We start from the raw sequence: 230,686 nt of genomic DNA, 5'->3' as shown, positions 1-230,686 counted from the left end.
CGGAACAGCATTGACTAAATACTACCAAATCTTTTTTGTTACTTTGCGCCCATAATCACAAAATGTATTAATGGAAATTCTTGGTATTGATATAGGCGGTTCTGGAATAAAGGGTGCAATGGTAAACATGGAAACCGGTGAAATGGTGACAGAACGTTTTCGAATACCCACACCAAAATCAAGGAAACCAAACGAAATGGCCGAAGTGGTCGCTAAGATCGTAAAACATTTTGACTATAAAGGACCTGTAGGCTGCGGATTTCCTACGGTTATCAAAAAAGGAATCTGCAAATCACAGGGAAACCTTCATAAAAAATGGAAGGGAACAGATGTTGAAGCCCTTTTCAAAAAGGCGACAGGCCTTGATGTCACGGTAACCAATGACGCCGATGCCGCCGGTTATGCAACAATGAACTACGGTATTGGCCAACAAGAAAAAGGTCTCGTTGTCATGATTACTATTGGTACGGGACTGGGTAGCGGTGCTTTTTTAGATGGCCGATTGATTCCAAACTTTGAATTGGGCCAAATTCCGTACAAAAAACATATTAAAATAGAGGCATGGGCGGCAGCTTCCATTAAAGAAAAAGAAGGTCTCAGTTATAAAAAATGGGGCAAACGTTTTAATAAGTTCTTAGAGCTTGTTGAATTGATAGTCGCACCAGACCTTATTATTCTTGGTGGGGGCACTTCTAAAGACTGGAAAGAGTTTAAAGATTATATTACTATCGATACACGTGTAGTTCCTGCAGGATTGCAGAATCATGCGGGAATCATCGGAGCGGCAGCAGCATGTCAGGCAAGAAAGAATATTTTCAGCTAAAAACCCGCCGTAATTTCAATCATCAAAATTCGTATAAAAAGGGGCTAAAAAAGGCTTGTTTTATGCCATTTCGAGGTATGAAGCCATCTGTAAATTTACGAACAGTCGATCAACAGATTACTTCACTGCGTTCGTAATAACGCTTTGTTCTAACTTTTTAGCCCCTCTTATTACGATGTCTCTTATCAAGACTATTCTAAAATCTTAGCGCCTTCGGGTACATCATAAAAATCATTTTCCAATGTTTTTATGAAATGTAAGTCGCTCACGTCGATTTTCGTAATATAATCTCCTGGTTGGCCGTTCTCGACCGTCCAATGGGTCTTTAAACCAGTGGGCAATAAAATTCCCTCAATATTTACCAGTTCCCCTACTTCCATAAATTTTTCGGGATTATGCCCCCCATCCTTAAAATACTCTGGATAGGAAACAATATATCGAATGGCCGTTATCAAGTGGGTATCGACATCAAAATGCAATATGTAATAATCATCGGGAGCATCGCCAGTACCGGCATCAAAAGTTACTTTGACAACATCATTGGTTTTCTCTTTATACTTAGCTTGCGGCAATAGTTCTAAATTCACCCCTTCCCCATCCAACACAAAAGGGTGTGCAAAAAGATATATGGGGGTCAATGCCCAAAACTTTGTATCGTAGGCAAAAGCGGTGGAGTCTTTGGCCTTTACCCAGGCTGTTTTTCCATTCCAGCCAAATTTGGCGGTGCTATCGGAGACACTGGTATGTACAGCTCTGTTACGCCAAACATCCACAATTTGGTAACTATCCCTTGCCGTTTTACCATCAAGGGGTTGATAATTAAAACGGAAAGCCAAAGCTCCATTACTGAACCATTTTGAAAGTCCGCCGTGAGCCTCCATTGCATTCCATATTACCGAACCAGCTTCTGAACCTTGTAACCTATTCTTTGCTTTGGCTACACGACTACTTATCCATTTTTCAGGGACCAAAGCCGAATTCGCGACAACCTCATTTTTTTCGGAAACTGCCTCAGTTGTTTGCTTGGGTTGGTCTTTGCAAGATGAAATTCCTGCAACAATCAGTAGTGTAAATAAAAACAATCCTTTTTTCATATCATCGATTTTTAATTTTCAGTCGTTAAACCCACGACTTCATTTCAAAAAAAAACCCTGAAAATTTCAGGGTTTTTGGCTTTATGTAATTTTATTCCTTTTTCGGTCAACTTCGGTCAAGTAAATCTTTCGAAGCCGCAAGTACTTCGGGGTCACCTCAACATACTCATCTTTTTGAATATACTCCAAAGCTTCCTCCAAAGAAAACTTGATGGCCGGTACAATCTTGGCTTTATCGTCAGCTCCTGAAGAACGTACGTTCGATAATTTTTTCGTCTTAGTAATATTAATAGTCATATCGTCACCACGGGAGTTCTCACCAATGACCTGACCTTCGTAAATATCTTCGCCTGGATCTACGAAAAACTTCCCTCGATCTTGTAATTTATCTATAGAATACGGAATAGCCTTTCCTTTCTCCATAGAAACTAACGAACCGTTTTGACGTTGTGGAATATCGCCCTTTAAAGGTTGGTACTCCAAAAATCGGTGGGCCATTATAGCTTCACCTGCCGTAGCAGTCAACAATTGATTTCGTAAACCAATGATCCCACGTGATGGTATCAAAAACTCACATACCATACGATTTCCCTTGGCTTCCATACTGGTCATCTCTCCCTTACGAATAGAAACCATTTCTACCGCTCTTCCAGAAACTTCTTCTGGCAAATCGATGGTCAATTGCTCGATTGGTTCACATTTAACACCGTCAACCTCCTTAATAATAACCTGAGGCTGCCCAATTTGTAATTCATAACCTTCTCGACGCATGGTTTCAATCAAAACAGAAAGGTGCAATACGCCTCGGCCAAAAACCAAGAATTTATCTGCACTATCGGTTTCATTAACACGCAGCGCCAAATTCTTTTCCAATTCACGCTCCAACCGCTCTTTGATATGGCGCGAGGTCACAAACTTGCCATCTTGCCCGAAAAACGGACTATCATTAATGGTAAACAACATACTCATTGTGGGCTCATCAATCGCGATGGTCTTCAACCCTTCAGGGTTTTCAAGATCAGCAATAGTGTCACCAATTTCAAAACCTTCAAGACCGACTATGGCACAAATATCACCGGTAGCCACTTCTTTTACTTTCAAACGGCCCAGGCCTTCGAAGGTAAAAAGTTCTTTAATTTTTGATTTCACAATACTTCCATCACGCTTTACCAAAGAAACCTGTTGCCCTTCTTTCAAGCTTCCCCTTTGCAACCTTCCAATAGCGATACGTCCAGTAAAAGAAGAAAAATCTAAAGAGGTAATCAACATTTGTGTATTTCCTTCCTTAGGTTCAAAAGTAGGAATATGCTCAACGACCATATCCAACAACGGTTCGATATTATCGGTCTCATTTTTCCAATCGTCACTCATCCAATTGTTTTTGGCCGAACCGTAAACGGTCGGAAAATCCAATTGCCATTCCTCAGCACCCAATTCGAACATCAAATCGAAGACTTTTTCATGAACCTCCTCAGGGGTACAGTTTTCTTTATCGACCTTATTGATTACCACACAGGGCTTTAAACCTAAATCGATAGCTTTCTGCAACACAAACCGAGTTTGTGGCATAGGGCCTTCAAAGGCATCGACCAATAGAAGTACGCCATCAGCCATATTAAGAACGCGTTCCACTTCACCACCGAAATCGGCGTGACCGGGAGTATCTATGATGTTAATCTTGGTGTCTTTATACACAACGGAAACATTCTTAGAGGTAATGGTAATCCCTCTTTCCCGTTCCAAATCATTATTATCCAGAATCAGGTCTCCTGTATTCTCATTTTCACGGAACAGCTGACAGTGATACATAATCTTGTCTACCAAGGTGGTCTTGCCGTGGTCAACGTGGGCGATAATCGCAATATTTTTTGTTATGGACATAATTATAATATTAATAGCAATACAAGCGGCTATTTTAAGCGTGCAAAGATACTGCTAATTTCTTCGTGATTACACAAAGAAGTGTTATTTTTATATCATTGATTTTGAGCGGGTTATTATAAGGTGATTTCCAAGGTACTTACCCGAGTTTATTATCAATGTGATAATACTGGGTAGGTAGTTAATAGTTCTAGAATAATCACTGCTTATTTTGCCATAAATTTTGTCTTTCTTCTTTTTGATGATATCTTATCAAACCGATAGATTAACCTATTCGCAAGCCGCCATACCGAAACCTAGTGTAGTTGAAATACTCTTGTTTTTAAAGCATTCTGTTTCTATAAGATATATTCGGAGAATTATCTGCCGACACACCAACGTTTTTCACTGATAATCCAACCAATACTTACATTGGCTACCGGATAAAAACCTTCATTCACAGACCCCATATAATAAGCGGCACCTACATCAATGGAAAAATTGAATCCAGAGTCATAACTTCGTTGCAAACCGGTAACTAATCCTGCATAACTTATAATATTGTCTATTACGACATTGTCAATTGTTCGTGAACCAGGGAAGAAGACAGCTGCCGCCGGAGCCACATAGTTGGCCGAATTTCCATACACTTGCCTTCTATTGCGTTGTCGTTTTTCGAAATTATAATAATACCGATATTGACCAGCAATCGCCGGGAAGAACCCTAAATCTCTATAAAGTTCCGGTTCCGAAGGATCTAAAGCCACTTGAAAACCCGCTTTTACATCAAAGGTTGTATTGACACCTAGGGCCATTTCGTATTCAATTCCCGGATTGGCAATATTGATCTTAAACTGCCGAAGTTCACAGTTTTTGCCAAATTGGGCCGTTGCCACCGCACCACACAGCAGCAGTGTTATTAATATAATTTTTTGCATAGTAGATTGATTTGGGATCAATTTCAGTATACGTTCGTCACCATTTAGTCTTTATGGCATAGGCCACCTTACAAATCGCATTGAATATAGACCGAGATAAATTTATATAACCACTCAAAACCCAAAATAGTATCTTTGTACAAAACAAAAGGGAATGCGATTAGACCTTATACCACAAATCAAGTATACCAACAGCGACAACTTTTTTCTACTCTCAGGTCCTTGTGCCATTGAAGGAGAGGAAATGGCCTTACGTATTGCAGAAAAAATAGTCGGCATAACGAATAAACTTCAAATTCCATATGTTTTTAAAGGAAGTTTTAAAAAAGCCAACCGAAGTCGTGTAGATTCATTTACAGGTATAGGCGACAAAAAAGCTTTAAAAATATTACGAAAAGTATCGGAGACTTTCGAGGTACCAACGGTTACCGACATCCATGAGGTTTCAGATGCCGCCATGGCTGCCGAATATGTCGATGTACTTCAAATTCCTGCTTTTTTGGTCCGTCAAACCGATTTGGTCGTTGCCGCGGCGAATACGGGAAAGGTCGTTAATCTGAAAAAGGGACAATTTATGAGTCCTGAAAGTATGAAACACGCCGTTACCAAAGTCACCGATTCTGGTAACGACCAAGTTATTATTACCGATCGTGGCACTATGTTCGGATATCAAGATATGGTAGTCGATTTTAGAGGAATCCCCACGATGAAACAATATGCACCCGTCGTTTTAGACGTTACCCATTCATTACAGCAACCCAATCAAGCTAGTGGTGTGACCGGAGGGCGACCAGAACTTATAAACACTATGGCCCGAGCAGGAATCGCGGCCGGAGTGGACGGTATTTTTATGGAAACCCATTTTGACCCCGCAAATGCCAAAAGTGATGGTGCCAATATGTTGCATTTAGACCATTTGGAAAAATTATTGACAAACTTGGTAGCCATTCGACAGACCGTATTAAATCTCCAGTAGTTATATCGGATTGTTAAAAAACAGATTCCAAGAAATTTACAATCCACAATTTACGAAAGACACATTTACTAAAACCATCGCATTTTGACGCTTTTAAAAACACACTTCATAAGATCTAGATTCACAAGCGTTTTACTTTTTATAGTCTGTATGTATTCTTCCTATGGAAGTGCACAGTCTAAAAACGAAGGACAGCCAAACATTATTTTGATCATGGCCGACGATCTAGGACAAGAAGCCTTGAGCGTTTACGGAAGCAATAGCTATACCACGCCTAATTTGGATCGATTGGCCAACGAAGGTATGCGTTTTGACCAATGCTACTCCACTCCCTTATGCACCCCATCAAGGGTACAGTTGATGACAGGTAAATACAATCACAGAAATTACATTGGCTTCGGATTGCTCGACTCCAGCGAAAAAACGTTCGGGCACTATATGAAAGCAGCGGGGTACAAAACATTTATTGCCGGAAAATGGCAATTGTTAGGCAATGCACATCAGCAAAAATTAGCTGGCGGCAAAGTAGGGTCGACACCTGAACAGGCAGGTTTCGATGCGTATTGCCTATGGCAAATCGATGAAAGAGGCACACGGTACAAAGACCCATTATTGAGTATCGGAGGCAAAGGCACCATTCAATTCCCAGGGCGGTATGGCCCTGATATTTTTGTGGAACATATCGAAACTTTCATGGAGAAAAACAAAGACGACCCCATGTTTATCTATTACCCCATGGTATTGACGCACGACCCCTTTGTGCCCACCCCTGACAACCCAGAATTCAGAAGTTTTGATGCTACCTCAAAAGTCAACGACACGGCCTATTTTGGTGAAATGGTGCATTATATGGATAAGTTGATCGGAAACATTGTACAAAAAACGGAAGAACTCGGCATTCGGGAGAATACGTTGATCCTTTTTATCGGCGATAATGGAACGGATAGAGATGTAACCTCCATAGTCAATGGCAGTCCTTTGCAGGGTGATAAGGGACATACTACCAATGCCGGTACCCATGTGCCCTTTATTGCAAATTGGCAAGGAAAAATAAAACCGGGCAGTAGCAATTCCAATCTCATCGATTTTACCGATTTTCTACCCACGCTTTTACAGGTTTCCAGACAGCAACCGCTGCCAAAATCAAAGGCCGACGGGCATAGTTTTTACGACCAGCTGTTTGGCAAAAATGAAAATACACGGGAATGGATTTTTTGCCATTACCAACCCTTTTGGGGGAAATTCGAACCGCGAAGGTATGTACAGAATAAAGGTTGGAAATTGTATGGAAACGGGGAATTTTATAATCTTGCAAAAGATTCCTTGGAAAAAAAGCCTTTACACGTAAAAGAACAATCCATCGAAATACAAGCTATCGTCACCCAATTTCAATCGGTCTTGAACCAATATGCCAAATAAATCTAACAGAATGAAGAAGTTAACATGCTATTTTTTACTTATCGGAAGCCTTATCATTTGGTCGTGCGGGGAAAAATCTAAAAAGGAAACTAAGGCCAAAAAGCCCAATATTGTTTTTATCATGTCAGATGATCACGCTTATCAAGCTATTAGTGCTTACGATGACCGATTGATCAACACGCCGAATATTGACCGTATCGCCAAAGAGGGAATGCTCTTTACGAATGCCACGGTGACCAACTCGATATGTGCCCCTTCACGGGCCGTAATCTTGACAGGAAAACATTCGCACCTCAACGGAAAAATTGATAATATTTCTCCTTTTGACACGACCAATGTTACCTTTCCGCAATTGCTACAAAAGGCCGGATATCAAACCGCCATGTTTGGAAAATTACACTTTGGCAACAATCCCAAAGGCTTTGATGAATTTAAAATCTTACCTGGGCAGGGCGATTATTACAACCCTAAGTTTATTACCGCTACCGGCGATACGACGGTTACTGGCTATGTCACCGATATTATTACCGATTTGGCCATCGACTGGTTTGACAACCGAAGGGATACCGAGAAACCTTTTATGTTGATGTATCTGCACAAGGCACCTCACAGAACTTGGATGCCCGCAGAACGTCATTATAAAGAATTTACGCAAAAGACCTTCCCGCTTCCCGAAACACTTTTTGATGATTATGTCACCCGTGAAACTACTGCTGGTCCAGCTGAAATGAACCTTTTAAAACACATGCAATTAAGTTATGACCTTAAATTGACCGACAGTGTGGCCAAACAACTTGATATTAAGAATTGGAATACTATAGGAAATCGCATAGGTCGACTCAACCCAGAACAAAGAACGGCATGGGACGCTGTTTACGACCCTATCAACGAAGACTTTGCAAAACGTTTTCCTGATATGAACGATAGCACCTTAATGGTTTGGAAGTATCAAAGGTACATGCAAGATTATCTGGGGACTATAGCAGCAGTAGATGAAAATGTGGGTCGCTTGTTGGATTATATGGACGAGAACGACCTCAGCGAGAACACCCTTGTGGTTTACACTTCCGATCAAGGATTTTATTTGGGCGAACACGGATGGTTCGATAAACGTTTTATGTACAACGAATCTTTTAAAACACCCTTGTTGATAAAATGGCCGCATGTCATTACACCAGGTACCACTGAGGAAGAAATGGTTCAAAACCTTGATTTCGCACAAACCTTTTTAGAGGTGGCCGGTGTTACCGCACCTGACGACATGCAAGGAGAGAGTCTGACCCCACTATTGAAAGGGGAAAAAGAAAAATGGAACAGAGACGGCGTGTACTATCACTACTATGAATACCCTGCCGAACATGCCGTAAAACGGCATTATGGAATCGCAAATAAGGAATATAAGTTGATTCATTTCTATTATGACGTGGATGTATGGGAACTCTATGACCGTGCAAAGGACCCAAATGAGATCAACAACGTATATAATAATCCCGAATATGCAGATGTCGTTGCCGAAATGAAAGTTAAACTCGAGGAAATGCGCAAAAAATATAAGGATACTGATGCGCTCAACGATCAATTTATTCAGCGTTATAAGGACAAAGGGATTATTAAGGAGTAAGTAAGCAAAGAGCAGTAAACAGTTAGGTGTTAGGAAAAATTGTTTTTTTGGATTTGAGCCCAGGTTCTATTTCCAAAACTTTTTCTTACGTACTGAATAGGCATCCTGTAATACTTCGATTAAAATGGTATCGTCGATTTCATCAAGGGACCTATACCGCAGCGACTTCATCATTTTTCGGCCAGCAGTGGTCATATGTTCAAGATTAATAGTAAGGTGAGCGGCGTTCCAAAAACCAAGATCTACATAATCTTTGCTTTGGTTTAAATAACAATACGGCCTTCCATCGACATAATAAAAGGGAATCTTGTATTTATATTTTAAAACCACATCGGGAGCGGTGCGCTCAATAACTGATTGTAGATGCAATAATATACTTCGAAAAGGTTCAGGCTTGTCAAGAATATAGGTTTCAGCAGGGTTCATCGGCAATAATTATTTTTAAAACAACAAATACAGGCTTGGTCCGTTTGTATTTCATAGACTAATTTACTTTTTTTCATGGGCTTCGGCATTTTAAAAACCAACCTATTTCACAGAAAACTTTTGCTGCTCACGGCATTGGGTATCCTGATATTGGCCTATCGTGTATATTTGACCCAATCAACAGATTTCACCTTTTTATTGTGGAACCTTTTTTTGGCGACCATTCCGCTTTTCCTTTCCAAACAATTAGTGTTGCACAAAAACATTGGAAAATCAAAGATTTCACAAATAAGTGTGCTCATTTTATGGGTTTTGTTTTTGCCGAATAGTCCGTATATAATTACCGATCTAATTCATTTAGATACTAGTAGACCTACCATTTGGATCGACCTCTTAATGTTTTTTATTTTCGCCCTTAATGGTCTTATACTGGGAGTGCTGTCAATGATGGATGTTTTTAGTTTTCTACGTAAAGGAAACCATCCCGTATTGGCCAATGGTATTCTATTGATTGTATGCCTTCTTAGTGGCTACGGAATTTTTCTTGGTCGATTTCTTCGGTTCAATTCTTGGGATATTATCGCAAGACCACTTTTATTATTTCAAAGCCTTTTCAATTCACTTTTTATCGTGCAGGCCTGGTTATGGATCTTTGGCTTCGGCAGTTTTATCTGGGTCTCTTTTTGGGCATTAAAACCCTTTTTAAGAGGCACCAACGGCATGAATGTACGGGATGCCAATCTTTAATTTTGCTTAACATACGGGTTAAATAAGGTTTACATCAGGTTGTGTATTTTTATATAAAATATACCACCATGAAAAAAATACTACTACTTCTCGTCTTTTTAAGTTTATACCAAGGTTATTCCCAATCGCATTCCCATGGCGGGGCAACCCCCATGACCTTTCCCGATATTGAGGGCTATACAACCCTAAAGACCGATTTACATATGCATACCGTTTTTTCCGATGGAAATGTCTGGCCCACAATTCGGGTACAGGAAGCGCTACGCGAAAATCTGGATGCCATTTCGTTGACCGAACATTTAGAATACCAGCCCCATAAAGAAGATATTCCGCACCCTGATCGCAATCGCTCATTCGATTTGGCATTGGCCGAAGCCAGGGAACACGATTTATTGATCATTCGCGGTTCTGAAATTACCCGCTCCGCACCTGTCGGTCATAATAATGCCGTTTTTATTACGGATGCCAATAAACTTTTAATCGAAAAACCAGAAAAAGCCTTTGCCGAAACAAAAAAACAAGGAGCTTTTGTGTTTTGGAATCACCCGGCATGGCACCGACAGCGCCCGAAAGGAAACCCCATTTGGAGTGATTTTCAAATTGAACGGGCAAAAAAGGGGGAATTGCATGGTATCGAAGTCATCAACACCACCGACTATTCCGAAGAATCTTTAGCCTTGGCGTTAGAACAAAACTTAACCATCATGGGCACCAGTGATATTCACGGACTTGTCGATTGGAGCTACACCGAAAAAGGAAACCACCGCCCCATCACTTTGGTCTTTGCCAAGGATAAAAGCTTAGAAAGTTTAAAAGAAGCTCTTTTTGCCGGCCGAACCGTGGCTGTTTACAACTCACTTTTAGTTGGTCGTGCAGAATATCTGAAACCATTACTAGCAGCCAGCATCAAGGTAAACAGTGCCTCTTATATCGAAAAAACCCAAGTATTGAAAGTTGAACTTGAAAACACTACGAGCAGTGATCTTTTGTTCGAAAATGAAATGCCCTATACCTTTTACAGCAGTTCCCCTGTTTTTGAAATAGAAGCCGGAAAAACAAAAACTTTACAAATCAAAACTTTGGAGCCCTTGCAAAATATTGAATTACGATTAAAGGCGCTAGGTGCCTATATAGCGCCTAAGGAGCACCCTATTATCGAATGGAAGGTTTCAGTAGATTAATCATTGAAGCGTTTGCACCGAATAAAAAACCTCGACTGATGGTTTGTTTTTTTAATTGAAATCTGGTTTCAATTTAGCTCAAAAATTAAGCTAACGGCCCTATGAAAATCTATTCCTTACCATCAACATAATCTTGTAGATAGGTATAGCGTTCGGTAAGTTTTCCGTTTTTGGTCATTCGGGCACGTTCTAAAATACCATCGGCATCGTTATTAAAAAACGAGGGGATGACATATTTCACAAAGGCATCGCCAAAACCTTCACTTGCATCCCGTGGAAGCTCGGCGGGCAAGTTATCGACCGCCATTACGGCAATGGCCGATTCATCTTTATAATCCACCTCCTGCTCTGATTTTGGGTCATAACCATAAATTGGATCGGCAATGGTAGAAGCACGAGTCGTCGATGCGACCGGGCCATCAATATCACAGCTCACATCGGCCACCACTTTAATCTTAAAATCGGGATGCTTTGCATCGTCGCGCGTAAAGAGATACGGAGCCCCATCACCATAAAAATGACCTGCGATATAAAAATCGGTCACCTTTGCAAATCTGAAAAAGTTGGATTTGTAGTGGTCTGGGTTTTCAAAGAAATCGGCCATAGAGCCTTTTACGCCGTCTTTTCTTAGGTTGTATTCAGAAACATCGATCTGGCAATACACAGGTACATTAAAAGTGTCTTTTAAGTAAGATTCAACACCTACCTCCTTTAGGCCCATTCCATCTAACATTTCTTTCGCGCCATTACCCACACGACCTTTTCCTGTCAGTAAAATCTTGATATTTGGGAGCTTTATTTTTCGAAGTTCTTGTAGCAATGCTTTTTGGTCTGCCAGCATCTCGGCTTTTGGAAGGTCAAATTCTCCGAATTTCCTACCATAGGCACGAATACCGTTATAGGCCCCAACGATACCGGCATACCTACCAAAGGCCACCAAGCGCACCCCATCAGCATTGGTAATGACCTCATGGTCGTAAAACTCGATATTCTTTTCTAAAATAGCCCGCAACAAGACTCTGTTATAGGGTTGCTTTTTGATGGTATGGGAAAAGAAAAAGTATTTTTTATTTGGAATTAGGGCATCTATCGGCACTTCTTTTACCCCGAGCAGCACATCACAGTCTGAAAGGTCATGGGTAACCTTGATTCCCATCTCTTTATATTCAGCGTCGGTAAAGGTACGAATGGGTGAAGCCTCAACACTGATCTTGGCAATATTGTGATTGTCCAAGACTTTTTGACAGGCCGCCGGTGATAGCACTACCCTTTGGTCGGGCGGTGTTTTACGTTCTCTTATGATTCCGAATTTCACGTTTTATACTTTTTAATACTATGATAATCAGTAAATTAAATTACAAAAAAAAATATTCCTAACTGCTTACTTTGAACACAAGTGCTAGTTCTATTTATTTAAAAAGTGCAACTTCAGTATTGAAAATGAGTTTCTTATTATGTACTTGGTACAAAGTTTGCTTTAAATGTAGTAGGATTATCATGGGTAAGCAAACTTTTCTTAGCTTTGCTGCCCGCATATTTTATACGGATAATAAGTTTGTTCTGAAAAGGTGTTATGCGTTAGGGATAGAGGCAGGTACCCCGCCTTTGAGCAGCTTCGGCTGGACAGGGGGTGTACGGCCGATAGCCCGACCCCTTAAGGTTTTTTGCCGCAAGGGGTAACGCCATAAGAAACCCTTTTATACATTTTTGGGATGTATGGCAAAGGAACAAAGTTGAAAAAGATTGCCGCTTTTGCGGAGATAATATGTTCTTTGAAAAAACAATGAGATGTTTTAGGCCCTTCGACTACGATCAGGGCATAATTCGATAGCGCAAATCTAAGATTTGCTACCTCATTACGGGGCCGACTGGTTTTGACAGCGAGACCAATGGCAATGTAAGCATGTCGAGCGCTGGAATACAGCTCGTTAATCTCATATTTCACACTTTTAATTGGCGATAATAATTACGCTCTTGCCGCATAATCTGAATTATAGTAGGATATGCCTCGTCTCTACTAGGTAGAGAAGCGAGATGTTCCTGAACAGCCCTTGTTGACGGCGGTTCATTTAGGAGCACCAAAAAAGTCAACATAAGGGTGTTATGGCTTCGGTAACGCCACCAAAATCTTAAGAAGCTAAGTGTACGATAGGCCGTTTTCAGTCGGTCGTGCATCGAAAACCAAGTGAAGACTAAACATGTAGAAGGCATTGTAATTGCTTGTTTGGACGAGGGTTCGAATCCCTCCGGCTCCACGATTAAGCTCAAAAGCCACACCGACAGGTGTGGTTTTGTTGTTTTATGAAGAAATTGAGTATGCTCAAGATTTCGGAATAATATAACAAAACCAGCGCACAGCACGTGGCTTTGCATTTAGAGGACTGTAGCCCCCTGGGAAAAACGAAGGTAATCCCTCCGGCTCCACTTTTGAAGTACCAATTTATACTAAAATATTGTAAATAGTTGATTTACAATATTCTTAAACTTATTTAATATCAAATATACCCAAATCTTGGCTAGAGAATGTTTTCCTTATAGCCCTATTTTCCATTTTAATTATTTTCTAAGACGTTTTTGGCCCAGCCGGATGGTAAGGCATTGACCAAGATTATTTTCATTAAAACTCGAAGCTTAAACTACGTATTTATTTGATAACCTTTATTTCAATAAATTTTGTATTTATTTGGTGTGTTTTGGTATTTGGTTAAAACTTAGAGCAGAGTTTTCTAACACAATAAAGAATCATTAAATTTTAGCTATTCATAAAAAATCTCATATAACTGAAAGATAAATCTCAAAATTTTTATTGACGCACCATTAAGATTTGTAAGATTTTTGGTATATTTAAATGCCTCATTATCATGCTTTTCCTTGTAATTCGAACCAATCCAAACGAACCATGACGGAAAAGGAACTCCTTCAGGCTCCCCCCAAGCAACTTTTCAAACTCAGCAAGCTCATTAATCAGGGCGTTATATCTTACGATGATTTAGCTGATATTATACCTGGTATTCTTCACATAAATAATCGTGAAGACCTAGCGCTTGAATATATCTCTAAAGAAGGGTGTAATATATTACGCTATTCGCTAGAAGAATTGAGAACATTAGGAGCTGAAGTCTTCGAAAAACACCAAAGTCATTTCACCAGAACCATTACTTACCCAAAGTTAATGGCCGAAATCGGTAAAGATGACCCGAATCATGTCATTCCTTTTTTTCAGGATTGGCAGTATGAAGAAGATGAAAAACCCGTTTTTCATTTTACTTCAACCAAGATATTGAACAACACCCAGCTTATTTCAATATCACTTTTCCCTGATAGAATTGAGTACCTGACCAATGCGGTCAATCGTTTGTTTGGTATGAACAAGACCTATGACAAATACTTCTGCTGCTATAAAAAAATGACAAAACGAGAAAAGGAAATTCTGGGTTTTTTAGGTCAAGAACTTTCTAGAAAGGAAATCTCAAACCTACTTTTTATAGATGAAAAAACGGTAAAAAAACATTGTGAAAATATTTACAAAAAATTGAATACTTCAAAGCGTACTGAGCTTGAGAAAATAGCTCGGGCCTTTGCAACTATTTGAAAAATAGGCCGGATGGCGTATTCTACAAAAATTATTTTTTAAATACTTTTAGAAGATAGCGAAGTTTCCTATGTTTTCATTATGTCCGGCCGATAAATAAAAACGAGTTCCCTCCACTAAGGAATAAAACAAACTAATCAATCAGATAAAAAAAATGGTCAATTTAATTTTTTGTCTTGTTCTCGCTGGCATTACTGCCGGATTGGTAAATTACTTCTACACCTATTTATCCCTGCCCACCGAGCCAACAAAGAAGGATGATTCAGTGAAAATGACAGAAACCGGAAAGTCTTGGGGTTTTCCTGCACTCACTTGGCAATTAGCTTTGACAGGTTATATCATAATTGGAATTGCGGGTTCCATGCTCACTCCGCTTCTTGATGCCATAGTAGGTCTCAAAGGTATAGATGCCAAATTTGGTGAAAATCTACTAGTAGTATTTGGTTATGGTTTAGTATTCGGTTTCACTACTAATCAAATAATTACTAGCATATCAACTAGTATATTAAAAAAGGTCGAAAAGTTATTTGCGGACAAACAACGCGTCGAGACTTTTAGTAATTCCTTGAACAACGTAGAGACCCAAATTGATTCGAAAGAGCTTTCTGTTTGCCCCAATTCGCTTGATTGGGAGAAGGCTCCAAATTATGAAGCAAAACCATTAACCAATTTAAAATGGGCGAATAACTTGTCAAAAGATAAATTTGGTTGTAGCCGAAACGGTGGCACTAAATTCCATGCAGGGATAGATTTGCATGCCCCAGTTGCCAGCGAATGTTTCGCTTTATTCAGTGGCACTATAACCGACGTTGGCTATGGAAATAGCCTTGGAAAATATATCGCTTTACAGTTTATTAAACATGGAAAACCTTATGGGGCCGGTTATTGTCATTTAAGCGAAGTAAAAGTAAAAAAAGGAGATATAGTAAATTCAGGACAAGTCATAGGACTAACCGGAACTAGCGGTAATGTTGGTGATGACAAACCTCATTTACATTTGGAAATTCATAGAAACAAATGGCGAACCTATTCTTCAACAGAAAAGCGCTCGAAAGCCGCATTAGACCCTAACCATTACGTATAGAAATCTCAAAATATATTCACCAAAATAGCCAACTTGTAGAAAAATATTTGAAAGATGTCAATCAAGCTTATCTAAGATTATTGGTAGTTTTTGATAATCTGGAAACGAATTATACCGTGTATACTTGCTTTGTTAAAATTAATTTAACAACTAATAACCAACACCAAACAAAGTTGAATAGATCTAGAAAGAGCTTCTTACCAACTTCCACTCTAGGTACAGTGGGTGCGCTTAACTTACTTAGCTGTGTAGGCATTAAAACGGTATTACAAATAAACTTAGGGAGCCCAGGATGAAAAATGAGCATGTTAAAAAGAATAAGTTTTTATAGGTTTATTTGATTTGTCCCTTAATAACTCACTCAATATAGTTCGAAATCTCTGTAAAAATTAACTTTTATACTGGCTTTAGTTCAAGTAAATCTTAATTTTTTTAAGATCAACCAACATTAATAGTTATGTCAGATAATAAATATTCTCGAAGAGAATTCATCAAGAATTCATCTTTGGTTGCTCTTGGTAATTTTAATCTACCCCCTATTGCTCTCAGTGAATTCTTTTTTGAAGAGAATTTTAATCTAAAAGCACCGTTAAGTCCAGACTTAATTTTAAACCTTGTTCGTTCAAGTGACTTGTTGAACGTACAAATTGAATTTTTTAATGTCTATGTAAAGGGCAATTTTGTGCATAGGCTAATACAAGATCAAGAGTCTTTTATACGGGTCATTCTTCCGTCCCAGCATATTGCAGAAGAGCTAGTGTTGAATTCTTCAAAACTAAATAAAAAATTCTCCTTTCTATCTGGTAAATCGGTCTTGGCATTTCGTTGGGTGAGTCCTAAAGACAAACTGAAGCTAAACCCAAAAAATATTCTGAATTGGAATGACAATTTTCAATTGGTGAGTTTGGGAGATTTTCTGACTGATGTTATAGACTCGGACCCAAATTCTAATCAAGACCGGTTCAAAAAGACACGTGTAGAAGACCTTTCAATATTTCAAATAGAAGATTCGAAAAACCAAAAATTGATTTTTAATCAACATGGCAAAGCTTCTAAATTTTGGCCCATAACCAATTTAGAAGTTCCCTATAAAATGTATTTGTCTCCTATTCCTCCGTCTTTTGAAAATGATTCAGGTGACAAAACCAAAACATTAAGGTCATTGGGTTCCTTTGTATTTGATTCAAACAGTTCGACGATTTTAAAAAAGGGAAAAAGAAATAGTCTTAAATTCAGAATCGTCAAAATCTGGGAAAATGACTTGCAATTTCAAGATTTACTAGGTCAAAAAACAAGTGCACGTTTTAAAGTTATTGGCATTAATAAAGATGAAGAGAACGCTGAGCCCAATGAACCCGAAAATTGTGAATGTGAGAACCGTACTATTGAACTTTTACCTTCTCCGATTCATCGAAAAGAGTTGAATGAACTTACCATGTTGCCAGAATGGGATCGCGATGTTGCCTCAGAACCATTCAAGATTTCTGCCATTGGTACCTCAGCCAATTTAAAGTACTACAACGAATACCCCACCAAAAACACTTCCATTGTTGGATGGGAGCAAGAAATCAAGTATGCTCGGGATAATAAAGTCAGCATTACTTTTAGGGCAATAGACATTTTTACGGGCCTTAAGATTTTGGTTTCAATTAAGGCCGAGCGCAAATTCACTGGAGGCAAGTCCTATCTTTTAAAACGCTATTATTTGGATTTTATGGAGAGGGAAAAGTCTTATGAACATGGCCATGCAATAGGAATTATGACTTGGTCCAAGATAACAGCCCTATCCAATGGAACCTATTTCAATCCTCTCAAACCCAGTTCAGAAAATTGGTATCATGTGCAAAGTGAAAACAATAGTGAAAACCCCGACAATCCAAGAGATTATAGAGAGTTGAACGACTTGACCTTCGAGTATATCGGTATTGACAAGTCGGGCAATGAACATCGTTTCTCATCTAAAATGATATTCATCCCAGCCGAGAGTTACATGATTAAATCCGGAAAATATTGTTATCAGCCTGATTGTAGTTTGCCTGCGGTACCTTATGGGCCTAAAAAAGAAGTTCATATTAAGCACTTAGGTGGTCTTGAACTGAAAAATCTACATGTAGATGCCGAAGATGGTGCTTTTTCTATTTCAGAACGTTCTTATTCCTTTACACTTAAAAAAGTGTTCAATGATCAAGAAGATCTTAAAAAGAAATTCAACGATATAGCCAATATTCTTGGAAAAACCGAAAACCGAGTTGTTCACTATTCATTTAGACCCAACTCGGAGATTACTTATGCTAAATTGGAGCGTTTAAAACAGAATAAAGATGAAGTACTAGGATCCATTACTCAAACCTCTGAAAACTCCAACTTTTACACAGCTTCACAATTTTTCCTTCCTTTAAGCAACAAATCACTTTATGAACGTGGTAGGTATTCAGGTGATGATTGTTTTAATGAAAAATATCCGTTAATACCTTTCCTACATCACGCAAAAATTATAGTATCCCAAATAGATCAGATTGAAGGTATAAGTAGCCTTAGGACAGTCGGATTGGCCAAATCATACTTTAAGTTTAAGGAAGACAATTCAAAACGCGGAGAAAAAACTGAAGAATTCAGAGATGAGAATCCCGCAAGGTTGATTTTTAAGTTTATTGAAAACAATCCGAAACTTGTTGACAAGATAAATACTTCAATTCTTACACCGATTGAACAAAAAGAAGAACCCCTAGAAAATTTCTTTGCCAAGAATTATCGGGAGGCCGGTGGAATGGTCAATCCTGGAATCAAAATATCACATTTATCGGTTTTGGATGAAGGTGTTATTTATGACGAATCACACAATACACAGTTTCAAAAGGGAAGTAATTACTTTGAGAATAATAAAGCGGAAAGAACCCGAGAATCAGGTTCAATAATAATATCTCCACCAGTTCAAACCATCTCAATTTTTGATGGTCTTGATGCCTCTATTTGTGGAATTTCTCTAATAGATATTCTTGAAACGTCCTTGCCCATTGAACAAATACCCAAATTCAATTTTGTAAAGGATATTGAGGGGACATTTGAAAAGATTGAATCGTTGGTCAATAATTTGGAGGATGTTTATTCAACTTCAAAACAACAATATGAAAATGCTAAACTATTACTTGAAGAAACTCGTGAGAATATTAGTGATTATGAAAGTAGGATTAAGGATTTAGAACTTTCAGAAACCTTAAGCTGGTTGAAATCTTTAAAAAACTATTTTAATGAAATTAACAGTTTAAATCAACTTGAAATTTTTCTGGAGAATGAATATGAAAGTGTTCAAAACGGAATCAGTTCCTATGTTAAACAGATTCTTCCGTATGAAGAAAAAATATATCAGGACACATGTTGCCCTGAAAATGAAATCAAATTCATTTTTAATGAGCTTAGCTCACAAATAAATACTGAGCTGGATGAATCTTCTGTGCTCAATTTGGTCTCCATACTTTTTGGTTTCTCGGAATTAAATCATAAACAAATTCTCGAAATTGCAAGAATACGTTTTCTAGAGAGCATAGTTCAAAACCCAGATTCATGGGAACAATTAGCTCAGTTTATCAAAATCATTGAAAATGCATCACAAATTTTTTCGGAAAAGCAGAAAAAATATGACACATTTTTGAAAGCTCTGTATGTGGTTGCACAATTTTGCCCCAAGTTTGTTAAAGCTAAAAAGAACCAAGCATTGCAGACTTGGGAGAGCATTTTTCGAAAAGTTGAAAATGCAAATTTTGATGGTATAAACAATATAAAGCCAGAAGAATACAGAAAACGGCTAGAAGGGTGGATTAAACAATCCGAAAACATACTAAATAGCTATCAACAATTTAGAACAATCTTTAAGTTATTCAATTTTGGTCATTATAAGTTTGAGGCCAGAAGACTGAACCTTAAAAACTTCGATCTAGGTATTCAAGAAGAACTGGAAAAAAGATTAGTTGAGCAATACTTCAATTCAATTGAGAAAATTGAGATTCAACAGGCTGATTTCCCTAATAAACATGCTGCATTAGATTACATTCAGAAAGAAATAAAGAAACTAAATGGTATAAATAATCTACTCTCTAACTACGAAATTCATATCAAGACTTTTGACAAAATCATTGAAAGCAATGAAGCTTTAGATCTATTTGACATTAGTGATATAGTTGAAGAAAATCTCCAGAATCTAAAAAATTTACTTGTTACAGAAAAAGCCAAGTTTAGAAAACTTGAAAATGAAATTAGGAATTTTGGCAAGAACCTACTTAATGATTTTGATGCGCTTCGTGATGAATATTCTAAAAAGCTTGCCGATTTGGAGTTTGGGGGTCCGGAGTACCAAAGAATCAAAACACGGCTTAAAGAAATTGATGAGTTAAAGTCAAAACTTAGCGAAGCTTCAAAACAATCCCTAAACTACCAATTTACTACAAGGAATTTTGTTAGGAATGAAGTAGGGCCTGTAGAGTTTATTCCTTCAAGAATCACTGAATTAGAAGTTGATGTTCAATACAATATAGAATTCGATGTTTCAGAATATAACCAATCACCAAAGATTGCCAATCAAACGTTTCATACAAAGACCAAACTCAATGATTTTGATATTAACTTCCTCAAATTAATTACCATAAGATTTGAAAAAGTCTCCTTTATCAGCGGTACAGATTTGAAAGATGATTTTGATGTCAAAATCAGACATGTTGAGTTTGAAGGAGTATTGGCATTTGTTCAGGCCTTTCAGAAGTATCTAAAAACTGTCAACAAAAATTTAATATTTCATGTTGATAGCTCAGGGGCCAGTATTGGATTTGCAATTCCATTGCCTGATATACCTGCCGGCCCCTTTCTTTTCTTTAATATGAATTTTGCAGCTCTGCTAACATTGCCATTTGATTCCAATAAAGCCATGCGATTTAGATTTGGCCTGGGATCACCTTATTCCAAATTTGGTCTTACGTACTTAGCTTTTGGTGGTCAAGGATACTTCAACATTATCGTGGAGCCTAAAGATGGAATAGTGGCAATGGAGGTTGTACTTGAATTTGGTGCAATTTTCAATCTAAACATCGCTGGCATAGTCAAAGGAACAGCTTATCTAGTTGGGGGAATCTACATATATAAATCAAAAAAGCCAGAAGAAGAACAATCTGTAATCAAAGGCTATATTTTATGCGTAGGTCGTTTTAATATTATTGGATTGTTTTCGGCAGCAATCACTTTTTATTTAGGCTTAGAGAGTAAAGGAAATGGACTACATGGAATATGTACGGTAAGGGTCACCAAAAGATTTTCAAGATTTTTTAAGGTTTCTGTGCAATGTACCATGGAAAAGCAGATTGATGGAACTAAAAAACAACAACATTCTGCTGAAGAAGCAAATCCTGACCCGGAGATAAGCTTTATTGAAGGAAATCTTTTCAGAAATATGAATTCAATTTTACCTACAACTAATGAACTGTATATCACTTTTAAATCTAATAAGGGGAACTCAGAACATGAATTTGATATTGGTCTAAAAAACCTAGAAACAGCAGAACAATTTATGTTTAACAAAACAATTGAAGAAGACCCAGACAGGCAGCACAAAATTATCTGCTTTTCGAGGGAGAATGGATTTAACGGAATTGATAACTGGGATGGTTATAGCTTGGTGCTATTCAAAAAATCCAAAGTAACAGGTATTTACGAGTCTGAAAAAATCATCTATAACGCCCAAAATGGAAAGAGTGGAGGGTCGGGTAATATCGATATAAACGAAGAAATTCTCGCTGCAGATATTGATTATTATGCTAGTTATTGCTAAACATTGACATATGTTAACTTACACAAGTACTTCAGGAAATCTTACCAACAATAGCAATATTGAAATTTACCCCAATGGAGTTAAATTATTAGACAACAAAGTTCATTTGCATTTTAAGGCTATAATTACCATACATCCTTCAACTAATCTTGAAGACAAAATCAACTGCAAAAACTTTGAAGAAATACGGGATAGAATCAATACGCAGGTTTTGTGGTATGAGCTCAGAAGTAATGAAATCAAATTTGATTTAAACAAGAATGCTTTCGGTGAAAATGTGAACCCATATATTGTTGATAAATTCGAATTGACCGACATTATAAGCCGAACTTCAACTTTTTATAACAATTTCCAATTTGGTCGTCATCTAAAGAACCAGCAACTCTTTTGTTCTTTTAAAGATTTTTTAGGCAAAGAAGAATACACCCTCATTGGAGATAGGTTAGGTTCTGAAGATGGCCCTATATCTCAATATGAAGAAATTGAAGATAAAAATGCGAAATCTGACTATGACAATAAATTGTTTGAGGAGAAAACCGGAGATGATATTCTCAAGAAAAACAACTCTGATAGTAATGAGAAAATGAATTTCACCATACTCTATAATCACATTTTAGACCATCCAATAGTTGCAGAAGCTTACTATGGGGTCATTCGTAGTTTTTACATTCCAATCAATACGATTGAAAATGTATTTGAATCTAAACAGAAATATAAAATTTCTTTACCGCTACCAGAAAATAATGTAGGCAATACCAATTCGGATTGCGAAATTGATGGTAGAGAAGAGTTTCCATTCTTGTATTTTAAAATCGGAGAAAAATTTTATAACGGACTATTTACTCCCTTTCTAGCTAATGACCACCTTAAAAAAACATATATCGATCAATTTGATTCCTACAAAAGTGAGTTGGATTCAAATTCCAAAAACATAAAATCCAACCCAGAAGGGTTCTTTCTCAAGGGAATATATCATACAACTGAAGGGGGTACGCAAGAGAATACAATAGATAAAAAACGAGATCCATTTGAATGCAAGGAATATCGATGCGGATTTAATGTAATTAGTTCGTCTCTAAGACCTGAAGAAGGCGAACCTAATCAACCTTTATTCAATTCACTTAGTATTCATCGCGATATTGTTACGTTGGTTAAAGAGGGTGGGATAGACTTTTCAGTATTGACATCGGGCATTATGTACCCTAAAAGCGATATTGTTATCGGTAATAAGGCCACAAGAACCAATCTTTTTGCGCGATGGAATGGAAATAATTTATTGGTTAATCGAAATGTAGAAAAAAGAGAGACTCCAAAAAAACTGGACAAGTCAAACTTGGAATACTATGATGAAACCATTTTTATAGAAGAAAAATGTTTCAAAACCAAACAAACGTATGTTCCCGGTGGCAATGTTCAATTGCTAAATTCTTTAAAGTATGCTTTTTATCTGAGGTACGTGATGCCTACGGGTTACTATATTCCTATCAAAAAAGAATTGAAATTGGTTGATGAGACTCAAGTCAATTATATGATTACTGTTGAGGATATCTTTGGGGCAAAGGAAATCTTCGATAATGAAAATCATATTGATTGGAACAATTCTTTTGGAGGAAAAAAATATCAATTAAATAAACCATCCATTTTAGCCCCAACAATTATTGGAAGAAAGTGCTATGAAAATGCAGGTAGTCGATTTGTAGACGGGCACACACATTTTGTAATTGATGCTACCAGAAACGAAAAAAAAGAGACCAGAATAATATATCCCCCTGTAATAAAGTTCCAGGATTTCAAATTTGAAGGGAACCTTTCAAAAGAAATGCTTAATTATAAAGACGCGAAGGAATTTGCCAAGGACTGTATGCAATTGGAAAAACGTTCCGGCGAAAAACCTAAAACTTGTCAAAACTTAAATTATAAAGTACAATATCTGGCTGATTTAAGGGCAAGTGACCTAGTCATTTACCCGGGTGATTTAAAAACCACAAATTCATTGAATTATTGGGAAAAAGAGAATACTTTCAAATTTTCATCCAATTATCCATACTACACTAAAACCAGAGGTAAAAAGCTTAAAGTAAAAAAGCAAGCCGATACATATCATTTGTTATTTGAAGGGGACGAGGTTTTTAAGAAAGGTTTGGGTAAAGGACAGCATGTGTTCTATTTAAAATCTAATCGCCTAAATTCAAAAGTTTTATCAGGTCCAACAAAGATAGAAGTATCCATTGTTGATTATCCAGATACACCAAAGGCAAAAAGGGAGTTCATTGAGGAGGTAATTGACAATACTAAAATTAAGAGACGCTATGAGAACCTAAATGAATGGTCTTTTGAATTTAAACTAGAAACTAATGTCAACGAAAATAGCTACGAAGACATATCAATGTTTTCAATAAAATACTTGCAAGAGGCCTATTCTTTAAAACTTAGGGAAGACAATCTTAAGCAACTGAAAAGAGAATATATAAACTCTGAAATCTTAGGGTGTAAGCAAGTGAATAGATACGATGACGATTTGCTAAATGATGAATATCCTTATGAGATGTTTTTACAAAAGGAGGGTAGCGTTACTTCCGATTCAGGTTTAGTACCAACGGTTTATCCAAAAGAGTATAAATTAAGTTTTAAACTCCCCTCCAAACATATTGAAAATAACGAGTTAGTATTTCAGATGGAAATTGCCAATGAAACACGTGTAAAAGTGGGGTATGCCAACAATGGCGAAACCGGGCCGATTTTGAGAATTCATTTGAATAAGGAAACTTTGATTGATTTAGATAAAGATTTGGAAGTTGAAATCCACATTTTTTTCGACATCATAATCAACCTCTTTAAGCTCAAAATTATCCAAGGCAGTGAAGAGAAAATACTCGAATTGCCTGAATTGGTCTATCCCTATCTCAATTTAGAAAGTGTAAAAATCAGTGACGAACTGGAGTTCTCTGAGCTTGAGTTTATGGAAAATAGTTTTATAACCGATGGTTTCGTTCCAGGTTCTGAATCGACAGGTTTTCTCTCGATGATTTTATCAGAAAACGATGAACACTTTATAGACTTTTCGCGCTCTGCTGAGCATATTGTTATCGGTCAAGAACAAAATCCATTTGCCGTAGAAAGAAGAATCCGCTTGTTTGCATCATCAGCAATGCAAGCATTCTTTAGAGACCCCGAAGAAGATTTAAAAGAGTTTGACATTGGCACAAAAGGCAGTATTCTTTGTTTAAGCATTCCCAATAATGTGAAACCAACTACTCCCAAAGTAGAGACCGACATACTTTTATTATCTGAATTGGATGATAGGTGGCGTGATAAAGATTCTAAGTTTATAAAAGAACATTATACCCAGCAATTATTGCGAATCACCATGGAAAGGGATTTTATGCGTGAGGGTAAAAACAAGTTGGGTATTATTCTAAGTAAAATAGATGAAAATTGTAATCACATGATTGATGATGATGTATCCGCCATTGGAGAAGACATCACAAAATTGAATGAAAAAGATTCATGGTCTACCAATAATTTGAAGGAATATCTCAATGTCAATTCTAATTATGAAGAACTAAAAAAATATTTTGGTAATACAGAGATACACTTAATTAATGGGGAAGAATACGAAATATTACATTGTAATCCGTTTTATAATACCTCAATAAAAAAATGGCAGGTTATACTTCCTTTTAAAAAATTGGAGCAAAAAGAAACCGCGTTCATCAGATTGTCTGTTTTGAAAATTGCAAATGGACTATATGAAGATGAAAAGACGACCTATTCGAATATAACAGAGCCAATTATCACTCCAATTTACAATTCAAAACGATTTGGCCTGCAAAAATTGAGGGGTGCAGAAAGAAAAACATTTAAGGTTTACAACAGTAGCACCTCCACTTACGAAGGCAAGCTAATGGCCATATTGGTAAGTAATCGACGCTCTAAGAAAGAACTTTACAATATTAGTACTGACAGCAGCGACCTATTAACAGATTATCATGAATTTAAATCGCTTGATATCGAAAATACAGGCAAGGCACTTTTAACAAAAAAAAGAGAAGTAAAAATACAAGCAATCAATGGAAAATTTGTTGAGGTATATGAGTTTGAAACACACCAAAATGAAAATCTAGGCGAATTTATTGATATTTCATTAGGGCAAGTTTTCATTGATCTAAACCCATTATTCGATGAACGAATTAAAGGGCTTCGACTTATTCATATGGATAGGTTTAAAATTTAATTGAATTAAAAATTGAAATTCATGCGGGTAATTAAATTTCTATTTGTTTTTGTTGTTATCATATTCTCCCAAACAACTTTTGCCCAAAAGAAATCTGTTGAAATATGGATACGAGCCTTTATTCCGAATGCCGAAAATTCTGGGGCTGCTGGTGATTATATAAAAGAAGTCGGAGGTAAAGGGTCAGTAGTAAAGTTAACTGCTTGCCCATTTAATCGCCCAACTTTTGCCTGTTTTTCTACAGACGATAGAAGTTTTTCTACAGATTGTTCACTTACCTCACGAGTCGAAACAAAATTTACAATTCAAATGGAAGGAGAAAAAGTAGAGATAACGCCAAAAAAAAACAGATCAAGTATAAAGGGAATAACCAAGTTCATGGATTGTGAAACAGGAAAAATGAACAATTATTCAACTGGAATTATTGAAAGAGACCATTTAGGCAAACCATATTTTGCGGACGGACAGGTGCAAATAATTGGCCAAGTTCAGACCGTAATAAATATTATTCCTGTTGTTGGTGAATATGTTACACCCTCGATTGATTATAGTTTTGATATTATTTGGTCGCCTAACGAATCAAAAATAAAAATGAGTTTAACCGCAGGTAATTTTCCAGCTATCGAAGCCTATGTAAGGACACCAGGAAATGAATGGCAAAATATGTTCCAAAATTTACCCTTAGGCACACCTTGTGCACTTTTTGGTGATATATGGGGAGGAGGAACCAATAGGAATTCTAAAGAGATTAGTCTAAATCCAGAAATACCTCAACAAACAAAAATTACATTTTCTGAACTTAAAGAAGCATTTCCCATAAAAAAAGAGGTCGATAGAGAAAAACTGTTTACAAAAATATTAAAAGGAGGATGGCCTGAGTTACTCCCTGACACAATAAATTATAGAAATACATGTGCCATTCGCTTGTCTGTAGCTCTGAATAAAACCAAATTAAAAATTGAACAAGAGTTTTCAAATGGAAATCATAAGGATAGTAATGGCAATTTTATAACTGTCAATGTTCCCACAATGAGGGATTTTTTGAATGGAGTCTTAGGTGATAGTAATTGGGGAATGAGTATGTCATCTGTAGAAGAATTTAACCAAATAAATAATATCCCAATAAAACAAGGCATTATACTTTATACTTTTCCAAGGAGCTGTAATGGAAATCCCATTACAGCATTTGGGCACGTGGATTTATGGGATGGAAAAAAATGCTTATCAGATTGTCCACCTGGGGACACTAACTGTGCAGTAACCATAGAGCTTTGGGAGCTTGATTAAAACCTTAAGTTTTTGAAAGTTCAAGACTTCAATAAGCTTTAGGTATTTTTTCTATGACAGATAGAAACTATGAATCTATATTCCATAATTGCAAAGTTTTCTTCAATTAGGAATCGGAAGTTTTAGAAAGTCACCTATTCGGTGAGCACAAAAATCCATCCCTCCGAAAACTCCAATATACAAGCGATTTCCGAGTAAAGTTCTAGTGCCTCCGGCTCCACTTACACCCTCCTAAGCTCGCGCAAAGCGACGAGCGAAGGAGGGCTTTTTTTTTAATGTTTGTATATAATGGTTCGGGTATTTTATCTCTCGTAGGGCTCTGGTAGATGCAAATCTACCGACCAACATTCATCTTTTATTTTACAAAGGGGCCCATGCCTTCCGAAGCTTTCTTGGCCTAGGAAGATAATTTTGTTCCTAATATCTATATGAGCCTAACATCATCGAAAATAGAGCACAGCCATCAGTCTGAAATAAAAATTATCATATAAAGTCCATATCGGGAAGATTTTGTAGGGTTACTTCCGCCTTGCCCTTAAAATTCGCATACACGACGATATGCTCCGGACCCGGTTCAATTCCGGTTATCATTATATTTTCCATATTTCCGTTAAAAACTATCCCTTGTGAAGAGGGAATGCCCGATTGCAACTTTTCGTTCAATAGTGCCATTTTCGAGGCTATCATTTCGTTTAAATTAACGGATGCCTTGTCGAGCACTTTCCTGTAGTACATGCGATTGGCCAAAAATGCAAGGACCTTGTCCAACACAACATTCTTAGTTCCAAAATCGATTTTAAAAGCGCCTACCGACAGTCGACCCGATTCGGCATCAAAGGCCAGGGCAGCGTGAAGATAGAGGGGCACTTCTTTGGTCCACAACACTTTACGCATAAGACCGACGCGTAGCCCTAAGATTATATCATATTCCGGTAATGGGCTAACCTGTAGGCCCAAGCGTAAAATTTGACCCCTTTTTCGTTCACCCGTCCCGATTTCCATTCCAATGAGCTTGGTTTCCAACAACTGTCGCAAGACGGGATAAGGAATTTTTATGGGAAGTGTTAACCGTATATTTTTCATATCTATGTTTATTCCCTTTGAAGGTATGATGTTTTGAACAGTATTTGTACTTGAAAACAATTTGTCTTGAACGCTTTAAATCCGTAATCTTAAAAAGCGCCAAATGGGTCACTATTTGTATGTAATGGGCTCGCTGAATTGCCTTTGAATATTTATTTTTCCCAAAGACCCAAATTTCGGGTTAGAAAAATATGAACTTGAATCAAATGATATGACCAAGAAAGAATTATTAGGAAAAGAACTGAGCAACCTATATGCTATCGCCAAACAGGTAAATACCTATTTCGATGGTAGTGATATCAGTTTTCTCAATGAAAAAGTGAAAACTATTCTAAGCAGTTATGCGAAATTTAGTTGCACGAGCGAAGAACAGACTTCCCAGATGCTACGGAAAATGGAGGTCAATCCTGGCAACACCTCGGACTCCATAGTCAATGAAATCACTGAAAACCTTCATGATATTGTTAAAAGCGACCACAGCCCCACCATCAAAAACCTTGGCTATTCCCTCTCGTTAAATCGGCTTGTTGCATATCATAGGGCCAATATAGAAAATGTGGAACATTTGATGGCGAATTCTTGAGTTGTAGAAAAGCTAGGCGGAAATTCAGTTCGCTTTTAGGTTCCCTGTTCGTGGTATTTTAGCCGATAAAAACCAAGTAGTTGCATTTTCTGCGAATGTCTTTGCGGAGCGAATCCTCCAAAAAAAAAGAAGCGGGCCCTAGATAGGGACCCGCCATTTAAATTTGATTCTGTATTAATCAATTATTGCTACTTATGTTCTTCTAGAATTTCTGAAGTCTCGAGATCGTTTTGAATAAAGTCACGCTGTTCTCTTAAAATTTCCTTAATTCGGGCGGGAACCTGCGTTTCGGCCAGCACCTCATTGTATTCTTCGATGGCCGCTTTATCACCGCGTACCGCCTCTTCGAGCATAGCTTCATCATTATCACCCGAAAAAAAGGCTTTTACATCCATCCATGTACGGTGTATGCTCCCTTTGGTACTTCCATCGATGTCACCGTCGCCCAGATCTAGTCCGGAAGCTGCGTTTTTGAGCTGTACCAGAAAAAGCTTCCTGTTTTCGATCCTTCCCCTAAAATAACTTTTGATGGCCTCATCCTTGGAATTTTCGGACGCCTTGTCGAAACCCTTAATGGCATCTTCATTTTTTTCAACGACTTCCTGCAATCTTTTTTCGATTTTTTTTACATCTGTATTCATAGTATCCGAATTTGTGTTTTAATGATATTATTGGCCAACTGTTTGCGGCCTTTGCTCAATGTATTCAAAACCCCAGATACGGAATGACCCAATACACTGAATTTTTGATTGTAAAAGCCACAAATAGAATCCGAATTATTAAAAACAGTACCTTGAAGGGCGTTGTTCTCTCTTATGCCTCAAAAATGGTTCAAAAACCTGATTTTTAATTTTTTTATGTATTGCACCACCTCTTTTTCTTCAATCGAAAAACAAGGAATAATGGTATCTTCGAAACAACAATGATCATATATGTCAAACGTCAAATCTTGGTTACGAACACTTATAGACCTCTTGGAAGTCTTTTTCAACAGCGCGCAAAAAAACAAACGAGGCCGGACATGGCACCAACATGTGGTACCCTACGAAAAGGGTTGGGCCGTACGTCGTGAAGGCAACCAACGTGTAACGAGCAAACATCGCAAACAGAGCACGGCCATCAACAAGGCCAAAAGATTAGCTCGGAAATACAAGGCCGATGTCATTATTCACCGGGTGAGTGGCGGTATTCGAGATCGAATAAGTTATGATGATTAAGAATTAAATAGACCAAAAAAAATTGAGATCCAAAGACTTTTCCACTCCCAAATCCACCATAATTTACCTGTGCGCCCCGAATTGACGGGATGGTTTCAATCTTATAGCATCCGATAGATAAGTGTCAAGTAAAATCGAAATAGGGCGCACTTGCAATACCTCGAATCATACCATCATTAATTTTTTAAAATCGTTAGTCTCTGATAGTGGTTTTTATAAGAGGGTTATTGTTGACCTCTAGTTGGCAGTAAAAATCCTTTGAAGTCTACCATAAATTGATATTTGCCACAAATTTTTACCGCTTTACAGGGGTTAGCAGGCTAATTGACACAAATTTACTGTCAACATTTACCACTAGTATTTCATAAAATACCGAATACCAATTAGGTTCTTAACATAAAGCCACCTTAGTGTATAACTCCTCTTGTACTACATTTCTACCGAGGTCTCCAGCATACTTCATTCATTTTATCATTTTCAAAAGGTTCTATGCGACCTACACAGAATTCACTGCAAGCCATAAGAAATGTACTACGTAATATTCAATACTTTCCTAGCTTGCCATCAATATAACAGTACTGTTTTAAAAAGCGGTAGCCGAAAAGCTAATAGAGTAGGCAGTATTTTTAAATTTAATATTATGAGTAAATTATCTTTAGACGCTCTTAAACAAAGAGCAGAAGCTGTGGCCTCCGATGAATTGTTGAATACCATTTCTGGTGGGTTAGAGAATGCCTGTCACGGTCGTAAAGGTGGCGCATCAGATATCAAGTGGGACGACCGATACTCAACAGGTCTTGGTTCATTCCAGGTACAATCGGGTCTTGGTGCCATAAATTTTGGCTTTTAATTAACCAAAAAAGAAATTCCCTAGATAAGTTCTAGGGGATTTCCTTTTATCCTCAAAAATATTCCGGACAAAGAGAACAAACACCTATTTAGCGTTCATTTTTCTTTCACTTAAACTAAAAATTATGAACAGGACTATTGAAGCATTTCCCGTAGAAGTAAAAAATGAGTTTATCAATACCATCAAGCTACTGCTGTACAAAAATTTTTCTGAACTATTAGAGAAATTAGACTTTGACAATGATGACATCTACCTAAACTCGATAGTGTTCTCTTACTTCAATAGTGAAAAAGACAACCTATTTCCAAAAGAAATTTTGGAAGAAATACTTCAAGGTTATTTTATAAAAAAGGAGAAAGTTAAAGTCACCTACTCCTTCAATAAAAACAACATCTCCTATATACCCAACATGGGTTATTTTAAAAGGGGTGAAGACAAGCCTTATGAACCTATCTTAATTCAAGGTGATTTTGAAATTGTCAAAGAAGTACATCCTACTTTAGAGAAATACTTTGTGGAGTTCTACAAAGGGCATATTATGAATCAACACCCAGTGCATAATTCTGTTTGGAAACAGCATTACAAAGTGTTGTTCGATGCCATAGCGGTCATCAAAAAGCACCTTCCTGATTTTTATAAAGAATTGGTGTTCGCAAACAAAGGAATATACCTTCACGACAATTCTAAAATACTGAATTTCACCTCGGTCGAAACTTTGGGAATGTTATATCTCTATGTCATCGAAGGCAATAATCTTATCTATTTTATCGAAGAACTTATTCATCAGGGATCGCATAATTATTTATACTATGTTTTACATCACAGAAATGAATATTTCAAAATTGATGTAGACCATGGCGTAATGCGAGATTACACAAAAGAGCAATGGGATTACAGAACTATCTATGGTGCTTTTCATGGGCTATTCACCGTCACGAAGCGTGTGGTATGTTTTGATAAACTACTGTGCGAAAATGTGTTTGACGGTAGCGAAAAACATGAGTTGTTAGGCCGATTGGCCGACCAGTTTTCTCGTTTCAGAACTGGCTTAGAACTACTAGATTTCAACGAGGTATATACAGAAAAAGGAATTGCATTTTATAAGGAGATGGATACGAAGTGTGAAACAATTTTAAATAAATATGCAAAACTTGAAAGTGAATTCGATTTAAGCAATCAAGATGTAGATTTTAGGTACGACGACTTTTGCAAACTGAACCCTTTAGAAGATTTTTTAAAAATGGACGAATCGGGCCTATTTAATTTTTAGCTGCTATGAGAAAGTTGATACTACTACTGTGGTTCATAAACCAATCTTTTCATGCCCAAGAACCGTATGAGGTAGACTACTTATTTAAGAATGCATCTGTACTAACAATGGCGGATGATACCCTATTGGCACATAAAAACATTTTGGTCAAAGATGGAATTATCAAGGAAATATCCGGCACGAAGACTCATCTAATTAAAGCGAGACATAGCATAGATTTAAAAGGAAAATTTATCATACCCTCGTTGTCCGATGCTCACGTACATCTTCCGGAAAACAAGGATGACCTGGAAAAATTCTTGATTTTAAATCTAATCAATGGGGTCACTAAACTTCGATCTATGCGCGGGGATTGGAATCATCTTGAATGGCGAAATGAATATAATTCCGAAACCTCGGTTTTCCCCAAATTATATCTCTCGGCACCTCCCATATCCCAAAAAGATGATTTTACTAGCGAGCAATTGGAAAAGTATATGGATAAAACCAAAGATTTTGATTTTATAAAAATTTTAAGCATTAAGGATGATATCCTTTTTAACCAATTAGATAGTGTATGCAAGATTAATAATATCAGCATAGGCGGGCATTTTCCAAACAATGTTTCAGATGACCTAGTATTCAAATCAAACTATACTTCTTTTGAACATTTAGGGGGATTAACAGAATTGCCAGAGCTAACAGCGAACAGACTTGAAGAAATCAAGGAGCATAACATCTTTATTTGCCCGACATTAAGCTGGTATAGTATCGGGTCCGGCAGGTATTCTTATGATGAATTGCGCAACCAGCCCGGAATGCAATACATACAAAAAGAAATAGTAGATGATTGGATCGATAAAACAAAACAATATAGAGAAAAGATAGGAAAAACAGCGTATGAAATAGAAGTTGAAGGTGAACTTAAAAAGCTGGATTTAAAGTATCAGGTTATCAAAAAAATACATGGTCTTGGTATAAAGATGTTGTTAAGTCCTGATAGTTCTTCTAAATACATGGTTTCGGGTTTCGGCGTTTTTGGCGAAATTGAATTACTCAAAAATTCAGGCTTAAGTAATTTTGAAATTCTTGAAATGGCCACCAGGAATTTCGCCACTTTTTTTAATGGAAATTATGGAACAATAGCGATAGGAAAAGATGCCGATTTTATCGTAGTAAATGATAATCCATTAAAAAATAGTAACACTTTAAAAACCATAGAAGGTGTATTCATCAATAAACAATTTTTAGATAAAGATGATTTGAACAAACTGTCTGAATCGATAATTCAAAATTAAGATTCAGATGGCGAAGAAAAAGTTTCCTTTTTATAGACAATTAGATTATCGTGATTGTGGGCCTACATGTCTGAGGATGATTGCCAAGTTTCATGGAAAGAGCTTCTCTCGGGAGTTTTTAAGGGATACGGCGAGCATCACAAGACAAGGGGTTACGATGGCCGGTATTGCAGATGCCGCCGAAATTATTGAAATGCGAACACTAGGCATGCGTGTTGCATTAGATAGTTTAGTTAATGAAGCTCCCGTACCTTTTATAGTGCCATGGAGGCAAAAACATTTTGTAGTTGTTTATAAAACTTCTAAAACAAAGATATATGTTGCAGACCCAGCTCAGGGGCTTTTAGAATATGCCCATAAAGAGTTTTTGGAAGCCTGGACAAATACTGCCGATGGTACAGGTTTTGTTTTAATACTGGAGCCCAATACTAATTTCTATACGCTTGAAGAGGATAAATCCAAGAAGAAAGGATTTTCGTTTTTATTTCCTTACGTAAAACCGTATAAGAAGTTGATTTATCAACTTTTAATTGGTTTGTTTCTTGGCACTACGATACAGTTTATTACTCCCTTTTTAATGCAATCAATAGTTGATACGGGGGTAAATACGCAAAATATTCCTTTCATCTATTTAATATTAATTGCCCAGCTAGTACTTTTTGTATCGCAAACATTAGTGCGCATATTTAGAGAATGGTTGTTAATACACATCACAAATCGATTTCATATAAAAATGATCTCAGATTTTTTATATAAAATGTTGAAGCTTCCGATTAACTTTTTCGAGACCAGAAATACCGGAGAGCATTTACAACGAATACAAGACCATACCAGAATTCAGAATTTTGTTTCTTCCTCTACGTTCGGAATGGTATATTCTATTGCATTATTTATCGTATTCGGCTTTGTGCTAGCTTTTTATAGTATGAAGATATTCTTTGCATTTCTTATTGGAGCTATACTCTACGTTTCATGGACCTTCTTTTTTTTAAAGAAAAGAGCAGAGTTAGATTTTAAACGCTTTGATGAAAGTTCGCAAAGTCAGACATCATTGGTGCAAATAATCAATGGGGTAAAAGAAATAAAAATAAATAATTCGCAAAGAAAAAATAGATGGAAATGGGAACAGATACAGATAAGTTTATTTAAAACATCTATAAGCTCTCTTGCCCTTGCACAATACCAATCTATCGGCTCTGGTTTTATAAATGAACTAAAAAATATTTTTATCACATTTTTATCGGCCACTGCCGTTGTAAACGGGGAGATAACTTTAGGTATGATGTTATCCATACAGTACATCGTAGGGCAACTCAATTCGCCCCTAAGTAGTTTTATAGGCTTCATTCAAGTTTGGCAAGATGCCAAAATAAGTTTAGAGCGTTTAATGCAAGTGCATACCAAAAATGACGAAGATGAACTTAAGGATAAGAAGGTCAAAGAACTTCCGAAAAAGAAGGATATTGTTATCAAAGACTTATCCTTTCGCTATGGCGGAAAGTCAACTCCGTTCGTATTGAAAAAAATAAATTGCATCCTTCCAGAGGGGAAGACCACTGCCATTGTAGGAGCCAGCGGAAGTGGTAAAACAACACTTATAAAATTGCTCTTGAAATTTCATGAACCTACCAAAGGTTCGATTTTAATCAATTCAGATAATTTGAACAATATCCATAATGATTACTGGCGAATGAATTGTGGCGCCGTTATGCAAGACACATTTGTTTTTAACGATACTATTGCGGGTAATATTTCCGAGTCCGAACAAAACGAGATTATTGATCGGGAGAAATTAAAAATAGCCTCACACATTTCAAATATAACAGGGTTTATCGAACAGCTACCCAACAGATACAATACCGAATTAGGCACTTCCGGAATACGACTTAGCGGCGGTCAAGAACAACGTTTAATGATCGCCAGAGCCGTGTATAAAAACCCCTTTTTCATGTTTTTTGACGAAGCTACCAGTGCACTCGATGCCAATAATGAAAAAGTAATTATGGAAAATCTTAATGAATTTATAAAGAACAGAACATCTGTAATAGTAGCACATCGTTTAAGTACCGTTAAAAATGCAGATAATATCATTGTTTTGGAAAATGGGGAAATCGTGGAAGAAGGTAATCATGAAGCGTTAACTAAAATACGTGGAAAGTATTATGATCTGGTAAAAAACCAACTAGAATTAGGGAAATAATCATGGAAGGGCTAAACGAAGAATTAAACATATATAGCGAAGAGGTCAAAGATGTACTCTCAAAACCGCCTAGATCCTTATTTAGATGGGGAAATACCATATTGTGTGCTTTTATTTTGGTCGTTCTGTTTCTGTCGTGGTTAATAAAGTATCCAGACGTGGTTATGGCCCAAGCCATACTCACTACTGAAATTCCACCTCAGAAAGAATTTGCCCGGGTTTCTGGCAAAATCGATTCTGTATTTGTAGAAAACTACCAAGAAGTTAAGAAGAACGCCCCTCTGGCCCTCATCGAAAATACGGCCAACTATAAAGATGTTGTTTATCTAAAATCTATTTTGGACACCTTAAATGTTACTCAAACCACCTTTTATTTTCCATTGGATGATCTACCCATGCTATTTTTAGGGGATATTGAAAACGAATTTTCATTATTTGAGAACAATTATGTGCGGTATATTTTAAATAAAGAATCCCAGTCTTTTTTAAATAATGACCTGACCAATGCATACGTATTGTCCCAATTAAAATATCGATTGCAAACCCTTAAAAACCAAAAAGAACTAAACGAAGAAGAAATAGTATTTAAACAGAAAGATTTAGATAGAACAAAAACATTATTTAACAAGGGTGTACTCTCTGCTCAAGAATTTGAGAATAAGAGGCTAGAATATCTTCAATCTGAAAGAAACTATAAAAACATAAGTGTTTCTATCTCTCAAATCAAAGAGAATATTAGGAGTACAAGTAATTTAAAAAAACAAACATCTATTGATAACACTCGAGATGAAATTAACCTACTTAAGGGAGTAATACAGTCATTAGACCAATTAAAAACAGCTGTTAAGGAATGGGAACTACGATATTTATTCAAGTCTAATATAGACGGAAAAGTTTCATTTATGAAAATTTGGAATAAAAACCAAGCCATAAATATCGGCGATTTTGTTTTTACCATTATTCCTAAAAGCCACGCTTCATATATCTGTAAAGTCCAGGCACCCATCTTGAATTCGGGGAAAGTAAAAGTTGGACAAGATGTAAATATTAAGCTAAGCAGTTATCCTGATAATGAATTCGGGGTTCTTAAAGGAAAAGTAAAAAATATTTCACTTGTTCCTAATACTGAAGGGTTTTACCTCGTAGATGTAGAATTGCCTAAAAAGTTAATTACTACTCATGGTAAAGAGGTTGATTTTAAACAAGAAATGCAAGGAATTGCAGAAATCATTACAGAAGATTTAAGGCTTATTGAACGGGTATTTTATCAATTTAAAGATATTTTCAAGCAATGACTCTAGGCTCAAATATTAACTATAAAGCCATGCAGTGTATAAGCTATTCCATACTAAATTTTAGTTCGTTCTCAACTATATTACCTCTTCGGATCAAAATTATTTCCATTTTCTTGAACGATTAGCATTGAGTTATAATTCTGGTGGTAATAGTCCATATGGTTTTGGTTGCCCCGTCGGATATTCAATGGTTCATCACAACGGAAAAAAGGTCACCAAGATGTTGAGCGAAAAACAGATTAATATTTTCTGGAACAAAAGATTTGGTGCCCCATTTAGAAAAGTTTGGTGCGACCTGGGTTGAAAAGGAATATCCCATTAATCCCGATGGAATTATTGTAAAACGTAACCGGCCACAAATTGAAGGTAGTTTGGTTCGCACAGCAACAATCGAGCATAAAGATCCAAATATTGGTATGTTCTGGAAAGTTACCAAGGAAATCATACGGTAACCACTTTTGGCCGGAGCGAAACGGCTAGAATTGCTGATCCAAATGATGCTAGTCATTTTTTAAAATGGATGCCTGAGTTTAGATATGAATACAAAGGCATTTGTATTGCACAAATCGATTATATCGTTAGGAAAATGGACAAAACCTAATCCATTTGCCTTTTGGGCTTGGTATCATAATCAGTTCCAATAAGCCCTGTCTTTAACGGCATTTATCAGTCTTCGAAAGTTCTATATCTGAAAAGAAAGATAAAAAACAAACCGTACGAAATAAAACCCACCGAAGTGAAAACCATCAAAACTGTGCCGAAGTACGATTGGTCCAAGAATGAAAAAGCATCTTGGATACCCTTTATTTCGTGGCTTCCTGTATACAATCCAGCCCGTAAAAAGAAATAAGCAATGATGCCCACAATAAAAGCCCGGGAAATAAAACCGAATTTCCCCACAAGTCGCATAATGTGCGACCCTTTTCGGCCTTCAAGGTTAAATTGGTCCAACAAACCGCCTTTAATGACACCCACTATTAAGATGATGGCTTGAATCACCAAAATCACGCCAATACCAATAAAAAGAATCGATATCAGGGATGGCCCCAATAGATTGATATAACGAGATCCCGAACTTCCTTCCGGAGCATACGTAAACAAGTGGTAAAAGCAGAGGAATGCTAAAAAGGTATAGACCAGCCCAGTAATAAAAATCCCGAAACGCATCATTTTGCCGTTTTTATCATTACCCACGTTTTCGGGGTCTTTAAAACATCGTACAAACATCCAATACGAATAACACAGTAAACCTGTGCCCAAAACCAATAGCAGCACTTGACCAAAAGGTTGACTCTTTAGAAACTTCAGGGCTTGATTGGTGCCCGAGCTCTCACCTCCCATGTTCAGCGCTGCCAAAAGAGTAAGCAGTCCGATCACCAGATAAATAAAGCCCTTTGAAATGAAACCTATAATAGCTGTGGTTTTTACCGATTTTTTCAAGGGTTCTGATTTTTTTTAAAGATATAATTAACAAAGCGAACTTCATTCGTTTTTACTTTCGAAAATGAATGGCGTTCAAAACCGTTTAAATGATGTGCTTTGACCGATCCCGAATGGTCAGGAGTAATCGAGGACGATAGGCACAGTTTCTGAAAAATAGTGTAAAGACCATACACACATAGGACTAAAATACGGAAGTAAAATAGCTAATGCTTACAGGTCTAGATTTAACTTTTTATCTGAATGTGTCTATAAATGGAAGACCAAATTCCTATTTCACAAAATTGCTCAGGCACATTTTCTCATTTTATGTGTCATTAAAATGAAAAAAGATGAAATATTAGAGAAAGAACTCAGCAACCTATATGCAATAGCAAAGCAAGTGAACAACTTTGATGAAACATAAACTAATGGCCAAAGAAAATTATTAGTGCGTCCACAAAAAGTCACTTATTCGGGGAGCATGCAAAATAAAACTTAATTGCTTCCCTATTCACAGACTATTCAAGAAATAGGTGCTGAACCGATGCCTACAGAGGGTCATTATTTTGGTCACAGGGTATTCAAAATGAAGTAAAGACAGTAAACGTTTGGATGCTCAATGAAAAATATAATGGGAAATTTCGGTGTCCAAGTGGTTGAAACACAATTATGAACTGTCCGAAATTAAGCATATTGATTTTTATATTACCCCTTTAACGTAAGCTTATACCCCGAAATGGTCGGTACGATCGGGTCGTTCGGCAAGGTGTCTGGTAAATTCATTTCACGGGGTCCTGGGCCAACAAACTCACTTGTTTTAGGTTCTATAATAATTTTATTATGTTTTATTTGTACAAAAGTGTATAGTGGATCCCGATAAGGAATGGTATATTTTATCCATTCAAACTTCTCATCAATTTCTTTGCTATACCTGACCACTTTATGGTCCCCACCGACCCATCTATAAGACGCGCTATTGATTTGAACGTAGTATATATCATTAATTTGGGTAGCATAATCGGTATGCGTGTGCCCATTTATACAGCACAACACTTTTTTAAATCCGGCTTTTTCGTTGGCCTTTTCAAGAATCCTCCTTATCTCTTCCATATTGGCAATTCCATCATACTCCAGTTCCAATGACTGGTGACTGAAAATAATGGTGGGTAAGTTATTCCGGTCCAGATCCTGTATAAGCCACTGTTTTTGCGTATTACCAATATACCTATTGTAGCCTGACCATGGGCTCGGGTTAGGATCATTCCCATCCAATACAATAAAATGTATCCCTTTTTTATCAAAGGAATAATAATTTTCGGGCATGTTCCAATATGCCCTAGTTTGTTCACGGGAAAATCCTCCATCCATATCATGGTTACCCAAAACATGGAATTTGTCACCCTTATAGCTATCAAAAATATTTAAGAAATCTTTATTGTAATTATATGGTCTACAAAAATCACCCAGCTGTAAAATGAAATCAAGATTCTTTTGACTCGCCCTATCAATAAATTCCTGTAGGCGTCTATCTGCATCGTGCATTACATCTTTATGAACATCGGCTATCAGTCCAAATGCAATGGTCTCTTTTTTAGGTGTAATAGAAAAAACATCCAAGGGCAACACTATTGTCGTTCCAACCAATACGGAGGATTTTATAAAACTCCTACGGTTAATACATTTGCTGCTATAATTCATGAGCCTGTTATTATAAGTTTTAGCATTTAAAATTTAATTCTATAATCGGAAATACGAGATGAGTTCCCTGAACCGTTAAGCTCCTCCGACATACCCATTTCATAGGGCGAAGGCGACATCCATTTGCTTTTTACCCCCTCGATTTTCATAAGACCTTTAGATTTTAAGGACACAAAAGCGTACAAAGGGTCTTCATAACCGGCAATATGGTGTAGGTTGCCATATTGTTCATATAACTCCTTGGAAAAGCGATCTCTGCTTTCATATTTTCCAGAAACCCATTGATAAGACATACTGTTTATGCCAAAATAGTCAATGTCATTTTTTTTAAAATGGTAGTCCGTATGGTTATGGCCATTTAACGAGCAAATCACCTTTTCCTTATGCTGCTCCATAATCCTTTGCAATGTCAATCTGTTTTTAACGCCATGCCACAAACTTTGATGTGAAAATATAATGGTGGGCAATTTAGTTCTCTCTAAATCACCCTTAAACCATTCAATCTGTTCGTTATTGATGAAGGTTCGAATCTTACTATCCACATAAAAATTAGCTTTATCATAATCGATGAACTTTTCATCTTGGTAAAGGAAATTGGCATCCAACACTATGAAATGATAACCACCTAAATCATAGGAATAATACGGTTTTGGCATTCCCCAGAAATCCAACACTTCTTTTTTGGAATGTTTGTCCATATCATGATTTCCTAAAATATGATATTTAGATCCTTTATAGGTTTCCCAGATACTTAAAAAGCCTTTATTCTTTTTTTCCGAAAAGCAGAAATCGCCCATTTGAATAATAAAATCGACCTTTCTTTCCTGTGCTTCCGTTATAAAGGTTTCCAAACGTCGATCCGCATCGGGCATTAAATCTTTATGAACATCGGTAACTATACCAAAGGTCAACTCTTTGGATTTTTTTTCCAGGGCCATAGTGGGAGTAAACGACAGCAGCGTTTGTGGAATCATTCCCAAAGCTGCTCCAATTCCCATTTGATGAATAAACTTTCTTCGCTTCATATTTCATATAAATTAACTAATGTTTCATTTTTTAAGATCTAAGAAACTCTGAATCCGTGGTCTTTACTTGTATATGTATAAGTGCATCTTTGATATTTATATTTTTAGCAATACAGTTTCAGCTATAAATTTGAACCCTGATTGTTTCGTAAACTCTCTTCTTAATACATTACTTCCTCTACCTGTATCCCCCTCATTTTAATGTGGAAATTATTCTTTCAAATTTTAATAGTTTGGGATAAAATATGACAGCTAGTTTTTTAGCTTAAAACTTAAATTATCACTATACCCATGCTTTCCTTTGGTTTCAACTATAAATTTAACTTTGACGGAACCTGTGGGTACTTTTTTGGTTACTTTTTTAAAGATAAGTAAGGTTTCGTTATTCCGTTCAGAAGCATTAGGGCCATCAATAACAGTTCTATTAATTTCTTTGCCATATTTATCCATAAAAATAGCTGTGAAGCTCGCTGTATCCTCAAGATCCTCAAAACCACCTAGGTATGCACTTAATTCAAAACTTAAAGAATTTTCACTTTTGTTTAAAACACCGCTTAAGTCAATTGATTGAGTCATGATGCTTTCCCCATCAATGCCACCTGCAAAAAAGTTTTGACCTCTATTCCAATTCGATTGATTCGAATGTTTCGGATACATAATTTTTTCTCCTGCTCCATAAAAAACCGTTGTCATACTATTTTTAGAGGGTGATAAAGTCCAATCGTCCCATCCAGAAATGGATTGATCCCAATAAAGCCCTTCGGTATCCCAATCTCTTTCAGCATCTTTAGGGCCTCCGATATAAATGGTTTCGTCATGACCATTAAAACCTACATCATATTCGGCATCGCCGTTAAAGATGAGATTCTTATTAAATGCTAGTTTCTTCGCTATTGCATTTTTATTCGTAGGGTAATATAAATTATGTCCGGCTAAGCCTGACCAAGCATCCGAATTTCCAGGGATTCCCAAATAGGTAAAAATGGTAGGAATTATATCTATGTTTTTAGGATTAATTACAATATCATTGATTTGTGGATATGGTTCATAAATTTCAAGGTTTACACCACTAATTATAAACGGCACATAACGTTCCGCTACTCTATTTTGGGAATGCCCCCCTTCGGTTGCCCCATGGTCTGAAGTGAATATGATCAACCAAGATTCCCGACCAGATTTCACCTGCTCTCTTTCCATAATTGCTTGCAGAACTTTACCGGTATTTTTATCTGCCTTAATAATGGATTCTCTGTACTTTTTTGAAAAATCGGCAAGTTCAGAAGCTATTGAGTTTGGACCAAATCCATTGTTATGACCCGCTATATCTGTGTCTCCCTGATAAAAATAGGTCATATCAGGATTATACTCCCTAAGGTATTTTCCGGCCGCTAGGGTCATTATACTATCACCATGTGTTTCGTAATTTACAAATGCCCTGTAATCTGGTTTATCAAGTATCTTATCTAAGCCGGACCAAGTGTTAAAGACGGCTGTTCTAATGGAATGGTCATGTGATTCCAATCTCGTGAAAAGATCCGGGGTATTAACAAAATCGGGGTGGTCGGCCGATGGCGCAACATTTTGCATCCCCTCTTTTCCCCAATACCCTGCTTCGTGTTTGTCGCGATGTACGCCTCTCAGAACATCTGACCAACCTCCCCAACTTCCTGTGAGGTCTGAAGTGGTTGCCATGGTATATTTTCCATGTTTTACAAGTTTAGCCATATTTGGGAGCTTTCCATTTTTAAGTAAAACATCAAATGCATCACCACGTATGCCATCAAACCCAATAAGTAAAACTTTTTTATGAACCGATGGTTCTGCTATCGTATTTTTAGTGGTACTTGATTTTTGAATTTGACAAGAACTCACTACACAAAATATTAAAACTATGTAAACTAATAGCTGAATAAATGCCAGAAAAGAAATTCTAAATAGTGATGATTTCATTCGTCTATACTTTTTTATTTTTTCACGGTACATACAAGGTTTCAAATTCTTTGTTTCATAGGGTGCAGAATGATACTTTCACTTTTTTGTTTACACAACTATAAAGGGATAGGTACCGTAAAAGTATATAACACCGTGAATCTATTCAGTATTTGCAACCGGCTAGATTATTTAGTGACTTTAATTGCATAGGCATAGTTATCCAATAATTTCATTCTACTAGGTTGATATGGAGGTAGAATAAATTAATCTTCATGTTTTAAATGGGCCCCGCATCGGGCATTAAATCTTTATGAACATCGGTAACTATACCAAAGGTTAACTCCTTGGATTTTTTTTCCAAGGCCATAGTGGGAGTAAACGACAGCAGCGTTTGTGGAATCGTTCCTAAAACTGCTCCAATTCCCATTTGATAAATCAACTTTCTTCGCTTCATATACCTCTATTTCAATATGGGGTGTTCTCATAAGACACCCCATATAAGTTACGGGTAGATATACCTGCTACTAGTTCTCCATAAAATGCTTTGCATAATCAATATCTAGAACGTCATATCTTTTGGCAAGATGTTCCAATCTCTCTTTAAAATCTTCCCAAGACCTCGATTCCTGTGGAGACCATACCACTTCTGACAAGGCTGTCATCCGTGGAAAGGTCATATATTCTACCTGATCTTCCGTTTTCATATATTCGGTCCATACATTGCCTTGCGCCCCAAGAACGAAGCTTTCCTCCTCTTTATCCAGTTCATCTGGAATAGGGTTATAGGAATACACTTTTTCCAAGGGTAGAAACCCTCCGATGGCCAAGGGTTCATTGTCCGTATCCTCTGATTGGTAATAATCGAAATAGTTATAGGTGGTAGGGGTCATGATAACATCATGGTGTTGTTGGGCCGCTTCAATTCCTCCTTTTTCGCCACGCCAAGACATCACCGTGGCGTTAGGGGCCAATCCGCCTTCCAAAATCTCATCCCATCCTATAATTTGTTTGCCCTTTCCATTTATATATTTCTCCATGCGCTGTACGAAATAACTCTGTAGTTCATGTTCGTCACTCAACTTCTCCTTCTTGATTCTGGCCTGACAGTTCGGGCAACGTTCCCAATTGGCCTTTGGACTTTCATCCCCTCCTATATGAACATACTTCGATGGAAAAAGGGGTATCACCTCATCTAGTACATCTTGTAGAAAAGCAAAGGTGCTTTCCTTTCCTCCACAGAAGACGTCATCCATAACACCCCATGTTTCCTGCACAATTTTATGGGTGCCAGATTTCTGTAACTCCCTGCCCTTGTCAGACATCATGTCATTGAACACGGTTGTCGGTTCTTCCGGGAAACAGCTCAAATAGGGGTAAGCTGCAATAGCTGCCGCTCCGTGTCCGGGCATCTCTATCTCTGGAATAATGGTGACATGTTGCTTGGAGGCATAGGCTACGATATCCTTGACTTCTTCTTGGGTATAAAAACCACCGTATACCTCTTGATCGTTAGCGGTGCCCGGATGGTGACCAATAATGGTCCCGTTCCGAAAGGCTCCTACCTCGGTCAACCTCGGATACTTTTTTATTTCTATGCGCCAAGCCTGATCCTCTGTTAAATGCCAATGAAGTGTATTCATTTTATGGAGGGCGATAAGATCTATATACTTCTTGACAAAGGATACGGGAAAGAAATGACGGCTTACATCCAGCATCATGCCCCTATAGGCAAACCTTGGCTCATCTTTAATGACCACTGCCGGAATGGATAATTCGGTCTCCAAAGTAGTTCCCGATTCTATGGTGGGGGGCATAAGCTGTCGCAATGTCTGAATAGCGTAGAAGACGCCTTTTGCCGATTTTCCCGAAATTATAATTTTGTTGTACGCTACAACCAACTCATATCCTTCTTCATTTTCAATATTTTCGTCTAGTTTAAGTAATATACCTCCCTCTCCTGTTTTACCAGGTTCAAAGGGTAGCTCAGCCCCTACAGCACTACCCAACATTTCTGAAAGGTATTCTGCCTCGGCCTTCAAAGCGGTAGGGTTTGATATATATGTTTTTGTATTGACCAAAAATGAACCCTTAGCGCTCACAAGAGATACAGGCTTGGGAACGATTCGATATATTTGTTCGGGGTTCTCCGTGTTTTTGTTTTGTTCGTTACAGGACATGATCAATAATCCCATCAGGAAAAAAGTAAATATTCTCATTGTTATCAATTATTATTTAAGTTTTAAAAATTTGTTTGTAGTTCCTCTTGATTTATAATAGTAGGAAATACTCAATCGAAGGATGTAAATTCAAATTCGGCCATGACAGGATAGTGGTCGGACAAGTAAAAGGTTTCCTTTTTGTTGAGCACTAAGGCCTTAACGCACTTTGTCGCTAAAAAAGGGGAACTCAAAATATAATCTATTCGTGTGGAGTTCATAGGGCGCCCCTCCCCTTTTTCAGATTCAAAAACTTGGGTGGGACAGCTAACCCTATCGTCCCATGAAGACGTAAACCTTTGAACAACATCAATTAGAGGATAGCCTAGAAAAGATCCAAGCACACCATATTCCAATTCACCATCCAATAAGTTCCTAACATGCTCGTGTTCTATTTCCGAAGCCCTTTTGTTCTCCAAGAGCATAGGGTTGTTCTTATATAAGTGGGCGTCAAAAGGAGACAGGGCATTAAAATCCCCTAAAACCAAATATTTGTTTTGCCTTGTAGAAAGTTCGGATAGTTTATCTTGTATAATTTTTGCTTCCTCCCTTCTCTTTTGATGACTAAAAGGTGAAAAATGAATTATAAAAAGGTCTATGTCGTAAACCTTGCAATGCAAGGCCCCATGGTGCATGTCATCCAGGATCTTTTCTTTTACGGCTATAGGTTCCTTGGAAGTAATCCCTACGGAATATCCAGAAGTTTTTAGAATTTCGGCATAATTATGCCCCCACCTCTTTGCGTCCGCCAGCAATTTTTCTTGGGTATAGCCACAAAGTTCCTGCAGGGCCAATACATTCGGATTTTGAGTATTTACCCAATCAATAAATTCACTTTTGCGGTCGGTATCCTTGCCCCAATCAAATCCGTTCCAGATGTTATAAGACATCACTTTTAAATTCTCTTGGGACCTTAACCCATTAGAAAAAACTCCAATGGCTAGAATTGAAAGTACAAAGGGCTTTATTTTATTGATCATTTGGCATATGTGTTATAATTAATTTTTTATGCTGCGTATTACTTTATCGGTTTACTTACCTCACCTTCGAAACGTACCCCAACCACGGCCATGGACAATGAAAATTACCACCTCATTCCTTTCGGCAAATGGCTGGTTAACCTTTGGATATTTTTTTATTTTACTACCAATTCATCAACCAGTATGGTTGCGTTAGCCCCGTACAAATGATGCCCCTTTGGAATGGGATTGATTTGTTTTCCAATAATCTTAAGATGGCTTACCCTTACCGGATCGAACGCTACTTCAAAAGGTATTTTGTTTCTTCCCTGTACACTACTAATTTCGAACTTGTTCACCTCTCCCAATTTGAAAAAATCTTTTCCGTTCACAGATCCCAGGACTTCCACGTTTGTCGGAGGGTAGATTCCGGCAATCGTAAAGCGCAAGGCATCAAATTTAACCTCATTTATAGGGATTAGCGAATCAAATTTCATCGTTACCTCCATACCATTTTTAAAGGACACCCAATTCTGGTCACCCCTATTTAATTTACCATAGTTAAGATCCGTCAACTTTTGCAAATCAGGGGCTTCATCTAAAGCTCCGGCAGCCTTATGGACATAAAAATCCATGGACGACGTATAACCTACAGCTTCACCCCCCTTAAAAGCCCTAGCCCTAATGGTCGTGGACTCTTTTATTTTGAAGGCCTCGCTATATCGATTTGATTCCATCGTGGGTTCCGAGCCGTCTAACGTATAGAAAATTTCCAAATCGTTCACTTCGGTTTTTAAAGCTATTTCGATATTGTCTCCCTGGCCCTTATGATCTATCCAAGGGCTATATGCGCTTACGGCATATCGAATACCTTTGTTGTCCAATCGTAAAAATTGGGTTTGAAGTCGATTTGTAAAGTTGTCCCAGTCTTTTATCTCAGGAGAGGTCCAGCCACTCTCTGCTATGGCGTACAACCTTGGAAAGGTCATATAGGTAAGCTTGCCCCAGTCGCTTATAGACTCCGTCCACATATTGGCCTGAATCCCTTTTATTCGGCCAGCTTCCTCTTCTGAAATACCTTTGGGAATAACATCATAGCTATAGGCTGTGGATAATAATAATTGGGAATAGCCTAAATTTGGCTCTAAGTCATCGTGTCCCTGCTTTAAATCGATATAACAATAGTTGCTGGGGGTCATGATTACTTCATGTCCCATCTTGGCGGCTTCTATTCCGCCTTCTTCGCCACGCCAACTCATGACCGTGGCATTAGGGGCCAGCCCACCTTCCAATATTTCATCCCAACCAATCATGATTCTGCCGCGGGCGTTAATGATTTTTTCAATACGCTTTATAAAATAGCTTTGTAGTTCATAAACATCCTTTAACCCTTCTTCTTTTATTCTACGCTGTGCATCAGGATCTTCCAACCATTGACTTTTGTTGCACTCATCCCCTCCAATATGCATATAATTAAAAGGGAAAAGGTCCATCACCTCATTCAACATTTTTTCGGCAAATACAAAAGTTTCCTCTTTACCCGGGTTCAAGGTATTATTTTTCACCACACCCCCAGTAGCCACATATTTTTCGGAATTGACGCAGCCAATTTCGGGATAGGAAGCTACCATGGCCTGGGCATGCCCTGGCATATCAATTTCGGGAATCACCTCTATAAAACGTTCTTTGGCATATGCAACAATTTCCTTGATATCATCTTGCGTATAATAGCCTCCGTAAGTAGGCTTTTCCCCTGGTTTCTGAACAGGCCTACCAAACCAATTGGAAATACGCTCGTCCGTGGTATTGTAATCCATGCGCCAAGCCCCTAACGCTGTAAGCTTGGGATAGCTTTTAACTTCTATTCGCCAACCTTGGTCATCGGCCAAATGCCAATGAAAGCGATTAAGTTTAGATTCTGCCATAAAATCCAGCACCTCCTTTACTTTTTGCTTATCAAAAAAATGACGTGATACATCCAGCATATAACCTCTCCATTCAAAAGCAGGCTTGTCCTGAATATGCACCGAAGGTATCCCCCAGACTATATCGGTTTGCAACTCACCACTGTAAAAAGACACCGGCAACAATTGCTTTAAACTCTGTAGCGCGTAAAAGAATCCTGCTTCCGAACCGGCAGTTATTTTTATCTTTTCAGGGGTGACCTCCAAATTATAGGCCTCTGCAACCATACTTGCTTCCGTTATAAAAACTATATCGCCATCGCCTCCAATCTTTACTTCTGGTATCCATCCGGACACCGTAGTAAACTCATCAAAAAATAAATTGGCCAAAGCCATTTGAGCATCAGTTTCAACCGTAACGATCGTTCCTTCATCGATTTCAAAATGCCCTGTTCCCACTAACTGTTTTTCCGGTTGTGGAATAATGGCCACCTTTCCTACTTCTACCTTTTTTTGAACGCAAGAAACATGGGTTAGTGCTACTAAGAAAAGTATTATACCGTATTTATTCATCATTGATTCGTTTATTATACGTATTCCTGTTTTATTGACCAGAGCCTTTATAGCTTAGGATATATGTTTTAATGCAATTCTTTTCAAGCTTGTCTCATGGCGATTAGTTTTTCTATCCGCTGGAATTATATTTAATTTTCTATTTGGTGATGACCCCTAATTCTGCAACGGACAATTTTTTATCATCATCAATTATTTTAATCCCTTTCAATTTTATGTATCGCGCTCCGGCGGCTTTAAATCTCACGGTCTGCTCCATGGGATTGTTTTTGATATTGGCAAACTCTCCCTCAGCCGCAACAACCCATGTTTTATTATCCTTACTAATGGAAAACTCATAGTGCGCAACAATTCCAACCGGCCATCTGCCCCGCACGGGCATATAGGTAAAACCTTGTAATCGCTGTACTTCTCCTAAATCAACAACAATTTCCACAGGTGTATCGCTTGCCGCGCTAGCCCAAGTACTGTTCGGGTTGTCATCAATAATCATATGGGCGTCTCCCTGCTTTCCGCTACTTACCTTGAGCACCTTCCAATCTTTTTTACTAATGTCAAAGTACATTTCCATTGACGAAGTTTTCTCCCCGCTTTCCGGATTATAGGCCAAGGCCTTAATGGTTGTGGGCCTATTTATCAGGAAACCAGATTGGTATTTAGGAGATTTTTCTGAAGGCTCCGAACCATCCAAGGTGTAATGGATAGCTATATTTTTATCGCTCACGTTCATGCTTACCATACCACTTTTCGCTCTTTTGATCACAGGTTGTGTCAGCAAATTAGGAGCACGGTACAATTCGATATTTGAAATAACCGGTACCGCCTTTGATGCGGTAATATTTACTCTGACGGCGGTAGCTTCAACCGTATCGAATCGTAAGATTCTTTTTGCTCCTATGGTTGTTTGAGTATCTATTAGTTTCCAACTTCCGTCTACCCTGGCCTCAACATTAAACCCATAAATACGTTGTCCCAAGGCGATATATTCCTGTAGTAAAATTCTATTAACTTCGGTTGGTGTATTGAAATTCAAGGTAAGGGAAGCGGTCGTAATACCCTCATCTGTTGTCCAATACGTATGATTATTCCCATCATTTACATTCTGGGCTCCAAATTTGGAATGATCTCCCCTTATATTTGTTGCACTAACTTTAGCACCTTTGGCTAAATTATTTGCAAAATCTTTCTCAATTTGCTGTTTTAATAGCCCTAATTGCGCCGCATCTTTCTCATGTATCAAACCTCTGTCATCTACGGGAAGGTTAAGCAACAACGAGGCATTCCTTCCCACCGATTCATAGTAGATCTTCACCAAATGTTCCAGGGATTTCACTTGCGAATCCTCGGAAGGGTGGTAGTACCAGCCCGGTCTTATAGAAACATCACATTCGGCCGGTACCCAATGTGTACCATTTTCATGCCCAGAACGAAGTTCTTTATACTTGGTATAACCAGGATATACTTTATTTCTTTCCAACAAACTCCAATTGGTTTCATTGGCCCATCCTTCCTCATTCCCTACCCAACGTACTCCAGGACCACCATCTCCAAATATCACAGCATTTGGCTGTAATTCCCTTATGATAGATATGGCCTTATCCCATTGATAATAGGTTTTGTTATCAATTTTACGAGTTTCGTTTGCGCCGCCGTAATAACCAGAACCGCCATTGGCCCCATCAAACCAGACTTCAAAGATTTCTCCGTAATTGGTAAGCAATTCACGTAATTGATTGTGAAAATAGGTCACATATTCCGGCTTGCCATAATCGGCATGGTTCCTGTCCCATGGAGATAGATACACCCCCATTTTTAAGCCATACGCTGCGCAGGCTTCAGATAAATCTTTTAATACATCACCCTTACCGTTCTTCCAAGGGGAGTTTTTTACGGAATGTTCTGTGTATTCTGATGGCCATAAACAGAATCCATCATGGTGCTTGGCAGTTATAATAACCCCTTTCATGCCGGCTTCCTTTATGGTTTTCGCCCATTGCCAGGCATCCATTTGCGTAGGGTTGAACTGTGATGGTTTCTCACTTCCCATGCCCCATTCCATATTGTTGAAGGTATTCATGTTAAAATGAATAAACCCATAATACTCCATATTGTGCCATGCCATTTGGCGCTCCGTTGGTAAAGGTCCGTATGGTTCAGGAGCATCATTATTCTGCCCTTTGACCACACAGAAATTCAGTACTGTTATTAGAACAATATTTAAATAAAATTTACTCATATATAAAAATTTACACCGCTTACCAGTTTTAAATCCTGGGGCTAAAATCGTACTTCTTATTTCTTCACCTATAGGCTTTCCCCAAGAATAAGGGAGAGACTGTTACAGTCTCTCCCAAACAACTCAACTAACTATAACAAACTCAAAAATTAAACTTCATTTTATACCGCCATTAGGCATGTATTTCTAAACGATTATTCCCAACCTGGGTTTTGTTTCAATTCTCCATTTGGGTATAGACCAATTTGACTTGGAGGAATAGGGTATAAGTAATTCTTGTCCTCATCAAATTGTCTTGTTCTTGATGTTCCTTGATAGGGTTCAACAAAGCCGTCGGCATTTGTTCTTGCAAATGGTTCGTTCACGGCATTTGGATAGACATCGGGGTTAAATTTTATGCCCAAAGGGGTCTGGGCGAGCAATTGCCCGGCTTTCCATCGAACAATATCATCTCTTCGCATTCCCTCCGCGGCCAGCTCAACCCTTCTCTCTCTCCTAATTTCATCAATTAAAATAGATACGGCCGGAATTTCCGGAATACTTCCGTCAAAATCGGAACTCGGATCGCGCACCAAGCCCATTAGAGGCATATGGGGCATTCCTACCCTATCTCTTAGAAGATTAATTGATATGTCCAGATCACTTTGGGTCAGTGTGCCAAGTTCTGCTTTTGCTTCCGCATAAATCAAATAAATTTCACCTAATCGGAAAACGTACACCCCATCATCTGCTGCGCCTGGAACCTGAAACTCCCTATCGGTATTGCTAAACTTTTTAATGCCATAGCCAGAAGGCCAAGTTGAATTAAATGGAGGCACTCTGTCATTGTCCTCATTGAAATACTCATCGGGTCCGGCCAATCTTAAATCACCTTTGTTCCAAATTGACTGAGACATTCTGGGGTCTCTATTCGCCATTTCAACCTCAATAAAATCATAATCAGTCGCTTCATCGAACAACGGGCTCAAAGAAACTGGAAGTCCATCCGTACATAAAAAATCATCAGCAAGGGATTTGGAAAATCCCGTCATGGCCTGTCCAACAATAAAACGTTGCGACCAATGCGTTACACCCAAATCTGTAGAAAAATGCCTAGCCAAAATGGTTTCTGAACTAGTTCCAGGCAACGGCAGGCTGAAGTAATTGTAAAAACTATTTGTCGGGCCTCCTTCGGTGTGCAAGGCGTAACCGCCTTCATCCATGATAACCTTTGCAGATTCCGCGGCCTGGGTTAGCAGTTCTCCAAAAGACTCACCGGTTTCATGATACTTTCTATGGGTTCCCTCATATAGGGCCACTCTTGCCCTAAGGGCATGGGCAACATAAAAATCGATATACTCCTTATTACCAATTTCTTGGGGTAAATTGTCAATAGCAAAATCAATATCCGCCATAATATTAGCTATAACCGTAGCTCTAGAATCCCTGGCCTTATAGACCTCAGGGGATGCCTCAGAAATTGCCGTATCAAACCATGGAACGTCACCATATTTTCTTACTTTGTCAAAATAAAGGTAAGCTCTAAAAAATCGTCCCTCGGCTCTCCACCTATTTTTTGCTTCTTCCGATAAAACAGAGGTTTCAATATTATCCAAAAAGAAATTTACAGATCTAATATTTCCAAAATCCCATCCACCTCCACCATAGCTCGGGGGGTTGTCATTTATAGTATTCGCCCCAAAGGCAAATATATTTCCATCATTCTGAGCTATTTGATTATCGCTATCATTATCTGCAGTCCAGATAAAATCGGCAAATCCTCGCCCTTCTCTGGGAAAATAATCATAAAACTGGTTGGCATACACTCTGAAATCACTATCGGTATTAAAGAAATTTGATGCCGTAATCGAACTCTCTGGCTCCAATTCCAACGGATCACTACAAGCTGTTAGCATGAGGATCAACAAGAATCCACATTTATATATAAAGTTTTTCATTTTTATATTTTTAATTAGTTTAACCATTTTAAAAAGTGAAATTAATTCCCAAAGAATATGAACGGGCAAAAGCATAACTTTTACCCGAGCCCCAGCCATTAAAGCCATTTCTACTAACTTCGGGATCAAAGCCTTCAATGATGTCGTCAAACTCAAAAAGATTCTGACCCGTAAAATAGATATTGGCAGATTCAATAAAACTTTGCTCCATCAGCACCTTTGGCAAGGCATAGTTAATGGTCAGCTGCTTCATTCTTAAATAGGAGAAGTCCTGCAAATACCTATCAGAGGTTGCGTAATTAAAACCACCTTGATTCCCCAGCACACGTGGCCAATAGCCATTTGTATTATTTTCGGTCCAATAGTCTAAATGATTTACTTGCGGTGTTCCGTTCTCATCTGGCCAGAAAAGTCCTCCACTAAGATCCAAGTCCCTTTTTCCAACACCTTGCATAAACACATCTATGGAAAAGCTCTTCCAGCGAGATCCCAAGCTTATCCCATAGGTATATCGCGGGGTACTGTTACCTATAATTTTTAAATCTCCAGGATTGTCAACGGTTACCACACCGTTATCTATCATATTGTTACCGTCTTGATCTACATACCATACGTCTCCTCCTTCAATTTGAAGACCTGTCCTATTGGAATAGTCCAGCCCAGAGGAAAGATACTCCTGTCTAGAATCAAATAGGCCATTGGTTTCATAGCCCCATATTTCACCTATTTTCTGTCCTTCATAAAAAGCCGCGGACAAACTTTTTGTAGGATTATCATATTTGGTAATTTCACCTTGGGAATCTGCCAAATTAAACCCTATGTTATAATCCAATTCACCTATCCTATCCCTCCACGAAATTTCAAACTCCCAACCTTTGGTAATCGACTCCACAGCATTGGCCTGGGGTGCACCGGTTCCCAAGGTTGCCGGAAGAGCTGTAGCCGGGCCAAGTTGATCCACCACCTCACGTTCATAATAATCGAGAGAAAATTGCATTCGAGACCTAAGTAAAGAAGCATCTAAACCTATATTAGTAGTAGTGGCTGTTTCCCACGTTAACGAACTGCTCACAAGTGCGGGGCGCCCAAGTGACAAGGGTCGGTTACCATTTAGTATTGTTCCTGGCCTAAAGGAGTTCAATGTTGGCAAATAAGGGAAGAAATCAAGATTGTCAGGATCCAAGGATTGATTCCCCAAGGAACCGTATGAACCCCTGAATTTCAAATCATTGATTACAGGTCTTAATCCTTCAAAAAAGGACTCATTGGAAATCCTCCATCCGGCAGAAACCGACGGAAAAAATGCCCAACGATCGTCTTTTGGAAAACGTGAAGTAGCATCGTACCTACCACTTAATTCTAGTAAGTACTTGTCTTTGTATATATAGTTCAAGCGATAAAAGTAACCTTGTAACCCCCATGAAATATTAAATTCTGAAGCTGTTGCCGTACCTGTCGTAAGGTTTAAAGAAGGCAGTTCATCTGTAAGTAAGTTTGTGTTGCTCGAATTTGTAAAACCGAACGATTTACTTTCCTCATTAAATCCTATAGCGGCTTTGAAATAATGATCTTCGGCGAATGTCTTTTCATAATCCGCATAAATATTAATCGCGTAATAATCATTTATCTCGTCGTTTAAATATAATGCCGTTGGTGTGGTATGTACCGTACTTGCAGCATTTAATTCCGTTGGTCCTACATACCGTTCAACCATTTTTTTGTGCTGTTTCCTATGCTGATTATAAGCGTTAAAAGAATATGAACCGTTTATTTGAAGTCCCTCTAGAGGTTTAATTACGCCACCAACAGTTACCCAAGAGTCATTTGTCTGGGTTTTATCCCTACCTCCATCTTTTAATAGGGCGAGTGGCGATTCTGTATTGCTCCCATCAGGATTCGCAGTAGGAACGAAGATATTCTTACGGGTTAGATCGTGCCACAGGGTACCTACTCCTGAATAGGTATAAGGAGCATCCTTATTGGTACGCGTAAAAACAGTGTTTAAATTAAGTTCCAGCCAGTTGGTAACATTAAAGTCAAATTTACCCCTGATGTTAGATCTTGTATAACTGTCATTTCCATATTTTAGAATTCCCTCTTGATCTAATCTTCCTGCTGAAACAAAGTAAGACAAGTTATCACTTCCTCCCCTTATGGAAACATTGGTTTGTGAAATTGGGTTGGAGTTTGCAAAAATAGTTTCAAACCAATCCGTATTTCCTACATAAATATATTTTGTAGGGTCATTGGGATTTACAATCGCTGCAGGATTGTTCTCTGGATCGTTATAATATGCCGTCAAACGTTCTTTCGTCTCTGCATTGAAAGGATCACCTGTACCTAGATTTCTACTCTTTTCCTCTCTAAATTGAACCAATTGTAATGAATTAACCAAGTCTGGAATCTCAGTCGGTTTATTCATAGCGTAATTATGACTTACTTCTACCATCGGTTTGGCATTTTTCTTTCCTTTTTTGGTGGTAATCAAAACCACACCAAAAGCCGCTCTAGAGCCATAAATAGCCGCTGCCGAGGCATCTTTAAGCACCGAAACACTGGCAACTTCATTGGGATTAAGGATATTTGGGTCCATCACCACTCCATCCACAAGTACCAAAGGCCCACCTCCGTTGGTTGAAGTAAACCCCCTTATATTAAATGTGGCTCCCGATCCTGCCGCACCATCGGAAAAATTGATGTTCAGGTTGGGCAACAAACCTTGTAACCCTTGGCCTAAGTTGGTTATTGGCCTATCTTCCAAAGTCTCTGCAGAGGTTACAGATACTGCTCCGGTCAAATTGATTTTCTTTTGGGTACCATATCCTACGACTACTACCTCTTCCAAACCGGCAGCATCTTCTTCCAAAACAACATCGAGCGTGAGTTGTCCGTTCAAGGGCACCTCTTTTGTGGCGAATCCTAAATAAGAGAATACCAATACGGCGTTCTGGCCCGAAACGGATATATTGTAATTGCCATCAAAGTCGGCAGTTACCCCATTGGTAGTTCCTTTTTCCACTATGTTGGCCCCAGATAAAGGGGTTCCATCTATATCAGTAACCGTACCGCTTACCGACCGTTGTTCCAAGGTGTTGTTAATTGTTACACTCGACTTCAGTGACGTAATTGAATAGTTTCCAGTGTAACCTAGTGCATCTTGAAAACTAATCACCACTAATAGAAGAGATAGTTTCTTACATGCCCCTTTTAATTTGGAAGTGGTCCTCTTCCACAATTTTTGATTCATTCTCATAAAAATTTGATGGTTAATTATTTAGTTTAAAACACTATCCTTTTTTCCATGGTTCTTTAATCGTCCGCGACCAAAAAAATAGCCCATCAAATGTATTGGTCCATAAATACAACATTGGTCTAACAACAAGTTTCTTTGGGGATCCAATTGTACTGCACACCCCCCAAAAACTAACTTTTCATAGGGCACATTTGTACTTTCGCCAGACCTTAAAAAGACATATATATTTAGTCATCAGACTTTTAACACAAAAAAGACATAGAAAACCGAAAATTTCAATACTTGCCCAACTTTTGGCATTTCAATGGTACCTGCCTTAATCGTATATTTGAATCCATCCCAATTGAAATATGTAGCACCAATACTACAAGAAAGATTGAAGTGAATGGCACCGACACAAAAGCGCTTTTTTATATTGATTGCCCTATGTTGCAACTTCATCTTTGGTCAAAAAGAAAGCAACGGCCTTCCCCTCTTTTCACTAAATGTAAAGGATGGCCTACCCCAAAATTATATCACGTGCAGTACCCAAGACTTTGAAGGCTTTATATGGATAGGCACCAGAAATGGTCTCTTTAAATATGACGGGTACCATTTTGAACAAATCAATCTAAAAGACCAGGGAGTGGTAGACAACCACATCAACAGTTTATTTAGGGATAGTGACCAAAATCTGTGGATAGGTACCGAACAGGGCCCGGTACTATACAACTACAAGACTGGAGCCTTTGAAGCCCATTTTTTGGCTCATAGCCCACTGAATACCTCTATCACATCCTTTTTTCAAATAAGTAAAGACGTTATATGGATAGGTTCTGCCCAAGGACAACTCATATCCTACAACATTTTTAAAAATCAAATTAAAGTATACCCCCACCCCAGTTTTAGGCATATCTCAAATATTATAAGGATAAACGCCGACACTTTATTGGTCGGCTATAAATACGGTGGACTGCAATCATTTTCAATACAAAATGAAAAATTCGCTGTCCCGAAAGAATTTGAACAGATAACAATAACCGGGGTCAATGCCATAATTGACATTGATCTAGAAACTTTTCTGGTCGCCACCAACCAAGGTGTGTTTTTTTATAAGAACGGGCCCAAGCGCATAGATGTACAGCAATTGAAAATCCCCAAGAATACCAATGCCCTAAATTCTGTTATTAGTTTATTGGCGGTGAACCAGAACAACATATGGTTTGGTACAGACGGCCATGGTATACTTGAATACGACCTGTCCTCCAAAAATCTTAAAAATCTCCATTTCGAGGCGTTATCCCCTTCGTTCTCTGTCACCTCCATGTCTAAAGCCAATGACAATTCTATCTGGATCGGAACCACCAATCAAGGCCTTAAAATTGTCGACCCCAACAAAAGTCAGTTTAACCATTGGGGCTTTGAAAAAGGCAACAAGACCGGCTTAAGCAGCAACTCAGTTTTAGGTTTGACAGAAGGCAACAATGGTAGCATTATTCTAGCCATGGATGGAGGAGGAATCAACATATTTGATCCACACTCTAGAAAGTTTGAACATTTTTTCAAGAATTCCGAAGAAAAAAGAGTCATTAACGCCGTAATTCAGGATAAAAACGATCGTATTTGGGCAGGAACCTATAATCATGGATACCATGTTTCCCGACCTTCCACCTCCAACTTTCTAGAGTCACTGACCACCCCGGTACCAAAAGAAATTGAGACTATCTCGGTTAAATCTTTTCTTCGGGACAAGAAGGATAATATATGGATCGGTACCGTTGCCGGGGGAATATACCTTTATGATCACAAAAAAGGAACGATAGAAAAATTTAAGAAAAATGACCCGGTTATTCAATACGCCCAACCTTATTTTATCTATCAAACCGCAGATTCGAAAATTTGGTTCGGATGTTACTCCGGCCTTTACATATACGACCCCGAGAATGACGCTTTGAGAGAATGCTTTATCGAAAAAGAAGAACACTTCAGGCAAATAACCTCTATGGCCGAATCTGATGGGGACAACATATGGTTGGGGACCAAAAACGGACTCTATCATATAAATAGGAGCTCCCAAAAAACCAGACTATATACTATGGAACAAGGCTTGCCCAGCAATGTGGTCAATTCCCTTTTGGTTGATTCCTCAAAATTCTTATGGTTGGGGACGGACAAAGGCTTGTCTCAATTAAATTTGGCAACTCTGGAGTTTCGAAATTTCGGTAGGGAAGATGGTATAGAAGGATTGGAATTTAATACAAATGCGTCGCTTAAAAGTAGTGATGGAACATTTTATTTTGGAAACGCCAATGGGGTGTATTTCTTTAATCCAAAACAAATAAAAACCAATCCCAATCCGCCCAAAATAGTTCTAACCAATTTTAACGTTACTTCCGACAACAGTTATACCTCCCAAAATAGTATTACGGAACAAAAGTCGATCAATCAAATAAAAGAAATCTATTTAAACTACGATCAAAATTTCTTTAATCTCCACTTTACAGCCTTAAACTTTACGAATACAGACAAAAATCAATACAAATACAAACTTTTAGGTTTTGACAAGGATTGGGTTTTTACTCAGAATGGAAGAATGGCCACTTATACGAATATTCCTCCCGGGGAATACACTTTTAAGGTAAAGGCCAGTAATAATGATGGGATATGGACCCCTAATGCCAAGGCTATAAACATAACCATATTGCCCCCTTGGTGGCATACCTGGTGGGCCAGGGTTCTCTTTGCCATATTGGCTATTGGATCTATCATTTTGGCAAATACCTATATCTTGAAACAGATAAAACTAAAGAATGCACTGAAAATTGAACGCTTGGAAAAGAACAACCAGATTCAACTAAATGAATTCAAGACCAAGCTATTTACCAACCTTACCCATGAATTAAGAACCCCCTTAACCATGATCTTAAGTCCATTGGACAAATTGATCGCTACCGAAGTCAAAGGGCCGGAATATAAAAAACAATTATTATCCATTCAACGAAATGCCCAAAATCTATTAAAACTAATTAATGAATGGCTAGATTACCGCAAGACAACTTCAACGCAGCCCATTATCAAGGCTGTAAAACTAGACATTGCCACATTTGCCGAGACTATTACCGAATCCTTCTATGAAATGGCGAGTGACAAAGCTATAATCATTAAATACACTGCCCATTCTCCTTCCATTACTTGCCATTTTGACCCCAGTGCCGTTCAAAAAGTGATATCGAACCTTATTTCAAATGCCATTAAATATTCAGGGAAAGGCAGCAACATTACTGTACAGGTCGGTGTTTCTACCTCTAAAGTAGATGGATCGCCATATGCCTTTTTTAAAATTCAGGATGAAGGAAAAGGTATTTCATTGAGTCAGCAGGAACTAATATTCGAACGCTTCCAAACACTTGGCGAAAATACAGCTGTCGGTACCGGTATTGGCCTTGCGCTTTCTAAAGAGTTGGTCGAGGCCCATCATGGTAAACTGGAATTAACTTCCGCCCCGGAAAAGGGCAGTACCTTTACGGTAAAACTGCCCTTGGGTACGGCCCATTTTACGGAAGAGCAATTAGCCAATACTACCAACCACGACATACCAATAACCGCATCGCAAAAACAAGGTTTTCAAGACGGGGTTTCCCCCAACTTGAACCCTATTAAAAGTTTTAAGACAGCATCTGATTACACCGTTTTAATTGTAGAAGACGAGGATGAAATACGTGAATTTATAGCCTGCGAAATGTCTGATCACTTTAAGGTGTTGACCGCTGCTAATGGACAAGATGGGATTCAAAAAGCACTTGACGAAATACCGGATTTAGTGCTCTCCGATGTTCTAATGCCAAAGGCCACAGGACTGGAACTCTGCAAGAGCCTTAAGAACAACCTAAAAACCAGTCATATTCCCATTATTCTATTAACGGCATTATCCGATGAGGAAAGTCACGTACAAGGCTTGAAAATGGGGGCCGAAGACTATATTACCAAACCATTCAGCATGAATGCCCTGTTCTTTAAAATTAGATCGATCATAGAAAATAGAAAACTAAGCACTCAAAGATATCAGATTGAGACTTTAATGAAACCCAGAGAGTTGGCACAATCTACTCCAGACCAAGATTTTATAGAACAGACTGTAAACATAATTCACAACAATATTTCGGAACCCAATTTCACCATAGACAAATTGGTAGCGGAATTGGGCATGAGCAGAACTCCTTTCTTTAAAAAGATAAAAAGCCTGACCAATTTGACTCCGAACGAATTTTTAAAGATTGTACGTCTGCGACATGCTGCGCAGCTTCTCTTGAAAACCGATCTGAATATATCGGAAATAAGTTTTGAGGTAGGATTTCTATCAGTCAAGTATTTTCGTTCAACCTTTAAAAAACAGTTTGGGGAAACCCCGTCCAGTTATAGGGAAAGAGGAATAAAGGTATCTTGATCACTAGTTCTTATCTTCTTTAATTTTAAGAACCGCTTGCTGATGAACTTTTATGGAGCATATTAGAAAGCTTATAGCACCAAAAGTGTTATTATAAAATTGTCACCACAACCCTATTTTAACTCAAAATGAAACCATTAATAGTCATCTTTCTTAAAAGTCACCTATTCGATGTGCATTAAAAATAACCCGCTGCCCCCCTTCGACAACACAAAAAAACCTACGTTATGCTATAAACAAACGTTATTGGATAATAACCAAATACAATCCGTTATACATTGATATATAGCAGAATAACCTTATTTTTGAAAAAACTTGAAAAAATGGATTTACTCAAAGAAGCACAGGAATTTGAGCAGATGAAAATGAGCAATATGTCCACTAGCGATAGGGTCGTGGCCTCTCGTGAAGCTAAAAAATTGATTCTGGCCATCAACGAAATCTACAAGCAAACAAAAGATGCCGATCTAATGGATCTTATGAAGCGGCTGACCGATAAAAAGCGAAAAATCGAAAAACGATTAAAAGGCAGACCCGCAGCTTAATCACTAAATTATTTTAAACAAAAAACCACTGTCAGCGTAACATCTTCGACAATACCCATGTGCGTTGGACAGTCGGACTTCCCCAATGTCATGCATGATTGGTATATAGATAACCACACCCTGAATGATTGGGTTTATTTGCAGACATATTGGTATCGAGGAAAAATGCACTTCCCATTTTTACAGACCAAGCTCCGGCATTATACGTGATTATTAAGACCTCTTCCCATATGTAAAGGCTAAAAAAGTGGTGCTCTTTGGTTATCATTCGCTCCGAATATTTACAGTTTTCCGTAACTACTTGTAATTCAAAAGGAAATTGCTGACATTGTATCAAATACGACATCCATAACACCAACTACCATGAAAATTACCGCCGCACTCTTTCTACTACTATCCCTAATTACGGTTCCAGTGCATTGCCAAGACTTCGATACCGAACTTGAAAAACTCGCAACTGGTCTATCACAAAAAATAACCGCCAAGGGCAAGACAAAAATTGCGGTATGGGGCTTTTTTACTGAAAATGGCGAAAGAACGGCATTAGGCAATTATCTAACGGAAGATTTTTCGGTATACATGACCAATCATGGTGATAAGTTCGAAGTCATCGATCGTAATCATTTAGACATCCTTTTAAAAGAGCATCAATCAAATGCCGAGGGATATATTGATGAAAACACAGCCAAAGAATTAGGAAAAATCATTGCAGTCGATGTAATTATTACCGGAACCTATACCGTTTTGAATTCTATTGTAAAAGTACGTGCCAAAGCCTTGGATTCAGAAACTGCTTCCCAATTTGCCGCCAATATGGGTAATCTTCCGCTAAACGAAAATATTTCATCATATCTGGGGATTGGCTTAAATGGCGGTAATTCTACAAACAGAGGGTTTAATTCGCCCCTTAGTTCAAACGAAACCGTTAATAACCCCGAAACGGTAGATGATGCCTGTAAAAAAAGCAGGACCGGTGATTTCTGCTTTGCAAATAACTCAAACCAAAAAGTTATCGTTGGCATAAAATATTTTGCAGATTACGATGCGAATAGAGTGACATCAATGCGAAGTAAGTACCTCATTCTGGATGCAAAGGAAACAAAGTGTTTTTATGGTATGGTAAGCAGACCGTTTAAGTATTATGTGGTGAATTGGGCCGATTTCATTGATAAAGAGAAATTACGGGGTATTGAGGCCTATGTAGTGCATACCACTTACGCGAAACACCTCAAAGATAAAGGCGAACTGAAAGTAGAAACCTGCAAATCAAAAACTTACAATATCAAATAGTCGACCCAATAACACATGAAAACAAAGATACTTTTACTTCTGCTCTTGACACTGACAACCTTTGCAAATTCGCAAGGTTTTGATACTAAACTCGAGAAGTTGGCCCAACAACTTGCAGAAAAAATAAATACAAAGGAAAAGACCAAAGTAGCTATCTGGGGCTTTTTTTCCGATAAAAATGAACAGACAGATTTTGGCAACTTTTTAACCGAAGATTTTTCGATTTATCTAGCGAATCATTCCGAAAATTTTGCGGTAATCGATCGTACTCATTTAAATGTCATCTTAAAAGAACACCGTTTAAATGCAGAAGGTTATATTGACGAAAAAACTACAAAGCGATTGGGGAAAATCGTCGCTGCGGATGCCTTGGTAATTGGCACATATTCTATTTTTAATTCTGAGATTAAAATCCGTGTAAAAGTTTTGGATACGGAAACAGCCCTTCAGTTTGCCGGAGTTATCGGAAACCTCCCCATGAATGCGAATATCGCAAAATTTTTAGGAAAACTGTGATCCATATTCCGAACAGTTATTTAGTGTACCTTCCCCATTGCTACCTGTTTCGCCTGTGAGTTGGAAAAACCAATACCATAACGCACCATTGCCTTTGATAGGGCTTTTATTTTTTCTCCTGTGACCTTGTTGTACGTATCAAAATATAAAGTTAATTCACACGTATTTTTTTGATCATCCGTTTTATATGAGTAACTTACCTTACCCACACATACCAACTCGGTGTTTGCAGCCGAATGAAAATCACCCGATAACAACTTTTCTTTTTGAAGGCCATCGGGAGTGGCTGTCAATTTGTAATCATCGAAAAAAATAGAACCGACATGTCGACTAGCTTGGCTGTCTAATCCATTTTCTCCAAAAATGTATATGCTTGCCGTATTCTCCAAAGGTTTGGCTCCGGCTTCGAGGCGCCCTACTCCTGTGGTACTATGGCGTGGTATTTTCGTCGAATCAATCGGTGTTGATATTACCTCCCGCTTATCATTACTTGATGGGGTATCGCCATAATGGCTCATGGCGAAATCTGCAATCTTGAATAACACCAAAGTAATCAACAGCACCTTTAAGATCAAGCCTAATTTGCTCTTTATGATTTGTTCTTTTTCTAAATTCATTGCTGAAACTAAAGTAGGTCATCTAAAATACTATCCGAATCAATTCCATCATAATCACCAAAGAAATCATTGAGCAGCGATTCTTTTGTTAGCACGCCATAATCAATACCAACAAAAAACAAACCTATGGCACCCAGTTTACCATCAAAAAACTCCGCCCTTTTTAAGGTCGATTCTATATCTTCAACCTTTTGCTCAAGATATCTGATATAATCCGTCTTCAATTTTAGTTCGTTCTCAATTTTCTTGCGAAAATTATTGAATTGTAATTCCAAATCCTGTTTGAACTTTTCAACACCATTGGTCTCCGCCTCATTTGCACTAAGCTCAACAGTTTCAAGATTTCGCTCTAAATGTGTTATTTTCTCCGCTCTTTCAGGAAATAGTTTAGTGATCAAATTAGCTTGGGGCCTATTTTTATCAAAATGCACTTTGATTTTATCCTCATACTTTAAATGAAACTTTAAGAAAGAGTATGATTCGTTGCTTTCAAAATACGCCGCCATAACATTTAAAGTAGTTTTCAAAGGCAGACCAGGCTTTTTATTCCAACCTTTTTTTAAAGCAGTTCTCAATTTAAAGGCCCTATCGATTGATATTTTATGTGCTGTATCCAGTTTTTTGGTCTCAAAGTCAGCAATCTCCTGATAATCCACATCAAAATCTCTTTCCTCAATGGAGTCTATCAAAAAGATAAAAGTGGCCAAATACTTTCTATTAAGCTTATAAAATGCCATAGGCTCAAAAATAAACAAAACCAATAAACATTTTTCAGGAATTTTTTAGACACGTATCAACACGTAATAACATGCCTTGACATGTCAACATAAGTAGTTGAATAACAGTGTAATTAGCTCTCGTAATCTAAAACTATATTATTATGAGAACTCTATTCTACGCTTTCGCATTTATCGTTTTTACTAATTGTTTTATGTCTTGTAGCAAAGATAGTATCGCTGATTATCCAACCGTCAATGAAGTCGCCACCGAGGGTGATGATGAAAAAGACAAAAGCGAACCAGGCGCTGACTAAACACCATTAAAATGTGATTAAGACGGGCTATACGCCCGTCTTCTTCATTTCTGTCTCCACCACAAATTTCGAATTGGCCCAAAAATGAAACAGGTGTAACCATTTAATCAATCTGTAATTTTATTTCTTATATTTCAACTAAATCTTCAAGGTGAATTTAAAGCCCATTATCATACAGCTATTTGTATTAGTGCTATTTCTAAATTGTACCACAAGAGAGAAAAATAGTACGCACAAAAGTACTATTATGAAAGTAGAAGGGTTAATTCAAAAAAGTTATAACTCGAAATTCAATCCAGCCGATCGTTTGGCCTATTTAGATACCGCCCAAACACTTTTAAGGGCTGCTAATACAAATACAGATTCTTTAGAAATAGCCATTATTTATTCTAAAGGATTAATTCATTTATCAAGAAGGCAAATCGACAGTTTTTATCTGGTTAATACCGCACTCGCTAAAAAGGCCAAGCAAAACAACAACTTATTTTTTTTAGGAAGGGCACAGTTTAATTTGGGCTACTACTTTGATGAATTGACCAATAGGCTCGATAGTGCCTTTATTTATTACCGGCGATCCAAAAACTCCCATCTACGCAATGGCAATATAAAAGAAATGAATAAGGCTATTATAAATATTGCCGTACTACAGGGTATCCAGAACGATTTCTTTGGCGCAAAAGAAACGCTGACCGAAGCCATCAGAAATTCTGCAGAAAATCAATCTTTGACCTCCATTTACAATGAATTGGCAACGAACAACCGAAAACTTCAAAACTTTACCGAAGCACTTAAATACTATCGATTGGCTATCGACAATACCAATTCTACAAGGCAGTCCATAAAATACAACAACAATTTAGCCGCACTTTTGACTGAAATGAAAGATTTTGAAAAGGCTTTTATCATTTTTGAGGAACTACTCGCAGAAAAATCCTTAGCAAAAGAATCGAGCACATACGCAAGAATATTGGACAACTATACGTATGCCAAACTAAAGAATGGAGAAAGAAATTTAGAACACTTTTTTTATGAGGCCTTACAGCTTCGCAAAAAATTTAATGACAAACGTGGGCAAATTGCCAGCTACACCCATTTGGGAGAATATTTTGCCCGATCTGACCCCAGAAGGGCAAGAAAATACCTAGACTCCGTTATTCTACTCTCCAACGAGTTAAATACCCCTAAGGCCGAAACAGACGCCTTAGCCCTACTTCTAAATTTGGAACCCAAAAATATTGCATTTCGAGACAGGTATATTTTTCTTAAAGATAGCATGTACAACAATGAGCTTAAAGTAAAAACCCAGTTCGCAAAAATGAAATATGATGATGAGATGGAAAAAGAACAAATTCTCGAATTAGAAACGGAAACCGCCCAGAAAAGGGCAGAACTTGCCGAACAGAAAGCTCAAAAAGTAATTTTACTTTCATTAAGCGGCTTTTTACTTCTGGGAGGTGCATCGTTCTTATACTTCTTGCGCCAGCGACATAAGAAAGAAAAACTTCAAGAAGTCTATAATACCGAAAAACGCATAAGTCAAGATCTTCACGATGGCCTTGCCAATGACGTTTTCGGTCTCATGACCAAAATACAAAGTCAAGATAAGGCCTATGACGAGTTATTAAACAATTTAGAAGATATCTACCAAACAACACGGCAAATCTCCCACGAAAATGCAGCCATTAAAACCGGCATAGGCTTTAAAGACGAACTTAACATATTAATTGCGAACTATCAAGATAACAATACAACTATACTTGTTAAGGGCATCAGCGGCATTGAATGGGCTCTTTTAGAAGAACATAAAGCAGTAATCGTTCACCGAACCGTAAAAGAACTTTTGGTAAACATGAAGAAACATTCACAGGCAAATTTGGCTTCATTACAATTTGAAAACCAAAAAAAACGAATAATTATTGCCTACAGTGATAATGGTGTAGGTTTCAACCCAAAACAATCTCGTGGCATTGGCCTTATGAATACGGAAAACCGTATTCACGCTATAGGAGGAGGTATTATATTTGAAACCAAACAAGGATCTGGAGCTAAAGTTACCATCTCTATTCCCTTTTAATCCCAATAAATTATGTTTAAGAAAGTGTTGGTTGTCGAAGATTTAGATACTGTTGGTTATGGTATTTCAACAATGTTGGAAAAAGACTTGGGCGTCAAAGAAGTAGTGCTCACCCAATACTGTGATGACGCTTATCTGAAAATCCAAGCTGCTTTGTTTAAGAATGCCCCCTTCGATCTCTTGATTACCGACCTATCATTTCAACGAGACCATAGACCCTTGACTATCGATTCGGGCAAGTCATTGATCGAGAAAATCAGGACTAAAAACCTAGAGTTGCCGATAATTATCTGTTCTGTTGAAGAGAAACCGGATACCGTTACCCGTTTTACAAAAAAGAATAAAGTGTCGGCCTATGTTTTAAAGGGTCGCGATGGTCTAAAGGATTTAAAAAATGCCGTTAAAGCCGTGTTTCAAGGAAAAGGGTTTTTATCTGATAAGATTGAAAGACTGACCCACGGTAAAAATTTCTTTGAGATCGAAGATTATGACATCTCGCTCTTGGCTTATCTTTCAAATGGTTTCACCCAAGACCAAATCTCCAATCTTTTATCTAACAAAGGAGTGTCGCCCAGCAGCTTAAGTTCAATTGAAAAAAGACTGAACAGATTAAAAGATGTTTTTCAAGCAAACAATAATGTACAACTTGTTGCGAATGCCAAAGATTTAGGTTTAATCTGACTTATTTATTTTATTTTCCTACAAATATTACTTGCCTTAAAAAATAACCGCTAAAATAGTTCGCGTTTACGGGAACCCGTATTTCAGTAAATCCTCTAATCACTATGTTTGGTATTATGAAAGTAAGATAAAAGTATAAAGGGCTATGCCAAAGACTTTTACTTACAGGAATTTGTACAGTATTCATCCCCACTGAGCCGTACTAATTTGAAAATTCAATGGTATACTAATCTAAAAATGCTGCTATGATTGGCTTAAAAGAGGTAAAAGGAAGGAGGCTCATTATCCTTCAGATCGTATTACTCAATCTCATTTTTCTCAATGCTGAAGCACAAGAAAAAATATTACTTCGCGATGTAGATTTTTCCTCCGAAATAAAAGACTTCAAAAGAAGTTCGCTGCTTATCCTTATGGTGGAGACACCTGAGAAGGAAAAACTGAATACCATTAAAAGCACATTTCAAGCAATAGAAATTTCCGACAAGTTTAATGACCATAGTCTCGATACTAACTTTATTACCCTAGATGAGGAGGCAAAAGATCATTCCGCCAGAATCATAGAAAAGTTGGATGAGGCAGCTGTCGCCAGAAAAATGGTGGCCAAATGGTTTGGCAGAAATGAAAAAGGTACGTTCAGTTTGAATCTTGTCAAGCAAAGGGGATTATATAATGCTAGCGCCTTTGACAGGGAAATTGCCGAAAAGACGATACGGGGCAATGCCATGTTGGAAGACGCTGGGGAACATCTTATCGCAAATACGTTCGTAATCGTAAATGATTATAAGTATACCAACAAAGAAGAAATTGGGGAAAAGGGCAAAGAGGTTCTTAATATTGCTGCAATGTTTGGCAGTAAGGCGGCAAATAGTACAACCACCTTGGCTGCAGACGTATTGGCCAAGGGTTACGTTATCAAAACAACATCGTACCTGTTCCGGTTGATATGGGATAAGGAAACTGCGGGCCAATTTTATGGGGAACTGTGGGTTACCGATGAAAATTATAATGAGGATGCAGTCGACGCCTTTGATAAGGCAGATTTTTTTAAACTCGAGTATTTAGGCCAACAAGATGCCTGGGCAGATGTGCAATCAACCAAATATACTTCAAAATCAGATGAAGAATTGATTGAAAGAGCTACTATCAAAGCCACCAATTCAGCCATTTCTAAATTGGAACGAAAATTTGAAGTATTCAGAACGAAAACGCCATTAATTAGTATTGACCCCCTTGCGGCTAAAATCGGTACGAAGGAAGACCTAGCCAAAGGAGACAAATTTGAAGTACTGGAACAAATCTTACTAGAGAATGGTTCGATCAATTATGAAAAAGTAACGGAAATTACTGTCGACCATAATCAGATCTGGGACAATTCTTATCTTCCAGAAGAAGCGAATACAGAATCAGCACAGCCATACACCGTCTTTAAAGGTAATGCAAAAAAACTGTACCCAGGTATGCTGATCAGGTTTAAGAAAAATCAAAATATATTTAAATGAAATACAAGATTATAAAAAATGTTCTGCCATTTTATCTCCTTGCTTTTATGTATACCGGCGTATTTGCGCAACGCAAACAAAAATTGGCCGACAATGATACTTTTGAATGGCAATACGATATTGAATGTTATGGGGGAACCGCTAAGCATGGCTTTAAAATAGTAAAAATATGGTCTTATTCGAAAGAAAAAAGTGTTGCCACCACACAAGCAAAAAAGAATGCTGTACACGGTGTAATTTTTAAAGGCTATGCCGATGTAGGTCGTGAATGTAGGGCATCGCATCCCTTGATGAACAGAGATATGACCGACAAAGAGTATAAAGATTTTTTCAAAAATTTCTTTCTTGACGATGGTGATTTCAATCGATTTGTGACCTATGCCACCGATTTTAAAGGCATTGCCGATGTGCAAAAACTCGTAAAAAACAAAAAGGAAAAAAAAGATAAATTTTACCAGTATAAAATAGGCGTTGTGGTAAGTGTGGCGTCAGACGAACTAAGAAAACACCTTGAAAAAGAGGGTATAATCAATTCATTGGCAAAAGGTTTTTAATATGAGAAACTCTACTTTTAAATATATACTGTTAGTGCTGCTGGCGGGATTTGCGGCATACGGGCAAAATGCAAAAAAACCATCCTTGATGGTAATGCCAAGTGATGCTTGGTGTATTCAAAACGGATATGTACAAACCTATGACAATCAAGGAATCGAAACCAAAATACCCGACTATAAAAAAGCATTTCAAGAAAACACCGATTTACTCTTGGTTATCAGTAAAATAAACGGTTTAATGGCCGAGAGGGAATTTCCGCTTAAAAACTTGGAAACTGTTTTAAAGGGTCTCGAGAATTCGAATGCTTTAAACCTCGTTAGAACCTCTAAAGACACAGGTGCTTCTATTTCTGAATCCCCGCTAGATCAAATTGTAAAAACAGCAGATGCCGACATCATCATTCAACTCACCTGGGCTGTCAATAAAGTTGGTCCGAATACTTCGATAACCTACAATCTACAGGGATTGGATTCATATACCTACAAACAAATTGCCACCGCCACCGGCACCGGTGCCCCATCCTTTAGTGTTGAATTGCCCGTTTTATTGGAAGAGGCCGTTTTGGAGAACATGGAAGATTTTACCCATACGCTTCGAGAACATTTTGAAGATATGTTTACCAATGGTAGAGAGGTAACCCTACAGGTATTGGCATGGGATGATTGGGACGGGGACCTTGATGACCTTTCTTTTGAAATTGAAGATTGGCTTGATGAAAAAACCGTTGAAGGGCGTTTTTCTACTACCGATGTGACTAGTACCTATGCGCTTTTTGAGCAAGTTCGAATGCCCCTATTCGATGAACGTAATAGAGCCATGGCCGCCCGAAACTTTTTTAGGGATTTGAGCCAGAAACTTAGCGGATCCGCCTACAATATTCCAAATAAATTAGCCACCGAAGGTTTGGGCAAAGTGACCCTTATTCTGGGCGGTAAATAAACATACTATGAAAAGATTATTTCTCTTAATCGCTCTGCTTTTTATCGTTTTGGGGAAAGCCCAATACAATCAAGACAATAATGATGTATTGCTGGGCGTATACGTACCTGAACAGGCTGAAAATATTCCGAATAATGCACGGAGCTTATTACGCACTAGGTTGATGCAATTAATAACTGCAAATGGCATTAGCGGCAATGTATTAAGGCCCCGCTTTTTTGTAGTCCCACGAATTGCAGTATTGGGTAAGGAAATATTGGGTACTGCACCATCGCGAGTGGTACTGGATTTAGAAATGGCATTGATCATTGGGGACAATGAAACAGAAAAAGGAAACCTCTTTCATACGGAGTTTGTCAACTTAAAAGGTGTCGGTCAAAACGAACAAAAAGCCTACATCGCCGCCATTAAAAGAATTGCACCGAAAAATCCCAAACTTATAGCCTTTCTTGAACATACTAAAAAAGAAATCATAAACTACTACGAAGAACATTGTGAAGAGGTAAAAAAGAAGGCTTACGCATTAAAGGCACAAGATCAAACAGAGGAAGCCGTCAAAATTATCGCCAATATTCCGCTTTCAAGCAATTGCTATGCAGAAAATGAAGATGACATCGGTACATTCTTTCAAAATGCCCTCGACCAAAAATGCAGACAACAGCTAAATACGGCACGATCCATTTGGTATGCAGACCAATCCCTCGAAGGTGCCAAAGAGGCTGGTAAAGTCTTGTCTAAAATTGAACCTAGGGCTTGGTGCAAAGACGAGTTAAAGTTACTATACAAAGAAATCGCAACTAGAGTCAGGGAACTGGGCGACAACGAGTGGCTCTTAACCTTAAAAGAAGTTGATGTAGCTGGTCAATCAACAAAATATGCCCGAGAAATATTATTGGAATATGCAAAAAACCAACCTCAACATATAATAAAATACAATGTAGGTGGCTGGTATTGAGTGAGCTCTTCTCAAACCATTTGTCGCTATCTAAATTTATCCGAACATATCAAGCAACAATAACTTTGGCACAAGGTATATACTACTTTTTCAAGTATCTCATTGGCACACCTCACTGATAAACCTGTTTGTATTAGTACCCTTAAATCGATACGGATAGTACTTCAGCAAAAAATTCATAAAAAATAGAACCGGTTACGGCTTACCGTAAGAAATATCGCTAAGGTTATATTAGGTTTGGCAATGAACCAAATAACCCTAATCCATGAAGCTTCCGCTAAATAAAAGCTTTCATTTCGACCAACTGCCACCTCTGTTTTGTCGACATGGTCAAAAACGAACATAAGGTCTATTAAAGCCAATTGTCAAGACCACTATAAGTAGAACCTATAAAATCTAGAAAAATGAAAACCACTACCTTAACACTACTATTTTTTGCAGCATTATTATCAATTCACGCACAAAATATTATTACCGTTGATAACACTACGGGTAGCAATGCCCAATATGACAATCTGCAAAGTGCCATTTCGGCCGCCACTGCTGGGGATATTATTCATGTCATGCCTTCTGAAACGAGCTATGGTAATGTTATCATAGAAAAAACATTGACTCTCATTGGTTTTGCCCATAGTGATTCGGACAAAAGGTCGGTAGTAGGAAGCGTTCAACTTACAACAGGAGCTGATAATACCAGATTGACCAGTCTAGAATTAAGCGACACCTATAACGTACGGTACAACACCGTTCCACTTACGGGTCTGATCGTTGAGAACTGTCTCTTAGAGGAACTCTATTTCTATAATGCCGGTGCGGATGATATTTTGATTAGAGGCAATATTTTAAATTATGTAGGATACGGATCGACGTCCTCAAATTATTCCAACGCCATAATTACGAACAATATCATCACACGACAAGTTGTCGTTATTAATTATCAATCCGTCTCCGTTAAAAACAATATTTTTTTAAATCCCGTAAGTAGCAATCCGGTATATAATCGTGGCTATGCCAATGGTAGCATTTCAGTTCAAAACAACATATTTTACTACTCGACCAGCGCCACATACGATCCCAATGTCGATGGAGTAACTTTCGAGAATTGCCTTACCTATAATATCGGCACTGGAAATGTTGCTTCCCTAAATGGCAACAACAATTTGGATAATCGCAATCCCTTATTTCTTGAAGACAACGACAATGCCACGTACGACCCAACAACGGACGACTATAATTTAGGAGCAGGCTCACCGGCCATCGATGCCGGAGTTAACGGTGAAGACATTGGACTTTATGACGACAGTAGTAGTTTCACTTTCAATAATCTAGGCTTCAGTAATGGTGTTCCCACGGTGCGTATCGAAGCAATAAGTACTACAGTCGCTCCGGGGCAAAATTTAAATGTCATCATCAGCACTACAAACAACTAGAGCGATGAAAAATATACCACTGCTAATAGCTGTGATGCTATTGTACAATTATTCCGTTGCCCAAGCTATCGGGGCCGCTGAGTATTTTTTTGATACCGACCCGGGAGTTGGCAATGGAACCTCCTTTACCGTAACAAGTAATTCGGGTTCCCTAGTCCAATCCCTATCCATTCCAACTTCGGGATTAACCGATGGTTTTCATAGCCTGTATGTACGCTCAAGAACAGTAGACGGCGTTTGGAGTCTTTACGACAGAACCATTTTTCTCATCCGCTCTTTTTCAAGTATCTCGCAACCTTTGAGCGCTGCGGAATATTTTTTTGATACCGACCCAGGGATCGGCAATGGTACGTCTCTAGCACTTAATTCCAATACGGGAGGTTTAACACAAACAGCTTCCATACCCACCACAGGTTTAAGCAGTGGTTTTCATAGTTTCTATATTAGAACCCGAAACACCGAAGGGTCATGGAGCCTTTATGATCGCACCATATTTTTTATGGCTTCCTTTGCAAGCGAAAACGAACCTGTAGTAGCCGCCGAATACTTTTTTGATTCAGATCCCGGTGTCGGAAATGGAACCTCGATAAGTCTAGATGCAGAAGCCGGAAATTCGAATCAAGCAATTTTACTTCCAACAAGCGATTTGGCTAGTGGTGTTCATACTGCGTATATCAGGGTTCGCAACCAAAGCGGTATATGGAGCTTGTACGATAGCAGAAGTTTTACTATTTCAACCGACGGGATCGACAATACCGTTACCTTAACTGATTTGACACTTACAGCTACCTTTCAGAACCCCGATGCAACATACGAGTGGTTTGACTGCGTTAACAATGAAATTGCGGGGGCCAATGCCACGGCCCGAACTTTTACTCCCTTGATCAGCGGTAGCTACGCTGTTCGTATTACGCTGGGTTCCGAAACCGTTATTTCCAATTGTACCGAAGTCACCATTCCTTTCAATGCAAATGACAGTGACTCTGACGGCATTTTAAATGATGTCGACAATTGTCCATCAACATTCAATCCGGATCAAAAAGATTCTAATAATAATGGCATAGGAGATGTGTGTGATAATGATAACGATTCTGACGGTGTACCCAATGCTATTGACAATTGCCCGGCTACTCCTTCAGGAGCAATAGTCGATGTAAATGGATGCCAGATATTTTCACTTCCAGCCGATAATTTTACGGTAAAAACTATAGGAGAATCTTGTATTGCATCCAATAACGGTAGTATTGAAATCAGCACGCAAAATTCACAGAATTACAGCGCCACTTTAACAGGAAACTCCGGCGATATTACGAATACCTTTACCGCAAGTACCCTTTTTTCCAATCTTTCAGCCGGTGACTATTCCATTTGCATTGCTGTGACAGGGCAAACGGACTATACCAGGTGTTTTGATATAGTGATAACAGAACCCGAGGCACTTTCCGTTTCCTCAAAATTAAGTACCACAGGTAAAGAAGTGACGTTGAATCTCTCTGGTGCCAAACGCTACATCGTTCGGTTAAACGATGAGACCTTTTTAACCGAGAACTCAGAAATTACATTGCCATTAACAAAAGTAAACAATTCATTGTCGGTGCTTACCGATAAGGGCTGTCAAGGGCAATATGATGAAAATATTGTGCTGTTGTCGAATACATTGATTTATCCTAATCCTGTATCGAGTGAACCGTTGACTATTGTCATGGGATCAATTGGTGTTAACCAAGAAATAGAGGCATCAGTTTATAACACAAACGGAATTTTGGTACTCTCCAAACGATTAAAATCAGGGAACGGAACGATATCCTTAGATGTTAGCAGCCTATCCGCAGGGGTACATCTTCTTAACCTCAGATTTGGGTCTAATTTGTTGAACTACAAAATCATTAAAAGATGAAAATAATAAAATCTAAATACGTTAGGTGTCTTGTTGCGTTATTCATTCTTTCTGCCTGTGGAGGTGATGATGAGGGTTCAGAACCCATTCAAGGAGGTGGTGACGATGACCCGATTGTAGTCGTACCCGACCCTGCAGCCAGTATTTTAATTTTTCCGGCAAACAATACGGAATGTAACGAAGGAACAATCGTAAGTGAAACCGAGAGCGATGTCCAGTTTCGTTGGAACGCCTCCGAAAACACTGATAGTTATTCCATAACCTATACCAATCTATCCACCAATACGACCAATAACGCTGTGGTCCAAGGAAGTACAGAGAAACTTATTAGATTAGAAAGGGGCATCCCGTATGAATGGTCTGTGGAATCACGCCGCAATGATACCGATAAAACCTCCACAAGTGAAAAGTGGCGCTTTTTTAACGAGGGTCCCGGAATAGAAAATTACGCTCCTTTTCCAGCGGAAGCTATTTCACCTTCAAGAGGAAGTAACCTTGACACTTCGACAAAAGTAACCTTGGCATGGAGCGCAAGTGATATTGACGATGATATAAAAGACTTCGAAATATTTCTTGGAACAACGGAAGGCAATTTGACTTCATTGGGCACATTTACAGAGACCATTATCAATAATGTTTCGGTAACGGCCGCCACCAACTACTATTGGGAAGTTAAAGCAACGGATACTAATGGTAATAGCTCTATATCGGAAGTATTTCAATTTAGGATAAACTAGAAATTCAACTAAAAACCAAAACCATAAAAATCATGAAAAAACACATCATTTATTTCGCAATTTTACTCTTTACCGCAACTTCTTTATCGGCTCAAGAATTTATTCAAGGCACAAATGTAATCAATCTGGGTGTCGGCCTTGGCGGTGCCTACGGGAGTTATACCACCTCATCACAAAGTGTAGGGTTGAGTGCCAGTTTTGAACGGGGAATCTGGGAAGTTCCTGGGCCCGGAGTCGTTAGTCTCGGCGGCTTTCTTGGCTATAAGACCTATAGCTACGATTATTTTGGAGGCAACGATAAATGGACGTATACCGTAATTGGCGTTCGGGGCGCCTACCATTATAACGGACTTAATGTTGAAAATCTAGACCTCTACGGAGGGGCCATGGTCTCATACAGAATTGTATCCTATAGTGGATCTGTCGGAAGTTATGGAAGCAAGCCCGGCGCAACGGGCTTTGTTGGGGCACGCTGGTTCTTTGCCGAAAATTTTGCGGTATTTGCCGAAGGCGGTTATGGTTTTGCATTTTTGTCGGCCGGGGTTTCCTTCAGATTCTAACCGATGAATACCTATTCCCGATTACCCTACCCTCGATTTCCCTGTCTTATGGGCCTTTACCAATATATAGACGTTGCGAAACCAACCCGTTTTTGACAGTGCATTAAACGAATGTAATGGCCAAGACCTCGCCCTAAGATGACTAAGTTTTGCGGTAGCACGATTAAAGTTGATCAAAAGCCCCCATCCGATTACAAAACCAAAATTTTGGTTTTGACAAAAAGTTCAACCTATACAAACCAAATAATAAAAATTATGGGACTAAAAAATCATCGTAAGTACGCGTCAACAATATTATACATTTTGGCTTTTGTTATATTTATGCCGAATGTCAACTCTCAACTTTTCAAACCCACTTATACCGCATCGCTTTTAAGTCCCCCTCAGAAAGTATTGGGTGATATCAATAAAATCGCTATTATCGATTTTGAGAATGTCAGCAGCGATATTCTAAAAAACGCCGGGGCCGATCTAGGTACCAAAATGGCCGATTATCTTTCTGCGGAACTACTCAAGGAATATCGTTCCCTAAATGGCAAATGTTTTTACGAAGGCGGAAGGACCGATATTTTTTACTTGGTAAAACGCGAGGAAATAACTAGAGTTTATCAAGATAGAATGCTCAATATAAATTCGTTAAGTGATAGTCAAATCATAGAAATAGGCAAATTGGTCGAGGCCGACGCCGTTATTTACGGAAGTCTCAGCTACTCCAGTACAGATGAACGCAAAGACAATTCATATCGTGACAAGAAAGGCAACTATATAGCATCGCATTCTTTAATACGTACCACTTCCGCAGAGGCTCGAATGCGAGTACTTGATGTTGCCTCGGGCGAAGTACTTACACAAACCGATGGTCGCGGAAACAGTTCAGATAAAGCTTCAGGAAATAAACCGCCTATATTATCTGCCGTTATGAAGGGGGAGAAAATTGCCGAGTTTGCCTGCGAAGGCATAGCTTTTCAATTGGCAAAACACATCGCACCGTATTATTACAAAAACAAGTTCACCTTCGAACGAGTAAAAAATAAAGAGTTTAAGGAAAGAGCAAGTGATATCAATAAATACATCAAATTAGGAGAAATTGAAAAAGCATATCAAATGTACAGCGCCATCTATGAGATTGACGAGTTCAACCCGCAATTATGTTATAATATGGGCGCAATAAATGAAATGACCGGTAATTTTGCGCAAGCAAAAAAACTCTATACGACTGCCGTAAATCTGGCACCGGAAAACAAAATATATACGGAGGCGTTGGAACGAGCCGAAAACAATGAAAATTTTATCGAAACATTGCAAAAATTAAATATTGAAATTACACCATTAGATCTTAACCAGGTCTTAGAGAATACGGCAACGGACATTTTAGCGGAAAAAATTAAAATTAAAGGACCAAAAAGCAAAAGAAAAAACGCCTATTCCAAACCCGATGAAAGTGCAAAAGTATTAACTCAATTGCCCGGGGGCCTAGAATTAAAAGTCATCGAAATTATTGAAGATGGCGATTGGATAATCGCTAAACTTCCTGATGACAGTGAAGGGTATTTCTCTAAAAAAGATGTAATTACGGGGAAGTAATTCGACGAATAAGCTGCTAAGGAGGCTTCCAAATTGTTGGAGGCCTCCTTTATATATATCCAATGTGCAGATTAATACCAGTTATGGAGGAATAAACGCTTAAAAGGGTTGATTGGAGTACTAGAACGATAATTGTTGCCGTAATCCCAGCACTAACACCGCTTCCATAATAAATGAAATTACCGAGAACTAACACTCTATGTACCACTCAAAAAAGATATAGCAAAGAGATTCCACTAAAATGATACTATTTCACCCCACAAACCCTTTAAACCCTTTGTTTAAGGGGTTTATATTTTCAGGTTGACTAATTTATCACCTTTCTCCATCAGTTTCAATAAGTTGCTTCTTATATTGCAACATACAAGACATAACTAAAAAATAGAGCATTTTTAAAATGAACAATAGAAAATCAGTTTACTTGCTTTGTGTTTTAATGCTTCAAACCTCATTGATGATCGGGCAGCATGCATCGGAATCATTGCAAGAACTAAAAGCAACCGCTAATCTAATTGCATTATGGGATTTTAAGGAACCAAAAGGTCAAGAGCGTAAGGCCTATGGCGTAGGCGACTTCCCCCTTAAAGAAGCGGGTGGTGCAACCCTGAGAATTAATGAAGGCCCATTATCAGGTTATTCAGCCCGTTTTGAAGGGTCGAATTTTTTGACACTGGCAAATTCAAAAACCGGTGCGCTTAATATCTTTGGACCAGGTAAAGAGGTTACCGTCATAGCTTGGGTGAAGTGGTCAGGAGAACAAACTGGCTTTGTGGGAGGTATGTGGAACGAATACAAAGATGGGGGCAAGCGCCAATATGGTTTATTTGCCTCCTTGCCCCATTATAATGGTAAAAACCAAGTATGCGGACACATATCCTATACGGGTAAACCCACGCCTCCTTTTCCGTACTCCATCGATTATTCGGCAAGTAAGGGTGAAATTGAAAAAAATGTCTGGCAGTGTATCGCTTTCACCTACGATGGCACTAATATCAAATCCTATTTAAATGGTAAATTCAAAAAACGTAAACCAGAACTGATTGATCACACAATCGGATTTGAAGGCTACCCGAACGGATTGACCCAAACAAAAAATCCTTATTACTTTCCATTCGGTATGGGAAATAACGGTTCCGATTTCACAATCGGGGCTGTCTTATTAAAACGTGGTATGGGAAATTTCTTTAAAGGTTTAATTGGCGGTTTGGCGGTTTTTGACAGAGCCTTGTCTGATAAGGAATTAAGTGATATTAGTAAGAATTTAAATGTTATCAGTAAAGATTGATTTGCATAATTTGAGATAATGATTTCTTTTTTAATCCATATAAAGAGTAGTGATTATTTGTGTAGCGCAACATAAATAGCGCCATACAACTTTCTAACCAGTGAGTTCTAGACAAAAATCTGATATGAAAATTCAATGTGTTGCCTTGGCTTTATCAGTAATTTTAACTTTAATAGGATGTGATAAGAACGATAAAAAGCAAGGGGAAGCAGACAAGGATTGGCCGGTTTATTTAGGCGGAAACAAAAGTATTCAGTATTCTCCTTTAGATCACATTACCAAGAAAAACGTCACTGAACTCAAAGTGGCATGGGAATTCGCCACCGGCGATGCCGATCCGAATGGAAAAACACAGATCCAATGCAACCCCATAATAATCGACGGCGTACTGTACGGCAGCTCACCCAAACTGAAAATTTTTGCCCTCGATGCGACCACAGGGGAACAAAAATGGATATTCGATCCCAATGCTAAAATCAATTTTGGCATGAACGTCAACCGTGGCGTGACCTATTTTAAGGAAGAGGGCAAAGAGCGTATTTTTTTTACCGCCGGGCCCGAATTGTTCGCCTTGGATGCCAAAACTGGCCTACTGGCCAACGACTTTGGCATTGACGGTAAAGTGTCATTAAAAGAAGGTCTTGGGGAAGATACAAAAGACAGGTACGTAGTTGCTACTACACCGGGGGTGCTGTACAAAAACAAAATCATCTATGGTTCACGGGTTTCCGAAAATGCCGATGCCGCTCCGGGCACCATACAGGCGTTCAATGTGCATACTGGCGCGCTCGAATGGACGTTCAACACGATTCCAAAACCAGAGGAAACTGGCTATAATACTTGGCCGGCAAAAGCTCATCAGAGCACAGGCGGGGCAAATGCTTGGTCGGGTATGAGTCTCGATTTACAACGTGGTATAGTTTACGTTCCTACCGGATCTGCTTCGTTCGATTTTTGGGGCGGAAACAGGCTGGGCGATAATCTTTATGCCAATTGTATACTTGCCCTGAATGCGGATACTGGTGAGCACATCTGGCATTTTCAAACAGTACACCATGATATGTGGGATCGAGATGTACCTGCCCCACCGGCTTTGGTAACTGTTCATCACGGTGCCAAGCGAATAGATGCCGTAGCGCAACATACAAAATCGGGCTTCGTATTTCTGCTCGACCGAGAAAGCGGCACACCTTTATTTCCCGTTGAGGAGCGAGCGGTAGCTCCTTCCGACCTTAAAGGAGAGATGGCTTCACCGACCCAACCCTTTCCTATAAAACCGCCTCCTTTCACACGACAGAAATTCACTAAAGAAGAGATTACCAATCTATCGCCTACGTCCTATGATAGTGTTGCCAAAAGGTTGGCACAGCTACGTACCGGTGAACCATTTATTCCCCCTAGCGAACAAGGTACAATTGTTTTTCCCGGTTTTGATGGCGGCGGCGGATGGGGCGGTGCGGCTTTTGACCCTTCGACCGGGCTTTTGTATGTCAATGCCAAAGAAATTCCGTGTATCATTACCATGGAAGAAACAGGGGCTTCCGAAGAAAAGGAGATTAAGAACCTAGGGGCGTATGTATACCAATCTCGTTGTGTGATGTGCCACGGCAAGCAAATGCAAGGGGACGCATCAGGTGCCTATCCCCCCTTAAAAAATAGTTCCGAAAGACTTTCTATGGAGGAAGCTAATGAAATTATCGATAATGGGCGCGGATTTATGCCCGGGTTCAAACACATTTCCGAAAAGGAAAAAACAGCAGTCGTCAATTACATTTTCGGACTTGAAAACTCGGTCGAAAACCTCCACGAATTCGGAAAAGAGGCCAATGAAAGACTCTCGAAATACAGGCATACCGGCTATAATCGCTTTTATGACCCTGAAGGTTACCCCGCCATAAAACCGCCTTGGGGCACACTTTCTGCGATAGACCTGAACAAGGGTACTTTAGCTTGGCAGGTACCTCTTGGGGAATATGAAGAATTGACTAAAAGAGGCATTCCCAAAACAGGACTAGCAAATTACGGAGGGCCCGTAGTTACTGCAGGCGGACTCATTTTTATCGCATCGACAGTCGATGAGTATTTCAGGGCATTCGATAAAGATACGGGAGAAGAATTATGGAAGTACAAGTTGCCGGCCGCAGGTTATGCTACACCCAGTATTTATGAAATCAAGGGAAAGCAGTATGTGGTCATTGCTTGCGGCGGCGGCAAAGCAGGTACAAAGTCCGGCGACCGCTATTTAGCTTTTGGCCTATAAGCAAATTCTGCAATAGACTGAATTCATGACGATGCAAAGTTATGGATGTGGTACTACTGAGCATCCTTAAAATAAGGAAGAGACCAAAGAGTACCCGCACTATGTATTAAACAATCGGTTTAAGCCCTTACTACAACGGCAGTGCATCGAATCCTGCACTCTTGGTTTTGATAATTATGTTTTTGTTAATACAAAAGTTCCATAAAAAGATTTATTTTAGGAGGGTATCGATATTCGATCTACCTATTAAACCAACAAACTCCACTTGAGTACCAAAATGAAAATCGAACCAAAGGGAACAAAAAGGGCACTTCTATTAATTGGTTCCGGCATGGTCTTGCTTTTTTATAGTTGTTCACCCCGTTTTTCAAATATAGCATTACCTATAAAAGAGGTACAAGAATTCTCGTTTAGCGGGGCAAGTGCTCTCGAAGATAGGTGGTGGACATCCTTTGAAGATGAAGACCTCAATCAATTGATCGACAGCGCATTGCAATCAAACTTTGATTTGGCAGCGACTTGGCAGCAATTTGTTGCTGCAAAAGCCATTGTTAGTAGAGCGGCCTCGAACAAATGGCCCCAAATTGAGGCTTCGGCACAAACGGCGGTAAATTTTCCTGAAAACGATTTTACCGGAGGAGAAAATACGCAACTGGGCCTATCGGCCACTTATGAGCTTGATTTGTGGGGCAGGATACGAACGGCGGTCCAAGCCGAAAAGTTTAGGGCCGAAGCAAGTCTGTTCGATTATCGTACCGCCGCAATATCACTGACAGCAGAAATCGCCACGACTTGGTATCAGCTGCAGGCAGCAAAAAAACAATTGAAAATTACAGAAACTCAAATTACGACCAACGAAGATATTATTAAACTGATACGCTCGCGTTTTGTCGGGGGCCAAATCAGGGCAGTTGATATTCTGCGACAGGCCCAACTATTGGAAAGCACTAAAGAGCAACAAATTATTTTTAGCACCAATGTACGTCTATTAGAAAATCAGTTGGCTGTGCTTCTAGGAAATCAGCCACAAACAGATATGGAGTTCACGGCTGTCGATTTACCCCAATTACAGTCGCTTCCTGAAACCGGACTCCCATTGGAATTGGTGCGGCGTAGACCTGACGTGCAACAGTCGTATGCACTTTTACTTGCAGCCGACCGTGATATGGCGGCAGCTGTACGAAGCAAATACCCTCGAATTTCAGTGTCAGGTAGGGGTCAACTGCGGGCCAATAACTTTGCCAACCTTTTTGAAAACTGGGCCTATTCCATAGCCGGTAATATTCTTGCCCCCTTATTTTATGGCAAACAGTTGAGTGCAGAGGTTGACAGATCCGAAGCCGTAAAACAACAAAGATTATACGAGTACGGACAAGCCACACTGGAAGCCTTTCAAGATGTCGAAAACGGACTTGTACGTGACATGATGCAAAAAGAACGATTGGAAAATATTGCGCGCCAATTAGAACTCTCGGAAAAAAGTAACAAGCAATTGCGGGTAGAATTCTTGAACGGTTTCAGCCCCTATTTAGATGTACTCCTTGGCCTAGACCAAGAACAACAGTTACGACGTGATTATGTGGCGGCACAATCACAGCAAATTCAAATACGCATTGGGCTGTACCGGGCTTTGGCAGGAGGATTCGATACAGGCAGAAATATTGATTATTAAGATTTAAAAATGTGTTTCTGGATACAAAAAGTAAAATAGCACTATGAGCAATAAAAAAATAGTAGGAATCTGTTTGGCCATTCTTATAGCCGGATTAGCCATTACCATACTCATTTTTTCAACCGAACCGGAAGCAAAAACGGAAGGTGCCAGCATTGAAACAGCCATGTTGGTAGATGTGATTTCCGCACAGCAAGGTACTTACGAGCCTATTATTGTGGCAACGGGCACGGTACAACCCGTTGAAGACGTTACTTTAAGCCCTCTAGTTTCCGGGCAGGTTATCCGAAGGGATGCGGCCTTTACCCCTGGTGGTTTTGTCAAAAAAAACCAAGTGCTCTTGCAAATAGACCCCTCGGACTATCGAAATACCTTAGAACTTAGAAAAAGTGAATTACTGCAATCGCAGAGCACATTGGATACTGAAATGGGAAGGCAAAAAATAGCAGAACAAGACTTAAACCTGATTGCCGATGATTCCCTTTTTGGTACGAATCCACTTTCCGAAGAAGAGCGCCAACTTGTTTTAAGAAAACCGCAGCTCAATGCGGTCAAAGCAACCATTGGTGGTGCCAAGGCCTCAGTAGACCAGGCCAAACTTAACCTATCGCGCACGACCATACGCGCTCCTTTTGACGCCCATATTTTAAGCCAAAATGTAACGAAAGGTTCTCAGGTCTCCCAAGGTGATAATTTGGGGCGTATTGTGGGCACCGATTATTATTGGGTAATGGCAACCGTGCCCGTATCAAAATTGCAGTGGTTAAGTTTCCCGAAAAGTGATTCTGAAAAGGGATCTCCTGTGCGTATAACGAATTCCACGGCGTGGTCTACCGATGCCTATAGAGAAGGGTATTTAGACAAGCAAATCGGTGCGCTTGATAATCAGACCCGTTTGGCTCGGGTGTTGGTAAAGGTTGCCGACCCACTGGCCAATAAAACAAGTCATGAAAAAATGCCTTCCCTAATGATAGGCACCTTTGTAGAGGTGAATATACAAGCCAATCCCGTAGCCGACGTCGTGCGCCTTAGTAGAGACTACATTCGAAGTAATGAAACCGTTTGGGTAATGAAAGATGGTAAATTGGAAATCCGGAAAGTCGATATCGTATTGAACGATGATGTGTACGCCTATATACGTAAGGGATTGGTTGATGGTGAAAAAGTAGTCATTACCGATTTAAGCACCGTAAGTAATGGTATTGGGCTACGAACCGAATCAACTACGCCAAAAAATGAAATGAAGCAATAGGAAGAGCATGAGCGAAATAGAAGAAAAAGGAAATCCCAGAAAAGAGGGTGCCATAGGCTACATGGCGCGAAACTCCATTGCTACCAATTTGCTCATGTTGGTTTTGCTCGGAGGGGGTATCTTTACCATGTTCAAGATTCAGAAAGAAGTATTTCCAGAATTTCAGCTCGATTTTGTGGAAGTTTCAGTGGCCTACCCCGGGGCCTCCCCGGCCGAAGTAGAGCAAGGTATTCTACAGCCAGTTGAAGAGGCCGTTCGAGCCGTTCAGGGCATTAAGGAAATAGTTTCCGAAGCTAGCGAGGGTTCTGCAGAGGTAAGCATTGAACTGGTTGCGGGCACTGAACGAATGAAAGCCTTTCAAGATATCGATCAGGCTATCAATCGCATTCGCACCTTTCCCGATGACATTGAACAACCTGAGGTAAGCCTACAATCACGACAAAGAGACGTTTTGCAAATAGGCCTCTATGGGAAAGCTGATGTTTGGACCCTCCGCCAGCTTGCCGAACGCCTTCGAAATATATTGCTTAGCAATCCCAAGATTACGCAAGTAGAATTGGGCAATGTACCCGATTATGAGACGCGCATCGAAATTCCGCGGCGAAATCTTCAAAAATACAATCTGACCCTGGGTGAAGTGGCCGATATTATCGAACAGAGCAGCAATGACGTGCCTGCGGGTGCCGTTCAGACACAAAGCGGTGAAATTCTCCTACGTATGCAAGAGCGAAAACAATGGGCCGAAGAATTTGGCAATATTACCGTTGTATCTTCCGAATCGGGTGCAAAAGTTGCCCTAAAAGATATTGCAACCGTGACCGATGGTTTTGAGGAAATTGGATTTCACGGACAGTTCAACCAAGAAAATTACGTTGAACTCCGTATTTTCCGAATTGGAAATCAGTCACCTTTAGAAATTGCCGATGCCGTAGAAAGCATCATGAAAGATTTTCAACTGCCTTCTGATGTTCACTATCGTACCGATAGCAATCGTGCGGCCGATTATCGTGAGCGGCTTTCGCTTCTTACTGAAAATGGAATACTCGCCATAGTCATCGTTCTGATCATTTTGACACTTTTCTTGGAATATCGTTTGGCCTTTTGGGTGATGATGGGCATGACCGTTTCATTTATTGGCGGAATAATCTTATTGCCCTTAATCGGCATTAGCGTCAACATGATTTCCATGTTTGGCTTTTTAGTGGTCCTGGGTATTGTGGTCGATGACGCCATCGTGGTCGGTGAAAATGTATATGAATACCGTCAAAAAGGCCTATCCCCTATGGAAGCCGCCATTGCCGGTACAAAGGATGTTTCTTTCCCTGTTATTTTCAGTATTGTCACTACCATTATCGCCTTTGTTCCGTTACTTTTTATGCCTGGGGAAACCGGAAAGTTCTGGCAACCATTGCCCGCAGTAGTAATCGTTATTCTGGCAGTTTCACTACTCGAAGCCCTATTCATTCTACCTTCCCATTTAGGTCATCTTAAAAAAGAAAAAAACAAAAGCAAATGGGTACTTAAACTAGAGGGCTGGCAACGTTCTTTTGCCAACAGTTTCGATCGATTTGTTGACAATAGGTACCGCCCTTTTCTAGACCTTTGCTTACAATACAGATATATAACCCTCAGTGCCGCCATAACTCTTTTGCTAATTGTTGGGGGCTTTGGTCTTAGCGGCCATATGGGAATGATAATGATGCCCGAAGTAGCTGCAGATGAAATTGAGGCAGGGGTTCGTTTGCCCGTGGGTACGACCCCTGACCAAGCGGCCAAAGTAGCACATGCTATTTCTAGTTCGACACAGCGTATGTTTGAAGAACACAATCTTTATGAAGTAGCAGAAGGAATAAAGACCAACGTACGCGGACAGAATTTTATTGATGTAGAAATCGTCATGTTGCCCCCTGACCAACACGATGTTAGCGCCGCCGAAGTTATTGCGTTATGGAGAGATAACATCGGCGATATTGAAGGGGTAGACCAGATTACCTTCGAAGCCGAACGGGGTCCGGGTGGGGCCCGACAAGACATCAGTATAGATCTTAGCCATTCCGATATCGATGTATTGGCAAGGGCTAGTGCCGCTTTTGTGGAACGAATGAACGCCTTCTCAAATACCCGTGATGTTACCGATAACTACAATAAAGGGAAGGCACAGTATGATTTTAAATTATTACCGCAAGGAAGAAATTTAGGATTGACCTCAAATGAGGTAGGCCAGCAGGTTCGTGACGGTTTTTTTGGTGCTTTGGCAATGCGGCAATTAAGGGGCATGAATGAAATAGAGGTACGGGTTAAATTACCTATGGAAGAACGGAAAGACATCAACAATCTGGAGAATTTCTTAATACGCACGCCCAGTGGCATTGAGGTACCATTAATGGATGTCGTAGAAGTAGAACAGCGGGAAGCCTTTAGCAGCATCAACCGTAGGGACGGCCGACGGGTTGTCAATGTTGGTATGGATGTAGAACCCGCCAATACCGTCAATCGTGTTATAACTTCAGTTCAAGAAGAAGTACTCCCGCAATTAAGGGCAGATTTCCCAGGGATTACATGGACTTTTGAGGGCAGTCAAGCCGATATGCGCGAAAGTACGAATACCCTGAGGTCGGGCTTTACCATAGCCATGCTTTTAATATATACCTTACTTGCCATAGCTTTTAGCAGCTATACCCAACCCCTCATTGTTATGACCGCCATACCTTTCGGAATTGTTGGGGCCGTAATAGGTCATATTCTGTTAGGGTACGACCTCTCTTTGGTTAGTTTAATGGGAGTAATCGCATTATCAGGTGTCGTCGTTAACGATTCGTTGATCATGATAGACTATGCCAATAAACGCAGAAGGGAAGGCGAACCCATTTACAAATCGATTCACGAAGCAGGACTGCGAAGATTCCGCCCGATAATGTTGACTACCATGACTACGTTCGGTGGTCTAGCCCCAATCATATTGGAAACATCGAGCCAAGCGTTCTATTTAATCCCCATGGCGATTTCATTAGGGTTCGGAATAGTATTCGCTACGGCGATCATACTGGTCATCGTACCCTGTCTTTATCTAGTTTTGGAAGATATGAGGCTTCTGGCTACAAAGGGAGAAACGGTAAAACAAGTCGATGTTTCCGATGCTATGGAAACGGAAAAGATCGTTCTCACTGATAAATGAGGCTTGTAATGCTTTTGTAATTTCATCAAGGCCTTCTGGTTACAAACGCGGTTTCTCCAAGTCGGAAAAATCGATTTCCGGAGCAATTCCATTGGCGGTTCTCTCATGAAAGGTATCCATTGTGGTTTTTTCATCAAAAAAACCACAGTTTTTCATAAAAAATTTATTGTCGACAGCACCTCCCGCATAATCTTCCCTTGACCCTTTTCTAGCAGTGGCATCTGCCGTAAACTTCGCCTTGGTAAGCTCATGCCATTGACCCTTGGTATCATAAATCCATTGATTGGTATACTCGCCCATTCTTGATAGATGGCCCATCTCGGTTCTAAAATTCTCTAAAAAAGAATGCGGCCTAACCAAATATGTTTTTGTATGCGGTCTTCGGAAACTGGCGATTAAATTCCATTTTTCGGTATCTGGGTCAAAAAAATATGCGGTATAATCCGTTGAGTTATTCACAGATGGTGCTCCTTTCAATAAAAACTTATAGGTATTTCCAGCTTTCCAATTAAACACTTTATAGCTCTGCCCTCCGGAACCTTCATTACCAAACTCCCCTGTAGTTACCCCTTCCCCTTTGCCTAATAAAATTATCCTGTACTCCTCGGGAATACTTTTAGGGTCTTGGGTCTCATACGGGCTCCATACCGAAAAGAGCACTCTTCGTTCCGTCTCAGAATTAACTTGCATACCGAAATAACCTTCCCCAAAACCATTGGCCATATAATAAGAACCTACAACATCTTCGTTCTCGGGTACGGTGATTTCATTATAAAACCACACTATATCGGTATGCTCTGGAGCAGTATAGGTCAAATGGACCGATGGCCCCCTTCTGCCCCAATAAAAATCTTCCTTTACATAGGTAAGTTCCCCACTTGCCGCCGGGCCGCCAATCAAGACTTCATTGACTTCCGCAAAACTACTCCCCGTCTTTTCTAAACCTTGTAGTTCAAGAAAATGATATCCCGTATCGGTAATATCAAAGACACCGACCTCTACCGGTTCATAATCGACATTGGACACCTCGACTACTTTGCTTTCTCCGTTCAAAGTAACCTTAAGTTTAGTGGTTCCGGAAGTTACTTTAAGGTTTAACCCGACATTCAATGAGCCTGTTCGCCCAACTTTAAAATAGGTTCGAATCACAGTATTCGAATCTTCCCATTTGCTTATACCCGACTCGGAAATGAGCTCTTGGTTGTCTTCTACCTTATCAACAACCCAACTATTGCCACGAGTTGTTATCGCTTCGGTAAAATTCAATTTCTTCTGGTTCCCATCTTCAGCAACCGTTTTTCTAGAGATGGTCTGACATGAGGCAAGCAACAACAAAAGAATAATGGTAAATACATTCCTACCTCCCAACGTGCCCGATGTACCGCTATTTGCCAACTTTTTCCAATCATTTAAATCAATATCCGCTATTCTTATCATTTTAATTATTATGGTCAATATTATTAACTTTCTTATCTAGGGAATTCAAACCTTATGAATTTGATATTTTATCACTATTGCCTTTTCCCTTTAGTTTTCCAGGGTTCTTGCCAAACTCTTTTTTAAAACATTTTGAAAAATATTTAGGATCATTAAAACCTACTAAAAAAGCGGCTTCCGAAACCGAATAATTACACTCCGCTATTAAAATGGCTGCTTTTTTAAGACGCATTGTTCTTACGAATTCTACAATTTTCTTACCGGTCAAGGCCTGAAATTTTCTGTAAATGGCAGAATAGCTCATATTCAAATCTGCAGACAAATCTTCTAACTTAAAATCAGGGTCGCTCATTTGATTCTCGACCAATTCCACCAGTTTTTCAAGAAAAACCTCATCTTGCGATTTACCAGATCCGCTCTTTGGAGCGGTAATCAAATCATTCTTGTATTTTAGAATAATGCGATCACTTCGAGTGATGATATTGTTTACCTTCAAGACCAGCTCGTTTATATTAAAAGGTTTGCCAATATATTCGACGGCTCCGCTGCGTAAACCCAATAATTTATTTTTCGAAGTTTTCTTGGCGGTAAGCAAAATTATGGGAATATGTGTGGTAAGTTCATTTTTTTGAAGCTTAGTGCTCATTTCAATACCGTCCATTTTTGGCATCATTATATCACTGATAATCAAATCAGGGTTATGTTCAAGGGCCAAAGCATAACCTTCTTCACCATTTTCGGCCAATAGCACATTGTAATAGTCGCTAAAAATATCTTTTAAAGATATTTGTAGTTCGTAGTTATCCTCAACCACTAAAATAGTCTTCGTCAGTTTCGCACGCCCTTTCGCATTATTTTCCGGCATCAAATCGTTACCAACGTCAGCAACATCAATAATGGTCTCTTTGACTGTTAAGTCAACTTCCGAACTTTTCCGGTTGTTTTTGTCAAGAGGCAGACTAAAACTAAAGCAAGAACCTTTTACCGGGTCTGATTTCACATCAATTTTACCGTGATGTAAATCAACCAATTCTTTGGTCAATGCCAATCCAATCCCGGTTCCTACTTTTTGCTTGCCCGCATCGGACTGGTAGAACAACTGAAAAATGTTTTGCAGTTCATCTCTGGGAATTCCTGGACCGGAATCGGTTATTGAAATTTTCACATGTCTTTCCCAATCTTCGACGATGACATCTAAAATTATTGCCCCCCCTTTGGGCGTAAACTTAAATGCATTCGACAATAGATTAAACAAAATATGCTCTATCTTGTCTTTATCGTACCATAATTTAATCTCACCGCTCGGGTAACTGCAATTAAAACTGATACCCTTAAACGTCGCTTGTTCATTGAACGAACCGGTAATTTCTTTCAAGTCTGCGATAAGATTATTTTCGGCAGGTCGCAAGACCAGCCTCTCAAGTTCTTTATCGCGAAGCGATGTAAGTTCGAAAACGATTCTAGATAATCGATTGGCATTGTTTGATATTAATCGAAGTCGCTGCTGTAAAATAACATTGCCACTCTTTCGGGCCCGATCCAGCATGTTTTCCAAGGGAATCAGGATCAAAGTCAAAGGAGTTTGTATTTCATGTGACATCTTGGCAAAGAAATCCATTTTTAATGCATAGAGCTCTCTTTCGTGTTTATGCTGCAATTCATCGGCCACCACTCTATTGCGAAGTCTTATCCAAACAGCAATACCATACAGCAGCCCCACGAACAATAAAGCATAAAAGAACTTTGCCAATGGTGTTTTCCATAAAGTGGGCAATATTGTAATTGCTATCGATTTCTGGGCGATGTCCCATTCCCCGTTATTGGAACTGGCCTTTACCTCAAAAACATAATTTCCCGGAGGTATGTTGGTATAGGCCGCTAAACGTTCCTTTTCCGAATCAATCCAATTGTTATTAAATCCTCTGAGTCTGTAAGCGTAGTTATAGTTGGAAAAAAGAACATTGTCAATCGCCAGAAACCGAAAGGAAAAGGAAGATTGGTCATGATTCAATTGCAACTCCTCTATTTTTTCAACACCTTCTTTAATTTGATCCGGAATAACCGAAATAGCTGGTTGATTTAAAATATCAATATCTTCGACAAATAACTTTGCTACTGTTTTCTCCTTTTTTACTTGATTCGGTTTAAAGTAGTTGACTCCATTTAACCCACCAAAATAGAAAGAGCCGTCAGAACCTTTATGTGCGCTTCTTTGCATAAAGGAGTCATCTTGAAGTTCATCACTTTTTTGAAACACCCTTGAAGTCGCATCCCTCAAATTCAAATGCCAGATACCATTGGTAGACCCCAACCATAAATTATCCCTATTTTCCAACAATACAGATCGAAAGACGGTATTGTCATAGACCCCATTGATTTTTATATGTTCAAACTTTTGATCTGCTATATCGAATTTTGTCAAATCTCCATTTACGGTAACCAACCATAAGCCCTCAGAATCACTTGTAGCCATTGACCAGATGTCATAATTTTTATTGGAAATCAAACGATCCTCTACGTGCCCGAACCTAGTAAAACTAGATTTTGAGAGGTCTTTAAAATTTTCGTTGAATCGAAATAACCCACCTCCGTTGTAGGCCAACCAGACGGTTCCGGAAGTATCTTCGACCACACTCTGAGAAATTAAGCCCAACAATCCGGCTGATCCATTTTCAAAATAGGCCAACAACGTATCTTTATCGGAAAAAAGATATACCCCTAGATCTGTGGTTACCCATAACCTTTGCCTTGAATCCTTAAAAATAAAGCGAACGTCTAGCGCCACAATATTTTTGGAGTTTTGTAATGAGACTTTAGAAAATTCAGTATTCCCGGAATTTCCCACCCACAACCCATTCTTGTATGTAGCTACCCATACATTACCTTTGGCATCTTCATTGATCGAGTGAATGTAAAATCCTTTGTTATCCGGTGAATTTTCAAAAAACTGATCTTCCCTTCCTTCATGCGTCACCTTGGTAATACCGTTTCCGTCAGTTCCTATCCATAATGTACCATCTTTTCCCCTATAAGAAGATAATACCCGAGCTGGCCGGTCTTGAATAGAACCAGAATGATAATTTATCTGATGGTTCCTATTTCTTAGAATGTTGATATCGCCATAATTGGTGAGCACCCATAAATTATTCTTTAAATCTTCATTTATGCCGATTATGGTATTCGTGCTCAATGAAAACTCATTTAAATCGTTGTGCTTATATATCGTAAGGCTCCCAGAATCGGGATCGATTTTATAAAGTCCATTACCATCGGTTCCCAACCAAATAAATCCATGTATATCGCAATACATAGTAGTAAACAATTCATTCAATTGATCTCTCCATTTCGCATTTATGATTTCATCTTGAACAAAAGATTCTTTGGTAAAATCGTAAATAACGATGTCATGGTCAACATATGAAGAACCGATCCAAAGTCTATTCTTCTTATCCAAAAGCAATAAGTTGTTATCTGCCAAAGTATAATCGTAAGGCAGATCGAGTGTTTCCAACCGTCTCGTTTCCAAATAATAAATGAAGAGGGGCCCTTTGTAAGTACTTATCACAAGCTGATCTGATTTTCTAACAACTAGTGAATTGATCTTATTTAGGCCGAAAGCATCTACGGGAACAGTAGTAATACTATCGAGAATACCTTGGTCGTGGTCATACGAATAGACAGATCCTTTTTTGGTGGCCATCCAAATATTTCCATCGTCTTCATATACCGTATTGACCTCGTGAAGTTTCTGAAAATCTATAATCGAATCATCGATGGACAAGAATGTTCCGTTTTTATGCAAATAAGATAGTTGACCGTTCAACGACAAGGCCCAAATCACTCCCTTCGTATCCCGAAACACCTTTTTTACTTCGTCTGAGGTTGTATCGTTTTTAAAAATCAGATCTTTTGAGATGAACTCATAATTATAACCGTCGTATTTAGATATTCCTTCAGCATGTGCCAACCAAACAAAACCAAGACTGTCTTGTACGGTGTGGGTAACTTTAATGTTATGATTATTCAGTTTAAAAGGAAGGTGGATGAAATTGGAAGGTTGCTGACCAAATAAATAGGTACACAGAAAGAGCGCCAACAAAAGCACCCCATATATTCTCTTCCTTTTCAATTCTTTGTTCAATAAGTAGAATTAGCCGGGCAAGCCCCTTTTATTATACCAGCTAACAAATGTACCCATAATTGGCAGCAACCAAAAGGAGGTATTTTCTTCAAAAAGGTGGAAAAAAACTTCATAAGGCTCGAACATCCGAAAATTTACCCCTAGAACGCAAAAAAAAGCACCCCTAAACAATTAACACAATCTTAATATTTGCTCAACATTCAACACATCATTATTATTTAGCAAAATATGAATCAAAGAAGAAGTTTTATTAAGAAAACGACAATGACCGGTGCCGGCATTGCCTTATTGCCAAACCTCACCTTGGGAAATGGTTTAAGTAAGGGCTCCCAAAAATTAAGAGTTGGCGTAATTGGTGTTGGACTTAGGGGAACAAACCATTTGAACAATCTACTAAAAAGGGAAGATGTTGTTGTCATTGCCATCTGTGATATAGATCCGAACCGAATTCAAATCGCCCAAGACCATATTCAAAAAGCCGGTCAAAAAAAGGCGAAGACTTTTGGGAAAAACGAACATGACTACAAAAACCTATTGGCCTTGACCGAAATAGATGCTGTTGTCATCGCCACCCCGTGGTTGTGGCATACCAAAATGGCAGTAGACGCTATGAAAGCCGGAAAATATACTGGTTTGGAAGTATCAGCTGCCAATACCCTTGAAGAATGTTGGGATCTCGTAAACACCCATGAAGAAACCGGTAGCCACTTAATGATACTTGAAAACGTGAACTACAGACGTGACGTTCTTGCCGTTTTAAATATGGTGAAACAGAATGTTTTCGGAGAGCTCTTGCACTTTAGATGCGGTTACCAACATGATCTACGAGGTGTAAAGTTCAATGATGGTAAAACGGCATACGGAAAGGGCGCTGAATTCGGGACCAAAGGAATTTCTGAATCGGCATGGAGAACCCAACACTCTTTATTACGAAATGCAGACGTTTATCCCACCCATGGTTTGGGGCCTGTCGCCGTTATGGCCGATATCAATAGGGGAAATCGTTTTCTATCCCTTACTTCACATGCTACAAAAGGCGTCGGTCTGCATAAATATATTGTAGATACCGCTGGGGAGAGCCACCCCAACGCCAAAATCAAATTCAAACAGGGTGACATCATCACTTCCACCATTGAAACTTCCAATGGAGAAACGATTATCGTAACACACAATGTAAACAACCCCCATCCGTATTCCTTAGGGTTTAAAGTTCAAGGTGCGCAGGGTCTTACCGATTTTGATTACCACACCCAACGCATACACATAGAAGGCACAACCGAAGGGCATGGCTGGGAAAACATGGACACATGGATCGAAAAGTACGACCACCCATTATGGAAAAAATATGGTAGCAGTGCAACAGAAGCAGGCCACGGAGGAATAGATTTTTACGTAATGAATGCGTTTATAGAATCTGCGAAAGAAAATATAGCACCTCCCATGGATGCCTATGATGCGGCGGCATGGAGTGCAGTCACCCCGCTCTCTGAACTGTCTATTGAAAACAACGGCGAGCCTCAAGATTTTCCCGATTTCACCAGAGGCACTTGGATAAAGAGAAAACCGTATAACTGGATAAAGGATACCTATTAAGCTTGTCTTCTAAAAAACTTTGAGTTGTCTAAGTTAGTTTGTTTTACAAAAACCCATTTCATGACAATGGAATGGGTTTAAAAAGACAATTCAATCTTCACTGAACCATGACTATCACCAAAAACTACATTCAAAAAAAAGTATGAACTGAAATTATTATTAAAAACAAGGCCCTAAAAATTTTAAAATCAACCGATTACTAATTTAAACTAGATCAATGAAAAAACCACTAACTTGTTTATTAATTCTGATTTTGAGTATGGTGCACTTCGCCCATGCCCAAGATATAACGGTCGAAGGAACCGTTTTTGACGAAAATGGAGTTCCTCTACCTGGAGCATCTGTGGTAGTTAAAGGAACTACCAACGGAACCCAATCAGATTTTGATGGCAACTATTCCATTACGGTAAAAGATGCCGATATGTTTTTAGCGTTTTCATATTTGGGTTATAAGCTACAAGAAATCAGTGTTGGAAACCAGACACAGATCGATGTTACCTTGGAGCCCGATGCGACCCAATTAGACGATGTTGTCTTGATTGGCTATCAAAAAGTATTTAAAAGAGACGTTACCAGTGCTGTGTCAAGTATCAAAAGTACTGATATCGAAGGAATTCCTGTTTTAGACGTATCGGGATTGATCGCTACCCAGGCCACAGGTATTCAAAGTGTAAACATGACCGGTGCACCCGCAGGTAGAGGCGCTTTGATGATTCGCGGGAATACAAGTATAGGCGGAGATATTGATGCAGATTTGGCCTATAGCAGCCCCTTATATGTTATTGACGGTGTACAGACCAGCCTTGAAGATTTAGCCGGGTATGGCGTATCGAACATCGATTTCTTGGCATCGCTCAACCCTAACGATATCGCCAGCATCGATGTTTTGAAAGATGCCTCGGCCGCGGCCATCTACGGATCTAGGGGAGCGAACGGTGTCATCATTATTGAAACCAAAAAAGGAGCCGCTTTAGACAAACCTGAATTTTCGTTCTCGACCAGTTTAGGAATGCAGCCAAAACCCAATTTGGTACCCATTTTGGTGGGTGGAGCTGAACGTCAGGCCAAAATGGATATGATCCAGAGATGGTGGCAACCCAATGAACTACAGTCTGATCAAACCCCCATGGTATTGACTGATAGCATCAACCCGGCATTCAACAATAATGTCGACTATCAAGGCCTGTTCTATAAAACCGGCATAGACCAACAATACGATTTTAGTGTTAGAGGTGGCAGCGAGAAAACCAATTATCGAATTTCATTGGGATATGACAATCAAGAAGGAGTCATAAAGGGTACCGGTGTAGATCGAATTACTTTTTCATCGAACCTCAATTTTACTGCAGGTGAAAAGTTCAGAAACCAATTGATTACAAGATTCACCCATACCGACCTACAAACAGGTCAAGGAAACCCATATCAAGGAAGTTTTAACCTAAACTCATCGTTGCCCGTAGATCCAGCCGGATTACAGTCTTCACTATTTTATATTTCAGACGCCAGGATACAATCATTAAGCGGGGAGTTGGATGGTAAACTGAACGAAGATAGAACCGTAAATTTCACCATTTCCAATTTTGCCACATTTGATCTATTAAAAGGTCTCAGTCTAAATTCCCAACTCAGTTTCGTTTACGATAGCAATAAGAAAAACTTTTACGAACCTTCAACCATTAGAACCGAAGGTGATGGTTTTGCGAGTTATGCCCTTTACAATCGAAAAAATATAACCGCCGAAACGTATTTAAGCCTCTTCGAGAATTTAGGGGCAGATGACCAACACGAAATTACCGGAGTTTTAGGGAATCGCGTAGATTACAATAAATATGAAGATATGGCCATGACCGCCTTTGGTTTTGGTAGTGATGCCATTCAAACGATCAATAGCAGGTATACCCAAGATCAAATCGGTGGTTATACCGATATAAGCGCTAATGCCCTAGTCTCCTACTTCGGGCGCGTCAGTTACAAGTATAAGAATCGATACATGGTGGGAGGAAACTTCAGCATCGACGGTTCTTCAAGGTTTGGTAAAGATGTACGTTGGGCCAAGTTTCCTTCCTTAAATGCAGGGTGGGTTATTTCCGACGAACCTTTTCTTAAACCGCACATTTCAGGTTTTATAGATTATTTAAAGATCAGGGGCAGCTGGGGGATCAACGGTAAGCAATTTCCGGAAAACTACTTGCGCTTCGGAAAATACAATCTAGGATATGGCGGAAACACCTATTGGGCCAACCAAATGAATGTTTCCAGTTACGGTGGTGTAACAGGGGTTATTCCAAATTATGACCAAATTGGCAATGCATCCCTTTCATGGGAAGAAACCGAGCAATGGAACATTGGTTTTGACTTGGATATGTTTAACAGAAGGGTAAGTTTGGCTTTCGATGCCTACAATAAGAGTACCGACAAACTCTTTTTTGATGTTGCCTTTCCGGCATATTCAGGCTACAATTCGGCCCCGACCAACGTGGCCGGCGTATTGAACTACGGCTGGGAGTCTATGCTTCGGTATCATGTTTTCCCTAGAACAAATGACCTGCGTATGGAATTATCGGTAGGTTTTGCACAAAACAAAAACTACGTTTCCAAGTTGCCCAATGGCAATCAAGACTATATCGGAGGAGATTATGGCTACGTTGTAGGGCGTCCGCTTAACCTCTACAAAATGTTCAATAATGATTACATCATTGACGATTTAGACCAATTACCGGTAAACCCCTTTACAGGCCAACCCTTGAGAGGAAAGGATGCCTGGGCCACTATTCGCCCCGGCTTTCCAATATGGAGCGATCTGAACGGCGATTATTTACTTAACGAGGAACATGATTTGAAATTGACTACCGACTTCTCCCCTATTCCCGATATTACCGGTTCTTTCAATGTTAATTTACAATTCAAGAAGTGGTACTTCCAGGCCTATAGCCAGTTTTCCTTTGGTGCCGATATAAAAAATACCGTTCTCAATAGTTATATGGACAGCTACGATCGAGGTGGTGATGCCTGGGCCCGACGCGGTCTTGCCGACCTGAGCGACTATACGTTCTGGCAGCAGCCGGGGGACGGTGCCGCAGGAGTCGATTTCCCTGCACTATACCCACAGAGCCCAAGTCTTGGAGCGTTCTATGGTTTTAGGGACAATCAGACCCTTTGGATAGAAAGTGGCGATTACTGGAAAGTAAACAATGCTTCTTTAGGCTACACTTTTGATCAGAGCGACAACTTTATGAAGAAAATCGGCTTGACACGCCTAAGACTCTTTGCAGCGGTATTGAATCCCTATCAATGGCAGAGATCTAAGAAAGTGGTCGATGCATCTATGGTAGATGCCAAAGGGCATACCTACGGAAACGGATATCCGCAGGCAAGAACAATTACCATTGGAATCGACACAAAATTTTAAATCATATAACTATGAAACAAATGAAAAATTTTAAAATATATATCATGGCTTTCTGCCTGCTCGGTGCAACAAGTTGTTCCGATTTGTTGGATCAAGAGCCGGTAAGTATCACACATCCCGATGTTTTTTGGGATAGTCAGGCCAACGCAGAGCAAGCCGTAGCCGGGGCTTACAGCTTATTCAAGGAAGCTATAATGACCCAATCAAACTTTTTATATTGGGGAGAATGGACCGGTATGACTTTTATGAACAGTCGTAACTGGATTGTCAACTACATTGAAAACAGTGGCAATTATGTTTTAGCATACCGTGATGCTTCCATTAACTGGAAGAACTTCTATCGCACCGCCAACTGGGCCTATACGATAGAACAGTATGTTACCGACATGCCCGTGGAACTATTCGATTCCAAATCGGAAAAGGACCGAATTTTAGGAGAAGCGGCATTCATTCGGTCATTGACCTATTTTTATATGGCCCGTATCTGGGGCGATGTTCCAATCGTAGAACAATCTATAGAAAGTTCAGACCAACTTATTAGTGAAGACGGCTATATTGTCGAGACTTCAAGGGTCAGTGAACTAGAAGTTCTAGATTATGCGCTCGAGGCTGCGAATAAATCGATTGCCTTATTGCAGTACTCTTCTCCTGGTGCCTCCAATTGGGCTATTACTGCCAATAGGGCAAGTGCAGAAGCACTAAAGGCCCATATTACGCTTTGGTATGCGAGTAGGGATAACAACAACCCCGAAATGATCCAACAATCGATTGACGCTACTACGGCCGTGATCAATAATAGCGGTGCAAGTTTGATAGACTATGTAAACGAAGGAAAAGATGGTTTTGATGAAATGTGCATCGGCCAATCGAAGACGGGTCTCTTCGAGATTAATATTAGCGCCGAGATGAACGAATCGTTCAGGTTGATACAGTATGATGACAATCACACGGGACTTACCCTAAATTACCCGGTTTGGCAAAGTGTCAATAATGGAATAAGCCCTTATATGGATCCCGATTTTTACGGGAACGAGATGATGGCAGCAGATAGCGATCGGGAAAACGACGTACGAAAAGAACTTTTCTTTTATGAATATGGAACGAATACAGACTACGCATACCTTCAGAAATATGCGCATGCTGAGCAGGATCCCGCTTCAGAAGATGCCTATGCACAATTTTCAGAATCGAATATTTTAATCTTTCGCCTTGCCGATATGTATTTATTAAGAGCCGAGGCCAATACCCGTAAAGGGCAATCAGGTCTTGCTATCGCAGATTTAAATACCATAAGAAGTCAGGCCAACGTTCCCAATTACACGGGAAGTACCGATACCGAATCGCTTATAAAAGCCATTTTTGATGAGCGGGCCATTGAGTTTGTTGGTGAAGCCCAGTCCGGTTATGACCGAATTCGAATGGATTATTATGATGGCGTGCCATGGGTAAACCAATCGCGGAATGCTAAAAAAGGATATTTCTGGCCGGTACACCCCTCTGTGATATCTAGAAACCCCGCTATTCTGCAAACCGAATATTGGAGAGGTAAATTGTAGCATCATTTTAAAAACCAAAGAAAACAATCACGATGAAAAAAATAATAATCATATTAATCGCTGTAATAGCCTTCTATTCTTGTGATAACGATGGAAACTATCTTATCGATGGTGGCATCAGTAACCCAGAAGTGGGAACGACCACTCTAGAGTTTTTTAAATCACATGAACAATTAGACACCTTGGCCCTCTTGATAGAAAGAGCAGGAATGTCAGATTTGGTAAATGGTAGCACTACCGTTTTTGCACCGAACAACCTTTCCATAAAGAACTATGTTGATGGAGTTTTGGCCGACATGCGAGAGACAGATCCCTTGGCGGAGTATACGGTGAACGATATTCCGTTGGATACCCTAACCAAATATATGGGCGGTTATGTTTTTCCTGGGGAAATCAAAAGGGAAAACATGATCAAAGATCAGGGTAGGATCTATACCGCTGAGAATGGCGAGCAACGAAGAATTTCATTAGAACCTACAGATCAATATAATGGCGAATTGGATACGAAACCCGAATATGTGTATTTCACTTACCAAAAGGGAGACGATTGGGATGAATGGGATAACATTGATGATGACGACAAAGTGGTCGTAAAAACCTCCAACCTTATTTCTACCAATGGCGTTATTCATGTCCTTCAGGGAAATCACACATTATTCAATTTCGAAAGGGACTAATAAAAACCACAAAAACAAAAAGATGAAAAAAATACTTTATTCCATACTGATCATTATCGTGGTGGTCGCATCTTGTCAACCGCCGGAAGTAGGTTATATCAGTGACAACATTCATGCCCTAGAAGACACCATCTCGGTTCCACGAGGGGTGTTCAAAATCGGGGCGGCCCCGGCCATTGAAGGATCCACCTATCCACTTAAATGGGAAATCACCGGTATAACAGACGCGCAGGGCAATTCGACCAACGATCTGTTCGATGAATATGAACTGCTAACTTGGAAATCTGCCTTTAATGCTGAAACAGATACGACTTTGGCCTTGGTCGAAGAAAAGTTGGAATTGGGTGATTTTCCGACCATACTTATCAATGAGGTAAGTGGAGAATTGGCCTTTACCCAAGCTAGTAAATTTGTTACCGGAAACGATATATATAAGATTAACGTAAAAGCCACTAACGTAAGAGGCGAACGCCAACTTGATGACTTCGTCATTGTAAAAATGGAAGATTTTCAACCGGTAGAATTTCCTACCGAAATGAGATCAAGGTTACAATTGGGCAAGGGTGATGGGGCTTATGACATTGCCTACACCTCGACCATTATGAATGATTTTGATGAAGGAGTTCCCAGTGTTTTAGATGGCACCCATCCATACATTACGGTCACCAAGGTTAGCGAAGAACCAGCGTTGGGAGTAAAGGTCAAAATGGTCATTGCTGACAGTTACGGTACCCCCTTAAATCCTGAAAAAGTAGTATTCTATCCTTCCGGATCGACCTACTTGCAAAACTATCATGATAATTCTATAGACACCGAAATAGACGCCACAGGTTCTACCTTTTCGTTGCCCGCCCCTCCGTTCCCCCAGTACGGAAGAACGTATGCTTCCGGAACCAATTCCTATTTGATGTACTATCTGACCACCGATGATGCCTTTACGGTAGATGATGAGGCCTTTGAAGCTGACAATGGCCCCATGGACTGGACTCCCTATTTGGATCCCGACACGGGAGAAATAAGAAATAGGGCTTATATTCGATGGGGAATCAAAATAAACGATTCGGGTAGTTGGGAAATTAAAATGAAAATTCCATATACCAAAATAAAGGAATAGTCTAAAAAACAGCATTTTAGTAAATACGACGAATGGTTTGCTTTGGGTAAATATGATTCCCACGGCAAACCATTTTTTTATCTTGTTTCTCCCATACCTGAAACTGTGTTGCTTGTCGCACCATATTGACTCTTTTCCTCGACTTCGAAACATCAAGCCTTCCAAAGAAGTGAAGCAACCATTTTTTAGATAAAACCCCTTTTTTTTCGCCAAGACCACATCAGAACTCCGTTAAACGAACCTATTTTACCTAGAACGACTAGTTTCCTCAAAAGTTTAGCTTCGTACTAGTTTTGTAGGAAATAAATGTCATGAAAACTATATTAGGGAACATCAAAAGAGAATTCACCAAAGAGAATATCATAGCGGCTATCAGTTGTCTGATTATTTCTATAACCGTTTTTTTTATCATGCAAGTGATGAAAAGATAGTCTTCTGAGTTCGAACCTAGCTGCGACAGATTACGCTTATCTGTAATGAATCAATGACTTTTTAGTTATTTTCGTGCTATTACAACCACGACCAAATGACCAAAAGACTCTTTTTTCTAGTTACCTTATTTTGTCACTTTACACTTTTTTCACAAATTGACCATGTCAACTTGATTTCATGGAATATTCGTGATTTTGGCAAAACCAAAAGCAGTGAAGAGTTGCAGCAAATTGCCGACATCGTCAAGGATGCCGATATTTTGGCTATCCAAGAAGTAGTTTCCGGTTATGGAGGCGCACAGGCGGTCGCAAAACTCTCCGATATACTTAATAGAAAAGGTGCCCAATGGGATTATGTCATCAGCAACCCTACCCATAGCTCAAAATACGCCACCGAGCGCTACGCCTTTATTTGGAAGACCCGTCATATTAAAATAAAAAACCGGGGGAAGCTGATTGCGGCCCTAGATTCACACATTGATAGGGAGCCCTACTTAATGGAATTTTTTATAAACCAAGAAAAGTTGACCCTCGTGAATTTTCATTCACGGCCTTTTGATAAAAATCCCGAGGCCGAAATAAAGGCTTTGAACACCTATATAAATACAAGTTTGGGCGCTCCGTTGATTTTGGCCGGAGATTTTAATGTTGACGAGGCAAAACCTGTTTTTGATGATTTAAAAGCAAACGGATTTCGTGCAGCCATTTCAAATCAAAAAACCACGCTTAAGAGAAGCTGTAATGGTACCGGTTACCTCAATCACCCCATTGACAATATTTTCTATTCCAAAGACATTGATAAAACAGCAAGTGGTGCGATCGATTTTGTTCGATTTTGTGAGAACCTGGAAAAAGCCAGAAAGCTTTCCGATCATCTACCAGTGCAATTGACCTTTAAATTTCCGTGATTTAAACTACCCGAATTTACGTTCTTGACCGACGCCCCATCGACAGCTGGGATCGGATTGACAAGGGGTTTTTAATTTGTTACCATGTTACTTTTGCTTTCATAATAATCGACGGTTTTTAAGAGGTTTTTTTCGAATTGATATATGTCGTCAATAGTTTGCAATGGTTTCCGAATCTCTTGTTTATTTTCATCGATAAGCGCTAGATATTTGGTCGAACTTCCAAGATATAACCGACAAAGTGGTTTTCTATTGTTATTATCGAGCAGTATTCCAAAATACGATTGGGTATCTCGATGCACGATACGCTCAATTGGCAATTTTCTTCTTAAAATGGCCACTACTATGCGATAACCTTCCAGTTCTTCTTCCGTGGTAATTATCTTACTAATCATTTCAGGTTCTTGAACCTCTTCCAGCTGTTTTTCCGACTCTTTGTTTAGCGCTGCATTTAAGCGATCATTGACCTTTTCACTGATGGTCTGTAAAAAAGCTTTGCCGACAAGGTCTGTAAACTCCGTCATTACTTTTTCAGTAAGTCGACCTGCATATACTTTACCCGCAAAAAGCTTTACAAAATGATAGGAAGGAGACAGCAATTCCTCAGCAATCACCTTTTTGATTTCCTTCGTGTATTTTAAAGAGCTTGCGTTATCGACTATTTTTTCAATATCGAATTTTGATTTATGAAATTTGGCAATCTCGTGTACCGCACTTTCTTTTAGTTGGGTGATATCAAACTCAAAAAATGGTCTTTCGTCCATTTTATTGGTGGCTTCCAAATCGGTATAAAACCGATACTCAACACCATTGGTAAGTAAAGCGAATCGTGTTTTTGTGGTATGGAAATATCGAAACAATTGTGAATTATGAGCATTAAGTTTCTCCTTCCAATTTTTACATTCTATGATAAGAATGGGCTGGCCATTCTGAAAAATGGCATAATCAACCTTTTCCCCCTTTTTGAGCCCAATGTCGGCTGTGAATTCGGGCACTACTTCGAGTGGATTAAAAGTGTCGTAACCCAATAAGTTGATAAAAGGCAACACAAAAGCATGTTTGGTAGATTCTTCGGTATCTATCTTGTCTTTTAATTGTCCTATTTTTTCGGCAAGTGCCTTAAGTTGATTTTGGAGTTCCATGATAACAAATTATATAATACTTCAAACCTAAAGCCATTTAAAGACAATCCCTTACAGATTTCCGTAAAGCAAAAAATGGGCTTTCTGGCATTGATTTTTAAGATAATTCCATAAAGCAAATGGTTAATCTTTCCGCTCAAGGAGGGCTGTCGCTTTAGCATAGCGAAATTAGAAGAGCTTGAAGTTTGATTAATTCGGTGAAACGGTTTTAATTTTTACACCCAATGCGATCGCAAGTAACTTTTTCGGTTGTTTTTTCCCAATGACTAGGCTGTACTTTGGTATCAAAACCGCATCCTGTAGTTCTGCCTTTATATCCCCTATGGACTTCGCCAGTTGGTATATGTTTAACGGCCATAAGAATATTAGGTTTATCATTTATACTATTCAAAACTACCTCCATTAAAAGACAATCCCTTACAGTTTTCCGTAAAGGATTACACTTTATTTTGATTTGGCCGTTTTTAGAAAACCAGTATTATATTTTTCCTTCCCGGGTAAGTTTGGCAATAAGGTGTGTTGTGTTTTTTGCCCCGAATTCATCGAATAACTTGCTCACTCTTTTATCAATGGTACTTTCGCTATTGGGGGAAATATTTTCCCTCTTGAATTTTTCGACGATTTCTTTTTTACTAAAACCATCGGCCAGATCCTTTAAGATCAAAAGGTCATATTCATCCAATTCAAAAACGTTATTGGAAACGCTTAAATTTATTTGCGGGGAGACATAGGTTTTGTCGACAGAAACGGTATCAATGGCATTCACTAGTTCGACCAAGCTGTGGCGGCCCTTACATACGTAACCGTCTATTTTATAATCGTGAAAAAGTACTTTGATTTTGACCGGGTTATCTTCCATAGAATTCACAATAACCTTTAAACTAGGTTGGAGGGTTTTGGCCGCCTTAATAAGTTCCGTTCCCGAAGAAAGCTTTCTATCGATATGGCTTTCCTTAAAAAAAAGGTCCGTTATCAGTAAATCGAAAGAAGCTTCTTTTTCTAGGGCAAGCTTAAGCCTGTTATACGCCGTATCGCAATAGAGTTCTTCTTGTATTTCTCGAATGTTTAATTTGTTGCGTAAAGCATCGACTATGCCCCTATTGGTATCTTGAAAATCTTCGGCAATCAAAACTTTTTTGAACATGGTATAAATCGTTATTAATTTGGGATGTTGATTTCGACCTTAAATCCTTTTCCTTTTTCCGATTCAAATATAATTGTTCCATCAATCGCCTGAATACGCTTTTCCGTATTCCGTAGTCCATTTTTAGAATTTAGCGCTTCTACGGAAGCCCCTACCCCATCATCGAAATATTTTATTCGCAAGAAATTTTCAACTTTCAAAAATGTAATGGTAACCAAAGATGCTTCACTGTAAGTAGCCATATTCATCATTATTTCGCGAAGCACTTTATAAAGTACCGTTTTGTTCAATCCACTAATCTTTGACCATTCAATTTCTTTGCTACCGGTCGTGTATAATTTTGTGCTTGGAGGTGTTTGTACGCGGAGCATTTCAAAAAGTTCATCTTTATAGGATGCTCCCGTATCGACATCATTGATTTCCCTTGAAAAATCCCTGCTTTGTTGGTAAAGACCATCGATCTTGTCAAGTAGTATCGATTTTTCGGCATTGTTCTGAATTAAAAGCATGGTGTGGTTCAGTTGTGCCCCGAAGTCGTCGTGAAGCCTTCTTGATAGTTGAGCTTCGGTCTCATAAACGGCTTCCAATTTTTCAATTTTATTACGTTGCTTTAAGAAAGTTGCCTTCTTCTTAAGGTTTTTATTACGCTGTTTAAAGAAATAATAAATAAAACCTGATCCTAAACAAGCCATAAAAAAAGCAAAAACAAAGGTTACCTTATAGTTACGTTCTTTGGCGACTTCAAGCTCTTGAACCGCTTTTTCAGTCTGTAGGTTTAATATCGATTCTTGCTTTAACCTATCATCATATTTGTATTTGGCAAATTGGGTTTTGACCTTGAGTTCTTGGGAATACATACTGTCTTGTAAAAAGGTATACCGATCTCTTAAGGCTATATTTTTAGGATTCAAGTCGATTAGGAATCTAAGAACATCTTGCTCGGCTCTAGGTATTTTCAATGATTTTGATAAGCGCATGGCCGAATCAAAATAAACGTGTGCTTTTCGAAAGTCGTTTGCGGTATAGTATTCCCCTAAATGTGTATAACTCGCTATTTGGCCCCGCTTGTCACCATCGGAAATTCGTATGTCCAATGCCTTGATAAGGTTTTCTGGAGTAGCATTTTCCCCTGCCAACCATAGGGCATAGGCCAAGTTGTCGACTACCCTGGCATATTCCCTTTGCCTTTTCTGCAGTGAAGAATTCTTTAATGCCTCTTGCAACAAGCCAATGGCTTTTGCATATGCTCCGTGGTCGATATAGGTAGCCGACAAATTATTGGTATAGATTAACTTGTCCATTTCCAAATCGGAGAATTCTATAGCCTTCAAATAGTAGACAACCGCATCTTTATAATTCAGCAGTTTTCTGTGATTGGTAGCAAGCGCATTAAAACAAGAGGCAATATATTTGTCATCTTTTGGGGATTTCAAAAATTGTAACGCCTCTGTTAAGGTTTCTTTGCTTCCAAAAAAATCGTTTTGGTCTTTTTGTATGAGCCCCATACTCATTAACCGCCTGCCCACTTGACTACTATCCCCTAAATTCTGAAAGGCATTTTTTGAAATGTTATAATAGAAATAGGCACTATCATAAACCCCATGACTTTTAAAATCATAGGCTAGTCGATGACTTGCTCTTCCCATGTAATAGTCGTCTCCCAGTAAGCTGGACTTTCTCAACAGTAAGTCATCATAAAATGAAGCACTATCACTTTGCTTCAGTTTATAGTGCAAGGCACTCTTATCGTATAGAATGGCGAGCGTTAATTTGTCTATAGGTTTTTTTTGTTGGCTTGCATGGGCACTGTCTATCCATTTTAGCCGTTGTTTAAAATCAAGGGCGGTATTCTTGCTAGGTTTCAAAGCTTCTTGAATGCTATGGTCGTTCTGCTTTGAAGTTTCAAGTTCTTTCGAATTCTTACACCCTAAGAAAGCCAACAAGATCATCAAGAAGAAAACTCGGGCACGTGCCATGTCAAAATTAGTTTGACTATAAATGTAGTAAAATAAAAAAGCCATATCCGAAGATATGGCTCGCTTAAATTTTAGTCGATGCTATTAATCATCTCCCCTACCATCATCTACATCTCCATCATCGCCCTCAGTTGCCTGCGTCTCGTAAAGCGTATCGCTTTCTGCAATGGAATCGTCGGTACAAGAAAATAGAAACGTATTAAAAACTAGTGCCATTACGGCTATGATTACTTTTTTCATAATTATTGTGTTAAAAATTGGACATGCCAGTGGCCGTCCGAGTTAATACTCAGTAAATTCTGCGATGATTTATCGCACTAAAAAGTGAAGAGACGTCTCCCTTGTTCGAGAAGTAGAAATCCTAATGCGGCAGCTCATAACTTACTTCTCGTCGAATTAATCACTGACCGCATTATGGATTTCCGTAAGCATGATTTTTCTAGAATCGCTATGTTAGCTTAACATGGCGGAAATCATTCTTGAGAACAAAGTAAGTGGAAGTGCAAGAGAGAATTACAGACAAAGAATCGACTTGTTTTAGACATCTTTTAGACACCAATTAAACCAAGGGTTTTCCGGATATCGTGTCGATTATTTGTCCGTTTAAAATTTGTATTTTTAGTGTAATGGAAGACAATAGAATCGGGGAAATTGTTCGGAAAGCATTTGAGAAAGCCCAAAGTAGAAGCACTTCTAAGGCTAAAAGTGCTTTAGCCAAGGTCATAGCCGATGAAATAACGGAGAAATATATTCACATAAGCGCCAAAACACTTGAAAGGGCCCACGATAGATATATTAATAATAAAATCATACATGGCGAGCCCGCTGCCGAAAGCGTAGACCTATTCTGCAAGTATCTAGGGTATCAAGATTATAAGGAATATGTAGGAAAGAATCCGATAGACAACAATCAGAAAAGAGATGATACCACAGCTCAGGAAACCGTCGTCAAAGAGTCACCAATAAAGGAAGTAGCCCCAAGAAGAAAAAAATGGAAATTGTCCATCACGATTTCAATTGTTTTCGGGGCAATTATACTCATAACATTGCTATCAAAAACCGCAGACAACCACCAAATTTCAGCTAAAAACCGTTGTATGACCTGGGCGAAAACCCACTATGAAGAAATCGCATGCAATAAAAGTCCGTATTCAGCATATGGCACCAAAGTCGTGCCTTTCGATCCTGTCCGGTTTTCCAATTTTAAAAAAGTAGAGGTAACAATGGCCACAACATTCTTTGCCGAAGCTACCAATCGACCATTGGTATGGTATTATAAAAATAAGAAAGGGGAAATCGAATATTTTACCGCACCTGGTCTGCACCCCATTACCGGAAAGACCTTAGATGAGATTACGCCATACATAATCGAGAAATACGTTCCGATACATTCCAATGCTAAAAGCTCTTTTCTAGAGTAAATAATTCAAAGGGAATTATATGGGAAAATGGCGGAAAACAAAGAACTTACCTATATCTTTATCTTGCCATCGCATAAGTGAATCCTGTATTGGAATTACCGCTGCTTCATACGAAACCATTAAGCTGACAAAATGAAAGTCATACCAACTTATCTTATCTTCCTGTTATTTGCAATCTCCTGTAATGAACAACCCCAGAAAAAAAAGGAAACCGGTAAAATAGAAGAGCAGATAAAACCTATCTATTCGATGAATACCAATGAAATTAGAGAAGGAGATAAGACCATTGCCATTACTGGTGCGACCCTAATAGACGGTACAGGTTCAGAACCCATACCGAATGCCTTGATCGTCATTAAAAATAACATTATTGATTTTGTTGGAGAGGCAGGTGGCAATGAAGTTCCCGAAGATGCCGAAATCTTTGACGCTACAGGAATGACCCTTCTCCCGGGACTTATCGACGCTCATTTTCATGGAGACTCTGAAAAAATGACGACCTTGTTCTTACAAAAAGGAGTGACGTCGGTACGCGATCCAGGAGCATGGAACGCAGCCTATGATGATGCCCGCCTTTCCGGAAAAGCCATACCAAGGTTATTTCTTACAGGGCCACATATTGACAGTTATCCTCCGGCATATCCTAAAAATTCCTACCTGATCCAAGATGCTAGGGAAGGAGAGATTGCGGTGAATAGATTTGCCGACGAAGGTGCCACGGCCATCAAAGTATACTTCAGGCTTTCCACCGAAATGATTCAGACCATTTGTGAAACAGCAGCTAAAAGAGGCTTGCCCGTTACGGCTCATCTCGAAATCACCAATGCCATTGATGCCATCAATGCCGGGCTTGACGGTATCGAACATATTACCTCATTTGGTACGGCACTGCTTTCGCCAAGGGAGGCAGAAAATTACAAAAATCTAATCTTGGGTGATAACAGCGCTCGCGGAAGAGGTCGCTACGAAGTATGGAATACTTTAGATATAGACAACAACCCCAAAGTAGATTCCATCATTCCCTTTTTAGTGGAAAAGGAAACCTTTATCAGCCCGACGCTGGCCGTATTCGAGCGCCAATTTGATAAAGGCGATAGTGTAGAAGTCAATGCGTTTGCCAATATGCTTAAATTTGTAGGAAAAGCTAAAAAAGGAGGTGCCAAGATTGTAGTGGGTTCCCATACCTTTGCTCCTTATGCCGATCTGGGCAATGCATATTATCGCGAAATGGAACTCTTAAAAGAGGCAGGACTGACCGACATGCAGGTCATCAGTGCCGCGACCCTTCAAAATGCGCGATTCTTCAGAATAGACGAAAGACTGGGCAGTATTGAAAAAGGAAAGATTGCCGATTTGATCTTACTGCGCCAAAATCCGTTAGATGATCTCAAAGCTATGAATACCGTCGAAAAAGTGATGCTCAATGGGGTTTTCAGAGACCTCTAGAAATTGCCTGATATACCACATGATACTTGAAGTTCTAATCGCATAATGTTAGAAATTTAACTCGCGGCCAAAACCAATGGAGGCCAATATACCCCGTATAAGGATCATTTCCTTTTCATGGAAGAATCCATCAGCATTTGCCATATCTTCCAAAATACGAGCCAGAGCCCGCTTTTTCACATCTGGCATACCATCGAGAATAACAATACCTTGTTCAGGCCTTACGTTTCTAGCCTGCACAATAAAATTACTTTCACAATCGATGCGATGCATCAATTCACCTAAGGCATTTATTTCGCCATTATGCACCCTGCCGTCAGCTAGGATTACGGAATCAACAGCCTGAACGATGGCCAACTTTTCTGATATTTCAAATTTCATGGGGGAATTTTTATAACTCATAGAAGCGGGGCTAGCATTTAGTAATTACAGTATCAACTTATAGATAACGTAATTTCCTGTCAAAAAGCGCCCCAATATACCGAAAATAAAATTTTGGCTCTAAAACGACCTAAAAACGAGGTAATTTATTACAACAGATGTAGTAATTACCTTTTTTTCGTTACAAACGATTGATAATGAAAAATCTACGGAAGTTTATAAAAAACGAATGAATGCCACTATTACTCGGGTTTTTCTTTACTTGCTATATAATCGCCCCAATCTCCGTTCTCAACATTTATAATAGTTTCAACCCGGGTCACTAACAATGTAAAAGCATTGTCTTTTTCATAAGGAGGGGTTTTAGTCTGCCATAGAAGTTTCTCACGTTTTAACCGTTCGGAAGCAGTTCTATAATTGATCCACTTTTGTTCAAATTTCATCACCCCGGAAACCGAAGTTAAAATAGCCACCACGGCACCTAATGCTCCCGCTAGCATCCCAAAAGATTCAAGGCCCGACAGTAACGGAATTAGAACAGCACATATAATTGTTGCAATTTTTATGCGGTTATGGTAATCCTTATTTATACCGCTTTTCTTGCTATACCATTTTTGTTGGGCATCTAAACGCTCTGTTACATATTCTTCTGCTTTCATACTTAAAGTTTAACTCGCTTGGTTCTTCTACTATGTTCTTCACTTTAATTCAGGGACTAATAACTATACTTTTGGCCCCTCTCTTGTCAGCCTCTTCCATCATGTGTTTTGTGCCTCCGGGGTTATCCCCTTCCTTTCCATTCCAAAGCACTAAAAAAGTAAGATTACGACCACCGTAGGACAGGGCAGAATTTAAAATCCATAGGTTATTGCGCTCCCAAAAATTATAGTCCTTTTTTGCCTGTAACCATGTCGGCAACTCCATATCATTGGACAATAGTTGTACCAACGTATTTATATCATCATGAATGGCATAAAAGCGGTCTACCCATGAATTGCCGGCAAACCTGACCGACTCTGCAATAAATTTCTCCTTTGGCAGGGCCAGATATAACCCAGTTTTGATATCCAGTTCCTTACAGACCTCATGAAAAATAATATCTCCCCCACAGGCACCTCCCGCAATACCAATAAAATCTTTGGGAGATTCGCCGCCTAAAATCCCTTTTATCCTATTCTTGATCTTTTCACGAACCTCATTTTCCCGCTCTTTAGGAAAACGGGGCTCTTTACGCCCCTCTTTATCAATCATGTGGCCAGAGAACACAATCGCCTTTTTGGTGGTTTCGATATTCTTGTTTACGGTAATACCACTAAATTCATTTAAAGCGGCGGAGACGTTATCCGTCATAATTTTCAACTCTTTATACAGACACAGCTGTCGCATAGCCGCATCGAAGTTGAGGCCCGACCCCGATTCAATCGCCATATAATAGAGATGTGCGACCCGCTGAGGATTGTCGCTGGTCAAAAGTGCCAAATCGGCAATGGTCATATTTACCCATGGATCTGATCGATTATCACGCTCCAATGCTCTTTTCTCCGAATTAACGGCCCAATCAACTACCATGGCCAAATCATTGAATTCCTTTTTGTACTTATTTAAGCTACTTTTCGCCTCATCGCCATATTTCGCTTCCCACATCTCAGGTTCACTATCTGCCAATGAAATAATCAACTTAAGCATCGCCAGAGCATTGACCCCCGAATAATAGTGGTTCATATCTTCTTGAAATCCTAGGGAATAGTTTTTATAGGAATCATGTAATGCCTGTGGCCGAAGTGCTTTGGCCACTTTAACTTCAGGTGCCGAATCGATCCACTGAGACATCCATTTGGCTTTTTCGTTACGGGCCTTCAGTGCAAATATTTCGGCCCGTTTGTTTTTGTCAAGTGAACCGAACGCTTTAAACAGATAATCAATAGCTTCATCGGACAAGGCAAACAATTGCTCAGAAATTTCAGGATTCTTTTTGGTTTCATTTTCTGCCAATCGATGATATATAGTGGCTAACCGTTCATTGGCTTCAATATCATTGGACTTCCTTTTTCGTATGATTTCCCAGGTCTGCCTAGCATCTTCATAGAGTTTTGACCTAAACTGTATATCGGCAATTATCCGTAACGCCGGTAGTTCCCAAGAGAAAAATGCCGCTTCGGTAGCGAGTAATGCTAACTTGCCTTGGTCTTCGGTCTTTTTCGCGATATAAACTTCTTTCGAGAAATCTACCGGAAGTGCTAAAAAATCTTCAGGGTTCTGAGAAATAAGCTTTGGCAGCATCATAAAAACCGGACTATCGGGACGATTCGAGTGCATTGTTCGTACTATGCTCTCACTTAACAAGTCTACTGTATTGGCCAAGTCATCATTGTCATAAGCCAAATAGCGATCCGTCTTCAAATCAAAGGGAACCTCGTCTTTTCTACAGCGGATCAACACTGTTCGTTTGGCTCGCAAAGCGTGGCGAATACCAAGCTCATAAAAAACATTTGCATTATGGATGGATATATCGGCGATGACCAAATCGCTGGTAAGCAACAACTGAAACATATCTTGGCGTATGTTACCGGCCTCTAAGATCACACCTGTAGTATAGCCATTTATACCTGCTTTATTCAAGGCTGGGAGTATCAGTTTGGCCTGCACCTCATCGAAGTTTACCCCGTTCTTTTCCCCAAAGGGCCTAACTATAAATGCGTTCATTCTTGACTATATTAAACAAAAGAACCCAAATGGTTTAAATTCACCTGTTCTATGGCCGTTTTTGCCCCAACCAATTGGAGGTCTTTAATACTCTTGACCGAGTCCATCTTTTGCACTTTCTCAGCATCTAAATGCCCTAAACCCAATGCTGTTAGCCCCTTTTCACTAAGGTCGGCATTATACCGCACATAGGTAAAATCTCTTTGGGTATCTTCATCGGCCCCAGGAACCATATCACCGAGTTCGCGATCTATTACAGGCCCATAGGTACACTTGCCAAAGGTACGGCAATTGATATCTTGATCAATTTGTATGGCGTACATTAAATTTGTGGGCAGTTCCATTAACGTATTTCCTAAATTACGGTATTCCCCTTCCGACGTAGCACTGCCCGTCCCGACCGACACCACCAACAATTTATCTTCTCCCCGTTCCCAATTCAGTTTATAGGCTGAATGGGTAGCCATTCGATAAAGCAAAAAGGCAGGATTATTATAGGGTGTCACTCCCCCATCGACAAAGACAAAAGTCTTTGAAGGGTCTTTGGCATCCCATTCCAAGGTTTCCGGTGGAAAATAAGCAGGAGCAGCAGTACTGGCCCTGATCAATTGGTACAACTTTATATTTTGATTGTTATCAGGACGATCTTTGCTATTATACCTGGCCAAAGGGTTGTTGCTAATCGGCCAAGGAGAATCAGTGCTACGGTTCATGGTAACTACGGTAAGTAGTGTTTTAAACTTGCCATTGGCAATATCCAAATTAGTGTCTTTCCCAAAAGTGTCTTGCAACATATTGAGCAAAGGGCCCGATTCGTATAACGATTTCCATTTTTTCAACAAAGATGCCTTGTCGAACATGTCTTTCCCTTTTTTGGTATAGAATTCCAACAATTCGGCCACCGACATTCCGATCGAGAGACCAGCAGCAATTATGGCACCTGTACTCGTTCCGCCGAAGTAATCAAAATAATCGGACAGGCGAAAATCATCACCTTTCTCCAATTTATTTTTTAAATCGTTTTCAAGTTTCGCTAATATTTCAAGGGTTATTACACCTCGAATACCACCGCCATCCAAAGCGAGAATTTTATGGTTTTTTGATTCTTCATAACGGGTGGCTAAGTCGCCCCAAAGGTGAGAAGTTGTAGTTGGCATACGTCTGGTTTTGTTAAACTTTGGTGTTCTTAAAATTTCAATTTATTTATTTGATTCCCTAATGTTTTCAGGGTTTTACCGTAAGATTCATCTAAATTTAAACGAGAGGAAATATTGCTGTCGGCTTTATTTAGGTCAGCATCTACAATAGAATCCATGGGAATTATTGTTTTTGATAGTTCATTGGCAATCTGAATCTCGGCATTTTGCCATTCATTTTCCGTTCCTGAATTAATAGTAATAATGGCGTCTGATGCATTGATCGAACTAACAATATTGTCTTGCAGGCTACCTTCCGATTCTAAATTATCGGCAGAAATAACCTCCATACCTAAATCAGTTAATATAAATTCCAACCGCTGTGCCGTGCGTGTATCTACATCGGCGTGTGAAATATATATTTTTTTTGATGTCATCCTTGGTACTTCATTTTCGCTTTCAGCGCTCTGATAGAAATCTCGTAACACCAACCAATGGGCCATTTGTAGGGTTTCTCCATCCTTTTTTGTGATAGATATTTCAATTCTAAATTCACCCCATCCCTTAGATTTCAATTTGAAACCTGTCGAAACATCCGTGACCTTACGCAACCGATTCTTAAAGGTGCTATGTAACAAATATTCAACATAATCGATCTCTGAGACGTCAAGCTCTCCATTCTCGATCCAAATAGCCCATTCAAAATAGTCTTTTCTATTCTTGTCTCTTTGAGAACTCTGGCCTATGCTATATTCTTTGGCATAAATCATAACGACATTAAAATTCTTAAATTTCTATTGATCACATCAGAAGTATAGACCCCATTATTGGTGGTCACTTGAATTTGCATTTCCGTATTCTTACCCACGCCTTCAAGAAAAAGACTCAAACCTCCCGATTGTGGTTTAATCAGTGCTTCTTTCCAAGTGCTCCATCCCGACTTACTGCTGAAAAATCGATATTTAACTATATCTTTTTGGTTATAATTAGACCTTACTAAATCCACAATCTCATCAGGTTCCAAATACGCTTCGACCCGCTCACCCAATCGTAGTTTCCACTTAAAAATAGTTTCGGAAACCTTTAAAAGTGCTTCAATCAAATCATCTGGCTTGTAACGTATGTATTCGAAGGTTTGAAAAGGACCGTTGTTGGGCAAACCTTCCTCGATTAAGGCTATAAAAGGAATTTTATGCGTAAAAGCCGTAGTGCGTTCGTGCTGCACCCAATCATTGGTTTTTCCTTCTCCACGTTTTGAAAGCAACACAATCATCGCATCGGCAGCCTGAATTCGCTCTGCCACGGCAGCAGTCAATTGTTGTCCCTCCAACCGGTGACCATCAATAACCTCAAGATCATGACTATGCATCAATCTTTTGATACTGTCCGCAAATGGTTCGACATTTTGATCAAAATGATATGAAAGAAAAATACTTTCCATACAATTGTTCTTTTTAATAACTTTTAAGGCACAACATTGAACACAGCAAATACGGGGGAGACAAAATATAAGTCGGCTGTGGCGACATGTTTTAATTCTTTCCAAGTTAGAATTTTATTTCCAAATTCACAATAACAATATGAACGTAGGGCATATTTCAAGAATTTCCTTAATTTTAAAATATTAATCCCCCATTATTTTTTAGAGTCAACGTTTTTGTTCTGTTAATTCAATCATAGCAGTAATCAAGACCCCCTCTTTTCAGGTATGAACGCCATTGAAAAAAATTGGCGAAATGTGTAGTGCAATGTTTTTGATAGGAAATAGGTAATTCTTTAAGAAACTGTTCGAACAGGTAGTCGAGCAATAGAATAAATATTTAAAAACACATTGAAAGATGTTCAAGTACGAGTCAATGCTAAAAAAAGTCGTTTTATCGGGAGCCACTTTTTAATCCCTACCTAAAAACTAAATCAATACAATGAAACCAATTAAAGTTCACAATATGCCAATCTCTTTTTACCCTAAAATGGCCCTTTTAGTTATTATCTGTTGCCTGACAACTCCCGTAACACAGGCACAATCTACGATAGCTAGCTTAGAGTTGAACGGCGAACCCGCAAACACCGTAAATATAAGCTATGCCTTGCCCAGGCAAAAAATGGCTACGGCAACAGTTCAAGTAAATCAAAAATTTGAATCGGGAACCTTGTTTATAATACCCGCGCGAACGGTGGTGTGGTTGTCAAGTAACGGCAACAAACAGCGCCTCGGACCAGGTTCAAAACATGTGGCATCGGCAGGTCCTAAAGGTGAATCGCACCAGACCTTTTGGGGAAAAGTACAGCACTTCGTAAGCAATAAACTTAATTTTTATAAGGCCAGCGGCCCCAGCACCAAACATCAAGGCGCTGTAAAAGGCACTGTTTTTACGGTCGAAGCGGTTGGAAAAGATGTTAAATTTAGTACGCAGGAAGGCGCCGTTGCCATTGAGCGCCAGATCAAACTGAACATTCAAGAACAGTCGAAAAATAACTTAAGAAAACAGCGTGAACTAACGGCTACTAAAACCACACTGATAAGCGCGGGAGACCCAGAAGAAATGTTTGATCATAACTACGAAGAGGAGGTAGATTATGAATCATACGACCAAGCTATCCGATTTTTCCGTCAAGAATTGGAACAGGCCTATGAAAATGGTGTTGACGCCGAATTTATTGTGGGAGAATATACCCTACTCGGAGAACTCTACCTCGATGCTGCCGATCCAACTTCCGCTCTCGAGGCATTCGAAACGGCAATTGAACTGTATGAAGATGAGCTTGACCCAGATAACCCGGCCATAGCAGAAAACCATATTGGTCTGGGTGAGGCGAATTATAATTTGCAGAACTATAATGAAGGCACTAATCATTGTAACATCGCATTGGCACTACTTTCAGAAGACCTTGAATTCAATAAAGAGGATTTTGAATATTTCTTAAGTAGCGAAGATTATGAGACCGCTTGGAGCATTGGAATGGATATGGTAGACAATTACGATAATCTCGGCTGGTGTTATGACATTTTGAACAACTATGAGGAAAGCGACAAGTATTATAGCATGGCAGAAGCTTTGGAAGCACAATTAAACCAATATTAACAAAACGATGACTACCTTAAAACGTCTTGCGGTCTATCTTTTCATTTTTGTTCTTCTTTTAAGTATCGCGGCCACCCTTACTAATTTTTGGCAGTCGTTGGATTACTATGTCTATAGAACGTTTTATTTAGACCGTTCGGAGCAGATTGAAATGTCAACAGGCATCCACCTTATTGATCTTCCACACCATGCAGAGAACAAAACTAATTATGACCGAAGTAACTACAGAAAACGCCTAAGCAATCTTTTAGACACCATAGCTGCGGCAAAGGGCACTCCCAGGGCAGTTTTGTTAGACATCTATTTCGAGAACGAACCTCAAGAACTGGAAACATTAAAAAAGGCTTTAAAAAATATTGGAGAAAAAACCAAAGTCTATGGGGTTTACGACATGCGGGAATACGAGCAAATCACTTTTGAGGAAAATGAAGGCAGTCAGGCCGTAGACATCTATGAAAACTACTTGGAAGGCTTTCGATTGCACTCTATGTTTGAAGAGAAAATGGGAATTCTGTTTTATGAATCGGAATTACCATTTCCTAGGGAGGCTGGTGGCTACGAACTTATAGAAGCCGTGGCTTCAAAAGTAGCGCGCGACGTTAAACTCGAAAACACCCCCACCTTAGAAAGTAGAAGCTATGTATTACCATTGGGAAATACACAAAGTGTTAAAAGGCAAACTGTTCAGTTTCTGCATGCTAGTGATCGCACAACCGGAGGTAGTTTTTCATCATCATTTGACATTGACGACAAAATTCTGATTATCGGTAGTTTGACCGCCGATAGAATTGCTAAAATCAACAAAACAGGTACCCATTTGGTCGCTTGGGCGTTAATGGACCAAATAAACAATAATACCTTGGCGAAACAACCCCTCACCCAGCCTTATGTATATATTGGTCTGGTGTTGTTTTTCGCCATTTTTACGGCCCTGCTATTTGCCCTGTTCTTTAAATACTTAAAAAAACTGCAGACCAAACCCTTGATTATTGCAGTGTTATCATTTTTGACCAGCGCCGCCTTATTATTGTGTGTTGGCGCCGCTATTCTTTCATTCGGGCAGGTGATTCCCATGGGCCTACCTTTGATTACCATTTTGTTATCGGCTGTTCTATCTTGGCGATTTGCCTATAAATTCTTGGTGACCGGGATTGCCGAAGGTGCTCAAAAATATGATGTATTTATTAGCTATTCGCGCGGAAATAGTGATTGGGTTATAAAAAATGTTTATGAACCTCTAACCGCTTTTCGTAAACCGAACGGTGACAAATTGAATATTTTCTTTGATAGGGATAGTATTGGTATTGGTGAGGCCTTTACAGCTAAATATATGTGGGCCATTGTTGATTCACAGGTTTTTATCCCTGTTTTTTCGGAAGAATACTACGGTAAAAATCATTGCAGCAACGAAATGGATCTAGCTTACAAGCGCTCTGTTGAAAAACTCATTACCATTTTGCCCGTAGCTTTTTCCTATGAATCGGTTCCACAAATATATACCCATATAAACTTTCTAGACATTACAGTAAATCCGAATTTTATTAAGGATATAGAAAAAGCACTTGAATAAAAACATTTTGCCCTGTTCTAATCGCCACCTTACTTTTCAAAAATGAGGAACGGCCAGAGCATATCATGTTAGACTATCTAGAATTTCCTTAACTTTAGAATCTTCCCCCACAATTTTATTGGTCAAGAAAAAGGACTTGCAACATAAGTTGCACACCTCCTTTGGCCTATTCAATAATATAAAGGCAAAACCTGTTATATGAATTGCTCTAGAAAACCTTTCAACAGCATTACCTCAAATTAGTACATCGCAAAAAAAATACATCGCATATAAATTTCCAATACCAGAATTATGAAGCCCATTGAAAAACTAATAGTATTCGGCACGAAACAAGTGATAGTGGCTGACGAAAGCACCGGTCAAAAAGAAGGAGTAGCCTATGATTTGACGGGAAGCACCCGTGATGCCGAAAATCAACACGATATCGGCTTAAGTGACAATGACAAGCTGTTGGAGTTCGTATTGGAAGACGGCACTACCTGGATGTGCGACGCATCAACGCTACACGAAGTATACCCAGAACTTGACCCAGCACTTAGACCGGCCGGCAAACGCGATTCCGATACGGAAATATTTGTGCTGCCCGGTACCGTTGATGCACCTGCCACAGAAAGAGGAATTGTAGGCAAGATTGCCGTCAAAATCCTTAGGGTCTTTATCAAAAAAGCATTTGAAAAAGCAATCGATCTTGGCGTCAAGAAAATCGCCTTAAAACTTGAGGATAAACATCTTCAGCATGGTATTACAGAAAATAGTGATCTATGGAATGAAATGGTCGACAAAAAAGGTGCGATAAAAAAAGATGCTATTATTTTTTCCGTCGACAAAGACTTTAAGTTTCATGTTTTTAAAGGTAAGACCGCCAATAACAAACCTTACTTTCTTTTTATTCATGGCACCAATTCAGATACCCATGGCGCGTTTATCGATTTACAATCTAACCCTGTTTGGTCTACATTACATGATATATATGGAAGCAACGTAATTGCCTTTCAACATCGTACCCTTACCCAGAGTCCGTTAAAGAATACCGTCGAACTCGCCTCCTTACTTCCGAACAATATAGAATTACATATCTTAAGCCATTCCCGTGGCGGACTTATTGGAGATATTTTAAATAGATATGGCAGTAATACCGATGCACCTACGGGCTTTAATAATATACACACCGACCTTTTAGAGAAAGAAGGCGATAGGGAAAACGACATCGCCAATATTTATGCCCTTAATGCCATCTTTAAGAAAAAAAAGATCAAAATAACCAAATTCATTCGGGTGGCCTGCCCGGCTGCAGGCACCAAATTGGCCTCGAAACGTTTAGACCATATACTTAATGTTTTCTTTAACCTGTTTGGAGGTGTTTTTGGGGATATTTTAAAAGAATTGCTTTCGGCAGCAGTCGATAGTAAAGACAATGTTAATGTGCTTCCTGGGCTCGAAGCCATGAATCCCGAATCTCCTTTTATCAAAATATTGAACGACCCCTATCCTAAAAATGCCATCGACGGAAAACCCTTGGCGGTCATCTCGGGCAACGGCAGAGTAAGTTTTTCAGGGCAAGGGCTTTTGACCATCTTGGGCAAACTTTTCTATTGGCAGCGTAATGACCTGGTGGTGAATACAGATTCAATGTATCTGGGGGTTAAAAGAAAAAACAACATTCAATATTTTTTTGACCAGGGGGCCGATGTAAACCACGTCAAGTACTTCGCGAACAGTAAGACCTGCGAGGCCATAGAACTCGTTTTAAAGGCGGATGAAGGCGAAGCTGTTCCTGGTTTTACTTCGGTAAAACAACATATGGTTCCCTCCACGGATCGTGCACTAATTGAACACGGGGAGTTACCGCCACAGCCAGGCATTCCTACCGGAAACAAACCCATTGTTATTTTACTGCCTGGTATCATGGGCTCGAATCTTACCCAAGGTAACAAAGAAATTTGGTTGAATTACGGCCACGCCTTGGTAGGCGGGCTTACGGATCTCAAATATACCCTAGTAGATGAAATACGGGCCGATTCCATTGTAAAAACCTCCTACTATAAACTCTATAAATGGCTATCGGGCAAATACGACGTGGTCATTTTCCCATTCGATTGGCGCAAACCTTTGTCTGAAAGCACCAATGCATTGAACCAAAAAATAAATAACCTCATGGGGCACGGCCAACCTATTAAAATCATCGGGCACTCGATGGGCGGAGTATTGGTTCGTGATTTTATGGTCTATCATAGAGATACTTGGCAAAAATTAAATGCCACCAAAGACTTTCGCCTCATCTTTCTGGGCGCTCCCCTTGGTGGTTCGCACCGCATACTTACCGTTCTTTTCGGTCAAGACAATATTATCAAAAATCTAGCGAAGCTTGATCTTTTCCATACTAAGAAAGGGTTACTCAAAATGTTCTCTAAATTTCCCGGAATCCTAAGTTTATTGCCCTTAACAACAGATTCAAAGAACGATTTTACGAAATTGAAAACTTGGACAGACATGCGCGATGCCTTTAATAAACCCGATTGGCCTTTGCCAGATGAGCACGACCTAAAAATCTTTAAAACATATCGAGACAAGGTTCTAAAAGATTGGAAGAGCTTAGATGATTACACCAATATAAGTTACATCGCCGGAAAGGATAAAATGACACCATGTGGCTATCATTTGGATGATGTTGCCCCTACCGAACTCTATTTTTTATATACCGGACAGGGTGATCAGAGTGTCACTTGGGAATCAGGGATTCCGAAAGAATTAAATGAAAATTCGGTTTATTATACTCGGGTGTCTCATGGAGCCCTCGCCAATGACACCAGTATTTTTAATGGAATTGAAGAAGTACTATCAAAAGGTCAAACCAAATTATTGCGCAATACAAGACCAATGGTGCGTGGAGATGAAAAAATCTTTCGTGCAGAACCAGATATCGATTTTGACCTTTCAGAAACCGGATTTACAGAAACTGTTTTGGGGTTACAACGTGAAACAGAACCTGTCGGCAGTCAAATACCTATTACGGTCACTATCAGCAATGGCGATTTAAGATATGCCTCTTATCCCATACTCGCCGGTCACTTTTTAAACGACGGGATACTTAATGCAGAAATTGCAATTGACAACTACTTAAAAGGAAGCCTGCGTTCTAAACATAATTTAGGTTTGTATCCCGGTGAAATAGGAAGCAATGCCATTTTCAAAAAAATGGAGGACAGTGATTTTAAAGGTGCCATTATTCTAGGAATGGGCGAACCCGATCAACTAACTTCATTTCAACTTGCCCGCTCGGTCGAACAGGGGGTTTTAAACTATTTGCTCGACATGAGAGGGCAAAAGACGCCCAAGAACGGAATAGGAATAGCTTCACTTATCATTTCAAGCGGATATGGCGGACTAAGTATCGAAAGTTCTATGATGGCCACGATTTCAGGGGTGAATCGCGCAAACGAAAAAATAAAAACCCTTTCTTCTACTGATTATGGTACGGTACAGCACATTGAATTTGTAGAACTCTATGCCGACAAGGCACTCAATTGCCTTTACGCACTTAATCAAATTGCCAACAGAGCAGACACCGTGACCAATATTATTTTAGGTAATAAAAAAATAAAGCAGCTTCTAGGAAGTAGAAAACGTATTCCTTTAGACATCACGGAAGATTGGTGGAACCGCATAACGGTCAAACACAGAAAGGTAAACAAAGATAGCGGAGAACTCGAGAGTATGGTCTTTGGAGCATCGACCAGCGATTCCCGCGAAGAAGAAAACGAAATATACAGCAGTACCCCATTGATCAATCAATTTATAGCAGAAGTCTCGACCAATAATCATTGGTCTAGTTGTACGGCAAAAACGCTGTTCGAATTATTGATTCCCAATCAACTAAAGGATAAATTAAAACGAAAGGGAAACATTTCTTGGGTACTTGACACGAAAACCGCGTCTTACCCTTGGGAATTATTACAGGATAGTGCAGCCAACGCCAAACCACTTTGTGTCAATTCTGGAATGATACGACAGCTGTCTATCTCCCAGTATCGCCATTCCGTAAAACGTGTTTCGGAGCACAAGGCCCTTATCGTTGCCGATCCCATACTTAATAAGTATATCGGACAATTACCAGGTGCCAGGGAAGAGGGCCAAACGGTCAAAGAACTGCTTGATAGATCGGGCTACCCCGTAAATGACCTTATTGGCTCGAATGCTTCGACAATAATAAGAGAGTTGTTTTGCAAAGATTATTCGGTCATACATCTGGCTGGTCATGGGGTATACAAGCCTAAATCGCCCAAGGAATCAGGAATGGTCATCGGCAAAGAATTGTTCTTGACCGTTTTTGAAATTCAGCAAATGCCCATAGTACCTGAACTCGTTTTTGTCAATTGTTGCCATTTGGGGTACAGTAACAATGAAGATGAGCAACTGTATCAAAATCGGTATAAAATGGCAGCCAATATTGGAACAGAGCTAATACGGATTGGCGTAAAAGCCGTGATTGCAGCGGGCTGGGCCGTTAATGATAATGCGGCATTGGAGTTTGCCAGAGTATTTTACGAACATATGCTCGATGGCAAAACATTTGGTGATGCCGTGAAAATAGCGCGTGGCAATGTATATGCCAAGTTCCCAGAAACCAATACTTGGGGTGCCTACCAATGTTATGGTGACCCCTTTTTTAAACTAAAAACTTCAGCCAAGAGTATTTGGTCACCGAGCTATATTGTGCCAGAAGAAGCCGAAATACATCTTGACAACCTGCTCAATCATTTGCAAATGGGAACCACGGCAAAAAAAGAAGCTCTTGATGAGCTACTAACAATTATGAAATCCGTTTCAGAACACGATAATTTCAAAACACCGGCCATACGCGAAAAAGAGGCCCGAATCTATCAAGAGTTAGCGATGTACACAGAGGCTATCGAAAAATTTGAAGAACTACTTTGTACAGAGAAAGCCGATTTTTCCTTTTCATGCATGGAAACCTATTGTAACACGCGAATAAAACGGATTGTAAGGGATATTTTTGAAAATAAGGTAAATGGCCAGGCACTAGAAACAGGGTATAAAAAAACCGAAAACGTCATCAATGATTTAAAGGTATTATTGTCAACCGGCCAAACTGCGGAAAGGCTAAATTTGTTGGGAAGTGCCTATAAACGTTTGGCTATGCTTGCCGCTGATGAAACGAAGCGAAGTAGAGCCTATAAAGTCGCCATAGCGCATTATGAAATGGCCTATGCCAAAAATACAAACAAAAACAAGATATATTCCCTTACCAATTCCATTGAAATAGCGGCACTTTTAAATCTTAGCAATAGTGTTAAACCAGAAGGGGAATTCATAGTAGACAAAATCAGTTATACATTGAGATCATTTGATGAAAGCAGAAAGCTGCTAGAAGCACATAAAAATACATTGCTTGGCCAGACAGAAAATTATTCGCTCGATTACTGGAATATGGTTGCTTTATTGAATATTGATCTTTGCTTGCTGCTGCTTGAACCGCAAATCAATACTGATAATGGACAATGGAACGATTTAATTGATAACTTTAAAATAATCTGGAAAAAAGCTGGATCCGAAGCAAAAAAAATTGCGGAACTCGAACATCTTCAATTTCTAATTCATGCGCTAAACAAGATTGCAGGAAAAACGATTAGCTTCTCCCCGATTGGAAACTCCATTTCCAAGGATAAGCTAACCGTTTACATAGAGGAATTGCGAAGTGCCTTGAATGCTTCCAGAGCAAAAAAATGACCCGATACCATTTAAATTTTCGCAAAACGTGCCAAATAAAAGTACTTAAGGACAAAAGTTAAATATGTTGCATTCGGTCTAAAGTCTCCCGGGCATAATCGGGACTCAGATTGGTATCGAGTTTTAATGAGGCTTCCCTGCCCAAGGTATACAATACATGGTTTACCCCCGGAGCCGAGAAACTTACGATCAAATCGGCCAATACGTTATATGCCCCTTTGGTTTTCTTTACCGAGGTATTCAATGTACTGTATCCCGCAGCGGCAAAGCCAGAACAATCAACTGCCTTGTCTAAATGATTGATATAACTCTTACCTGCGATGACCTGACAACCGGCCGACCAATTAGAGTGTCCCATACCGGACCAATGGATATTGATGGTCTGATTAGGATTGCTATCTAGCCCTTTATTCAGATCAGCCACGGTAAGTGCGTTATCATCATCACGGTCACGAAAGACCAATACGCCATTTTTAAAAGGCTTTAATGCTCGATATATTTTATTTTCCACAGAAATTTTATGCCAGCCAAAACGGTATTTATGTTGGCCTTCGACCAAGAAAGCTTCATCTTTTCGAGAACCCATCTTTTGATTTGCATCGGTAGACCCCCAAAATTTAAAGACCATACCACGTATAAGTAGTATAAAAATATCGTCGTTCGCACGTCTACTTTCGCTTAAATCTTGACCTCGACGAATACCAATGAGATGTGTTTCGTTTGGGTCGTATTGCCAATCACTCACCTGTCGTGTATCTGAAGGTTTCGCAAATTGTGAGACTTGTGAAATTATAGGATGTGGATGCTCTTGATAATGTGCCTTGGCCTTTTGAAGCAGATTGATCCATTTTGTATATTCCGCGGAAGGGCTGGTGGTGGAGGCCACACCCCAATCGGACACTTTACCTGTAGTTCTCCATCGTTTAATATGGCTCCAGGTGCCGTTCCCTACGATACCATCAGGGAGCATTTCACGAACGCCTTCAATCGATCTGACATATTCTTGAAACAGTCGGGTCGAAGATTGGGTGACATAATCAAAAATACCATCGATTACGCCTCTTGGCATAAAACCTGCCTCAAAAAGAAATTGTTGTAATTGCGCAACTTCAGCACCTGGCGAGTCACGAAACCGACGCCATGTAGTGCGGTCGTCATCCCGAAAGGAAACCGTATTTTTCAACAACCCATCCATATGATAGGGTGCAAGGAAAGTTTTAGGATTCGAAGGCTTTTTGGCGGTATCGCAACTGCCGAGATAGATTGTACTCATGATATATTTGTTTTAGGTTATCAGATTACTTATGGTTTGGCAATTATAACAGCCTTTCAAAAAATTCAATTGGCCGCTTTTTTGGAATACATACTCTTGTTATACTTTTCGATTTCACCTAAATAGCTTTTAAACTTTATCATTTCATTCGGTGCATTCAAACCTTTTAAAATCTTTCCGCTCTTTATATCATTCTCTATAGCGTTTAACCTCTCTTGTGCCAACTTAATTAATGTTGGAGTCCATACCTCCTTCTTAGTTCTATTGAGAAAATTAAAAGCACGAACCAATTCTTCAGGAGTCATCTTTAGAATGTTTTGTTCCCGAAGTGATTCTAAAGTTTCCTTTATTGTTGCTGTTGCGTCTTTGTTATTTTTTGTGCTTATTTGCAATTCTTTTTTTCGAATGTCTGCCTCCGATTGCTTGATGGCTACATTTAAACTTGTGGAAACCTGAGCCAACCTGTTCTTGATTATATAATCTGCATTTGATTGGGCAATAATATTCTGAATAGAGTCTTGTGCGTTTTTTAAAGTTTCGAGCTGTGCCTTGGTCTCGTCTCTTTCCGCTTCAGCGACAAAAGCTATGCTGTCCCTTAAACTTGCAAATCTCGTAGCTGCTTCTGCCATCTTTTGATTCTTATCACTGTTCTTTTTATAGATAATGCTTGCAACCATAGCCATACCAGCAATAAAAACCAGTGTACCAAGCCAGACAAACAGCGAACGGACTCTCTTTTTACTTCTAAGCTCTTGTCTTTGGCGCTCTTCTTCATGCCTACGATTTTCGATATCATTTTTCTCGCTTTCTTGTAAATATGATAGGGCACGATCAAAACCATCTACATAGCGATTTGCCCAATCGGCTTTCGGTTTAAATTTATTTTTCCATTCCAGTGCCAACTGTAGTTCACTACCTGATAGAAAATCTTTTTTATTTTGCTCATGAAGCAACGCAGCCTCCGTCAATCGGATATAGATCGAGGCAGATTCGGCTTCTTCGTCCATCCAACGGTCGAGTCGGCGCCATTCACGTATTAGACTCTCATGGGAAATATCAATAACCTTATCATTATTTTCAACTACTTCATTGATTATTAAAAAGGAACGCTTGTCGGCAATGAACCGCCGAATTACTTCAAGCAATTCAACTTCTGATGCGCCTGTGAGGAGAATCAATTGGCTCAACAAAACGGGCCGTCTTGTTTTCCGACCATGTTCATCGACCATGGTAAGGGCCTGAAAAATTTCCTTTGCCATGGCGAACTGTTTTTTGCTCATCTTTCCCAACGCTTCATCGGCATGTTTCGATAGCGCTTCTTGCATCCCTCCGATATAGTTATAATCTTGCATATCGAGTTCACCGCTGCGATCAACCTGGGTTTCATGGTCCCAAATACGCATCAAGGCATGTTGCAATAGGGGGAGTTCATCTTCATATTTACCGACATCGTTCAATAGACGGGAAACCAGTACCGGATTAAGCTTTCCGCCATAGAGTTTTGCCGGACCTTCAATAGCCATTTTCATCTGTACCCTGTTCAACCTCGGTACGAGAAAAAGACTTTTGTTCATGGCCTCTGGCAGACCATAAAACTTTGTACAATCTCCCATAAAATCTGATCGCATGGTAATCACAACATGAAAAGGCACCTTTCGCTGTCTTGAAAGTTCTAGTATGAGGTTTACAAAATCATTGGCCTCATCTTTCTGGTTTTCACCTTTTTTCCCCATTGTAAAGCGAAACAATTCTTCGAATTGGTCGACCAGCAAAAAGAAGTTTTTATTCTGCTGCTTTTTTTGCTTCTCTAGGAGTTGAAGTAAGGGGGTTATTCCATCTACTTCTATTTCCTTTAATAGTTTTTCGATCGTATTGATATTCGTATCTTGGTTTTCCCACCCCAATATGGTCTGAACCAAATGATGTAATGGATTTTGACCTGGTCGCATTATACCAATATACCACTGGTCGCTACCCTGAACAAGGTAACCGGCCTTTAGGGCAGGAATCACCCCTGCCCGCAACAATGATGACTTACCGCAGCCCGAACTACCGACCACGGCCACAAAATGATAATTATGGAGTTGTTGCAACAACTCCATTATCTGATCTTTACGACCAAAGAACAAAAGACTCTCATCGACATCAAAAGGGCGAAGCCCAACATATGGGTTAGAAGCTTGAGTGCTCATTCCATTCGCGTATTTAAAACGTTTAAGAATTTATCAATACCGGCCCTATCTAAGATCTGATGTTCGCTATTGTCCACTATATTTATTTTTAAAAACTTTTGATTTATTGAGATATCATCGTTTTCTTTATGGGGAGGGGCCATATAAATAACAAAATCCTCAATCGGATAATTACGGGTTATGATGAGCTGCAATGCTGCACTCATACGCTCTAAAACCCACTCTTTGGACACCTTACCGTATAGAAAAATCATTTTTCTCACTTGCCCGATACGGTTTCCCAATAGCTCGATATTCTTTCGAGGATCATCTTCTTGCGGATTGATAAAGGGCTGTATGTTGTTTTCAAGCAAGGCTTTGCCCAAATCAAAAGCATAGGTTTGATCGTTCAGATGGGTATCTAGCAATACGGACAATCGGTCACTTTGTTTCGGTTTTTCAACCTCCATTAATTTTATCTGGTCTGCAAAATCTGAAATCTGTTTTGCAAGCAGGCTCTTTGATCCACGAATAAATTCATACGCCTTTGAGATGCCCTCACCCGTTTCAAGATTTTCTAAAAAACGTTGGTATTCCTTTTCCTCTACGGCCGAAAAATCAGTTTCGGAAGGCACCCATATCATTTGCGGCTTTTCAGACTGCAGCGAAATCTCCGTCTGCTTTTGAGGGTACCAGAATTGAGGAGCCCCAATAATTTCCCGACCGGGATATTGGTCTAATAGGTGTACGGATAAATTTGACCGCTGCACGGCTTCTTGAGTCGCCTGTCGATGGGCTTCAACCTCATCAGGAGGTGGAACACCCGTTATAACCTTAAAACCCTTTTTCTCCAATTCGGCAACGACCCGCTTTCGCGAGGTACGTAGTGCATCGGAAACTTCACCGATATAGATCGTAAAAGCATTGCTCACCACCTCAGGTTTTACCGCTGCTTCTTCCTGCTCTTGTTGAAAGTCATTGATCAACTCCCACATACCATCACGAAGATCCCGCATTCGTTCGATAAAGTCTTTCGAATCGGCTTCGAGAAGATCTCCGAAATCCTCTTTTTCTTTTCCATCATGAAAACTAAATCCTGTGGTACCCTGAAGTGGTTGTGGCCATTCTTCATAGGGAATATTATTCAAAAGCACGTGAACAATTCTGGAACGATCAGACACTTGTAACCCAATATTATCAGATTGTACTTTTTGATGGAAAAGATCAAGCTCTTGCTGGCAATAGGCAGATTGTCTGTAACCCGGAGAATTAAGAACAATGAAAATTGCCGATTTTTCGATGCCTTCCTTTATAGACTCATCGAACAATTTTGTACCATCCAATTTTTTGTCGTCCCACCATATCTTCACCATGCCCATTCGACCATAACGGCGATCCAACATTTGTTTAAGATGATCGTAAAACGACCGTATCCAACCCTGCTGCTGCGCTGTTAGCGCAACATTGTCGACATGGGCATAACTTATAAAAATATCGTATTCGAAATTGGAAATCAGCCCCATTTAGCAACCCTTTAAGTTTAACAGCTAACTTCAAACAAAATGAAAAACAACTCTTTATTGTTGTTTTTCAACTGTTTAAAGTTGAATTATGGGGGAAATCACTTAGGTAAGCATTTACAAAAAATTTATCTTTTTTAGGGAGAAAAGTGTCCAAAGATAGCTTTTGGCTTACATATGTGAATTTAAGAAATATCTTGTAATAATGGTAAGATAGACACCCGATTCCTAAAATAAGTCCGTTATATATTTACTTTTGAGCCTCTACAGGTCTCGGAAGGCCTTATGGCGTTCAGTAATCATTGCGTTTTTTTGGAAATCACAACGTGTGTGACAATTTTAAGCTATACCATTAACGAGGAAGGACGTTTCTAAAAAGTGTTGATTTGCATTGCTGCGAGGCACGGAGTAATCTTTCAGTTAGCGCCAATTCATACACAGATTACTTCATTTCGTTCGTAATGATAGCCTATTTCAACCTTATCGACACGCGCTTCTATTTCGTATTGAAAAGCGATTCAGTTATTTATTTGCACCAACTCTATATTTCCGGCTGTTTTTAGTTCCAATTTCAAACTAGCATCTTCTGTGGCTGAAAATTCGCAATCTACTTTGATTTCATGTACCCCTTTATTCACGGTAATGGCTTCTTGATTTAAAGGAATGCTCTTTATTTTATTCCATGATTTATCATATAATACGGCTTCTTTTCCACCATCATATTTTAAGTATTCATCTTGACCAATCGAAATATTCAATTGCACCTTTTTAAAATTGTCTATTTCTAGGGTTATGGCCGAAACCGAAGTACTTTTCGTGGTCAAAATGAATTGTAAAGGTTGCGTCTCATTGGCGTTTTTAAAGGAAAAAGATGACCATACCGGCTCTCCTGGTTGTCGAATCTTTAAATTATGTTCAAACCTTTGTACCAAATAAGGGATTAGATTCCAACTGTTGTCAGACACCTTTTCCAATGAAAATTCATCCGAAATATTTTCCATTCGCTTCTTTTGATCGACACTAAAAGCTCCGGCCATTCTAGCTTTTTCCCACTGTTTTATCTTCTCAAGTATCTCATCGCCAAACCCATTTTTTTCCACTAAATCCACCGAAGTCACCAAGGCATAGCCCGCATCAAAAGCAGCACTTCGGGCCAGCATCCATTCAATATCTTCAAGACTTGTGTTGTCTCGCATACTAAACCACCCCAACATACAAGGAATAAAATTTCTTCTAAAATAATCTTGATTGAGTAACCGGTAAGACGTTTGACTTTCCCGAAACCCAGCGTACCATGGCTCTCCCCAGTTCATGCGGGTAAACATATGCCAGAAATAATGCCCAGGCCTACTGGCATCCATTATGTAGTCGTTCTTAATCTCTGGTTTCAATTTGTTGTACCATGCATCAACAAAAAGCAATTCACCATAGGTACCCATACCTGTTGAATAATTGCCTTCCAGTCCGTCAAAAGATATTTGTTTTAAACCCGTCTCATTGTATAAATCACCTATTCGACCCGACATTTCTATACCCATAGCTGTATTGGTAAGAAAAGTTTTATAGGCGTGATCTATCAACTTGGAAATTTCTTCATTCTTGTCATGGGCACCGGCCGCAGTTCCAAAGGCGCCTCGTTGGCAGTTCAGTAAAATCCATGGTGCAGTTTCGGAAACGCTTTCATAACGGATAATTTCATTACCTATGACAACGGCATGAAGACTATTGTTCTTCATTTGATTGAAATAAGTCGGATTCTCTATCTCGATATTTTTTTCATCAGCGGTAATATCATTCATTAAAACACTGGCTCCCACCTTGGCCAATCTTTTATCGGGAACCGGTGTCACATAGGGGTCATTTGTCGTGATAAAATTCGATAAGGTGTGGGCGCCTAGTTTAATACCTTCTTTTGCGGCCTTATCTACACATTCTTTCATACTTTCCCAATTATTGGGAAAAGCATCTTTATGCAGATCAAAATGCCCCCAATTCTCAAAAGGTCCGGAATGGTATAAATATTTCAATCCGGCCTTTTTAGTAAGTGCTATGGCGTCATCGATAGATTCCGTACCAAAGTTTTGGATCAAATAAGCTGAAGTAGCGATTGGTGAGCGTTTACTCCAAACGCCATCTAAAGTTGGATGCGGTAAGCCTTCGGCCAGTTCTATGGCTTCAATTGTATTTAGAACCTCTTCCGGTGCACAACCGAACAAGGCAATTTTAGAACCTACAATTCCTTCATCAGCATAGGGTGGAGCCACATAATGTTCATGGTTCATAGAGGCAACAATTCGCTCTTTATTTCTATTTCTAGTATAGGCCTGTAAAGTGCTACCATATTCTTTGGGTATAGCCGTGTGGCCGCGGTAGAGAATATTCAAGGAATCGGAAACATCGACCAAACTCGTTGTGCCAAAAATATCATACGATGGCGTCGAATCGTCTTCGGTCGAAGGGTATCCGCCAAGGGTTCTCTTATTCAAAGCCTGAATTCCTACTGAGAAATCTTTATTTCTAACCACACCGACTGTTTCCCCTATGGTTTCTTTTATATTGGTCTCAAAAGGCCCCCATAAGACCAATTCAACATTATCGGCATTGCTGATTGCAATAAGTTCTAAAGTGAGGTATCTTTCCTTTTTAACTATTTTCACCTCGGCGTCTATGTTATTTTTCGCATACTTCAGGTTGAGGATATCACTAGTTGCGCCTAGTTCTATTTCTGACGGATATTCTAAAGTACCATTGACCCTTATAGCCAAAATCGATTTGGGCTCGGTACCCTTGTACAAATAATCTGTGCCGGTCGAATGGTCAGTCAACATTGCAACCCTGCCCTGCTCGTCAAGGGCAAGATCCAAATTACCTGCCGGATAGATTTTGTCGGTTTCGGTATTGCATCCGAAGGATATTATCAAGAAACAAAACACCGTTAGTTTTAAAATTTGATTTTTCATGTAATCGTTTTTATTGTGTTACACTAGTTGGTTATCAATTGATTGAAATCTCCTTTATTTGAAATCCAAAATTTTCACTTCTCCCGGCTCAAGGCTTACCTCCAATTCAGAGCCGTAAGCATAGGTTTTACCTACATATTCACTGGCATTGCTCAAAGGTGTTGCTGTTTTGTAAGTTTCTTTTTGAGATAGCACTCCTAACTTTCTATCAAGCTTAACGCCGTATTTTTTTGATTCGTTGGAAGGGTTATGAAAAGAAATAAAACCACCATCTTCATTCCACCCAGAATAGCCATATACTTCTGATTTTTTGGGGTTTCCTCCGTGCATACGTGTTCTCTTGAAGTATGGGAAAGACTTTTGTGCCCATTTTAAACCGTTGGCCAATACATCCCAATCAGCCTCTGAAAGTTGTTGGGTCTTGATATATAGTTCTATGAAGCCCGTTCCTCGAGAGAGGTTCATCCACAGGTATTCACTAAAAGCTTCCTGGGTTTCCCCGGTTTTGATTTTTTTAGGCTCGTGATTGAACACCGAATTGATAGGAAACTGGGTGTTTTCTTCTTGCCAAGTATCGTAGTAAACCCCATCTCTATAGACCAACTCCTCTGTTCTATTACTTCCATTTGCGGCATCTCCGGCATTGATCATCCAAACGGCATCGATATACATTAACCACCATGGACTTAAAAAAGCCCCATTCGAAATTACTACGTATACATTGGGATCGACCTCATGCTGTTTTTTAAAAATCTCCATTAACCGTTCGGTACCTGCAACTAAATAATATGTCTTTAGTTCATCAAATTTATGATCGTTCAAAATAGGGTCGGAAGGGGATAAATCTGCCGTTCCCAATTGCGGCATATGCGGAATGCCATACCTATCACCGTGAAGTTCGAATTCGCGGGTATTCAGGTGTCCGAAGAGGCCATCCAACTTAAAGTAGGCTACCCCATTCTCGGTAAGTTCGAGAATTCGATCTTCTAAAAGTTGCATATATTTAGGTCCCGCCAGGGACATCCATTTATCCAACACCTCGAATCCTTGTTCCTTATATTTTGGAACGGCGGGTTCCGCTCCCAACAAACAACCCGGACTCATCCACAGTCCAAGCTTAGAATTTGCAAGAGCCACTTGTTCTTTTGATGATTTAAAATTTGTATCGAACTTTTGGTTTACCTTCCAAGTCTTATCCGACCAATCAGCGTTGGTATCTTGCCATCCATCATCAATAACATAAGCGCTTAAGGGCGCCACTCCCCTTTTGTCGACCAAATTTTGATGCACTGTTGATACACTTTTTACAAATTTCTCTCTATCTACCCCACTGTAAAAATCGAACCAACTGTTGTATTGTACCTGTAAACGCAACGGTCGTACGCGAATTTGATCGATGTACTCAAAAAAAGCATCTTGAATAAATTCAGAATCGTCACCAACCCCGACAACTGATTTATAGGAGGTATACACTTCACCCGCCCTAATTTCCTTGCCCCATAAATATCCACAATGTCCGCGTTTGGCGTCAACAAAATTGTATGCCGCGGGGAACTCCATACCCCAAAACGTAGCAGATTGGGAGGCATATAACGGTTGTCCCAGCCCTGGTCTCCATTCGGCGACGCCCTGCGCCGTAATTTGTTTCGCTTGATACGGTTGGTAAATATCTTCAACAACTATTGCCTCAACATCAATGCGTTCTAAAGTCACCGTTTTATCCGATTTTATTTTCATATGCTTCCGCATATAAAAATCGTCTTTTTCAAGTTTATAGTATATTTCCAATTGCAGTTCATGTGTTGTGTTCTCTAAAAGAAAAGCCAACGCTGAACTTTCGTGGTGAAGCACCTTTACAAAGGTAAAATCTTCAGAAGTCAATTCTACGTCAGTCCCTTCTCGATGTGTACCTTGGGAAATACGTATTTTAAACTCCTGCTTATCTCCGGGAGTTATTTTTGTTCCGCTCAATTTATTAAATATATGAACGGTATGAAGCTTGCCATCGGTGATTTTCAAGGTTCTTGACAATGATTCGTTCTCTATGAGAAACTCGGATTCGTTAGCACAACTAGCCATCATAAATATGACTATGGACACCATGATAAGATATACTGATTTTTTGAATTTCATATGCTATTGGATGGTTTCATTTGTTATTTAGAAAATTGTTCTCGACTAGAAAGAAATCAAGTCCGAGGGCATGTTTGCCTTTTGTTGCCCTTGATGCCAAGTTGGCTCCCCTATATTCAAATCGAATTATAAAGGCGTTGTTTACAGGTTTATTTTTTCCTAGATTTAAATAGGGATTTGAGATACCCTCATGCTTGGAATAAAAATCCTGGGTCACCTTCTTCTTACCATTTACATAAATATCAAAGATGCCACTATTTGGCCCCAAGGCCGTACAAAGGCTTATCTTTGATGTTTCAAACTGTTCACTAATCTTTAATTCGATATAATCACCAGGTACTTCAAACCAAATATTTTTTAGCGCGCCAGAACTCGTTTCGCCCCACATTGGAATTTCAGCAAAATTCTCTTTAACTTTTTCACTCTTTTCTTCAATAGAAAGAATTTCGGCCTCAAGGGCGTTTTCAACTATATACTGGGAGCCTTTTGCTTTTTCTATTTTATCTTGTAAATCATCGACAGATGGCAATTTCGCCGTGGCAAATTGCGGTAACGGGGGCTTATTATGCTTGACCCCTGGGGTGGCATACCAAAAAGTGGTTTGGGCATATTGTAAAAAATGGGATTTGCTTCGTTTTCCGCACGAGGACTCGATATCGAACTTGATCTGGTTTCTAAATGGTATGGCATCTAAAACTCGGGTTCTAGAGCAAACGTTATACCCTTTTGAATTCTCTCCCACAATAATATTTCCTAAAAAAGGTTTTGAAAATTGGTCAGCAGGAGTAGGCACAACGCCTCCGGCCCATCCATAATAGTCTTCCGTTCCGGTACCAAAATGCGATGGAAAATTTGATTTTAGATCATCGTCAATATATATTTTTTCATCGCCTTCTCCCCACCACCCTTCAATCGGGTTAAGCACCGTCCACTCATCACCGACAATCACTCCTTTGCCTTCAGCACTTAAAAAATTAAAATCGTATAAAGGAAAAGTGGGGGTAGGTTCATCCGTCTGCCAAGTTGCATAAAAGTGCATTGAATTTGGTTTCCATGCCATTTTATCCGTAATTATATTCATTTGAACTTCTACATCGGTCTTGCCAAAATTCGTAACACTTAGCTTTGCTTCCTTCTTATACGGCATGACCCATCGACATATCATTGTACCGTCGGGAGCCACCGAGCGCTCCCACATATCATAGCTTTGTGTTTTACCCACATTATTAAAAAAATCACCTACCGGGGCCCAAACGGTTTCTTCACCATCGAAACTAGCCTTCAACACCAAAGATCGTAGTGCTTGAGAGATATTGGACGTTGCAGATAACTTAATACGCAGCTCGTGAACCGCATTGTTCCCTTTAGGGAGTTTAATAGCCAAAGATTTCCCTGACGCGACCATTTTACGTTCGGTCATTTCGTTCCCCTTGGGCTTAACGAAATTGGTCAATGCTTTTCCCACCAAGCCCCTTACCTCCGAAGCCTCTTCAAAAGCTTCCATGGAAAACGTCTTTACCTTGGTGCCTTTAGGGTATTTTCTATAATTAATTATGTTATAGAACGCCTTTTGGTCCATTGTAATCTTACAGCTTTTTGCATAAGGTATCGGAAAATATAAGTTGCCGGCTCTGGTAGAATAATCGGCAAACGGAGGTTTGACAAACCCCTCCCCTTTTACAAGCTTGAAAAAATTGGTCGAGATTACGGGTTTGGGGTTGCCATCGAGGTAAATGTTAATGTTGGCTCCGGTGGTATTATCAAGTCCGTAATAGAAACAGACCGCCCAAATTTTCGTGATAACCCCCGGGCCTTCATCTTCCATAAGTACCCATTCTTTTTTCCCGTTATTTTCTTCAACCCTTACAGCCGAAACCCCATCACTATCAGCGAACCAACCCGGTCGATCAGGGGAAACAGACTCCCTATTGTAGCTGCTTGCCTGTTTTGATTGGTATCCGTTGTCTGGAAACCGGGTAATGGCTTCGCGGTCGATCATCTCTTCCAATAAGGTCGTTATGCTTATCTCATGCTCTTGGGCAACTAATTTTTGTGTGGAAACAATAAAACCGATAAATAGGAAAAAAGTATGGAAATATATTCTTTTACTCATAAAAGCTTTTGGTAAATTTTTAATAAAATCACTTTCTAAAATCATTTACAATTATAACCGACCTTATTATCAAATTAGACCTTTAGGGAGGAACAGTACCTATTCAAACACATAAAAAGTACCTCTTAAGCATTGGGACGTTTTTGACAAATCAAAATCCGTCACTTTTTCAAAACTATCAATCGGGCATGACCATTATTCACCGCGGCAATCAATGCCATACCCCCATTATATTCTATGAGTTTTATTTCCTTAACATCATAAGAAAGCTTCAAACCAGTTGTGCCCATGGGCTTCGCTTCAAATTCAAAATTGCCTTTCCCCTTCAAAAACAGCCCGAGACTCGCATCATTTCTTGTTGTCTCAATTTCCGACCCATATAAATTGCCGGCAATTATTAGATCTTTTACGCCATCATTATCAACATCATAAATTACCGAACTGTTAATATTTGATATCTGGGCTAAATGGGGCAGTGACCTCATCTCATAATTCCCTTTCCCCAAATTCTCAATGCTGACACTGGCAAAAGTAGTCGCTTCGTAATGCAGGGCATTACCTAGGTTCACATTACCGTATACTTCCGATAGACTTGATGATGCAAACGCATTATACGATTTGAATTTCTTTTTTATCTCAGGGATTTGTTGGGAGGAACACGATCTACCCCGAAGTGGGTATTGGGTACCATAGTTATAATAACTCAGTACAATATCATTTTTTCCATTTTCATCAAAATCACCGTAATGTACCGAGAAGGGTTCATTCTCTTTGGCCTTGTATTTATAGTTTAGACCCAAATTTCCCACGATATAATCGTCATCACCATCACCATCTAAATCATCGTTCGAAATACTGAACCACCAGCCCGAAGTTTCTTGAAGACCAAATTTCGCCGTACTATTAGAAAAGGTACCCGCTACATTTTCGAGAATGGTTATGGGCATCCACATACCCACCACCATCAAATCTAAATCTTGATCTCCATCAAAATCGGTCCAAACGGCGTCAGTAACCATACCTAATTTAGTAAAAACCGTTTCGTTACTTTTCTCAAAAAAAAGGTTGCCAGTTTCTATGAATTGGTTTTTTAATAAATAGCTATCAGCGGGTTCAGGGTAATGCCCTGGTACCTGACGACCACCGACAAACAAATCTATGTCGCCGTCACCATCAAAATCGGCCATTTTCACCCGAGATCCGCTAGAATTGATTTTGGGAAGTGCATTACTCGACAATTCAAAATCACCTTCGCCGGAATTCAAATAGAGTCTGTCTTGATATGCATCAGAACCAAGCTCGAATTCGTTGCCTCCTGAAACCACATATAAATCTTGATCACCATCATTGTCGGCATCAAAAAATACGGCACCCATATCTTCCCTATTCAAATCAGGAATTAATTTTACTGGGCGCTCTTCAAATGTTCCGTTCTTTTGTTGCTTAAAAAGCTTCCCCAATCCTTGGTTCGGAGCCCCAATGTAAAAGTCTTGCAGGCCGTTTGCATCTATGTCACCAATAGCCAGACCAGAACCCAGCGTCGACATGCGATGGGGAAGCAGAACCTCGCGCTCATAGTCATCAAATTTATTCTCTTTATGCACAAAGTTGATTTTGGCCAAAGCGGTAATATCCTCAAAATGATGATCCATGTAAGTATTATCATTCGCTTTACTTTCTTCCATCTTGTCGATATCTAAATTCAATGTACGGTTCACACGAATATTTTTTAACAATGAAGCTCGGCCGTCAAACCAATTTATCTTTAAACTATCGATAGTGGCGATTGAATTCAAACCGAAATGCACTACTTCTTCGCTAGAGGAATTGATACCTCTGGCATTGGTCAGCTGTGACGTTTGCATTCCATCTTTGTGGTATAGGGTCACTTTTGTGCCAAAGAAGCTCTGATTCTTCCCGCTCTTTTCAAATTTTATCCTCAAATAATGGTTGTTTTTATTCTCTGATGTATTGTTTCTATAGACATAAGCAACCTCATCGATGTTGTTAACGACAAGATCTAAATCACCATCATTATCCAAATCGCCATATGCCGCACCTGTTGAAAACGTTTTTTGTGAAACGCCCCAAACGGCTGCCATATTTTTAAATTGGAGTCCGTTTACATTATGGTACATATAGTTTGCTATTTTTTCCGATGGAAAAAAAGACAACAACTTCTCTAGATCTATATATTTCCAAGCGTCGAATTTTTTGTCGCCTACGACATTGTATTTTCTGTCTATTTCACCTACATAATCGTCTAACTTCTTCAGGGCATCGGTATTTCCAATTTCATGGCGTATGCCATTGGTCACAAATAGGTCTAACAAACCGTCATTGTCAAAATCGGCCAGTAACGGCGACCAACTCCAATCGGTACTTGAAACCCCTGCCATTTGGGCAATTTCACTAAAAAGCATTTCACCTCGGGCATCGGTACCATTATTCAGTTGTAAAGTGTTGAACATGTACTGATAGTGTCCGCCACGACTTACATTGTCCCAAAACTCGGCAGGATTCATAGAACTCATATTGCTTTTTAGACGATAATTGTCTTCCGCGACCATATCTAAAACTACAAAATCGAGCCACCCGTCATTGTTGATATCACCAACGTCAGACCCCATACTGAAATAAGAGGTATGCTTTACATTTTGGTATATATTGTTGGTAAAAGTGTTTCCCCTATCATTGACATAGAAAAAATCAGGACCTTTATAATCATTGGCAACGTAAATATCTTGCCAACCGTCATTGTTGAAATCTGCAATGCTCGAACTTAATCCGTAACCAAAATTGCTTACCCCACCGTTATTCGGAAATTCGACGAAATGATTGTTCCGATTTTCGAGCAATCGGTAATTTTCTTCGGGACTTATTTTTTGCTCATCGCTTGCAGGCGCCAGAAAAGAGGCGTTTTTTGGCTGATTCACCAGAAAAACGTCAAAATCCCCATCTTTATCAAAATCAAAAAAGTTAGCTTCTGTAGTTCTATTGCCATCGTTAAGCTTATAATCTGCAGCCGATTCGGTAAAAGTAAGATCGCCATTGTTGATGTAAAGTTCATTCTGTCTTAAATCTTCCCTATTGTCATAAAGACTCTTGCAAACATAAATGTCTTTAAATCCATCGTTATTTATATCGACAATACTCACATGTGTAGACCACCCGCCTTTGTTCAAAATACCGGCAGCATCAGTAATATCTTCAAATTTTAGATTTCCCTTATTAAGGTACAGTTTATCACCTACCTGATTTCCTGTAAAATAAATATCTAGAAGCCCATCGTTGTTTATATCACCGATCGAAACTCCACCACCCTTATAAAATCCTTTATAAACAAAAATATTATCCTTTGTGGTTTGCTGAAGTTCGTTATTGAAGTATATATTGGAAGCAGATGGATCTAGTAGGGTAAATAGTCCGTCTACATTATTAGATTCTACCTTTTGTGAATAACCTTGTAGTGTAATGGCAAGAGTGCAAACGGTTAGAATTATGGCATTTCCTCTTTTCATAATAGGTGTATTATAAATGTTTTTGGCCGAACTTAGCAAAGATTCAATATAACGCCTGAAATTAACAGCCAGATCAATTCAAAATCATTCGTATTTTAACTGTAGGCTACACGAATAGCAGCCAATGGAATACCACTTTCCCCTCCATATGTCTGAATTTTAGAGGCTATAAACATTGCTATTTGATACTATTCTTGCCATTACTTATTTAACATATTACCTGTAAGGTATTTTCTTAATTCTACTTTAACAGCCTCTTTTCTAGGGGGAAACATGAGGATAAAAATTGAATGTAAAAACTATTTTATAGTACGAAAATTGACAATCATTTCAGGGCCCGCCTCCCTTCCTTTCCCTTGGTAATCAAATTCAATTGCGTTTTGACCTTCTGATACTGTAAAATGACCATCTTCTATTGTCACTTCATTTTTGATTTGAAGATCTTCGGAAAAATGCTGATACCTATCGTTTCCCTTATTTATAATAAAATCACCTGGTGCCAATGTAAACGGCATAATAATTTTTTTCGCTCCGACCTTCAAGTTGACACCTTTAATAGTTTGTTTCGCCACTTTAGGGAGGCGAATTACAAATTGCAAATTTTGCTTAGATCCTGCACAAAAATATTTCCAAATAGCCGCCGTTGGCTGTCCTGGTTCCGTGGTCATATTCGTATGCTTATAATCCAACGATACAGGAGCTTCCGCACTGCTTTTTAATATTGAAGATGGTAAACTATTAAAATCATCTTCGTCTTGGGCTCGCCCTCCTTCTGGAGCCCAGGATTCAATAAAAACCAAACTCGCACCCTCCTCATTTAGCTCAAGACCATAAAAAGTATAAGGATCGCGTAGTTTTTCTTTTTGTGCTTCTGTAAAAAGACCTTCCATTCTTGCATTTTCCCATTTTTTAATTTCAGATAGAATGGAATTAGCCTCTTTGTTGATTTCTTCAATATTGGGGCTAATGTAAAAATCTACACCCGCATCATATCCGGCACACAAGCCCATAACCCATTCGATATCCTTTTTTGTGGTTTTTGCATTGATGCTAAATTGCCCCATTTTGCGAGGCAACAAGTCTTCTTTTAGGGCTTGTTGCACACTCAGCCTATGGTCTAAATGTGCTTCCCTGAAGTTATCGGAAGTCCAGGGTTCACCCCAACTTTCATTAGCAAAATAATGCCAGCCAAAATGGGTAACATCCGATGAATTAGCCACAATATTTGGATCTTTTAAATGATCAAAGAAAACTTTCACAAAACGATCACTTCCGTAGCGCCCATGTCCAGAAGCGAGCCCACCTTCAATACCATCAAAACTAATTCTCTTCAGATTGGCTTCATTAAAAAATTTAGCCAGGTTTTTTGCCATTTGGTCTTGTAAGTTAATATCGGGAAAAAACACTTTATAGCCATGAGACATCAGACGACTTACCTTTTCTCCTTTTTTGTGTTTCACAGCCTTTGTACCAAAGGCACCGCGCTCACACTCTTTTAAGATCAATTTGCCTTCAGCAGTTGCAAAAGAATAGACTATAATCTCATTACCAATTCGAATCGCTGTATGCTCGCGCCACCTAGGGTTAACTTTTTCTATATTTGGCTCATAATATGCCGAACGTACTGCCTCATCTTGCAAAAACAATTCATTGTCGTTTACAGAAATACTTTTTTCCAGCTTAGTGACTCCCGCCAAAACTAGACCAGCATCAGGAATAGGAGTAACCAAGGGGTCATTAGTCGTAATAAAGTTTGTCAACGTATGGGCTCCTAAATTTATTCCCTGCTTTTCAGCTTTATCGGAGCACTCCCTAACCGACTTATAGCCATTGGGAAAGTCTTTTTCATCCAATAGAAAAGTTCCCCAAGTTTTAAAAATGCCTCCATGATAAATAGATGTAATACCAGCTTTTTTCGCAATATCAATACAAGATTCAATATTGTTTACATCGTAAGACATTATGAATTTGGATGAACTAGAGTATTTCGAAACTTTATTCCAGACATTTTTGGTTTTAATATAAGGCAGGTCTTCGTCTATAATGATTTCCTCCATAACTTCCAATAATTTGCTGGAAGGCACACAATAGAAAGCAAATTTGGCACCTATTATTTCAGCGTCATTATCATTGACAGGCACTGCTTCTCCTAACTTTTGCTCCCAATTATCTACAGTTTGAAATCTAGATCGATCACGAACAAAACCAGTTAAACTTGCACCTCCATCAATTTTCTTGGCCGCATTTCCAAATCTTTCCCTCGTTGCGATTTCAAATCCACCACGACTCTTAAGATTTAATCCCATAAATCCGATGGCCGTATTATCATCATAGGCTATGCCAATGGATTGACCTATTTTTTCCGAAGGCACGACATTATAGGGTCCCCAAATAACTTTTTCAATAAATTTCGCGCTTTTTATTTTAACAATTTCAAAGGTCAAATAGTCACTTTCACTACTAGTATTTAAACTAATTTCGGCTCCTACTCCATTGAATTTCAATTTCAAAGTTTCCCCTGTACGTTCCCAGCTTGTAATTGGATAATTTACACCGTCGCTTTGAACGGTTAATAGCGATTTACTATAACCTTCAATTAGTAGGTTTTTACCTGTTCCCTTCTCTAATAATTCCGTTAATTTCCCCTGATTGTCTAGGCTTAATCTGAAAAAATCATTTTCAAGAAATCCCTGATCCTGAGAATGGCCGTAGGAAGTTATACATATTGCAGCTAAAAATATCCAGAACAGTTTAGTCATAATTTAATATTGTACTACTAAAATTCTTATTTGTTTCTATTCTCAATGAAGTGTTTATTATTAAAGAACTATGGCTTTCTTTAAATGAGGTGAGAAGCCTATAAAGTTTGCGGCCTATCATTTTTTTAAATTATTCTTTAATTTTCAAATTCATTGTTTTTCAAATTCACCACTCACTTTCTCTTTTGCTATTGCCCGCAACAAATGTATTGGATTGTAAAAAGAGGCTGAAGAATTTCAGCCCCTTTTCAAACTAACTATAAACTACTAACTCTGACTTTAGTATTGTTGTTCGTTTACTGCAAGGGATCAAAATTACCGCCCGGCCACCCAGAAGTTTGCTCTAACTCTGGATTTTTATTAAGATCGTCTTGTGGAATATCATAAAAGTAATAATGATCTAAGTAGTTGATTGGATCTCCATCGTCGGTAACATTCCCAAAACGCTCAACACTTCTTAATTCTGTTGTAAAATATGTGTTATAAACCAAGGGATCGTTCAGATCGATCGAACCATCAAGAATTCCCTGTTCCAAAGCAATTCGATCGTCCAATATTTCAGCGGAAGGATTTAAGGCATCGAAAGCAGCGGTTCTCGTAATTCGATAGCCGGCCCTGTGTGTTCCGTTGATTGTGCTATACAGTCTGCGACGCCTCAAGTCAGAAGACCTTTTTCCTTCTCCTACAAATTCGAGTCTTCTCTCCAACAAAATCGCATCTCGCATTTGATCGGGCCCCATTCCTGGCTGAAGTCCATAAAGATTATCTCCGCCAGCGTCTATTCCTGCCCGTGCCCTTATAAGCACTAACAAATCGTAAGCCTCGGCAGTCTGCCCGATTTCATTGGCCGCTTCGGCCAAGTTCAATACTACTTCGGCAAATCTTATCTCGATCCAATCTGTTGGTGACGATAAACTTGCCGCACCACCTTCTATAGATCCGTCAACCGCTTTTCTGTTACTAAAACTTGTTGGGGTTATTCTACTATCCGCTTGTGCCTCAATAGCACTTTCATCAAACGTCCATTCCAAATCGCTTGTTCGGTTCGGCGCCGGATTATTTAATGGCCACACCGATCCATTCCATGCAATAGTGGCTTCGAATCTTGGATCTCTATTCAACCAAAACGTAGTCGGATCATAGGCGTATGTAGAAGCCGCATCGTCAATCGACCGGCCATCTTTCATCGGGAACGATTCAACAAGATTTAAAGTAGCTTTATCAAACGATTCACCATTGGTACCCACAATAAACGGTCGTACACCCGCATCCCTATTATGTGATAGGTCTAGGGTATATCTCTTGATCATAATCGCTTCGGGGTTGGCATCACTTTCATCGAACCACAAATCGGCAAAACTTGAATGCAATCCTTTCCCATTCGCTTCCAAAGTGGTCTTGGCCGCTTTATTGGCGTCATAAGCTGCTTGCCATCTTCCCTTATCTTGGGCCGGATCAAATTGCTCACTGGCATAGTGTAAAAGAACCCTTCCCTTATAGGCCAATACGGCTCCACTGGTAATTCTTCCGTAATCAGAACCGGCATTTTCGTAAACCTCAGGTAGTAGACTTGCCGCCTCGTCTAAATCTTTTAAAATCTGGGCGATACATTCTGAAGTTTTGTTTCTTGGTATCTGCAATACCTCAACATCGGATTTGTCCTTCACTTCCAGTACCAAAGGAACACCACCGTAGGTCGACACCAACCGAAAATAGAGATAGGCCCTAAAAAACAAGGCTTGACCCACCATCAAATTCTGGGCTTCCACATCTATTGTTCCGCTATCTATATTGGCCAATAACAAATTGATATCCTTGATTGTTCGATACAAGCTTCCGTATATATTTTGCGAGCCAGGTTGCGCTTCCCCGTACATCACACTATTTTGTCCGTTCGCATCATCAGTTAGTTGTGAAGCGTTAGTAGGCCAACCGGGCAGCGCATCGTCATAGATATTGTTCAAAAAGCCCTTGGCTAAATTTTCATCGTTCCATACTACATCTTCGCTAATAGCCTCCAAGGGTCTTTTATCCAAAGGATCTTGGCTACAACTCACAAACAGCAGGAAACATAGTATTACGAGTTGGTTTATATTTTTTGTTTTCATGATAGTTTCTTTTTAAAATGTGATATTGATTCCCAAACTGTAGCTCTTATTTACCGGAATGCCTCTTCCGCTCGTTTCGGGGTCAAAAGTCTTAATCTTGCTATAAATCATGAATAGATTTGTTGCATTGGCGAACAAACTGACTCTATCCGCACCAATCTTTTGTGTAAGACCTACTGGAATATCATAAGCAAAATTTAAATTCTTCAATCTTAAATAGTCTGCATCATCCAACCAAAATGTTGAATTTCTATCTCCGTTAGGCGAACCAAATCTAGGGAACGAACCATCTGTATTATCCGGTGTCCAAGCATCTAACCATTGGGTATGAGCTGCTTGACCAATACTGGCAAATTGAAACCTATTGTTTGCTGGCTGATACAACTGATGCCCGGCAAAACCTTGTGCAAAGGCCTGCAGGCTGAACCGTTTATATCGTAGATTTAAGCGGATACCATAATTAATCAATGGGTTACTTCGCTCCCCAATATATCCATTGTCGTTATCATCGATTATACCATCAGGAGTATTTCCCTCGGGATCATCTTGCGGATTGCCCCTTAAATCTTCAAAATACAAAGCCCCAATTTGCGGGTCTTGCCCAAAGATGGTATAACCGCTTGCCAATAACTGGTCTAGTTCATTTTGAGTACGAATTATGCCCGATGATTTTAACCCCCATACCCTACTGGTTCCTTGATTGTTCAACAGCTGATAAGGTCTTCTTGATTCTGGTTCATCTAGGGTTGCGTATTCATCTTTTGCATAGCCCACATTAAAACCGGCTTCATATGAAAAATCTGCCCCAATATTATCTTTAAACGTCGTAAGCACCTCAAAACCTGCAATATCAATGGCTCCATAGTTCACAGGGCCTAAACTTAACCCTGAGGATGAAGGAATAAAGGCCTGTCGACTGCCATACAAATCTGTTTTCTTGTTCTTGAAAAAGTCGAAAGAGGTAGATAATCGTTGATTTAAAAATTGAAAATCGAATCCTAGGTTATACGACGTCTGCTTTTCCCAAGTAATAAACAAATCAGGTTCTGCACCTATGGTGGTAGCGTTGGATAACGCATCATTCGTGCCAAATACCGGACCTGAACCACCCACGTTATAACTTTGAATGTATGGAAAAGAAGTGCTTCCATTACCGGTAACGTCATCGTTACCTGTATTTCCTATAGAGTACCTGATCTTTAAAAAATCGATAAAGCCTATGTTATCCTTAAAAAAACTATCCTCACTTATGATATAAGCCGCAGAAATAGAGGGAAACATGCCCCAACGTTCTTCTTTGGCAAATTGAACAGAGCCGTCGAATCTAATGGAAGAGTTCAAGAAAAATTTATTCTTGAAGTTATATCCTAAACTACTGATGACCGATTGTCTGCCCGATTCTGAGGCGCTACCGCCAGAAAATTGGTTTTCTACCGCTGGATCCGTTGCGAACAACTGTGGTACCAAAGGGGTCTGCAAGCCTCTTCTACGCGCAAAAAAGGATTTTTGGTCCCACTCCCATTGCTCATAGTTCACAAAAGCATTTATGGTGTGGTCTCCGAATACATCTTCATAGCCCAATCGAAGGTTGAACTGGTACGAATCTTGTTCCGCTGTAGATTCTTCCAAACTATCGGAATCTGCCCCATCATCACTACGAACCCTCGTTCCCACAACCTCATCGGTTAAAAGAAACCTGTTATTAGGGTCGACCGCAAATGTTTCGTCTTCCACAACTTTTCGAAGCAAGGTTCGATCATTTCGTACATTAAGCTTATTATAGGTCAAGCCGGCGGTCAGACCTTCTATAAAAGGAAATTTATAATTTACATCAATTATACCCCCTATATTTCTTGATGTACGATCGTTAGAGCCTGCACCCTCGTCAGCCAAGTGTACCGGGTTCCAGCCATTGAAATTGGCAACATATTCCCCATTGCTGACGCCTGGGCCCCATCGTCCTGTTCGATTGGCCGTTCTATAAAAATCACCAAAATCTTCATCAGTACCGTTCCATCTCCAATAAAACTCTTCCCGTAAATCGTTACTTGTGCTTAAGTTTAACGAAACATTCAAATCTTCCGTTACATCAACATCGACCTTTGCCCTGAGGTTTGTTTTTTTATAGGAAAGGTTACTAAAAGAACCTGTTTCCTTTATAAAAGATCCCGACAAAAAATATCGAATGTCGTCGGTTCCTCCCGATACGGTAACCGCATGTCTATTTAATATCGGTGTTTCCTCGGCTTGATCTAGAAAAGACCCAAAATTTTGACTGTTCAAATAATCCAATTCGGTTTGGGAGAATCGGTTGGGATCATCTTGGGCCACATTGTTAAAATCTTGTACCTGGCCTATTATCAATGCATGCTGGTAACCTGACGTCATGGGAGGAACATTGGTAGGTTCCGTAGTACCAAAGGTAGAGGTCAGGCTTATCTTAGCCTTTCCACTTTTACCTGATTTGGTCTTTACCAATATCACCCCATTTGCGGCCCGTGACCCATATACCGAAGCCGATGCGGCATCTTTTAATACCGATACACTTTCAACTTCACTCACATCAAGAGCATCAAAAAGCGTTTTATTGGCTATTATATTATCAATTACGTACAAGGGTTCGCTATTCCCTGCAAAATCACCCGAGGTAGCTCCCCTAACAATAATATCTGAGCTTCGACCTGGTTTACCACCCGATTGACTAATATTCACACCGGCAATTCGCCCTGCAACGGCAGATCCAAGAGATGTAGCCGGAATTTCATTTAAACCCTCGGTACTTACCGAGGCGACCGAACTGGTCAAATTTCTTTTAATGGTCGTGCCATACCCTACCACGACCACTTCATCAAGCGAATTGACATCTTCTTCCATTGAAACGTTTACGGTAGTTGTACTGCCTACCTCTATATCTACAGTTTTTAAACCGAGGTAAGAAAACCGTAGTACATCGCCTTGATCGGCAGTAATACTATAATTACCGTCAAAATCTGATTGGGTACCGGTCGCCGTTCCTACGACCAACACGTTTACTCCCGGCAGGGGCGCGCCGAATTCATCGGTAACAAGACCAGTTATTATCTGCTGTTCCATTGCACCTGCATTATTAGTCACCGGATTTGCCCTCGCCGATGACGCCAGTAAAACAAGCATCAAGGAAAGCACCCCCAGAAAAAAGAGACTGCGTTTTTTGTGCATTCTAAGGTTTTTCATTTTTAGTTTTTTTGATTATTAATTGGTTGGTTATTCCTTTCGAAGTCGCCTTCAGATTATCAAGAGTTTTATTCAATGTGAATCTTTAGTAAGCTTCTAAACGCGACAATTAAAATAACTTTACGATGTTAGCATATAATACACCGGCAATCGACCTATAAGGAATATTAGGACAAGGAAAAGGCTACAAAAAAAGTCCTAATGAGCATTAGGACTCTACTTACAAACATCATAAAACATTGATTTTTAAATTGTTAAATGAAAAGCAAAGGATGAATTGTTTTAAAACTAACCGCCTTAATCTTACGGCATTTTTTGATACTGGCTCGGAGTTTGTCCTGTGAAGTTCTTAAAAATTCTATTAAAGGCCGATTTTGAATTAAAGCCACAATCACCACCTATGGAAGAAATGGTCTGTTTTTTATAAGCGGGATCCTTCAGTCGACGTTTTACTTCCGCTACGCGAAACGTATTGATATAATCGTAGAAATTTTTACCGATGTATTCATTGAGCAACATGGATAAATGGTTTGCGCTTACGCCTAATTTTTCCGCCAATTGATTTAGACCCAATTCAGCATCAAGATATAACTCTTCGGCTTTCATCAATCTATCGAGCCTTGCCACCTCTTCCAAATTTTCTTTGTCCGTTTCAGGGTCAGCAGACCTTACCGATTTTCTTATTTTCTGATTAAGTTGACGCAATCGGGGACTTTTCTTGAATTTCACGACCAACAACGCCCCTAAGACGATTGTGGCAACAAGCAGTAATACCATTGCCCATTTCAATCTTTTCCCATTAAAAAAAATAGATTTAACGGTAATATCGAAATGGATCGGTTGTTCACTCCAAATTCCGTCATCGTTAGACGTTTTCAGATAAAAACGATATTCGCCACCCGGAATGTTCGAATAGCTGGCATGAGGGTTTTTTCCTGAAATTATGTTCCAGTCCGAATCCACGCCCTCAATTCTATAGGCATATTGGCTGCGATATGGGGAAGTATAGGACAGCGAAGCAAATTCCACATCGAACCGATTGTCATTGGCAGGCAATGTCAATTTTGAACCGGCGCGCAAAGGTTCTGACATTACCACACTACCGTCAAGTTTCTCACCTACCCTTATTTTTTTTCCATCTATCGACAAATTGGTAAAAACAGGTTCGGGAGCAATTGCATTATTTCCGAAGGCATCGGGATTGAAGAAATTTATTCCGGCGGTGCCCCCAAAGAATAGTGTACCGTCTTTGGTTTTCCATCTGGCATTCTTTCTGAATTTCCCCTTTAGAACGCCGTCATAAGTAGTGTAATTTGTAAAAATTTCTTTTTCAGGATTAAATTTCGATAGTCCTTTATTCGTAGCGATCCATAGATTTTTATCCCCATCTTCTAAAATTGCATTAACCTCATTGTCTGACAGCCCATCAAGTTCTGTATATCTTTTGAAATAGTATCCTTTATTATTTGTTTGTCTGCCATCTTCCATGAGCAGGTTAAGCCCCCCACCCGAGGTGCCGAACCAAATTCTACCTTCAGAATCTTCATGAATTATAAAGAGATCATTATTACTCAATGATTTGGGATCATTGGGAATATTTGCAAATCGTAAAAAGCTCTTGCCCTCGCCCTGTTCTTGAAGGAGGGCCAAGCCACCCTTGTTCATACCGACCCAAATTCTATCTTTGCTATCTTGAATCACCGTATAAATATCATTAAGGGCCAATGAACCGGTATTGAATTTTGAATAGCCAAGATTTTCAAATGAGTAGTCTTTCCCATCTTGCTCTTTCAACAATGATAATCCCCCGCTTGTACCAAACCATAACCTTCCCTGGCGATCTTCCATTATCGAACGAATAGAATTTGAGGCAATACTTTTACTGTCGCTTTCGTCAGTCTTGAATTGCAGGGCCACCTTCTTTTCACTTTGATACAAAAACAGCCCATTACCCATAGTAGCGATCCACATTCTGTTTTTTGAGTCACTATAAATACAGGAAACATAAGCGCCATTCAGCTCTTGAAAGACCTTATTATTTATCTCGAAGCGTCTAATATCGGGGTCGGTATATCCTTTTTTAAAGTTTACCAAATCAATCCCCTCACGTGTGCCCACCCAGAAAGTACCCTCGATGTCCTCATAAATCGTTTGCACAAAACTGCTGCGTAGGCTATTCTCATTATTTGGTAAATGGATTAGACTTTTGAAGTTATGCCTTGAAAAATCGTAGTAATCAAGCCCCTCTTGAGTGCCTACCCATACAATGTCTTCCTTATCAACATACACATCATAGACATCACTACTACTCAATGAAAAATGATTCTCAGGATCGGCAGAAAATTGGACAAAATCTTCGGCCGCCCTGTCATATTTTAATAAACCGCCACCGTAACTAGCGAAAAAAATAGATTTATCACTACTCTCGGCAATGGCATTTACCGATTTTGAAACATGCTCTTGAACAAACCTGTCCCGTTTTGATTCGTATCTAAAAATTCTATCACCCAGGCTCAACCATACTTCTCCATGTGAATTGGTATATATCTCATCGAGCCCATATCCGCTAAAATTTCCGATTTCGTATGTTTTGATCGTTAAAGATTTCACATAGTCGTACAATAATAAACCCTTGTCCGTTCCGATCCAATACGTATTACCAAACCCCTTTGCCATGCAAGCAATTGAATATCCCTTTAAAATAGGAGCACTTTCAAAAGTTTCCGTATCAATTATAAAATTGGAGTTATTTGTTGACAGCCACAGTTTATCGGCACCATCATGAAAAAGCTGCAACACCTCTTTAGGACCAATGGACTGCTGCAATTTATAAGAGGGAACAACTTCAAGTGTGTTGGTATTTATAACGCTTAGGCCAGTAACCGTACCTACCCACAACCTATTTTCAGAAGCCACCATGGAGAATATCTTATCTCCGACTATGGTGCTGCTATCATTAGGAACATGTTTGTATATCTTAAAACGATAACCATCGAACCTGTTAAGGCCATTTTGCGTACCAAACCATAAAAAACCCTTGCTATCTTTTACAATTTTCCGCACCTCGTTGTGGGAAAGACCATCAACGGTAGTAATATGATGAAAATCATACTCTTGTGACCATGAGAAAAAACAGGTCATCAAACAGAAAAATAAGGGGATAAGATCATCTCTTTTCATCTGTCCGAACTTTCAACCGAATATACAAATAGTCATGAAACTACCGAACAAGTTAGCCTTTAAACTCAAGGTTCGCACACTCATTTCAATATTTTACAGCTTCCCGACTACCTACTTTGATTGTGATTATTCGATTACCAGCCAGGTATAGGAATTTGCTGGTATATTCACAGAGACATTGATATTATAATCGCGATCTAAGGTATGTGAACTTGACTTCCCTCCCATTTCAATCACCTTTGCCGTATCGGTCAGGCCCGTATAGTACATGGGTAATTTTAGGTTTCGTTGCATGGGTCGGTCGGTCGGATTAAAAACCATCACAAACCCCTTTTCTTTAAGTTCTGGATTTACATGCATAAAACCATCCCAGTCTTTTCCTGAAGGTCTTTTTAAATGAATGATGTCACTGTTCAATATATCACGATATTTTTTGTACCAATCGATCACTTCGATTACCACTTCTTTGGTCTCTTCAGTATCGTAGAGTCTTGGTCCCCGATAGCACGATTGCACACCAGAACCATAATTCTGGATCATTTGATTCTTATAGTCGGTTAAATGCTCATGCAACGGCTCAATGGTTGCCGCGGCACCCCCGCCATGGTATTGTGTTAGTGGGGTAAAGGTCCAGCACATACTGGGCGTTCGGTCCCATAGCCCATCGAATATATTTTGACGCCCAAGCACCAGCTGGCGATCGCGCGGCAGGGACCAATTCACCTCACGATATCCAATACCGGTTTTATTGCTGCCTGAGTTGATATAAAAATCGGGAACGTTCATGTAAATTCCCTCGCTCCGCATCCACTTGTAAAGCTCTTGAATTTGAGCGTATTGCTTCCATTGTGAATCTTCGAGGTCATTGTGATGGGCATGTGTGGTCGATGCACATACATTTCCGGGGTATGAGCCATCATTTTCAAAAACGTTCATCCCTGTTTTTGTAAAGAATTTTTTAATTTTTCTGAAGTAGTCATAGCCCCATTCGCTCGCCAGGCATGGGGAAGAGCCAAATATCATTCCGCCCCGTTTACCAGTCTCGGGGTTGATTACATCTACCTCATCACTTATCCACCGGCTCGATAGCAATGAATAACCACCCAGCTCGATACCCTTGCTATGGGCATAATCAACTATTCTTTTATATTTTTTGTAATTGGCTTCAGATTCATCTTCCATATTTACACCACTACCAAAGCTTAGAATAATCATCTCATAACCCACCTCGGCACATTGGTCAACAGCTGTTTTTATTACTTTTTCATCGGAACTGACCAAATGTAGAAAAATTGGGTTTTCGGTAACCCAAGGAGATATAGTACGATACATTTTTCTGAGAAACAGCCCACGACGTTCCTGATCCCTACTGTCTATAGGGGTTTCCCAAACCCTAAAAGTAGTCAAAGATTTGCCCGGCTGTATCGCCGTATCTGGCCCGAGCGGAGGCTTCACCTCTAATAAACAAGGCAAATTCAACGGATAATTTGTCTGGGATGTATATCTCGGGTCTTTTTCCCAATAGGTCGTCTTGTCGGAATTTTTCTGTTGCATGCCGCCGAACGCATAATCGCTTTCGATATGGATGTTGGGTTTTATCCAATGATCTGGTGTTCCCACAAGGTTTTCACCTTCAACCATGGCAAGCTGTTCGAGTTTAAAAGCATTGAGCTGTACCAACAACTCACCTTTATTAATTACTTCTATCCATTTAGAGAGCGTGGGAATACCATCGTAAAGGACAAAATGTACTTTGACGATGATATCGTCCTTTTTTAAAGTAAAGACCAATTCCTTCCCTTTGGGCATTTCTTTGTTGGTGGCCCATCGTACGCGCTTCCATGCCATACGATCGGTCAGTTCCTTTACCTCAAAATTTTCTATCAAAAAAGAATTGTTCAAGGCAGACAATTGATCTACCCATTTCATTAGGGTATAGCCGTATTCGGGTTGTTTACTTAGTCCACCAATAGCGTAATTGGTTCCATCGATGGTGAGCACACCTTCATTGGAAACACTTCTCAAAAGACTCTCCCCAGTCATTTGGTTTGTATAATCGATGGTTGCCAAATTTGGAAGCAAGCGAAATGTTCTTGAAATTAATCCATTTGAGAGCACAATGTCTCTGCCCGTATGTGTTTTATACACGTTCGCTCTGACCTTGGAATTATCGATCAGCCAGTCGTAATCGGGTCGTTTTAATGGTAGTGCAATTTCGGGAAGTGTCCCTATTGCCTTTTTTAGGGCTGTACTGACCGCAGAAGACAGTTCTTGTTTTTCTCCCGTATATTCTTGTTCGGCAATTGCGGGAGCAATTTCCATGTATTCGATCTGAGGATCGATCCAGACCGCATGGTCGCCGCTTGCACCATCACCACCATCTTCGACCACAAGTTCCAGCACTCCACGTTTTACTTCTAAATCAATCTTTTTGGCCTCATCACCTTGATGCATCAGACCGCTGTTGAATACTTCCTTACCATTGTGCAAAACCTTAAAAACAACACTGCCCTTGTCAACCTTACCTTGTTTGCCCTCTACGCCTATAAATTGTTTAGAGGTGGGTGTGATATTATAGAAAATACGTTTACCATCAGTTAAAGGAATGGTGTTTACATTAGGTTCCGAATAATCGATTTGGGAATCGTTTACCCCGATTTTTGAGGTAAATCGATGGCCGTTGTTCATTTTTATCTTGATCCGTGACTCGGCATGTACACCAATGCCTTTGTTATATTTTTTGCCGGCGATCGATAATCCCTCACCTGTAATCGATTTGTTTTTAATAGGTGCACTATAGGTCTGATTAGCCAAGGAAATTTCTAAATCACCGACTTCGATCGAAGTCTGTGATAGTAGCGTAGAACTGATTGCTAAATTCAATAAAAGTAGAAGCGCGACCTTATTGTACATTGTACCATTCAATATATTCGGTATTTTCATATCGGGTATTTCCTTTTTAAAAAATTTTGTTCCAAACCGAAATACTTCGGTATCAATGAAAAAAACAAGGATAAAACATGCACTGCTATAAATCGACCTAATAAGGCATATTGGGACGTTTTTTACGTCCTGATAACCATTAGGTCGACCAATTCGACAATGGGTCACAAAAAACGGGGCCCTAAAACGCAATTATGCAACTACTTATGGCCCATCGGAGTTTTTTTCAATAAGCCCCAGAATAAAATCAAAGCGAATTTAATTTCGTTCGTTTTTGGCATGAGGCCCCAAATGTATTGAACAATATTCGAATAATGTGAAGGAAAATACTGCAAGAAGATCGCTTGTGCGTATTTGATACGCGTTATATGTGGTCATAAATGGTTTCTATACGCAATCAAGATTTTAAATGTGATGAACAACCCTAGACTCGGCAGCTAATCAAATCAAATAACACCCTTTATTTTATCCGTGCTCTAAATAATCCAATATTCGTTTACGGTCTATCGGATTGTAAATATGCTTTTCAACATCGAATCTCAAGGCCTCTTTTTCTTCCGCAAGAGCCGCACTATCTTCTTTTGACAAGTTTGGGGCCTTTGCTATAAAATGTAAGGTGGCCACTAGTTCGAAGAGCACGGCACTATCATTCTTAGCATAGTTACGAATCGGTTGTACAACGATCCGCATGATTTCATGGGCAGATATATTATTTCTTATTAAGAGAGTTTCACCGTCTCCCGCATACGTTGAGTTTACCTTGGAAAATTGTAACCTGACCCTGAGCAGTTCGGCTAAATTGTCTAGCGCATCGATTGCGGTGCCCGGATCGTTAATCCCAGGTGATAGGGCCTTAACGGCAATTTCCATCAATTTAATCATCCCACTTATGCCTTTATCACCTTCATGCCGCTTCGACGAGATATCTAAACAAAAAAGAAGGTCTTGTTGTTCCTCTTTATTAAGGATGTGCTTCGTTCGCAAAACAGGCATTCCCTTCCAGATATGCTGCCCGACATACGGAATAACTTCTATTTGATTGTTTTGCAATAACAATGAATTTGTCATTAGGGAAACATCAAAACCTTTATAATAACCATTCTTGGCAATGTAGATGGCGTGCCAATTTTCAGTATCAATATAATGCAAAGAAACTTCTTGGTTCGATTTATCCTTGAGTTCTGCCTCTAAATACTTCATACTAGACCTAAAGATGCGATTAGTTATATGATTGATTTGAATGGCTGTTGAAATACTATGAATAAAATAAACAAAGAATCCTATACAGATCAAAGCGAACAGCGCTGCCAACATCGTTGAAAGCCCCATCGATTCAGAATCTATTCCATAAGCACCCAAATAAATAAGCACGATAGTACAGTACAGCAGGGTACCTATGTAAATACCAAGAATAATCTGATGCTTTTTGTTGGAAATAAGATTTGGTAGCAGTCGCGGTGAGAAATTAGACGATGCTTGGTTGAGTACGACCATGACCATCGTAAAACTAAAGACCGTTAAAGAAAGAATACCACCGATAAATGTTGAAAGTATGGCTCTTGCAGTTTCGAAATCTTGAATAAAAAGATAGGATAGGTTTTTCTTAAGTGTAACGACCGTTTCGGTGTTCTCGAGTTCCAAGACGATCATCGCAAGAACAAAAAAACCTAAACTTATCAGCACGGGGTAAAAAGCAATGCTCTTCAGCACATCATAATAGACTTTTTTAAGCAATTTAAGCACCTCTTTCAATATCTTTCCTTTTAAAGTTCAACGACACGAGCTAAATAATCCTGGTTTTTAAAGGTCTTGGGCTGATGCCAAAAACCAATACATGGAATAGGAATACCTCCTTTGAATAAGTTACAAGGTAGGTGGTTTCCCAAAGAGTGCATTACACTATCAAGATGATTATTAGCCCAATAGATCGGGGTAAAACAGTGTACCAACGCAGAACTCTTTGAAAAGCGTCAATTTACAAATTGATTAAGTCAAGAATGACCGCCTCCCTTGCTTAAATTGCATTAGTGATTTAAATGAGTTGATTTGTAGAATTTTCCAATCGTTGATTGGAAAATGATTTAGTTTGGTTGTTAAGAATAGCCCTGGTAAACTGTTAACTCTGGGGCTATTTTTTGTATCTGTAGACACAAGCATATACATTATGCCGGTCGCTTACGAAATGATTCATTTCCTTTCTTTGTTTTAAGTATGGGATAGTGCCTTTTATAAGGAATTAAGACAACTACCTCACTCATTCAAAGTTTCTTTGCGATTACAGCAAGTAATCTTTCCTTATGAGCAAATCTAATTCTAGAACTCAAACGATATTAGACAATATAATATGGATGTATACAGTACACATCCGTTTTTACAAACCTAAGTACTGTTAATTTAAATTAATATAAATGACAACATATACAGAAAAAGTAGGAAACAAATTGAACGATTTATTGCAAAAAACGTATGATGCCGAAAAGGGTTATAAAAAAGCTGCTGATAATGTCAAAAACATTCCTTTAAAAAATTATTTCGAACGTAAAGCACAAGAGCGTTATGATTTCGGACATGCCTTAAAAAAGGAAATAAAGGAGTTCGGCACAGAAGTAGAAAAAGGTGATAGCTTCACTAGTAAAGCACACCGTTCGTGGATGGACGTTAAGGCCCTTTTTTCAACTGACAATGAAGAAGCCATGCTTAAGGAGGCTATAAATGGAGAAAAAGCGGCATTAGAAGAATATCAAGATGTTCTTAGCGAGACTGCTTTGCCTCCGACCACTGCCAACCTGCTCATATCTCAAAAAAACCATATAAACAGTGGCCTCAATACAATAAAGGGTATTGAAGATTTAAAATAACATGTGAAAAAGAAGATAGATTTACCAAGGGGTGCCCAAAAAGGCATCCCTTTTTTTTGCAGACTCAAATCATTTTGCCACACTTTAGAAACCTTCCATAATTGTCATTTAGCCAGTATACACCTGTCAAGAATCGTCTGAATCCCAAAGATTTAATGGTCAAGTTTTTATAGGGTATGCGTCAATTTTTAATTTGATATGGCAAAGGCAAATGCCACTATTTCGAGACCTTTACATTAATATTAGTAGTAGAGGCTACGACATTCTTGAATCCAAGAATGCTATTATGTTAAACCTAAAACTAAAAATTATGTTACGTTGGACTGTCACATTTGTTATTTTGGCCATTATTGCCGCAATATTCGGATTTGGAGGTATTGCAGCTGGTGCTGCCAGTATCGCTAAAATTTTATTTTTTATCTTCTTGATACTATTTGTGATTTCACTTATATCTGGAAGAAAAAAAGTCTAATAATTATTAAACCTAAATAAAAGAACACTATGAAGAAATTAGCATATATATTTTTATTCGCATTTGTAACTACCACTGCCCTATCGAGCTGTCGTGAAGACAAATCGGCAGGCGAAAAAATGGAAGATGGTATCGAAGAAGTCGGAGACGGCATTGAAGAAGGTGCCGAGGAAGTTCAAGATGAAGTTGAAGATGCCGTTGATGACAATTAGCATCTAAAAACTCATTAAAATATTTTAGAAAAGGTTAAGCTCCCCCGACTTGACCTTTTTTTTGTTCCCAATTACCATCTCAGACCATAGAATCTACTCCTTTTCATCTTTTTCGAACGTGTTCTGCACGCATGGACGATTATGCATTCTCAACAAATTAATATGCCGCACTAAACCAATTCGACAGTACATTCTCCGTTTTTATAATCGGTAGCTTCAACAAATGTAGAACATAGCAATGGTATCATAAAAACATTTGTCTTCACTTGTACGCTAACTTTTTCAAGAAACCTAAAATAGCAATACCGTTATGGTCATTTACTTGAATTATACTGTGGTCTTGCCCAATACTCCTAAATTTTGAGCTATAGTCCTGGCTATCCTTTTTTATAGGGCTTATCTATGCCGGCACTATCGTTCTCAATGAATTTTACATAATCTGAAGGGCTCTTTATCACTAGAAAAAAATCTCCCTTGATTACTATCGGAAACGCTAGTACCGAAGGTTTCTTTTCTAAAATCCGTAGCCAGTCGTGTTCATCTAAATCGACTTTTTCAGTCCCATATTCCTCGATAAAGTCGGCATGTTCTTGGTTTATTAGATCTCCAATAGAAATATCGAGATTCGATGCAATTTCAGCCCATTGGGTACCGGTCACTTTGGTTTTCGAAACATCGATGGCCAATATGCGCTCTTCGGAAGGGGTCACATAGGCATAGGTTTGTTTACCAATCGAATTCTCTGAACTATAAAAAAGCGTTATTTTATTTTTATTCTTAGCTATTACTCCCATAATGTTATTCTTAGTGGTTATACTATTCGTTTATACTAATTTAAAATCATTCCTTCTTTTTGGCTTTTCCCGTTATAGTCGATAACGTACCATCTTGAACGTTGATCCACAAGTAGTTAAAGAACGATTTTGTTGGATCTCGCTCAACTTCGATTACACCATATCGAAAGCCATCAGCGGCCGTTTTTGAACCATCATTAATAAATATTTTGCCGATGGTGGTTAGGAATTTATTAATTCCCAATCTGTCTTTTTTTAACACAGCGAATTCAAAATCTTCATATTTCATTTTCATATCGCCCCTTGCTGTTATGGCATCACCACTTACCGTAAAGTAAAGTTCGTTCACAACACCCTTGGCCCTGGCCCTAAGGTTTGAAGTAAGAAAGTCGTTCAAGCTTGCCGCCCTAAAATCAGTGACGATGCCCGAGGCAACAAAACGATCATTCTTACTTGGATCATCGAACGACCAATTTAACTTAAGCCGTGTCTCATTCATCAATTTGGCCGCTGCTTCTACAGAAACATTTGTGCCAGTGTTTGAAATATTTTTTATCACAGCATCAAGATTTCCAAAAATAAGCGGGGCCGGCTTCGTTTCCTTTGTTACGCGCTCACTATACGAAACACGCCCATTGTCAATTTTTATTTCGGGAACACTCAAATTAATAGGTAATTCACGAAGCATTTGGCTATACAGTTTTTTCCTTTTCATGTCGTCGGGTATCAACTTATCTCGATAAATTTCAAGATTCGGCGCTTTTATAACGCCTTTGCCTACATTTAAGAAAAAAGTATTCCTCTCAAAACCAAAATCGATATCCTCGGTTTCCATCCGAGGGATTTTCAGGTCGATATGATCTCGTTCTACACGTAACTTTCTTGAGAGCTCCGCTTTACTAAATTTCGTCACCAAGCTTAAATTCTGTAAGCTGGCTTTCTCTGGTTTTAATTGCACGTTCGAAGCCCTGAAAATCTCATAGGGACCCAAGTCGACAAAAACATCATCGGTCGTCAATTCATATCGATCATACTGTAACGGTATTTTTTTTTTGATCAATTCAGGACCGGTTCTTCCTCCAATCATTAAAAAATTAATCCCCTTCATCTCAACTTTGACGCTATCTTTAGTGTCTTTTAAAACCATAAGATTACCATCTTCAACCATTATCTTTTCTACTTCAATGGATTTTAAAAGTTGCACTACCCCTTTTGAAACCGTATCTTTTTGTGGCAGAACATGAGCCAAAAAATAGCTCACATCGGGTTTCTCTACTTTTAAGGCATCAACGTGTATGGTATTTTTTACAAAAAAATCCCAATAGTCAAAATCAACAATGGTCAATTGGTCGATCTGTACTTTAGTTTGCAAAAGTGAAGAATCGCGATCGTGAAAATTCAAGTTGATTTTCTCAAATTCAATGCTTCCCTTAAAAACGTTTACTCGAGCATTTTTATAAGTTAATTCAATATGTGGGGGTATTTTCCTTTTTAAAAAATCAGCAATTTGAGTTTCGGCAACCGCTTGACATACCACAAATACCAACAAAAAAATAGCGCCGAAGGCAACTAACAATGTTATGGCTATATTTCGCTTTCTGTTTTTCGTCATAAAATTTTGTTGGTATAGTTCCCCCTTCTGCCCACCATCAACAAGATGCGACATACTAGAAAGATTTTAGAACGTTTTCAACAATTTGTTTAACTGTAAAGACCAAATTGATTTCATACGCTATTGCTTTTTACTATATTCCGTCGAAACCCAAATCGGCATAGAATTTAAATCTGGCATCAGATTTTGTGTTTCAAAAAAGTACCAAAAATGAAACTTTCTTTGATTCTCTTTTTTACTATGTCCATAATTTCCTTGAACGCCCAGCATAAAGCACCCCTATCGATTAAAAAAGAGGCGGGCATCGCGCTAGACTTCTATCCAGAATTAAAACATACACCCATAACTTTTAAATTCAAAGATCAAATAAAAAAATCTACCATGCGCGCCCAGCCTAATTTCTGGAGTCTGTTCAAATCACGGAAAAAAAGGGCTTATGTTATTCTGATAAGTAAAAAATTTAAAATTTCAGGGAAAGAATTTTTGACCGAAAATGTGCCAAAAAATATATTAATAGGATGGTTGGGCCATGAATTAGGGCATGTAATGGACTATAAAAATCGAAGCAGTTTAAACTTGATTTGGTTTGGAATGAAATACACATTTTCAGGAAGCTATATCAAAGAAGCTGAAAGAGCCGCCGATTCTTTTGCCGTTGCATATGGCATGGGACAATATATTTTAGATACGAAAAACTTCATCCTGAACCATGCCGATATAGATTCTAAATATAAGAAAAGAATAAAAAAATACTATTTATCGCCCGAAGAGATTATGGCCTTGGTCAAACAGCGGGAAACTGAATTGGAAGCAGCAGAAAGCGAACAATGATCACCACCATTTTAATACTGGACCAATCAAGATGTTTTTAATTGCTCTGGGATACAAAATCTTCCCATTCTTGAAATTTTTCTTCTCCCATTACCCGTTCCATTTTTACCTGTCCGCCTTTCTTTTTGTTCTTTCCGTTCCAATCATAAAAAACGGTAGGGGCAACCGCTACAACCTTAACCCCCTTTAAGGCCTTAGATCGAGCAACCCGGTAATTCTTATTGGCTTCCTTTAAAAAATCATCAAGCGCATTGGCAAGTTTCGAATTGTCAGCTTTATTTTCAGTACCCAAATACCAGCAGTGATAGAATTCACCGTCAATTCGCCTGGCGCATAAGGTATATTCGGGAATCTTACTACCGAACCGGTCTTCCAAATGTTTCACGGCATCGTTTAATTTATTCACTGACAACTGGGAACCGACCGTATTTAGAAAGAATTTAGTGCGTCCTGTAATTTTTATTTCGGCTCGTTCAAGATCCGTGAATTCGATAGTATCACCTATAATATATCGCCAAGCCCCTGAAACCGTGCTTATGAGCAATACATAATCTTGGTCCAATTCAACTTGTGACAGGGTCAAAGCAGGAGCATCATCGGTCAAGGAGCCGTCTTTATTAATATATGCCGGTTTAAATGGTACAAATTCGAAGTAAATGCCCCCATCGGTGACCAACTGCATGGCATCGGTTTCAGGGCGAGCTTGAAAGGCTATGAATCCTTCGGAAGCCAAATAGGTGTCGATTACAGTAATCGGTTTTCCCAATAAGGCATTAAAACTTTTTTCATAAGGTCCGAAAGCTACACCACCAGAAGTATAGACTTGAAAATTGGGCCAAATGTCATGAATGTTATCTAGATTGTGATATGTAATTACTTCCTGTAGCATTAACTCCATCCAAGAGGGTATACCACTTAAAGCGCCAATATCCCAATTCGGTGCTTCCTCCGCTATTTTTCGTACACGTTCGTCCCAATCATCAATTTCAGCAATTTCTTCCCCAGGTTTATAATAGCCCCTGAACCAAGTAGGTATATTGCTAGCACTTATACCACTGATCTCACCTTCTTCATGACCATCGACTTCATCAAGATCGGTGGAACTACCCAACATCAGAATTCCTTTTTCAAAAAAATCGGCGGGAAGATCAAAATTGCTCAAAGCATAAACCTGTTCCACTCCTGCTTGGCGAATCGCCTTGACCATCGCCTCGGTTACGGGTATTCTTTTACTGGTCTTTCCTGTAGTTCCCGAACTTAACGCAAAATAGTCAGGTGTGCCCGGCCAAGTCACATCGGTTTGCCCTTCATGCAAACGCTGCCACCATGTTTCACTTATTTTGTCGTAATCGAAATAGGGAATGGTTCGGGCAAATGGCTCGGATGGATCCTCTGTAGCCAATAAGGTTTCAAAGTTGTAATGTTTCCCAAAAGCAGTATCTTTTGCGGTTTCTAAAAGGTGTTGCAAAACTTCCTTTTGTTCTTCAATAGGATTTCTTTCCCCTGAAAGCTTATCCCTCACTTCAATAAATCCCTTAATTAAATTACCAATGATCGGCATACCTCGTTTTTTGGTAAAAATAATATTCTCAAATTGTAGAACTGGACTTCAAAAAAAAGGAAATTAATCCGAACCGATAAATCAACCCTGTTCTGGAAAGCATGGCAAGCACAACCGACCGAGTTTTATCGGTTAAGTGGAGGAAGAAAAAATATAGGTTATTTCAAGGCGGGGGCATCGCCTATTGAGCAGGCAATCTCAAATCTATTCCTGTTCCGTCAAAGTATCTTGGAACAAATCAATGGGATAGGGCACCTGTTCCCCGGTTTCTTTAAACGCCGGCATTTGTGCTTCTACATCAACCAAATAATCGGTAAGTACACCCGCCAACTCCTTAGCCTTTTCCGGCTGATCTTCCACAAGGTTTACGGTCTCTCCGATGTCTTCCCGAAGGTTAAAAAGTTCCATTCGGCCATCGGCATGATAATAAATCAATTTCCAATCGCCTAAGCGCACGGTGCTGCTAGCACCAATTCCAGGTCCTGAAGGCCCCCACTCGTTAGGGTAGTGCCAGAACAAAGGTCTTTCTTCGTTTCGCAGCTCACCTCTCAGCAAGTGCATAAAGCTTTTACCATCTATTTCTTGAACGGTATCTACACTATCAATTTCGGCCATTTCGAGAATTGTGGGATAAAAGTCTTCTATGATCAACTGCGCATCGGTCATCGAATTCACAGGAACTTTCCCTGGCCATTTGACCAACATAGGCTCGCGTATTCCCCCTTCATGGGCAGAACCTTTACCACTTGACAAAGGCTTGTTATGGGTATTGGGTTCATCTCCTCTGCCATGCACGCTCAATCCACCATTATCTGACATAAAAAGGATTATGGTGTTCTCGGCAATTTTCTTTTCCTCCAGATAATCCATGATATCTCCCAAACTCTTGTCCATTCCCTCGACCATAGCGGCATATTTCGCTTCGGTAGAATCTACGCCTTGTTCAAAATATTTCTGTACAAAGCGATCATCTCCCATAATGGGTGTATGTACTGCATAATGTGCCATATATAGAAAAAAGGGCTGCTGGGCAGTTACGGCCGAATCCACGACCTTAAGCGCTTCGCGTGTAATAGCCTCGGTCAAAAAGATATCCTCACCATGGTATTTTTCAAGTCCGGGCACAGCCCAATCTTCTTTTCCTTCTTTTCCGTTCCCAAAATTTTCAGTTCCCAAATAGCTTTCGGGTGCACCGGCAGCATGGCCTGCAATATTCACGTTAAACCCTAATTTCAAAGGATCCGCTCCCGGAGTGCCTATGGCCCCTAAATGCGCTTTTCCCGAATGAATGGTAAAATAGCCCTCGTCTTGAAGTATTTGGGGTAAAGGTGTAGCATGTACCGCCTTTTCGTCACCGCTTACCGGACTCATTCCGTTTACGTTCCATTCTGGAAAAAGCAAGGTTTTATGATTGGTCTCCATGGGCTGTAACGCATCTTTTTTGAGCGTCCAATTGGTTACCCGATGCCTTGCGGCATTCATCCCGGTCATCAAACTTATTCGCGTAGGCGAACAGACCGGGGTGGCATAGGCTTGGGTAAATTTCATACCCTCTCTGGCCATGCGCTCCATGTTGGGGGTATGGTAACGATCATTGAAAGGGGTTCTTTCATGCCAAAAAGGAACCGAAGTATCTTGCCAGCCCATATCATCTACCAAGAATAAGACGATATTGGGGGGCGCTTCGACTATTTCATCCGATTCACAGGCCGTGAAAAGAATCATACCGATTAGCGCTACCATAAAAAGATATTTGTTCATTCCGCTATTCTTGGTTCCTGTTTTAGCATTCGAAGCATCTAAACGTTTGTTCTATCTAATTACTTTCAATTACGGCACCATCTTCTCTGTAAAGATCGACTTTACCATCCAAAAGTACGGCAAGAACGGTCATATTTTTATCCAAAACATGTTCGGGCACATCAATATAGGCAATACCGGGGTAATGGCTCCAATATACTTTGCCCACCACTTTATGTTCCAATTTAGAGCCCTGACCTACCACCCAAATGCGATTGATTCTATTTTTCAAACCTCGGATTACGACCTCTCCACCAGGATTCCCTTTTACGAAAACATATAGAATCGTCTTATCTTTCGACAAGGTCGTAGGCCCGTAAAAATGCTCTTTGGGAATGCCCGCCTCCGTACCATAAATGGCTTCTTTATGTTTATTCGTCCATCGTCCCATTCCTTTTAAAATAGCTACTTGTTCTTCAGGAATGGTGCCATCGGCTTTGGGGCCAATGTCCAATAAAAGGTTTCCCCCATTGCCTATGACATCCGCAAAAATACCAATAACCTGATCTGTGGTCTTATAGGCATGATCATTCTTTTGAAAACCCCAAGAGTCGTTCATGGTCATACACAATTCCCAATACGGATCTTTTGGGCGGGTAATGGGCATACCTTGCTCGGGTGTCGCATAATCTCCTTCATTCCTCAATCTAGAATTGAGAATGGTATTCGGGTTGCGATCTAGTAGCATTTGTCGTACCTCGGGTGCTTGCCATTCTTCGGAACTATGTTCCCAATCACCATCGAACCAATAAAGATCAGGATTATAATTATCCGACAGTTCTTTGAGTTGCCCTTGGTAATAATCTAAATACTTCTGCCAGCGTTTCGGAGCTTCAGAAATGGTATAACGAACGGAATCACGTGTAAAGTGGGTATAGTCGTTGTACGACCAGTCAGGCAGGGAAAAGTAAATTCCAACTTTGAGCCCATTTTCGCGTAGGGCCGCTACGAACGGACTGAGCACATCTTTTTTTGCCGCAGCACCTTTAACAGCATTTAAATCACCATATTTAGTGTTCCAAAGGGCAAAACCATCGTGATGTTTTGAGGTAATTACCGAATACTTTGCCCCACTATTTTTTATCAATTCGGCCCAAGCTGAGGGGTCATATTTTTTCGCCGTGAAACCCTTTGTCTGATCTAGGTAGTCTTTATGGGAAATATAACCGTTGTAAAACGACCAAGACTCATCAATACCATCAACCGAATACAAACCCCAATGGATAAAAACACCCAGTTTGGCATCTTTAAACCATTGCATTTTTTGATTTTCTTTCGGGGATTCATCCCCATTCTGTGCATTGATGTTTAAAAACACAACTAAACAAAGAGGAAGAAGTAGTTTTTTCATAAATTAATTTGGCACTAAATACTACTGAATAAATACTTTTTAATTCGTTTCCAACGCCCAATCATCGGTTCGAAATGCAGAAGCAGGAAGGCCTTCTTTATTAAATAAATTAGGCAGGGCAGTATTTGAAAATGCAAATCGTACAGCCACCGGTTCTTTGACTTCTGAAGCGGAAACCACTACAGTGCTACCCGTAATTTTTGCTTTTGCAGGATAGAACTTCTTATCGTCTCCTGCCACATAAAATTCGGTGAGTTCCTTTCCTTTAGACATCAGCCCCGCTTTCGCATGATCAAAATTAAGTATTACTTTTCTTTTTTTGACCTCCATCGATTTATAAATCGGTCCTGAATACTGCAAGTCACTCTTACCGTAGGTTTTAGCAAGAGCCCAAAGTGCCAAACGCAGGCCCACATCTTGCTTATTGATAGGGTGGATGTTCTCTAAATTGCCAATATCATTGGTTACGGCCATACCTGTATTGGGCACTTCAAGCATGGTTTGCAATTGGGCATCACGTACAACGGCGGCATCCCAACTATTTTTGGGATCATATTTATACGGGGCTATTTGAACAAAATAAAAGGGAAGCTCTTTTTTCCAATCTTCACGCCATGATGTTATCAGTAGCGGAAAAGATTTATAATATGAAAAAGGATTGGCCCGGTTCGATTCCCCTTGGTACCAGATGCATCCGGCTATCGCGAAATTAATCAGTGGATGGATCATGGCATTATAAGCTAAACCGGGTTCATTAGGCCACCACGGTGTCGGTTTCACTTTTTTGGCCGCTTCCTTTAAAGCTTCATCCTCGTGAATCAGTTCCTCCTTTACCCAAACCTCGACCGGCGTACCACCCCAGCTCGAATGAATCAAACCTACAGGGAGTTTTAAATCTTGATGGAGTTTCCTTCCAAAAAAATAGGCCACAGAACTAAAATGCTGCATGGTTTCGGGCGAACATTCTACCCAACTTCCCGGAGTATCATCTTGCGGATGCGAGGACACATGCCTATCGACATGAAAGAATCGGATGTTCGGGTACTTGGCATTTTCAATCTCTTCGTCTGCATTTTCGAGTCCCGCATTTGGGCTCCATTGCATATTCGATTGACCCGAGCCTAGCCATACTTCCCCTATCAAAACATTATTGATTACAATTTTTTCATGCCCGGCAACGGTAACGGTATAGGGGCCACCAGCTTCTGGCGTAGCCAATTTCAACGACCATTTACCCTGACGCGCCTTAACCTCAATGGGTGTATTGTTCCATGAACCGGTAACGGTTATCGTTTCATCGGAAGCGGTAGTCCAGCCCCAGATAGTGACATCCGTTTTTTGCTGAAGTACCATGTTATCGGATAAAACGGAAGGCATCCATAGTTTGGCAAAACATATGTTCGCCATTAGAATAAACAGGACAATCAGTGTTCTTTTCATGAGTTACTTTTATTTAATCTTTTCCTAGTTGTTCTTTAATATAAGCTGCCCAGATGTCGTATCCCTTAGCTTTTAGATGAATACCGTCTTCGGAGTAATATTGTGGATTTAAAAAACCTTTTTCCATTACGAATTGGGGCAATACATTATGGTACGATACATTTCGTTTTTCGCCGAGCGGTCTTATTCGTTCATGTATCTCATTATACTTTATGCGTTCTTCGGAAGCTGGGTCAATGCCCGTTGGCAGAGGTCCGAAAAGTAAGATTTCTGTATCTGTAGCGAATTTCTTTGTAATTACATCGACAATCTGCGTGATACCATCCGAGATTTCAGCTGCGCTGTCACCGTCAGAAAAATTATTCACACCAATAGTCAATACCACAGTATGTGGGGTTGTCGATTCGTACTTTCCATTTACAATTCGGTATAATACCTGTTGGGTTCTGTCACCAGAAATTCCCGCATTGATCCATTTCAGGCCTTTAAAGAATTTTTCATTTGCGTTTTTACCAGGGCTCACGGTGATATTTGGCCTATTGCCGAAACCTTGGGTAATCGAATTTCCGATCAAGAGTACATCTATATTTTCTGAGGAAAGACAAATCGAATCAATGTCGTTGGCTTGTGTCCACCAATCTGTTTCTTTGGGCCAGCCTGCTCCGGAGCGGTATTCGGCAGAAGGTGCGGGAATCGTTGCGAAATTCAACTTCTGATTTGTGGCGTTCAGCATAAAATGAACTATAGGTGTTGGGTTTTTTAAACTATGCGGATGGTGGTCATTATCGGGCTTGGCTATAACTTTTATGTTTCCGCCATCTTGTTGGACTGCTTTCGCGAATGGTGTTGTATTTTCAGCTATGGGAACCACCTTATCCGTTTCGCCGACCACATGTAACATCGGAAAGCCTGCCTGAGCTATTTCTTTGGTTTTATGAATCGGATTCCCCTTAAAATTATCAATTTCTGCTTCACTTTGAATTTTATACACCGCTTTAAAGCGCTCCCAATCGGGTGCACTCCCCTTTCCGTTCTTTAAACCTCCAGGCCAACTTGTGCCGTCAAGAACAGGGGCATCGGCATAAATACAAGCCACTTTTTCAGGATTTTCTACGGCCCAATTGTAAATAATAAGTCCGCCACGGCTCATACCTTCCAAAGCGACTTTTTTTGACAGCCCAGCTGCTGTCATCAGTGTGTAGAAGTCATTCCAACGCTGTACCGCTTCACTGCCTCCATATAAATTGGAAACATCGCAATATGCAATATGAAAACCCCTTTCGAGCAAGGCGACATCGGTTTGGGGTTCGTGCCCCCAAAACCGTGCCCGTAAAACCCAGGGATGATTGGGAGCGGCTTTTTTGGGTATAGCAACTTTACATTTAATTTGATTCAGCTCAAAATTGAACAATTCAAACCCTTGAAAATTCTCGCTTTCATACGGACTAACCCCCGCATTCGAAAAAAAGTCGTAGGCATCGTCGCCTTTTTGGGCAACCATTTCATACAACCTTTTTGCTATAATCGTGGCTCCCAAGGAAGATGGATGTACCCTATCTGGAAGTAGCCCGGGGCGATCAATAAACAACTGGTACAGATCGACAACCTCACTTTGGGTATTGTAGGCTACATTCTGAGTTTTGGGAAGGATCTTGTTCTTAATAACCGGACCCCATATTTTGGTAGAATCTTGCGTCGTAGGGTCGGTATTAAAAGACGGGACTGGCAACAACAAAACGATTCGTGCCGCAAGGTTTCGGCTTTTAAAGCTCATGATCAAATCGACATAGTCTTCTTCGAACCGATCTAGGTGAACGCGATTTTGGATTTTACTGTCGTTGGTTCCCAACTTGATAAAAACGATATCGGGATCAAAATCAAGTGCCTCTTTATAGGCATCGGTATTCCAATACGGTCGGTCTCCTTCTTTTAACAGCGTTGTTCCGCTTACTCCAAAGTTCCCTACTTCATACCCATCACCCAACATCGCTTGCAGTTGGGCCGGAAAGGCATTTTTTTCGCGATTGGCGACACCAGCACCATACGTAATACTATTACCGATACAGGCAATTTTTATTGGTTCTTGTTGTTCGGGATGTGCTTTTCCGCTCTGGGAAAAAAGAATAAGGAGAATCGGTAGCAACAAACCCTTAAAATACTTCATAAAAACGCCTATTTTGTCATGAATTTCCAAACCACTTTCTTGTTGTATCCGTAGGGTTTTCCTTTTTCCGGTTTTGAAACGGTTCCATTCAGATTCCCTTTTTTATCCTTTTCTATAACAATGTCTACTTTAGAATATGCTCCCCTTTCGAAATCAAAACTTATTCCGTCATCATCATAAAGCACAAAAGAGCTTTCCGCATCCCCATAATGCCTAACTATCAAATTTACTTTTTCGTCGGGTTCAGGGGCTTGTCTTTGAATAGGCCGCATGGGGATAATTCCTCCGTTTCTCACAAACAACGGAATTTTCTCAAGCCCAGGATTCACTGTTATAATTTCATTTTCTCCCACATAGGTTCCATCATAAAAATCATACCATTTTCCAGCAGGCAATATTACCTTTCGCTCGTTTTCACCGGCAAACATGGGCGCAACCAATATATTGTCACCCATCATATACTGGTCTTTAATCTCGCTTTTTACTGCCATTTTATAGGGGTTATCGGTAGAATCCAATGCCCCTTCGGTTACTGTAGCATCAAAAGAAAATCCATCGACCAAGTTCATGGCCCGAAACGGTGGCAAACCTTCAAAATGATATTGCGAAAAAGTACTATAGATATAGGGCAACAATTGCATACGCAGGTTAGCTACATCGCGCACAGCTGATTCTACCTCGGGAAATGTCCAAGGTTTTGTACCATCTGCCCATGCGTTCAGCATCGCCATTGGCGAGAAGCATACCGATTGCATGCGCCTCAACCACTCTTCGGCCGTTTTTGACGCCCGCACCTCGGGTGTCCATAAAACCCCGACAAAGCTGCTATTGATCAATGCCGTGATAAAATCTTTATGACTGTAATAATCGTTATAGATAACATAGGGCATACTACTCGCCCCAGCGTTTGAGGCACGCACCAAACCATAGGTTCTTTGGTTTTTCTCCCTGAACCACTTTGCGGTCATATCTTGAATCAAAAGTCCATAAACCTGTCGCATTTGCTCACCACTGTACCCCGAAGGAAACTTGGCAACATCGGGCCAGACCCAAAAATCATAACCGTCTACCTCATCAATTTTATAACCACTTACACCGATATTCAAATGGTTCTCAACGAAATGCGTTTTGAGAATTTTTCGAGCCTCGGGAAGCATAAGATCGGGTACAATACCGTTCCATACGGTGTGCGTCCCTGACAATGGTTTTATCTTGGGATATAATGAACCAACAGGTGAAACATAGGGATTCAACCAAAGATTGGTGCGTATACCCATGGCCATCAAATCACTATTGAATTTTTCAGGTTGAGGAAAACGGGTCACATCCCATTCAAAAGTACAGGGATAGGCCATGCTGTGCCACCCTGGTTCAACACCAATAAAGTCTAAAGGAAAATCATGTGCTTCAAATTCTTCGGCTTCCTTTATGATATCGTCTTGACTGTACAATGTGGGCACTCTTTGCGTAAATCCTAACCCCCATTTCGGAGGGATATACCCACCTCCATTATATAAATTATACCGTTGCACCGCCTCTATAGGAGCGTTTCCACCATATACATAAATATCGGCTCCTGTGGTCGGAACCAAGATTTCCACGGCGTCGGAATAGGGTCTCGAATTCCAATTTTTATCGGTATTCCGATCTCTTAGTATTGGTTTATCCTTGGCATCGACCCGTACCCCTGAACCCGCATAAACTGTAATGTATCGCGCAGCATCTATCAACACGCCATATCCCTTTGAAGAAACATAAAATGGCACCGGAGCGTGAGTTCGACCATCGTCTTTACCTCCATAATGATCAACGTGCAACTGCATGATGCGTCCCCTTTGATGTACCGTTTTAAAGTTCAGACCGAGTCCGAACAACTGTTCTTCCCGAGATAACGGAAAGCGTAAATAGGTTTTTCCATCAATGACTTCGGCCTTTATTTCAGATTTTAAAAGCGGAAAATCAGCTTTTGGCAATCGCTGCAACGCTTCCATTTTAGGATTGATATCCGCTGCTTTTAACAAACTAATGTCTTCGGGTTCCCCTACACTTGCTTTCCAAACTCCGTTCGCTATTTCATTCCAACTTAAATCTTGGGAATTAACTTCACCAAATGAAGAGAAAACAAAGACAAAAACCACAGTAAAACGGCCGATAAAATTCATTGCGAAGATTTAAAAGTGTTATTTATTTTGTTTCAAAAACGGTCAATTGCTTCCAAGGTTTATTGTCGAAATTGGGATCGTTCAATTGTTTCGCTCCCGGTGTACTTCGCCCGTTTTCGACGTATTCTTTCAACTCTTGCTTTAGCGCATTCACTGTTTCGGTATTTTGGTCGGCTATATTGTTTTCCTCGGCCGGGTCTTTCGAAAGATCATAGAGTTGGTAGGGAGGTAGCTCTTGAATACTTTTTGCATTGGGTTTCGGATCGCTCCATCCTCCGGACCCAGGGCATAAAACAAGCTTATAATTTCCTTTTCGAATAGCGAAACTACCATTGATCGAACTATGTACCGTGGCTTCCCGTTGAAATTCGGTAGATTCGGGGTCGGCAAACAACGGAAGCATCGAAAAACTATCTTCACCCTCATTGTCCTTAAGCGAAGTTCCAACAATATCGGCACAAGTAGCCATTAAATCAGTGGTACAAATTGTTTTTTCGGATACGGATCCCGCTTTGATGTGTACTGGCCATTTTACGATAAAAGGAACCCGATGGCCTCCCTCGAAAATGTCGGCCTTATGACCTCTATAAACCGCACTGGGGTCATGCCCCTTTTCGCCCAACACTTTAAAATCGGCTTGTGGTGAGCAACCATTATCGCTCGTAAATATGACTATGGTATTATCCGCCACGCCCGCTTTTTCTAAAGTTTCTGTCAATTGCCCCATAAAGGCATCGATTTGCATGACAAAATCTGCATAAGGGTTTAATCCGCTTTTACCGAACCATTCTTCAGTTGGTAAAATCGGGGTATGGGGAGAAGGCAATGCCAAATAAAGAAAAAATGGATTTTCGTTTTTTGCCTGTTTGTTGATATATGCAAATGATTTACGGAAGAAATTCGGGGTAACGTCATCATGTTTAAAATCAGCGCCTGTCGGGCCCTCGCGCCACCACGTATACTTTCCTTTATCTACGGTAACCGTATCGGGTATCGAAGTTGGCATACCGTTCTCGACATAAACATATGGGGCCATATCTAATGAACCCGAATGACCGTAGGCATAATCAAAGCCCAAATCTGTAGGGCTATTCTTCACTGGCTTAGCGAAATCAATGTTACTGTAATCGTTAGGACTCCATCCTTCGCCCCCAACGCTATCACCTTCTTTCAAGGCCCAATCCCACCCCAAATGCCATTTCCCGATAAACCCGGTGTGATACCCCTTTGGTTTAAGCAACGAAGCTACCGTTGTTCGAGAATTAGGAATCAATGCCTTTGACACCCCCGTAAGCACTCCGTTCTTTAACGGACTACGCCAGTTATAGCGACCGGTCATAATACCATATCTTGTGGGCGTACATACTGCGGAAGAGGTATGAGCATCAGTAAACTTCATTCCATCGGCAGCTAGCTGATCGATAAATGGCGTTTTGATTTTTCCTTCAGGATTAAAAGCACGAATATCACCATAGCCTAAATCATCGGCCAGCACATAAATAATATTGGGCAATTTTTCCTCCGCTACGGTTTCCTTTTTCTCATTCGAACAATCTCCCACAATCAAAAGCATACAATAAATAGACAATAAAAAAAGACTGTTTTTCCCCATTCCCTTTAGGTTATACCCTTTCCCTTTTTCATCTTTCTTCATACTATTTTGTTTTTATGGTGATACTATGTGCTTTTTGGTTTCTGAATACCTGTACATTTATTTTGCCTCTCCAATTATGGCTTTGGAAAGATTTCATTAAGTTTCCTACCGTATCCACGGCATCGCCTTCACTTTCGATAATAACATCACCGACTTGTATTCCAGATTTTTTAAGAATGCCATTTTCATCAAGTGAGACAATAACAACCCCAGCTGTTTTGGACAAGCCGGAAGCCGAACGTTCTGCCATTGTGGTAATATTTTTAATTTTTGCACCCAACCAATCATGAACGGCATTTTCGTCCATAGCGTTTCCAAAGAATAGCGAGGGAATGGCCGGTGTTTTTGCCAGATTTTTCAGTTTCGGTTCCTTGACGCCAAATACATCCATCGGAAAATTCTTAAAGCCGATTTCAAGTGCAGATGAACCCTCTTTCACCGTATAGTCACCCGCAGATGCATTCAAGAACAAGGGGTTTCCTGCAACGCTATTTGCATCTACCCCTTTTTTTTGCGCATCCTCAAGCGCTTTTTCATCAGGAAAAAGATTGTAATCCACCTCTTGGCCCCATTCCTGTAATCGAATGTCTTTATGTTCAGAGAGCACAATATTATGTCTAAAAATATCACCGCTGTTTTTGAACCAAACATGCGGATGAAAACCATTATTGATCATAATATTGTTCTCGACAGTGCGATAAAATCCCTCTCGAAGCTTTAGTCCGCCATTCAAACATACATTGTTATAAATATGATAATTAGACGAACCATCATCAAGATCAATATCCCAACCATGGTCACATCGAAACCTATTATTTCTGATAATGGTCGTTTTGATGGCATCCCATTTAGGCATTTCGGGGTTTTGTTCAACAATTTCATTCAGGTTTTTTCGATTGGGGTGCCAAAAGCGATCCCGTCCCCAAGAGTTAAAGGCACCATGATCCCCTGATTCCAAAACCGTATTGAACACATCGTTGTATTCAAGAACATGACCGCCCCATGTGCCATCACCAATATTAATACCTGCTCTCGGAACATCGTAAATACTATTATTACTCACGGTAATATCCATCGCCATGGCGATTTCAACACCAGCGGTCTGCTTTTCCAATCGCCCGGTACGATAAATCAAATTATTATCAACCAGTGACTTTGCCGGGTAGGTATTGTTTTTCGGCCCTTTGAGGGTATCAATCGCTTCAAGCGGAACAAATTCATCATATTGGAAAGAGGGGGAACGAACCGCATCGGGACTACCAACAAAACAGATCCCAGAACCTGAACAGTCATGGATGTGATTGTTGGCGATTTGAACATTTCTATTGTAATTGCTCACAAATATGGCATTACCACCCAGGTTTACAAACTCACATTGCGTCACAGAAACGTTTTCAGTACCTTCTAAAAAAACAGCGCCACCGCGATAAATTGTCCAATCACTTCGCAAAAGCGGCTCATATTTCTCAAATATCGTTCGTTTGGTATGTTCGAAACGAATTCCTTCTACCGATACTCCATTTACAGGGTTGTCTTCTGTTCCAATAATATTCAATAAATGTTTTTTCCGAACAGTTTCAATGAGTACCTTATTTAAGTCAATGCTTGGCAAAGGCCAATAATATAGTTTTCCTTCCGAGTTTAAGAACCATTCGCCAGGGCTGTCCAATTCTTCGAATACGTTTTCTACCATGCGATAGGTTCCATGCATTTTAGAAGGACGGTTATTCTGAGTACCGCCCTGTAAAATCAATTCGCCTTTTTCATCAACTCCGGAAACCTTGTAATGAAAACCGCCCCATTCACCGCTATGCATAGCGTGAACAAAAGCTCCTTTAGGATTTTTCCATGTTTTTACTCTTTCAGGTGCGATCGCATCTGAAGCATGGCCCTGCCAATGCCCACCATTCTCATCATAGTTTGGGTAGCGTGCTAAAATTTGAGGTTTACCTTCAATAAAAAGTTGATCAAAATCTGCACTTTCATCCAATTGGGCGACCCAGATATTTTCATCATATTTTTCCCAAGCAGCATTTAACTCTTGGGAGCCGCTAATCACAGTTTTGTCGGTACCTTCCCCTTTTATTTTTAAAACACCCAGTTTTGGCAAAATTGTAATGGGAGCTCTCAACCTGTGCTTGCCAGGTAGTAGATGAATAGTCAAATCGTCGTTAAACCCCTTTTCACGCAACAAGATTATTTGGTCAAGCCCTTCTTCAATAGAATTATAAATCGGTCCGTTTTTAGGCGTACTATTCCTATCGGAATCCGAGGCTTCAATATAAATATCATTGGTGACCGGGGAACAGCCCACAAATAACAAAATCAAAAGCGCCGGTAAATAACTCAAATTTCTCATTGATTTTTATTACAGATTACTATTCTTCAAAAAAATCCAATTCGGCAATAGTCGCCGTATTTCCACCACCGGCAATAACCACTGCCTCTATTCTCACGAATCTCGCCGTTATGGTGTTCTTAAAATTATGGGTACGGGCCGTGGGGTCATTGATAAGGTTTCCGAATTCAAAAGTCTCCACTGTTTTCCACGATGTACCATTCGAACTGGTCTTTATGATACCCTTTTCTATCATTCCACTTGCGTTCTCGGTCTGTGGGGTATAAGCGAACCCCTTTATATTATATGCTTTGCCGAGATCTACTGAAACGAAGTGAGGCCTCCCTTTAGGTCCCGAAGACCAATAGGTATCAGTATTCGCATCGATGGCAAACCCAACTTCCGATTTTGCGGCATTGCTATCCGTTGCGATAACTTTCCATCCTTTTTTTACAATTCCAAAAGTTGCGGCGGCAACACTCCCCAATTCATTTTCACGTATGGCAATGGCCTTAACTTCTCCTGAATTGATTTTAAACGGCCCATCAAAAAGTGTAGAATTTTTATTGGGTTCGCTGCCATCAGTAGTATATCTGATCGAAAAATCTCCATTTAGATTTTTCGAAATATTATCCGCATCAGGTTTCCAAGAATGCCATGCAAAAGCCTCTTTTTTGGGTTGAATAGTTACTTCACCATCAACATTTCTGATAATGGACAATTGCGGTGGCCTACTCTCATAATAATGTGCCGCCACATTCGATAGGGCTGGTGCCATTCGTGACTGCAACACCCTAATTCTAATTTTAGTTGTAGTTACTTCAGGAAAACGCAGTATTCTTTTGTATCCAATATTCGTGGACGTCACAATTTCCTTCCATGCGTCATCTACCCATGCATCAATAGCATGCTTTTCAACACGCTCACTATGTGTGGTAATCGCTTCTTGCAAAACCAATCGATTCAAGGTTACAAGCTCAGGTGTTGTTATTATTATTTCTTTGGAGTCACCATCGAGCAGTTCATAGCTCAATGTATCTTCGTCTAAAGCGTTTGTTGGTCCGTCAGCGCCTGCCAACAAATTCCTTCCATAAGTTGCATCAATGCGCTCACCAACTTCTTTCAGCACCTCAACATCCCTTGATGAAAATTTCCCCTCTCTGTTCGGGGGAATATTTAAAAGAAAAGTAGAATTACCCCCAACCGATCTTTCGTAAATATCAAAAACATCATCTGTACTTCGAACAGTCTGGAAAACATCATCTCTATAAAACCAACCTTCTCGAATCGAAGTATTCGTTTCGGCAGGCTGGTAATGTAAAAATTTACCTTCATAAAGCTCTTCACGCTGTCCCAAGGACGGATTTGTCAAATCGGCGAATCGATTTAATTTCGCTGGATCGTCGACGTACGGAATAACATTCCACTCCGTATCTCTTGTTCGCCCAGCTTCATTACCGCCCCAACGAATATCTTGCTTACCGAAAACCACAGCTTTCGGTGCCAGTTCATTGATCAATTCTTTCCAAGCCAAGTAATTATATGTCTGTCCCCCTTTACGCTTCGGGTGGGCACCATCGAACCAGACTTCATGAACAGGACCGTATTCGGTCAATAATTCAAACAATTGATTTAAAAAATACTCGTTGTAATCGTCGACCTTGAATTTAAAAGTGGTCTTGTTCTCAAAAGGTCTCCCTTCAACCGGTCGGGGTATTGTTCGTTCAGTATACTCACTAAGGTTCCCGTAAAGTCCCTCAGGGTTTTCAATTTGATACAAATCAGCAGGAGAAAGGTAAACGCCCAATTTCAATCCGTACTTTTCGCAAGAATCCGACAGCTCCCTTAAAATATCACCTTTACCATCTTTAAAGGGCGTCGACATGATACCGTGCTGTGTATAGCGACTTTGCCAAAGTACAAAACCATCGTGGTGCTTGACGGTCAAAATAACCTTTTTCATTCCAGCTTCTTTCATTGCCCTACACCATTGCTCCGTATCTAGATTTTGCAGATCGAATATCGCGGGATCTTCCATACCATTGCCCCACTCCATACGGGTAAATGTATTCGGACCAAAATGGATAAAAGCTATAAACTCGTCTTTTAAAGCTTCATATTGATTGGGAGTTGGAACCACATGGGCGGCCTTAACAATAATCGAGTCTTTTGTATCTGCCTCATTAATGGGAATGGTACTTGCGGTAGCCATGGTCAACCCTGTTTGTTCTTCCTTACAGGCCATAAAAACCATAAAAACCAATAAACCTATAATTTTTTTCTTCATCTTTTCATTTTACCAATTAAAACCTGATGTTCTTATCATTAATTTAATCAGGATGCACTCAATCATTTATTCGACTTCTTTTTTTCAATATTACTTCCTTCTCGAAAATTAAAATACAATTATGACATTCGAGCCATATCACGATCCAAATATCCGAAAACCAACCGCTTTCCCTAGTATTTCAAAATTTTTCATAGGACCGCTCGTTCATAAAAGTATATTCACAAATCTAATCGTTGCCATCTCATTTCTCTACTTAAAAAAACACCCTAACCAATACTTTTTTTGCTCTCACAGTCATTATTGCCCCCATCAATGCGCATGAAGTCGAATGTATTCCGTGGGTGACATATGCATGATAGCCTTAAATTGTCTATTAAAATTTGAGATGTTGTTAAACCCTGATTCATAACAAACCAAAGACACATTGTTTTTTTGTTCCATCAACAACTTACAGGCATAGCCTACCCTAATTTCATTGAGGTATTTTGTAAAAGTTTTACGATGAACCCGTTTAAAGAACCTACTGAATGCCGAGGCGTTCATATGGGCAACTGCCGCCACATCTTTCGAATGAATCGGATTCTTGAAATTTTTAAAAATATAGGCATAAATTTCATCTAAATTTTTGCCTTCTGCTTGATTGAAAGTATTGACATAGCCAGCACTGGCCAGCAGGCGATAATTTTTATGTTTCCCCAAAAGAAACAAAACATCAAGAAACTGCATTGTTTTTTCAAAACCCTCAACCTTAATAAGATCTTCAATACTCCGAATCAATTTTGGATCCACATCAATAAACTTAATCCCTTGCCGAGCTTTTTCGATCAGCTTCGATATCAACTGCATTTCCGGCTTGTCAAAAAATTGACTTCCCAAAAAATCACGTCTGAAGTGAATTCCGAGAGCTTCCGCCATTAAATCTGAATCAGAATCAAAATAAATTTCGTCGTTGAGCCACATATGTGGTAGGTGCTCCCCAATCAATATTACTTCGCCCTCCGCAAACTTCTCAATACTGTCACCGATGAAGCGCGTGCCAGTACTCTTTTTAATAAGGACTAATTCCAATTCGGGGTGATGGTGCCAAATCTTAAGAAAGTTCGGATATCGATTGTAGGCAACCGAAAAAGAGCTGTCTTCAGAACTGGCCCTATTAAGCAAATGAAGTTTCATAGAATAGCAAATAAAAAGCAATTTATGCATTTTTTTCAGTACACAATATTCTAAAGGGTTAAAAAAATAGAAAGAATAGCAAAAAAAATATCATCATTTATTCAAATTTCACCTTCATTTTGTAAAAAATAGAATTAATTTCGATAGCATAAAATAAAGAGGTTTTCAGAAAACCGTGCCCATCTTTATTTAGAGTCAAGTTCAACCATAAATCACCTTTCTATGAAGAAAAATTAAATCAAAAAACAGTACCAACAACAATGAATTCCTTTGCCACCATTTGGACCAAAAAGGCATTCTAAATACCAGAATCACTAAAACTCACTCGAAAAAATGAAAAAAAGTAAAATACCCCGGTGTTCACATACGAATACCCACAAAGAGAACCCAAAGCTCGGGTCGATTTTATTCTCGGCGCTTGTTTCATTAGGAATGCTCTATACCTATGCCGGCACACCTAATACGAACATCCACGATTTAAAGTCGAGTCTCGTTAAAGAGACCATACAGAACACGGTGACAGGAACGGTTACCGATCAACAGGGCGTACCACTGCCCGGTGTCAATATTCTAGTACAAGGAAGTACAACAGGAACACAAACCGATTTTGACGGAAACTATTCCATTGGTGCCTCTAATGGAGATGTTCTTCTGTTCTCTTACTTAGGCATGAAAAGTCAAAGTGTAACCGTGGGCGCCAATGCTACGGTTGATGTCAGCATGCAAGAAGATGCTGCCGCACTTGATGAAGTTGTCGTTACGGCCCTAGGTATCAAACGTGAAGAAAGAGCCTTGGGGTACGCTGTATCAGAAATCGAGGGCGATGAGATTGCCAAGACCGTACAGGTCAACCCGGTCAACTCACTTCAAGGAAAGACGGCTGGTGTACAAATAAGCACGACCGCCGGAGGTACATTTGGCGGCACACGAATTACGGTACGTGGCAACTCTACTTTTGACCAAAATACCCAGCCTATATTTGTTGTCGATGGTGTTATTCTAGACAATGATGTCAGTGGCACACAAGGTGCCGACTGGGGAAATCAGTTAAAGAACCTCAACCCTGACGATTTTGAAACCTTTTCTATTTTAAAAGGAGCGGCAGCGGCGGCGCTTTACGGATCACGTGCCTTGAACGGTGTGGTCATCGTAACAACGAAATCCGGCTCAAAACGAAAAGGCCTTGGGGTCAGTGTCAATCAAACGGTCGGTATACGAACCGTTTATGACTCGCCAGATTTTCAGAACCAATATGGTTCGGGACTTACGGCCGGTGGTTTTAGTTTTGTTACTAACGGTCCGAATACTAGAACCCGTGACGACGCTCACGACACAAGTCAATTCTTCACTTACGACCTCGATACAGGGCTTCCTTCGATGGCTTTTGATTCGTATGAGGAACATGCAGCGAGTTGGGGACCACGATTCGACGGTCAAGAAATCATAGATTATGATGGCTCTCGCGCACGCTGGGTAGCACAGCCGAACAATTATCAAGATTACTTTGACACTGGGTTTCTCAGAAACACCAATGTTTCGATTGATGGAGGCAGTGAAACGAGCACCTTTCGACTTTCCTATTCAAACTTTTCCGAATCAGGGGTAGAATTGGGTAACGATTTTGACAAGAACTCCATTAGCTTTAAAGGATCACAAGATCTAATCGAAGATAAACTTACCGTTAGTGCGGCAATGCACTACACCAGATCAAAGGCAAAAAATCCATTGAATCCTGGCGGACTGTCACATTGGTTTCATGATGGGTTTCCACGTAATTATGATGTCAATAAATGGCGGAACAATTATTTAGATGTAGATGGTGGCGTACCACACCCTTATGGCAATAATTACAACTACACGCGAATGAGCCGTATATGGTTACATGCCCTAAAAGACGAAAACGTGCGTACCGAAGGTTCGTTTATCTCAAATATTAAATTAAACTACAATATCACCGATAATATAACGGCGACACTTGAGGGTAACGTAAATCAGTATACTTACAACCAAGAAGACAAAACATACGCTGACAATAGAGATCGGTTGAACGGCGGCTATTATTTTGCCAACGGCGAACGTTTTCAACATAGCTTTTCGGCCAAGTTGTTCTTCGATAAACAGTTGAACGATAATTTTAGAATGGATCTATTGTTGGGCGGCGAACTTTGGACGTCTAAAGAACAGAGCCAATATGGAAGCACTTCGGGTGGTTTTAAAATCAGAAACTTTTTTGCCCTTGAAAACTCTAGAAATCCCATTACTGGTGATGGCGGAATAGGACCACGAAAAAAAATCAACTCGGCATATGCATTTTTCAACACTAGCTATAAGCGCGATTTATACTTGAGTCTTACCGCAAGAAACGACTGGTCATCTGCTTTGGTATACCCTGATGGCACGGGCAACAACTCATATTTTTACCCCTCTGCAAGCTTATCATGGGTAGCCAGCGAGACCTTTGCATTGCCCAAGTTTATTTCCTTTGCCAAACTAAGGGGCTCTTATGCCATTGTGGGTAACGATACCGATCCCTACCGACTTTCCACAGGGTTCATTGCCGACACCTTTAATGCGAACTCCGATATCAATGCCTTTAAATTTGAAAACAGTACGGCCGTTCCACTTGACTTAAAACCTGAGAAGAAATATTCGTTTGAAACAGGTATTGATTTACGGTTCGCCAACAACAGGATCAACCTAGATGTTGCTTATTATAAAGACAACACCAAAAATCAGATATTGCCTTTACAGGTTCCCTCTGAATCAGGAATCTCAAGTCAATTGATTAATGCAGGTAATCTTCAGAATCAAGGTATTGAAGCCTCCCTGAACCTGATTGTAGTCGACAGCGAAGATTTCGGGTGGGATATTGGCGCAAACTACACCCGAAACCGTGACAAAATTATCGAATTGGCCCCGGGCATCAATGAATTCCAGCTTTTTGGAAACCCCGACGATTCGAACTCCGCAACGGCTTCCTATGCTTATGTTGGCGGTGCTTATGGTGATTTGGTTACCCGTAGGGGATATGATTATTATGATGGTGAGAATACACAAAATCATGGCGTTCCCGTATTGGCCAATAGAAATGGCTGGTCGGTAGCCTACCCCATCGGTATTCAAAATAAAGATTCGCTTTATGTTATGGGCAACATGCAGGCTGACTGGTATGGAGGCATGAACACTTCATTTCGTTACAAAAGGTTGCGTTTAAGTGCTATCGTTGATGCCAAATTCGGAGGAGAAATCTATTCTGCCGATGCTCGGTATGGCTTGCACCAAGGTGTTCTAGAAAGTTCATTACCCAACAGGGATGCATCCCAGGGCGGAATCACTTGGACCAGTGAGGGACAAGGACAAAACTTTTATGGAAAAACCTATGAAGATGGTTATATTCCCAATGGTGTTTTCCCTGATGGGTCTACAGTTACTTCCGGACCAGCAGACAACAGAACAGCCGTTGACGTAGGAGGAATGACCTACCAACAGGCGTACGACCAAGGACTAGTAGAGCCAACACATTGGTCAGGTTATGTATATCGATGGACTTCGGCTAGTACCGGAACCCCCATTACCGGAGTATACACTTCAAGTTGGGTAGGCTTGCGCGAGTTAAGTCTTACCTATGACGTTCCCTCCGAAATATTGGACAAATTATTAATCAGAAGCGCTTCTTTATCCTTAACAGGAAGAGATTTAGGATTCTTGTACAATTCGTTACCGGACAATATCAATCCGACCTTAAGTAGTAACGCGGCGGCGAATCCGTTACAGCAAAAGTCCTCACCGTACGTTCGGTCAGTATCTTTTGCCATAAAACTCAACTTCTAATTACAAAAAAAATAACATGAAAAAAGTTATATATCTAGCAATAAGCTTAGTGCTTCTTGTCTCTTGCGATGAAGATTTTGCTTCGTTGAATACCGATCCCGATATTGGTGTTCCTCCACCAGAGACACTTTTTACCTATGCACAAAAAGAAATGGTCACCTATAAAGGTGGCGGCGAATGGTACCATGAAAACCATCAAAAAATGACTTGGGCCCAATACTTGGTACAAGGCAACGCCAATGACAGCGATGTCAATACCATTTTACCCGGTAGCAAATACAGCACCTTCTATATCACTGTATTGAACCATTTGAACGAAATGCGCGTTCAGATAGCTACGCTATCGGAAGAAGAACAAAAGTTCTATCAGAAATTGGTTGGGGCGTCAGAGATTCTACAGGCATTTTTTGCCCTTAGAATTACCGACCAGTATGGCGATGTACCCTATTCACAAGCTGCCGACGGCAGAAGGGAAGGAGTTTTAGACCCCGACTACGACAAACAAGAAGCCATTTTAGACCAATTGGTGGAAGAGCTGAACAATGCCATTGATAAAATGGATGAGAACATTGAGAATAATTTTGACTTTTCTTCCAGCGACTTGGCTTATCAGGGCGATGCGACCAAATGGGTCAAATTGGCCAATGCCGTAAAGTTACGAATTGCAACACGTCTTTTCACTCAGAACGAGTCAAAGGCCCGCGAAATAATTAGCAGTGTGACCACAGACGGGCGGTTGTTCGAAAGCAATGACGATCAATTGACCATTGACTTGGGGGGTACCTATCGTGGTTCCGCTGGCGCTGATTTTGAATGGAAAGGTGTTATGTGGGCGGCAGAACCCATGGTAGAATTCATGAAATCAACTGCCGACCCTAGAATTCGTATATTTTACGAACCCAACGGCTATACCCAAGAAACCATTGATGCCTTCGAAGATCCCAGTAACATTTCACCAGCAGTGGATATTGACAACGACACCGAGGTGTTATACACCACCGAAGAAGGGGAAGATATTTTAGGGTATCGCTATATCGGCCTTCCTACCTTTAGAAATGACCCGAACATCGGTATTCCCGATTATTATTTGTACCAAGACCAGCCCAACACAATTGGTAACAATGCGACGATGCTGTCAAAATATAATAGAAGACTGCTTCAGAATTGTGGGTTCAGATATGGCGGCTTACCAGAGCCTGAGGGCAATTACGTCGATGTAATGTTATCATATGCAGAAGTATGTTTTATGATGTCGGAATTCATATTGAAAGGCTATGCGACCGGAGATGCCACAGATTGGTATACGAGAGGTATTGAATCGTCATTGCAAACCTACACTATGTTGGGCGAAAAACAAGATTTAACATTGCGGGTCGCCGATAAAGAATACCCATATCAGCCCATAAGTGAAACGGAAATGGCCAATTATTTGTCCAATCCTACGATTCAACTGAATGGCACCGATGACCTTGAGAAAGTATATATCCAACAGTTTCTTAATTTTTATCGCCTGCCTGATGAGGGATGGATTCTTTCAATGCGTACGGGATACCCCAAATACGGATCTTCGTTACTGGCAAGGTCTCCAATAGATACTCCAGAGATTCCGTTCCCGAGACGAATTCCTACTCCAGAACCAGGTGACCTAAATGTTGCAAAATGGCTGCAAGCCAATTCCGACCAAGGGTTTACCAGTCCGAGAGATGAAAGTCCTATTGCTTTGAATTCGCAACGCTTATGGTGGGATTTGAACAACCCTACCGTTGGTAGCGGAGGCAACTAAACAATCTTCAAGTTTTTTTTTAAATGGTCGGTTACTTGCTAACCGGCCATTTTTTTATGGGTTGTCTTTATTGTCCCCTAAACAACAAAGGAAGTTAGAAAAGTAGGGAGCTAATAGAAATTTCCAACACCATTCTACAAAACGGGAAGCAAAATCACCCTTAAAACCCAGTTCAAGAGACACTTAGGCAAACCAATTACAAGACCATTGCTACCAAACTTATCTAAAAAACTTAAAAAATAGAGCTAGTGCAAAAATAGTATCATATTTTGCTTAAAATATAGTAGCAAATAGTATAAAATAGAACTAATTTCGAAAATATATTAAATTGGCATCACCATAGGTGTGACAATGCCCAAATAGTATTATATTGAAACATTAAATTCATTTTACCCACAATGGCATAAGAACTATCTTACAACGTGCCTTGGAAAAAAATGATATATATAATTTTAGTTAGTTTGTTTTGAGTTAGTTTAGTTTTAAAAATGGCCGGCTATGCTTTAGTCGGCCATTTTTCAGTTTGAAATACACTGCTCAAGAACTATCTTGCCGAAAAAAAGGAGAATTGAGTATCTAAGAACACAGCTATTATGAAGAAAAAAACGACGGGTCGCAGAGACTTTGTAAAGAAGTCACTAGTCGCGGCAGCAGGAATCAGTATAATTCCGAGACATGTAATGGGAGGCGTCAATTTTATACCACCCAGCGACCAATTGACCAAAGCGGTAATCGGCGTTGGAGGTATGGGTCAAGGCCATTTAGAATATGAAGGCACAAAATTATTGGCCATTTGCGATGCCGATGCCAATCACCTATCAAGCACTTTAAAAAAGGTTGGAAGTAGTGTCAAAGGATATCGCGATTTTCGTGACGTATTGGCCAGACCCGATGTTGACATTGTACATATCGCCACCCCACCCCATTGGCACGGACTCATGTCAATAATGGCTGCCGAAGCAGGTAAGGATGTTTGGTGCGAAAAACCAATGACCAGAACCATTGGAGAAGGTAAAAAAGTAGTTGAAGCCATGAACCTACATGGCAAAATGTTCCGGTTGAATACATGGTTCCGGTTTAAAAATAATTTCTATGGGATGGGAACTCCTGTAAAAAAACTCAAAAAGGTCGTTGACAGTGGAGCTTTGGGTTGGCCCCTAAAAGTCACCATTAGCGGGGTTACGGGTTTTAACTGGAAATTTTACTGGGTAGGAAAAGAAAATCTTAAACCACAACCTGTGCCTTCAGAATTGGATTATAATATGTGGCTAGGACCAGCTCCCGAAAAACCGTACAATCCACACCGTGTACATTCTACTTTCCGAGGTTATTGGGATTATGACGGCGGTGGTCTTGGCGATATGGGACAGCACTATATTGACCCCGTACAATATTTTTTGGGTAAAGACAACGATAGCCCGATAAAAGTAGAAGTCGATGCCCCGCAACAACATTATGATGCTATCGGCACTTGGAGACGGATTATTTACACCTATGCCGATGGATGCCAAATAATTTTAGACGGCGAGAACAAGGATAAAAATGCTGCTTACATCGAAGGGCCCGACGGTAAAATTTTTAACGGATTTAAGTCCACCATTCCGAATATAGAAGGTTTGATCGATAGTCTCCCCGATCCCGAGGAACAAATAACCGTTTTCTCCGAATCGGTAAAAACGCGGCAAAAATTTGCACTGAACGAGGAAAACGGACATCGTTCGGCAACCGTGGTGAACATGGGGATTATTGCATTGCGCTTGGGAAGAACCTTGGAATTCGACCCTATAAAGCAAGAGTTCATTAATGATGAAGAAGCGAATCGATTAATCGATCAACCGATGCGTTCTTCATGGGCCTATTAGTAAAAAGAAGTTCATTAACCGATTATTTGAAGATGAGAAAAACTATAATTAACATCAGTGCACTTTTTATATTCCTTTGCACGTCTAACATACTTACGGGCCAGATCAATAGAACTTTGGAAACAAAGGTCGCCGATATTCTGGCGCAATTACCGACCAAAGACTTAGAACATTCCGACAGGTTAATGGAAGAAATCATCGGTCTTGGTACCGAGGGTATTCTTCAGTTTTCCGACAAGCTTGTTCCTTTGGGCAGTGGAAACGATACCCAAGCAAGATATGCCATAGAAAGCGTTGCCATTTACAGTGGTGGAAAAACACCATCTATTACAGGTGGTATCGTTGAAAATGCTTTGCTTAAAGCGCTAGAAAAAGCCTCCGACAACGAAATAAAAACCTTTCTAATTCGACGTTTGATGCATTGTGGAAGTAACTCCAGCGTCGTTGCACTCAGCAATTATTTAGGCGACGATCATCTATTTCTACCGGCACTTGCCACATTGACGAACATTGGCACCCCTGAAGCTTCGAAAGCAATTTTCGATAGCATGAAAAATGTAGACGGGAAAAAGCTTCCTGAATTTATCGATGCCTTGGGCGCATTAAAATATGCTCCATCCGAAGAAGCATTAAAAGAATACGCCACTTATAGCGATATCGTAGTACAATCAAAAGCGCTCATGGCCTTGGGTGAAATTGCCAGTGCCGGTTCTTTTGAAACTTTAACAAAAGCCGCAGCGGCATCGAACTACGAATTAGATGCCTCTAAGTCGATATTGGCGTTATCACATTATGCCAGCCAACTGACCAAAACCGGAAACAAGGCACTTAGTTCGCAAGTGGCCAGGTTAATGCTCAAGAACTGTGATTCTGAAGACCAGTTAAATTTCAAATCAGTTGCGGTTCATATTTTACGAGCGAACGAAGGCAATGCATTCAACAAGACCCTACTTAAGGAAGCAAAAAATTCCGATCACAAATATGTCGCTGCTGTTTTAGATGCAGCTTCGGAAAACCTAACCTCGGAAGAAGTTGAAAAATGGGTGAAGTACTATAAAAAAGCTTCCCCGCTAACTAAGGCCCTATTGGTCGGAATGCTCGAAAAACGTGATGAAGCTTCTGTTTATGAAAAAGCCGTTCTAATGGCCGTCACCGACAAAAGCAAGGAAGTACGCATTGCCGGTATCAAAGCCCTTCCCTATCAGGAAAAGAACAAGGCACTTCCGGTATTAATACAAACCCTAAATACCGCTACCTCTCCTGAAGAATTCACTGCTTTAAAAGAAAGTCTATTAAAAATTGTAAGCGCCGAAGACAACCAAACATTGGCCGACAATCTAAACAAAACTGGTGCTAATGGCAAGGTCGTATTGATAGATGTATTGGCAGCACGCAATGCAACATCGCAATTCAATACCATTACCGCATTGACCGACAACGGCAATGAAGACATAAAACAGGCAGTCTACGCTGCCTTGCCGTCCATTTCTGGATCAAGCAATATTTCCGATCTTACGAAAATGCTATCCACCGCAACCAATGAAACGAATATCGGTAATGTTCAAAAGGCGATTATCGGCGTCCTCGAAGCAACGGAAGGAGCCCAAGGAAGTCAAGTTTATCAGGCCTACGATCAAGCAATCGACAAATCAAAACTCGCCCCAGTATTGGCAACATTGAGTTCTGACAAAGCGCTGGATTTGGTCTCAAAGCAGCTAAGATCAGGCAATGCGGCTGAAAAATTGGCTGCAGCCGATGCGTTGGCCAAGTGGAAAAACAATGAAGCCATTCCCCTCTTGTTCGATGCGGCAAAAAGTACTACTGATAACACACAGCGTCAAAAGGCTTTTGCCCGATACTTGGCAAAAGTGTCAAAATCGCATTATCCTGATGAACAAAAATTACTTTTGGTGCGTAAATTGATGCCATTCGCCAAAACGGTTTCCGAAAAGAAACTGATTATTCAAGCGGCATCGGGAACCAAGACCTTTTTGAGTTTGATTTTTGTTTCAGGGTTTTTGAACGACAACGAATTGATCACTACTGCATCAAATGCAGCTATCCGCATAGCCCTGCCTACACCAGGTGTCGATAATGGTCTAAGCGGCGAAGTCGTTCGCGACATTGTCTCTAGAAGCGTCAATAACCTTACCGGTCAAGATAGTCAATACATCAAAATCGATGTCAAAGAGTTTTTAGATAAGATGCCCAAGGAAGAAGGATTTGTTTCGATATTCAATGGCACCGATTTCTCTGGTTGGGAAGGACTCGTAGAGAATCCGATCGCGAGGGGCAAAATGTCAAAAAGTAAATTGGCCCGGTTACAAGAAGCGGCCAACGAACAGATGATGAAAGACTGGTTTATAAAAGACGGGGTCATCGGGTTTAAAGGAGAGGGTTACAACAACATATGCACCATTAAAGATTATGGTGATTTTGAAATGCTGGTCGACTGGAAAATCACCAAAGGCGGTGACAGCGGTATTTACCTAAGAGGTACCCCACAGGTACAGATTTGGGATATCGCCCGTGTGGATGCTGGTGCCCAAGTAGGTAGTGGCGGACTTTACAATAACCAAAAACACGAAAGCAAACCGCTGACCGTAGCCGACAACCCTATTGATGAGTGGAATACCTTCCGTATAAAAATGGTGGGCGACCGTGTTACAGTACATCTGAATGGTGTATTAGTAACAGATAATGTTGTTTTGGAGAATTACTGGGACCGAAACCTACCTATTTTTCCAAAAGAAGCTATCGAATTACAAGCGCATGGTGAAGACCTAGGTTTTAGAAATGTCTATGTACGGGAAATTTCTTCGGAAGGTACTTCCCTGACCGAATCAGAGCAAAAGGAAGGTTTTAGGGCCTTGTTCAATGGCGAACATCTAGATTATTGGATCGGTAACAAAACGGATTATCTTATTGAAAATGGTGAGTTGGCCGTACGACCCTCGCAAGGAGGCCATGGCAATTTGTTTACGGCCGAAGAATTTTCCGATTTTATATTCCGGTTCGAGTTTAAACTGACCCCCGGTGCGAACAATGGCCTCGGCATACATGCACCTTTAAAAGGTGATGCCGCATATGCAGGTAAAGAATTACAAATTCTTGATAATACCGCCGAGATTTATGCCAACCTGAAGCCCTATCAATATCATGGATCGGTTTACGGCATCATTGCCGCAAAAAGAGGTTTTCTAAAACCTGTCGGCGAATGGAATACCCAAGAAGTAATCGTCAAGGGTGATGACATCAAAATAACTTTAAACGGTACGGTCATTCTCGAAGGCAATATGAAAGAAGCTTCGAAAAACGGACCTGCAGACCACAAAGAACACCCGGGTCTACAGCGAAATAAAGGCCATATCGGTTTCTTAGGGCACGGTGCCGAACTATGGTTTCGCAATATTAGAATCAAAGATCTTGAAAAATAACATCCAACATGAATAACCAACCACTTTATACCAATTGCAATACCAAAAGGTCGCCTTTAAAGGCGGCCTTTGTTGCTAAATATCTTCTAGTCGCCCTTCTTTTTAGTTTAGCACTATCTTGCGGTACAGAAAAGGAAAAAGTACTTGTCTTTAGTAAAACCGAAGGCTTCAGACATTCTTCTATTGAAGCTGGGGTAACCGCAGTAAAAAACCTGGGAGCAACAAACGATTTTGAAGTAGCAGCCACCGAAGATGCCGAATATATTGTAGAAGACTCATTAAAACAGTATGCGGCGGTCATATTTTTGAATACTACGGGAGATATCCTAAACGACGTTCAACAAGCCGATTTAGAACGCTACATTCAGGCCGGAGGAGGTTTTGTGGGCATACATGCAGCTACAGACACCGAATACGATTGGCCTTGGTATAACAAATTGGTAGGCGCCTATTTCGAGAGTCATCCGAAAATACAGGAAGCCACCCTAAAAGTCATTGACAAAAATCATCCTTCGACACAATCCTTGGAAAACACATGGAGCAAATCAGATGAATGGTACAATTTCAAAAGCATCAATCCCGATATCAAGGTATTGATGGAAGTTGACGAAAGCAGTTATGAAGGGGGCAAGAATGGCGAACATCATCCTATTTCTTGGTACCATGATTTCGATGGCGGACGGGCTTTTTATACAGAACTCGGGCATACGGAAGAAACATATGAAAACACTACATTTTTAAACCACTTGCTTGGTGGTATCCGATATGCCATGGGCGAAAACTCCTTAAATTATACCTTGGCAAAAACGGATCGCGTGCCTCCAGAAGACCGTTTTGTAAAAAAGGTGCTTGATTTCAACCTGAACGAGCCCATGGAACTGGATGAACTCCCCGGCCAAGGTATTTTATTCGTGGAACGACGTGGAGCTCTAAAATTATATGATTTTAAGGCTGAAAAAACGGAGGTCTTGGCACAAATGGAACTCTTCTATGGCAATGAAGACGGCCTTCTGGGGCTGGCTGTAGACCCCAATTACCAACAAAACAATTGGATTTATTTATTCTACTCCAAAGCCGGTGACGAATCGATACAACGTATTTCACGTTTTGATCTTATCGATAAAAAATTAATTCTCGACTCAGAGAAAATACTACTTGAAATACCGACCCTGCGCAAATGTTGCCATAGTGGAGGCGCCCTGGAATTTGGTCCTAATGGCAACTTGTTTATCGGTCTGGGCGATAACACCAATCCGTTTGAATCTTCTGGTTTCGCCCCTATTGACGAACGGGAGGGCAGAGCACTTTGGGACGCACAAAAATCGGCGGCCAACACCAACGATTTAAGAGGTAAAATTCTTCGTATAAAACCCGAAGACGATGGCACTTATTCTATTCCCGAAGGAAATCTTTTCCCCGTAGGCACACCTAAAACACGACCTGAAATTTATGTCATGGGCTCTCGTAACCCATTTCGACCTTCTATCGATAGCAAAACAGGCTACCTATATTGGGGCGATGTCGGCCCAGATGCGGGTAAAGCAGACCCCGATCGTGGCCCCAGTGGTATGGGGGAATACAATCAGGCCCGAAAGGCTGGCTTCTGGGGATGGCCGTATACCAGAGGATACAATGAACCCTATAACGATTACGATTTTGCGGCCGAGGAATCAGGGCCAAAATTTGATCCCGAAAACCTCGTCAATAACTCACCGAACAATACAGGAATACAGAAATTGCCTCCAGCCCAGAAATCAATGATTCCGATGACCTACTACCGATCCGAAGAGTTTCCCTGGATGGGCGACGGGGGCATCAACCCCATGGCCGGACCTGTTTTTCATGCTTCCGATCAGCCCAATGCCAAAGAACAATTTCCTGAATATTTCGAAGACAAATTGTTTCTCTATGAGTGGATGCGCGATTGGATCTATGTGATAACCTTAGATGAAAACCATAATTATGTAAAAGCCGATGCTTTTATGCCCAATACCGAGTTTTCGCATCCGATGGACATGATTTTTGGGTCCGATGGAAAATTCTATATTTTGGAATACGGTCAAAAATGGAATAGCCAAAATCTTGATGCGCGATTGAGTTCGATATCTTATATCAGCGGAAATAGAAACCCGGTAGCTCAAATCGAAGTTGATAAAACAGTGGGAGGAGCACCATTGACCGTAAAGTTTTCAGCCGCCAAGTCGTTAGACTACGATAAAGACCAGCTTACCTATGAATGGTCATTTACCAACAACACCGTTCAATCGACAGAAAAGGAACCTTCTTTTACATTCTCTGAAGATGGTATTCAAAACGTACGGTTAAAAGTAAAGGACAGTCAAGGAAATTTTGCCACGGCCAATACAGAAATTAGGGTAGGCAATGACCCCCCGGTACTGAGCATTCAGATACAGCCCAACGATAGTATTTTTTGGGACAATAAAAAAGTGGATTATAAGGTAATCGTTACCGACCAACAAGATGGTACCACGGTAGATGGCAGTATTTCTCCCGATGATGTCAAGGTGACCTTCGATTATATTCAGGAAGGGAAAGATTTGGTAAAAGCGACGATAGGCCACCAAAAGAATACAACTCCCGAAGGAAAGAAGATTATCGACGGAACCGACTGTAAAGCCTGCCATGCTATCGCTGAAAAAGTAAACGGACCAAGTTATACCGAGATAGCCAAAAAATATAACGAAGACGACCGTGCCTATCTGATTTCAAAAATCATCAAAGGAGGTGCCGGAGTTTGGGGTGAAAGCCCAATGTCGGCACATCCACAGCTCGAAGTGGCGGAGGTAAGCAAAATCGTTTCATACATTTTATCTTTAAAACCAAAAAAAGAAACACCATCAAAGACATTGCCATTAACGGGTACACTCAATTTCAACAAGCATCTAAATGCAAAAGATACCGATGGCGCATATGTACTGATGGCTTCCTATCGCGATAAGGGAAAAGAAGGACAGCCAGATGCTGAACTAGTGGCCAACGAGCAGTTAATTTTTAGGATAAACAAAATCGAAGTTGAAAATGCCGATGCAAAAAGTGAGGGACTGGGAGCATGGAGCACCAATTACTCACGGGTGGCCGGTCCTGTAACACACAATTCATTTTTAAGATTCAACAACCTAAGTCTGAAGAACCTCAACAATGTTCGGTTTGCGACTTTTTATAATTCAGACTATCACTTTGAAGGCACATTGGAGATTCGGGAAGGTGCCGTTGATGGACCGTTAATCGGACAGACAAAGTTGAAATATTTCGGCAAGGAGGTGACAAAACATTACGATATTGCCGTAAAACCGGAATCTGAAAAAGGAGATCTTTTCGTGGTCTTTAAAAACCCAAGTAATCAGAAACAGCATATTGCCCAAGCTGATTGGATCGCCTTGGAATATCTTAGGGACTAAATAAATGATGTTGGAAAAATTTTCAGTTTTATATTCCCTGTTTACTCGGGGGCGAGCAAAATGGCCCATCGCTTTTATTGTTTTGTTTAGCTGTACAAGCTACGGTCAAAAGACCCTGGCAGAGCAATATTTTTCTTTTGGGGTCATTGCCGACTGTCAGTATTGTAACGAAGTAGGTACGGGTGTTCGAAAATATGACCAGTCGGATACGAAACTGGAGCAATGTGTGACTCACTTGAATACGATGAATCTTGCCTACACGGTGCATCTGGGTGACTTCATAGACAAGGACTGGGAAAGTTTTGATGATGTTGGGCCCATTTATAATTCCCTAAAAATGCCCAAATACCATGTTTTGGGCAATCACGATTTTTCGGTGGACGATACATTAAAACATAAGGTATCTGAACGAATGGGTCTACCTTCCCCCTATTACGATTTTGATGTAAAGGATTGGCGCTTTGTTGTCCTCAATGGCAATGATGTTAGTTTTCATGCCTATCCCAAGAACAGTAAAAAGTATAAATCTGCGGAAGCCTACTATACAAAATATGAAATTGAATCTCCTAAATGGAACGGTGCGCTGGGCAAAAAACAACTGAAATGGCTTAAGCGTGTTCTCGAAAGCGCTTCAAAAAAAGGGAAGAAAGTCATTCTTTATTGTCATTTTCCCGTATTTCCAGAAAACGTTCACAACCTATGGAATGCCAATGAAGTTATTGAACTACTTGAAAACTATCAGTGTGTAAAAGCCTATATCAACGGTCATAACCACGTAGGCAATTATGCTCAAAAAAAAGGCATACATTATTTGACCATGAAAGGCATGGTCGATACCGAGCAAACTTCATACGGTACAATCAATGTTTATGACGACCGGTTAGAGATTGTGGGGTATGGGCGGGAAGATAATCGCACGCTACATATTAAGAAATAATTTACCTTCTTGATTTCAAAATATTGATGATACGTACTATTCAGATTATTCTACTACTCCTTTGCTCTTGTTCTTTTTCGCAACCTCTCGGAGATACTAAACCGAACGATATCTTGCCAAAAGCAAAGTCTTTAAAAGTTCTGAATTGGAACGTGCTTTACCAATTCAACCACAAAACTAAAATATCTCAAGGGAGTAATTGGATCAAATCAAAACAACCAAATGTAGTAGCCCTCCAAGAACTAAACGGACTAAGTAGCGAGGGATTTCAAGAAATGGCCAGTCGATGGAACCATGCCCATGCCATTTTACTTAAAGAAGAAGGCTTTGCCATGGGATTGACTTCCGATCGCCCCATTGAGGTCATTGAAAAACAGGTAAAGGGCTTTCATCACGGATACCTACATGTCAAATCTTACGACATTCATTTTTTTGTAGTTCACCTCTGGCCAAGCGAATTTTATGAAACAGAAATCATTTCGGCCAAAATAAAAGAGCAACTCGATGCGGGCAATAAAGTTATACTGTTAGGCGATTTTAATGCTGAAAGTCCATTAGATGCCGCTTATTTGGAAACCAAGCCAAAAATAAAGCCTGATTTTAAGGTATTAACAACCTACCTCGACTTGGGTTTGATTGACGTAATTCATAAAAACAACACAAAAGCGTTGGTTACCAATCCTTCTCCTTTGGTCATACCCAAATGGCAACCCGACTTGACAGCCGTTCAAGCACAACAACGACGAATTGATTTTATTTTGGCCAGTCCGAACTTAAGCAAGCAAAGTAAAAAAAGCCTGATTTTCACTACTAAGAAGGTTGAAAAGATATCGGACCACTACCCCATGTTGGTAAATTTCAAGTTCCCTTAATTCTACTGATAACGCACCCCCCAAATTAAAAAAAGGAGTTCAACCGCTCAAAAATATGCTTCCGCTATACTGATTTGTAAAAAATAATTATCCGTTCTTACAATAACACAAAACCAAAAGCCAAAGCCTCATAATAGAAACTTATTATAATTAGGCGCCATGTTTTATCATTTTGCAACAATATGGTCAAAAAAATAATGAATTCCTTTAAAAAATACCTGTTTTGCAAAAAAAGTATCGTGTTTTGTACAATATGAGGTAGGGATAATCATAAAAATCAAGTTACTTTGAAACTTAGAGTACGCTTAGTTTAATCTACATACGATATAGGGCGGTGAAAAAATCCGATAGACAAATCGAACAAACTCTTTTATCCCTTAAAAAAGGTAACAAATTTGCATTTCGCGAGATTTTCGATAGTTACGAAAAAAGATTGTACTATTTCATTTTTTCCATGACCAAGTCAGACTACGCTACCGAAGACATTCTACAGGAAGTTTTTATAAAAATATGGTTAAAGCGTGAAGATATTAATACAGCATATTCCTTTGATTCTTTTATTTATACAATAGCAAAAAACCTGACTTATAATTACCTGAGAACTATTGCCAATCAAAAGTCTCTAAAGGAAGAATTGTGGCGGAACCTCACTTATATTAATGCGCAAACGGAGAATACATTACTACTTTCAGAGTACGAAACCATTGTAGACGACATCTTGGAAACCTTGCCTATTCAGAAACGCAGCATTTTCGTATTGTCGAAACAACAAGGTAAGAGCAATCAAGAAATAGCTGACTTATTAGGTATATCGCCTAAAACAGTTAAAAATCACTTATGGAAAACCTTGCAAATTATAAAGGTTCAATTGCAACCACATCTTACAGATAGTACAATTTCGATTATAATGCTATTGACTTTTCTATATCGAAATTCTTAGTTTCCCTTTTCTTTTTCAAAAAAAATTAAAATACGCTTGGGACTTCTGTCCTTTTCAAGTGTATTATTAATAGGGGTAAAATATTGACCTAAATAGGCCATTCAATGATTGAAAAAACAGAAGTCAAACAACTCTTCCAAAAATTTATCGACAATACACTCTCCAAAGCGGAGTACGATACATTTATCGACCTCATCAATAGTGAGAAACACAAAGGATATTTTGAAGAACTAATGACCAGGCATTGGGCTACTATCGAGAATGCAAAAAAGCTACCCCAACATAATGATCCGGAAATATCGAACCATCGATTTCAAGACATCTTAAACCAGGTTGAGGATAACTACTACAACATGAAGTCTGTCAGCACCAAAAAACGAAACATTTTGTTTTTATCTAAAATTGCTGCTTCCGTGCTTATACTAGCCGGCCTATTTATGTTCTTTGAAAGCAACAATAAGCGTTCCATTACAAAAACAAGGGATACGAACAATAAACCTGTTCAAAATGAAATAACCTTAAAGCTAGCCAATGGGAATATCAAGGTCATTTCACAAAATGAGGAGCATAACATCATCGATGCACAGGGAAATGTCGTAGGCACCCAAAAAGGAGCCCAATTGAACTATTCAATCAAGACAGTACCAAAAAAACTAGTTTACAACGAACTCAGTATTCCCTACGGAAAGCAATTTAGCCTTGCCCTTTCTGACGGCACCAAAATAAACCTAAATGCCGGCAGTTGGATAAAGTATCCCGTACAATTCATTAAAGGAGAAAAAAGGAAGGTATACCTTAAAGGGGAAGCCTATTTCGATGTTGCAAAAGATGAGCTACACCCATTTATAGTCAATGCCAACGACATCAATGTGACCGTTCTAGGCACCGAATTCAACATGTCATATTACCCTGAAGACTCTGAAATCACTACTGTGCTGGTCGAAGGGTCTGTGCGATTACACCAAGGGGGACAAGAAGATAATACGGCGTTTTACACCTTTCTCAAACCAGGCCATAAGGCGGCATGGAACAAGAACAAAAAAAATATGCATGTAGAAGAGGTAGATGTCGCCTTATATACGGCTTGGAAAAGCGGTGAACTATTGTTTAAAAAAACACCTTTCAGAAATATAATAAAGCGACTTGAAAGACATTTTGATGTCGTTATCGAAGACCAACATAACCTACTAAACAGTCAAGTTTATTCCGCCTCGTTCAGAAATGAGAGTATCGAGGAAATACTGGAAGCCTTTCAAGAAGACACGCCTTTTTACTTTGCTAGAGAGAAGAACAAAATAGTAATAACCAACATGACCGATTAAAACTTAGAATGCCAATGAAATAGAAGATTAAAAACTTACTAATGCCATCACTCAAAAAAACCGGAAAATGTTGGAGCATTTTCCGGAATACTAAATAGTGATTCAACTCAAGAACTGTTAAATCATCCAAAAAAACAAAAGTATGAAAAAACTCAATTCAACTAAAGCCCCTTTATTTCTGATCGGGTGCTGTAAATACAGCTTAAAAATGAAACTCACTACACTGTTGCTATTACTGGTCACGTTGTTTAAAATTCAAGCAAATACGTACGCCCAGAGCACAAGACTCACGATTGAACTCGAAAATGTATCGGTAGAAGAAGTTTTCCAAAAGATAGAATCATTGTCGGATTTTAGATTTGTTTATAACCATCGAAAAGTAAATCTGACTAAAAAAGTATCGGCAAATTTTGAGAATGAACAAATTTCAGATATCCTAAAATCTATATTTTCCGACACTGATATTTTCTTTACGGTAAAAAAGAAACTAATTGTTTTAAAAACCGGAAAGCTAAAAGAGCCTATTCCAACACAAATAAATACTGTTCAACAATTGACCATAGAAGGAACCGTCACCGATGCCAACGGAATGGCCTTACCTGGTGCCAGTATTGTGGAGAAAGGTACTACCAATGGTACCCAATCAGATTTTGATGGCAACTTTACCTTAAATGTGGCCAACCAAAATGCTATTCTTATCATTTCCTATATTGGCTACGGCACAAAAGAAGTTAGCCCAAACGGACAAACCAATCTAGCTATTACGCTGCAAGAAAGTGCTGCCGGCCTGGAAGAAGTCGTGGTGGTAGGTTTTGGAACCCAGAAAAAGGTGAACCTCACAGGTGCCGTCGCAACGGTCGATGGTGAAGATCTTGTCAAAAGACCGGTAACCAATGCCGCATCAATGCTACAAGGCCAAGTTGCAGGGCTTAGAATTGTTCAAGACACAGGGGAACCGGGAAATGAAGGCCTTTCAATACGAATACGTGGTCAAGGTACATTTAGCGGTGCCGGATCTAACCCTTTGGTTCTCATCGATGGCGTAGACGGCAGCCTTAGTGATTTAAACCCGAACGACATCGAAAGCATATCTGTTCTTAAAGATGCGGCATCCGCATCCATTTATGGTGCAAGGGCAGCAAACGGGGTTATCTTGGTCACGACCAAATCAGGAAAATCAGGAAGTGGCTTTACAGTAGAATACAATCTTAACACTGCCATACATACCCCTACCCGCTTGTTTGACATTATAACCAATTCTGCAGAATACATGGAACTGTGGAACGAAGCAAAGGCCAATACGGGAATAACGACCGGTCTTTACCCGCAATCTGAAATAGACTTGTATAGAAATGCTACGGATCGTATTCAATATCCCAATGCCGATTGGCTTGATATTATGTTCAATCCGGCGTTCGTACAATCACACAACCTCGGTATAAGTGGTGGAATCGGAGGAACCCATTACAAATTATCATTGGGCTATATAGATCAACCGGGAACAATGAAAGGATTTGAATATAAGCGTTACAATATCCGTTTGAATCTAGGCTCGCAAATAAATGATCATATTAAATTAGGTGCGAACATAAGTTTTAAAGAAGGCAATACTTCAAGACCAAGACAAGGATCCAATGACATGTTTCTATCTACCATGTCTCAGGCCCCTACTTATCTACCTCAATTACCTGACGGACGCTATTCTTACAAAGCATACGATTTTGAATCGAACAACAAGAATCCCGTCGCCATCGTCGAAAACGACGTATTAAGAAACACTGTCGATTATTCTGTGAATGTACAAGGATGGGCTGATATAAACCTCGCAAAATCCTTGAACTGGTATTCAAAAGCAGCCATAGTAGGTGATTTTGAAAAGTGGAAAGATTGGCGCCCGGCCGTACCTTTGTATTTTTATCAAACAGGTGAGTTCGCCACAGATCTTGATGTTGGCGGACGAGGTTTGCAAGTAAACAACGGTCAAAACATATTCACCAACTTGTTTTCCTATCTAAAGTTCGAAGATGAAATTAGTGAAGGCCATATGTTGACCGCACAAATAGGCTATAGCGAAGAATCAAATAAGGAAGAATACCTTAGGGGCTACCGACGAGATTTTGCAGGTAATAACCTAAGGGAACTGGATGCTGGCGGACCTGCCGTTCAAAACGCCAATGGGTCGACCTACGAATGGGGCCTTAAGTCATTTTTCGGTCGTTTAGGATACAATTTATTGGACCGATACCTCTTGGAATTCAATATGAGGTATGATGGCAGTTCAAGATTACAGGAAGATCGCAGATGGGGCACTTTCCCTTCAGTTTCTGCCGGTTGGCGAATAACCGAAGAGCCCTTTCTTCAAAATGCGAATATAGGTTGGCTCGACAATTTGAAACTTCGGGGTTCTTACGGTGAATTGGGCAATCAAAATATAGGAAATTATCCCTATCAGAGTATTTTAAGCTTCACAGGAAATTATTCATTTGACAACGCCAATCTGTTATCTGGCGCTGCCCAAACCGCTTTAGCTAACGAATTTATTACCTGGGAGACTACTAAAATAACTGATATAGGTCTAGACCTGACCGCCTTCAAAGGTTTAAATATAACATTTGATTGGTACAAGAAAACTACTTCTGATATTTTAAGAGGGTCTCAAGTCACCGGGTTAGTTGGCCTAAGCGCACCAACAGTGAATAACGGAACCATGCAGAACACTGGAGTAGAATTGAACGTCCAATATATGAACACCATACCATCAGGTACCTTCGAAGGACTATATTACAACATAGGAGGGTCTATTGATAGATTTAGAAATGAATTGGTCGAATTTGGCGAACGGGAAATTGGAGGTACAACTATTAAGGAAGAAGGTAAGCCATGGGAAACTTTTTATATGTTGGAGTGGACAGGCATTTTTCAGACACAAGCCGAAATAGATGCCGCACCGAAACAGTATAATGACAATACCGAGCCAGGAGATCTTATTTTTAAGGATCAGAATGGAGACAATGTTATCGACGATGACGATAGAACGTACTTCGATGGACAATACCCTAGTTTCGAGTATGCCATGAATTTTAACGCAAATTGGAAAAACTTTGATATCTCCTTGTTTTTTCAAGGTGTCGAAGGTAGAAGTATCTTTGTGAACAACTGGGGAACCATTCCCTTTACTCAAGGCTCACCTCCAACAACAGATTGGAGAAATAGGTGGACAGTTGAAAATCCTTCGACTACAATGTCTAAAATATATTGGGGCTTCAGCGCCCCGGATAAAATTAGGAGAAATTCTAGTTATTATCTTCAAGACGCTTCCTATTTAAGGTTAAAAAACCTTTCCATTGGCTATAATTTACCAAGTAGCTTAATTGAAAGGGTTAAACTTAAAAAATTGAGGTTGTATGTTTCCGGAGACAATCTATTAACATTCACCGATTATCCTGGCCTAGACCCGGAAAGAGGAGGAAGTGGAAGGTTCGTAAATTATCCGCAAAACAAAATATACTCTTTGGGCGTAAATGTTCAATTCTAAAACTTATATCATGAAAAAATATATAATATATACACTTCTAAGTGTACTGTTTTTTAGCATTTTGGGTTGCGAAAAAAACTTATTGGAAAAAAATCCGTTAGATCAACTTTCATCTGGCGAATTCTGGAAATCAAAGGCTGATTTTGATATGGCCCTGACCGGTGTTTATGGACAATTTCAAAATTCAATGTTCTCCTATGGGGCCCCTAATTGGGATGCCCTTACTGATAATGGTTATGGACAGCATAATTATTGGGGTAGCCAAGCCATAGTTCAAGGAGATATTTCTCCCTCATCCGGTGGTTATATATCCGATGTATATAGCGCTTGTTATAGCGGTATTGCCCGAATCAATATTTTCTTGGAACAATTGGCCGCCTTCGAAAGCAGCGATTTAGATCAAGTAACTCGTTCCCAATATGAAGGTGAGGCAAAATTCATGCGAGGCTTTTACTATTTTCAACTTTATTCGCATTACGGTTCGACCCCGCTTGTTCTTGAAACCCTTACGTTAGAGAACCAAATACAACCAAAGGCACCCGAAGCCGAAGTTTTAGCACAATCTTTAGCAGATTTAGATTCCGCCATTGCCAACCTACCTGACGAATTATTCTCCGACAACGGAGGGCATGCCGTTAAAACATCGGCTCAGGCCATGAAACTAAGGGTTTTGATGTTTGCTGCCTATGGCAACACTGGAATTCCGGATAACGGAATCTTGACACAGGCAAGAGATTTGGCTCTTGAGATTATGGAAGCTGGTTACGTACTTAGCCCGAATTTTGACGATGTTTTTAAAGATGGCACTCAAGAAGGAAATCCTGAGATTGTTTTTTCCATTAAATTTTTGGCCCCAGATAATGCGACACCCATGGATCAGTGGTACGGAGATTGGCTGGTTGTTAGCCCACTTCAAAATTTGGTCGATACTTTCGAAGACGACGACCCTCGACTTGAAAGTACCATTTTTGCCGATGAGGTTAATTTTAATGGTAATATCCATAACCCATCCAATGGCCTTCCTACCGGTTTTGGAGTCAAAAAATTCCTCAGCCCCGGCCTTATGCCATATGGCTACGCAACCCAGAGCCAACAAGATTGGGTACTACTTCGCTATGCCGATGTATTATTAATGTTTGCCGAAGCTCAAAATGAGCTAATTGGGTCCGATCAATCTGTTTATGATGCCGTAAATGCTATACGAGGTCGGGTCGGTATGCCCGATCTACCAGCAGGATTGACAAAAGAACAAATGAGGGAAAACATCCGCCATGAACGTAGAATTGAATTGGCCTTTGAAGGGCTTCGTTATTACGACCTTAACCGTTGGAGAATAGCCGAAGATATATTAAACAATGTAACCGATGGTGTGCTAAGCTACACTTTTGAAGAACGCTTCTATCAATGGCCCATTCCACAGGCCGAAATCGATAAAAGTCAAGGTCAGTTGGAACAGAATTCTGATTATTGATTTATATACAAATGATCTATATAGATAAGTTTACTGTTTTAAAACGATTTTTTTAGTTAGTTAGTTTTTTGAGTTAGTTTGAATGGTCGGTCGATTTTCTTCACCGACCATTTTTTTAGTATATCAATTACATTTATTAGTATAGACCATGGCAGAACAGCTAGAATTATTAAAAATGAAAAAGATTTTTTTACTCTTGGCCCTTCTCATTTTTCAATTAGGTTGCCAACAAAACCAACCAAAGGAAAAAATAGAAGCCGACACACCTTCATACACCCTTACTTTTGACTCTTTGGCAGAAACCTGGGACGAGGGCATTCCTTTGGGAAATGCTACCGTGGGAGCATTAATTTGGTCAAAAAATGGCAAGCTACGGTTTTCCCTTGACCGTGCCGATTTATGGGATTTAAGGCCAATGGCCAATTTAGATTTCGAAAATCATGATTTTGAATGGGTAAAAGAACAGTGGAACAACAACACCTACCAAAACGTTCAGAACAAATATGACGTACCCTATGACCAACTACCTGCCCCTTCGAAAATTCCTGGTGGGGCATTGGAATTCGACGTCGCACAACTCGGAGAAGTAGCATCTGTCAGTTTGGATGTTGAAAAAGCCATTTGTGAAGTCACATGGAAAAATGGAGCTATTCTTAAAACTTTTGTACATGCCACTGAACCTGTCGGGTGGTATACTTTTGAAAATATAAGCGGCGATTTAAGTCCAACTATAATTCCACCCGCTTATGTATCCAATGAAAAGGCGGGTATAGAGAGTCCGGTTACAGGGCAAGACCTCAGAAAACTGGGATACAAAGCGGGCCAAGTAACCAAAAAACCGAACAGCATTACCTACAACCAAGTCGGTTGGGGCGATTTTGAATTTCAGGTCCACACCCAATGGAAGCCAACACCAAATTCCTTGGAAGGCAGTTGGAGTATTTCTTCCAAAAAATCAAAAACGGAAACAGCGGAAACCGCCACAGAAATAGTTTCAAAAACCCTTCAAAATGGTAGGGTCGCTACCATGGAGCGACATGTGGGTTGGTGGCAGTCCTTTTGGAGTCAATCTTCCATCCAGGTTCCAGATTCCATATTGCAAAATCAATGGTATATGGAAATGTACAAACTGGGATCCGCTGCTAGACAAGGGGCACCTCCTATATCGCTTCAAAGTGTTTGGACAGCGGACAACGGAAAACTACCGCCTTGGAAGGGTGATTTCCATCACGATCTCAATACCCAATTAAGCTATTGGCCAACTTATTCGGGAAATCATTTGGCGTTGGAGCAAGGTTTCTTGGATTGGTTGTCTAAACACAAACCTACCTTTAAGAAATATACGAATGAATTTTATGGCACCAACGGCCTTAATGTACCAGGGGTAACAACTTTAGACGGTGAGCCCATGGGAGGTTGGATCCAATACTCCTTTGGCCCAACGGTAGGAGCTTGGCTAGGACAACACTTTTATTTGCATTGGCGCTATTCTATGGATCGTGATTTTTTAAAGAATGAAGCCTACCCATGGATAAAGGAGGTGGCACAGCACTTTGATGAGCTGTCGGTCAAAGACCAAAACGGCAATAGACGATTACCCTTAAGTTCAAGCCCCGAAATTCATAATAACTCGCATGAAGCCTGGTTTGAAGAACTAACCAATTTCGACCTTGCCCTGATCCGTTGGACGTATCAACATGCCGCAGAACTGGCATCGGAACTTGAACTAAAAGAAGAAGCCAAACAATGGAGTTCAAAGTTAAAAGAATGGCCTGAGTACGCCGTAAACGAAACGGGACTTATGTTCTCGCCCAACCTTCCATACAATGAATCACATCGTCATTTCTCGCATGCCATGGCCATACACCCTCTAGGGCTTTTGGACGTTTCACACGGGGAAAGCGATCGAAAAATCATCGACAGTACAATAGCCAATTTAGAAGTCAGGGGCTCTAGTCAATGGGTAGGATACTCTTTTAGTTGGTTGGGAAATTTAAAGGCTCGCGCCTTCGACGGTGAAGGTGCGGCAAAAGCGTTAAAAGATTTCGCCACCTCGTTTGTACTGCCAAATAGCTTTCATGTTAATGGTGATCAATCAGGAACAGGAAAATCAAATTTCACCTATCGTCCTTTTACCTTGGAAGGAAATTTTGCATTTGCCGCCGGACTACAGGAAATGTTGATACAAAGTCACACCGGAACGATAAAAATTTTTCCGGCCTTACCCCGATCATGGAAAAATGTTTCTTTTAAAACTTTGAGAACTGAAGGAGCCTTTTTGGTATCTGCAAAAATGAAAGCGGGCACTGTAACCGAGGTTGACATTGTTTCTGAAAAAGGGGGACGATTACGCTTGGAAAACCCGTTTACCGGGAAGAACATATATGTAACCGGAACAGAAGAATATCAATTTAATGAAAATAACATCATAATTGAAACTTCGCCGGGAATGGTCCTTTCCATAAGAAATAGTCAAAACTGATAGTATGGATGGGGCCTGAAATGACCTATTTGACCGTGGGAGTTTTAGGCCCTCTTCGCTTTCGAACCAGACTATCTGCCGGATAATTATTTTTCAGGTAAGCCATTTGCTCCTTCGCCCAAACGATGATGTCTTCCCGTTGTTCGTCAGATAAATTCGCCTCGGGGTGTAGTCCAAAATTGGTATATGATTTTAAGGGCATTTCATGTTCCTCGACCATTTCAATGGTTTCTTCGAACTTATGGTTTTGCTCTGCAATAGGCCGTTTGGTAAATTCGGAAAAATTCAAGTGTCGCTTGCCGTCTTTAATGTGACCATCAAGCCACCAAGCTATGGGCTGTACGTTGGCATACCATGGATATTCCGACTTGTTCGAATGACAATCATTACAGGAAACCTGTAGCAAATGGTTCACTTTCTCGGGAACGTTATATTTCGTTGAGATATCATAAGTCATATCATTAGAATCATTTTTTTCAGGACGGAAAAACTGAATAATGATTAGAACCAACAACAAGCCCCCTAAAATTTTTTTAATCATAATATGAAGTATTATTTATTCAATTTGCTATTTCTCATTTTCAATGAGTGGATGAAATTAACTAATAAATGTACTCATTTCACTAACTTTAAAAAAAAATCTAATTCTATCAATGTACACCATTGTTGACATAGAAACAACGGGAAACGGTATTAAGGGCAACAAGATAACCGAAATTTCAATCTTTAGATTCGATGGTAATCGAGTCATTAATGAGTTTACCTCCTTGGTAAACCCCGAATGTGAAATCCCCTATTTTATCACTAGGCTCACTGGCATTGACGAAGACCTTGTTCGCGACGCCCCTATTCTATCTGAAATTGCACCTAAAATACTTGAAATCACCAAAGATTCCATTTTTGTCGCACATAGCGTGAATTTTGATTACAACGTCATCAAGAACGAATTCAAAAGTTTAGGACTTGATTTTAGCCGAAAAAAACTATGTACCGTTCGGTTATCACGAAAATTATTGCCCGGTTATCACTCCTACAGTCTCGGAAAACTTTGTTCTGCTTTAGATATTCCATTGACCGATAGGCATAGGGCCCGCGGTGATGCACGCGCAACCGTCTTGCTTTTTAAAAAATTAATGCAACAAGAGAATGCAGCATCAGTATTCAAAACTTTTTTAAACGCCCGTTCACAAGAAGCTACTTTACCCCCTTCGCTACCAAGACAAGTTTTTGAAAGACTTCCTACAAAGCCCGGCATTTATTATTTTAAAAATACACTGGGCAAGATTATCTATGTTGGTAAGGCTATCAATATCAAAAAAAGGGTGCTAGGCCATTTTTATGACAAGTCTACCAAGGAGGTACGCTTGTGTGCTGAAACCGCAGATATAGACTTTGATTTATCAGGAAATGAACTAGTAGCCCTTTTAAAGGAATCTGCTGCCATCAAACACCATTTCCCCAAGTACAATAGGGCACAAAAGAGCAATGGGCAACGCTATGGTATTTTCAGCTATGAAGACCGAAATGGTATTGTTCATCTGGCGTACAATAAAATAAAAATGGCGCCCAACCCAGTTGCGATTTTCTATAACTTGACCGACTGCCGTCTTTTTTTGGAGACTATTTGTAAAAACTTCCTCCTATGCCCTAAATATTGCCATTTACAGGAAAATGTACCGAGCTGCTCGCATTATAGTATCGGAACTTGCGATGGTGTCTGTAGGGGCACCGAACCAATACCTTCTTATAACGCAAAGGTTGAAAAGTCATTGCGGCATATAGCTACTCGAAATGAAGATGTATGGATCAAGGAAAAAGGAAGAACCACTTCTGAAGATGCATTTGTGCGTATAAAAAAAGGCTTATATGTAGGATATGGCTATGTGGATAAAGAGACTCCGATAACTACACTTACCGATTTGGAAGCCTTTGTAATTGAACAAAAAAATACATTGGAAACTCAGCGTATCGTACAATCATTTCTATTCAAGAATCCTCAGAAAATATGGAAGGGTCAAGAAATTACAGATGCTCTTTAATGCTATGTTTTAATCTTTCATTTTGCGATACATGTGTATAACAAAAAGTAACCAAAACAAGAAAATGACCATCACCAAAATAGCATATACCGAGATAAAGTCCACCGTTGGTTTACGTTGATTAATTAGTAATTATACATTCAGGCTTTTTCCTCAAATAAAAATTTTAAACGCATAATTGTAAATATATTCCTACTAAAGTTAAGGAATAAAGCAATAGCATCACTTAAATACATTAGGACAATTTTAACATTTACGGTATTCTGATTTATTCTAATCAAATCATGCGATATCTCTACTAAAAAAGCTGATTATCAAATATTTAATCAAAATAAAAAAGAGAGAATCATTCAAAATGAGAGCTCTAATGAAAATGTATGGCGTGAACAAAGATTTAGAGAGTTGAAAAACGGTAGATTACACTATGCAAAACCATCGATTGGAATATTAAAAAACAACTTAACGTACCGATTTTGTCAAGCGCTAGTCTAAGTTAACAGGCTGGTTCTTTTTTAAATAAAACAATTACTTAGTTCTATTTTGATAAGCTATTCGTTCTTGTAAGGCCGTTGCAGAAGCCGGATTGTCGAAACTTTTAACTGCATCTCTTACTGTGATAAAAAGTCGTTCTTTAGGAATCTCCTTAATTATTCCACTATTAAAAATAATATCCCTTGTGGGTCCGATAGCCCCGGAGATATAAAACTTGAGATTACGTTCATGAATTTCACGAATGGTCTTGACCAACATGGCCGTAGCCGTAGAATCAATGTAATTGATTGCCTCTGCATTTAAAACCACCGCTTTCAAGGTTTCCTTCTTGCTATCGATAAAATGAAAAAGTTGCTTTTTAAAATAGCCTTTGTTTCCAAAGTACAATTGAGAGTCAAATCGAACGATAAGTAAATCATCCCTAAACTCAATATCTTCTCCGAAACGATCTACATTTTTATAATAGTCTGAATCTTTTATTTTTCCCAAGACCGCAAAATGGGGCTTTGAACTCTTATAAACCATTAAAAGCAGGGAAAGCAGTACCCCTACCAAAATACCTTGTGGTATGCCAATGAACAGCGTAACCAAAAATGTTATCGATAAAATAGAGAATTCATCTTTTCTGTATTTCCATAATACTTTGGGATAAGTCACATCAATCAATCCAAAAACAGAAACCATGATAATACTGGCCAACACCGCCTTCGGCAAATAAAAAAACAAGGGGGTAAGAAAGAGGAGGGTAATCACGACAAGTGCTGCGCTGAACAGCGATGCAACGGGTGATTTAGTACCTACAGAATCACTAATGGCCGATCTTGAAAAACTTCCGGTAATCGGATACGATTGAAAAAAAGATCCTATCATGTTAGAAGACCCTAACGCTATCAATTCTTTGTTGGGGTCAATGGTTTCCACACCATTCTTTTCTTCCATTGCTTTCCCAATCGAAATAGCCTCCAAATAGCCGACCAATGCCAATGTCAAGGCCATTGGCCAAATTTCAGCAGTATTCTTCAAGGTTATTCTTGGAATCTTCAAATCGGGAAGCCCTTCGGGTACAGCTCCGACAATATGCGTGCCGAACGTTTGCAAATCGAATATATAAACCGTCAAAATACCCCATATTACAACAAACAATACTGTAGGCAACTTCTTGTTCCATTTTCTGATGAAGATAATCAACACAATACCGCCCAGACCAAGAAGCAGGTCTACTATATTTGTTTGGGGCAGCGCAATAACGATGTTACCAATAAGCTCATGAAGCCAATGGCTTCGTTCAACCGGGGTTCCCAGAATATGCTTTAACTGACTAAATATAATAATCACGGCTGCGGCAGATGTAAAACCACTGATTACGGGCCTAGATAAAAAATTCACTAAAAACCCCATGCGCAAAAAACCCAAAACCATTTGAATAGCACCCACCAGAAATGCCAAAAAGACTGCCATGGCCACATAGTATTCACCCCCATTAACGGCAAAAGCCCCCAGCCCAGCTGCTACAAGAAGAGAATCCATCGCCACGGGGCCAACCGCCAATTGCCTCGACGTACCCAAAAATGCATAAACCAATACCGGAATCAAGGAGGCATATAGGCCATAAACAGGTGGTAAGCCAGCAATCATCGCATAGGCCATACTCTGCGGAATAAGAACGATGCCAATGGTGAGTCCCGCTAAAAGATCCTTAACTATATACTCTTTTTTATAGTGGGGCAACCATTGTAAAAACGGAAGAAGCTTTTGCATAATACAAAGTTAACCAAACCTACTACATCGTTACTGAATATTTCCGCCCACAGGCAAACCACTAGGTACTTTTTCAGGTATTTCTTTGTCGAAGTTGTCGTCGTTCAAGGTGTTCAAAAAGGAAATGATCAATGACATCTCTTTTACACTAAGTTCAAGTTCCTTCACAAAAGGGTCATATTCTTCTTTTGACACATGCGGATTTCGTTCTTTACCATTGGAAATATCCTCATAAAATTCCAATACGCGTTTCAATGTTTTTAAACTTCCGTTGTGCATATAAGGTGCGGTAAAACGTAGATTTCGTAAAGTGGGCGTACGAAAACCAAAACTATCTTTGACTCCACCATCGGGGTTGGGAAGTTTACTATTTTCAGGAGTACCGAGAACATGTATTTTATAATCGGACAACATTGGCCCATTATGACAATTTGCACACCCTACCTCCTTAAAGAGCTCAAACCCCTCTTTCTCTGAAATAAGAATGGCATCACTATCACCGCGCATATATTGGTCAAACCGAGTATTATTGGTAATCAATGTACGTTCGAAAGCCGCAATGGCCTTTCCCAGATTCTCAATCGTAATGCTGTTGGTGTCACCAAACGCTAATTCGAACAACCTTTGGTACTCCGGTATTTGGCGTAAACGTTCTACTACAACATCTAAAATTTCGGTGTCTTTGTACCTATGTCCGCGCATTTCCTCAAATGCCTTTATGGGTTCCAGTGCCTGAATTTCGAGGCTTTTCACCCTATCATCCCAAAACATCGGTGCGTTCTCAGCATTGTATCTGCTATAAGTATCTATACCGTTAAAAGCTGAATTGAGAATGGTCTGGGCGTTACGTTTTACAAAAGGGATGTCATTCGGACTATTAAAACGTCTTTTACTGCCCAAGCCCTTTGCATTCGGACCGATAGAAATATCCAAGAATTCGGCATACCCGTTACTCGGATGATGACAGGTTACACAGGCCACATCTTTGTCTCCCGACAATATGGGATCATAAAAAAGTAATCTGCCCAATTCTGCTTTGGCCTCCGTAACCGGATTATCTTTGGGAGACGTCACAACTTCGGGCAGTGCGGTTATGGTCGTAGAGACTTTGGCGACTTCCTTTTTTTTCGATTTTCTGGTTTTACCCTCAGAACAACCTACCAATAATGGCCCGATAGAAAGCATAATGGCGATTAAGGATGTTGCTTTCATAACAAACAAAACTATATTCTGGGTCGTTTTTTAATCGCAGGCCCAGCCCTGTACCTAACAAAGTTAGTACTAAAAATAACAACTATTTATGACCCGAATCATATCATAAAATATGATTTCACAAACTTTAAAATAAAAATCTAAACGTATCCTGATAGTTGAGCTCCTAAAGCGAGTAACCCGATTAAAAGGCATAATGGTGAAAAGTACTTCGCATCTGCTCTGGAAAAATCTGTCTGTGCGACTTTTCGAAAAAAGCCCACATACTTAAAATCTCCAATAGCCCTGGCAAAAAAGATTACAGGAACCACCCAGCCGACGTACTCTACCATCCAATTGGGCAACAGTACGGGAGCAAACCCTAGACGGAATAAGTAGAATAGCCCAAACGACAATAATACCATGCCAACAACAGCACTATCAATTTTTTTCGGATTTAAAACACGCTGGCCATCCGTCTTTGTAGGCAAGGCTACGTTAAATCCCCATCGACCGCCAAGGGCCCAATTAAAATGAATGCCTGCAAGAACACAAAAGATAACAACCAGTAAAATGGATACGACAGCCATTTATTCAGATTTAAATTATCAGGCCTCTTTTTCTACTTCAGTCATTCGGCCTTAAATACACCTTGAACTCCCTAGGAGTAGCTTGCAAATAATCAAAACCTTTGTCTAATTGATTTTGTCGCACGGCATAGGGGTAAAAACTAATGGGTTCAATACAGACCATATTGGGCACCTCCGTCCAGAGCATAAACTGTCCGAAACCTTTGGTCGTAATGGTGAGTTCATTTGTATCTTGCAATGAGATTTCAGTGCATTGGGGTACATGCAAAGCCCTGCTGCCCACGGCCAGAATCTCATTCAACGTAATTTTTGTATCGCCTGCTGTAATAACGGGGGCTTCTGTTTGTAATAAAAATGCCGGATGATACCCTAGCATAAAAGGCATACCCTCGTCTCCCGAAATCACAAAGGTAATTTCAAGACCCTCTGCTTTCAACTCGAAACGTTTTTCGAATTGAAAGTTATATGGCCAGAACAATTCTTTCTCTGTCGATTTCTTCGGAAATTTTGAGTTTTCAACTTTTACATCGGCTTGATATATTTTTTGAAAAGCAGCATGTGTTTCAGATGACCCTTTAAGTATATAGGGCAACTCACGCAACAAACCGTGTTGGTCTTGAACTGCATTCCCTTTGGGCGTACGCACCCGGAAATCCGCTTCCATCGTGGGACCGATAATGGGAAACATTTCGGTATCGGAACTCCCCCATCCCGGGTTTCCCTTTTGATGAATATATTCATGACCATCGACCGAATAACTGACGAGTTCCCCAGCCGATATGCCCACCTTTTGATTTCCATTTGTAAGCGTAACCATAGTATTTTTTCCTATTTAAGATTTATCTATAAAGCCTTTTTCTCGCATCCAATCATCATTGAACATTTTGCCGACATAGCGACTTCCGTGATCATGAAAAAGAACCACGACCAAATCATCTTTGCTAAAATGTTCCTTTAATTGCAGTACCCCTTTAATTGCCGATCCCGCCGAGTTTCCTAAGAACATGGCCTCTTCCCTGGCCAAACGTTGTGTATACACTGCACCATCTTTATCGGTGACCTTGGTAAAACCATTGATGATTTCGAAATTTACATTTTCCGGTAGAATATCTTCCCCGATACCTTCAGTGACATAGGGGTAAATCTCATCTTTATCAAAAATACCGGTTTCATGGTATTTTTTAAAAACAGAACCATAGGTATCAACTCCCCATACTTTAATATCCGGATTTTTCGACTTCAGATAGCCCCCTACACCCGATATGGTTCCCCCTGTACCTACACCAGCTACAAAATGGGTGATTTTTCCATCGGTCTGTTCCCAAATTTCAGGGCCTGTGCTGGAAAAGTGAGCCCTGGTATTCGATAAATTATCATATTGGTTGGCATACCATGCACCCGGAATTTCTTTTGCCAGTCGTTTTGCCGTGGAATAGTAGCTACGGGGATCTTCGGGAGAAACATCGGTGGGGCATACATATACCTCACTGCCCATGGCTTTTAAAATATCAATTTTTTCTTTTGATTGTTTATCACTGATTACACAAATCAGCTTGTAGCCTTTTACCGTGGCAGCCATGGCCAAACCCATTCCTGTATTACCGGAAGTACCTTCTACGATAGTGCCGCCCGGTTCTAAAAGTCCTTTTTTTTCGGCATCTTCAATCATTTGTAGCGCCATGCGGTCTTTTACCGAGTTGCCAGGATTAAAAGTTTCGTACTTCGCCAAAACCATACAAGGTAAATCTGCAGTAAGTCGATTTATCTTGATCAAAGGCGTATTTCCTATGGTTTCAAGTATGCTTTTAGCGAATTTCATCGGCATTTTCAAAGTTACAATTTTAGCTATACTATTTTACACCTACCATAGGTCATCATTCAAACTTAATGGCCTTGACCGGTGTAATTTTTGTGACAATATAAGAGGGCAGCAGAAGCATCAATAAACAAAGCAGTAATACCCCGATATTCAAAAGCAAAACTGAGTAAAAATCGATATGCACCGGTATATATTCAATATAATATTCTTGGGGATTCGGAAACTTGAAAAGACGGAATTCATGTTGAATCCATATGATGGAAATGGCAATTGCGTTACCCCATAACAATCCTATCCCTATAAGATAGGCTGCATTGTACAAAAATATTTTTCGTACACTCCAATTGGAAGTGCCCATGGCTTTTAGAATACCGATCATTTGGGTTCGCTCTAAAATCAGCACCAATAAAGCCGTAATCATATTAATTCCACCAACAATGATCATAATACCGATAATGAGCGCTATGTTAAAATCAAAAAGACTGATCCACTCAAAAATATTATAGTATTTATCTTCGACCGTTCGGGTATCCAAGGTGGAAATTGTACGACCGTGAATCTCTTTGCTTTTCTCATCGATATCCTCAAAATCGTCTAAAAACACTTCAAAATTGCCTACCTGATCAGTCCTCCACTTATTCATGCGTTGAATATGGCGGATATCAATAAAAAGATAAAGTCCGTCCAATTCCTCAAACCCACTATCATAAACACCCACAATATTGAACTTTCGTTGATTGGGTGTCTTTGATGGATCACCATCCTTGATAAAAAAAGCAAAGAAAGAATCACCCAAATGAAGACGCAGACGATTCGCCATGATGCTCGATATGAGTACGTCATCATTAAGTCCGTTGGAATAATCGGGCAGTTTACCTTCGACCAAGAATTCTTCAAAGGCATTCCAATTATAATTGGGGCCTACCCCTTTGGCTATGATTCCTTCAAAGGTTTCTTCAGTACGTATAAAACCGGCCTTACTGGCTACCGCCTGCACATGCGCTACCCCATCGACCGATTTGAACTCCGGATAAAAATCTTGGTTTAGGTCAACGGGTACAACAGAAACCTCTGAATTGTTATTATCGTAATTATAGATTTGAATGTGCCCATTAAATGCCGTTACTTTGTCCCTGATTTTATGCTTTAGACCAACGCCTGTAGCAATGGCTATAAGCATCATAATGATTCCTAAAGCTATTGCCGAAATTGCTATTTTTATTATTGGGGCGGATATGCTAATTTTATGACCACTACCCGTAATAAGTCGCTTGGCGATAAAATATTCTAAATTCAACCTATGCCATTTTTGTCTAGTTTCAAAAGTACAGTTTTATTGTCGGTTTTCTCACTTTTAGCTTGTGGAAACCACGCTTCTACCCCTAAATCGAATGAACAGTTGAACGAAGTGCAAACAGCTGTAAAAACCCAACCAAAAATCGTAGTCGGAGCCAATAGGGTAAGTACTTATCTCCCTTTTTTAAAAGGTAAAAAAGTAGGCGTAGTAGCCAATCAGACCAGTGTAATCTTTACTGCTAGCAGTGAAAACCCAAAGGAAAAAGGTTTTACCCATCTGGTCGACTCTTTGTTGACATTAAAGGTGGCTATTCAAAAGGTTTTTGCTCCGGAACACGGTTTCCGTGGTGAAGCGGATGCCGGTGAAAAGGTCGCCGACGGTACCGATCAAAAAACAGGACTACCCTTGATTTCCTTATATGGGAAAAATCGAAAACCTTCGAACGAACAGTTGAAAGACCTAGATGTTATTCTTTTTGACATTCAAGATGTAGGCGTTCGTTTTTATACCTATATCGCTACCCTGCAATTGGTCATGGAGGCCTGTGCCGAAAATGATATTCCCCTAGTCGTTTTAGACCGGCCGAACCCAAACGGCAACTACGTTGACGGGCCAACGATGGAGAAAGCACATACCGGATTTCTGGGAATGACCGAGATTCCTTTGGTCTATGGTATGACCATTGGTGAATATGGCAAGATGATTAATGAAGAGGGTTGGCTTGAGGGAGGAAAAAGGGCAAACCTCACTATTGTGCCATTAGAAAATTACACCCATAGTATGGAGTACAGCCTACCCATTCGCCCCTCACCCAACCTGCCCAATGATATTTCGATCAATTTGTACCCGAGTTTGGGCCTTTTTGAAGGCACGAATATCAATGCCGGTCGGGGTACCGAATTCCAATTTCAGCGGTATGGGGCTTCCTTTTTAGATAGCACACAATACAACTTCACCTATACCCCCCAACCAAATTTTGGATCTAAAACCCCTAAAGAAAACGGCAAGAAATGTTTTGGAAAAGATTTGTCGCAACTCCCTAGAATAAACGAGGTTTCGTTAAAGTGGCTTATGGATGCTTATAACAATACAATGGAAAAAGAAAAGTTCTTTCTTACCACTGGTTTCACAAGACATGCCGGCACCAAAAAATTACAACAACAAATTGAGTCAGGACTCATAGAAGAAGACATAAAAGCCACATGGCAACCCCAATTGGAGGCCTTTAAGAAAATAAGGGAAAACTATTTGATTTACCCGCTTTAATTTTTTAAACCATTAACCCGATTTATTTTAAACTACTCCGATTACTTCAATAATTTACTATAAATAAATGAAATTACATCGGACTTTATTGGTCAAATACATATGGGGCGGTTCTTGGAAAATCGAAAATTACCCTGACCACTTCTAACCCTTTAAGATAAAGAAACTTCAGTAACTCTTGGCCAAGCGGTCACATAAACTGCACATTCAAATACCGTTCGCCCCAATATAATACCTTGGTTTTGTAGCCTTTTATTTTCAGAGGTTTGCACCTGTCTCTCCAATTACCATTAATATAATCTAATCTGCTCCATCTTCCGGGATTCCCTAATCAGTGCACGTGCCAAAACCGTTGTCGCATCGATAATTAGGCTGTCTTCTATTTTTTCATATTGAATGGCAAGCGGAATTTCCGTACATCCTAAAATAACGGCCTGCGCACCTTTTCTAGACAAATAGGTGGCAGCCATACTCAGGTTTTCTTTAGCCTTATTGTTTACCGGATTGGAAAATGCCTTAATACCGTAGCTGGTATCGTAAATGGAGGGATGAACGAACAAGTCTTGAATATCTTCGGATGGCTGAATCACTTCAATATTGTATCTCGATAAAACTTCAGGGTATACTTTAGCCAAAATCGTGCCCGTAGTTCCTAGAACACCAACTTTTGTAATTTCTGGATGCTTTGTAGAAATATGAAGACCTACCTCTTCAATCAAATTGACCAAAACACAAGACTCTGGAATGCTCTTCTCAATTAAACTCAATATGGGTCTTGCATGAGCCGTATTACAAGGAATACCAATGATAGCCGAACCACTTGCTATTAATGAGGCTATAATTTCTGAAATGGCAATACCCGGATTAACATCCGTTTCACCCAAAAGATACTTCGTGCGGTCTATAATCTTATGTGGAACCGACAGCATGGAAATAGGCAAGTGCTCTTGGTCAGAAGTCGCTTCCGTCAGATCATAAACCTTTTTTATCAAATCTATTCCGGCATAGCTTCCAACACCACCCACAATACCGATCATTTTATCTCTCATTCTATACGTTATATAAAATCTAAATTTTCTTAATTGGTCTGAAATGATAATGACTAATGGTAATTCAAAAGAAACATTTACTATTTGGTCAATTTTACACCTTTTTAAAAACGGTTGTCGCGTTATGCCCGCCAAAACCAAAGGTATTGCTCATGGCAACTGTTATCTTGTGATCAATGGCTTCTTGAACAACTATTGGAATAGCTTTTGGAATTTGCGGATCGATGACAGTAGTATTTATAGTCGGGGGCACAACATTATTTTGAATTGCCTTAATCGACAAAATAGCTTCAACGGCACCTGCCGCACCCAGCAAATGCCCCGTCATTGATTTTGTAGCACTTATCTTTAAATTCTCGAACTGGTTTTTGAAGGTACTTGCAACCGCCTTTATCTCACTTAAATCACCTACAGGGGTGGAAGTCGCATGGGTGTTCAAATAATTAACATCACTTGTGGAAATACCTGCTTCTTCCAAAGCCAATGCCATAGCTTTTGAAGCACCGATACCCTCAGGATGCGTTGCCGAAATATGATAGGCATCGGCTGTCATGGCGGCTCCCCCAATTTCGGCATAAATAGTTGCCCCCCTTTTTTTGGCATGCTCATATTCCTCAAGAACCAATGCGCCCGCACCCTCACCCATTACAAATCCGTCTCGTTCGGTATCAAAAGGTCTTGAAGCCTGCTGTGGATTGTCATTTCTAGTTGACATGGCCTTCATTGAGCTAAAGCCGCCTATCGAAGCATCGGTTATCGGAGCCTCCGAACCTCCGGTCACGATTACCTTCGCTTTGTTCAAACGGATATAATTGAATGCGTCCATTATGGCAGAACTTGATGATGCACAAGCAGATACTGCCGTATAATTGATTCCCATAAGTCCGAATTTCATTGAAATCAATCCTGATGCCATATTCGGAAGTAATTTGGGAATAAGAAAGGGACTGAATCGAGGATTTTTTCCATTCTCCACATAATTTTCCACTTCATCTTCAAAAGTTTTCATACCGCCTTGGCCAGTGCCCCAAATAACGCCCACATCAAAAGGTGACATACTTTCGACATTTAGGCCACTATCACTTAATGCTTCGGATGCGGCATAAAGCGCATATTGAGTAAAAAGATCACTCCGCTTAACCTCATTACGATCCAGATATTTTTCGGGATTAAAATCCTTTATTTCGGAAGCAAAGGTGGTTTTAAAACGTGAGGCATCGAACTTGGTAATTTTAGATGCACCACTTTTGCCATTGACAACATTTTCCCAAAATTCGTCAACTGAATTTCCAATAGGAGTCAAAGCACCCAATCCTGTTACAACTACTCTTTTCATATTGTTTCGATTTTATATACCATTGCGCGAATAGCATGGCACACATTTCTAACATCAACTAAATATCCTATAATTCTTAGCTCACAATTTGTACGGGCCAAAGTTAAGGTACTTCATCGTCAAGAGCCTTTTTATTTTTTTCTTGGCGGTTTCCTTTACAATCTTTCACCCCTTTTTTAAAGCAATGAGTTTTTTGGAAATTTCTAAAAGATCCGGTTCGTTTATTTCCGGAAGTGGCGCCAATGGGTATAATTGTTGGCCCGGTCGGGCGATAAAAGCACCTCGCCAACCGGCCCAAAGTGCTCCGGCAATATCCCATCCGTGCGCAGCGATCATCAAACACTCATGGGGTTGGGCGCCAATTTTACGTGCTGCCCAGTCATAGACATCCCTATCGGGTTTATATTTTGCAACATCCTCTATACTCAATCGCATATCGAAAAACTCCGTTAATTCTGCATTTTTAAATTGCATCGCCACACCTTCGTTCGATGAATTGGTCAAAGAAACCATGGTGTATTCCGCGTTTTTCAGTTTTTGTAATGCTTCCTTTACCTCAGGATGCGGTGGTAGGGATCGCAGCGGACTCAAAGCTGCTTTGGCGTCGTCTTCAGACAATTTTATATCGTGGTTGCCGGCTACCATTCTCAAAGTTGCCGCTCCTATAACACCAAAATCTTCATATTGACGAGCAGCGGTCGACACTAATGAATACTGAAGCATCGTAGTAAACCACAAAGGCAATAGCTCTTCACGATCACCGAGGGCCTTTCCGATACTCTTTTTCAGGTTCCCCAAATCTAAAAGGGACTCGTTGACATCAAAGAACAATACTTTAGGCCGAATGCTCGTGATGTTCTCTTTTTCCAAAAACCTTTGACTATCATTTTTCATTTCAGGTGTGCTTTTGATTTTTTCAATACAGGTAATTCTTTGGTGCGAACGGTACCAAACTTAAAACACCACGGTAAAGGTGCTCAAAGGTTATTGCTCCAGCAACTCTGTCAAGACTTGTTTAAAAACATCTACTGGCTGGGCTCCCGTAAGCGCACTTTTTTTGTCAAAAACAAAGGTTGGCACCGATGAAACCCCAAGACTTTGCCAATATTGCTCTTTTGATGTCACCTCGTAACGCGCCGCATCATCATCTAATCGCGACATCGCTTCTTCAACGTTCAACCCTACCACTTTTATTTCTTGTGCCAAAACGTCCCTGTCGGACACATCTTTTCGTTCGCTGAAAAAAGCAGCGACCAAACGCATTTTCAATTCGGTTTGCTTGCCCTTTTCTTTGGCATAATCGAGCAAAATATGTGCATCTCGCGTATTGACTATTCGCATACTTTCAAAATAATCAAAGGTAAAACCCAGTTCTTCTCCGGCATCTTTCATGCGCTCTTGTGATTCCATTTGTTGGTCAAGGGTCGAACCGTACTTGTTGGCAATATGTTCAATTACATTTTCACCTTCTGACGGCATATGTGGATTGAGCTCAAAAGGTTGCCACTCTATTTCTATTCTATCTGAGACACCCATCTCAGAAATCGCCTTTTCCAAGCGTTTATAGCCAATGGTACACCATGGGCATACCACATCGGATACGATATCTAATTTTATTTTTTCTGCCATATTTTAAATTTTAAGTCACTACATGGGAAATACCATTTTATGGCATACCTCCCAAACACCATTTAGTAATGGTTAGTTAAATTATTTCGCTAATTTGAATCTGACCTTGTACACTCGAATAATTGGGTACATCTGCCCCAATTTTTTCGGCATGCGGACCAAAGGATTTTTGAAACGATGCAATAGATTCAAAATAAAGGTTGGCTACTGCCACAAAAGGAGCCGGTTCACCAGGTTCTCTACCGCCCAAGCCTTTTTCAATTTCGACCTTTGTAAGGGCCGCCCCAACTAAATGTTGAACCATTGGAATATGCGTGCCTGTATAATAGTCAAAATCGAATGTTACTGCTTCACTATTTGGGTATAATACCGCTACTTTTATCATAATTTTATTTGTTTACTATTGACTTGTTATAGTATTTGTCGTTGCATCTTTCGTTTCGAAGTGACGCAATTTAGAGCACCATTCTTTGGTAATGCTTTGGTGTAGGCAATTTGTTTTTAGCAACGTGTTTCGTTTTGGGCACCACCCTTTTTTCCATCTGCGAAAACAAAAATACTAATAGCACCGACAGCCAGCCGTATGGCAAGCACCGATTATGAAATTTTTATTATTTTTTTCATCATAGCAATTGGTTTTTGAAGGCCCCAAGAATTGACTATACCTTTTAGAACTTGAAAAAAAGGCCCTCCGCAGGGGACGGAGAGCCTAGTATTGCCATCACACTTCGTTATCCAACGACATTAGGCAATTTCAGTTTCTTTTTTCCAAGCGTACTTTTTAAAACCGGCATCTACTGGAGTTTCGGCAATATGGTTGACATAGTTGCTGATTACTTTTTGCGAAAGCCCTAAAATGATTTCCAACAATTGTCTTTCCTCATAACCTGCGGCATAAAACGCTTGTACATCTTCACCTTTTATATACCCTCTGTTACGTACAATTTTCAGGGTAGTTTCATGTAACACCTGTAATTTTTCGGTTGGTAGCTCGGTACCGTTCCGCAACGCCTCCGTAATGGCATCATCAACCTTCATCATTTTGGCGATTGCCGTATGTGCAGGCACACAGTAATGACATTCATGTTCAACATTTATGGTTTGCCAAACGACGGTAAGTTCTTCATTGTTAAACGATGAATTGACAAATAATTCGTGAATGGATTGGTAGGCATTCAACAAGCCCGGTGCCCCGGCCAATACGCCGTGAAGGTTAGGAATGTTCCCATATGCTTTAATCGATTTTTCCAATAAAGGCTTACTTTCCTCTGGGGCCGTTTCCAATGTATGATTTTTTAATGTACTCATAATTTCTACTTATTTTCTGTTAATAATATCTAAGCAAATGCTTAGTTTTAGTTAAAAAAATTTTAAATGTTTAAAAACGTAATTTCAATTATACTGTTGAGTTGAGATTGGTCGTAAACCTTCGAAGAAACTGACAAACCCAGTATACAATTCATTAAATAATTTGCCTGACCATCTGCTATTTCTTCGGTTTTACTTTCGTCTTGCAGCAAATTATCGATAAACAATTGTTTAATCTCATTTGCGAATTTCATCAACTCTTCCATGATAACGGGATCGGTATCGTCCCTAATTTCATTTACCGTATTGGTAACCAAACACCCCTTGTTCATATCTTCATCACGGGCAAACTCCAAAAAGTCATAAAAATATTGTTTAATACCCGCTTTACCGTTGTTCGATTTCGCCAATTTATCGGTAATATCATATATTCTCTTTTTATAAGCATTTATACTTTCAAGAAACACACCCTGCTTATTGCCAAAACTTGAATAGATGGAAAACTGGTTAATGCCCATTTCCTTTTCCAACATACGAACAGTAGTAGCTTCATAACCATTCCGCCAAAAAAGACCTGTGGCCTTTTCTATTACCTCTTCTTCGTTATATTGCTTTTTTCTAGCCATTCTTCTAAACTACGACACAAAACTAAGCACTTGCTTTGAAATAAAAAAATTGTTTAGGATTTTTTTAGCATTTGACAGATTGTATTTTGTAAAAATATGCTTGCCCAAGCTTATTGACAAACTGAAAACACAACTATAATTGCTCAAATATCTTTTTAAACCGCTGTGGGAATTCCGTTACCACATGGTGACTTTCAAGGGTAACCGGATGGACAAACTTTAGTGCATAAGCATGTAGGTACAATCCCTTTCCCTTTAAAATTAAATCTTTATCCCCATAATCCCTATCACCTAATATCGGATTCCCGATACCGGATAAATGCTTGCGTAACTGATGGCGCCTTCCTGTCTTTGGATTTAAGCGTACAAGGTTGAGCTTACCGAATCTCTTTGAGGGAACCGTTGCTTTAACCGCATATTTAGACAGTGATGATTTATCGTCAATTGTTGCCGAGATTTCCCCTGTTGCATTCATTTCGCCAATAGTAATGGCATAATAGGTCTTTTTTACATTCTTATTGGCGAACAAACGATTTAAATCACGGATACTACTGCTCGTTTTTCCTACTAGCAAAAGTCCCGTTGTGGCGTAATCCAGACGATGCACAGGCTGTGGTGCTGTAGCATCGGATAAAGGACTAGGCTTTAGGTTTTGGGGCAGCACATGGGCTATGGTCATAAATCCATTGCCGCTTACCAAAATGCCTGCCGGCTTATAAACAATCGCCAAGTGTTCATCTTCAAACAATACATTTAGTCGTAAGATCGGTCTTTTACCCATACTTACTGCCGCTTGAATCGTCAACTGAATGGTTTCACCCCCTTTAATAAACGTTGCCGTGGTTGCAGTCACCCCATTAACCGTAACATACTTTTTCTTTAAAACCTTTTTTAAGGCCGATTTGGTCAAAGCCCTATTAAAAATGCCCACCCCGTATTCTTGAAGTCTTACCGGAGTGGCCAACTGTGGTACGATATGTATTTCCGTGGATGCTATCACCTTTAAATTTTAAGGTAAGTTCAATTTACTCGCAGCTAAGAACTGGGCCAAAGTTTACCCATTAATTTTACCCAAAAGAAACTTTACGCTTTCTTTTTACATCTAATCTGCCAAAACTTCTGTGAGGCGCTCTTCTCGGTATTCTTTGCAGGTTCATTTAGCTCTTCAAACTCAATCAAACCATAATTTCCGAATTCTTTAGTCACCGAATCGGCATCATAGAAGAATAATTTTACGCCGTGTTTGGTTTCGAATCTATCTTTGCTTAATTCCGTTCCATCGCCATAGGTGGGTGTATTTTTTGATATCGCTACAAAAACCATGTGACCACCAGGCCGAAGTTGGCCGTAACAGTCTTCAATCAGCTTGGCCCGTTCCTTTTCGTCTAGTAAGTGAATCAATGCATAGCAAAAAATACCATCATACCTCTTTTTGTCAAAAGGCATATCGTCCACCCCACCATGATAAACTTTTACGGCATCTCCAAATTGTTTTTTTGATAAATCTATGGCCGTTTTTGAAATCTCTATGCCTGTGACACTACAACCGGTATCAATAAATACCTTTGCATTTCTACCGTAACCAAACCCTGGAATCAATATTTCCTTTAACTCATTTTTTTGAAACAATTTAGCCGTCGAAATTGCCGAATCTGCAGGATCAAAGCCCCACATTGTTTGTTTGTCCCTAAAACTCGATTCCCAAAATTCCGTCATTTCTTTCGTTTAAATCAGTTCGTTCACAAATATAATGGAAGTAGAAAAGATACTACCTAAACCAACGACCTCTACAATGGCTACCACCGCTATGTTCGGTATTTTATCGCTTTTTCAATTTTCTAATCAAATCATGTGAAGCTGCATTAAGTTGTGTTTTGCCACGATTATAATTCCGCATCAAAATCACACCGTATTGGCTTTCCTTTTCAAAAACAAGATGACAGGTGTACCCTACGACCCCTCCGCCATGTCCGACCGTCTTAATCGTACTATCGCTATATAGAAAAAAACCTAAGCCATAATTGCCCTCGGGTGTTTGCTTGCTATGCATTATGGTTAAATTATTCTTCTGTAATATTCCCGTGTACCCCAAATTACTAGCTATAAATTTTGCCAAATCATTTGGCGTGGAATAAATACCACCATTTGGCACTTTATACCCTCGACCTCTATGTTCCAGTTCAGAATCGGGGTTAATTGTACCGTATGGAGAAAGGTTCATGCCCTTTGCGAGATCATCAGTTCTACTCTCTGGCACGATAAAAAAACTATTGGTCATGTGCAACGGATTGAATATTCGCTCTTTAACCAACTCGATAAATGATTTGTTTGCTGCTCGGGAAATAGCAAGTCCCAAAATTCCATAACCGATATTTGAGTAACCAAATTGCTCTCCGGGTTTAGATTTGAAAGATGTTTTGGGGATCGATTGCAAAATTTTAGTTTCCCAATTCTCAATTGGGCCGGTTGCTGCATTATCTAATTTAGGTTCCCGAATTAACCCAGAGGTGTGACTGGCCAGATGTTGAAAATTAATTTTTGCTGTGTTCGAATATCCTATTAGCCCCTTAATTTCCGGCAAATATTGTTCTATGGGATCATTCAATTTAATTGTTCCGTCTTCCACCAATTGCATCATCAAAAATGCGGTGAAAGATTTTGTGATTGAACCTGTACGATAGATGGTTGTTGAATCAGACTCAATATTACTATTAAAGTCTGCCGCTCCATACGCACCTGACCAAATAATTTGATCCCCTTTGGTTATTGCAACCGAGATACTCCCTTTTACATTATCATCAGCTACGTCATTTTCTATTCTCCTTCTGAATTCTTCAATTATAGATTGAAGGTCATTTTCTTCCCCGACTTGGGCATATGATGGACAGAAACAGCCGGCAAATACAAGTATCAATATTGCACATAAAGTTCTATTCATGTGATTGCTTTACATCTTTCGATTGAACGGTCAAAGTTTGTTGTGGCGATTAGTACCAAGCCGGGAAACTTCAGGGCGGCCGAACCTGTTGTGGGATTAAAAATAGGGATTTCCTTTCAGGAAATTTGTAAACAAGGAACTTTAAAGATTGTTCGTGAACGGCTTTATTTCAGAAAGAGGATTGAGGGCAAATACCAACTTTGTTTTCCTTTCTTTATCCTTCTAGAATTTTCCAATATTAATATTAGATTATATAAATAAAGTATTGCCACAAGTACGATGTAAATTAGCTGTTCATTAACTCTAAAATTGATTAAGGCAAATACAATATCAAAAAGATTAAAATCAAATTTAATACTAGATCCTCTTGTCGCGACCATAAAAACGACATAGACCAACATAGTCCACGTAATCTGGAAACTAATTATTTTTTTACCATAATTATTTACAAACTTTACTTTGTCTTTTTTTAAAATCCACATTACCAATGGGATTATTATTCCTAATAACGGGTTGAACAACAGCCCTGTTAAGGCACTTAAGTTCAGAAGAGTTAAATACCCTTGGTCTTCAACATCTGCCCATTCTAAAAGGTCTTCTGGTGTTACTCCAAGCGCTTGCGTTAATTTTATCAGCGTATCTCCTCTTGGAACTGACTCTCCTTTCTCAATTCGCTGGATTGTTCTTAAGCTTAATTTAGATTCTTCAGATAGCCGTTCTTGAGAAAATCCTTTTCGATTTCGTAAGTCTTTAATTTTAATTGCTAAGTTTTGATTGTTCATTTTTATATAATTTAATCTGCATTTAGCCAAAGATATTTGTGTATTGATCTTGTTGTTGCGTCATTGCCATGACAATCTTATGACATTTCCGTCTTCGTTCGGCTCAAATGACATAGAACGTCTTGCTTACGGTAGGTTTCTGTAATCTGTACCAAGCCGATAAGCCTCAGGACCTCCGAACCTGTTGTGGGATTAAAAATAGGGATTTCCTTTCAGGAAATCCGTGAGTCATCAACTTTAGGTATACCGAACGAAGACCATCGCACCATTTACAAAGCATCAAAAACTGACTTTACAACTCTGACCTGATGCCAAAAAAAGCCTCATAAAGAGGCTTGTACAATGATCGGCGTCGGCCTTATGTTTTATTCAAATATCATAGGCTCGAGTATAACCCGGTCAAGGTTTACATCTTTTCCTTTAAAGAAACCCACAACCATATTCCCTATTTCAGGCGATTGCATGTATAAATCATGTCCGCCATTTTCGATTATTACGTGCTTTCCGTTTTCAAATTTTTCGGCAATTTCCTTTCCGCTGTTTACATAGGTCCGCCCGTCCATGGTGCCACTTAATAATAAGGCATCTACTTTGTTGGATTTTAATTTCCTGAATTCATCTGGCAGTTGTTCAAAATCTAAATTGGTCATCCATTCATAGCTTAAGAAGTTGATCGTACTTCCTAAAATTGTCCGGTTTATTTGCCTTTCGACTTCTTTTTGACGTTCTTTTGTAATTCCGCTTTGCATATCCATCGCAAAAGACATGGGGCGTATGCTGCTGAAAATATATCGTTTTATAACCATTACATCTATTGCCACTTCCGAAAAGTTACCAGCATACATTTGCGAATAGCGATATGGAATCTTTTTAGCGTCATTAGGGTTTTTAAGATAGAACGTTGCCATGGCAGCTTGAAGTTCAAAGTTCGATATTCCAACCGTATCAATTGTGCCCTTTCTATTTTTATAGGAAGTTACAACTGGTTTGCGTTTTAATCTTTTGTGAACTTCAATGATCGTATGTTTTAGATTTGGATATTTATTTTCAGAACCATTATTGTGCTTTGCCAATTCAGCTATGTTAAATAGAAAGTCTTCCGCTTCTTTTGGGAACTTTATGGTTTCATTAGGGCCTTCTAAACTGGCCAAGACCATTTTATCTATCTTCTGCTCAAAACGTCTAATGTATTCGAATGCCAAATGCGATCCATAGCTTATGCCCCAGAGCGATATCTTATCTATCTTTAATGCTTTTCTTAAGTCTTCAAGGTCATTGGCACTTTCCATGGTATTGTAGGCATGCAGGTTCACATTTTTATCTTCCCAAAATTTTAGACATTTTGAGATGTTCGCGGTTGTTTTTGCAACATATTCCTTTTTATCAATAGGTTGATGTAGTAAAAAATCAGCCCGGCAGGGGCAATCGGGAAGTTGGTTAGAGATTCCCGTGCCGCGTTGGTCAAAAGCTATAACGTCAGCAACTTCACGTAGCATCATAAAGAGTTTAAATCTGGCTCCTTTTGCCGCTCCCGTTCCTGTACCACCTGGGCCCCCGGCAAGGTAAACAATGGGGTTTCCCGGTTTCGGATTGGTGCTTTTGAATCTAATAAATGATAGTTGAATAGAATCACTACCTCCATTTGTTCTGTCTTCAAGAACTTTGAAGGATCCCAATTCCGCTTGTACCGTATCATGGGCTTTGGAGACAAATTGATAGGATTCTAATTTTAACCTTTGTCCAAGTAAAACTGAGCAGGTTATAAAAAATAACAAGGTTGCAACCATAGTTTTCATGTCACTTTTTTTTATTTAGATTTTAAATAACTTCCGTTTTTTGATTCCAAACCCCCGTTTGTGCGGTTTTTGAAACATAGGATGCAAATGATCTTGCCTTACGGCCCAACACCATCTCTATAACGTGAGATATCACCTGATTTTCAGGATTGGCCAATACATGGCTGAATAAATATTCGATCAACCAGATAAAATCTGCGGGTACCTGCATTTTTTGCATGCCTTGAACATATTGTTCCAATGTTATTTCATTAAACTCTAGATTTCTATTTGTAGCTGCCGCAATAGTGTTTACAACCTCTTTGAAAGAAATTAATTCAGGCCCTGTAATTTCAATAATTTCTCCATTGTGCTTATCATTCAATAAGGCCTCAACCGCTACTTCTGCAATATCTTCGGCATCTACGAACGGTATAGGTGTATCTGCCATTGGCAATGCTATTTGTCCGGATAAAATTGGATCTAAAAAGAAACTTTCGCTCCAGTTTTGGTTAAACCAAGAGGCTCGCACGATGGTATACTGCATACCAGAATTGACAACTATTTGTTCGCAAGATTCCGCTTCAACCTCTCCTTTACCAGACAGTAATACCATTTTTTTTACTCCCATTTCCTTGCTTAGGTACGTTAGGCTCTCAATGGCCTCTTTGGCGCCTGGTACCGCTAAATCAGGATAATATGTAACATACATACTGTCTATTCCCTTTAGGGAATCTACCCAAGTATCTTTGTCGCTCCAATCAAAACCTGGTGTTGCATTTCTTGAACCTATTCTTGGTTTCAATGACCTATTTTGTAATTGTTCAACCACTCGGCTACCCGTTTTACCCGTTGCTCCGATTACTAAAATGTTTTCGTACATAATTGTGTGTTTTAAATTGTTTTTTGAAAAAATATTGTGACTAATAATAAGAGGAATGCTATCATTGCTGAGATTGTTCTAATGTTGTGATAGTGATTCCATTGAGATTCGTAAAGTGATCTAAAATTGCTAAGTTCAAGTTTACTCAAACTACCTAGGTCTAAAGCTTCCAATTGATTGTTCAAGGGAACGTTGCCAAATACGGTTACGCCAAAGGTTCCGATGCCATAAAAAAGTGCGGCGGCCAAGATGAGCCAGAAATGAAGCTTATTATCGAAATGACCAATGGCATTGATAACAAGGGCAATTAAGCTTCCGAAAAACACTATAAAGAAAATAGGGTTCAAAATTTCTTTATTGATACTTTGCATTGTTTGCAGGTAGGTGTTTGCCCCTAGTTTTTGGGTTCCTACGATAACAGAAATTGACCACGCAAAGAATAATCCTGCTGACAGACCCGTCAATAAAATCGTGATAAAGAAGATGATCGTTTTCATTTTTTACTTTTTTGAATGAGGTGAATTCCGAAGAAAAAGACGATGAAGTAAAACTCGACAACGATGGTATAAAACATCGGGTTTCGAAAAAACGCTGAATAGCTACTACCAGCAGGAATCACAAATACGGGTACCGTAATCAGCACATCCAATAGCACCGCAATACTCACGAACGTTAGGGCAAGTATAGCCGGTTTCATTTTGCGCTTGCGATAGTATAAATATGTTGCCAAAAGCGCGCTGGGAATAATGCCGATTGCCAAAGCTATATTGGCCTGTTGTTCTTGATTTTCTAATAGGGGAACATAAAATGAACCTAAGTAAAAGCTCACGCCTAGAACCCATACTAAAATGGCGTACAAAATGCTTGATATTCTATTTTTCATTTTGATAATTTTTAGAGGTCTGATGTTCTGAATAGTTTAAAGGTATCTGTAGGATATTGAGAGATTTCGAAGTATTCACCGTGCTTTACTTCTGCGGAATTTGCCCATACCCTTGCCGACGAAAGAGACGCTATAATGGCAATAATCAGTATAGGCCAAAACACCGTTTTTCTGTGTAGTTTTCTATTGGTCATAATTGTTAGTTTTAATTATGACACAAACTTAGCGCAGTCATCTAGGCGCCGTTTATCGTAAAGGAAATATGATTTATTTGAAAAGTGACATTACTTTATTTGACTGGGTCGATAGCCAAACTTTTTTTCAAAAGCATTCGAAAAAGAGCCCAAACTATCGTAGCCAACACTCCAAGCAGCTTCTTGTACGGTAGCGTCTTGTTCTTTTATTAATTTATGGGCCGTTGCTAAGCGCTCATTGTGCAGGTATTTGAATACCGGAATGCCGAATACGGCTTTAAACTCTTTCTTTAATGTGGTCGTGTTGAGGCCAATTTCTTCAGACAATTCTTTAAGTGAAGGTGGGTTCTCGAGGTCAGCTAACAAGATGTCTTTTGCAAGATTTAACTTATCTCTATGTTGGCTTTTAGCATCGGAAGTGTGCATTAAGGCCAGCTGCCCAAAAAAATGGGAAAGTAAAGCGGTTATCTGGCTTCGAAAAAACATCATTTTGGTTTTTCCCGAATATTGATTGGCAAAAATGGAATCTAAGATACGTTCCATTTCCGGGGTCATGAAAAAGCTTGGCCCTTCTACATAATTGTCTTTTGGGTGGACCAGCTCTTGTAGTAAATCCTTAAATATTTCGCCTTCTTGATTTGGCAATTGGTTTATATTACGCAAGGCGGTAGCAATCACAACGCATTCAAGCTTTTTATCACGATTTACGGTGTGTACAAACTCTACCTTGTCGTCTGCATAAAAGGATAATGCCAATCCTTTGGTATAATGGAAATGTTTGTTTTTCTGCCCATAATTAACGGCTAAATCAACGTTGCCAGCGCCGTAAAACGCTACGGCAATCAGCGGCTCTTCAAAACGACAACTATCGATTTGCGTGGTATCGTCTTTTAGTTCTTCAACTAAAACAATAAAATCGTTAATATGAATAAAATCCCTGGTCATTCATTTAAATATGGGGTTGTTCATTTGGTTTTTAGCTAGTTTACATTGGTTCGGCAAGTAAGACAAAAGAAACTTTTCGCTTCAGTCTATACACGAGACTAAAGCCAATTTTTAATCCAAAGCCGCCTCGCAGCGTTTAAAGATTTATTGATTCTATAAATATACACAGACCTTTTGGTATTGCCCTAAAACCGGTATTGCGTTTAGGTTATTCCACCTCATTTTTTACGGATGTTACAACACACACCTATTGTTTTAGCACGTGGGTATTTTTAAACTCAATACTTCTAGCCTTTAGATATTTCCAAATCTCCATCGTATTTCCTGCATTTGATACTTCTGAAAAATCTGTTTGGGCTAGGCAAAAGCTAAGAAATCCATCAATGCTTGTTTCGGGAATATCAAAATTTTCTGATATCGCCTTTTTTGAAAACTTAGCTATGATTTCTTTTTCCAGTCCCAATTTTTTATCTCGGGCCACCCTATTTTCGAAAGATTTGGTTCTTCCAGAAACCTTGTTCATTATTTTATGCGTGTTTATCACTATGGCCGTTCCATAATAATAAAAGTATTTTCCACGATCTGCCTCAATAAGCAATCGTTCACTCTGGGTCATTTTGTCGATATCAGCATTAGGCAAGTGCAGTGTAGCAGTAGTGACAAGGGGAGCAATAGGCAACCTTTTAAGGTCTAAATCTATTTTTCCGGTAAGATTGTAAGGTGTGACCGTTACTTCGTCAAGGTCGATAACGTTTTCTACAAGATTAACGACAACTGAGTTTTCATCGAAGATCTCTTTCGTAATAATAATATCTCTTGTCAAATATTGAACTGCCGTAATGCGAAGTGAATCCTTTAATTGAACTTCAATTGTAAATAGCCCTAGGGAATCGGTAATTGTTGATTTTTTAGAATTTAAGTTGACAATCAACACATTGGAAAGCTCATTGTTCAAGCTTCTGGCCCTACCCTGTATTACTTTTGTTTGTTCTTGTCCAAACCCTATGAATGAGGTCAACGTGGTCAATAGGAGTAAAAATATTACGTTTTTCGGCAATACTTGAATTTTAGAATTATGATTAAACACTTACTTCTAAACAAGAGAAACCGGACTGTTTTAGCATTCGTTGCCAACGTCATGCGTACAAGTACTGAAATTTCGGAATGGCCGGACCCTGTACGTTGAACTAAAAATAACGATTTTCGATCGGAAATCAGTAAGCAATGAACTCAATATGCAGAAAAAAACAATCATCTAAAAGGGTTCTATGAATCTATTCCGTAATGGATTAACGGCTTGTGCAACGGTTACCGGCTTAAGTTTGATTCTCTTTAAATTTATAGTATTAACCAGAAAGAACAAAAGAGCG

The 230,686-nt window shown here is 39.7% G+C and carries 151 protein-coding genes and 1 other RNA gene; 70 read left to right on the top strand and 82 right to left on the bottom strand.

The window, feature by feature from the left end; genetic code table 11:
* The first annotated feature begins 70 nt into the window (after window positions 1-70).
* Window positions 71-823: an ROK family protein gene (locus tag AACZ88_RS07705; RefSeq protein ID WP_339708604.1), complete on the top strand. Its 753-nt coding sequence runs from the start codon at window positions 71-73 to the stop codon at window positions 821-823.
* Window positions 824-1,014: 191 nt separating this feature from the next.
* On the opposite strand, the gene AACZ88_RS07700 is transcribed toward AACZ88_RS07705, so the two are convergent.
* The 3 genes from AACZ88_RS07700 to AACZ88_RS07690 form a co-directional block, all read right to left on the bottom strand.
* The gene (locus tag AACZ88_RS07700) at window positions 1,015-1,917 is read right to left on the bottom strand and encodes a hypothetical protein (protein WP_339708602.1); all 903 of its coding nucleotides are present in this window, start codon (window positions 1,915-1,917) and stop codon (window positions 1,015-1,017) included.
* Between the two features lie 81 nt (window positions 1,918-1,998).
* On the bottom strand, window positions 1,999-3,798 hold the full coding sequence (gene typA, locus AACZ88_RS07695) for a translational GTPase TypA (RefSeq protein WP_339708600.1): 1,800 nt from the start codon (window positions 3,796-3,798) through the stop codon (window positions 1,999-2,001).
* A 359-nt stretch (window positions 3,799-4,157) separates the two neighbouring features.
* Window positions 4,158-4,715 carry a hypothetical protein gene (locus AACZ88_RS07690; RefSeq protein ID WP_339708598.1) on the bottom strand — a complete coding sequence of 186 codons (558 nt, stop codon included), beginning with the start codon at window positions 4,713-4,715 and terminating at the stop codon, window positions 4,158-4,160.
* A gap of 154 nt (window positions 4,716-4,869) precedes the next feature.
* Here AACZ88_RS07690 and kdsA point away from each other — a divergent pair, with 154 nt between their 5' ends.
* The 3 genes from kdsA to AACZ88_RS07675 all read left to right on the top strand — a co-directional run bounded on the left by kdsA (window position 4,870) and on the right by AACZ88_RS07675 (window position 8,731).
* Window positions 4,870-5,691, top strand: coding sequence for a 3-deoxy-8-phosphooctulonate synthase (kdsA, locus tag AACZ88_RS07685; protein WP_339708596.1), 822 nt, complete (start codon window positions 4,870-4,872; stop codon window positions 5,689-5,691).
* 150 nt (window positions 5,692-5,841) lie between these two features.
* Complete coding sequence (locus AACZ88_RS07680; RefSeq protein WP_339708594.1) at window positions 5,842-7,110, top strand: sulfatase-like hydrolase/transferase; 1,269 nt, start codon at window positions 5,842-5,844, stop codon at window positions 7,108-7,110.
* A 10-nt stretch (window positions 7,111-7,120) separates the two neighbouring features.
* Window positions 7,121-8,731, top strand: a complete 1,611-nt coding sequence (locus AACZ88_RS07675; RefSeq protein WP_339708592.1) for a sulfatase — start codon at window positions 7,121-7,123, stop codon at window positions 8,729-8,731.
* Window positions 8,732-8,797: 66 nt separating this feature from the next.
* Here AACZ88_RS07675 and AACZ88_RS07670 read toward each other — a convergent pair whose 3' ends face one another.
* Window positions 8,798-9,157 (bottom strand): DUF1801 domain-containing protein, encoded by a 360-nt coding sequence (locus AACZ88_RS07670; protein WP_339708590.1) that lies wholly within the window; start codon window positions 9,155-9,157, stop codon window positions 8,798-8,800.
* A gap of 75 nt (window positions 9,158-9,232) precedes the next feature.
* Between AACZ88_RS07670 and AACZ88_RS07665 the strand changes: the two genes are divergently transcribed.
* The gene (locus tag AACZ88_RS07665) at window positions 9,233-9,904 is read left to right on the top strand and encodes a DUF1361 domain-containing protein (protein ID WP_339708588.1); all 672 of its coding nucleotides are present in this window, start codon (window positions 9,233-9,235) and stop codon (window positions 9,902-9,904) included.
* Between the two features lie 68 nt (window positions 9,905-9,972).
* Window positions 9,973-11,085 carry an Sb-PDE family phosphodiesterase gene (locus AACZ88_RS07660; RefSeq protein WP_339708586.1) on the top strand — a complete coding sequence of 371 codons (1,113 nt, stop codon included), beginning with the start codon at window positions 9,973-9,975 and terminating at the stop codon, window positions 11,083-11,085.
* Window positions 11,086-11,194: 109 nt separating this feature from the next.
* Here AACZ88_RS07660 and AACZ88_RS07655 read toward each other — a convergent pair whose 3' ends face one another.
* Window positions 11,195-12,400 carry an NAD(P)-dependent oxidoreductase gene (locus tag AACZ88_RS07655; protein ID WP_339708584.1) on the bottom strand — a complete coding sequence of 402 codons (1,206 nt, stop codon included), beginning with the start codon at window positions 12,398-12,400 and terminating at the stop codon, window positions 11,195-11,197.
* 545 nt (window positions 12,401-12,945) lie between these two features.
* Between AACZ88_RS07655 and ssrA the strand changes: the two genes are divergently transcribed.
* The 6 genes from ssrA (at window position 12,946) to AACZ88_RS07625 (ending at window position 27,094) form a co-directional block, all read left to right on the top strand.
* Window positions 12,946-13,343, top strand: a transfer-messenger RNA (tmRNA) gene (gene ssrA, locus AACZ88_RS07650).
* 641 nt (window positions 13,344-13,984) lie between these two features.
* A complete protein-coding gene (locus AACZ88_RS07645) occupies window positions 13,985-14,677 on the top strand; it encodes a LuxR C-terminal-related transcriptional regulator (protein ID WP_339708582.1) in 693 nt (230 codons plus the stop codon).
* A gap of 154 nt (window positions 14,678-14,831) precedes the next feature.
* Complete coding sequence (locus AACZ88_RS07640) at window positions 14,832-15,761, top strand: M23 family metallopeptidase (RefSeq protein WP_339708580.1); 930 nt, start codon at window positions 14,832-14,834, stop codon at window positions 15,759-15,761.
* Window positions 15,762-16,218: 457 nt separating this feature from the next.
* Window positions 16,219-21,573: a hypothetical protein gene (locus AACZ88_RS07635; protein ID WP_339708578.1), complete on the top strand. Its 5,355-nt coding sequence runs from the start codon at window positions 16,219-16,221 to the stop codon at window positions 21,571-21,573.
* Between the two features lie 10 nt (window positions 21,574-21,583).
* Entirely contained in the window at window positions 21,584-25,807 is a 4,224-nt protein-coding gene (locus AACZ88_RS07630) for a hypothetical protein (protein WP_339708576.1), read from the top strand.
* A gap of 21 nt (window positions 25,808-25,828) precedes the next feature.
* Complete coding sequence (locus tag AACZ88_RS07625; RefSeq protein ID WP_339708574.1) at window positions 25,829-27,094, top strand: T6SS effector amidase Tae4 family protein; 1,266 nt, start codon at window positions 25,829-25,831, stop codon at window positions 27,092-27,094.
* A 483-nt stretch (window positions 27,095-27,577) separates the two neighbouring features.
* On the opposite strand, the gene AACZ88_RS07620 is transcribed toward AACZ88_RS07625, so the two are convergent.
* On the bottom strand, window positions 27,578-28,237 hold the full coding sequence (locus tag AACZ88_RS07620; protein ID WP_339708572.1) for a DUF4403 family protein: 660 nt from the start codon (window positions 28,235-28,237) through the stop codon (window positions 27,578-27,580).
* A gap of 151 nt (window positions 28,238-28,388) precedes the next feature.
* On the opposite strand from AACZ88_RS07620, the gene AACZ88_RS07615 reads away from it, so the two are divergent.
* On the top strand, window positions 28,389-28,760 hold the full coding sequence (locus AACZ88_RS07615; RefSeq protein ID WP_339708570.1) for a hypothetical protein: 372 nt from the start codon (window positions 28,389-28,391) through the stop codon (window positions 28,758-28,760).
* 188 nt (window positions 28,761-28,948) lie between these two features.
* On the opposite strand, the gene AACZ88_RS07610 is transcribed toward AACZ88_RS07615, so the two are convergent.
* On the bottom strand, window positions 28,949-29,401 hold the full coding sequence (locus AACZ88_RS07610; protein ID WP_339708568.1) for a PA2169 family four-helix-bundle protein: 453 nt from the start codon (window positions 29,399-29,401) through the stop codon (window positions 28,949-28,951).
* A gap of 291 nt (window positions 29,402-29,692) precedes the next feature.
* Here AACZ88_RS07610 and AACZ88_RS07605 point away from each other — a divergent pair, with 291 nt between their 5' ends.
* The 7 genes from AACZ88_RS07605 to AACZ88_RS07575 all read left to right on the top strand — a co-directional run bounded on the left by AACZ88_RS07605 (window position 29,693) and on the right by AACZ88_RS07575 (window position 37,321).
* Window positions 29,693-29,977: a DUF2188 domain-containing protein gene (locus AACZ88_RS07605; RefSeq protein WP_339708566.1), complete on the top strand. Its 285-nt coding sequence runs from the start codon at window positions 29,693-29,695 to the stop codon at window positions 29,975-29,977.
* A gap of 640 nt (window positions 29,978-30,617) precedes the next feature.
* Window positions 30,618-30,827: a hypothetical protein gene (locus tag AACZ88_RS07600; protein WP_339708564.1), complete on the top strand. Its 210-nt coding sequence runs from the start codon at window positions 30,618-30,620 to the stop codon at window positions 30,825-30,827.
* Window positions 30,828-30,951: 124 nt separating this feature from the next.
* On the top strand, window positions 30,952-32,097 hold the full coding sequence (locus tag AACZ88_RS07595; protein ID WP_339708562.1) for a hypothetical protein: 1,146 nt from the start codon (window positions 30,952-30,954) through the stop codon (window positions 32,095-32,097).
* 5 nt (window positions 32,098-32,102) lie between these two features.
* Window positions 32,103-33,374: an amidohydrolase family protein gene (locus tag AACZ88_RS07590; RefSeq protein WP_339708560.1), complete on the top strand. Its 1,272-nt coding sequence runs from the start codon at window positions 32,103-32,105 to the stop codon at window positions 33,372-33,374.
* 7 nt (window positions 33,375-33,381) lie between these two features.
* Window positions 33,382-35,574 carry a peptidase domain-containing ABC transporter gene (locus AACZ88_RS07585; RefSeq protein WP_339708558.1) on the top strand — a complete coding sequence of 731 codons (2,193 nt, stop codon included), beginning with the start codon at window positions 33,382-33,384 and terminating at the stop codon, window positions 35,572-35,574.
* Between the two features lie 164 nt (window positions 35,575-35,738).
* Entirely contained in the window at window positions 35,739-36,869 is a 1,131-nt protein-coding gene (locus AACZ88_RS07580; protein WP_339708556.1) for an HlyD family efflux transporter periplasmic adaptor subunit, read from the top strand.
* A 266-nt stretch (window positions 36,870-37,135) separates the two neighbouring features.
* Entirely contained in the window at window positions 37,136-37,321 is a 186-nt protein-coding gene (locus AACZ88_RS07575; RefSeq protein ID WP_339708554.1) for a hypothetical protein, read from the top strand.
* 214 nt (window positions 37,322-37,535) lie between these two features.
* On the opposite strand, the gene AACZ88_RS07570 is transcribed toward AACZ88_RS07575, so the two are convergent.
* The 11 genes from AACZ88_RS07570 to AACZ88_RS07520 form a co-directional block, all read right to left on the bottom strand.
* Window positions 37,536-38,309: a DUF1206 domain-containing protein gene (locus AACZ88_RS07570; protein ID WP_339708552.1), complete on the bottom strand. Its 774-nt coding sequence runs from the start codon at window positions 38,307-38,309 to the stop codon at window positions 37,536-37,538.
* Between the two features lie 687 nt (window positions 38,310-38,996).
* The gene (locus tag AACZ88_RS07565; protein WP_339708550.1) at window positions 38,997-39,935 is read right to left on the bottom strand and encodes a metallophosphoesterase; all 939 of its coding nucleotides are present in this window, start codon (window positions 39,933-39,935) and stop codon (window positions 38,997-38,999) included.
* 80 nt (window positions 39,936-40,015) lie between these two features.
* Window positions 40,016-41,014, bottom strand: coding sequence for a metallophosphoesterase (locus AACZ88_RS07560; RefSeq protein ID WP_339708548.1), 999 nt, complete (start codon window positions 41,012-41,014; stop codon window positions 40,016-40,018).
* A gap of 252 nt (window positions 41,015-41,266) precedes the next feature.
* Window positions 41,267-42,964: an alkaline phosphatase family protein gene (locus AACZ88_RS07555; protein WP_339708546.1), complete on the bottom strand. Its 1,698-nt coding sequence runs from the start codon at window positions 42,962-42,964 to the stop codon at window positions 41,267-41,269.
* A gap of 259 nt (window positions 42,965-43,223) precedes the next feature.
* Complete coding sequence (locus tag AACZ88_RS07550; protein WP_339708544.1) at window positions 43,224-43,400, bottom strand: hypothetical protein; 177 nt, start codon at window positions 43,398-43,400, stop codon at window positions 43,224-43,226.
* 70 nt (window positions 43,401-43,470) lie between these two features.
* Complete coding sequence (locus AACZ88_RS07545) at window positions 43,471-45,162, bottom strand: beta-N-acetylhexosaminidase (RefSeq protein WP_339708542.1); 1,692 nt, start codon at window positions 45,160-45,162, stop codon at window positions 43,471-43,473.
* A gap of 71 nt (window positions 45,163-45,233) precedes the next feature.
* Window positions 45,234-46,142 carry an endonuclease/exonuclease/phosphatase family protein gene (locus tag AACZ88_RS07540; protein ID WP_339708540.1) on the bottom strand — a complete coding sequence of 303 codons (909 nt, stop codon included), beginning with the start codon at window positions 46,140-46,142 and terminating at the stop codon, window positions 45,234-45,236.
* 155 nt (window positions 46,143-46,297) lie between these two features.
* Window positions 46,298-48,601, bottom strand: coding sequence for a family 20 glycosylhydrolase (locus AACZ88_RS07535; RefSeq protein WP_339708539.1), 2,304 nt, complete (start codon window positions 48,599-48,601; stop codon window positions 46,298-46,300).
* A 136-nt stretch (window positions 48,602-48,737) separates the two neighbouring features.
* Window positions 48,738-50,834, bottom strand: coding sequence for an alpha-L-fucosidase (locus tag AACZ88_RS07530; protein WP_339708538.1), 2,097 nt, complete (start codon window positions 50,832-50,834; stop codon window positions 48,738-48,740).
* Window positions 50,835-51,028: 194 nt separating this feature from the next.
* Window positions 51,029-52,771: a RagB/SusD family nutrient uptake outer membrane protein gene (locus AACZ88_RS07525; RefSeq protein WP_339708536.1), complete on the bottom strand. Its 1,743-nt coding sequence runs from the start codon at window positions 52,769-52,771 to the stop codon at window positions 51,029-51,031.
* Between the two features lie 28 nt (window positions 52,772-52,799).
* Window positions 52,800-56,018, bottom strand: a complete 3,219-nt coding sequence (locus tag AACZ88_RS07520) for a TonB-dependent receptor (RefSeq protein WP_339708534.1) — start codon at window positions 56,016-56,018, stop codon at window positions 52,800-52,802.
* Window positions 56,019-56,409: 391 nt separating this feature from the next.
* Here AACZ88_RS07520 and AACZ88_RS07515 point away from each other — a divergent pair, with 391 nt between their 5' ends.
* The 4 genes from AACZ88_RS07515 to AACZ88_RS07500 all read left to right on the top strand — a co-directional run bounded on the left by AACZ88_RS07515 (window position 56,410) and on the right by AACZ88_RS07500 (window position 62,798).
* Window positions 56,410-60,447, top strand: coding sequence for a two-component regulator propeller domain-containing protein (locus tag AACZ88_RS07515; protein ID WP_339708532.1), 4,038 nt, complete (start codon window positions 56,410-56,412; stop codon window positions 60,445-60,447).
* Between the two features lie 323 nt (window positions 60,448-60,770).
* Window positions 60,771-60,992: a hypothetical protein gene (locus tag AACZ88_RS07510; protein ID WP_339708530.1), complete on the top strand. Its 222-nt coding sequence runs from the start codon at window positions 60,771-60,773 to the stop codon at window positions 60,990-60,992.
* 363 nt (window positions 60,993-61,355) lie between these two features.
* Complete coding sequence (locus AACZ88_RS07505) at window positions 61,356-62,282, top strand: FlgO family outer membrane protein (RefSeq protein WP_339708528.1); 927 nt, start codon at window positions 61,356-61,358, stop codon at window positions 62,280-62,282.
* 15 nt (window positions 62,283-62,297) lie between these two features.
* Window positions 62,298-62,798, top strand: a complete 501-nt coding sequence (locus tag AACZ88_RS07500; RefSeq protein ID WP_339708526.1) for a FlgO family outer membrane protein — start codon at window positions 62,298-62,300, stop codon at window positions 62,796-62,798.
* A 20-nt stretch (window positions 62,799-62,818) separates the two neighbouring features.
* On the opposite strand, the gene AACZ88_RS07495 is transcribed toward AACZ88_RS07500, so the two are convergent.
* Window positions 62,819-63,415 (bottom strand): hypothetical protein, encoded by a 597-nt coding sequence (locus tag AACZ88_RS07495; protein WP_339708524.1) that lies wholly within the window; start codon window positions 63,413-63,415, stop codon window positions 62,819-62,821.
* Between the two features lie 8 nt (window positions 63,416-63,423).
* Entirely contained in the window at window positions 63,424-64,152 is a 729-nt protein-coding gene (locus AACZ88_RS07490) for a hypothetical protein (RefSeq protein WP_339708522.1), read from the bottom strand.
* 143 nt (window positions 64,153-64,295) lie between these two features.
* Between AACZ88_RS07490 and AACZ88_RS07485 the strand changes: the two genes are divergently transcribed.
* From AACZ88_RS07485 to AACZ88_RS07405, 17 genes are all read left to right on the top strand, one after another.
* Entirely contained in the window at window positions 64,296-64,448 is a 153-nt protein-coding gene (locus AACZ88_RS07485; protein WP_339708520.1) for a hypothetical protein, read from the top strand.
* A 247-nt stretch (window positions 64,449-64,695) separates the two neighbouring features.
* Entirely contained in the window at window positions 64,696-66,522 is a 1,827-nt protein-coding gene (locus AACZ88_RS07480) for an ATP-binding protein (RefSeq protein ID WP_339708518.1), read from the top strand.
* A gap of 12 nt (window positions 66,523-66,534) precedes the next feature.
* Window positions 66,535-67,203, top strand: coding sequence for a response regulator (locus tag AACZ88_RS07475; protein ID WP_339708516.1), 669 nt, complete (start codon window positions 66,535-66,537; stop codon window positions 67,201-67,203).
* 245 nt (window positions 67,204-67,448) lie between these two features.
* Window positions 67,449-68,702, top strand: a complete 1,254-nt coding sequence (locus tag AACZ88_RS07470; protein ID WP_339708514.1) for a hypothetical protein — start codon at window positions 67,449-67,451, stop codon at window positions 68,700-68,702.
* Window positions 68,699-69,256, top strand: coding sequence for a hypothetical protein (locus AACZ88_RS07465; RefSeq protein WP_339708512.1), 558 nt, complete (start codon window positions 68,699-68,701; stop codon window positions 69,254-69,256). Before AACZ88_RS07470 ends, AACZ88_RS07465 begins: the two co-directional genes overlap by 4 nt.
* 1 nt (window position 69,257) lies before the next feature.
* The gene (locus AACZ88_RS07460; protein WP_339708510.1) at window positions 69,258-70,196 is read left to right on the top strand and encodes a DUF6175 family protein; all 939 of its coding nucleotides are present in this window, start codon (window positions 69,258-69,260) and stop codon (window positions 70,194-70,196) included.
* A 7-nt stretch (window positions 70,197-70,203) separates the two neighbouring features.
* The gene (locus AACZ88_RS07455) at window positions 70,204-71,151 is read left to right on the top strand and encodes a hypothetical protein (protein ID WP_339708508.1); all 948 of its coding nucleotides are present in this window, start codon (window positions 70,204-70,206) and stop codon (window positions 71,149-71,151) included.
* 404 nt (window positions 71,152-71,555) lie between these two features.
* Window positions 71,556-72,581 carry a hypothetical protein gene (locus tag AACZ88_RS07450; protein ID WP_339708506.1) on the top strand — a complete coding sequence of 342 codons (1,026 nt, stop codon included), beginning with the start codon at window positions 71,556-71,558 and terminating at the stop codon, window positions 72,579-72,581.
* 4 nt (window positions 72,582-72,585) lie between these two features.
* Window positions 72,586-74,478, top strand: coding sequence for a thrombospondin type 3 repeat-containing protein (locus AACZ88_RS07445; protein ID WP_339708504.1), 1,893 nt, complete (start codon window positions 72,586-72,588; stop codon window positions 74,476-74,478).
* The gene (locus AACZ88_RS07440; protein ID WP_339708502.1) at window positions 74,475-75,215 is read left to right on the top strand and encodes a hypothetical protein; all 741 of its coding nucleotides are present in this window, start codon (window positions 74,475-74,477) and stop codon (window positions 75,213-75,215) included. Before AACZ88_RS07445 ends, AACZ88_RS07440 begins: the two co-directional genes overlap by 4 nt.
* 32 nt (window positions 75,216-75,247) lie before the next feature.
* Window positions 75,248-75,775 carry a hypothetical protein gene (locus tag AACZ88_RS07435; RefSeq protein WP_339708500.1) on the top strand — a complete coding sequence of 176 codons (528 nt, stop codon included), beginning with the start codon at window positions 75,248-75,250 and terminating at the stop codon, window positions 75,773-75,775.
* A gap of 255 nt (window positions 75,776-76,030) precedes the next feature.
* Window positions 76,031-77,359: a hypothetical protein gene (locus tag AACZ88_RS07430; RefSeq protein WP_339708498.1), complete on the top strand. Its 1,329-nt coding sequence runs from the start codon at window positions 76,031-76,033 to the stop codon at window positions 77,357-77,359.
* A 397-nt stretch (window positions 77,360-77,756) separates the two neighbouring features.
* Window positions 77,757-78,644 carry a LamG-like jellyroll fold domain-containing protein gene (locus AACZ88_RS07425; RefSeq protein WP_339708496.1) on the top strand — a complete coding sequence of 296 codons (888 nt, stop codon included), beginning with the start codon at window positions 77,757-77,759 and terminating at the stop codon, window positions 78,642-78,644.
* A gap of 124 nt (window positions 78,645-78,768) precedes the next feature.
* Window positions 78,769-80,904, top strand: coding sequence for a PQQ-binding-like beta-propeller repeat protein (locus AACZ88_RS07420; RefSeq protein WP_339708494.1), 2,136 nt, complete (start codon window positions 78,769-78,771; stop codon window positions 80,902-80,904).
* A 277-nt stretch (window positions 80,905-81,181) separates the two neighbouring features.
* Window positions 81,182-82,576 (top strand): TolC family protein, encoded by a 1,395-nt coding sequence (locus AACZ88_RS07415; protein ID WP_339708492.1) that lies wholly within the window; start codon window positions 81,182-81,184, stop codon window positions 82,574-82,576.
* Window positions 82,577-82,619: 43 nt separating this feature from the next.
* A complete protein-coding gene (locus tag AACZ88_RS07410) occupies window positions 82,620-83,828 on the top strand; it encodes an efflux RND transporter periplasmic adaptor subunit (RefSeq protein WP_339708490.1) in 1,209 nt (402 codons plus the stop codon).
* A 7-nt stretch (window positions 83,829-83,835) separates the two neighbouring features.
* Complete coding sequence (locus AACZ88_RS07405) at window positions 83,836-87,003, top strand: efflux RND transporter permease subunit (RefSeq protein ID WP_339708488.1); 3,168 nt, start codon at window positions 83,836-83,838, stop codon at window positions 87,001-87,003.
* Between the two features lie 39 nt (window positions 87,004-87,042).
* Here AACZ88_RS07405 and AACZ88_RS07400 read toward each other — a convergent pair whose 3' ends face one another.
* The gene (locus AACZ88_RS07400) at window positions 87,043-88,440 is read right to left on the bottom strand and encodes a DUF3472 domain-containing protein (RefSeq protein ID WP_339708485.1); all 1,398 of its coding nucleotides are present in this window, start codon (window positions 88,438-88,440) and stop codon (window positions 87,043-87,045) included.
* A gap of 52 nt (window positions 88,441-88,492) precedes the next feature.
* Window positions 88,493-92,581, bottom strand: coding sequence for an ATP-binding protein (locus AACZ88_RS07395; protein WP_339708482.1), 4,089 nt, complete (start codon window positions 92,579-92,581; stop codon window positions 88,493-88,495).
* A 228-nt stretch (window positions 92,582-92,809) separates the two neighbouring features.
* Here AACZ88_RS07395 and AACZ88_RS07390 point away from each other — a divergent pair, with 228 nt between their 5' ends.
* The 6 genes from AACZ88_RS07390 (at window position 92,810) to AACZ88_RS07365 (ending at window position 102,269) form a co-directional block, all read left to right on the top strand.
* Window positions 92,810-94,174, top strand: a complete 1,365-nt coding sequence (locus AACZ88_RS07390; protein ID WP_339708479.1) for a Gfo/Idh/MocA family oxidoreductase — start codon at window positions 92,810-92,812, stop codon at window positions 94,172-94,174.
* Window positions 94,175-94,391: 217 nt separating this feature from the next.
* Window positions 94,392-97,583 carry a SusC/RagA family TonB-linked outer membrane protein gene (locus AACZ88_RS07385; RefSeq protein ID WP_339708476.1) on the top strand — a complete coding sequence of 1,064 codons (3,192 nt, stop codon included), beginning with the start codon at window positions 94,392-94,394 and terminating at the stop codon, window positions 97,581-97,583.
* 11 nt (window positions 97,584-97,594) lie between these two features.
* Complete coding sequence (locus AACZ88_RS07380) at window positions 97,595-99,139, top strand: RagB/SusD family nutrient uptake outer membrane protein (RefSeq protein WP_339708473.1); 1,545 nt, start codon at window positions 97,595-97,597, stop codon at window positions 99,137-99,139.
* Between the two features lie 32 nt (window positions 99,140-99,171).
* The gene (locus AACZ88_RS07375; RefSeq protein WP_339708470.1) at window positions 99,172-99,816 is read left to right on the top strand and encodes a fasciclin domain-containing protein; all 645 of its coding nucleotides are present in this window, start codon (window positions 99,172-99,174) and stop codon (window positions 99,814-99,816) included.
* A 22-nt stretch (window positions 99,817-99,838) separates the two neighbouring features.
* On the top strand, window positions 99,839-100,930 hold the full coding sequence (locus AACZ88_RS07370; RefSeq protein WP_339708467.1) for a hypothetical protein: 1,092 nt from the start codon (window positions 99,839-99,841) through the stop codon (window positions 100,928-100,930).
* Between the two features lie 526 nt (window positions 100,931-101,456).
* Window positions 101,457-102,269, top strand: a complete 813-nt coding sequence (locus AACZ88_RS07365; RefSeq protein WP_339708464.1) for an endonuclease/exonuclease/phosphatase family protein — start codon at window positions 101,457-101,459, stop codon at window positions 102,267-102,269.
* A gap of 71 nt (window positions 102,270-102,340) precedes the next feature.
* On the opposite strand, the gene AACZ88_RS07360 is transcribed toward AACZ88_RS07365, so the two are convergent.
* The 4 genes from AACZ88_RS07360 to AACZ88_RS07345 form a co-directional block, all read right to left on the bottom strand.
* Window positions 102,341-103,411, bottom strand: coding sequence for a type I restriction endonuclease (locus AACZ88_RS07360; protein WP_339708461.1), 1,071 nt, complete (start codon window positions 103,409-103,411; stop codon window positions 102,341-102,343).
* Window positions 103,412-103,889: 478 nt separating this feature from the next.
* Entirely contained in the window at window positions 103,890-104,555 is a 666-nt protein-coding gene (locus AACZ88_RS07355) for a DNA-binding response regulator (RefSeq protein ID WP_339708458.1), read from the bottom strand.
* A gap of 14 nt (window positions 104,556-104,569) precedes the next feature.
* Window positions 104,570-106,531 (bottom strand): hypothetical protein, encoded by a 1,962-nt coding sequence (locus AACZ88_RS07350; RefSeq protein ID WP_339708455.1) that lies wholly within the window; start codon window positions 106,529-106,531, stop codon window positions 104,570-104,572.
* Window positions 106,532-106,615: 84 nt separating this feature from the next.
* Window positions 106,616-106,771: a hypothetical protein gene (locus tag AACZ88_RS07345; protein ID WP_339708452.1), complete on the bottom strand. Its 156-nt coding sequence runs from the start codon at window positions 106,769-106,771 to the stop codon at window positions 106,616-106,618.
* A gap of 386 nt (window positions 106,772-107,157) precedes the next feature.
* On the opposite strand from AACZ88_RS07345, the gene AACZ88_RS07340 reads away from it, so the two are divergent.
* Window positions 107,158-107,952, top strand: coding sequence for a hypothetical protein (locus AACZ88_RS07340; RefSeq protein ID WP_339708449.1), 795 nt, complete (start codon window positions 107,158-107,160; stop codon window positions 107,950-107,952).
* A 132-nt stretch (window positions 107,953-108,084) separates the two neighbouring features.
* The gene (locus AACZ88_RS07335; RefSeq protein WP_339708446.1) at window positions 108,085-109,398 is read left to right on the top strand and encodes an amidohydrolase family protein; all 1,314 of its coding nucleotides are present in this window, start codon (window positions 108,085-108,087) and stop codon (window positions 109,396-109,398) included.
* 48 nt (window positions 109,399-109,446) lie between these two features.
* Here the strand turns inward: AACZ88_RS07335 and AACZ88_RS07330 are convergent, their stop codons facing one another.
* The 6 genes from AACZ88_RS07330 to AACZ88_RS07305 all read right to left on the bottom strand — a co-directional run bounded on the left by AACZ88_RS07330 (window position 109,447) and on the right by AACZ88_RS07305 (window position 115,059).
* The gene (locus AACZ88_RS07330) at window positions 109,447-109,779 is read right to left on the bottom strand and encodes a TerB family tellurite resistance protein (RefSeq protein ID WP_339708443.1); all 333 of its coding nucleotides are present in this window, start codon (window positions 109,777-109,779) and stop codon (window positions 109,447-109,449) included.
* A gap of 242 nt (window positions 109,780-110,021) precedes the next feature.
* Window positions 110,022-110,438: a DUF4231 domain-containing protein gene (locus tag AACZ88_RS07325; protein WP_339708441.1), complete on the bottom strand. Its 417-nt coding sequence runs from the start codon at window positions 110,436-110,438 to the stop codon at window positions 110,022-110,024.
* A 49-nt stretch (window positions 110,439-110,487) separates the two neighbouring features.
* On the bottom strand, window positions 110,488-112,482 hold the full coding sequence (locus AACZ88_RS07320) for a tetratricopeptide repeat-containing protein (RefSeq protein ID WP_339708439.1): 1,995 nt from the start codon (window positions 112,480-112,482) through the stop codon (window positions 110,488-110,490).
* Between the two features lie 11 nt (window positions 112,483-112,493).
* A complete protein-coding gene (locus AACZ88_RS07315; protein WP_339708436.1) occupies window positions 112,494-113,639 on the bottom strand; it encodes a patatin-like phospholipase family protein in 1,146 nt (381 codons plus the stop codon).
* A gap of 29 nt (window positions 113,640-113,668) precedes the next feature.
* Window positions 113,669-114,388: a pYEATS domain-containing protein gene (locus tag AACZ88_RS07310; RefSeq protein ID WP_339708433.1), complete on the bottom strand. Its 720-nt coding sequence runs from the start codon at window positions 114,386-114,388 to the stop codon at window positions 113,669-113,671.
* Entirely contained in the window at window positions 114,385-115,059 is a 675-nt protein-coding gene (locus tag AACZ88_RS07305) for a toll/interleukin-1 receptor domain-containing protein (protein ID WP_339708430.1), read from the bottom strand. The genes AACZ88_RS07310 and AACZ88_RS07305 overlap by 4 nt, the downstream gene beginning before the upstream one ends.
* A 481-nt stretch (window positions 115,060-115,540) precedes the next feature.
* Here AACZ88_RS07305 and AACZ88_RS07300 point away from each other — a divergent pair, with 481 nt between their 5' ends.
* The 3 genes from AACZ88_RS07300 to AACZ88_RS07290 all read left to right on the top strand — a co-directional run bounded on the left by AACZ88_RS07300 (window position 115,541) and on the right by AACZ88_RS07290 (window position 124,019).
* Window positions 115,541-116,701 carry a tetratricopeptide repeat protein gene (locus tag AACZ88_RS07300; protein ID WP_339708428.1) on the top strand — a complete coding sequence of 387 codons (1,161 nt, stop codon included), beginning with the start codon at window positions 115,541-115,543 and terminating at the stop codon, window positions 116,699-116,701.
* Window positions 116,702-116,708: 7 nt separating this feature from the next.
* Window positions 116,709-118,271 carry a TIR domain-containing protein gene (locus tag AACZ88_RS07295; protein WP_339708426.1) on the top strand — a complete coding sequence of 521 codons (1,563 nt, stop codon included), beginning with the start codon at window positions 116,709-116,711 and terminating at the stop codon, window positions 118,269-118,271.
* Window positions 118,272-118,562: 291 nt separating this feature from the next.
* Window positions 118,563-124,019: a CHAT domain-containing protein gene (locus AACZ88_RS07290; RefSeq protein WP_339708424.1), complete on the top strand. Its 5,457-nt coding sequence runs from the start codon at window positions 118,563-118,565 to the stop codon at window positions 124,017-124,019.
* 58 nt (window positions 124,020-124,077) lie between these two features.
* Here AACZ88_RS07290 and AACZ88_RS07285 read toward each other — a convergent pair whose 3' ends face one another.
* From AACZ88_RS07285 to AACZ88_RS07225, 13 genes are all read right to left on the bottom strand, one after another.
* On the bottom strand, window positions 124,078-125,292 hold the full coding sequence (locus AACZ88_RS07285) for a peptidoglycan-binding domain-containing protein (protein WP_339708422.1): 1,215 nt from the start codon (window positions 125,290-125,292) through the stop codon (window positions 124,078-124,080).
* 65 nt (window positions 125,293-125,357) lie between these two features.
* Window positions 125,358-127,484, bottom strand: coding sequence for a hypothetical protein (locus AACZ88_RS07280; RefSeq protein ID WP_339708419.1), 2,127 nt, complete (start codon window positions 127,482-127,484; stop codon window positions 125,358-125,360).
* Window positions 127,481-128,986: a toll/interleukin-1 receptor domain-containing protein gene (locus tag AACZ88_RS07275; protein ID WP_339708416.1), complete on the bottom strand. Its 1,506-nt coding sequence runs from the start codon at window positions 128,984-128,986 to the stop codon at window positions 127,481-127,483. Before AACZ88_RS07275 ends, AACZ88_RS07280 begins: the two co-directional genes overlap by 4 nt.
* A 515-nt stretch (window positions 128,987-129,501) precedes the next feature.
* Window positions 129,502-131,943, bottom strand: a complete 2,442-nt coding sequence (locus AACZ88_RS07270; RefSeq protein WP_339708413.1) for a hypothetical protein — start codon at window positions 131,941-131,943, stop codon at window positions 129,502-129,504.
* Between the two features lie 54 nt (window positions 131,944-131,997).
* Window positions 131,998-134,076 (bottom strand): hypothetical protein, encoded by a 2,079-nt coding sequence (locus tag AACZ88_RS07265; protein WP_339708410.1) that lies wholly within the window; start codon window positions 134,074-134,076, stop codon window positions 131,998-132,000.
* Window positions 134,077-134,092: 16 nt separating this feature from the next.
* Window positions 134,093-136,189: a glycoside hydrolase family 172 protein gene (locus tag AACZ88_RS07260; protein WP_339708408.1), complete on the bottom strand. Its 2,097-nt coding sequence runs from the start codon at window positions 136,187-136,189 to the stop codon at window positions 134,093-134,095.
* A 161-nt stretch (window positions 136,190-136,350) separates the two neighbouring features.
* The gene (locus tag AACZ88_RS07255; protein WP_339708405.1) at window positions 136,351-139,710 is read right to left on the bottom strand and encodes a VCBS repeat-containing protein; all 3,360 of its coding nucleotides are present in this window, start codon (window positions 139,708-139,710) and stop codon (window positions 136,351-136,353) included.
* Between the two features lie 299 nt (window positions 139,711-140,009).
* Window positions 140,010-142,469 carry a hypothetical protein gene (locus tag AACZ88_RS07250; RefSeq protein WP_339708402.1) on the bottom strand — a complete coding sequence of 820 codons (2,460 nt, stop codon included), beginning with the start codon at window positions 142,467-142,469 and terminating at the stop codon, window positions 140,010-140,012.
* 296 nt (window positions 142,470-142,765) lie between these two features.
* On the bottom strand, window positions 142,766-144,577 hold the full coding sequence (locus tag AACZ88_RS07245) for a RagB/SusD family nutrient uptake outer membrane protein (RefSeq protein WP_339708399.1): 1,812 nt from the start codon (window positions 144,575-144,577) through the stop codon (window positions 142,766-142,768).
* Between the two features lie 12 nt (window positions 144,578-144,589).
* Entirely contained in the window at window positions 144,590-147,790 is a 3,201-nt protein-coding gene (locus tag AACZ88_RS07240; protein ID WP_339708396.1) for a TonB-dependent receptor, read from the bottom strand.
* 303 nt (window positions 147,791-148,093) lie between these two features.
* Window positions 148,094-150,970, bottom strand: a complete 2,877-nt coding sequence (locus AACZ88_RS07235) for a two-component regulator propeller domain-containing protein (RefSeq protein WP_339708393.1) — start codon at window positions 150,968-150,970, stop codon at window positions 148,094-148,096.
* Window positions 150,971-151,096: 126 nt separating this feature from the next.
* The gene (locus AACZ88_RS07230) at window positions 151,097-153,913 is read right to left on the bottom strand and encodes an NPCBM/NEW2 domain-containing protein (protein ID WP_339708390.1); all 2,817 of its coding nucleotides are present in this window, start codon (window positions 153,911-153,913) and stop codon (window positions 151,097-151,099) included.
* 465 nt (window positions 153,914-154,378) lie between these two features.
* Window positions 154,379-155,656, bottom strand: a complete 1,278-nt coding sequence (locus AACZ88_RS07225; protein ID WP_339709299.1) for a DUF2254 domain-containing protein — start codon at window positions 155,654-155,656, stop codon at window positions 154,379-154,381.
* A 665-nt stretch (window positions 155,657-156,321) separates the two neighbouring features.
* On the opposite strand from AACZ88_RS07225, the gene AACZ88_RS07220 reads away from it, so the two are divergent.
* From AACZ88_RS07220 to AACZ88_RS07210, 3 genes are all read left to right on the top strand, one after another.
* Window positions 156,322-156,771, top strand: a complete 450-nt coding sequence (locus AACZ88_RS07220) for a PA2169 family four-helix-bundle protein (RefSeq protein WP_339708388.1) — start codon at window positions 156,322-156,324, stop codon at window positions 156,769-156,771.
* A 310-nt stretch (window positions 156,772-157,081) separates the two neighbouring features.
* Window positions 157,082-157,243, top strand: coding sequence for a DUF1328 family protein (locus AACZ88_RS07215; RefSeq protein ID WP_089889919.1), 162 nt, complete (start codon window positions 157,082-157,084; stop codon window positions 157,241-157,243).
* A 29-nt stretch (window positions 157,244-157,272) separates the two neighbouring features.
* A complete protein-coding gene (locus AACZ88_RS07210; RefSeq protein WP_339708383.1) occupies window positions 157,273-157,455 on the top strand; it encodes a hypothetical protein in 183 nt (60 codons plus the stop codon).
* Between the two features lie 377 nt (window positions 157,456-157,832).
* Here AACZ88_RS07210 and AACZ88_RS07205 read toward each other — a convergent pair whose 3' ends face one another.
* Both AACZ88_RS07205 and AACZ88_RS07200 read right to left on the bottom strand, forming a co-directional pair.
* On the bottom strand, window positions 157,833-158,249 hold the full coding sequence (locus tag AACZ88_RS07205; RefSeq protein ID WP_339708380.1) for a hypothetical protein: 417 nt from the start codon (window positions 158,247-158,249) through the stop codon (window positions 157,833-157,835).
* A gap of 46 nt (window positions 158,250-158,295) precedes the next feature.
* Window positions 158,296-159,915, bottom strand: a complete 1,620-nt coding sequence (locus AACZ88_RS07200; protein ID WP_339708377.1) for a hypothetical protein — start codon at window positions 159,913-159,915, stop codon at window positions 158,296-158,298.
* A gap of 156 nt (window positions 159,916-160,071) precedes the next feature.
* Here AACZ88_RS07200 and AACZ88_RS07195 point away from each other — a divergent pair, with 156 nt between their 5' ends.
* Window positions 160,072-160,692 carry a hypothetical protein gene (locus tag AACZ88_RS07195; protein ID WP_339708374.1) on the top strand — a complete coding sequence of 207 codons (621 nt, stop codon included), beginning with the start codon at window positions 160,072-160,074 and terminating at the stop codon, window positions 160,690-160,692.
* 37 nt (window positions 160,693-160,729) lie between these two features.
* Here the strand turns inward: AACZ88_RS07195 and AACZ88_RS07190 are convergent, their stop codons facing one another.
* The 10 genes from AACZ88_RS07190 to AACZ88_RS07145 form a co-directional block, all read right to left on the bottom strand.
* Window positions 160,730-162,253: a GH3 auxin-responsive promoter family protein gene (locus AACZ88_RS07190; protein WP_339708371.1), complete on the bottom strand. Its 1,524-nt coding sequence runs from the start codon at window positions 162,251-162,253 to the stop codon at window positions 160,730-160,732.
* Window positions 162,254-162,457: 204 nt separating this feature from the next.
* On the bottom strand, window positions 162,458-164,014 hold the full coding sequence (locus AACZ88_RS07185) for a sulfatase (RefSeq protein WP_339708368.1): 1,557 nt from the start codon (window positions 164,012-164,014) through the stop codon (window positions 162,458-162,460).
* 55 nt (window positions 164,015-164,069) lie between these two features.
* Window positions 164,070-165,404: an alpha-L-fucosidase gene (locus tag AACZ88_RS07180; protein ID WP_339708365.1), complete on the bottom strand. Its 1,335-nt coding sequence runs from the start codon at window positions 165,402-165,404 to the stop codon at window positions 164,070-164,072.
* 39 nt (window positions 165,405-165,443) lie between these two features.
* Window positions 165,444-166,844 carry a sialate O-acetylesterase gene (locus AACZ88_RS07175; protein ID WP_339708362.1) on the bottom strand — a complete coding sequence of 467 codons (1,401 nt, stop codon included), beginning with the start codon at window positions 166,842-166,844 and terminating at the stop codon, window positions 165,444-165,446.
* A gap of 13 nt (window positions 166,845-166,857) precedes the next feature.
* Window positions 166,858-169,008: a GDSL-type esterase/lipase family protein gene (locus tag AACZ88_RS07170; protein ID WP_339708359.1), complete on the bottom strand. Its 2,151-nt coding sequence runs from the start codon at window positions 169,006-169,008 to the stop codon at window positions 166,858-166,860.
* An 8-nt stretch (window positions 169,009-169,016) separates the two neighbouring features.
* Window positions 169,017-171,170, bottom strand: coding sequence for a TIM-barrel domain-containing protein (locus AACZ88_RS07165; protein WP_339708356.1), 2,154 nt, complete (start codon window positions 171,168-171,170; stop codon window positions 169,017-169,019).
* A 22-nt stretch (window positions 171,171-171,192) separates the two neighbouring features.
* Complete coding sequence (locus AACZ88_RS07160) at window positions 171,193-172,824, bottom strand: arylsulfatase (RefSeq protein ID WP_339708353.1); 1,632 nt, start codon at window positions 172,822-172,824, stop codon at window positions 171,193-171,195.
* A gap of 1 nt (window position 172,825) precedes the next feature.
* Window positions 172,826-175,183, bottom strand: a complete 2,358-nt coding sequence (locus AACZ88_RS07155) for a PDZ domain-containing protein (protein ID WP_339708350.1) — start codon at window positions 175,181-175,183, stop codon at window positions 172,826-172,828.
* A gap of 19 nt (window positions 175,184-175,202) precedes the next feature.
* On the bottom strand, window positions 175,203-177,449 hold the full coding sequence (locus tag AACZ88_RS07150) for an alpha-L-fucosidase (RefSeq protein ID WP_339708347.1): 2,247 nt from the start codon (window positions 177,447-177,449) through the stop codon (window positions 175,203-175,205).
* Window positions 177,450-177,761: 312 nt separating this feature from the next.
* Window positions 177,762-178,625 (bottom strand): AraC family transcriptional regulator, encoded by an 864-nt coding sequence (locus AACZ88_RS07145; RefSeq protein WP_339708344.1) that lies wholly within the window; start codon window positions 178,623-178,625, stop codon window positions 177,762-177,764.
* Between the two features lie 333 nt (window positions 178,626-178,958).
* Here AACZ88_RS07145 and AACZ88_RS07140 point away from each other — a divergent pair, with 333 nt between their 5' ends.
* The 12 genes from AACZ88_RS07140 to AACZ88_RS07085 all read left to right on the top strand — a co-directional run bounded on the left by AACZ88_RS07140 (window position 178,959) and on the right by AACZ88_RS07085 (window position 204,516).
* Window positions 178,959-182,456, top strand: a complete 3,498-nt coding sequence (locus AACZ88_RS07140; protein WP_339708341.1) for a SusC/RagA family TonB-linked outer membrane protein — start codon at window positions 178,959-178,961, stop codon at window positions 182,454-182,456.
* Window positions 182,457-182,472: 16 nt separating this feature from the next.
* Window positions 182,473-184,239 (top strand): SusD/RagB family nutrient-binding outer membrane lipoprotein, encoded by a 1,767-nt coding sequence (locus AACZ88_RS07135; RefSeq protein WP_339708338.1) that lies wholly within the window; start codon window positions 182,473-182,475, stop codon window positions 184,237-184,239.
* Window positions 184,240-184,832: 593 nt separating this feature from the next.
* Complete coding sequence (locus tag AACZ88_RS07130; RefSeq protein ID WP_339708334.1) at window positions 184,833-186,101, top strand: Gfo/Idh/MocA family oxidoreductase; 1,269 nt, start codon at window positions 184,833-184,835, stop codon at window positions 186,099-186,101.
* Between the two features lie 32 nt (window positions 186,102-186,133).
* Complete coding sequence (locus tag AACZ88_RS07125) at window positions 186,134-189,538, top strand: DUF1080 domain-containing protein (RefSeq protein WP_339708331.1); 3,405 nt, start codon at window positions 186,134-186,136, stop codon at window positions 189,536-189,538.
* Window positions 189,539-189,546: 8 nt separating this feature from the next.
* Window positions 189,547-192,957, top strand: a complete 3,411-nt coding sequence (locus AACZ88_RS07120; protein ID WP_339708328.1) for a ThuA domain-containing protein — start codon at window positions 189,547-189,549, stop codon at window positions 192,955-192,957.
* A 4-nt stretch (window positions 192,958-192,961) separates the two neighbouring features.
* Entirely contained in the window at window positions 192,962-193,894 is a 933-nt protein-coding gene (locus tag AACZ88_RS07115; protein WP_339708325.1) for a metallophosphoesterase, read from the top strand.
* Between the two features lie 26 nt (window positions 193,895-193,920).
* Entirely contained in the window at window positions 193,921-194,766 is an 846-nt protein-coding gene (locus AACZ88_RS07110; RefSeq protein ID WP_339708322.1) for an endonuclease/exonuclease/phosphatase family protein, read from the top strand.
* 334 nt (window positions 194,767-195,100) lie between these two features.
* On the top strand, window positions 195,101-195,706 hold the full coding sequence (locus AACZ88_RS07105) for an RNA polymerase sigma-70 factor (protein ID WP_339708319.1): 606 nt from the start codon (window positions 195,101-195,103) through the stop codon (window positions 195,704-195,706).
* Window positions 195,707-195,810: 104 nt separating this feature from the next.
* Window positions 195,811-197,028, top strand: a complete 1,218-nt coding sequence (locus AACZ88_RS07100; RefSeq protein ID WP_339708316.1) for a FecR domain-containing protein — start codon at window positions 195,811-195,813, stop codon at window positions 197,026-197,028.
* Window positions 197,029-197,236: 208 nt separating this feature from the next.
* Window positions 197,237-200,563: a SusC/RagA family TonB-linked outer membrane protein gene (locus AACZ88_RS07095; RefSeq protein WP_339708313.1), complete on the top strand. Its 3,327-nt coding sequence runs from the start codon at window positions 197,237-197,239 to the stop codon at window positions 200,561-200,563.
* A gap of 10 nt (window positions 200,564-200,573) precedes the next feature.
* The gene (locus AACZ88_RS07090; protein WP_339708311.1) at window positions 200,574-202,034 is read left to right on the top strand and encodes a RagB/SusD family nutrient uptake outer membrane protein; all 1,461 of its coding nucleotides are present in this window, start codon (window positions 200,574-200,576) and stop codon (window positions 202,032-202,034) included.
* A gap of 175 nt (window positions 202,035-202,209) precedes the next feature.
* Window positions 202,210-204,516, top strand: a complete 2,307-nt coding sequence (locus AACZ88_RS07085; protein ID WP_339708309.1) for a glycoside hydrolase family 95-like protein — start codon at window positions 202,210-202,212, stop codon at window positions 204,514-204,516.
* Window positions 204,517-204,541: 25 nt separating this feature from the next.
* Here the strand turns inward: AACZ88_RS07085 and AACZ88_RS07080 are convergent, their stop codons facing one another.
* Complete coding sequence (locus AACZ88_RS07080; RefSeq protein ID WP_339708307.1) at window positions 204,542-205,057, bottom strand: heme-binding domain-containing protein; 516 nt, start codon at window positions 205,055-205,057, stop codon at window positions 204,542-204,544.
* A 112-nt stretch (window positions 205,058-205,169) separates the two neighbouring features.
* Between AACZ88_RS07080 and AACZ88_RS07075 the strand changes: the two genes are divergently transcribed.
* Complete coding sequence (locus AACZ88_RS07075) at window positions 205,170-206,555, top strand: exonuclease domain-containing protein (protein ID WP_339708304.1); 1,386 nt, start codon at window positions 205,170-205,172, stop codon at window positions 206,553-206,555.
* Between the two features lie 525 nt (window positions 206,556-207,080).
* On the opposite strand, the gene sulP is transcribed toward AACZ88_RS07075, so the two are convergent.
* From sulP to AACZ88_RS07045, 6 genes are all read right to left on the bottom strand, one after another.
* Window positions 207,081-208,805, bottom strand: coding sequence for a sulfate permease (sulP, locus tag AACZ88_RS07070; protein ID WP_339708301.1), 1,725 nt, complete (start codon window positions 208,803-208,805; stop codon window positions 207,081-207,083).
* A gap of 30 nt (window positions 208,806-208,835) precedes the next feature.
* The gene (locus AACZ88_RS07065) at window positions 208,836-210,017 is read right to left on the bottom strand and encodes a cytochrome c peroxidase (RefSeq protein WP_339708298.1); all 1,182 of its coding nucleotides are present in this window, start codon (window positions 210,015-210,017) and stop codon (window positions 208,836-208,838) included.
* A gap of 140 nt (window positions 210,018-210,157) precedes the next feature.
* Window positions 210,158-210,586 (bottom strand): DUF3995 domain-containing protein, encoded by a 429-nt coding sequence (locus AACZ88_RS07060; protein ID WP_339708296.1) that lies wholly within the window; start codon window positions 210,584-210,586, stop codon window positions 210,158-210,160.
* Between the two features lie 37 nt (window positions 210,587-210,623).
* On the bottom strand, window positions 210,624-211,403 hold the full coding sequence (locus AACZ88_RS07055) for an aldose 1-epimerase (protein WP_339708294.1): 780 nt from the start codon (window positions 211,401-211,403) through the stop codon (window positions 210,624-210,626).
* 15 nt (window positions 211,404-211,418) lie between these two features.
* Window positions 211,419-212,405 carry a cysteine synthase family protein gene (locus AACZ88_RS07050; protein ID WP_339709297.1) on the bottom strand — a complete coding sequence of 329 codons (987 nt, stop codon included), beginning with the start codon at window positions 212,403-212,405 and terminating at the stop codon, window positions 211,419-211,421.
* Between the two features lie 55 nt (window positions 212,406-212,460).
* On the bottom strand, window positions 212,461-213,702 hold the full coding sequence (locus AACZ88_RS07045) for an FtsX-like permease family protein (RefSeq protein ID WP_339708291.1): 1,242 nt from the start codon (window positions 213,700-213,702) through the stop codon (window positions 212,461-212,463).
* A gap of 3 nt (window positions 213,703-213,705) precedes the next feature.
* On the opposite strand from AACZ88_RS07045, the gene AACZ88_RS07040 reads away from it, so the two are divergent.
* A complete protein-coding gene (locus tag AACZ88_RS07040; protein ID WP_339708288.1) occupies window positions 213,706-214,968 on the top strand; it encodes a DUF1343 domain-containing protein in 1,263 nt (420 codons plus the stop codon).
* Between the two features lie 290 nt (window positions 214,969-215,258).
* Here AACZ88_RS07040 and AACZ88_RS07035 read toward each other — a convergent pair whose 3' ends face one another.
* The 18 genes from AACZ88_RS07035 to AACZ88_RS06950 form a co-directional block, all read right to left on the bottom strand.
* Window positions 215,259-216,017 (bottom strand): amino acid racemase, encoded by a 759-nt coding sequence (locus AACZ88_RS07035; protein WP_339708285.1) that lies wholly within the window; start codon window positions 216,015-216,017, stop codon window positions 215,259-215,261.
* Window positions 216,018-216,111: 94 nt separating this feature from the next.
* On the bottom strand, window positions 216,112-217,353 hold the full coding sequence (gene fabF, locus AACZ88_RS07030; RefSeq protein ID WP_339708282.1) for a beta-ketoacyl-ACP synthase II: 1,242 nt from the start codon (window positions 217,351-217,353) through the stop codon (window positions 216,112-216,114).
* Between the two features lie 165 nt (window positions 217,354-217,518).
* Window positions 217,519-218,247 carry a haloacid dehalogenase type II gene (locus AACZ88_RS07025; RefSeq protein ID WP_339708279.1) on the bottom strand — a complete coding sequence of 243 codons (729 nt, stop codon included), beginning with the start codon at window positions 218,245-218,247 and terminating at the stop codon, window positions 217,519-217,521.
* Between the two features lie 90 nt (window positions 218,248-218,337).
* On the bottom strand, window positions 218,338-218,982 hold the full coding sequence (locus AACZ88_RS07020; RefSeq protein WP_339708276.1) for a DsbA family oxidoreductase: 645 nt from the start codon (window positions 218,980-218,982) through the stop codon (window positions 218,338-218,340).
* Window positions 218,983-219,058: 76 nt separating this feature from the next.
* A complete protein-coding gene (locus AACZ88_RS07015) occupies window positions 219,059-219,367 on the bottom strand; it encodes an EthD family reductase (RefSeq protein WP_339708273.1) in 309 nt (102 codons plus the stop codon).
* A gap of 359 nt (window positions 219,368-219,726) precedes the next feature.
* Entirely contained in the window at window positions 219,727-220,290 is a 564-nt protein-coding gene (locus AACZ88_RS07010; protein ID WP_339708270.1) for a carboxymuconolactone decarboxylase family protein, read from the bottom strand.
* A 62-nt stretch (window positions 220,291-220,352) separates the two neighbouring features.
* A complete protein-coding gene (locus AACZ88_RS07005) occupies window positions 220,353-220,916 on the bottom strand; it encodes a TetR/AcrR family transcriptional regulator (RefSeq protein ID WP_339708267.1) in 564 nt (187 codons plus the stop codon).
* Between the two features lie 133 nt (window positions 220,917-221,049).
* Window positions 221,050-221,916 (bottom strand): RluA family pseudouridine synthase, encoded by an 867-nt coding sequence (locus AACZ88_RS07000; RefSeq protein ID WP_339708264.1) that lies wholly within the window; start codon window positions 221,914-221,916, stop codon window positions 221,050-221,052.
* A gap of 83 nt (window positions 221,917-221,999) precedes the next feature.
* Complete coding sequence (locus AACZ88_RS06995; RefSeq protein ID WP_339708261.1) at window positions 222,000-222,632, bottom strand: class I SAM-dependent methyltransferase; 633 nt, start codon at window positions 222,630-222,632, stop codon at window positions 222,000-222,002.
* A gap of 103 nt (window positions 222,633-222,735) precedes the next feature.
* Window positions 222,736-223,854 (bottom strand): serine hydrolase domain-containing protein, encoded by a 1,119-nt coding sequence (locus AACZ88_RS06990; RefSeq protein ID WP_339708258.1) that lies wholly within the window; start codon window positions 223,852-223,854, stop codon window positions 222,736-222,738.
* A gap of 164 nt (window positions 223,855-224,018) precedes the next feature.
* Complete coding sequence (locus AACZ88_RS06985; RefSeq protein WP_339708255.1) at window positions 224,019-224,636, bottom strand: helix-turn-helix domain-containing protein; 618 nt, start codon at window positions 224,634-224,636, stop codon at window positions 224,019-224,021.
* A 365-nt stretch (window positions 224,637-225,001) separates the two neighbouring features.
* On the bottom strand, window positions 225,002-226,432 hold the full coding sequence (locus AACZ88_RS06980) for an alpha/beta fold hydrolase (RefSeq protein WP_339708252.1): 1,431 nt from the start codon (window positions 226,430-226,432) through the stop codon (window positions 225,002-225,004).
* Between the two features lie 22 nt (window positions 226,433-226,454).
* Complete coding sequence (locus tag AACZ88_RS06975; RefSeq protein ID WP_339708250.1) at window positions 226,455-227,294, bottom strand: NmrA family NAD(P)-binding protein; 840 nt, start codon at window positions 227,292-227,294, stop codon at window positions 226,455-226,457.
* An 11-nt stretch (window positions 227,295-227,305) separates the two neighbouring features.
* On the bottom strand, window positions 227,306-227,791 hold the full coding sequence (locus AACZ88_RS06970) for an anthrone oxygenase family protein (RefSeq protein ID WP_339708248.1): 486 nt from the start codon (window positions 227,789-227,791) through the stop codon (window positions 227,306-227,308).
* The gene (locus tag AACZ88_RS06965; RefSeq protein WP_339708247.1) at window positions 227,788-228,177 is read right to left on the bottom strand and encodes a DUF5367 family protein; all 390 of its coding nucleotides are present in this window, start codon (window positions 228,175-228,177) and stop codon (window positions 227,788-227,790) included. Before AACZ88_RS06965 ends, AACZ88_RS06970 begins: the two co-directional genes overlap by 4 nt.
* Before the next feature lie 11 nt (window positions 228,178-228,188).
* Window positions 228,189-228,371, bottom strand: coding sequence for a hypothetical protein (locus AACZ88_RS06960; RefSeq protein WP_339708244.1), 183 nt, complete (start codon window positions 228,369-228,371; stop codon window positions 228,189-228,191).
* 90 nt (window positions 228,372-228,461) lie between these two features.
* Complete coding sequence (locus AACZ88_RS06955) at window positions 228,462-229,316, bottom strand: AraC family transcriptional regulator (protein ID WP_339708241.1); 855 nt, start codon at window positions 229,314-229,316, stop codon at window positions 228,462-228,464.
* Window positions 229,317-229,563: 247 nt separating this feature from the next.
* A complete protein-coding gene (locus tag AACZ88_RS06950; RefSeq protein ID WP_339708239.1) occupies window positions 229,564-230,373 on the bottom strand; it encodes a hypothetical protein in 810 nt (269 codons plus the stop codon).
* Window positions 230,374-230,686: the final 313 nt, after the last annotated feature.

Source organism: uncultured Kriegella sp. (assembly GCF_963975415.1).
Classification (GTDB): Bacteria; Bacteroidota; Bacteroidia; order Flavobacteriales; family Flavobacteriaceae; genus Kriegella.
The sequence above is the reverse complement of the archived record's forward strand: the minus strand, read 5'-3'. Positions and strand labels throughout refer to the sequence as shown.

Coding starts and splice junctions, on each gene's coding strand:
- AACZ88_RS07705 (WP_339708604.1), top strand. CDS start 71: ATGGAAATTCTTGGTATTGATATAGGCGGTTCTGGAATAAAGGGTGCA.
- AACZ88_RS07700 (WP_339708602.1), bottom strand. CDS start 1,917: ATGAAAAAAGGATTGTTTTTATTTACACTACTGATTGTTGCAGGAATT.
- typA (WP_339708600.1), bottom strand. CDS start 3,798: ATGTCCATAACAAAAAATATTGCGATTATCGCCCACGTTGACCACGGC.
- AACZ88_RS07690 (WP_339708598.1), bottom strand. CDS start 4,715: ATGCAAAAAATTATATTAATAACACTGCTGCTGTGTGGTGCGGTGGCA.
- kdsA (WP_339708596.1), top strand. CDS start 4,870: ATGCGATTAGACCTTATACCACAAATCAAGTATACCAACAGCGACAAC.
- AACZ88_RS07680 (WP_339708594.1), top strand. CDS start 5,842: ATGTATTCTTCCTATGGAAGTGCACAGTCTAAAAACGAAGGACAGCCA.
- AACZ88_RS07675 (WP_339708592.1), top strand. CDS start 7,121: ATGAAGAAGTTAACATGCTATTTTTTACTTATCGGAAGCCTTATCATT.
- AACZ88_RS07670 (WP_339708590.1), bottom strand. CDS start 9,157: ATGAACCCTGCTGAAACCTATATTCTTGACAAGCCTGAACCTTTTCGA.
- AACZ88_RS07665 (WP_339708588.1), top strand. CDS start 9,233: ATGGGCTTCGGCATTTTAAAAACCAACCTATTTCACAGAAAACTTTTG.
- AACZ88_RS07660 (WP_339708586.1), top strand. CDS start 9,973: ATGAAAAAAATACTACTACTTCTCGTCTTTTTAAGTTTATACCAAGGT.
- AACZ88_RS07645 (WP_339708582.1), top strand. CDS start 13,985: ATGACGGAAAAGGAACTCCTTCAGGCTCCCCCCAAGCAACTTTTCAAA.
- AACZ88_RS07640 (WP_339708580.1), top strand. CDS start 14,832: ATGGTCAATTTAATTTTTTGTCTTGTTCTCGCTGGCATTACTGCCGGA.
- AACZ88_RS07635 (WP_339708578.1), top strand. CDS start 16,219: ATGTCAGATAATAAATATTCTCGAAGAGAATTCATCAAGAATTCATCT.
- AACZ88_RS07630 (WP_339708576.1), top strand. CDS start 21,584: ATGTTAACTTACACAAGTACTTCAGGAAATCTTACCAACAATAGCAAT.
- AACZ88_RS07625 (WP_339708574.1), top strand. CDS start 25,829: ATGCGGGTAATTAAATTTCTATTTGTTTTTGTTGTTATCATATTCTCC.
- AACZ88_RS07615 (WP_339708570.1), top strand. CDS start 28,389: ATGACCAAGAAAGAATTATTAGGAAAAGAACTGAGCAACCTATATGCT.
- AACZ88_RS07610 (WP_339708568.1), bottom strand. CDS start 29,401: ATGAATACAGATGTAAAAAAAATCGAAAAAAGATTGCAGGAAGTCGTT.
- AACZ88_RS07605 (WP_339708566.1), top strand. CDS start 29,693: ATGTCAAACGTCAAATCTTGGTTACGAACACTTATAGACCTCTTGGAA.
- AACZ88_RS07600 (WP_339708564.1), top strand. CDS start 30,618: ATGAGTAAATTATCTTTAGACGCTCTTAAACAAAGAGCAGAAGCTGTG.
- AACZ88_RS07595 (WP_339708562.1), top strand. CDS start 30,952: ATGAACAGGACTATTGAAGCATTTCCCGTAGAAGTAAAAAATGAGTTT.
- AACZ88_RS07590 (WP_339708560.1), top strand. CDS start 32,103: ATGAGAAAGTTGATACTACTACTGTGGTTCATAAACCAATCTTTTCAT.
- AACZ88_RS07585 (WP_339708558.1), top strand. CDS start 33,382: ATGGCGAAGAAAAAGTTTCCTTTTTATAGACAATTAGATTATCGTGAT.
- AACZ88_RS07580 (WP_339708556.1), top strand. CDS start 35,739: ATGGCCCAAGCCATACTCACTACTGAAATTCCACCTCAGAAAGAATTT.
- AACZ88_RS07560 (WP_339708548.1), bottom strand. CDS start 41,014: ATGAAGCGAAGAAAGTTTATTCATCAAATGGGAATTGGAGCAGCTTTG.
- AACZ88_RS07555 (WP_339708546.1), bottom strand. CDS start 42,964: ATGAAATCATCACTATTTAGAATTTCTTTTCTGGCATTTATTCAGCTA.
- AACZ88_RS07550 (WP_339708544.1), bottom strand. CDS start 43,400: ATGAAGCGAAGAAAGTTGATTTATCAAATGGGAATTGGAGCAGTTTTA.
- AACZ88_RS07545 (WP_339708542.1), bottom strand. CDS start 45,162: ATGAGAATATTTACTTTTTTCCTGATGGGATTATTGATCATGTCCTGT.
- AACZ88_RS07540 (WP_339708540.1), bottom strand. CDS start 46,142: ATGATCAATAAAATAAAGCCCTTTGTACTTTCAATTCTAGCCATTGGA.
- AACZ88_RS07535 (WP_339708539.1), bottom strand. CDS start 48,601: ATGATGAATAAATACGGTATAATACTTTTCTTAGTAGCACTAACCCAT.
- AACZ88_RS07530 (WP_339708538.1), bottom strand. CDS start 50,834: ATGAGTAAATTTTATTTAAATATTGTTCTAATAACAGTACTGAATTTC.
- AACZ88_RS07525 (WP_339708536.1), bottom strand. CDS start 52,771: ATGAAAAACTTTATATATAAATGTGGATTCTTGTTGATCCTCATGCTA.
- AACZ88_RS07520 (WP_339708534.1), bottom strand. CDS start 56,018: ATGAATCAAAAATTGTGGAAGAGGACCACTTCCAAATTAAAAGGGGCA.
- AACZ88_RS07515 (WP_339708532.1), top strand. CDS start 56,410: ATGGCACCGACACAAAAGCGCTTTTTTATATTGATTGCCCTATGTTGC.
- AACZ88_RS07510 (WP_339708530.1), top strand. CDS start 60,771: ATGGATTTACTCAAAGAAGCACAGGAATTTGAGCAGATGAAAATGAGC.
- AACZ88_RS07505 (WP_339708528.1), top strand. CDS start 61,356: ATGAAAATTACCGCCGCACTCTTTCTACTACTATCCCTAATTACGGTT.
- AACZ88_RS07500 (WP_339708526.1), top strand. CDS start 62,298: ATGAAAACAAAGATACTTTTACTTCTGCTCTTGACACTGACAACCTTT.
- AACZ88_RS07495 (WP_339708524.1), bottom strand. CDS start 63,415: ATGAATTTAGAAAAAGAACAAATCATAAAGAGCAAATTAGGCTTGATC.
- AACZ88_RS07490 (WP_339708522.1), bottom strand. CDS start 64,152: ATGGCATTTTATAAGCTTAATAGAAAGTATTTGGCCACTTTTATCTTT.
- AACZ88_RS07485 (WP_339708520.1), top strand. CDS start 64,296: ATGAGAACTCTATTCTACGCTTTCGCATTTATCGTTTTTACTAATTGT.
- AACZ88_RS07480 (WP_339708518.1), top strand. CDS start 64,696: ATGAAAGTAGAAGGGTTAATTCAAAAAAGTTATAACTCGAAATTCAAT.
- AACZ88_RS07475 (WP_339708516.1), top strand. CDS start 66,535: ATGTTTAAGAAAGTGTTGGTTGTCGAAGATTTAGATACTGTTGGTTAT.
- AACZ88_RS07470 (WP_339708514.1), top strand. CDS start 67,449: ATGATTGGCTTAAAAGAGGTAAAAGGAAGGAGGCTCATTATCCTTCAG.
- AACZ88_RS07465 (WP_339708512.1), top strand. CDS start 68,699: ATGAAATACAAGATTATAAAAAATGTTCTGCCATTTTATCTCCTTGCT.
- AACZ88_RS07460 (WP_339708510.1), top strand. CDS start 69,258: ATGAGAAACTCTACTTTTAAATATATACTGTTAGTGCTGCTGGCGGGA.
- AACZ88_RS07455 (WP_339708508.1), top strand. CDS start 70,204: ATGAAAAGATTATTTCTCTTAATCGCTCTGCTTTTTATCGTTTTGGGG.
- AACZ88_RS07450 (WP_339708506.1), top strand. CDS start 71,556: ATGAAAACCACTACCTTAACACTACTATTTTTTGCAGCATTATTATCA.
- AACZ88_RS07445 (WP_339708504.1), top strand. CDS start 72,586: ATGAAAAATATACCACTGCTAATAGCTGTGATGCTATTGTACAATTAT.
- AACZ88_RS07440 (WP_339708502.1), top strand. CDS start 74,475: ATGAAAATAATAAAATCTAAATACGTTAGGTGTCTTGTTGCGTTATTC.
- AACZ88_RS07435 (WP_339708500.1), top strand. CDS start 75,248: ATGAAAAAACACATCATTTATTTCGCAATTTTACTCTTTACCGCAACT.
- AACZ88_RS07430 (WP_339708498.1), top strand. CDS start 76,031: ATGGGACTAAAAAATCATCGTAAGTACGCGTCAACAATATTATACATT.
- AACZ88_RS07425 (WP_339708496.1), top strand. CDS start 77,757: ATGAACAATAGAAAATCAGTTTACTTGCTTTGTGTTTTAATGCTTCAA.
- AACZ88_RS07420 (WP_339708494.1), top strand. CDS start 78,769: ATGAAAATTCAATGTGTTGCCTTGGCTTTATCAGTAATTTTAACTTTA.
- AACZ88_RS07415 (WP_339708492.1), top strand. CDS start 81,182: ATGAAAATCGAACCAAAGGGAACAAAAAGGGCACTTCTATTAATTGGT.
- AACZ88_RS07410 (WP_339708490.1), top strand. CDS start 82,620: ATGAGCAATAAAAAAATAGTAGGAATCTGTTTGGCCATTCTTATAGCC.
- AACZ88_RS07405 (WP_339708488.1), top strand. CDS start 83,836: ATGAGCGAAATAGAAGAAAAAGGAAATCCCAGAAAAGAGGGTGCCATA.
- AACZ88_RS07400 (WP_339708485.1), bottom strand. CDS start 88,440: ATGATAAGAATAGCGGATATTGATTTAAATGATTGGAAAAAGTTGGCA.
- AACZ88_RS07390 (WP_339708479.1), top strand. CDS start 92,810: ATGAATCAAAGAAGAAGTTTTATTAAGAAAACGACAATGACCGGTGCC.
- AACZ88_RS07385 (WP_339708476.1), top strand. CDS start 94,392: ATGAAAAAACCACTAACTTGTTTATTAATTCTGATTTTGAGTATGGTG.
- AACZ88_RS07380 (WP_339708473.1), top strand. CDS start 97,595: ATGAAACAAATGAAAAATTTTAAAATATATATCATGGCTTTCTGCCTG.
- AACZ88_RS07375 (WP_339708470.1), top strand. CDS start 99,172: ATGAAAAAAATAATAATCATATTAATCGCTGTAATAGCCTTCTATTCT.
- AACZ88_RS07370 (WP_339708467.1), top strand. CDS start 99,839: ATGAAAAAAATACTTTATTCCATACTGATCATTATCGTGGTGGTCGCA.
- AACZ88_RS07365 (WP_339708464.1), top strand. CDS start 101,457: ATGACCAAAAGACTCTTTTTTCTAGTTACCTTATTTTGTCACTTTACA.
- AACZ88_RS07360 (WP_339708461.1), bottom strand. CDS start 103,411: ATGGAACTCCAAAATCAACTTAAGGCACTTGCCGAAAAAATAGGACAA.
- AACZ88_RS07355 (WP_339708458.1), bottom strand. CDS start 104,555: ATGTTCAAAAAAGTTTTGATTGCCGAAGATTTTCAAGATACCAATAGG.
- AACZ88_RS07350 (WP_339708455.1), bottom strand. CDS start 106,531: ATGGCACGTGCCCGAGTTTTCTTCTTGATGATCTTGTTGGCTTTCTTA.
- AACZ88_RS07345 (WP_339708452.1), bottom strand. CDS start 106,771: ATGAAAAAAGTAATCATAGCCGTAATGGCACTAGTTTTTAATACGTTT.
- AACZ88_RS07340 (WP_339708449.1), top strand. CDS start 107,158: ATGGAAGACAATAGAATCGGGGAAATTGTTCGGAAAGCATTTGAGAAA.
- AACZ88_RS07335 (WP_339708446.1), top strand. CDS start 108,085: ATGAAAGTCATACCAACTTATCTTATCTTCCTGTTATTTGCAATCTCC.
- AACZ88_RS07330 (WP_339708443.1), bottom strand. CDS start 109,779: ATGAAATTTGAAATATCAGAAAAGTTGGCCATCGTTCAGGCTGTTGAT.
- AACZ88_RS07325 (WP_339708441.1), bottom strand. CDS start 110,438: ATGAAAGCAGAAGAATATGTAACAGAGCGTTTAGATGCCCAACAAAAA.
- AACZ88_RS07320 (WP_339708439.1), bottom strand. CDS start 112,482: ATGAACGCATTTATAGTTAGGCCCTTTGGGGAAAAGAACGGGGTAAAC.
- AACZ88_RS07315 (WP_339708436.1), bottom strand. CDS start 113,639: ATGCCAACTACAACTTCTCACCTTTGGGGCGACTTAGCCACCCGTTAT.
- AACZ88_RS07310 (WP_339708433.1), bottom strand. CDS start 114,388: ATGATTTATGCCAAAGAATATAGCATAGGCCAGAGTTCTCAAAGAGAC.
- AACZ88_RS07305 (WP_339708430.1), bottom strand. CDS start 115,059: ATGGAAAGTATTTTTCTTTCATATCATTTTGATCAAAATGTCGAACCA.
- AACZ88_RS07300 (WP_339708428.1), top strand. CDS start 115,541: ATGAAACCAATTAAAGTTCACAATATGCCAATCTCTTTTTACCCTAAA.
- AACZ88_RS07295 (WP_339708426.1), top strand. CDS start 116,709: ATGACTACCTTAAAACGTCTTGCGGTCTATCTTTTCATTTTTGTTCTT.
- AACZ88_RS07290 (WP_339708424.1), top strand. CDS start 118,563: ATGAAGCCCATTGAAAAACTAATAGTATTCGGCACGAAACAAGTGATA.
- AACZ88_RS07285 (WP_339708422.1), bottom strand. CDS start 125,292: ATGAGTACAATCTATCTCGGCAGTTGCGATACCGCCAAAAAGCCTTCG.
- AACZ88_RS07280 (WP_339708419.1), bottom strand. CDS start 127,484: ATGAGCACTCAAGCTTCTAACCCATATGTTGGGCTTCGCCCTTTTGAT.
- AACZ88_RS07275 (WP_339708416.1), bottom strand. CDS start 128,986: ATGGGGCTGATTTCCAATTTCGAATACGATATTTTTATAAGTTATGCC.
- AACZ88_RS07270 (WP_339708413.1), bottom strand. CDS start 131,943: ATGAAAAATCAAATTTTAAAACTAACGGTGTTTTGTTTCTTGATAATA.
- AACZ88_RS07265 (WP_339708410.1), bottom strand. CDS start 134,076: ATGAAATTCAAAAAATCAGTATATCTTATCATGGTGTCCATAGTCATA.
- AACZ88_RS07260 (WP_339708408.1), bottom strand. CDS start 136,189: ATGAGTAAAAGAATATATTTCCATACTTTTTTCCTATTTATCGGTTTT.
- AACZ88_RS07255 (WP_339708405.1), bottom strand. CDS start 139,710: ATGAAAAGAGGAAATGCCATAATTCTAACCGTTTGCACTCTTGCCATT.
- AACZ88_RS07250 (WP_339708402.1), bottom strand. CDS start 142,469: ATGACTAAACTGTTCTGGATATTTTTAGCTGCAATATGTATAACTTCC.
- AACZ88_RS07245 (WP_339708399.1), bottom strand. CDS start 144,577: ATGAAAACAAAAAATATAAACCAACTCGTAATACTATGTTTCCTGCTG.
- AACZ88_RS07240 (WP_339708396.1), bottom strand. CDS start 147,790: ATGAAAAACCTTAGAATGCACAAAAAACGCAGTCTCTTTTTTCTGGGG.
- AACZ88_RS07235 (WP_339708393.1), bottom strand. CDS start 150,970: ATGAAAAGAGATGATCTTATCCCCTTATTTTTCTGTTTGATGACCTGT.
- AACZ88_RS07230 (WP_339708390.1), bottom strand. CDS start 153,913: ATGAAAATACCGAATATATTGAATGGTACAATGTACAATAAGGTCGCG.
- AACZ88_RS07220 (WP_339708388.1), top strand. CDS start 156,322: ATGACAACATATACAGAAAAAGTAGGAAACAAATTGAACGATTTATTG.
- AACZ88_RS07215 (WP_089889919.1), top strand. CDS start 157,082: ATGTTACGTTGGACTGTCACATTTGTTATTTTGGCCATTATTGCCGCA.
- AACZ88_RS07210 (WP_339708383.1), top strand. CDS start 157,273: ATGAAGAAATTAGCATATATATTTTTATTCGCATTTGTAACTACCACT.
- AACZ88_RS07205 (WP_339708380.1), bottom strand. CDS start 158,249: ATGGGAGTAATAGCTAAGAATAAAAATAAAATAACGCTTTTTTATAGT.
- AACZ88_RS07200 (WP_339708377.1), bottom strand. CDS start 159,915: ATGTCGCATCTTGTTGATGGTGGGCAGAAGGGGGAACTATACCAACAA.
- AACZ88_RS07195 (WP_339708374.1), top strand. CDS start 160,072: ATGAAACTTTCTTTGATTCTCTTTTTTACTATGTCCATAATTTCCTTG.
- AACZ88_RS07190 (WP_339708371.1), bottom strand. CDS start 162,253: ATGCCGATCATTGGTAATTTAATTAAGGGATTTATTGAAGTGAGGGAT.
- AACZ88_RS07185 (WP_339708368.1), bottom strand. CDS start 164,014: ATGAACAAATATCTTTTTATGGTAGCGCTAATCGGTATGATTCTTTTC.
- AACZ88_RS07180 (WP_339708365.1), bottom strand. CDS start 165,404: ATGAAAAAACTACTTCTTCCTCTTTGTTTAGTTGTGTTTTTAAACATC.
- AACZ88_RS07175 (WP_339708362.1), bottom strand. CDS start 166,844: ATGAAAAGAACACTGATTGTCCTGTTTATTCTAATGGCGAACATATGT.
- AACZ88_RS07170 (WP_339708359.1), bottom strand. CDS start 169,008: ATGAAGTATTTTAAGGGTTTGTTGCTACCGATTCTCCTTATTCTTTTT.
- AACZ88_RS07165 (WP_339708356.1), bottom strand. CDS start 171,170: ATGAATTTTATCGGCCGTTTTACTGTGGTTTTTGTCTTTGTTTTCTCT.
- AACZ88_RS07160 (WP_339708353.1), bottom strand. CDS start 172,824: ATGAAGAAAGATGAAAAAGGGAAAGGGTATAACCTAAAGGGAATGGGG.
- AACZ88_RS07155 (WP_339708350.1), bottom strand. CDS start 175,183: ATGAGAAATTTGAGTTATTTACCGGCGCTTTTGATTTTGTTATTTGTG.
- AACZ88_RS07150 (WP_339708347.1), bottom strand. CDS start 177,449: ATGAAGAAAAAAATTATAGGTTTATTGGTTTTTATGGTTTTTATGGCC.
- AACZ88_RS07145 (WP_339708344.1), bottom strand. CDS start 178,625: ATGAAACTTCATTTGCTTAATAGGGCCAGTTCTGAAGACAGCTCTTTT.
- AACZ88_RS07140 (WP_339708341.1), top strand. CDS start 178,959: ATGAAAAAAAGTAAAATACCCCGGTGTTCACATACGAATACCCACAAA.
- AACZ88_RS07135 (WP_339708338.1), top strand. CDS start 182,473: ATGAAAAAAGTTATATATCTAGCAATAAGCTTAGTGCTTCTTGTCTCT.
- AACZ88_RS07130 (WP_339708334.1), top strand. CDS start 184,833: ATGAAGAAAAAAACGACGGGTCGCAGAGACTTTGTAAAGAAGTCACTA.
- AACZ88_RS07125 (WP_339708331.1), top strand. CDS start 186,134: ATGAGAAAAACTATAATTAACATCAGTGCACTTTTTATATTCCTTTGC.
- AACZ88_RS07120 (WP_339708328.1), top strand. CDS start 189,547: ATGAATAACCAACCACTTTATACCAATTGCAATACCAAAAGGTCGCCT.
- AACZ88_RS07115 (WP_339708325.1), top strand. CDS start 192,962: ATGATGTTGGAAAAATTTTCAGTTTTATATTCCCTGTTTACTCGGGGG.
- AACZ88_RS07110 (WP_339708322.1), top strand. CDS start 193,921: ATGATACGTACTATTCAGATTATTCTACTACTCCTTTGCTCTTGTTCT.
- AACZ88_RS07100 (WP_339708316.1), top strand. CDS start 195,811: ATGATTGAAAAAACAGAAGTCAAACAACTCTTCCAAAAATTTATCGAC.
- AACZ88_RS07095 (WP_339708313.1), top strand. CDS start 197,237: ATGAAACTCACTACACTGTTGCTATTACTGGTCACGTTGTTTAAAATT.
- AACZ88_RS07090 (WP_339708311.1), top strand. CDS start 200,574: ATGAAAAAATATATAATATATACACTTCTAAGTGTACTGTTTTTTAGC.
- AACZ88_RS07085 (WP_339708309.1), top strand. CDS start 202,210: ATGAAAAAGATTTTTTTACTCTTGGCCCTTCTCATTTTTCAATTAGGT.
- AACZ88_RS07080 (WP_339708307.1), bottom strand. CDS start 205,057: ATGATTAAAAAAATTTTAGGGGGCTTGTTGTTGGTTCTAATCATTATT.
- AACZ88_RS07075 (WP_339708304.1), top strand. CDS start 205,170: ATGTACACCATTGTTGACATAGAAACAACGGGAAACGGTATTAAGGGC.
- sulP (WP_339708301.1), bottom strand. CDS start 208,805: ATGCAAAAGCTTCTTCCGTTTTTACAATGGTTGCCCCACTATAAAAAA.
- AACZ88_RS07065 (WP_339708298.1), bottom strand. CDS start 210,017: ATGAAAGCAACATCCTTAATCGCCATTATGCTTTCTATCGGGCCATTA.
- AACZ88_RS07060 (WP_339708296.1), bottom strand. CDS start 210,586: ATGGCTGTCGTATCCATTTTACTGGTTGTTATCTTTTGTGTTCTTGCA.
- AACZ88_RS07055 (WP_339708294.1), bottom strand. CDS start 211,403: ATGGTTACGCTTACAAATGGAAATCAAAAGGTGGGCATATCGGCTGGG.
- AACZ88_RS07050 (WP_339709297.1), bottom strand. CDS start 212,405: ATGAAATTCGCTAAAAGCATACTTGAAACCATAGGAAATACGCCTTTG.
- AACZ88_RS07040 (WP_339708288.1), top strand. CDS start 213,706: ATGCCATTTTTGTCTAGTTTCAAAAGTACAGTTTTATTGTCGGTTTTC.
- AACZ88_RS07035 (WP_339708285.1), bottom strand. CDS start 216,017: ATGAGAGATAAAATGATCGGTATTGTGGGTGGTGTTGGAAGCTATGCC.
- fabF (WP_339708282.1), bottom strand. CDS start 217,353: ATGAAAAGAGTAGTTGTAACAGGATTGGGTGCTTTGACTCCTATTGGA.
- AACZ88_RS07025 (WP_339708279.1), bottom strand. CDS start 218,247: ATGAAAAATGATAGTCAAAGGTTTTTGGAAAAAGAGAACATCACGAGC.
- AACZ88_RS07020 (WP_339708276.1), bottom strand. CDS start 218,982: ATGGCAGAAAAAATAAAATTAGATATCGTATCCGATGTGGTATGCCCA.
- AACZ88_RS07015 (WP_339708273.1), bottom strand. CDS start 219,367: ATGATAAAAGTAGCGGTATTATACCCAAATAGTGAAGCAGTAACATTC.
- AACZ88_RS07010 (WP_339708270.1), bottom strand. CDS start 220,290: ATGAGTACATTAAAAAATCATACATTGGAAACGGCCCCAGAGGAAAGT.
- AACZ88_RS07005 (WP_339708267.1), bottom strand. CDS start 220,916: ATGGCTAGAAAAAAGCAATATAACGAAGAAGAGGTAATAGAAAAGGCC.
- AACZ88_RS06995 (WP_339708261.1), bottom strand. CDS start 222,632: ATGACGGAATTTTGGGAATCGAGTTTTAGGGACAAACAAACAATGTGG.
- AACZ88_RS06990 (WP_339708258.1), bottom strand. CDS start 223,854: ATGAATAGAACTTTATGTGCAATATTGATACTTGTATTTGCCGGCTGT.
- AACZ88_RS06985 (WP_339708255.1), bottom strand. CDS start 224,636: ATGAACAATCAAAACTTAGCAATTAAAATTAAAGACTTACGAAATCGA.
- AACZ88_RS06980 (WP_339708252.1), bottom strand. CDS start 226,432: ATGAAAACTATGGTTGCAACCTTGTTATTTTTTATAACCTGCTCAGTT.
- AACZ88_RS06975 (WP_339708250.1), bottom strand. CDS start 227,294: ATGTACGAAAACATTTTAGTAATCGGAGCAACGGGTAAAACGGGTAGC.
- AACZ88_RS06970 (WP_339708248.1), bottom strand. CDS start 227,791: ATGAAAACGATCATCTTCTTTATCACGATTTTATTGACGGGTCTGTCA.
- AACZ88_RS06965 (WP_339708247.1), bottom strand. CDS start 228,177: ATGAAAAATAGAATATCAAGCATTTTGTACGCCATTTTAGTATGGGTT.
- AACZ88_RS06960 (WP_339708244.1), bottom strand. CDS start 228,371: ATGACCAATAGAAAACTACACAGAAAAACGGTGTTTTGGCCTATACTG.
- AACZ88_RS06955 (WP_339708241.1), bottom strand. CDS start 229,316: ATGACCAGGGATTTTATTCATATTAACGATTTTATTGTTTTAGTTGAA.